At 40.9% G+C, this 230,686-nt stretch carries 190 protein-coding genes, 2 pseudogenes and 1 riboswitch; of the genes and pseudogenes, 68 read left to right on the forward strand and 124 right to left on the reverse strand.

Going from position 1 to position 230,686, the window contains the following annotated elements; translation table 11 throughout:
* A partial coding sequence (locus tag QNM18_RS17200; protein ID WP_284136834.1) for an integrase core domain-containing protein occupies positions 1-87 on the forward strand: 87 nt, incomplete at its 5' end.
* A 49-nt stretch (positions 88-136) separates the two neighbouring features.
* On the opposite strand, the gene QNM18_RS17205 is transcribed toward QNM18_RS17200, so the two are convergent.
* A complete protein-coding gene (locus QNM18_RS17205) occupies positions 137-2,077 on the reverse strand; it encodes a RecQ family ATP-dependent DNA helicase (RefSeq protein ID WP_284137923.1) in 1,941 nt (646 codons plus the stop codon).
* Between the two features lie 277 nt (positions 2,078-2,354).
* Between QNM18_RS17205 and QNM18_RS17210 the strand changes: the two genes are divergently transcribed.
* Both QNM18_RS17210 and QNM18_RS17215 read left to right on the forward strand, forming a co-directional pair.
* Entirely contained in the window at positions 2,355-2,780 is a 426-nt protein-coding gene (locus tag QNM18_RS17210) for a GNAT family N-acetyltransferase (RefSeq protein ID WP_284137924.1), read from the forward strand.
* Positions 2,781-2,892: 112 nt separating this feature from the next.
* Positions 2,893-3,522 (forward strand): hypothetical protein, encoded by a 630-nt coding sequence (locus tag QNM18_RS17215; protein WP_211008524.1) that lies wholly within the window; start codon positions 2,893-2,895, stop codon positions 3,520-3,522.
* Between the two features lie 59 nt (positions 3,523-3,581).
* On the opposite strand, the gene QNM18_RS17220 is transcribed toward QNM18_RS17215, so the two are convergent.
* From QNM18_RS17220 to QNM18_RS17255, 8 genes are all read right to left on the reverse strand, one after another.
* Entirely contained in the window at positions 3,582-5,240 is a 1,659-nt protein-coding gene (locus tag QNM18_RS17220; protein ID WP_284137925.1) for a hypothetical protein, read from the reverse strand.
* 159 nt (positions 5,241-5,399) lie between these two features.
* Positions 5,400-6,860: a hypothetical protein gene (locus tag QNM18_RS17225; protein ID WP_284137926.1), complete on the reverse strand. Its 1,461-nt coding sequence runs from the start codon at positions 6,858-6,860 to the stop codon at positions 5,400-5,402.
* 62 nt (positions 6,861-6,922) lie between these two features.
* Positions 6,923-7,702 carry a hypothetical protein gene (locus QNM18_RS17230; protein ID WP_211008521.1) on the reverse strand — a complete coding sequence of 260 codons (780 nt, stop codon included), beginning with the start codon at positions 7,700-7,702 and terminating at the stop codon, positions 6,923-6,925.
* 88 nt (positions 7,703-7,790) lie between these two features.
* Positions 7,791-8,315: a hypothetical protein gene (locus QNM18_RS17235; protein WP_211008520.1), complete on the reverse strand. Its 525-nt coding sequence runs from the start codon at positions 8,313-8,315 to the stop codon at positions 7,791-7,793.
* A gap of 89 nt (positions 8,316-8,404) precedes the next feature.
* On the reverse strand, positions 8,405-9,184 hold the full coding sequence (locus QNM18_RS17240; RefSeq protein WP_211008519.1) for a Hint domain-containing protein: 780 nt from the start codon (positions 9,182-9,184) through the stop codon (positions 8,405-8,407).
* 36 nt (positions 9,185-9,220) lie between these two features.
* On the reverse strand, positions 9,221-10,732 hold the full coding sequence (locus QNM18_RS17245) for a S8 family peptidase (protein WP_284137927.1): 1,512 nt from the start codon (positions 10,730-10,732) through the stop codon (positions 9,221-9,223).
* Positions 10,733-11,394: 662 nt separating this feature from the next.
* Complete coding sequence (locus tag QNM18_RS17250) at positions 11,395-11,598, reverse strand: hypothetical protein (protein WP_284137928.1); 204 nt, start codon at positions 11,596-11,598, stop codon at positions 11,395-11,397.
* 1,295 nt (positions 11,599-12,893) lie between these two features.
* Entirely contained in the window at positions 12,894-14,363 is a 1,470-nt protein-coding gene (locus QNM18_RS17255) for a PPC domain-containing protein (RefSeq protein WP_211008517.1), read from the reverse strand.
* 387 nt (positions 14,364-14,750) lie between these two features.
* On the opposite strand from QNM18_RS17255, the gene QNM18_RS17260 reads away from it, so the two are divergent.
* From QNM18_RS17260 to QNM18_RS17270, 3 genes are all read left to right on the forward strand, one after another.
* Positions 14,751-15,593 carry a GGDEF domain-containing protein gene (locus tag QNM18_RS17260; protein WP_211008516.1) on the forward strand — a complete coding sequence of 281 codons (843 nt, stop codon included), beginning with the start codon at positions 14,751-14,753 and terminating at the stop codon, positions 15,591-15,593.
* Positions 15,594-15,735: 142 nt separating this feature from the next.
* Positions 15,736-15,912: a hypothetical protein gene (locus QNM18_RS17265; protein WP_211008515.1), complete on the forward strand. Its 177-nt coding sequence runs from the start codon at positions 15,736-15,738 to the stop codon at positions 15,910-15,912.
* A 469-nt stretch (positions 15,913-16,381) separates the two neighbouring features.
* Entirely contained in the window at positions 16,382-16,570 is a 189-nt protein-coding gene (locus QNM18_RS17270) for a hypothetical protein (protein ID WP_211008514.1), read from the forward strand.
* 195 nt (positions 16,571-16,765) lie between these two features.
* On the opposite strand, the gene QNM18_RS17275 is transcribed toward QNM18_RS17270, so the two are convergent.
* From QNM18_RS17275 to QNM18_RS17285, 3 genes are all read right to left on the reverse strand, one after another.
* On the reverse strand, positions 16,766-17,359 hold the full coding sequence (locus tag QNM18_RS17275; protein WP_284137929.1) for a pentapeptide repeat-containing protein: 594 nt from the start codon (positions 17,357-17,359) through the stop codon (positions 16,766-16,768).
* A 401-nt stretch (positions 17,360-17,760) separates the two neighbouring features.
* Positions 17,761-18,828 (reverse strand): alkaline phosphatase D family protein, encoded by a 1,068-nt coding sequence (locus QNM18_RS17280; RefSeq protein WP_284137930.1) that lies wholly within the window; start codon positions 18,826-18,828, stop codon positions 17,761-17,763.
* A 332-nt stretch (positions 18,829-19,160) separates the two neighbouring features.
* Positions 19,161-21,515: a TonB-dependent receptor gene (locus tag QNM18_RS17285; protein ID WP_211008511.1), complete on the reverse strand. Its 2,355-nt coding sequence runs from the start codon at positions 21,513-21,515 to the stop codon at positions 19,161-19,163.
* Between the two features lie 207 nt (positions 21,516-21,722).
* On the opposite strand from QNM18_RS17285, the gene QNM18_RS17290 reads away from it, so the two are divergent.
* Both QNM18_RS17290 and QNM18_RS17295 read left to right on the forward strand, forming a co-directional pair.
* Positions 21,723-22,436: a UTRA domain-containing protein gene (locus tag QNM18_RS17290; protein WP_211008510.1), complete on the forward strand. Its 714-nt coding sequence runs from the start codon at positions 21,723-21,725 to the stop codon at positions 22,434-22,436.
* 111 nt (positions 22,437-22,547) lie between these two features.
* A complete protein-coding gene (locus tag QNM18_RS17295; RefSeq protein ID WP_284137931.1) occupies positions 22,548-23,867 on the forward strand; it encodes a DUF5690 family protein in 1,320 nt (439 codons plus the stop codon).
* A gap of 356 nt (positions 23,868-24,223) precedes the next feature.
* Here QNM18_RS17295 and QNM18_RS17300 read toward each other — a convergent pair whose 3' ends face one another.
* On the reverse strand, positions 24,224-25,081 hold the full coding sequence (locus QNM18_RS17300; RefSeq protein WP_211008508.1) for a hypothetical protein: 858 nt from the start codon (positions 25,079-25,081) through the stop codon (positions 24,224-24,226).
* Positions 25,082-25,629: 548 nt separating this feature from the next.
* Positions 25,630-27,309 (reverse strand): patatin-like phospholipase family protein, encoded by a 1,680-nt coding sequence (locus QNM18_RS17305; protein WP_284137932.1) that lies wholly within the window; start codon positions 27,307-27,309, stop codon positions 25,630-25,632.
* A gap of 958 nt (positions 27,310-28,267) precedes the next feature.
* On the opposite strand from QNM18_RS17305, the gene QNM18_RS17310 reads away from it, so the two are divergent.
* Positions 28,268-28,408, forward strand: a complete 141-nt coding sequence (locus QNM18_RS17310) for a hypothetical protein (RefSeq protein ID WP_023398012.1) — start codon at positions 28,268-28,270, stop codon at positions 28,406-28,408.
* Positions 28,409-28,540: 132 nt separating this feature from the next.
* Here the strand turns inward: QNM18_RS17310 and QNM18_RS17315 are convergent, their stop codons facing one another.
* Positions 28,541-28,924: a hypothetical protein gene (locus QNM18_RS17315; protein ID WP_211008506.1), complete on the reverse strand. Its 384-nt coding sequence runs from the start codon at positions 28,922-28,924 to the stop codon at positions 28,541-28,543.
* A 224-nt stretch (positions 28,925-29,148) separates the two neighbouring features.
* Here QNM18_RS17315 and QNM18_RS17320 point away from each other — a divergent pair, with 224 nt between their 5' ends.
* Positions 29,149-30,807: a tannase/feruloyl esterase family alpha/beta hydrolase gene (locus QNM18_RS17320; RefSeq protein ID WP_284137933.1), complete on the forward strand. Its 1,659-nt coding sequence runs from the start codon at positions 29,149-29,151 to the stop codon at positions 30,805-30,807.
* 59 nt (positions 30,808-30,866) lie between these two features.
* Here QNM18_RS17320 and QNM18_RS17325 read toward each other — a convergent pair whose 3' ends face one another.
* Positions 30,867-32,387: a hypothetical protein gene (locus tag QNM18_RS17325; protein ID WP_284137934.1), complete on the reverse strand. Its 1,521-nt coding sequence runs from the start codon at positions 32,385-32,387 to the stop codon at positions 30,867-30,869.
* Positions 32,388-32,722: 335 nt separating this feature from the next.
* The gene (locus QNM18_RS17330; protein WP_284137935.1) at positions 32,723-34,780 is read right to left on the reverse strand and encodes a S9 family peptidase; all 2,058 of its coding nucleotides are present in this window, start codon (positions 34,778-34,780) and stop codon (positions 32,723-32,725) included.
* Between the two features lie 143 nt (positions 34,781-34,923).
* Between QNM18_RS17330 and QNM18_RS17335 the strand changes: the two genes are divergently transcribed.
* Positions 34,924-35,439 carry a DUF2975 domain-containing protein gene (locus QNM18_RS17335; protein WP_284137936.1) on the forward strand — a complete coding sequence of 172 codons (516 nt, stop codon included), beginning with the start codon at positions 34,924-34,926 and terminating at the stop codon, positions 35,437-35,439.
* A 2-nt stretch (positions 35,440-35,441) separates the two neighbouring features.
* Positions 35,442-35,657, forward strand: coding sequence for a helix-turn-helix domain-containing protein (locus QNM18_RS17340; RefSeq protein ID WP_211008501.1), 216 nt, complete (start codon positions 35,442-35,444; stop codon positions 35,655-35,657).
* 196 nt (positions 35,658-35,853) lie between these two features.
* Here QNM18_RS17340 and QNM18_RS17345 read toward each other — a convergent pair whose 3' ends face one another.
* The 13 genes from QNM18_RS17345 to QNM18_RS17405 form a co-directional block, all read right to left on the reverse strand.
* Positions 35,854-36,855, reverse strand: a complete 1,002-nt coding sequence (locus tag QNM18_RS17345; protein ID WP_211008500.1) for a hypothetical protein — start codon at positions 36,853-36,855, stop codon at positions 35,854-35,856.
* A 145-nt stretch (positions 36,856-37,000) separates the two neighbouring features.
* A complete protein-coding gene (locus tag QNM18_RS17350; RefSeq protein WP_023398020.1) occupies positions 37,001-37,177 on the reverse strand; it encodes a hypothetical protein in 177 nt (58 codons plus the stop codon).
* Positions 37,178-37,409: 232 nt separating this feature from the next.
* A complete protein-coding gene (locus QNM18_RS17355) occupies positions 37,410-37,550 on the reverse strand; it encodes a hypothetical protein (RefSeq protein ID WP_284137937.1) in 141 nt (46 codons plus the stop codon).
* A gap of 130 nt (positions 37,551-37,680) precedes the next feature.
* The gene (locus QNM18_RS17360) at positions 37,681-37,923 is read right to left on the reverse strand and encodes a hypothetical protein (protein WP_284137938.1); all 243 of its coding nucleotides are present in this window, start codon (positions 37,921-37,923) and stop codon (positions 37,681-37,683) included.
* 237 nt (positions 37,924-38,160) lie between these two features.
* Complete coding sequence (locus QNM18_RS17365; protein WP_284137939.1) at positions 38,161-38,595, reverse strand: hypothetical protein; 435 nt, start codon at positions 38,593-38,595, stop codon at positions 38,161-38,163.
* A 24-nt stretch (positions 38,596-38,619) separates the two neighbouring features.
* Positions 38,620-39,003, reverse strand: a complete 384-nt coding sequence (locus QNM18_RS17370) for a hypothetical protein (protein WP_211008497.1) — start codon at positions 39,001-39,003, stop codon at positions 38,620-38,622.
* 71 nt (positions 39,004-39,074) lie between these two features.
* Positions 39,075-39,890 (reverse strand): alpha/beta hydrolase, encoded by an 816-nt coding sequence (locus QNM18_RS17375; RefSeq protein ID WP_284137940.1) that lies wholly within the window; start codon positions 39,888-39,890, stop codon positions 39,075-39,077.
* A gap of 695 nt (positions 39,891-40,585) precedes the next feature.
* Positions 40,586-41,071 (reverse strand): rod shape-determining protein, encoded by a 486-nt coding sequence (locus QNM18_RS17380; protein WP_211008495.1) that lies wholly within the window; start codon positions 41,069-41,071, stop codon positions 40,586-40,588.
* 584 nt (positions 41,072-41,655) lie between these two features.
* Positions 41,656-42,165 carry a demethoxyubiquinone hydroxylase family protein gene (locus tag QNM18_RS17385; RefSeq protein WP_284137941.1) on the reverse strand — a complete coding sequence of 170 codons (510 nt, stop codon included), beginning with the start codon at positions 42,163-42,165 and terminating at the stop codon, positions 41,656-41,658.
* A 210-nt stretch (positions 42,166-42,375) separates the two neighbouring features.
* Positions 42,376-42,834 carry a nuclear transport factor 2 family protein gene (locus tag QNM18_RS17390; RefSeq protein ID WP_284137942.1) on the reverse strand — a complete coding sequence of 153 codons (459 nt, stop codon included), beginning with the start codon at positions 42,832-42,834 and terminating at the stop codon, positions 42,376-42,378.
* Positions 42,835-43,334: 500 nt separating this feature from the next.
* Entirely contained in the window at positions 43,335-44,828 is a 1,494-nt protein-coding gene (locus tag QNM18_RS17395) for an RICIN domain-containing protein (RefSeq protein ID WP_211008492.1), read from the reverse strand.
* 485 nt (positions 44,829-45,313) lie between these two features.
* Complete coding sequence (locus QNM18_RS17400) at positions 45,314-45,628, reverse strand: hypothetical protein (RefSeq protein ID WP_284137943.1); 315 nt, start codon at positions 45,626-45,628, stop codon at positions 45,314-45,316.
* Positions 45,629-45,780: 152 nt separating this feature from the next.
* Positions 45,781-46,140: a hypothetical protein gene (locus QNM18_RS17405; protein ID WP_211008490.1), complete on the reverse strand. Its 360-nt coding sequence runs from the start codon at positions 46,138-46,140 to the stop codon at positions 45,781-45,783.
* A gap of 716 nt (positions 46,141-46,856) precedes the next feature.
* Between QNM18_RS17405 and QNM18_RS17410 the strand changes: the two genes are divergently transcribed.
* From QNM18_RS17410 to QNM18_RS17420, 3 genes are all read left to right on the forward strand, one after another.
* Positions 46,857-47,306, forward strand: a complete 450-nt coding sequence (locus QNM18_RS17410; RefSeq protein ID WP_211008489.1) for a hypothetical protein — start codon at positions 46,857-46,859, stop codon at positions 47,304-47,306.
* Positions 47,307-47,313: 7 nt separating this feature from the next.
* Positions 47,314-51,918, forward strand: a complete 4,605-nt coding sequence (locus tag QNM18_RS17415) for an RHS repeat domain-containing protein (protein ID WP_284137944.1) — start codon at positions 47,314-47,316, stop codon at positions 51,916-51,918.
* Between the two features lie 1,043 nt (positions 51,919-52,961).
* Positions 52,962-54,296 (forward strand): HEAT repeat domain-containing protein, encoded by a 1,335-nt coding sequence (locus QNM18_RS17420; RefSeq protein ID WP_284137945.1) that lies wholly within the window; start codon positions 52,962-52,964, stop codon positions 54,294-54,296.
* Positions 54,297-54,354: 58 nt separating this feature from the next.
* Here the strand turns inward: QNM18_RS17420 and QNM18_RS17425 are convergent.
* Positions 54,355-54,522, reverse strand: a pseudogene (locus QNM18_RS17425) (IS3 family transposase); the annotation flags it as partial.
* Between QNM18_RS17425 and QNM18_RS17430 the strand changes: the two are divergent.
* Complete coding sequence (locus QNM18_RS17430) at positions 54,523-54,756, forward strand: hypothetical protein (protein ID WP_284137946.1); 234 nt, start codon at positions 54,523-54,525, stop codon at positions 54,754-54,756.
* A gap of 62 nt (positions 54,757-54,818) precedes the next feature.
* On the opposite strand, the gene QNM18_RS17435 is transcribed toward QNM18_RS17430, so the two are convergent.
* The 8 genes from QNM18_RS17435 to QNM18_RS17470 form a co-directional block, all read right to left on the reverse strand.
* Positions 54,819-55,292, reverse strand: a complete 474-nt coding sequence (locus QNM18_RS17435) for a hypothetical protein (RefSeq protein WP_211008485.1) — start codon at positions 55,290-55,292, stop codon at positions 54,819-54,821.
* Between the two features lie 189 nt (positions 55,293-55,481).
* Complete coding sequence (locus tag QNM18_RS17440) at positions 55,482-56,543, reverse strand: serine hydrolase domain-containing protein (RefSeq protein ID WP_211008484.1); 1,062 nt, start codon at positions 56,541-56,543, stop codon at positions 55,482-55,484.
* Positions 56,544-57,693: 1,150 nt separating this feature from the next.
* Positions 57,694-59,190: an alpha/beta fold hydrolase gene (locus QNM18_RS17445; RefSeq protein WP_284137947.1), complete on the reverse strand. Its 1,497-nt coding sequence runs from the start codon at positions 59,188-59,190 to the stop codon at positions 57,694-57,696.
* A gap of 90 nt (positions 59,191-59,280) precedes the next feature.
* A complete protein-coding gene (locus QNM18_RS17450) occupies positions 59,281-60,195 on the reverse strand; it encodes a helix-turn-helix transcriptional regulator (RefSeq protein ID WP_284137948.1) in 915 nt (304 codons plus the stop codon).
* A gap of 60 nt (positions 60,196-60,255) precedes the next feature.
* Positions 60,256-60,642, reverse strand: a complete 387-nt coding sequence (locus tag QNM18_RS17455; RefSeq protein ID WP_284137949.1) for a hypothetical protein — start codon at positions 60,640-60,642, stop codon at positions 60,256-60,258.
* Positions 60,643-60,732: 90 nt separating this feature from the next.
* On the reverse strand, positions 60,733-61,320 hold the full coding sequence (locus QNM18_RS17460; RefSeq protein WP_284137950.1) for a hypothetical protein: 588 nt from the start codon (positions 61,318-61,320) through the stop codon (positions 60,733-60,735).
* Complete coding sequence (locus QNM18_RS17465) at positions 61,320-62,357, reverse strand: AraC family transcriptional regulator (protein ID WP_284137951.1); 1,038 nt, start codon at positions 62,355-62,357, stop codon at positions 61,320-61,322. Before QNM18_RS17465 ends, QNM18_RS17460 begins: the two co-directional genes overlap by 1 nt.
* A gap of 245 nt (positions 62,358-62,602) precedes the next feature.
* Complete coding sequence (locus QNM18_RS17470; protein ID WP_284137952.1) at positions 62,603-63,574, reverse strand: haloalkane dehalogenase; 972 nt, start codon at positions 63,572-63,574, stop codon at positions 62,603-62,605.
* Positions 63,575-64,192: 618 nt separating this feature from the next.
* Between QNM18_RS17470 and QNM18_RS17475 the strand changes: the two genes are divergently transcribed.
* Entirely contained in the window at positions 64,193-65,314 is a 1,122-nt protein-coding gene (locus QNM18_RS17475) for a heme-binding protein (RefSeq protein ID WP_284137953.1), read from the forward strand.
* Positions 65,315-65,822: 508 nt separating this feature from the next.
* On the opposite strand, the gene QNM18_RS17480 is transcribed toward QNM18_RS17475, so the two are convergent.
* Positions 65,823-65,975, reverse strand: a complete 153-nt coding sequence (locus tag QNM18_RS17480; protein WP_284137954.1) for a hypothetical protein — start codon at positions 65,973-65,975, stop codon at positions 65,823-65,825.
* Positions 65,976-66,344: 369 nt separating this feature from the next.
* Here QNM18_RS17480 and QNM18_RS17485 point away from each other — a divergent pair, with 369 nt between their 5' ends.
* On the forward strand, positions 66,345-68,777 hold the full coding sequence (locus tag QNM18_RS17485) for a TOMM precursor leader peptide-binding protein (protein ID WP_284137955.1): 2,433 nt from the start codon (positions 66,345-66,347) through the stop codon (positions 68,775-68,777).
* 14 nt (positions 68,778-68,791) lie between these two features.
* Positions 68,792-69,763 carry a Gfo/Idh/MocA family oxidoreductase gene (locus QNM18_RS17490; RefSeq protein WP_284137956.1) on the forward strand — a complete coding sequence of 324 codons (972 nt, stop codon included), beginning with the start codon at positions 68,792-68,794 and terminating at the stop codon, positions 69,761-69,763.
* A gap of 106 nt (positions 69,764-69,869) precedes the next feature.
* Here QNM18_RS17490 and QNM18_RS17495 read toward each other — a convergent pair whose 3' ends face one another.
* From QNM18_RS17495 to QNM18_RS17515, 5 genes are all read right to left on the reverse strand, one after another.
* Positions 69,870-70,427, reverse strand: a complete 558-nt coding sequence (locus QNM18_RS17495) for a VOC family protein (RefSeq protein ID WP_284137957.1) — start codon at positions 70,425-70,427, stop codon at positions 69,870-69,872.
* A 116-nt stretch (positions 70,428-70,543) separates the two neighbouring features.
* The gene (locus tag QNM18_RS17500) at positions 70,544-70,924 is read right to left on the reverse strand and encodes a hypothetical protein (protein WP_284137958.1); all 381 of its coding nucleotides are present in this window, start codon (positions 70,922-70,924) and stop codon (positions 70,544-70,546) included.
* 110 nt (positions 70,925-71,034) lie between these two features.
* Entirely contained in the window at positions 71,035-71,379 is a 345-nt protein-coding gene (locus QNM18_RS17505; RefSeq protein WP_284137959.1) for a response regulator, read from the reverse strand.
* A gap of 103 nt (positions 71,380-71,482) precedes the next feature.
* Positions 71,483-72,115, reverse strand: coding sequence for a cytochrome c oxidase assembly factor Coa1 family protein (locus QNM18_RS17510; protein WP_284137960.1), 633 nt, complete (start codon positions 72,113-72,115; stop codon positions 71,483-71,485).
* 303 nt (positions 72,116-72,418) lie between these two features.
* Positions 72,419-72,901 carry a DUF2059 domain-containing protein gene (locus QNM18_RS17515; RefSeq protein ID WP_284137961.1) on the reverse strand — a complete coding sequence of 161 codons (483 nt, stop codon included), beginning with the start codon at positions 72,899-72,901 and terminating at the stop codon, positions 72,419-72,421.
* A gap of 590 nt (positions 72,902-73,491) precedes the next feature.
* On the opposite strand from QNM18_RS17515, the gene QNM18_RS17520 reads away from it, so the two are divergent.
* Positions 73,492-75,795: a S9 family peptidase gene (locus QNM18_RS17520; RefSeq protein WP_284137962.1), complete on the forward strand. Its 2,304-nt coding sequence runs from the start codon at positions 73,492-73,494 to the stop codon at positions 75,793-75,795.
* A 417-nt stretch (positions 75,796-76,212) separates the two neighbouring features.
* Here the strand turns inward: QNM18_RS17520 and QNM18_RS17525 are convergent, their stop codons facing one another.
* Positions 76,213-77,169 carry a nucleoside hydrolase gene (locus QNM18_RS17525; RefSeq protein ID WP_211008466.1) on the reverse strand — a complete coding sequence of 319 codons (957 nt, stop codon included), beginning with the start codon at positions 77,167-77,169 and terminating at the stop codon, positions 76,213-76,215.
* Between the two features lie 528 nt (positions 77,170-77,697).
* A riboswitch (cyclic di-GMP riboswitch) is annotated at positions 77,698-77,780 on the forward strand.
* Positions 77,781-78,010: 230 nt separating this feature from the next.
* Here QNM18_RS17525 and QNM18_RS17530 point away from each other — a divergent pair.
* From QNM18_RS17530 to QNM18_RS17540, 3 genes are read left to right on the forward strand one after another with little or no spacing between them, the layout of a single operon-like run.
* Positions 78,011-79,807 carry a cellulose binding domain-containing protein gene (locus QNM18_RS17530; protein ID WP_284137963.1) on the forward strand — a complete coding sequence of 599 codons (1,797 nt, stop codon included), beginning with the start codon at positions 78,011-78,013 and terminating at the stop codon, positions 79,805-79,807.
* A gap of 12 nt (positions 79,808-79,819) precedes the next feature.
* A complete protein-coding gene (locus QNM18_RS17535; RefSeq protein WP_284137964.1) occupies positions 79,820-82,990 on the forward strand; it encodes a DUF1592 domain-containing protein in 3,171 nt (1,056 codons plus the stop codon).
* A 29-nt stretch (positions 82,991-83,019) separates the two neighbouring features.
* Positions 83,020-84,246, forward strand: a complete 1,227-nt coding sequence (locus QNM18_RS17540; protein WP_284137965.1) for a DUF1552 domain-containing protein — start codon at positions 83,020-83,022, stop codon at positions 84,244-84,246.
* A 262-nt stretch (positions 84,247-84,508) separates the two neighbouring features.
* Here the strand turns inward: QNM18_RS17540 and QNM18_RS17545 are convergent, their stop codons facing one another.
* The 17 genes from QNM18_RS17545 to QNM18_RS17625 all read right to left on the reverse strand — a co-directional run bounded on the left by QNM18_RS17545 (position 84,509) and on the right by QNM18_RS17625 (position 99,923).
* Positions 84,509-84,844: a hypothetical protein gene (locus QNM18_RS17545; protein ID WP_284137966.1), complete on the reverse strand. Its 336-nt coding sequence runs from the start codon at positions 84,842-84,844 to the stop codon at positions 84,509-84,511.
* Positions 84,845-84,927: 83 nt separating this feature from the next.
* The gene (locus QNM18_RS17550; RefSeq protein ID WP_284137967.1) at positions 84,928-85,260 is read right to left on the reverse strand and encodes a hypothetical protein; all 333 of its coding nucleotides are present in this window, start codon (positions 85,258-85,260) and stop codon (positions 84,928-84,930) included.
* Positions 85,261-85,635: 375 nt separating this feature from the next.
* On the reverse strand, positions 85,636-85,896 hold the full coding sequence (locus QNM18_RS17555) for a hypothetical protein (RefSeq protein ID WP_284137968.1): 261 nt from the start codon (positions 85,894-85,896) through the stop codon (positions 85,636-85,638).
* A gap of 182 nt (positions 85,897-86,078) precedes the next feature.
* Positions 86,079-86,525, reverse strand: coding sequence for an energy transducer TonB (locus QNM18_RS17560; protein ID WP_284137969.1), 447 nt, complete (start codon positions 86,523-86,525; stop codon positions 86,079-86,081).
* 1,034 nt (positions 86,526-87,559) lie between these two features.
* Positions 87,560-87,937: a DUF6713 family protein gene (locus tag QNM18_RS17565; protein WP_284137970.1), complete on the reverse strand. Its 378-nt coding sequence runs from the start codon at positions 87,935-87,937 to the stop codon at positions 87,560-87,562.
* Between the two features lie 288 nt (positions 87,938-88,225).
* Positions 88,226-88,549: a hypothetical protein gene (locus QNM18_RS17570; RefSeq protein WP_211008458.1), complete on the reverse strand. Its 324-nt coding sequence runs from the start codon at positions 88,547-88,549 to the stop codon at positions 88,226-88,228.
* A gap of 415 nt (positions 88,550-88,964) precedes the next feature.
* Positions 88,965-89,453 carry a GNAT family N-acetyltransferase gene (locus QNM18_RS17575; RefSeq protein ID WP_284137971.1) on the reverse strand — a complete coding sequence of 163 codons (489 nt, stop codon included), beginning with the start codon at positions 89,451-89,453 and terminating at the stop codon, positions 88,965-88,967.
* Positions 89,454-89,582: 129 nt separating this feature from the next.
* Complete coding sequence (locus QNM18_RS17580; protein WP_284137972.1) at positions 89,583-90,014, reverse strand: hydrogenase; 432 nt, start codon at positions 90,012-90,014, stop codon at positions 89,583-89,585.
* Positions 90,015-90,189: 175 nt separating this feature from the next.
* Entirely contained in the window at positions 90,190-90,783 is a 594-nt protein-coding gene (locus QNM18_RS17585) for a Crp/Fnr family transcriptional regulator (RefSeq protein ID WP_284137973.1), read from the reverse strand.
* 658 nt (positions 90,784-91,441) lie between these two features.
* Positions 91,442-92,479, reverse strand: coding sequence for an alpha/beta hydrolase family protein (locus QNM18_RS17590; protein ID WP_284137974.1), 1,038 nt, complete (start codon positions 92,477-92,479; stop codon positions 91,442-91,444).
* 410 nt (positions 92,480-92,889) lie between these two features.
* Positions 92,890-93,213: a hypothetical protein gene (locus tag QNM18_RS17595; protein WP_284137975.1), complete on the reverse strand. Its 324-nt coding sequence runs from the start codon at positions 93,211-93,213 to the stop codon at positions 92,890-92,892.
* Between the two features lie 736 nt (positions 93,214-93,949).
* Complete coding sequence (locus QNM18_RS17600) at positions 93,950-94,372, reverse strand: hypothetical protein (protein WP_284137976.1); 423 nt, start codon at positions 94,370-94,372, stop codon at positions 93,950-93,952.
* 109 nt (positions 94,373-94,481) lie between these two features.
* Positions 94,482-94,928, reverse strand: a complete 447-nt coding sequence (locus QNM18_RS17605) for a hypothetical protein (RefSeq protein ID WP_284137977.1) — start codon at positions 94,926-94,928, stop codon at positions 94,482-94,484.
* A gap of 382 nt (positions 94,929-95,310) precedes the next feature.
* A complete protein-coding gene (locus tag QNM18_RS17610; RefSeq protein WP_284137978.1) occupies positions 95,311-96,171 on the reverse strand; it encodes a hypothetical protein in 861 nt (286 codons plus the stop codon).
* A gap of 784 nt (positions 96,172-96,955) precedes the next feature.
* On the reverse strand, positions 96,956-97,411 hold the full coding sequence (locus tag QNM18_RS17615; protein ID WP_211008449.1) for an NUDIX hydrolase: 456 nt from the start codon (positions 97,409-97,411) through the stop codon (positions 96,956-96,958).
* A gap of 446 nt (positions 97,412-97,857) precedes the next feature.
* Positions 97,858-98,478 carry a hypothetical protein gene (locus QNM18_RS17620; protein WP_284137979.1) on the reverse strand — a complete coding sequence of 207 codons (621 nt, stop codon included), beginning with the start codon at positions 98,476-98,478 and terminating at the stop codon, positions 97,858-97,860.
* 806 nt (positions 98,479-99,284) lie between these two features.
* Positions 99,285-99,923 (reverse strand): Tgt2/MlaC family protein, encoded by a 639-nt coding sequence (locus tag QNM18_RS17625; RefSeq protein ID WP_284137980.1) that lies wholly within the window; start codon positions 99,921-99,923, stop codon positions 99,285-99,287.
* Positions 99,924-100,161: 238 nt separating this feature from the next.
* Between QNM18_RS17625 and QNM18_RS17630 the strand changes: the two genes are divergently transcribed.
* A complete protein-coding gene (locus QNM18_RS17630; protein WP_247687171.1) occupies positions 100,162-100,683 on the forward strand; it encodes an acyloxyacyl hydrolase in 522 nt (173 codons plus the stop codon).
* Positions 100,684-100,717: 34 nt separating this feature from the next.
* On the opposite strand, the gene QNM18_RS17635 is transcribed toward QNM18_RS17630, so the two are convergent.
* From QNM18_RS17635 to QNM18_RS17650, 4 genes are read right to left on the reverse strand one after another with little or no spacing between them, the layout of a single operon-like run.
* Positions 100,718-101,764: a zinc-binding dehydrogenase gene (locus QNM18_RS17635; RefSeq protein WP_284137981.1), complete on the reverse strand. Its 1,047-nt coding sequence runs from the start codon at positions 101,762-101,764 to the stop codon at positions 100,718-100,720.
* A complete protein-coding gene (locus tag QNM18_RS17640; RefSeq protein ID WP_284137982.1) occupies positions 101,764-103,182 on the reverse strand; it encodes a TolC family protein in 1,419 nt (472 codons plus the stop codon). Before QNM18_RS17640 ends, QNM18_RS17635 begins: the two co-directional genes overlap by 1 nt.
* Before the next feature lie 2 nt (positions 103,183-103,184).
* Entirely contained in the window at positions 103,185-106,313 is a 3,129-nt protein-coding gene (locus QNM18_RS17645; protein ID WP_284137983.1) for an efflux RND transporter permease subunit, read from the reverse strand.
* Positions 106,314-106,322: 9 nt separating this feature from the next.
* Complete coding sequence (locus QNM18_RS17650) at positions 106,323-107,495, reverse strand: efflux RND transporter periplasmic adaptor subunit (RefSeq protein ID WP_284137984.1); 1,173 nt, start codon at positions 107,493-107,495, stop codon at positions 106,323-106,325.
* 123 nt (positions 107,496-107,618) lie between these two features.
* On the opposite strand from QNM18_RS17650, the gene QNM18_RS17655 reads away from it, so the two are divergent.
* On the forward strand, positions 107,619-108,566 hold the full coding sequence (locus tag QNM18_RS17655; RefSeq protein WP_211008441.1) for a LysR family transcriptional regulator: 948 nt from the start codon (positions 107,619-107,621) through the stop codon (positions 108,564-108,566).
* 50 nt (positions 108,567-108,616) lie between these two features.
* Here QNM18_RS17655 and QNM18_RS17660 read toward each other — a convergent pair whose 3' ends face one another.
* Positions 108,617-109,150, reverse strand: a complete 534-nt coding sequence (locus QNM18_RS17660; protein WP_284137985.1) for a dihydrofolate reductase family protein — start codon at positions 109,148-109,150, stop codon at positions 108,617-108,619.
* Positions 109,151-109,229: 79 nt separating this feature from the next.
* On the opposite strand from QNM18_RS17660, the gene QNM18_RS17665 reads away from it, so the two are divergent.
* A complete protein-coding gene (locus QNM18_RS17665) occupies positions 109,230-109,787 on the forward strand; it encodes a TetR/AcrR family transcriptional regulator (protein WP_211008439.1) in 558 nt (185 codons plus the stop codon).
* Between the two features lie 46 nt (positions 109,788-109,833).
* Here the strand turns inward: QNM18_RS17665 and QNM18_RS17670 are convergent, their stop codons facing one another.
* Complete coding sequence (locus QNM18_RS17670; protein ID WP_284137986.1) at positions 109,834-111,882, reverse strand: winged helix-turn-helix domain-containing protein; 2,049 nt, start codon at positions 111,880-111,882, stop codon at positions 109,834-109,836.
* Positions 111,883-112,067: 185 nt separating this feature from the next.
* Here QNM18_RS17670 and QNM18_RS17675 point away from each other — a divergent pair, with 185 nt between their 5' ends.
* On the forward strand, positions 112,068-113,327 hold the full coding sequence (locus tag QNM18_RS17675) for an alpha/beta hydrolase-fold protein (RefSeq protein WP_284137987.1): 1,260 nt from the start codon (positions 112,068-112,070) through the stop codon (positions 113,325-113,327).
* A 90-nt stretch (positions 113,328-113,417) separates the two neighbouring features.
* Here QNM18_RS17675 and QNM18_RS17680 read toward each other — a convergent pair whose 3' ends face one another.
* A complete protein-coding gene (locus QNM18_RS17680) occupies positions 113,418-113,591 on the reverse strand; it encodes a hypothetical protein (protein ID WP_211008436.1) in 174 nt (57 codons plus the stop codon).
* Positions 113,592-113,831: 240 nt separating this feature from the next.
* Here QNM18_RS17680 and QNM18_RS17685 point away from each other — a divergent pair, with 240 nt between their 5' ends.
* Positions 113,832-113,999, forward strand: a complete 168-nt coding sequence (locus QNM18_RS17685; protein WP_284137988.1) for a hypothetical protein — start codon at positions 113,832-113,834, stop codon at positions 113,997-113,999.
* Between the two features lie 32 nt (positions 114,000-114,031).
* Here the strand turns inward: QNM18_RS17685 and QNM18_RS17690 are convergent, their stop codons facing one another.
* Positions 114,032-116,563 (reverse strand): InlB B-repeat-containing protein, encoded by a 2,532-nt coding sequence (locus QNM18_RS17690; RefSeq protein WP_284137989.1) that lies wholly within the window; start codon positions 116,561-116,563, stop codon positions 114,032-114,034.
* 548 nt (positions 116,564-117,111) lie between these two features.
* Between QNM18_RS17690 and QNM18_RS17695 the strand changes: the two genes are divergently transcribed.
* Entirely contained in the window at positions 117,112-119,232 is a 2,121-nt protein-coding gene (locus tag QNM18_RS17695) for a hypothetical protein (RefSeq protein ID WP_284137990.1), read from the forward strand.
* Positions 119,233-119,482: 250 nt separating this feature from the next.
* Here QNM18_RS17695 and QNM18_RS17700 read toward each other — a convergent pair whose 3' ends face one another.
* The 4 genes from QNM18_RS17700 to QNM18_RS17715 all read right to left on the reverse strand — a co-directional run bounded on the left by QNM18_RS17700 (position 119,483) and on the right by QNM18_RS17715 (position 129,934).
* Positions 119,483-122,254, reverse strand: a complete 2,772-nt coding sequence (locus QNM18_RS17700; RefSeq protein WP_284137991.1) for an Ig-like domain-containing protein — start codon at positions 122,252-122,254, stop codon at positions 119,483-119,485.
* Positions 122,255-122,420: 166 nt separating this feature from the next.
* Positions 122,421-125,063, reverse strand: coding sequence for a glycosyl hydrolase family 18 protein (locus tag QNM18_RS17705; protein ID WP_284137992.1), 2,643 nt, complete (start codon positions 125,061-125,063; stop codon positions 122,421-122,423).
* A 23-nt stretch (positions 125,064-125,086) separates the two neighbouring features.
* A complete protein-coding gene (locus QNM18_RS17710) occupies positions 125,087-126,697 on the reverse strand; it encodes a lytic polysaccharide monooxygenase (protein WP_284137993.1) in 1,611 nt (536 codons plus the stop codon).
* A gap of 66 nt (positions 126,698-126,763) precedes the next feature.
* The gene (locus tag QNM18_RS17715; RefSeq protein WP_284137994.1) at positions 126,764-129,934 is read right to left on the reverse strand and encodes a glycosyl hydrolase family 18 protein; all 3,171 of its coding nucleotides are present in this window, start codon (positions 129,932-129,934) and stop codon (positions 126,764-126,766) included.
* Between the two features lie 661 nt (positions 129,935-130,595).
* On the opposite strand from QNM18_RS17715, the gene QNM18_RS17720 reads away from it, so the two are divergent.
* On the forward strand, positions 130,596-131,063 hold the full coding sequence (locus tag QNM18_RS17720; RefSeq protein WP_211008429.1) for a DM13 domain-containing protein: 468 nt from the start codon (positions 130,596-130,598) through the stop codon (positions 131,061-131,063).
* A gap of 47 nt (positions 131,064-131,110) precedes the next feature.
* Here QNM18_RS17720 and QNM18_RS17725 read toward each other — a convergent pair whose 3' ends face one another.
* The 5 genes from QNM18_RS17725 to ahpC all read right to left on the reverse strand — a co-directional run bounded on the left by QNM18_RS17725 (position 131,111) and on the right by ahpC (position 137,298).
* Positions 131,111-131,890 (reverse strand): hypothetical protein, encoded by a 780-nt coding sequence (locus QNM18_RS17725; RefSeq protein ID WP_284137995.1) that lies wholly within the window; start codon positions 131,888-131,890, stop codon positions 131,111-131,113.
* 260 nt (positions 131,891-132,150) lie between these two features.
* On the reverse strand, positions 132,151-132,876 hold the full coding sequence (locus tag QNM18_RS17730; RefSeq protein WP_284137996.1) for a hypothetical protein: 726 nt from the start codon (positions 132,874-132,876) through the stop codon (positions 132,151-132,153).
* 22 nt (positions 132,877-132,898) lie between these two features.
* The gene (locus QNM18_RS17735) at positions 132,899-134,773 is read right to left on the reverse strand and encodes a motility associated factor glycosyltransferase family protein (protein WP_284137997.1); all 1,875 of its coding nucleotides are present in this window, start codon (positions 134,771-134,773) and stop codon (positions 132,899-132,901) included.
* Positions 134,774-135,052: 279 nt separating this feature from the next.
* The gene (gene ahpF, locus QNM18_RS17740) at positions 135,053-136,621 is read right to left on the reverse strand and encodes an alkyl hydroperoxide reductase subunit F (protein ID WP_284137998.1); all 1,569 of its coding nucleotides are present in this window, start codon (positions 136,619-136,621) and stop codon (positions 135,053-135,055) included.
* A 107-nt stretch (positions 136,622-136,728) separates the two neighbouring features.
* Complete coding sequence (ahpC, locus tag QNM18_RS17745) at positions 136,729-137,298, reverse strand: alkyl hydroperoxide reductase subunit C (protein WP_211008424.1); 570 nt, start codon at positions 137,296-137,298, stop codon at positions 136,729-136,731.
* 238 nt (positions 137,299-137,536) lie between these two features.
* Here ahpC and QNM18_RS17750 point away from each other — a divergent pair, with 238 nt between their 5' ends.
* The 5 genes from QNM18_RS17750 to QNM18_RS17770 all read left to right on the forward strand — a co-directional run bounded on the left by QNM18_RS17750 (position 137,537) and on the right by QNM18_RS17770 (position 142,346).
* The gene (locus tag QNM18_RS17750) at positions 137,537-137,959 is read left to right on the forward strand and encodes a DUF3429 domain-containing protein (protein ID WP_211008423.1); all 423 of its coding nucleotides are present in this window, start codon (positions 137,537-137,539) and stop codon (positions 137,957-137,959) included.
* A 291-nt stretch (positions 137,960-138,250) separates the two neighbouring features.
* Positions 138,251-139,093 carry a GGDEF domain-containing protein gene (locus QNM18_RS17755; protein WP_284137999.1) on the forward strand — a complete coding sequence of 281 codons (843 nt, stop codon included), beginning with the start codon at positions 138,251-138,253 and terminating at the stop codon, positions 139,091-139,093.
* A 239-nt stretch (positions 139,094-139,332) separates the two neighbouring features.
* Positions 139,333-140,418, forward strand: a complete 1,086-nt coding sequence (locus QNM18_RS17760; protein WP_284138000.1) for a methyl-accepting chemotaxis protein — start codon at positions 139,333-139,335, stop codon at positions 140,416-140,418.
* A 103-nt stretch (positions 140,419-140,521) separates the two neighbouring features.
* Positions 140,522-141,307, forward strand: a complete 786-nt coding sequence (locus tag QNM18_RS17765) for a class I SAM-dependent methyltransferase (protein WP_211008421.1) — start codon at positions 140,522-140,524, stop codon at positions 141,305-141,307.
* 187 nt (positions 141,308-141,494) lie between these two features.
* Entirely contained in the window at positions 141,495-142,346 is an 852-nt protein-coding gene (locus tag QNM18_RS17770) for an EamA family transporter (RefSeq protein ID WP_211008420.1), read from the forward strand.
* A 37-nt stretch (positions 142,347-142,383) separates the two neighbouring features.
* On the opposite strand, the gene QNM18_RS17775 is transcribed toward QNM18_RS17770, so the two are convergent.
* On the reverse strand, positions 142,384-144,870 hold the full coding sequence (locus QNM18_RS17775; RefSeq protein ID WP_284138001.1) for a S9 family peptidase: 2,487 nt from the start codon (positions 144,868-144,870) through the stop codon (positions 142,384-142,386).
* Positions 144,871-145,083: 213 nt separating this feature from the next.
* On the opposite strand from QNM18_RS17775, the gene QNM18_RS17780 reads away from it, so the two are divergent.
* From QNM18_RS17780 to QNM18_RS17800, 5 genes are all read left to right on the forward strand, one after another.
* A complete protein-coding gene (locus tag QNM18_RS17780) occupies positions 145,084-146,097 on the forward strand; it encodes a LacI family DNA-binding transcriptional regulator (RefSeq protein WP_211008418.1) in 1,014 nt (337 codons plus the stop codon).
* Positions 146,098-147,333, forward strand: coding sequence for a glycosyltransferase family 4 protein (locus QNM18_RS17785; RefSeq protein WP_211008417.1), 1,236 nt, complete (start codon positions 146,098-146,100; stop codon positions 147,331-147,333).
* 290 nt (positions 147,334-147,623) lie between these two features.
* Positions 147,624-148,850: a threonine/serine exporter family protein gene (locus QNM18_RS17790; protein WP_211008862.1), complete on the forward strand. Its 1,227-nt coding sequence runs from the start codon at positions 147,624-147,626 to the stop codon at positions 148,848-148,850.
* Between the two features lie 681 nt (positions 148,851-149,531).
* Entirely contained in the window at positions 149,532-152,099 is a 2,568-nt protein-coding gene (locus QNM18_RS17795) for a TonB-dependent receptor (protein WP_284138002.1), read from the forward strand.
* Positions 152,100-152,409: 310 nt separating this feature from the next.
* Positions 152,410-153,759, forward strand: a complete 1,350-nt coding sequence (locus QNM18_RS17800) for a TonB family protein (protein ID WP_211008415.1) — start codon at positions 152,410-152,412, stop codon at positions 153,757-153,759.
* Positions 153,760-153,955: 196 nt separating this feature from the next.
* Here the strand turns inward: QNM18_RS17800 and QNM18_RS17805 are convergent, their stop codons facing one another.
* Positions 153,956-154,540, reverse strand: a complete 585-nt coding sequence (locus QNM18_RS17805; protein ID WP_284138003.1) for a hypothetical protein — start codon at positions 154,538-154,540, stop codon at positions 153,956-153,958.
* A gap of 85 nt (positions 154,541-154,625) precedes the next feature.
* A complete protein-coding gene (locus tag QNM18_RS17810; protein WP_284138004.1) occupies positions 154,626-156,689 on the reverse strand; it encodes a winged helix-turn-helix domain-containing protein in 2,064 nt (687 codons plus the stop codon).
* A gap of 204 nt (positions 156,690-156,893) precedes the next feature.
* Here QNM18_RS17810 and QNM18_RS17815 point away from each other — a divergent pair, with 204 nt between their 5' ends.
* Together QNM18_RS17815 and QNM18_RS17820 are read left to right on the forward strand one after the other, a co-directional pair.
* Positions 156,894-159,539: a TonB-dependent receptor gene (locus QNM18_RS17815; RefSeq protein ID WP_247687170.1), complete on the forward strand. Its 2,646-nt coding sequence runs from the start codon at positions 156,894-156,896 to the stop codon at positions 159,537-159,539.
* Between the two features lie 465 nt (positions 159,540-160,004).
* On the forward strand, positions 160,005-162,068 hold the full coding sequence (locus QNM18_RS17820) for a S9 family peptidase (protein ID WP_284138005.1): 2,064 nt from the start codon (positions 160,005-160,007) through the stop codon (positions 162,066-162,068).
* 265 nt (positions 162,069-162,333) lie between these two features.
* Here QNM18_RS17820 and QNM18_RS17825 read toward each other — a convergent pair whose 3' ends face one another.
* On the reverse strand, positions 162,334-163,593 hold the full coding sequence (locus tag QNM18_RS17825; RefSeq protein ID WP_284138006.1) for an adenylate/guanylate cyclase domain-containing protein: 1,260 nt from the start codon (positions 163,591-163,593) through the stop codon (positions 162,334-162,336).
* A 195-nt stretch (positions 163,594-163,788) separates the two neighbouring features.
* Between QNM18_RS17825 and QNM18_RS17830 the strand changes: the two genes are divergently transcribed.
* Positions 163,789-165,657: a winged helix-turn-helix domain-containing protein gene (locus QNM18_RS17830; protein WP_284138007.1), complete on the forward strand. Its 1,869-nt coding sequence runs from the start codon at positions 163,789-163,791 to the stop codon at positions 165,655-165,657.
* A 358-nt stretch (positions 165,658-166,015) separates the two neighbouring features.
* On the opposite strand, the gene QNM18_RS17835 is transcribed toward QNM18_RS17830, so the two are convergent.
* Positions 166,016-166,450 carry a GFA family protein gene (locus QNM18_RS17835; protein ID WP_284138008.1) on the reverse strand — a complete coding sequence of 145 codons (435 nt, stop codon included), beginning with the start codon at positions 166,448-166,450 and terminating at the stop codon, positions 166,016-166,018.
* A 50-nt stretch (positions 166,451-166,500) separates the two neighbouring features.
* Entirely contained in the window at positions 166,501-166,989 is a 489-nt protein-coding gene (locus QNM18_RS17840; RefSeq protein WP_211008408.1) for an SRPBCC family protein, read from the reverse strand.
* 92 nt (positions 166,990-167,081) lie between these two features.
* On the opposite strand from QNM18_RS17840, the gene QNM18_RS17845 reads away from it, so the two are divergent.
* The 6 genes from QNM18_RS17845 to QNM18_RS17870 all read left to right on the forward strand — a co-directional run bounded on the left by QNM18_RS17845 (position 167,082) and on the right by QNM18_RS17870 (position 173,209).
* The gene (locus QNM18_RS17845) at positions 167,082-167,993 is read left to right on the forward strand and encodes a LysR family transcriptional regulator (protein ID WP_211008407.1); all 912 of its coding nucleotides are present in this window, start codon (positions 167,082-167,084) and stop codon (positions 167,991-167,993) included.
* Positions 167,994-168,785: 792 nt separating this feature from the next.
* The gene (locus QNM18_RS17850) at positions 168,786-169,886 is read left to right on the forward strand and encodes a hypothetical protein (RefSeq protein WP_284138009.1); all 1,101 of its coding nucleotides are present in this window, start codon (positions 168,786-168,788) and stop codon (positions 169,884-169,886) included.
* A gap of 52 nt (positions 169,887-169,938) precedes the next feature.
* Positions 169,939-171,063: an HBL/NHE enterotoxin family protein gene (locus QNM18_RS17855; protein WP_284138010.1), complete on the forward strand. Its 1,125-nt coding sequence runs from the start codon at positions 169,939-169,941 to the stop codon at positions 171,061-171,063.
* A 66-nt stretch (positions 171,064-171,129) separates the two neighbouring features.
* On the forward strand, positions 171,130-171,696 hold the full coding sequence (locus QNM18_RS17860) for a hypothetical protein (protein WP_284138011.1): 567 nt from the start codon (positions 171,130-171,132) through the stop codon (positions 171,694-171,696).
* 4 nt (positions 171,697-171,700) lie between these two features.
* Positions 171,701-172,669: an HBL/NHE enterotoxin family protein gene (locus tag QNM18_RS17865; protein ID WP_284138012.1), complete on the forward strand. Its 969-nt coding sequence runs from the start codon at positions 171,701-171,703 to the stop codon at positions 172,667-172,669.
* A gap of 360 nt (positions 172,670-173,029) precedes the next feature.
* Entirely contained in the window at positions 173,030-173,209 is a 180-nt protein-coding gene (locus QNM18_RS17870; RefSeq protein WP_284138013.1) for a hypothetical protein, read from the forward strand.
* Positions 173,210-173,599: 390 nt separating this feature from the next.
* Here QNM18_RS17870 and QNM18_RS17875 read toward each other — a convergent pair whose 3' ends face one another.
* The 5 genes from QNM18_RS17875 to QNM18_RS17895 all read right to left on the reverse strand — a co-directional run bounded on the left by QNM18_RS17875 (position 173,600) and on the right by QNM18_RS17895 (position 177,971).
* Entirely contained in the window at positions 173,600-173,998 is a 399-nt protein-coding gene (locus tag QNM18_RS17875) for a hypothetical protein (RefSeq protein WP_284138014.1), read from the reverse strand.
* Between the two features lie 474 nt (positions 173,999-174,472).
* Positions 174,473-174,844, reverse strand: a complete 372-nt coding sequence (locus QNM18_RS17880; RefSeq protein WP_284138015.1) for a hypothetical protein — start codon at positions 174,842-174,844, stop codon at positions 174,473-174,475.
* 176 nt (positions 174,845-175,020) lie between these two features.
* Positions 175,021-176,367: an amidohydrolase family protein gene (locus QNM18_RS17885; protein WP_284138016.1), complete on the reverse strand. Its 1,347-nt coding sequence runs from the start codon at positions 176,365-176,367 to the stop codon at positions 175,021-175,023.
* A 185-nt stretch (positions 176,368-176,552) separates the two neighbouring features.
* Complete coding sequence (locus QNM18_RS17890; RefSeq protein ID WP_284138017.1) at positions 176,553-177,290, reverse strand: hypothetical protein; 738 nt, start codon at positions 177,288-177,290, stop codon at positions 176,553-176,555.
* 75 nt (positions 177,291-177,365) lie between these two features.
* Complete coding sequence (locus QNM18_RS17895) at positions 177,366-177,971, reverse strand: SMI1/KNR4 family protein (protein ID WP_284138018.1); 606 nt, start codon at positions 177,969-177,971, stop codon at positions 177,366-177,368.
* A 14-nt stretch (positions 177,972-177,985) separates the two neighbouring features.
* Here QNM18_RS17895 and QNM18_RS27270 point away from each other — a divergent pair, with 14 nt between their 5' ends.
* The gene (locus QNM18_RS27270) at positions 177,986-178,123 is read left to right on the forward strand and encodes a hypothetical protein (RefSeq protein WP_349774894.1); all 138 of its coding nucleotides are present in this window, start codon (positions 177,986-177,988) and stop codon (positions 178,121-178,123) included.
* Between the two features lie 1,076 nt (positions 178,124-179,199).
* On the opposite strand, the gene QNM18_RS17900 is transcribed toward QNM18_RS27270, so the two are convergent.
* From QNM18_RS17900 to QNM18_RS17950, 11 genes are all read right to left on the reverse strand, one after another.
* The gene (locus tag QNM18_RS17900) at positions 179,200-179,427 is read right to left on the reverse strand and encodes a hypothetical protein (RefSeq protein ID WP_284138019.1); all 228 of its coding nucleotides are present in this window, start codon (positions 179,425-179,427) and stop codon (positions 179,200-179,202) included.
* A gap of 130 nt (positions 179,428-179,557) precedes the next feature.
* Positions 179,558-179,803: a hypothetical protein gene (locus tag QNM18_RS17905; protein WP_284138020.1), complete on the reverse strand. Its 246-nt coding sequence runs from the start codon at positions 179,801-179,803 to the stop codon at positions 179,558-179,560.
* Positions 179,804-179,931: 128 nt separating this feature from the next.
* Positions 179,932-180,222: a hypothetical protein gene (locus tag QNM18_RS17910; protein ID WP_284138021.1), complete on the reverse strand. Its 291-nt coding sequence runs from the start codon at positions 180,220-180,222 to the stop codon at positions 179,932-179,934.
* A 38-nt stretch (positions 180,223-180,260) separates the two neighbouring features.
* Positions 180,261-181,049, reverse strand: a complete 789-nt coding sequence (locus tag QNM18_RS17915; protein WP_284138022.1) for a hypothetical protein — start codon at positions 181,047-181,049, stop codon at positions 180,261-180,263.
* Positions 181,050-181,154: 105 nt separating this feature from the next.
* Complete coding sequence (locus tag QNM18_RS17920; RefSeq protein ID WP_284138023.1) at positions 181,155-181,433, reverse strand: hypothetical protein; 279 nt, start codon at positions 181,431-181,433, stop codon at positions 181,155-181,157.
* A 115-nt stretch (positions 181,434-181,548) separates the two neighbouring features.
* Positions 181,549-182,259, reverse strand: a complete 711-nt coding sequence (locus QNM18_RS17925) for a hypothetical protein (protein WP_284138024.1) — start codon at positions 182,257-182,259, stop codon at positions 181,549-181,551.
* Positions 182,259-182,534 carry a hypothetical protein gene (locus QNM18_RS17930; protein ID WP_284138025.1) on the reverse strand — a complete coding sequence of 92 codons (276 nt, stop codon included), beginning with the start codon at positions 182,532-182,534 and terminating at the stop codon, positions 182,259-182,261. The genes QNM18_RS17925 and QNM18_RS17930 overlap by 1 nt, the downstream gene beginning before the upstream one ends.
* A gap of 113 nt (positions 182,535-182,647) precedes the next feature.
* A complete protein-coding gene (locus tag QNM18_RS17935; protein ID WP_284138026.1) occupies positions 182,648-183,028 on the reverse strand; it encodes a hypothetical protein in 381 nt (126 codons plus the stop codon).
* A 309-nt stretch (positions 183,029-183,337) separates the two neighbouring features.
* Complete coding sequence (locus QNM18_RS17940) at positions 183,338-183,760, reverse strand: hypothetical protein (protein ID WP_284138027.1); 423 nt, start codon at positions 183,758-183,760, stop codon at positions 183,338-183,340.
* Between the two features lie 113 nt (positions 183,761-183,873).
* On the reverse strand, positions 183,874-184,401 hold the full coding sequence (locus QNM18_RS17945; RefSeq protein ID WP_284138028.1) for a hypothetical protein: 528 nt from the start codon (positions 184,399-184,401) through the stop codon (positions 183,874-183,876).
* A gap of 113 nt (positions 184,402-184,514) precedes the next feature.
* Complete coding sequence (locus QNM18_RS17950; RefSeq protein WP_284138029.1) at positions 184,515-185,000, reverse strand: hypothetical protein; 486 nt, start codon at positions 184,998-185,000, stop codon at positions 184,515-184,517.
* Positions 185,001-185,220: 220 nt separating this feature from the next.
* On the opposite strand from QNM18_RS17950, the pseudogene QNM18_RS17955 reads away from it, so the two are divergent.
* Positions 185,221-186,153, forward strand: a pseudogene (locus QNM18_RS17955) (integron integrase).
* A gap of 318 nt (positions 186,154-186,471) precedes the next feature.
* Here the strand turns inward: QNM18_RS17955 and QNM18_RS17960 are convergent.
* Positions 186,472-188,136 (reverse strand): SUMF1/EgtB/PvdO family nonheme iron enzyme, encoded by a 1,665-nt coding sequence (locus tag QNM18_RS17960; protein ID WP_284138030.1) that lies wholly within the window; start codon positions 188,134-188,136, stop codon positions 186,472-186,474.
* Between the two features lie 408 nt (positions 188,137-188,544).
* Here QNM18_RS17960 and QNM18_RS17965 point away from each other — a divergent pair, with 408 nt between their 5' ends.
* The 4 genes from QNM18_RS17965 to QNM18_RS17980 all read left to right on the forward strand — a co-directional run bounded on the left by QNM18_RS17965 (position 188,545) and on the right by QNM18_RS17980 (position 191,803).
* A complete protein-coding gene (locus QNM18_RS17965; protein ID WP_284138031.1) occupies positions 188,545-189,282 on the forward strand; it encodes an alpha/beta hydrolase in 738 nt (245 codons plus the stop codon).
* Positions 189,283-189,345: 63 nt separating this feature from the next.
* Positions 189,346-189,852 carry a YdcF family protein gene (locus QNM18_RS17970; RefSeq protein WP_284138032.1) on the forward strand — a complete coding sequence of 169 codons (507 nt, stop codon included), beginning with the start codon at positions 189,346-189,348 and terminating at the stop codon, positions 189,850-189,852.
* 274 nt (positions 189,853-190,126) lie between these two features.
* Positions 190,127-191,089 carry a hypothetical protein gene (locus QNM18_RS17975; protein WP_284138033.1) on the forward strand — a complete coding sequence of 321 codons (963 nt, stop codon included), beginning with the start codon at positions 190,127-190,129 and terminating at the stop codon, positions 191,087-191,089.
* A gap of 204 nt (positions 191,090-191,293) precedes the next feature.
* Positions 191,294-191,803, forward strand: a complete 510-nt coding sequence (locus QNM18_RS17980) for a hypothetical protein (protein ID WP_284138034.1) — start codon at positions 191,294-191,296, stop codon at positions 191,801-191,803.
* Between the two features lie 279 nt (positions 191,804-192,082).
* Here QNM18_RS17980 and QNM18_RS17985 read toward each other — a convergent pair whose 3' ends face one another.
* Together QNM18_RS17985 and QNM18_RS17990 are read right to left on the reverse strand one after the other, a co-directional pair.
* Positions 192,083-192,601 (reverse strand): MerR family transcriptional regulator, encoded by a 519-nt coding sequence (locus QNM18_RS17985; RefSeq protein ID WP_284138035.1) that lies wholly within the window; start codon positions 192,599-192,601, stop codon positions 192,083-192,085.
* Between the two features lie 127 nt (positions 192,602-192,728).
* Entirely contained in the window at positions 192,729-193,307 is a 579-nt protein-coding gene (locus tag QNM18_RS17990; protein ID WP_211008389.1) for a hypothetical protein, read from the reverse strand.
* A gap of 162 nt (positions 193,308-193,469) precedes the next feature.
* Here QNM18_RS17990 and QNM18_RS17995 point away from each other — a divergent pair, with 162 nt between their 5' ends.
* A complete protein-coding gene (locus QNM18_RS17995) occupies positions 193,470-194,384 on the forward strand; it encodes a DMT family transporter (protein WP_284138036.1) in 915 nt (304 codons plus the stop codon).
* A 130-nt stretch (positions 194,385-194,514) separates the two neighbouring features.
* On the opposite strand, the gene QNM18_RS18000 is transcribed toward QNM18_RS17995, so the two are convergent.
* Positions 194,515-195,054: a helix-turn-helix domain-containing protein gene (locus QNM18_RS18000; RefSeq protein ID WP_284138037.1), complete on the reverse strand. Its 540-nt coding sequence runs from the start codon at positions 195,052-195,054 to the stop codon at positions 194,515-194,517.
* A gap of 39 nt (positions 195,055-195,093) precedes the next feature.
* On the opposite strand from QNM18_RS18000, the gene QNM18_RS18005 reads away from it, so the two are divergent.
* The 3 genes from QNM18_RS18005 to QNM18_RS18015 all read left to right on the forward strand — a co-directional run bounded on the left by QNM18_RS18005 (position 195,094) and on the right by QNM18_RS18015 (position 200,005).
* Positions 195,094-196,260, forward strand: coding sequence for a benzoate/H(+) symporter BenE family transporter (locus QNM18_RS18005; protein ID WP_284138038.1), 1,167 nt, complete (start codon positions 195,094-195,096; stop codon positions 196,258-196,260).
* A 272-nt stretch (positions 196,261-196,532) separates the two neighbouring features.
* The gene (locus QNM18_RS18010; protein WP_284138039.1) at positions 196,533-198,641 is read left to right on the forward strand and encodes a DUF1800 domain-containing protein; all 2,109 of its coding nucleotides are present in this window, start codon (positions 196,533-196,535) and stop codon (positions 198,639-198,641) included.
* An 11-nt stretch (positions 198,642-198,652) separates the two neighbouring features.
* Entirely contained in the window at positions 198,653-200,005 is a 1,353-nt protein-coding gene (locus QNM18_RS18015) for a DUF1501 domain-containing protein (RefSeq protein ID WP_211008385.1), read from the forward strand.
* Between the two features lie 45 nt (positions 200,006-200,050).
* Here the strand turns inward: QNM18_RS18015 and QNM18_RS18020 are convergent, their stop codons facing one another.
* The 4 genes from QNM18_RS18020 to QNM18_RS18035 form a co-directional block, all read right to left on the reverse strand.
* On the reverse strand, positions 200,051-200,290 hold the full coding sequence (locus QNM18_RS18020; protein ID WP_284138040.1) for a hypothetical protein: 240 nt from the start codon (positions 200,288-200,290) through the stop codon (positions 200,051-200,053).
* Between the two features lie 80 nt (positions 200,291-200,370).
* Positions 200,371-200,898 (reverse strand): hypothetical protein, encoded by a 528-nt coding sequence (locus tag QNM18_RS18025; RefSeq protein WP_284138041.1) that lies wholly within the window; start codon positions 200,896-200,898, stop codon positions 200,371-200,373.
* A gap of 355 nt (positions 200,899-201,253) precedes the next feature.
* Entirely contained in the window at positions 201,254-201,880 is a 627-nt protein-coding gene (locus QNM18_RS18030) for a hypothetical protein (RefSeq protein WP_284138042.1), read from the reverse strand.
* A 205-nt stretch (positions 201,881-202,085) separates the two neighbouring features.
* Positions 202,086-202,991: a histone deacetylase family protein gene (locus QNM18_RS18035; protein ID WP_211008381.1), complete on the reverse strand. Its 906-nt coding sequence runs from the start codon at positions 202,989-202,991 to the stop codon at positions 202,086-202,088.
* A gap of 374 nt (positions 202,992-203,365) precedes the next feature.
* Here QNM18_RS18035 and QNM18_RS18040 point away from each other — a divergent pair, with 374 nt between their 5' ends.
* Positions 203,366-206,161: a beta propeller repeat protein gene (locus tag QNM18_RS18040; RefSeq protein ID WP_284138043.1), complete on the forward strand. Its 2,796-nt coding sequence runs from the start codon at positions 203,366-203,368 to the stop codon at positions 206,159-206,161.
* A gap of 341 nt (positions 206,162-206,502) precedes the next feature.
* Here QNM18_RS18040 and QNM18_RS18045 read toward each other — a convergent pair whose 3' ends face one another.
* Complete coding sequence (locus QNM18_RS18045) at positions 206,503-207,099, reverse strand: LysE family translocator (protein WP_284138044.1); 597 nt, start codon at positions 207,097-207,099, stop codon at positions 206,503-206,505.
* Positions 207,100-207,198: 99 nt separating this feature from the next.
* Between QNM18_RS18045 and QNM18_RS18050 the strand changes: the two genes are divergently transcribed.
* Complete coding sequence (locus tag QNM18_RS18050) at positions 207,199-208,080, forward strand: LysR family transcriptional regulator (protein ID WP_284138045.1); 882 nt, start codon at positions 207,199-207,201, stop codon at positions 208,078-208,080.
* On the opposite strand, the gene exaC is transcribed toward QNM18_RS18050, so the two are convergent.
* Entirely contained in the window at positions 208,077-209,597 is a 1,521-nt protein-coding gene (gene exaC / locus QNM18_RS18055; protein ID WP_284138046.1) for an acetaldehyde dehydrogenase ExaC, read from the reverse strand. The genes QNM18_RS18050 and exaC overlap by 4 nt on opposite strands.
* Before the next feature lie 153 nt (positions 209,598-209,750).
* Between exaC and QNM18_RS18060 the strand changes: the two genes are divergently transcribed.
* On the forward strand, positions 209,751-210,662 hold the full coding sequence (locus QNM18_RS18060; RefSeq protein ID WP_284138047.1) for a helix-turn-helix domain-containing protein: 912 nt from the start codon (positions 209,751-209,753) through the stop codon (positions 210,660-210,662).
* On the opposite strand, the gene QNM18_RS18065 is transcribed toward QNM18_RS18060, so the two are convergent.
* A complete protein-coding gene (locus tag QNM18_RS18065; protein WP_284138048.1) occupies positions 210,659-211,114 on the reverse strand; it encodes a flavodoxin family protein in 456 nt (151 codons plus the stop codon). The genes QNM18_RS18060 and QNM18_RS18065 overlap by 4 nt on opposite strands.
* A 94-nt stretch (positions 211,115-211,208) precedes the next feature.
* Between QNM18_RS18065 and soxR the strand changes: the two genes are divergently transcribed.
* The gene (gene soxR / locus QNM18_RS18070; protein ID WP_211008374.1) at positions 211,209-211,709 is read left to right on the forward strand and encodes a redox-sensitive transcriptional activator SoxR; all 501 of its coding nucleotides are present in this window, start codon (positions 211,209-211,211) and stop codon (positions 211,707-211,709) included.
* Positions 211,710-211,725: 16 nt separating this feature from the next.
* Entirely contained in the window at positions 211,726-213,507 is a 1,782-nt protein-coding gene (locus QNM18_RS18075) for a DUF885 domain-containing protein (protein ID WP_284138049.1), read from the forward strand.
* Between the two features lie 69 nt (positions 213,508-213,576).
* Here QNM18_RS18075 and QNM18_RS18080 read toward each other — a convergent pair whose 3' ends face one another.
* Both QNM18_RS18080 and QNM18_RS18085 read right to left on the reverse strand, forming a co-directional pair.
* Positions 213,577-214,014 (reverse strand): hypothetical protein, encoded by a 438-nt coding sequence (locus QNM18_RS18080; RefSeq protein ID WP_284138050.1) that lies wholly within the window; start codon positions 214,012-214,014, stop codon positions 213,577-213,579.
* 11 nt (positions 214,015-214,025) lie between these two features.
* Entirely contained in the window at positions 214,026-215,834 is a 1,809-nt protein-coding gene (locus QNM18_RS18085) for a S8 family serine peptidase (RefSeq protein WP_211008371.1), read from the reverse strand.
* 297 nt (positions 215,835-216,131) lie between these two features.
* On the opposite strand from QNM18_RS18085, the gene QNM18_RS18090 reads away from it, so the two are divergent.
* On the forward strand, positions 216,132-217,601 hold the full coding sequence (locus tag QNM18_RS18090; protein ID WP_284138051.1) for an alpha/beta hydrolase: 1,470 nt from the start codon (positions 216,132-216,134) through the stop codon (positions 217,599-217,601).
* 110 nt (positions 217,602-217,711) lie between these two features.
* Here the strand turns inward: QNM18_RS18090 and QNM18_RS18095 are convergent, their stop codons facing one another.
* On the reverse strand, positions 217,712-218,125 hold the full coding sequence (locus QNM18_RS18095; RefSeq protein WP_284138052.1) for an MAPEG family protein: 414 nt from the start codon (positions 218,123-218,125) through the stop codon (positions 217,712-217,714).
* A gap of 96 nt (positions 218,126-218,221) precedes the next feature.
* Between QNM18_RS18095 and QNM18_RS18100 the strand changes: the two genes are divergently transcribed.
* Together QNM18_RS18100 and QNM18_RS18105 are read left to right on the forward strand one after the other, a co-directional pair.
* Positions 218,222-219,193, forward strand: a complete 972-nt coding sequence (locus QNM18_RS18100; protein ID WP_284138053.1) for a GlxA family transcriptional regulator — start codon at positions 218,222-218,224, stop codon at positions 219,191-219,193.
* Between the two features lie 92 nt (positions 219,194-219,285).
* Positions 219,286-220,455 (forward strand): acetyltransferase domain-containing protein, encoded by a 1,170-nt coding sequence (locus QNM18_RS18105; protein ID WP_284138054.1) that lies wholly within the window; start codon positions 219,286-219,288, stop codon positions 220,453-220,455.
* On the opposite strand, the gene QNM18_RS18110 is transcribed toward QNM18_RS18105, so the two are convergent.
* The 8 genes from QNM18_RS18110 to QNM18_RS18145 all read right to left on the reverse strand — a co-directional run bounded on the left by QNM18_RS18110 (position 220,442) and on the right by QNM18_RS18145 (position 228,440).
* A complete protein-coding gene (locus QNM18_RS18110) occupies positions 220,442-220,906 on the reverse strand; it encodes a hypothetical protein (RefSeq protein ID WP_284138055.1) in 465 nt (154 codons plus the stop codon). The two genes, QNM18_RS18105 and QNM18_RS18110, sit on opposite strands and share 14 nt — an antisense overlap.
* Before the next feature lie 41 nt (positions 220,907-220,947).
* Entirely contained in the window at positions 220,948-221,748 is an 801-nt protein-coding gene (locus QNM18_RS18115; RefSeq protein ID WP_284138056.1) for a PhzF family phenazine biosynthesis protein, read from the reverse strand.
* Between the two features lie 454 nt (positions 221,749-222,202).
* Positions 222,203-222,412: a transcription antiterminator/RNA stability regulator CspE gene (gene cspE, locus QNM18_RS18120; RefSeq protein WP_023398163.1), complete on the reverse strand. Its 210-nt coding sequence runs from the start codon at positions 222,410-222,412 to the stop codon at positions 222,203-222,205.
* Between the two features lie 640 nt (positions 222,413-223,052).
* Positions 223,053-223,502: an N-acetyltransferase gene (locus QNM18_RS18125; RefSeq protein ID WP_284138057.1), complete on the reverse strand. Its 450-nt coding sequence runs from the start codon at positions 223,500-223,502 to the stop codon at positions 223,053-223,055.
* A gap of 64 nt (positions 223,503-223,566) precedes the next feature.
* Positions 223,567-224,229: a C39 family peptidase gene (locus tag QNM18_RS18130; protein WP_211008363.1), complete on the reverse strand. Its 663-nt coding sequence runs from the start codon at positions 224,227-224,229 to the stop codon at positions 223,567-223,569.
* Between the two features lie 312 nt (positions 224,230-224,541).
* On the reverse strand, positions 224,542-226,170 hold the full coding sequence (locus QNM18_RS18135; RefSeq protein ID WP_211008362.1) for a methyl-accepting chemotaxis protein: 1,629 nt from the start codon (positions 226,168-226,170) through the stop codon (positions 224,542-224,544).
* Positions 226,171-226,698: 528 nt separating this feature from the next.
* Positions 226,699-227,046, reverse strand: a complete 348-nt coding sequence (locus QNM18_RS18140; RefSeq protein WP_284138058.1) for a DUF5329 domain-containing protein — start codon at positions 227,044-227,046, stop codon at positions 226,699-226,701.
* Positions 227,047-227,231: 185 nt separating this feature from the next.
* Entirely contained in the window at positions 227,232-228,440 is a 1,209-nt protein-coding gene (locus tag QNM18_RS18145; protein ID WP_211008360.1) for a YncE family protein, read from the reverse strand.
* 532 nt (positions 228,441-228,972) lie between these two features.
* Here QNM18_RS18145 and QNM18_RS18150 point away from each other — a divergent pair.
* Positions 228,973-230,664, forward strand: a complete 1,692-nt coding sequence (locus tag QNM18_RS18150; protein WP_284138059.1) for a serine hydrolase domain-containing protein — start codon at positions 228,973-228,975, stop codon at positions 230,662-230,664.
* The last annotated feature ends 22 nt before the right edge of the window (positions 230,665-230,686 follow it).

Raw genomic sequence — 230,686 nt, forward strand, 5'->3', positions numbered from 1 at the left:
AAGCAGTCTGTTGAAACCTATAATCAGAAAAGGCCACACACAGCCTTAAAGTACAAAACGCCCGATGAAATTCATCGAGCGTTTTGACATAAAAAGTGTCAACCCATACTAGGATGGGTCATAGCACTGGCTAACTTTATTTCAGTCCAAGTTTCTCTAACTTGCTTTCAACGTCTTTATACCTCAATAAACTGCAACTACCAAAGCCCGACCTTTGCCTAAATTTGTTTGCTGTTGACATGGGTGTAGTCATACCCGTTAAGAAGCGCACTAAAATGGCTGGTGTTGCTTCCACCCCGACTTGTGTTAAATGGTTTTTAAGTCCATAGATGTCATCTTTTAGCTGTTGCTCATCAGGAAAAGTAGGTTCTTGGCTATAGTGCAGGTGTGCAGCAGTTCCTCTACAGACACTGCAATGGCCGCAGTTTTGTGGTACTTGTTCATCATCAAAATATCGCGCTAAATTATTAGATAAGCAGTTTTGCAATTCAAAAAAGCGCAGCATTGCGGCTATTCGCTTGACTTCACTTTGCTCTTTGTCGGCGAAATAAGTACTTAGCTTTGTAGCCAGATCTGGCGCGATTAATTTTTCTGTATCAACTTGATATACTTGCATCATGCGTTTCGACTCGAGCAGGATCATACCCTGCTCATGCAAATAATCGAGAGCCGCTACCACCCGACTTCGGTCTAGACCTTGGTTCACTAGTGCAGTCATATCTACCGTCCCCCACACTTTTTTAAAGTGAGTTTGGGAAAGTATCTGCTGAATAAAGCTTTGTCGATTGGCGTCAAACGAACTCAGCACTTTGCTTTCTGTGTGTAACCATTTAAAGCGAAAGTCGGCGTAAAATGCATATTTTGCTTCTAAGACGCCGAACAGCTCGAGCTGAACCAAGGCTGTTTTCAATGCCAGCAATCGAATATTGGTGGTTTTAGATACGCTCAGCTCTTGCATTTCCCACAGGCCTTGCTCTGTAGATGTACTAATTTCATTGATCAGTAATTCAATATTGCCAAGCTCTGGTGTGTCTGCGTAAACAAAGTTTTCAAGTGTTGAGACACCATCGAGATTTGCCAAAGTAATACATTGTGATGGCTCTCCATCTCGCCCTGCTCGACCGATTTCCTGACTGTAGTTTTCGATAGATTTTGGTAAATCATAGTGGATCACGAATCGAATATCCGACTTATCAATCCCCATACCAAAAGCAATAGTTGCAACAATTATACGCTTTTCATTGCGCATAAATTGCTGCTGAATTTGCTGCCTTAGTTCGTCTTTTAATCCGGCATGATAGGCCACGGCATCAAAGCCTGAAGCTTGTAATTGTTTTGCCAGTTGCTCTGCTGTTTGTTGCAGTGTGACATAGATAATTCCGCTATCTCGTCTGTTGGATAAAAAAGATAAAATAGTTGGTAGCTTGTCACTTTCAGTACTCCCGTGAATACTGAGGTCTAAATTTGAGCGATAAAAGCCAGTTTGCACAATATGCGCTTCGCTAATGGCAAACCTTTGTGCCATATCACGTTTAACCTTTTTTGTTGCGGTTGCTGTTAATAACAGCACTAACGGAATATTAAGCTCACTGCGAATTTGCGGCAACTTCAAATAGTCGGGTCTAAAATTATGCCCCCACTCAGAAATACAATGCGCTTCATCAACCACTAACATAGAAATCGGTATCTGCTTGATAAAACCTCTAAACCGCTCATTTTTAAAGCGCTCTACGGACACCATAAGGATCTTGATCTGACCTTCTCTTACACCTTGCATTACGTTTTGAGACTGTTCAAATGATTGTGTCGAGTCTAAGCTCGCAGCTGCTATACCTTTTTTATTCAAAAACTCGATTTGGTCTTGCATTAAAGCAAGAAGAGGAGACACCACTAGAGTCACGTGTGGCAAATGCAATGCAGTGAGCTGATAACAAAGCGACTTGCCAGATCCAGTAGGAAAAATAGCCAAGCTTGATTGCCCATTGATCAGCTGCTCAATTGTTTGTGCTTGTCCAGCTCTAAAAGAGGGGAACCCAAAGTGTGCTTGTAAGCTTTGTTGTATATCTGCTAGTTGCATTTATTTATCTCATTAAAAACGGCGGGTTTATTCACCTGCTCAGACATTCAAGGCCGATCAGGTAATTATTCGGTACCGCTGCATATCATACCAGCAATGACGGCAGCTTGTTTCACATATCATTAAATTCATAAAATCCATATGTTCTGCCGCTACACATCAAGAAGCAGCAGCAATTAGATATTTTCCAATTGAAATCATAACGCTTTTTCTAATATCCTCTCGCACTAAGCAACAGCAATAGAAGACGTCAGCTACAATGGACAAGGAGTATTTCATGGCACATGTACGCACGGCCAAAATGACAGACATACAACAAATTCACTACTTATCCAATTTTTTGGGTTACGAAAGTGCTTCAATGGAACAAGCCCAACTGCGGCTTGAGTATTTACTTGAATCAAGCAATGACGATGTATGGGTTTTTGACCAAAACGGTCGAGTCGGTGGTTGGATACATGCCTTCAAAGCCCATCGTGTCGCATCCAAAATGGTATATGAAATCGGTGGTTTGGTGGTCGACCCTCAAATAAGAAACCAGGGCATAGGTAAACATTTGGTCGAGCACGTCTATCAAGTGGCGATTGAACAAAACACCGAGCTCAGGGTCAGATGCAACTCAAAGCGCATTGAAACACATCATTTTTATCGAAAGTTGGGGTTTTGGGAGTCTAAAACGCAACATATATTCACTAAAAATTAGTTTGATTACAATGAAGCCAGAAATACACGGTAGGAGTGTGTAATGGGTTGAAAGATACATTTTAGTTCGGGCATACTAAACTGGCTTTGTTTATCATAGAAAGGAACAATGCATGTCTAAATTACAAAAATCGGCCCATTTGGGTACCCATAATCACCTTGTTCGTTTAGCAGTGCTATCATCAAGTATGCTACTTTTAGCCGCCTGTACTTCTACTTCGGTAACAACGCAGGAAGTAGCTCAGTCTGCCACTTCATGTGTTGGCAATATAGACAACCACCCCGGTCTTACTGCTGTCCCAGACGCTTCGATACCAAAAGGTGTTGTATTACCAGCGGAACAAGGTGGACTATGCAAAGGTCAAGTTTTTGTAACTACAAAAGAAATAACTATTTGGCGTGCTTGGAATAGCGAATACTCAGGCTCAAAACTCGGTAAATGGTGGACATTTGACAAGCCGAAAGGCTCCATTTCCAAATATCGTAGAGACAATGTAATTTGTCCGAGTTACTCACCACTCGACATGCTCGTTAGCTGTAAAATCAAAGTCGGTACCCAAGTGGTTATTGGTCCAGGACAAAGCGCAAAATGTAGTAGCTATTTCAGCTACCCTGCTTCAAAAACCAATCAAATATACTTAGCGGACGCTCAGAGCTCGACCGCAGAGTGTCAATCTTATGATGGTCGCTTCTCTTGGCGTTCAGAGCCCAAGCAAATCGTTAAAGCAGCCGAATCATTATGACATATGAGTATATAGGGTGAAGCGTGCCGTACACGCCTCATCCCATGCAAATATCGCTACTACCTATTTAAATAACCAATACGGTTTAGCTCATCCGCTTTATGTTTTAAAGGGTCTTGCACTCTGCACTGCCCTTGCCCATTTTCAATGAACTTTGTCAAACCCTCATGCCCTTCAAGCTCTGCGACATCTATACAGCTGTTGGCGATAAGGCGGGATTTTAATAGTTGAGGGTCAAAAGAAGTGCTATCCGTCTCAGACATTAATTTCGCCTGCTCATAAAGCGCATAAGACGTAGCAACCGGAGTTGTCCAAGAAGACCCAAAAGGTGACATCTCGGCTTGGTATCTCATCCCTAAAATATCAGGATCGAACTTTGGAGTACTGTTTGTTGCATGACTGCCAGTGCCATTTTCGGGTACATATCCAACATTGATATATAAGTCGATACTTTCATTGCCATTAAAACTGTCTTCATTATCAACGAATACTTGTTGCCAACCAGATAACCCACCTTCAGTTATACTCGTGTCTTTATCACCTGTGGAGTATTGAGAAACACGCACTCTATTAGAGTAGTTGATCAGGTCCAGCTCATCTTGGCTTTGCGTAGCAAACTCGTTTCCAGCATGAAATGCCAACGTATTTGGCGATTCAAATAACGCGTCATAAACAGGCTTTATTGCATTTAAAAATTGCACGCGCTGCTCTGTATCAAGCGCATCACTACATCCGTTGCCACTCAAAGCATTGCCAACACTATCCAGAGTAAAGCCGCCAGAGTAATTTATATATTCAACTTCATGGCTGTCGATAATATCTGCTTTGAGCGAGCTCGCAGCACTTTGCATATGCGCCAAAAACGCATTCAAGTCAGCGGAACACAGCTCATCTTTGTGCTGTGTAAAGGGGGTAAATGAAGACGTGTCAATTAGGACAAATTCAGCTTGTGGATTGTGCTGTGCTAAATAACCAAACACTTTAGTACCATGACTAAAAAACGCTCTATTGGTTACTCTGTCAAACCGGTCATCGGGGACCACTTCTCTATATTTGGCTGCCAAATCTGATAGCCAACTCGCTGGCAAAAATGCGTCTTGAGGCTTGGCGAACTTCTCATCGGTGAAGGTAAAACTGTTAATGTCTTGGAGCAGTTTTACACCCAATTTAGATAAGCTAATCTGTGGGTTGTCAGTAATAAATGTCTTAGTTTGAGGATCATATTTATAAGTAGCTTTAACTCGGGGGCGATAACGCAATGCCGAAAGAAAGTCCATTTCATAGTCTAAAACAAGTATTGTTTGTGTTTTTTTTGTACGGTCTTGATTAAATTGTCCATCGCTAAACTTCACCGTTTGGACTTCACACAATTCATGGTTTTGTGGCACTGTCGTACAGTCAATGCCCTGTTCATCTATCCAAGCAATAGAATCAGTCACAAATTGTTTTCCTTGTGTCTCTATCACGTCCATAAACACAGTGGGATCAGGTTCTGGTTCAGGCTCCGGTTCAGGCTCCGGTTCAGGCTCCGGTTCTGGTTCAGGTTCCGGTTCTGGCTCTGGCTCTGGAGTGGGTTCAGGATCAGGTTTAGGATCAGGCTGTACAGCCACAGGGGGAGGATCGATTGGTGCAGGCTCAGTGCTATCACTCCCTCCACCACAACCTGTGATAAGCAGCGACAGCGACCCCACTAACAAAGCGCCTGTTTTCTTAAACATATAACTCTCCTTAGAATAAAAATCTTTGCTTTGCTGTTCCTCGAAAGCAAAAATCACCTTTTATAAACACTTAATTAACAATTTAAGGTGTAACTATATCATGAATAATCAAACAGGCACTACGCGATTACAATTTAATACAAAATGATTTCTCTGTGATTATTTTAAATATCCCTGCTGGTTAAGTGTATCCAAACGATACTTTAACGGATCTTGCAAACGGCAATGTCCATTTCCTGCATATATAAAGTCAGACAATGCGAAGTTTATGAAATGTCCGCCATTATCATAACAATCTTGTGAAATTAAAGTTCGCTTCAAATATGCTGGATCAAAACCCCACTCCATTTGGCTCTGAATTGCGATTGCATAAGATGTAGCAATAGGAGCAGCCCACGAAGATGAAGGGAATTCCCAATCTGCGCCATATCTCATTCCGTAAACATCAGAAGCCATTTTAGGTGTACTATTTGTCTCCCAAAAAGCGCTTCTGCCATAGCCAAAATTGATATACATGTCTATATATTTGTGTCCGTCAAACTCAGACGTGTGATTAACAAATACATCCTGCCAACCAGTCTTTGCATCCTGTGAAATCTGAGTATCTACAGAGCCAGTTGTATAAGACATCACGCGAATGCGATTTTGATAATCAATTACATCAAGTGGGTTTTCACTACTTGTCGCCGAAGCAGCCCCTGCATGGATCCCAAGAACACCATAGGTACTAAACAATTTGTCATATACAGGTCTAATACTCTGAACGAATCTTTTCGCCTTGCTATTACTTAAACTGCCACTACATTTATTACTTGCCCAAGCGGTCTGTACATCTCTTCTTTCAAACCCACCTGAGTAGTTTATATACTCAATGTCATTTACTTCAATGATATCTCTCAATAATGAACCCGCAGCGCGTTCCATTTTCACATAGAACGCATCTATATTACGGCTGCAAATGTCATCTTTGTGCATGATAAAAGGAGAAAATGTACTGGTATCTATGATCACAAACTCTGCGTCAGGGTTGTGTTGTGCCAAATAGCCAAACACCTTAGTGCCATGGCTAAAGTGCGGAGCACCTGTTTCATGATCGTACTTGTCCTGACTTGCTGCTCCCACATACTTGGCAGCCAAGTCTCCTAGCCATGCGGCAGGTAAAAAACCAGGTTTGACAGCACCAGTATCTTGATCTGTATATGTAAAGCCATCGATGTCACTTAATACTTTTTGACCAAGTCGAGAGATCGAAACCGACGGGTTATCTGCCACAAATGTCTGAGTGTCCGGATCATATTTGTAGGCTGATTTTATACGGCTGCGGTAGCGCAATACAGTCTGAAGATCCATTCCATAATCCATTACCAGTATAGTTTGTTTGGAACTCGTTCTGGATGGGTCAAACTCACCGTCATCAAAGTACACCTTTACAGTGTCACACATTGGGTGCGAATTGGTATTTTGCTCACAACTTATTCCCTGCTCATCAATCCAAGCTATAGAGTCTGCAATATGTTGTTGCGCATGAACTTTTAATGGGTGAGGTTGTGGTGTTGTCGCATGCGCTGCAAATGCACTTAACAAACCCAGCGCGGGCAAAAACTTATATGTGTTACTCATTTCAAATTTCTCCTTTTGAAACATACGAGTAGGCTATTCGAATTAATTTAGCTTACAGAAAGTTAAGACTGCTTTTTAAACAGCTTTTGTACTATCTCAATTGTTTCATCTACACTTTTTTCGCGACTGATTATCGAACCAAATTGGTTCGCATATATTTTTCTAACGTCATTGTGAAAGTCATCGAAATAACCAAGTTCCATCATCACCATTTCAGGCGATGCAATCACTTGCTCGTCATCGTAAGTAGAGATGGACGCGTATACTAAATCCTCAAGATCAAGATCTCTGCGCTTTTCAATTTCTCCACCATTTGCCAGCTGCTCGCTCAAATTGCTCGCTAACTGGCCTGTCGCTTCGTAAAGAGGACCCGGTTCACCAGCTTTCGCTAGTTGATCTAGCAAACGAATTGAAAATACTCTGACTAAAGCTTGTTGTTCACCAAATGCAGCTTCGGCATGTTTAAAATCAATCAAACTTTTTTGCGCAATTTCGATCATTTCAGGGTTATGCAATAAATCTTGCATTTCTTCGTTAATAAACGATGCAGAATTAAATTTACCGACAGACAGTTGCATCCGTTGAAAAGCGGTTAGAAGCTGCTCTTCTGTTGTTGCAACCTTGGGGTCCGCTTTTGGTATTTTTGTGTCAATATCTGATGTAAGTTTTTTATCTAGTTCATCTAGCTTGTTAGTGTTTACTGTATTTTTATTATCGTGCTGTACTACATTTGCGACGCTGCTTGTATTAGTCTCACCATCTGCAAAATTGTCACTCCAGCCTAGCCAGAATAATGTAGCGGCAACAGCAGCGACTCCAGCAAAAATGACGCCCTTCTTCATAATATGTAACCTCCTAAACAGCAATTTTTATTCAAACCCTGAGCCATAAGTAAAATTGCGTTTATTGTATTGCGTGTTCGTTAATGCTTTATCTGCCAAAACGGCAAACACCAGCAAGTTGTTCTGTAAATAAATCAATTACTGGATAATAACCATTGTAGCGACCCCACAAACCCGCATTGTTTGAAATTTTTCCATTCAATATTGCCCAATCAATTCTTTCATAAAGTGGGTTAGGATCAGGACGATAGGCGCAGCGTCCACCCATATCGGAACGCTCAGCTAAAAGCTTATACTTCTCCAGTGTCGCAGCTGAGCTCGGCGTCACTTCATAACTACAGATTGAAAAAATTGATTTATCGTAATAATCAATAACCGGGTAATACTTAAATTGTTTCCCCCAATCAGCCGCATCAGCAGTTATTACGCCTTCGCTACGAGCCCAATCTATTCTTTGCCTAGCTGATGACTCAGAAGGCTTACTCACACACCTGTTGTATAACGCATTATCAAAATAGGCCTGATAACGATAGTTTGCAGTATCTATAGCAGCTTGAGCTGACATCGAAGATAGAAAAACTGCTGTTCCAAGCAATACAGGAATTGATTTCATGGCATTTATTCCAACTTAATATGATTGAAAATAGAAATGATTAATATAAAAAAGGAAGGCCTGAATGGCCCTCCCTATGCATCAATAAATTATTGACGAACGATAACTTGACCTAGCTCAGCTTGAAGCTGGTTTTGCCAAGTTAAATCACCAACTAGGATGTCGTTAGCGATGATGATGTGGTTAACAGCTTCAGCACCACTTGTCTCAAAGTTGTAAACATCTTGGTTAGTCGCTTCACGAGTGATAGCAGCAACTGATAGCTCAACGCCGTCTGCACGAAGCATAGTTTGACCAGCTTCTACATCTTTAGCAGCTACCATAGTACCGTCACCTAAAAGCATACCGTGATGTTGAGTTACTTTAAGCTCAGAACCATCTTCAAGAGTGAATACATATAGTTTTGATTCTTCAGAACCTTGAGTACGTGCTTTCATTTCAAATGTTTCAGTTGAAAGCGCGCTTAGAGAAGCATCTTTAGAAAGAGCTACTAAGCCATATGAATTGTCAACGTCTTTCGCTTCAACATCGACTACTTTACCGCCTTTAGTTACACGGATAAGCGTACTAGCTTCGAAACAACCACATTTACAAACAGCACCAACTGTTCTGTCATAAAAATCAACAACTGGGTAGAAACCATTCGCTTTACCCCACTCACCAGCGCGAGCAGTGATATAACCTTCACGAACAGCCCAATCGATACGCTGTACACACTCTGTAGCATTAACTGCTTTTTTCGCACAACGGCCATGAGCAGCATTATCTGTTGTTGCTTGGCTCTGATATGCAGCTATGTCCATTGCAGCTTCAGATTTAGCAGCGAAAAACGCAAGCGCAGCAGCAAAAAGAATTGTCAAAGTTCTCATAAAAAGGATTTCCTTGTAATTGATTTTAACTAAAGTTTATTTTTCAGCATCAGCTTTTAGAGTGACATTGTTAAATGCACTATAACCATAAGCTGATATGTACCAAGTGCCGCTTGCCGGGTTGGCAACAACACATGATTCGTTTGATGTACCAGGGTTTTCAGAAGCGCAATCGTTGTCGATTGGGTAAGGTGTTTGACCATGCTTGATATATAAATCAGCATCACCAGAACCACCTGACAAGCTTGCTACTAACTTCGTTGTACCTGCTGGCACATTGAATGCGAACGTTCTAAAGTCACCAGAGTTGCCACTGACCACTTCAACTAGACCATCACTAGGGCCACCATCAAGTTTTGCGTAAACTAGCTTGTTTGGTGAGCCTGCAACATTAGAAATTTTATTCGCAGATGCATTGTTGTTGATCGCTGCTGTAACTTGAGCAGGATTTAGATTAGGCGTTTTAGCTAGGTGTAAAGCTGCTACACCAGCAACGTGCGGAGATGCCATTGAAGTACCGCTGATTGTTCTTGTCGCTGTATTAGAGCCAATCCACGCCGATTTGATTGATGAACCTGGAGCGAAGACGTCGATACACTTACCATAGTTTGAGAAGCTTGATCTTGCATCATTGACATCTGTAGAAGCAACAGTAATTGCTGAAGGTGCACTAGCTGGTGATTTTGAGCACGCATCGCCTCTATCGTTACCCGCAGCAACAACAAACGTAACACCGCGATTAACTGCCGTTTCTACCGCATTATTAACTGCTGTAGATTTACCGCCGCCTAAACTCATGTTAGCAACAGATGGACCCCTAGCATTTGATGCAACCCAGTCGATACCAGCGATAACACCAGCATATGAACCTGAACCTCGGCAATCTAGAACACGAACGCCAACTAGGTCTACCGCCTTAGCTACACCATATTCAGTACCACCAATAGTACCAGCAACGTGCGTACCGTGACCATTACAGTCTTGTGCTGTCGCATCGTTGTCAATGAAATCGTAACCGTTTCTAGCGCGGCCACCAAAATCGTTGTGGCTGTTTTGAATACCGGTATCAAGTACGTAAGCAGTTACACCCTGACCATTGTTTGCACCAACATATTTTCTATCAAGTGGCAAATCTCTTTGGTCGATACGGTCCAGACCCCAAGTCGGGTTGTTTTGAAGTGCACTAACATCTGAAACCTTTGGATCGATTGTGAATGTCGCATTTTGCTCTACAAACTTCACATCAGGGTGTGAAAGTAGTTTTACTAGCTGATCAGAGTTTGCTTTGATGGCAACACCTGACAAATTATCATATTGATACTCAACTTCGACACCTAATTCAGCGCTTAGTTTTGACGTCAAAGAAGTAGTGAATGCAGCTCTTGCTGATACATCAGCATTAATAAAAGTTGAAGGGGTATTATACACAACAATATAGCTATCTTTCACAGCTTTAGTACCAGCTGAGTTGCTATAAAATTCTGCTGCTTGGGCTGTAGAACCAAGTGCAAGACTCAATAAAAGCGGTGTTACTTTCCTTCTAATCATGATTTTTCCTTATTATTTAAATGAAGTTAATTAGAAATCACATCAACTAAAAAACTAAGAAATAATAGAATGCACACTACTATCAAACTTCAGACATACATACGTTCAGCTCTTAGAGACGCTATAGTTACATACAAAAAAACAAAATAACAAAAAACAAGAACGCCCAAAAAAACATCAAACACAATCCTATTTTGCAAAACAATTATTTTTTATTAGCTTATTTATCAGCAACTTAATATACAAAAAAGGAAAAACCCAAGAACTAGGATAAAAACACCAATGTAAACAAATCGAATAACACACCATTCACAAAATGATAATATACAAATAATCACCACAATTACTTTATCTAAGTTCCATAACCTTGCAAAAAAGCTAATTAAATCCAAATAAAGGGGTACAATAGGCGGATAAAAATTCGTTAGTGAACTATGCTGAATAAAACTTTTTACTCTGAATATGAATTTATGCATAACAAATAATTATAAAAAAAATACCCACAATATAGGTTGTATAATTTGATTCAGCCTATGCGAGGTTTTTGGCTCTATTTAACAGTGATTTCCTACAAAAATTTGTACCTAATTTGCATAATCTGGGGTTTAAAAATTTAGAGCAAATTAGGTATAGTGCGAGCGACCGTTATCACCAAGACCCGTTTAAGGTACGATCAGTGCGTTTTTGATTACACTGGTGTTAATAATGTAATCTTGTGAGGGGCATAAAAATGAGGTAATAACGCCATGAATTGTACACAGCGCACCGCCCATCGCTGTCACTCTGGCCGCTGTAATTGAAATTAACACTTTGGGAGAGATGGCTAACACAATGATTCTAGATAGAACTTTGCGAGCTAGGCTCACTTTTCGCTGCCAAAAAAGAGAGATTAAGTCTAACTAAATCTAAAGAATAAAAATGACGCCACTTTTAATAGATAAAACATCATTATTTTGAATAGTATAACTATTAACCTATGAGTTTAAACATAAACCCCGCATTTTGTCATATGCTTAATAATCAGGAAATAAGCATAAATATTTCAGCTTAACTAACCAAACTCAGCCCCATCACATTATATATTCCCTGAACACACACCTACGAACCCAATACAGGTCCTTTATGAAATTAATAAGGTAATTACTAAATATGCGCTTAGAGCGTATTACAGGCCGAATTAAAGACCATTTATACAACCTTTCCAGGCAGAAATGATCAACAACTGGCATATGAAACAACCAGAAGCCCCACAGGCTCAAGTAAAGGTACTAAACAACTTTGCTTCTTCACTGGCAAATACTTTTGTCTAAATGGTGGCTTACTTTACTTCTGCGTTATTTCTTTCCTAACTTATAAAAACTAGGGCAAACCCACAGGACGCAAGGTCAATGCTTTAAAATTCATGATGCCTTCAATGATTTATTTGCTAACACCGTACTTTGAGCCGTTTGTGCTACAAACTTTAGGAAGCTATCTGTTGTCGTACTGGTCAATGCCACTCAGGCTTTTTTGCCAGTTAGCTCACCTGTTGGATTTTCCATTTCTTTCTCACTGAGTTGGACAAAAACAACTAGGCGACCTTTCACGTCAGTAGAAAATTTTCAATGCTTTTTGACTAATTCTGGTTGCTTAGCCTGAATCTATGACATCACTGGACAATCATACCTGCGACTTTAAAGAGTTGACCTTCTAGAGGCAGTTCGAGCATTGCCTCCATAAATTTATGCATAGATTTTTCGTCGTCCAAACCTATTTTAAGGAAATGCCGAATTGTATAAGACTTCATAACTAAGCTAACGCCCTGAGTTTGCTCGATGTTTGTGACTTACATCAGCTTCAACTCTGTTTCTGCGCCTTATGACGTAACTGTTTTTAATGTGGAAGTTTTTATCATTTCAATAGACATCACGTAGCACTTTTCAAGCATAAAGCAATGACTTGTTTATCCGAGACTTTTCGCTAATACCAGGGCAGCTTTTTCAACAACAGCTAAGTATTCGAACAAACTCATCGGTAGAACCCAACCATCGCAAGGATCTTCTTTAATCATAAATCAGGACGAAGTGCTACTCCGCCCCAATGAAAAGAGTACAAGTAGCCGTATTGAGTTTAGCTCAAGCGAGTCAACTGTTTACTCATACTCGTCGCAAAATACGACACCCTAATTGCCAGATAGAAGTTCTACTTTTACATCTATCCAAGCACGCTCGGTCCCATCTACACCCCCTTTAGCCGTAGGAGTAATTCTAAAGCCCCCCCAGTGATCGGTATAACTTTTGCCAATTACTAACTCAGAATCAGTTTGGTCATCCCCCCACCACCCCGGCGTTTTTGAGCCCGGCGTCATGTCTAGTAAATAAGAGGTGGTTTTCCAAAAACGAGCATCTTTTTCATTTTCGAAGTAACCCTGTAAGTTGATTAGAATACCGTCTTTTGTATTCGGGTAGTTTTGATTGGTTGTACGATACTCAAGCCAATACGTATAAAGTCCGTTTCCAGATTTCAACCTAAGTCCAATATAGCCAAGGTCATTTCTAGCATGGTCAAACGCATAAATACGATACGTACCCGAAGAATTTATAATAGGCACATCACTGTCCGTTAACCAACGAAAATAGTGCTTATATAGCAAGTTGTATGATTGCAAAGAGTGTGCCCCCATACCCATCATGCTATAGACATTTCCATAATTTAGGCTTTCCTTATCATAGTCATGATCGCCAATAACTCGCCCAGCACCCGCTTCAATCGCTTTTGCATGTCTAAGACCAAGTGCGTGACCAAGCTCGTGCGCGATAACGCCAGGAGTATGATGGTACAAACTAATCGAAGGCGGTGCTGCGCTCGAGTTGAAATTGCCGACTTGCGGCGCCACCATCATAACAACAGTTGCTTTACCTGGATTGTCTGGGTCAACTCCGCGATTTTTCACTTCAGCTTGCCATGCCGCACGCCATGCAAAAAAGTCATTGTCAAAGTCTCGCTTGGGACGGTTAATCGTGATCACAGGTTCAGATACATCATAATAAACCGAAAATTTTCCATACGATTGTTCTGTATAGTACTGGACCGTTTTTTCCAAGTCCGCCTGCATGGTGCCCCACTCCAACGGCGTATCACTAAATTGGAAACGAAAGACTTTTAAGTTCACATAGTCATACTCATAGCGATCATCTCTATCAGGAGGAGTAGTACTGTCTACAGTTCGACAAGAAGTTGCCCCCAAGTCAACGACCAATGAAGCACCTTCGCTAGCGCCATCAATGGCTATATAACTCCAGTAATTGCTTGGATTGCTAATAACAATACATTCGCCATTGCCCGCTTTCACGGAACTGGGGTCACTGCCATCTAACTTTGGCCAAGCGCCATTTTTAGCGTACAAGTTAAGGTCCCCACTTCCATAACCTGTTGTGATCGCATAGCTATCTACATTACTTGTGTTACCAATACTCAAATAAGTACGGGATTTGTTTGGTAAGCAAACTGTTTGACCATTTAGAACTGTTCTACCTAAAAATGGGTCTTGATTTTGGCATGCATTGTCTAGATTTGCGGCCAAAGCGGCACCTTGATTTGTGGCACAATACACCGCTAACACAGCGCCATACTTCCATAAATTTACCTTCATTGTTGTATCCTTTGCTTTAGTTACTGACACGGCTCTGTGCCAGCAATTAAAACATAGAACAAATTTTATACAATATATAATATATTTTATTCATTTTTTGAAAAGTAAATTAACACCCTTATCTCTACTTGTTTGGTTCTACTTTCATTACAATGTTGAGGATTCAAAATTGTGATTTACACTTAATACAAAGCGCTATGTAACTTTGCGAAAGGTATTCTTATTCTCAAACTAAAAGAACGCTTTGGCGCGCTCACCAAAGCACAACCCATATTAATTAACCGATACCCTACCTATGCTGCTTATTTATTTATAGTTACAGCAGCTGTTCTGATCTATTACCCAATACGCTATGCACTTGATCATAGGTATGGTTTAGCAATTGCAGTGGTCATTGTTATTGCTGCATTGCTATTCACAGCAGTGCGATTGTTTCAAGGCCGCTTGAGCGTTTTAAAGTGTTTACTACTGAGCACCGTACTTGGCAGTACGCTCATTTATTTTTCATTTCAGTCTCCGATTATTACAGTGATATGGCTCCCTGCATTTTTAGTTGGGGTATTTATGGTGTTTCCATTTAAAATTGCCTGCTTAACCAATATCACTTTTTGGCTGATCATTACCTATCTCAACTTTATCCATCTACATATTGAAATCGCGTTAAGATCTGCTATGTCGTCAGGCTTAATCATGTTGCTCACTGCCGTGATAGTGAAAACATATAACGAAGCCATTCATGCCGCAGAAAGCGTTGCAACAAAAGATCCGCTAACAGGCGCATTGAATAGACGTACTTTAATTGAAAACATTGAACTGGAGTCTGAACGTGTCACTCGCTACGGGCAAACCTGCTCTATCATCATGATAGATTTAGATAATTTTAAAACGTTGAATGATAAATTGGGGCATGGGGTCGGCGACGAAATGTTGGTTAATTTTGTAAAGCTTATAAGTCAGTACACTCGAAAAAATGACAAACTGTTTCGCTTAGGTGGCGATGAATTTATGCTCCTTATACCCGGTATGGATGCACAAACCGCACAAACTTTTATTGCTCGCATTCAAAACCTTGTTCCAGCTCAGCTTACCGTTGAGCATGTGGCACTGGGAATGAGCTTTGGTGTATGCGAAATAACAGCTGATACAGCGGTAGAGCAACTATTAGAACTTGCTGATCAAGCACTTTACCAAAATAAAGCCCAAAGAAAGAAAAAACAAAAAGATAGTTGAAACCTTCTGATTTACATACTTTTATTCTTAAACAAATTTAAAATATGAATAATAAAACCTGAAAACAAAAACTTTTTGTTTACTTTTTGTCATCAAGTAAATAGCATGAATTGGCAGTTTATCTCAAATAAGGAAATAAAAAATGAAAGTACAATTAAAAAAGAAAAATTTAAAAACACTAAATGAGAGTAACCAACTGGCGCACAATGCAACACCACAAGTTGCGGGTGGAGAATACTCAGTTTACCCACAATGCCGCCCATCAAACCCTGTTATTTGCTATACATATGGCGGCTGGCAAGGTTGTGTACCTAAGTAATAAAAGCACACTCTAGCGCTTTTTATACTTTGAAATAATACTGTCGGACTCATTGTCACTGTTCAATGGAACTGGCAGTATTTTTATTATTGTTTAACAATCAAGAGAATTTGACTCCAGAATATTCTGTGTATTGGTTTATAACCGGACTATGAAGGAGGTAAGGTCCTTTTAGGTATTGATATATAGAAATAAATTAAGCTCATGCAGTCCAAGTAACTAAGTACTTCCCTCCAAATTAAAGTTATCACATATTTGAACCTGCTATTCATAATTGTCGAACAAATAACAAAGCCAAACTTGCTTTCGGAGTAAAGGAAGGTTTTAAGTATTTATACATAAACATATTAACCTAGCTACTTCCTTTGTTAGGATGACCCCCGTATTAGAAATTAACATATTTACAAACCCCATATCTCCAAGTACCTTATTTAGAGAATAAGTCAATTAAGTTATTAAGGAGAATAAAATGAAACTTGCCATCTCTAAAAAAAAGATCAAACTTTTGAGCATAGATAAAAGTACACTGGAAAACTCAGTAACCGCCCAAGTTGCAGGTGGATATACCAATGGTTCTGGCTGCTCCGGCCTTCTTTTTTGCGGTACAAGCCGTTGCCCATCACAACACATTGAGTGTGAAACTATGATCTATTGTTAAACTTTCTTAATGGGTAACGCTAATTAACACGCTTGATAACTGTGGTGGTTTTAAATTTGCTGCCATTTTAACTGGCTGAGTTAATCAGCACAGGAGCAACTGCACAAATACACTGTAGCACGGCCCCCTATTTATGTTGCCCACATCACGCTTCACATGGCTGACCCCTTATGAAGCGCCTGTTCAAATTTCGTTTTACACCAGCTCTATCTCTAAACACCCCAACAGCCGAATAGCCTCGAAACGATCGAACTTCGCTTTTTTAAGATTATTGTTAAATATATCAATATCAAAATCGGTTGCATGTGAAAAGTCTGCTCCAGATAAGTTTGTGTCGTAAAATACGGACCCTTTCAGATCTGAGTGAGAAAACTGAGCATTACTAAAATCTCCATCCCTAAAATCAACATTCCGAGCTACACAGCTATCTAAGACAAAGTCCTGTAGTGACAAACCATAGAAGGAGCTATCATTGATCATGCAATCGTAAAATTTAATTGGCGAACTAAATACAAGCCTAGGCCACGCAACTTTAGTCCAATCAACACCAATTACTTTTGAATCACGAATTACAACATCAGAGAATTTACTGTACTCCAGCCTTAGCATGCTTAAATTGCATTTTGAAAATTCACAGTCAATAAAAGTACATCGGTTGAAAGCCGCCTCAGAAAAGTTACAACTTAAAAACTTACATCCCTCGAACGTCTTTGAAACTATCTTTTCTCCCGAAAAGTCCGCTTGTTCAAAGGTTGTATCCCAGTATTCATTCTCTTCACTAATACTCAAAGTCCTTCCTCCATATTCAATGATGTCTAATTTTAAATTAGCTCCGTATGATTTGATACAAAGTGTAGTAACCATCATACCCGTTGATATGACGAGATAAGTTATCACTTTTGGGTGGCTAACTATTTAAGGATGCAATGTCCATTTGTAAACATTATCTGCACTCTATTCACCAGTGTGAAAATAGGACCATTGCTACAATGGCTTTTTAATACACTTGGCTCTGTCATAACCTCAATAGGCCAATGCACAAAAATCATATTTATGCCGCTGACGCGAATATATTTCAATTCCCAGCGCACAACATACTCTCTGTGAGAAATGAAGCAAGTCAATAAGGTATCATCTCAATAATTTCATACAGATACCCCCTAACTCTTGCTATTTTTACGATGCCCTTTTCAAAGTCTCTCTTTGTATTGAAGTGACGACAACGGCATGCTTTGTGAATGAGTAACATAGCCCTTGATATCTTTTAATCCTAAATGGATAACAGGGTCGCTCTTTTGCCAGTCAATTTCAATGAACCCATAATTCACTTGCGACGTGCTCTCACCAACGCGGTGTTTATTTGGGCTGACATCTTTCCACTTTTGAGTTAACCCTGAGCTCGTTACCTCCCATAAAGGATAACCCAGTTTTGTTTGATATTTTGATAGTTCACCCCAGTGGGTGTCACCACTTATCATGATCACACCACCTATTTGATGCGTTTCTATAAAATCAAATAGCCTTTTTCGATCAGCTGGAAAATTTGCCCAACTCTCCCACCCTGTAAAATCTGGGATCAACTGCAAACTAGAGGAAATTATTTTCACCTTAGCCGGCTTTAAAAGCTCTTGCTCTAGCCATTGCCACTGCTGCTCTCCTAGCATAGATTTAGTATCGTCAACAGGCCTATAAGGTCCTTTATTGTTGAATAAGCTTCCAACCCAGTAACTCAATGTACCTACCGAGTTGAGCTGTGGTCGATTCCAACGTAGATCGGGCATGATAACTTGAACACTTTGCTCACCTTCTCCAAACAAGTATGAAGTATAAATTCCTGAATCACGTGTGCGCCTCTGGCTTTCTTTTGGCTCTTGCCAAAAATCCAGCATTATCTGTCGCGATTCCTCCTTAAGTGGGTACTCTTCTCCTGCATCATTTTCGCCGTAGTCATGGTCGTCCCACATGGCGATGACAGGAGTACGCTTTCGCAGCGCCTGAAACCCAGGTTTGCGCGCCAACTTTTGATACTTGGCTTTTAACTCATTCATGTTTTCGGTGTCGCCGTATATATTATCTCCCAAGAATATAAATAGGTCAGCTTGTTCTTGATTGATGGCGTCAAAAATTGGAATCGCTTTATCTTGATGGCTGCATGACCCAAAAAGAATTTTATCGAATGAGCTAGCCGCGTAGAGACAACTAGAAAAGCAACTTATTGCGAAGATAAAAAAGTGAAGAAAGCGTTTTATATTCATCATTATAAAATTTCTTGTGGTTTTATGCTTCATAACTTCATATCCCACAGCAAACACATTAGCTGTTTACCATAAAAATAAAGAAGTCAGCAGATATTGTCGTCATATGAACGAATAATCTATGGCATCGAGAAGAAGATGAGCTACACAGATTATCGTATAGCTCAGAAGTTTGTTGCGCAGCATAGTATTTAAGGCGAGTTATGTAACATGGTCCGTGCTTTCGCGGTGTACACAACAAAATCAAACCTATCGACTAATAAAAACATCCGTTTCAACTGCACAACATTGAGATTGGTGATTGGTAGTGTTTTACAACACCACACCCACTCTCTTTAAAAACGTGTTTGGAAGTTAATTGCAGCAGTTCGAGGCGCACCTATCCAACCTCCCCAGCCACCAGCCACACTGCCTATGTAGCTCTTATCAAACAAGTTGTTTACTGTAAGTCTGATAGAAGCCCCCTTTAAGGCTGAATCAAAATTTTCTAAGTCAACAGCAATATATAAGTCGCTTACCGCATAAGCGTCAATACGCTGAGTATTGTCTGCATCCATCCAGCGCTCACCGATCCATTTGGTTGAAAGCCCGGCTGAGTATATGTCTGACTGCCAATCTAAAGACAACACAGCCATATCTTCAACTGAACCAAACACCGTATTACCTGCTTTAATATCTACCGTACCATCTGTGTACTCTGAATCATTGCTGGTATAAGACAGGTATACCGATAGAGCTTGGTTGGGGTAATAAGTCAGTGACGCCTCAACTCCTGAGGACTCAATCCCCCCAGTGTTGATGTACTGGCCACTAGTACCGACAAGATAGTCATTACCTGAAGCAGATTCAGGCGCTACGAATGTTAATCGGTTTTCAAAATCAATGCTGTAAAGTGTGATACTCGCATCAAAGTCTTGGTTGTCATAACGAATACCCAAGTCCATGTTTTCAGCTGTTTCAGGTTCAATATTGCCTAATGCCGACGCATCCGCTTCTAACACCTGATCTTTTATCGCCGCAAAGTTTTCCGCATAACCAGCAAATACTTCTAAGCCTTCAACAGGCGTATACCAGACAGCACCAGCTGATAACAGCGTGTCGGAGTCTGAATTTACCGATTTATCAACGCTAGTGAATTTATCGTGGCTGTCTAAATCTACTAAGTACTTTTTAACGCCAGCGCGCACTGTCACACTTTCCATCTCTACTGAGTCTTCAAGGTACAACATCGTTGTGGTAACTGGATAAGTACGGTCATACTGGATCCAATACGGTGTGTGGTCAAAATCAAAACTGCTCTTTGAATCGATGATTTTGTGCCAGTCTCGGTACTCTGAACGCTCATAGTCTTCGTACCAAATTCCACCACGTACTATGTTGGTGTACTCTCCAATTTGCGTTTCCCACGTAAGGTCGGCATTTATGCCGAAACGCTCTTTTTCGTAATGGCTGTTGCGATATGATCCAACAGGGCGTGCGCTTGAATCGTAACAGTTAGGATCATACTCTGCATCTGCACCACCATAAGGGAAAGTAATAGAGCTCTCACATCCTTTGGCTGGCGTCAGGGATTTCCCATCAGCACCTACAAAATAAATTTTACCTAATGAACTGCCGCCTTGATATGTCGTACCAGACACCAATTCGCTGTGGCCATTGGCACCGTCGTGATTAACATCAACGATATAAGGTGGTACCCAGTCACCACGGCCTTCATTTTTGTGGAAATACGCATTGGCCGTTACCTCAACTTCACCGATCATTGTGTCAACCTCAACATAGCCAAATAGGTTTTCGCGCAGCGTAGACCAACCACGGCGATACACTTGATCAATATAAGGAATACCTGTCCACTCACCGGTTAGTCCATCGGACTCAGGGTTCTGTTTAAAGCTCTCTAACGACACTCGTTGATAGTTATCTTCATGCACGTCGTCGTACGAAAGGTAGGCTGTGATCTCTAAATTACTGTCCATGCCTTTGACAAATTTAGATGCAAAGTGATCGCGTTTATTCTCGGCAGTTCCCGTTATCCAGTCACTGTTGCTCGAGTTTGAATAGCTAAACCAGCCATAGGTATCATCCATAACCTCGCCTGTTTCAACACGCATATAGTATTTTTGCGCGTCAAAATTAGCCAGTGACAGGCTAGCTACAATGCCTTTTTCCGTTCCTGGGTTGATAGTTGTAAAGTTTAGGGTACCGCCCAGCGCTTCATTTGAGCGTGAACCGATATCAGCAGTACCTTGAGAAACTTCCACAGCCATTAAATTTTCAGTGTCGATATAGCGGTTTGCCTTAGCACCACCACCGTAATTCGAGTTACCATTTGAGATACCGTCAATGGTAATACCGACTTGTTGTTCATCTAGACTTAACTGAAAGCCTCGAATCGACACAGTTGTTGACCAATCATCAGAGCCAAATGTATCACCTTCGTTGATAAGTACACCAGGCAGATTATCGATCATCGCCATCGCACTGGTCATGGAAGACTGTTGTTTAAACATCTCTTCAGACGTTGCATTATTAGCGTAAGAAACACTCTTTCCAACGACCATGATCTCTTCGATCTGTTGATCTGCTTTAGCCTGATCATCTTCTGCCAACACAGGAGCCGACAATGCTGTTGCCACAGCCATTGCTAGCATAGATATTTTTGTAGAGCCTGTAGAGTATAAAGTTTTCATTATAATTCCCGAAAGTGATTGGTACATACCAAAAATACGAACGGGCGAAATCTTAGTGCGAGTGCATTACAATGGTTTTACAGATTTATGTAATATTTAAATAATTGGTATGTACCAAAATATCTAAATCTATAAACATGGCTTGTTGAGTGCTTTGTAATGTGATAACAATAAATTAATAAAATACAGATAAAAAACTGATAACTTATGAGCAACGTTTGTTTCGCCTATGTACATGTGCGTGAGGCCATTAGCCAACAGATCATTGAACAACACCTCACAGGTAGCTTACCTTCGGAGCGAGAGCTCTGTGCGACCTATGACGTTGCTCGTTCTACACTGCGCCAAGCCCTTGGGCAACTTGAACATATGGGGTTAATATATAGAAAAAACCGCAGTGGTTGGTTTGTGTGTCCACGCAAACTGAAATATGACCCAATGCAACATACTTCATTTTTGCAATACACTACTGCTCAAGGGTTCCAACCCAGTACTAAATTAGTTGAACAAAAAAAGCAAAAGCCCTGTAAAGAAATAGCCGCAGCACTTGAGTTAGATGCCCGCACGAGCTTGACAAGTATTCTGCGCGTACGCTCAGTCGACGGGAGGGCCGTAGTCGTTGAAAACCTCAATTTTAGCAACAAACACCTACCTGATATTGACAAGCACGACTTGTCATTGTCCATCAGCATTTTACTCAAGAATACCTATCATCAACACGATGTTTTATATGATGTGACAGTCGAGTCATGCTGTTTATTTAATCCGATCGCACAATTATTAGATACCTATGACGGAGCGCTTGGACTCAAAGTCACCCGGATCGTCAGAGACAAAGATGGCATAGCTTTTGAGTTTGATCGTGAATTTTGGCGTCACGATGCACTAATGATAGAAAACAAGGCCAAGCTACATTTTTAGAATTTGGAGTTTTGTAAAACAACTGACATAAAGTCAATTTACACTTTCCAAATTCGAAACAGCCCACCAATTGGTACATACCAAAAAGGGGCGTACCAATTAGAGTGTCTAATGTTCAGTCACTTGGGCAAGCAAATTCGTACCCATATTGATTCTAGTACAGTACTATTTTGTATCTATACAATCATTGCTGCGTGCAGTACTTATGCCTTTATGTATGGGTTCAGAAAACCCGTTGCTGTGGGCTTATTTCAAAGCGCAACCTGGCTAGGCTTATCACTAAAATCCTTATATCTGACAGCTCAAATCTTGGGCTATGCACTGTCCAAGTTTATTGGTATAAAAGTGATTTCTGAGCTACGAAATCAAGGCCGTGCCAAAACCATCATCTTCCTAGTTTTAGTAGCTTGGCTTGCACTGCTGGGGTTTGCTATTGCACCTGCGCCATGGAATGCATTATTTATGGTATTGAATGGCCTACCTTTGGGCATGGTTTGGGGGGTAATTTTTAGCTATTTGGAAGGTCGAAGAGTAACAGAAATATTGGCTGCGGGGCTGTGCGCTAGTTTAATTATTGCGTCCGGATTAGTAAAAAGCCTCGCCAGTATTCTTATTTTAGACTTCGGTATTACCGAATTTTGGATGCCATTTGTTACTGCAACCCTCTTTTTACCACTGCTATGCTTCACCGTATGGATGCTCGACCAAATCCCGCCTCCCAATCAAGATGATATTGCCGCGCGATGCGCCCGTGTGCCAATGACTAAAGCCGATCGTATAGCACTGCTAAAACTGCTGGGTTTTGGTCTTACGATGTTGATTATCGGCTATATTCTATTAACTATTTTACGAGATCTACGAGATAGTTTTGCCGCCGACGTGTTCAAAGCAACCGGTCACGAAGGTTCGCCAGCGCTATTTACTATGACTGAGCTTCCAATTGCGTTAGTTGTTCTGGTGATTATAGCGCTATCAAAGCTCGTTAGATGTAACCACACTGCTATGATCATCAACCACTTACTGATCTTTATTGGCTTTACAATTACGTTACTAAGCTCAGTTGCATACCAAGCTAGCAATTTGAGCACTGTCAGCTGGATGGTTTTAAATGGCATTGGTTTGTACTTAGCGTATGTACCATTCACAACCAACTTGTTTGAGAGACTTATCGCAACGTTTAATCGCCCTGCTAATGTCGGTTTTCTGACCTACTTAGCTGATTCATTTGGTTATTTAGGTACCGTTGCAGTGATGGTTTATCACAGTTTAAACAGCAATGCTTCCGACTGGAATACTATTTTGCGTGAACTGGGAGTTTTAACCGGGGCAATAGGCTCGCTATTGACACTTATTTCACTAGGTTACTTTATTTACAAAGAAAAAGCCCTTAAACACAGTGTGCAAATTACACAAGCTCAAACCTATAAATAAGCTGAGCTCACCAATAATTTATGTTTACCCTCACTTCGATTAAATGGCTCTAGGAAGCATTATATAGGGTTTTTGAACTATATTCTGATAACCTTACCAACCCAGAATGATATATATCGTGTTCTAATCAACCAATTTGATATTGTTTCAATCAAGCACTTTTCAAAAAATGATAGAAACTTTAAAACCACAAAAACGTAAAAAATAGTTTAATTCGGCCTTAAGACCCTAATTGTCACTGCTAAAAAACAAAAGGCTAAATTTAATCAAATAGTAAAGTTAAAGCGTTATTAAATACAAAACATGCCAATCACAATGCGGAATGCATACACAAACCGCATTATAGAAATGAGCCTTTAATTTACCTGGAAATATAGTGGAGGATTAAATGAATTAAGTGCGCGGTCCTCAATAATTTGCCCACTCTTAAGGTTTCTATTTGCTGTCGATAGCCACGACTGTACAACACCATTTATTTTTACAGCGACCGCAACGTCATTGCCTAAAGCGCCAACATCAGTACATAATTTAACTTGCAGTCTCTCATCTTCCCCCTGCCAAGCGCACTGCAGTAACACCTCTTCAACCCCGTCCACAATCCGCTTTTTAGGGTAAGGTCTAAAATAAATAGGATCTGTATCACACGCGGTTGAAGACGGCGCTTCAACCACCGCATTCCCGTCACCAAACAAGTCTAGCGCACTACTATTAAAGTACATTGCACACTGGTTGGAACCACTGGCTTGTATTTTCGTGGCTACCGGGTGGTTGACTAATTGGCCTTTAATATCTTTGCAATACAAACGATGAAAGTTACTTTCCCCTTTTTCCCATTTGCACTCTAAGAGTGTTTCCTCTATGCCATCAACAAGCTGTGTTTGGGGTGCCGGTTGAAAGGTAGCTGAATAACTATAACAAGCTGATTTTGATCCTGAGACCTGAATACTTCCCTTCAATTCCGTTCGATAACCGTCATACCAACTTATGGTACAAAGATTATGACTGGGTATATTCACTCGATTTGCGATTAGTATATCTGGTTTACTTGCATCCACTGGATTGCTGCAAAGTTGGCTTTCCCATGTGCCCAATTCATTTTGATTATCAAGCTGCCAGTAGCAAGATAACGGAGCACTCTGTGCAAATGCAGATCCAGCACTAGCGCCAATTATCCATGCTGATACTTTTAAAAAACGGCTTAAGTTAATTTTCATTCTAATTGTCCTTTTCGATGAAGTTTATTTTATGTGTAGAGTGTTAACTTGGATGCATACTAACAGCGAAAAACTTGAATAGATACAAGCGACAACAGTTATTTACAATCAATAACGTGACACTACAGACGACAAACTTCTTTTACTAAAAAAGAGCTTTAAATACCTATTATTCATAATTTATACAGGTTGGAGGTGGGGGGATGTAGCAAGAACCGTTACAACTGAAAATAATTAGAGAGTCTATCCAAAAAAGTCAGGGATGAACCTTCCTTCCAAACTTGTATATCAGCTATCTAGAAGTTTTTTCCATTAGACAAAATGTTTTGTGAAGCTTATCACTTTGCTCTGCGTTATTGCTTGAAAGCGCACAAGCTTTTCCAGTCGTCTATGGACAAGCCTACCCAATATATGGGGTAATCTCAAAATATCGCCAGAGACAACTCCGGGCCTCAAGCGTTTAGCGCGGATTTAAGTACTATAGAACTAGCTGGGGGCTAGCGAAAACCCAACCCCCTGTATTGACTCCATGCCAGCAAATGAAGCCACTAGCCAATGTTAACCCTATGCTCTTTGGCTTTTCGAGCGTCTATTAAAACTTTTAGGTTAAACAGTGCTTGCTCACCTGCACGTTTACCATTTTCATGCAGCCGTGCTTTTTGAGCCTCAGTTAAATCAAAATCTAATGTGCCACATTGTTTGTCTTCCACAGGCTCTGCTAGCAATTCATCTAACATACTTTGCAGTTCATTTATTGATTGATCTATCGCATCGATATGTTGGTTAAAAAGCTTCGCATCACTATCACCTTGTGGCAGTGCATTAAACTTATTGATAAGCTGATTTTTTACTGAATCAAGGATCGCTATCTCTTTATCCAACTCAGCCTTTTGTTCAGCAAGTTTAATACGTTTTTGCTGAACTAGTTCAGGATCATCAATCTGCATTGTTAAACTGATGTCATTCACAACCAGTTTGTTACGCAGATAGTGTTCCATAAACTTATCGTGTGCATCGGTTAAGGTATTTACATGAGCCAGTATGAAAGGCAATATCCGCTGACTTCTTGCAACCAAATGTGACTCTTCCCCAAGCTTAAAACCACAAATTGGAATATCATCATCGTCGTCAATGAAAGACGCAACTGGGAAATTAGATAACATACCGCCATCGACTAACTGGTGTAGTTCATTTGTTTGTGGGTTTTCTAGTAAAACCGTTTGAAAAACAAGCGGAATACTCATACTTGCTCTTATCGCTTCAGCCACTGAGAAGTCCATGTAAAAATGCTCTTTTTCTGGGTTATCCTGATAGCCATAATCCAACAAGTCTTCAGGAAAACGAACCAGACGATTCGCTGAGATGTCCGCAGCCATCACGTGCAACTCTAGCGGCAGCTCACCAAAAGTTACTGGATTATTTAAGTCTTTGTTTTCTTCTGTGCGTAACTTATTCTGTAAGAGTGTTTCCATCTCGTGAATAAATGCCTTACCTTCAAACAAGCCACCGTGATAATACAGGCTTAAAAAAGAAGACAATAAGTTATCTTCGTTCCCTTCATTTTCTAACTTCTCAAGAATAAATTCAGGTAGGTCTTTTTTCCTTAGTAACCCCAGAATTAGCTCACGCAGCGCAACTCGCACCTCCTTTTTTCCAGGCTCACCTTGGCTATCAAAATAGCCGGTTCCTTTAAAGAACAACAGCATATGGATATTTTCGGTCAATGCTTCTTCATCAATATCAAATTGGCTTTGAACCGTTTTGGCTATTTGATTGGCTATTATTTTGGTAAACCAATACGTTTTCATATTAACTTCAATCGGCAGGTCGATTGCTGACTGTTGGTGTTCGCTTAGCTCATTGAATATTGCGTGGTACTTTTTCTTGAATGCAAGCTCTTCTTCAGAGCACAGCATCAGAGGATCGACTTTTAGTAGTAGCTGAGTGCCTAGATCTACATTTAAACAATCTATCCAACGCGTCACCCCTTGTTGAACATCCTCTAACTTCGCAATGTCCATGAGCTTTATCATGTCCAGATTGCCAACCACGTCTTTAAGCTCATTTCCTCTATAACCAGCGGCAAGGAGTCCAGCCGTAATCGCGCCAGCCGATGTGCCAGCGACCCCAGCCCAATCATATTCAGAGTCGATTGCCTGAACTGCGCCAGAAAAGGCTGCGCCTTTTGCGCCGCCACCATTAAAAACACCATATACCTTATCTCTCATATCTCTATCTCCATATTTCAATGACGTACGCCAGAAAGCACAGATAGCCAATGACTACCCACATACACCTTCAAAAGCGCACTGTTGAGTGTGATTTGATCTCCACTAATGTATTTCCACATAATTTAGAAATTAGCACTCGGTAAAACGGCCCGCCATTACGGTGAATAACATCGTTTTGGCTATGAACTCTGCCACAATTGAATAGCCTAGACTGAATCGAAAAAGTCTCCAATAAAGCAAGTTTTCTCTTTAAGGTTAAACTCTGAAAGTGGGATATCTGGCCTAATCAACTTATTTTTACGTCGTCGTGGCAAAAGAGGTTTTAAGACAGTGCATCATTGTAGATTGGCTTTCCATAGCACTGAACAAGTATCAAAAATGAGCAAATCGAGCAATAGTTACTATTACCTATCGCGCTATTGGTTTTTTAACGGGTGAAGAGTGCACCCATGATGTCACATGAATTCACGAGTCCAAGGTAGGCGTGTATTTTCAATACAAGAATGAAGTTATCAGCTCACATAATGGGTAGACTATTTTCCAAGCTAAGCGTCGCAGCCTTGCGACCAATTCAGAGCCCCCTTTGAAGTATCGGTGTCACCGAGTTCAACGGTACCTTAATTAAAATTACATAAGAAAATACTTGTGTAAAATGAGCAACAAACACAAACTTTCAATATTTACTAAACATTCTATATGTTCTAATTATTATATTGACAAGCAGATCCTGAATGGAATATATTACCGCGGTGAGCGACTTTCTATGATCTGTATCAATCCTAAGTAAAGGAAAATAAGATCTACATGAAATTGTCAAAGTTCTCAGTTTTAGCATCCTTCGAGATGTGGAGCCGTAAGAGTTCCACATAATCAAGCATAACTGGATACTAAAAAGCAGCCCTGTGGCATCGCTCCTCATTGTAGAAATTAATACGTAATAGCATGGAGATGTGCGATGGAGCATTGGTCAGATTCTTTCCCTTATATTTTTATGGCAGTCAAAGTCATTGCACTTGGCATAGCTGGCTTTTTTGCCGTTAAGTGGCACTTTGACCAAGACAAAAAACTGAAAGAAAAAGAGTCAAAAGAAAGCTAAAACCAGAAGTCGGTGAGGAAGGCACTTTATCAAGCCCTTTAAAGCGTGGGCATGTTCAATTTGGATTAGGTGCCTCCCAATACTTTTCAAAAGATAGCAACAAAGTTCCCAGCTCAAACACTTAGAATTGTGTTATTGCTGTTGCCATATTTCTATTGTTTCGACCACATCCCCACTGGCAAAGGCGCTATCAAAATTTTTCAAAGTAAATTCAGGCAAAAAGTGCTGTAACTCGGACATGACCTGCCATACACCTTTTGCACGCCCGTCAATAACTAGCTTATTGCCTCGGCTATCCACCAACTCCCAAATAGCAACAAATCCAACAACTGCATGATAGTGATAACTTATTTTAGTTAACTCCGATATTTCTAGACTTTCAACGACAAATTGATACTTTTTGCAAAACCTGCCGTCTTTTAAAAACACCTTTTCTCGTCGATATATCCATACAAGCCATGTAATTAGAATGATGGCAGCAGCTATAAAAGCCCAATACACAATTAAATCAATCAATGATCCACCCATAAACTTTCTACATTATCAGACAGCAAGCAAAGCTTTCAGTGTGTTCTCACAACTGTCAATGTCACTATTAAATACAATCTACACAGCCTAAATCAATAAATTTACGAATAACGACGTGGCACTCTTGAGTTTCGATTGTGAATACAAGACAATTTGACAGTCAATTGATAATGATTATTAATTGCAAAACCATTAAGAGGAGATAAATGGGAATGTCGAAAATATCTAATTTAATCAGTCGTACTTGGCCTTTGCTAGGGTTAGCCTGCCTCAGTGGGTTTTCAATTAACGTATTTGCGGTTCAAACTGATGTTCAAATAAGCACTGAAGAACGCGCGTGTATGTCACTACGCTTTGATGATTTTGCCAAATTGGACCGCGGAGAAGCAGCAACCAATGTCATTGAGTCACGCTTTGTGAAAGGGTATGAAATGAGCCCGAGCGAATCCGAATGGGCATATAAGCACAGCCGGCTTATGGGCGCACCAATTCCTAAGCTTCATAAAACGCTGCCAGACCATTGCCTTGTGCGCGGTTACGTCACACCAACTATTCGCTTTGAGCTTCGCTTACCGGCGCGTGAATTATGGAACCAAAAATATTTACTTAACGCCTGTATGGGCTTTTGTGGCGATGTCAGCCCCTACCCTCCCATGGCTGGCATAGTTAGACATTACGCCACAATGAGCCATGACGGAGGCCACACTGCATACGGCTTTGATGGTAAATGGGCGAGAAATAATCAACAGCTCAAAATTGACTTTGCTTATCGAGCTAATCATGTTGTTGCAGTTGCTGCCAAGGCCATCATTGAAAAATACTACCACGCGCAACCGCAATATTCGTTTATAACCGGATGCTCAAAAGGTGGTCATGCAGGTGTTATGGCAGCCAAACGCTACCCGAATGACTTTGACGGAGTCATTGCCAGAGGCCCAACGATAAACTATACCGACGTCAATCTTATTAACTGTATGGACAATGCGCGTGCTATTTTGAACCACAGAGATAAACCCATTCTATCTCCCCAAGACATTCCTTTGATAGCCAATGCAGTTATGACAGCCTGTGACGGTAAAGATGGGCTAGAGGACGGTATTATCAGTGACCCTAGATTATGCGCTTTTGACCCCCAAACACTGACTTGTCCGCACGGACAAGTAAAAGGGTGTTTGTCCCAGCAACAAGTTGACGCTGTAAAAGCCTTGTATGCACCATCTAAAAATGCTCAGGGGGATATCATTTATGGTGGATTACCATACGGCTCTGAACCTGAATGGATGGGATGGGTTGCCCCGCAATTATCGCAGCTGATGCCTTTTCACTACTATGCTGCAACCGAATATTTAAAGTATATTGCCTATCCAAAAGCGCTTGATGTCGATTACAACTGGCGTGATTTTTCATATCAAGATGAAAAAGAGAATCTGTCCCAAATCAGTAAATTGATAGATGCCGACGATCCAGACTTACGAGCATTCAAAGACCGTGGCGGAAAAATGTTGGTTATACACGGTTGGTCGGACGCTGCTATTCCAGCCTATGCGACGATAGATTGGTACGAAGATGTTGATGAGTTTATGCAAAGCCACAATCAAAAAGTCCGGGATTTTGCCCGGTTGTTCCTATTGCCCGGCGTGCTCCACTGTGGTGTCGATGGCCCTGGTAACGCCACATTTGATGCTATCAGTGCATTAGAGTCTTGGATAATTGGCGGTGTCGCACCAGATAGCTTGCTGACGCAAAAAGAAGATTCACAGGGTAACGTGATCAAAGAGCAGCCTGCCTATCCCTTTCCATTGCAAGCAATATATGATGGGAAGGGAGATCCAAATAAAGCGACCAGTTACCTACCGGGGTTCTTAAAGTAATCTATTAAATAACAAATAACGACGCAGATGCGTCGTTATTTGTTATTACTTGCAAGAAACTATTTTTCAATATGTAGAGGCTGCATGTTGCTAAATATATGGCTCACCTTAAATGACTCTCTCGGCTTTCCTTGAACCTTCTTAACATTGTGACATCCAAAGCAATTAACAGGGCCATCACTCTTTTTTGGAGGGGGTGGAGCCTGATGAAACGTTTCCATTGTGGCATTAGATAATGACAATGAACCACGGAAAATATTGTCTTTCGGATCTGCTGGGGTTTCATCATTTTCAGGAATTTGACCAGTAGCGGTCCAAATACTGCCAACTTGAAAGTAATTCGCACGTACATCACCCACCCCTTTTAGCAAAGGCAAAATTGAATGGTTCAATGAGATTAAATCGGTATTGCTCCTTAAAACATTGTTGCTCGAACTAATGGGTGCACTACCCCAAGGATTCTGCCGGATAACATTATTCTCTTGAATCACATTGGCTGTTGCAACGATATCACCTTTTTTGCATCTTTGATTGACACCGCATTTGAGCTTATCAGAGCGTTCTTTAGCGACAACCTGAAACTCTTGAACTTCTGTACTGGCCCTTGTATTTATTTTCGCAAATGTCCAATCACCAGAAGCGTCGAACCCTTGCTTTACAAGCTTCCCTTTGTCATTTAAATAATAAAACTTCTGATCTGGCGCGTTATCTAAATGTTCAAATGTCGCCCAAACCATTTCAGGGTGGCCTGTCACAGTGCCGACAACATGCATACCTACAAGAGCCAATCTCTTAACCAGGGCATCTTTTTGTAAGGACCATTTGGTTGTGCTTTTTCTATCGTAACTAGGGACCTTTGCATCAATAACTAAATATCGACTCGCGTCGACAGTACTGGCATCCACCCACGATGTTTTAATCTCCATCGCTAAAGTGTGACCATCTTTAAACCTGCGGCCTGCAAAGTTTTCAACTCGCCTTAATCCTTGAATTGTATTTGGGAATTCATATGCAATTTCAGTCCCTTTAAACTTGCCTTGATCTTGACCTGTTCTGTAATAAGCAAACACGTCGTTGACATTAATCCCATAGTAAGTCAATGATGCCTGCTGGGAAAGCAGCACACCATCACCTCCAGCTTGACCTGTGCTGCCAATTGGATCGTCCTGCTTTAAAGAACGAACGGAATAGCTATTGTTATCTTTATTCAAGGTGTTACTGACAAGCTGAAAATCACTTCCGACTTGAACAACATCAAAAAATGATGGCCCATCAAACACATAAGAACTCCCTACAGGAGAGGAAAGCCACAAAAACATTTGTGCTCCCCATTTATAAAAATCACAACGCTTATTGTTGTAATAATCACCGAAAACAGGGTTTAAACTATTAGCAGGATCAACGAATCCACTCTTTGAGATATTACCTTTTGCAAACCATTGACTTAGATCTGTTTTCGAAACCACACAGGTTTGTTTGACATCTGCCGGAATTTTCGTTTCAGCATGGCTGACTACACTTGCCAATGTTAGCCCTGAATACAGCGCACAAAGCGCTGGTTTAAATAGTTTTTTCTTCATCTATTTACTCCTTGTATCACAAATGAGTACTCACATAACTTTGTAATACTATACCCATAGTTTATTGAGCCGCATTACATATCGGGTTTGCTCACCCCTCATTTGCTTAGCTCTGTTTTCCGACCCAAACTGAGCATAAACCTCATTTCAAAGTAAAAGTATTACAGGGTGTTACAGTGAGAAACAAGCAAAGGTGGGGAAATTTAGACGAATCATTTAAGACAAATTTCGATAAATAAAGCTAGATATCCAATTTTCGTAGCAAAACACGCTGAAGTCAGCAAAAAATACGCGCACTCTAATTTGAGTACGCGTCATTTTATATATTAATCTGTTTAAAGCTTGCTCACATCGACCGTAAGCGATGTTAAGTGCTGACTAATTTTAGGGTTCACCGAGACCGATTTATTACCACCTAAGTGCTTAGCGAAAAACGCCTCCATAGCAACGATAGATGCAAGCTTATTGTCTTGCTGTCTAAACCCATGTCCTTCATCTTTAGCTAAAATATACTCAACTGGACGATTAGTTTTATATAGCTTTTTTGCAATCGTATCCGATTGGTATTGAGGGATCCTCGGATCATTTGCACCTTGGATCAACATAATTGGTGTCCTTATTTGGTCAACAAAATTAATCGGAGAGCGCGACTCCATATCTAGTCGATCTGAATCGATAAGAGGATCACCAACACTGGCAAAAACAGTTCCCATGTAAGGCCTATAATGCTCTGGAAAAGACTCTACCATGGCTGTGATACTTGAAGGGCCAACATAAGATATAACAGCACTGTAAATATCAGGCGTAAACGTCGCTCCCGCCAATGCCGCATAACCACCGTAAGACGCGCCCATTATCCCCACTCGCTTTTTATCCGCAATGCCCTGAGATACCAAATAGTTAACACCATCTGTCAAATCTTGTTGCATGGCACCTGTACCCCAGTTTCGATTGCCCAACTCAATAAACTTCTTGCCAAAACCAGTCGAACTCCTAAAGTTTGGCTGCAATACCGCGTACCCACGATTTGCAAAGAAGTGCGCAATCGGCACAAAGTAATCGCTCGAATAACCCCATTCATCTCTTGCCCATGGCCCCCCGTGGGGCAATACAATAGTAGGCAGATTCTTTTTAGCATGTTGTGGCAGCGTCAAGTAGGCTTGAATTTCGAGGCCATCCGTTGCTTTGTAAGTAATAGACTTCCTTTCGCCCAACAAGTTTGGATCAAAAGTCGGTGCTTGATTCAGCAAATCAGTCAAAGTATCTGTGCTGGTGTTATATACAAACTTTTCGTCCGGTTTGTTGGCATAGGACACTGTTAAATACCACTGGTTTTTATCGTGCTCTATTTTTTCAACTAAAACATCAAATTCGCCATCTAAATGGCCTTTGATTTTATTCAATGTTTTAGACGATTTACCATCAATCGGATAATTGCGCAGTCGTCCACCATAATACGAAACAATCATAGGTTGACCCTTTTTATCAAAGACAACATGATGTAAATCTGATTGGTCTTGCGGATCTTTATGCGCTGTTTTTAATTTGTTTGTAGCAAGATCTAGCTCTAATAGCTCTTTTTTGTCTCTGCCTTGGACACTGCCAGAAATAAATGCACGGTTATTACTGTGGTCGTAACTAATAACACTGACGTTTTCGCCAACCTCCGATTGAAATACTTTTGACCACCCCTCATTAGCTCGTTTGTAGACAGTAACCGAATTGTCTGGGTTAAGCTTTGCAGCGACAGCCGCATAGCCATTATCGTCAAGCTCCGCGGTATAAAACGAAATATCATTTTTTTGCACCAATTGTACAGCTTGAGTTTTAATATCCACATGGAATACATCCATTTGACTACTAATGTGGTTTGCCAATACCGCGATTTTGCTCGGGTTGTTCTTTACTTGTGCAATGAATGTATAATCAACGTCGTCATTGTGCGTCAGTCGAGTAACTTCTGGTTTAGCTTGTAGGTTATTTGGCGTAAAGCGCAGCGTAAATATTTGGTCATTTTCATTTCCTTCAAAGTCTTTGTTAAACAGTATCTCATTGTCGTTATCTGACCACACGAATCCATCGACACCATCTTCAAATGAAGTCAGTGTCACTGCACTTGCAAGTCCTTCACCTTGGCGAACCAGATGAATATTTTTTCCTCCATTGTTCATTTGTAAGAAAGCTATCCACTGTCCATCATTTGACAAAGAGACGTGGCTGATCTGCTCAGAACTAAACAAACTTTCTAGCTCGACCATCTCTTGGGCCTGCTGTGTTTGAACAGCATTCGTTTGATCAAACACATTGGTAAATTGACATCCCGCAAGTAAAAAACTTGAGCTGATTGCTGCGCTGATTAGCGCGCTTTTAAATAGCGATTGATTCTTTTGCATAATTAGGTGCTCCTCGGTAACTTTGAAAATATCATTACATGAAATAAAATTATTGTAAAACGATAATTTTTTACTTTTTTTCAGAAATTAATTTATGTGTGATATGATTCACCTCAGATAACGAGGTAAACCGTGGAGCATTCATGTCCCAAACAATCGAAAAAATTCAGAGAAGAAGTGGCACTATTCGCTTAGCTGTTATTGCAATCACGCTTTTGGTTTTGGCATTTAACTTGTACCAAATTGTGGTAAATAATCAGATCAATTATTTCGATAGTGAACTGTTTATGGTGATGTGGAAGTCTGAGAACATCAGCCAACTCGTCTTGTTTTTACTGAGCTCACCGATATTAATTTTTATCGTTGCGTCCATTTATTGGGTATGCAAGTTACTTTCGCTATTTGAGCAAGGGCAGTTTTTTAATCACGAGTGCTTTCGCTGTTTTATTAATTTTATCTTGCTGAAAATTGCCTCAACCATTTACTACATTGCGCTGACTTTAGGGATCGGATTTTGGCATAGAGCAGTATTTGGTGACGCCGAAGTCGTATTGACGATTGATTTTGGAGAGCTAATTACGCTGGGTTTATTGGCAATCGTGGCCTACCTGCTCAAAGCAGCAAAAGAAATCGAAGATGAGAACAAGGAGTTTGTCTAACTATGGAGATCATCGTTAACCTTGACGTAGTGATGGCAATGCGTAAAGTTTCATCAAAAGAATTGGCCAAAGCTATTGGCATCACAGAAGCAAATTTATCTTTGTTAAAGCGGGGTAAGGTCAAAGGAGTGAGGTTTGAAACTCTTGCACAGATCTGCAATTACCTCGATTGTCAGCCCGGCGATATATTGGTTTTCAACAAGCAAGATGAAGTCTAATTAGCCCTCTACAACGCTGAGCTGCTGCGGCTTTGCACATGTTGTGAATGTTTTTTATTCGTGACTTATTGGAGCTGAATTCGAACGCCAAAGAGCACTTGTTAGTCTTTGCTAAACTGCTGTCCTTTGGCGAGAACGTACGCAGGCTAATACCGCCGCACCTTAATATCGCTCGATAGTTTCACATCTAGCCCTTTTACGGCGTCACCAATTCGTTTGTGGCCGAGTACCCCTCTCTTTTTACAAGATTGCGCGCCGAATCATATTTGTAAAGATACTTAGCAACCCCCCGATTATTCTGTGAAATTTTCATTTGGGTATCATAGTATGTAATCGATTCCCGTTGGTTATATCGATCATATTTGGCGACAGCATAAGCGGCGTATTTACTCACTAACTTATCTTTTTCATCATAGAGTGAAATTTTGTGCCAATTTCCAGAATCATCAATGTTTTCATAGACAATTTTGGCAAAAAAACCGCTTGGTCCCAACACTAAATTTTCCTTCGCATCTCGGAATTCTTCTTTTAAAAATGTGCCGTTTTCATCAAACCAAAAATAGGCTGTCGCATATCCATTTGGTCCCTCCATGATACGCCCATTTTTATCATAGCCCTTGCGATATGTGGCGTAGTCATTGTTATCAAAAGCAAACCTAGCTTCATAAAACCCGTTGTGCTCAGGCACCACGGTTCCCTCCATATTGAGCCTAACCTCACTGACTCGCCGGCCTTTGGAATCCCTTTTAAAACGGTATTGTGCTACCCCTAACGAGCTCTCAGTCAATTTACCTTGTTTGTTTAGATGCTGGCGCAAGCTTGGGTATTGCCTCCCCTCAAAAAGGTATTTTACCGTGTATATACCTTCACGGTTGACAACTTGCTCCCCAGCGACATTGAAAAATGACCGTGTTACTGCTAAATCACTGTAAGAAAAGCGTATACAATGTGCACCAAAATTTGATTTATCACTCGGTTTCGAAAAAGCATAAAAACAGACGCTCGACGGCTTACCATTTTCTACCGCCACCTTGTATACCTTGAAATTAGCTATCTCTTTTTCATCAATGGGGTAAACAGGGCGAATTTCTCGTTCAGTATGGTCACTATCCCATTTTAAAAAATAGCCAGGTGTGAGTGGTTTAGCTGATACCAAAGGCATAAAAAAGAAAAATAGCAGCGTTATCACAAACTTCATATAGTTCCCTTTAGTTTTTTATTATTCTGATTATCTGAATTTTAAAGCTAAAAACCCCATATTAGTGGTAAAAAGCTGTCCAGTTAGCTCCGTTCTGATTGCATAGCTAGGTATGTGGAGGTTTCTAAATTTTATCTAGTTTACTTCATGTTGCTCTTTTGAAGCGACTAAGCGCGATGGCAATACCAGCTCCAACGGCAATGCCGACGCCCACACTATCAAAAATCACATCGCCAAAAATAATGCCGACACCTGCCCCCATCGCAATTGCTAGTCCCATATTGCTCGGTTTAATCGCTTTGTTATTTTCATTTTCAGCCATTTAAATATCCTTACTGCAAGTAACACAACAATGTATAAAACTTTATAACGCTTTACTGAGTGGAAAACAAGCTACAAAACGAACGGTTTATAATGAAACAGTGTTTATGTCTACCATTGATGTAAGTAAGCAGATTGAGAGGGAGATTTGTGAGTAATACCTCTTTAATACACAGAAAAAGCCCAGCCAGTAACTCCTGTTGAAGCAGTGTAATAAGTAGCTCCACTTGTCTTCATTCGTCTGTGTTCGTCGTCTCTGCGTTACGACATAATTTATCTCTGTAGTTATTAAAATCTTGCTCGACATTTTGCACAGACGCTATGTGCTCTTTAAATTCGTCCCGAAGTGTCTGTTCAATAGCGGCGTTTTGCATAAGCAACTAGCGTACAAAAAGCACATTTAACCATTTGATTATTGTAGTTACTTTATAATTACTCAGCCATCGATATGTTATTGCACACTCCAATTGAGTGTAATGGGCAATTTGGTGCTCAGAGCGTGTGTTACTCACCTTGTCTTCTAGCGTCCAGTGCAGCTTTAAGCTGAAGAGTCATAAAGACCACAACGCCCGTGATTAAAATAGCAAGTCGATAACTTACAATGGAAAATGTATCATCGGGTACAATTTTCATATATACATCTTCCCCCTCCAATGCGGTTAAATTCACCGGAAGAAAATCTACCAAAAATAAACACACACCCAATACGATCAAAAATACGCTTACCATGCGCAGCGCTTTTACCATTTTTATCACTCCTGAAATATTAAATCGCGCTACACAGTCATCTTTTCTTACTTCAAATCACTTTTAGCGCCTTGGATAATAACAGCAATGTAGAAGCCGGACCTGCAAACGGAAATACCACCTAAATAGACTAAGCGAGAATTCTAATGTAGGTTTGAACCTCGGTAAATGGCGCTTTCGGTATACCTAAACTGACTTAGCCAAACCGTATTAAACAATTTGCTTGCATGATGATTGCTAACCTTGAGTACCTTGTATTGTACATTTGTAGACGTTACTGGTGCTCGCATGCTTGAGCATTTGCTGGTTAAAACGCAAAGCATAGTCAACAGCTTGCTCAACCATTTGAGGATGGTTTGTACATATGCTACTGTCAGCCCCAACCCAAAGTGTCTTCCACTTGGTATCTAGTATCAGGCACTTAGACAAGGCTATACGTGCAAATCCAGGGCGTTCAGGGACAAAACCAGTTGCTACTGCAATGAACATCACGCCATCACGTTCATAACTAGCAGTCGCATCACTTTTCGCAGACTCTACATTATAGTTTTTTTGGTGTTTTTCAAATGAGCAATCAAGTGCAAATGCGAAGTTTGAAAAAGTTAAAATGAATAACACGCCTCGAAACCCAACACTTAGATAGCACAAATAGCGGACAATCATTTTTAACATAGAAGACCTTAATATAAGCAAAGGCTACGGTAACTCAATAGTTTGAGAAAAGCATGAGCCATATGTTATCTGCACATACTTACGCGGTGAAAACGATGATGAAGCCGCTACGTAAACAAAAAGCTCTTCATCACTATGAAAAGCCTGCTCAAGCGCAAGAGGCGCTAACAGTTGCCAACCAACTTTATCGCCTACAAGTAACAAAGCACTACTTGCCACATATGCATCAAACTTTGCAGGAAAAGTAACCGTGTAACTAGTTTGACTTTTGCCATAATTACTGGCTTTTAAGCTTAATATCTGATGATCAACCTTAGACAGCTCCTGCTCTGCTGTAGGACAACTAATATCCAAACTGAAAGCTGACAGTGGCCAAAGCGACAATGCAAAAATTAAAAACCTAACCATAAATTCCTTCGCGGTCTTTCACACGCTCGACAAATATCAAAAAGTGCCAAACACAGTATTCGCATCTGTATTCAGCGGCTTGCTTTGTGGTGGCTAAGCAACAACAGGCCATTTACTTTGGAGATATACTCCTGAGGTAAATCAATCAGCCCAGCTACATGCTTACCTCGGATCTCCCATAGCTGCTTCTCGCTGTTTGCACTAGCATACAGTGTTTGTGCCATATGAAACGGTACAATCTTATCATTCGAGCTATGAACAATTAACATTGGTATCTCAATGTCAGAAATTAAATCCGCTGCAATATATGGTTCAGTAAAAATAGCCCGAATCAAAGGCCTCACAATCCAGGGGGATGAATAGGCAGCTTCATCACTAAATGAAGTAAAGGTGCCTTCTGTAATTAGCGCATCGACCAACTCTGAGTGTTGATGGGCAACATAAATTGCGACCTGTCCACCGTATGATTGACCCAAGACCAAAACAGGTCGGTTTGACACGTCGCTTCGGCCTACCAAGTAGGTCAATGCGTTGCTCGCATCTTGTGCAACGAGTGAGTGATCAGCTGTGCCCTGAGAGTCACCAAATCCACGATAATCCATCATAAAAACCTGATACCCGTCATCAACAAGTGGCTTTATTACTTTATACCAATTAACCACTTTTGAACCGCTTCCTTGAAACGCAAAAATTGTCGCCTTATGCTCTGTTTCAGGCTTAAATAGATAATGTTTGATTTTGGCGCCATCCGATGCAGTCAATGATATTGCTTCAAATCTTCCAATATTCTGCTCATCGGGCCTATTATCAATTGGAAAGAATATTCCACTAAATGAGCACCCAGATAGTAATAACGAAAATACTAAGACTGAAAAATTTTTAGTCATGAAATTATTGCTCCCTGCTCTTTTTGCGCTCAGCCAGTGCGCTTAAAGTTGTAATTTAAATTCCTGCTTAGTTGCTTTTTTATGCACGTTCCGTAAAAACGTAGCACTCGTATATGAACCTAATTTATCTTTGCAGCCTTTTTCTGTAAATGCGACTGCATCGAAAGCTTCTGGGGATTTATTTTTAGTGCTTTTTGCAACTCACACCCCACGCTACAAGATCAAGTAAATCACCGTTCACTTCTTTCAAAGTGCTTCTCTATGCACCGAACGCACCCTAGCTTTTAATTAGCATGGCTAAATTACGGGTTTAAAACCCTAGGGTACTGTGTAGCCTAAACGATATGCATGCTCTAAATTGGCACTTGGGCAAAATTGTATAATACACAACTCGCAGCACCTACCAAATTACCAATACAAGCCTGTGTGTCAAGTGACTTAGAGTTGCGGACCAAAGTAAGCGTCTGTTTATAATAAATACACAACTATGCGCAAATAGATATGCTGATGGGTAGAAAAATTCGTCCAGTGGTTTACCTGTTTCAAACAAATAGTGAACCAATAAATCAGCAGCAATCCATTACATCCAGCACCTAATTTGCGCTCAAAATATAATAATGGATACTGCTTTTCTCTTTCCCTACATTTTGCACTAGGGAATAGAGTTAACCTTTATCAAACACTTACAGGTTTTTCTATTTGATTTTATCAAAATCTAAATTGTGTAATGACAGCTCATTACCCGTATAGATAATCACTTCTCTAGCACCAGCTCCCACACAGAGTTCGCGAAAGGCACGCTCCTCTACGGAACTCAATCCACCTTCAGTTTTCTCCATAGGTTGAAATATAATCCTTGGTGCCGGAGAAATACGCTGGCTTGTGTGCATTTCTTTCACGACGTGCTGAAGTACCTTTTCTGCGATGTAAAAGTCTGCCAACAAGACCCGTGGGTGAGAAAATGGATTGGCGACTATATATTTCTTTTTATCCAAATTTTTGCAGGCACTGCCTATCGCTACAACTTGTTTCGCGCCATTGGGTTTAACTTCAACTGCCAGTAAAGGCTCTTGATCATACACTTCTTTAGATTGAATGTTGCTGACTTTAATTCTATTTTCCCAAACTTGAATATAAAGGTCGTTTGAGAGCTTTCCTCTAATAAATGTAAATATACTCATACTTCAATATAAATCTAATGATTAAAGCGGATGTATTAAATATCGCAAGCGTAATTCACTTAATCATGAACCATCAAAAATTTAAAGATCGGGTATCGATTTCGCCAATAGTTAATCAACTAAAGCGCAGTGGTTCACTTTTAAAATGTGGCTTGATGATAAGACATCTCAAATAATACACGCCAACCTTTTGCCAGCCTTTCTTTTTCTAGTCACCTAACTGACTCTACTTTAAGGGTAAAACACTAGGGCTATAATAAGGAATTACGAACTAACCACATTCGATAGCAGCCTAACTAAAATTGGACTCGCGAAAAAGGCGATGATAACGATGTGCATTATATTTGTGAAGGCATGAACTCATAAAAAGCCAACAAAAGAGCAATGTTTGAGATGTGCCGACAAACTTTGTGTTCAAAATCACATGCGGCTATCATTGATGCGCGAGCTCGCCACTTGCTTTGTGGGATTATACTCTTTGTTGCTTTTGGTGATAAAGACATCAGTCGCGCTGATTATATATAAAGTGTCACCTTGAAATTGGAGCTCAACAGCAAGTTCAGTTGAATTTGGTTGTCACCTTTTTATAACTTTGTACTGAGCCAGATGGCAAACTCCGTAGATTTCTTAACAACCCAAAATATAGGTCTATATATATTCGAGTTGGAGCCCTGAGAGCGACCAAAGTCCCGGTGTTCCTGTTCATCAACTTTGATACTTAAAACAGCCTCATGAACTTCTTGGTCATGCTTTTCTAAAAAATCTAGCTGCCACTCAAGATGGTGCAATACTGTAGATTCAATCGAGTCTGTACAAACCCAAATAGCATTTCTGCCAGCTAAAGCGGTTAGAAAGCCAAGAGTAGCGCCCCCAAATGCCCAAAAAGATAATGCGTAGCAATGTCTAATATTCCGACTACTTAGGATCCGATCAAAGGTGTCAAAGTGCTTTTTCTCGTGGCTTAGCATTTCTTCAAGTATTGGTACAATATCTTGGTACAAATGGCGTGCAATAAATAACTGAGAGCGATAGATATTTATAGCTGCAAACTCACCTGCGTGATCTACTCTCAGTATTCTATCTACTTCTTTCATTTTTAACCCGGCTTAATTACATAATTTAGGCAGAGGCAAAGCTCTGATGCACTTTCGCTTAATTAATACAGGAAACATATTGAATTGATACCAAACCCCAAGCATTAAGATAGCGGTGTTTGGTATCAAGCTATTTGTTCTACCGTGGAACAATGTAAATAGCACCAGTAAGCTCAATTTTGACGCCATGGTGTATTGCAAATCAGCTAATTATTGCGATTTCTTCTTAGCAACGAAAGTTTTATTAATGATACGCCATTCATTTTGGCGCTTATACATGACCAAATAATCAATGTAATGTGTTTTAGGTGTATGAAAATCAAGTTTTACCATAGCCATTTGGTCGTCAACAATGTCAACAGACAAAATATTAGCTTCCCACTTGTCTTTGGTCGCTTTTTTGAAGTAACCCGAAAACTCGTCTAACGGTACCGATTTGATGCTTTCTTTGCCTGATTCTTTACTCTTTGTAATCATTTTTACATGCCCAAACTCTTGGTCAAATGCTTTGGCAAGCAGCTTTTGATCTCCATTTGCAGCGCCATTGAAGTAATTATAAGCCGTTTCGACAACAGCCTGATATTCTTTGCCTGTTATTGGTTCTGCATAACTCGCTGTAGATGCAACAAATGTTAAAGCAGCAACAGCCACGGAAAGTAATTTTATCATTTTAATTTCCCTATCAATTTATAGGAGTTTGTAATTGGTAAGCTAACGGATAAAACACCGCTATACTACCGTATTCGTTGATTTTCATGCTATCAAACAGGTGCAAAAAAATGGCTTTTTCAATTTCAATATAACCAGAAACTCCCACAAAAAATGGGAGAATAAAGTATCTACTCGTGCTTGTTATATCTATCCGTGTTTGATTTTTCGCCTTCAATTAGACTTAATTATTCTTGCAGTAATGTCAAAGGAATCAGATAAAGCCCCGCTTTTCCCGGTCAAACGTTAGCTTATTGCTCTTCGGATTTATGCTACAACCAAAAGTGGAATATTGAGCTGTTAGCGGGTTATAAAGGGTTTATTGGTTGCCACTGTTGCAAGTCATCTTATGTAATTCGCTTATTCGCTTTCTAAAACGGAAAAAACAGGAGGGTACCTAGAGATGAAATTGCCCAGCTAAAAAGCTAGGCAATGCGGTAAGTTAGAATAAAGTCTTCACTTTATAGATAAGTTATTTCTGTAGTCCAGTGTTGATCTAAGTGATAGTCACATGGATAAAGCTGGATATTCACGTTTGACTTGCCGTCATAGCCTCTAATATCTAGACACATACCCTGCTGTTTATTAACCAGTCTACCGTCAGTCTTCATTTGCCATTGTTGATCAGGCAGGTTTTGGCAATCCCAAAATTGTACATTGGCCTTTTTGCCACCTGAATAGCCCGACGCATCTAAGCACAAGCTTGGCGCGCTTTTGCCTTCAACGATATAAGTTGGGCGAAGTTCAAACCAAAGCTCATTGCCAGAAGTATCATACTGTGGCACTTTACCTGTTTTGCCAATCTCTCGTTCACCTAAAGGTCTGCCATTACGCCAAAGTTCAAATACTTGATCTGGTCCGCCATCACAGAAAAATGACTGAACATTTTGGTCTTTCCAAGCTCTCGTTGTTGAACCTTCACCGTCAATACACACTTTTTTGTCGTCTGCTGACCCATATGGTTTAGCTTTATTCACAAATCTAACTCTGGTTGAAAGGTTTCGATTAGAATCAATGGCTTCATACACTAAGCTTTTTGTTGTTTTAGATGTCCAGCCATACTGGTAGTACACTTGAGAATAAATTTTACCGTGCTTTTCCATCAAGCCTTCATATTCGACGTGAAGGTAGCTTGGGTAGTTAGATTCTGTGCTTCCCGTATTGATTGGCTTTTTCGCTTCAAACTCATGTGTTTGGATATATTGGCCATCCATCGTAAATTCTAAAATGACGTTTTTGTAGTCATTGTCATAATTGTGCAGACCACCTAGCTGAACATACACTTTGCCATTTGCAATTTCGGCACCTTGTACATATTGATTACGACTATATATAGCCGGAACCTTAAACGCACTGATAGGTTGTATTGTGCTGCTATTTGAATTTAACGACTTAGTGTTGAACGGGTAAACAAATACATGTAAATAGTTTTTAGTATTTGACTGATAACTACCACTTTGTAAATTTGGAAATGATACTGTAATAGCGTGATTTCCATCCGTTGCACCTGCCCATGTGTGCCAACCTGAAAATGACTGCCCATTTGTATCAATCTTGATATTGCCAGAAGAGCGAGTTGGCTGAACTAAGTTAAATACTTTGTTCGCATTCATTTTCCCAGTAGCGCAAGGTGAGTGGGTACAATCATGAAATGCATGGATTCTATTTGAGAACGCAAAATAGTAACCATCTGCATAGTCCCAACCTTGCTTTATTGTTGAGGTTTTATTTAGAGAGTAATCATTGTCTCCGCTCATAGACCAAAGCGAAACTGTAGAAGTATTATCTACTTGTCTAAACACCACGGTTCTATTCAATCGCGAGTTCCACACAACATCCTGTGTTTGCTCGTCTTTTGAAGGAACATGCCATTTGTGCAATACATCCCATGTTGCCGAATGAGATAGCATAGGCACTGCAAGCAATGCCGGCAGTATCGGTATTAATTTTTTCATTTGTTAAATCCTTTATTATTATATATGCCGCATGTATTCAGAGTTTATTTGATTGCGGCACCTTATTTAACTTAATAACACCAAAAAACACAACAAATTTAACAAATAAATTAACTTTAAAGATCAAATTTCAACCAGGACACCTCCCTATTAAAATAAAACAATGAAAATTCATATCACATACCTCCTACTTTTGGCTGGACCTATACCGGGGGTATATTCAATTACAATTAATAAGATCAGGCTTGCTATGACGCTTAAAGTAGTAGCGATAGTGAATTCCAGCACAATGAATCCATAACATACCTTGCGCTAAGCAATTCGCTCTAATTTAAATCTAAAGATCATGGATTAAAAAACAGTTAAGGCGGGCGTGTTCGACTGAGTAATCGTGGTGGCTTCAATGCGACTGTATTAAATGCGCAACAATCTGAAAATCCGCAAATAACACTCAACGGGTTCTACCTAAACATACAGCTGTTTTATTAATCCTTTTTATTTAATAAGCTCTCTAACTGTTTTGAATTCTTATAACATATAAGCTCAAAACGCTCTTGGTTATCAAACTCAATAATGACAACTTCAAAGCCAAAGTATTTTCTGTACTTAGCTCTTTTAATTTCAGTTAAGCTCTTGATTGCGCTATAGCCAGTCAACTTATTACAAACTTTGATGTCAGTATCACTTACTTCGACAACTTCAGCTTCTCTTGCTCGTAAATAAGCTGGTGGAAAACCCCCTTTGTGTATCCAAAAAAATACGGATATAAAAGTTGTGATACCAACCAAAATAAAATACAAGCCCAGTAAGAAATCTAAAACACCTGTAATTAAAAACCTTTTGGATGGGCAACCTGATATTTAGCTCTATCGAACTTAAATTTCACTTTTACCTCACCCGCAGAGCCTTGCACCTTTTAAGCTGTGGATCACGTTCGCAATTGTTAGGCACTTCACTTACTCGCACTGCTATGTATTTTTTGCCAACGCTCATACTGCTTCTTAAGAACATCTTCAACCAAGGGAGTGGCTTTTGTTGATAACCCTAATGTCTCAAATTCATTGTATTCAATGAATGATATCGCGATTGCATTCTCTACTTCTGGACAAACATCTGTACGGCTTAGCACTGATTCTAGAAAACAAAAAACCTCGGTAGCACTTATAGTTTGGTTTCTTAATCCATCAGCTAAAATCGCCATGCAATTATGTACTTCGTCTTGCCACTCAGGAAGCTCTGGCTCGACTACAGACCAATTCGATATAGCATCTTTACAAAAAGCATTTGCCCCATACACTTGCTGTTGGCCCATTTCCCCTCCGCTATTTCTCCAAAAGTAGATTGGCTTAGACTCCCCCACTTTAACCAAATATCACACAAAAATTCGGCCTTCAGCGCAAAACCCTACTGCATTAGACAGATTGCCTCATTTATCTCATCATCAGCTCCAACTAAGTTAGCATATCGACAATACACGGCCAGACAAACTTAGTTTAAGCCAATATGTTTATACATATCAAATAGTTATATCACACCATCAATGGTTTATTGTATATATTAACAAAGTAATAGGTGATTTACTTTGTCCAATATATCGAAACATTGAAAGAGCGGCAGGCAATACTGGCTTAAAAAACCCACGAAATAATGTCATTAACGCACCAATCTAGTTTTGAGCAATAAATGGAAGAGCCTAAATATCAAGAACGTTCAATGACCTAAACGGGAACGTATCGTTCAAATCAGCTTACGGTTCTCAAACCGCATTTTAAAAACCAATGCACTGAAATTCAGGTTAATTTCAAGATAGTTAATGCAATCAACCATTTTTTCGTATTCCTTACATCTGCAAATAAGTCGCTTCCAGGGGAGAATTTGAGTATCAGGGCCATTCAAAAATCACAGTGATCTTTCTACTTCCAAGCAACTTGTTTACAAAAAACATCTTAATGATCCCCTAATTGTTAACAAGGAAGTTAATTACCCTTACTTTGTTGTATAATTGCATTTTCTGTATGGAGCTTGTAAATGAAAAAAAACATAATAACTTTACTGGTGTTACTTCTTAACTTTCCCTTAATGGTGAAAGCACAAACCACATGGATACCTATTTCAAATGGTGGCATATTTTTTGTAATTCCATTTATACCTTCAGTGCCTTTTCCTCCGGCTACGAATTTCAACACGAATATTGTTTCTGGTGTTACGTACGTGACTTGGGCAGATATCGAGCATGCAAGTAAATACCAAATTCAAGTTTTAAATAGTCAAGGCCAGTGGGTCGACCTATTTGTTGTGAATGAGAACAAGTTTCTTCTTAGTAAGTTAAGTGGTAATTATGAGTTCAGGGTCATCGCCTGCAACATAAATACCTGTAAAAACACAGGCCAAGCTTCCATTAGCTTCGCACCTAGAAAAAAAGTGACTTTCATTCACACAGATTTATTAGGCAGCCCAGTTGCAGAGACCCAAGAGTAGTAAAATTATGAAAATAATAAAAAAAGTTAGTTCGTTAGCCTTTTTTTTAGCTTCAAGTTCGGTGTTAGCGGATACGGGTCACTTACCAGGTAATGGTAGTGGCGAGGACAACAGCGATTTTTCTTCTGTATTTAAAAATTACTATAGCGATTTGCCTTCTGAAAGTATAAGTATTCAGGATTTAAAGCTAACTCACTCATTTAACATAAAAACGATCCCTGCTGCAAATGGAAGTACCCTTTCTGTCGGATATGAAGTGAAAGGTTTTAAAGGCGGTGCAGTAAACATCTTTAAAAAGTTTAATGGTCATAGACTCGGGGTATCATTGACGGGAACCGCAGTTACTGGAGGAGACAGGACGACAAGAACCTTTGGGTGTTTAGGTCGTTTATCCGGTCTTGAATTCAATCAACTCGGCTTAGGCTTACCACAACAGTCGAAACCCTTAGGGTTTAACAGCAGTAATATGCCTTCAGGCACACTTGCATTATTTCATGATCACACCGTATTAAAATGTGAGTCATCCAAGCCTGTGGTTGTTTTTAATGATGGAACAAAAATCAAATTTGGAACTCGGAAAACTGTACGTAGCAATCAATATTCATGGAGCCCCGTTTCTATAGAAGATAAATATGGTTTAAAAATTGATTTAACTCAGCAGAACATTAACTTTAACGGAGTTCAAGTAAGAGAAGTTAATAGTTCTCAAACTAAACAATTAATTGTTGATGATAATAATGAAACCTATATAACCACATTTAATTTTAATTCTAAGGGTGAAATAAGTACAGTTATTGACCCGGAGCAGCGGATTACCACTTTCACTCATACTGGTGCTTTTAGCGGTGCATTAACCTCTATCGCTAGTATTACTTTTCCTTCTGACTTGAAAGTTGAGTATACATATCAAGGCTATTGGGAAGGAAGTAGAAATAGCCTTACTGTAAGCTCTAAAAAGATTACTGGGCCAAATATTCAAGAAAGACGTTTTCAATATACATTAACTTCGCCAGAAGTAAATTATCCAGGCTTAGAAGGTCATATGTCGATCTCTTATGAGTATGACGTAGATGGCAACTCACACGCTTTGACTCAAGTCAACTATATTCATTCTCCTGCAGACTATGGCGCTCGCATCTACAAACAGGAGATATACAAAGGACCTTATTTAAGTGTAGGTTGGGTGCATAATAAACGATGGGAAGAAGGTGAATTGCTCGCCAAAAGAGAAACCCAATGGGAGCACTATTATCTTGGCAGTAGCGGATGTTATAAGCAACTTATAGGTCCGGACTTTACAGTTTCCCCAAGTTATTGCTTAAGCTCGCGCAAATCAAAAGAATATACAAGTTATAGGGTAAACGACGGTTACGATACGTTTTTCACTGACTATTTGGCATATGGTAGGTATAGCGGCTTAACAAAGCAAAAAGAAGTCTTTTCAAGCTCTGCAACTTTGCCTGCAAATCGAATTGATTCACAAGTTTTTTCTGGTGCTACCAAGTATACAAAAAATTCGTACTCTCACAATAAAACCCATTGGATAACAAACAACCTCAATAAAAAGGAGTATTCAAGCAGTGATAGTGGCTATGTTGCAGAGACTCAATTTACCCTTGATCCAAATACGCTAGACATTAAACATAAATATAGCTTTGGACAACTGAAAGAAAGTTATTCTTATCATGCAGCAGGCAGCTCAAAGGGGGCATTAAAAAGTAAAACGCTGAATCACTACCGCTTATCTGGTAGCGGAAAAATAACAACTACTTACAGTGCTGAATACAATGCGAACGTACCAAGGACAACTACTTCATACAAAGCCACTTCTGATAGTACTATCCAAGAGATTAAATTGGCAGATTCATTTGGTAATGTTTTAGAACATACCGATAAAAATGGTACTAAGTCTCAATACAAATATGACAAATTAGGGAGGCTGATTTCTGAGAAGACAGAAAATGATACGAGTTATGGGCGTACATGGCTAGGGACCCTTTATAGTTGGGATGATACAAATAATAAAAAGACAATAACACATTGTACATTAAACAACTCGATGTCTGGTTGTGCTGCAAACTCCGAGCTACAAATCGAAGAGACATATAATGCATATGGTCAAATTATTCTGAAAAAGTATCGAGATTTAAAATACCCAACAGCACTTAACAATACACGTTACAAAGTCTATAGCTATGATAAATTTGGGCGTCTGGCATTTGAATCAATAATGAGTGACAGCCAAACAGAAACGATTGGTACAAGGTATCATTACGACTTTTTAAATCGCCGTATCAGAACTGAACAATCTGGCTTAGGAACAGTTTACTATCGCTATTTGTCAGGCCATAGAATGGAAGAGACTGATGGCAAAGGTAATAAAACGACTAAAACTTTCCTAAGCTATCACGGGCCCAATTATAAGAATGTTATACAAGTTGCCTCACCTGAGTCGATTTTAACAACTTTACAAAGAGACGTTGGTGGCTTTATTAAATCGATTACTCAATCTAATGAAGCGCCAACAAACTCAGGTGGGGGAACCGGAGGTGGCAATGGAGGTGGTGACGATGGTGGAGTTGAGCCAGATCCACCAATTTGTGACATTATAGAGCCTCTGGGTTGTCATGATCCTCGTGTTATTAACCCAAGCAACGTTTATTCTGCAAGTTCAGCAAATAAAGTTTTAAAACAAACAGAAACTCGTATATATGACTCAAACAAACAACTATGCTTAATAAAGCGAGCAGATGTTGGCAACACTGTCATGAAGTACAATGCACTAGGCCAAATAGCATGGAAGAAAGAGGGCACTAGTTATAATGCATGTTTAACGTCTGCTCCCGCAGGAAGTGTACACTTCACCTATAATAATTTAGGTTTACTACATAAGACTAACTACTCAGGAACGGCCTTAGATCTAGAACAGGGGTATGACAATAATGGTAATTTAACCGCACTCATTAAGTCTAATGTTACTCAAATTTATACATATAATAATAAGAACTTGATAGAAACTGAGATTATAACTATCTCTGATCAGACTCCTATCTCACTGCAATATGATTATGATTCTGTGGAAAATATTAATGCTATTACTTATCCAGATGGATCAAAAGTTAAATATATGCCAAACGCATACGGCGAGGCACAGTCGGTCGCCGCTTATAATAGTAACAACATACTGCAGCAGAGCTTTATTAAAAATGTAAATTATTACCCCAATGGTATGGCTAAGAGCTATGAGTTCAGCAATGGCGTAAAACATAACCTAGAGCTATACACGGATAGTAACTTACCTAAAAGGGTAACTGATTTAAAGGCGGGTATTAATGCTTTAGATTTAACATATAGCTTCGATAATAATGGAAACGTTAAATCTATATTAAATGGCATTGATTCAGGCTATTCTATAACAAGCATGCAATATGATGGTGTTGATAGACTCACCAAAGTAACCGCTGGTAGTAAAATAGGCAATAGTGATATCGATTATGATGTACTGGGCAATATTACAAGCTATTCAAGTAAAAACAGAAATCTTGCATATACCTACAATGCAGATAACAATCGACTCACTTCTGTTTCAGGAGTAAGTGGTAAATATAGCAATATCGGCTATGACAGCAGAGGAAATATCACAAACAATGGAAAGTACTCATTAAGCTTTAATGATGCAAACCAAGTAACAACAGCGAATGGTAATAATTATTTATATGATGGTTTTAATCGCAGAGTCAAAAAAGTAGAAAGCGGTAAGACCGAATATAGCATATTTAATCAAAGCGGCCGACTTTTATTCAACCAAACAGGTGCACTCACTGGGAATGGTATTAACTATATTTATTTAGGCACCAAGTTGATTGCAAAGTACGGCAACGTACCAACTGTTTCCTTAGCCAACAGTAAACAACATTATCGACCTTTCGGTGAAAGTATTGAAGGGGCTAGAGATACTATTGGTTACACAGGCCATGAGTATGATGAAAACCTCGGTTTAAACTATATGCAGGCACGATACTATGATCCAGTCATAGGTCGTTTCTACTCGAATGATCCCATTGATACTCTAGGCCACTTTAGTACTAAAAATGGGATACATGGATTCAATCGTTATGCATATGCCAATAATAATCCTTATAAATATACAGACCCTGATGGTAAAAAAGCAAAAAGCGCTCTAAGTCCGAAATTACCAACTACATATATCAAAATTGGTAGAGCACCAATGGCGATAGAAGGGCCTTATAGAAGTGCTCCTAACTTTAAGGATAAATTTTTTAATAAAGTAGTAAAGGAGTCAACAGGGGGTTTCGTGAAATGGAAGCCTCAGAAAGATGCATTATTAATTTCAAAGCTTGCGATATTTAAATTATTATTTCATGCTAAAGTAATAGCACCAGGGACATGCGACTCATGTGAACAAACTGATGGTGATGATCTATCTTGGATAGTTATTGAAGAAGGTTTAAATAGAAAAAAAAGTAAAAAAGGTGAAAAATCTGACCAAGAAGACGTTACTGAATTTCCGTTTGATTATAGCAACAACAAACATTTAACTGGAGGTCAATTTGACATTAGGATTAATCCTCTTACAATTGAGAAGCAATAAAGCATGACTTGACATTAATCCACATTAAGCTAATTTAACGTCTTAGTTTGAAAGTTTTATTTACCCGTTTTTATTAAAGTTGCTAGAATTTTAATTAAACGGGTACCTTCACCTTTATACTAGCAATATAAATTCAACACAAGGAATGATTTGTTAAATCTTTATGAAGAAGAAGGTAATGTATAAAAAACATTTACAGTCATGAGGGGTCTATGTGATAAAATGATTTTTAAGAGTAAGTACAATTAACGATCGAATTGATGAAGTTAGATGTGCTTAAGATATTAAAAATAGCTTTTACAAACCAATTGGAAGTAATATTTAAAAAACAAATTTGAATTTTTGCAAATTACTTACCTGATAACAATTTAGTTAAAAATTCAATTTACAGCCATAGTCATAAAGTCGATAACTTTAGGGCTGATTTTAATCATAGCATAAAGATTAAATATTATATGATTTTAAAAATTATCCGCGTGGCCATATGGGTTCCACTTACATTGTTTTTTTATTCACTTATCTCTGACCTAAATCAGATTATATATTTTTTATTTTGGATTATATACTATTTCTTTGTTATAAATATAAATAGGTACATCTTCGATTCAAATGGAAGATTTGCTATTTTTTACTTGTCGCTAATCGTTTTCTTTCCAGTAATAATATTTTTTATTATGTAATTATTAATTAACGCAAGGTTGTAACCGTTCCACTTAAAATAGTAATATTCGTGATATGCAGATAAAGGGGTCAGGTATTGCATTTTGTGTATGAGTAAATTTGCCTAGAGTAAGATACACTTTGTGATACAAGCCAACCTAAAACGTTGGCTTTTTTATGTGCTGACTTTCTTCGGAATGACCTGCCAATTTAAATTGGATCTGATGCTTACTTTATTTGGACCTACTGCTGAGAGTGATTGGATTTTGCAATATGGGTTTTAGATAGTTCAACTGTATCGTATGCACTTCAGAAGTGCATACGCACGATAAATATGAGTGGAAGTAAAATGATAAGACAAGACCTTCCACTAAAGAATTCACATGAATGAACAAAGCTTTCTTAGACCATCTGAAATAAAGGAATTATCCAATAACTTTTTTGAGAACTTAGGGACAGTAATTGATCATTGCACAGTAAGGGATTTAGAAACAAGGCTAGTAGCTTTGGAGAAGCTGGCCGATGACTTTTCTCCATCTGAATTTGTTGCTAGATATTACCCTATTGAAGAGATATTTGATGTATATCGTCATGCTACTGAATCAAATATTTGTGACGAGGTAGTAGAGGCAATTGCCGCTGTAACAGAGATCGATTGTTCTTTTGCTAGAGATATTTGCGTGGACAACTTACAGCACCAAGATATTGATGTACGTGAAGAAGCAATCAGCTGCTTAGGTTATGTTGGTGTCGCAAGTGATTCAAAGCTTCTAACTGATTTAATGGAAAGTGAAAGCAATGATACTTTAAAGGCAGCTGCTTTTAATTCTTTGTTGAGGTTGGGGCATGATGAATTACTAACAATGGATAAAATTGATATATCGCAGTTAAGTATTGAAGCATGTATAAGTGTTTTAGAGAATTTATGTACCCTAACTGAGCGTTTTGATTTAGCGAAAACTTATCAATTTGTCTCTAAAAGTCTTATTAGTTTGAACAATGAAGCAATAAACAATGAACTTGCCGATTTGAAATATCGCATCGAGAAACAAGAGACTATAAACGAAATTGCGGAGATGTTTTCTGGCGATAATATAGATTGGGGAGTAATTATCCAACTTATGGAAAACCTTGATAGTGACATTCGATTTAGAGTGCTAACACGTATTGGCTCCGGATCAAAACCTAATAAGAAAGCCATGCCCAATAGGCCTCCTCAACAAGTGTTTGATAAAGTTGTAGCGCTAGCAGATGATGAGGATGAAGAAGTTAGAGCTGAAGCTATAAGTGTACTAGGCGATTGGGAGTATAATAAGTCAATTGACTTAATTTCCAAGTGCTTACACGATGACTCCGAACTGGTTAGGTTGGATGCTATTTACGCACTTGGAGAAATTCAAGGAGATGAAGTCATCACGCAACTTAGCCAATTAGACATTGAAAAGTGTTCTGAAATTGAAAAAACCAGATTATATCAAGCTCTTATCAGATGCGGTCGTAAAGAGTTTTTAGAAAAGTGGTTGAAATATCTAAAAAGCAAAGATGCCCTTGTAAGAGCGAATGTGGCGGGAGGTGTCTGGAGTGTTTGGAACCCCAACTCTCACACTATAATCGAGTCTGAATTAGAAATAGCTAAAAACAAGGAAACACATACTTTTGTGCTTGCCGAAATTGATGACGCACTGGATTGGATTAACTCTCAAAGACATTTAAACTAAACTGTATTATCTCAAACTTAATCTGGCAGTTACCTGTTTTTTATCGGTGACTGTCAGTTTAGATTTGAACTAAATTTGTCTCAGTCCAAACTTGTTTTCCATTAAGTTGTGCCTCTATCGGCGTCCTGCCACAACATATTTTCCCTTGGTGGGTTCGGTCATTATTGTAATAAACTATCCATTCGTCCAGATCCTTTTGCAATTCTTCTAGCGAACCGGATAGTTTATGGGGGTTACAGTTGCATCTCTAGGAGAATCACCAGATTCTGAAAAAGTTGCTTATATTCTCTTTTTCGATGAATTGGTAGATGTTGAGATCGTGTACTTTGATGAAAGTGTCAGCGATTATCTTTCAAGCTTTCTGGGTTTAGTTGGAGATGGCTGTGGGAAATATGTTTTTACTACAGATACCTTTGAGATTTCTTTTAATGCACAAAAGTTTTCTCTAGAGGAAAAGTAAATTAGTAGCCACTTTAAAAGTAAACGTCCGCTTATAGCAATAAGCGGACTGTCAGTTTTGTGTTATATCTTAACTTCTCTTACACAATGATTTGTTTGCCTGCCTTCTTCTACGGTAAATTCAAATGAATCTTCAGCTTGATTTATAATAACGCCAACTTCTTCACTTAAGAGGTGTTTTTTAAAATCTTCTACAGCTGCAGCACCAAATATTTCCTTACCTTTTACAACTTCTAAATCCACATTGTTTGGCACAACTTTTATGTTCACACCGTCAACAAAAAGCAGACCAGCTTCAACTGTTTTCAATTCTATTTTTGGGATTGCATTTATTCCTGTTGGCACCACTATATGGCCACGACGAGTAAATTTAGTTTCATCTTTATCGACGACAAGTAAGAATGATGAGTCTATCTTAGCTGGGAGCTCAGTTTCAGTTGTGGCGCTACAACTCCATGAACCAGATAACTGCCCTTTTGCAGAAACAAAATTAGAATATAGACTTATTACAATAGTTAAAATAATTACTTTAAACACAATACCCTCTGATAAAAAATTCTTTTTACTTACTCATGCTTATTACTGGCTGTTCAATTTATGCAATCATTACCGGCTTTAAACACTTAATGACCATTATTTTAAACCTTCTTCAAGGTTGACTAAATTAACGACGACCGAATTCAAGCAAACTCGATTTTGCAATTGTTAAACAGTGTGTACATTCAACTACCACTTAGCACTCTCCTTTAAAGCCTGTGTGATAGATTTTGCAATTTCCCAGCGTGGAGTATTACTTGAATTGGTAAGTAGGATCAACGCATTTTTGCTATCTGGGTAAGTAAGAACAAGTGATTTATAACCTCGTATACTGCCTGGGTGTCTAGCAATTTGGCCATCCGCACTTTTATATACTTGCCAACCCAACCCCATATATATTTCTCCCCATGAAGTTTTAACTTGAGGCTGCAACATCTCTTTGTATGTTTGCTTCTTCAAAATAAGTGGCTCATCGGTAAGCGTTAATTTAAGCCATTGACTTAAGTCGTGTACATTAGAAATTAGCCCTTCACTTGGATTAAACGATGGGTCATAAGGCCTCTGTTTTGACTTATCTATTAACTTACCTTTGTATGTGGGTTTCGTTTCAAAAATATATGAGTTTTTACCATTAAAGTAGCCACTTTTATCCATGTTAGCTGGCATTAAAATATTCTTCTGTACGTACTGCTCATAACTTTCTCCAGAAACAGCACTGATTAGCGCACCTAAGATATTATAATTGGCATCACTGTATTCGAAATTTTTACTTTCAACATCTATTTGTAATGATTGTTTAACTATACCTAAGTATGAACTTACTGTTCTCATCTTTTCAAAGTTTACTGGTTTGACTTTGTCATTTATACCTGATGAATGAGTAAGTAGCTGCTTAATTGTAATACCGCTTTGTGCAAAGCTTGGTAAATATCGACCGACTTGATCATTTAAATCTATTTTCTTTTTTTCTGCCAACTGCATGATAGCTTGAGCAGTAAATAGCTTAGAAACCGAAGCTATACGGTACAGTGACTTTGAGTCTGTTGGTTTTGTCTTCTCTTCATCAAGAAACCCGAAACCTTTAATATAGGTTACTTCACCAGATGTAATGATTGCGACAGACATGGATGGAATATCATTTTTGACACGAATAGTCTCAAGAGCCTCTGTCAACTCGTCATAAGTATTCACTTTATTAGCGAGTACATTAAAAGACATGAATAAAAACAGTATTAAGATTAATGGATACACTCATCCTCCTTATGGAACATTCTCCAATATACCCGGTGTAATATAGTCAGGTTATTACGATCGGTAATTAAGCCACAAACATGCTCTAGCCTTTTTATGATGGCACCCAAATCTTCAGAGGCATCCCAGCAATGGCCATGTGATCTTAGCTTTTGGATATTTAAATTAATATTGTCGCTATTCCATTATCCCGTCAAGTACGAACTATCGAGCCTATAGACACTCGTAACAGTGAGGTTACCGATATAACAACCATATCAAACTTGTTGGCTGTTGATACATGAAGCACTAATTGATTCTGAGTTGAGATACAACAATTCATAAGAAGGCAGGACACATTTGGTCAGGCTTCTGGATTGCAGCGCAGCCAAGCTCTTGCAGTCTTATATAAAAAAGGCGATTATTTTCAATGCACTACCATTTGTTCTCAATACCGGGTATAGGCGCGTTAAGCTGGCTAAAGTTCGTAAGACACTAGCAACGCTCCCTGATTTTATTTGTGCTTACTGTTTTTATGTTACTGCTTATTTCAACTTAAAAGGTAAACGAAATACAAAACTTAATTCCTGAGGTTACCTGTCAAAAGTTATATGCTCTGGCTTTTTGGTAATGCGTTTATATTGTGTTTTTTAAATCATTTCCTCTACAACTTTTAGCAATAGACCTTCTGGGCAAAATTCAATTATTTTAATATTGCTAGCTTTAAAATGGCCGATATCAGCCTGAAAAGAGAAAAACTAGTCCGCTCTGGCAAAGTATATGACTTATCAAAATTTTAGCATCGTTTGCTTATCCTCCGCCTCTTCACTACAAGGCCTACACGCTAGTGAGAGCGAACTAAAAAGTAGCAAACACACTAATATTATTCTTTTTTCTTAAACATAACATTTATTTCAAAACGCTCTTAGGTATCATTTCGTGTTGTGTTCAACTAACTCTAACTGCTCTGACTTCGAACCTAATACCCTAGCTCTTTTTAATACTTCCTTTTCGTTTATTTCTCATCTTAACTCCAACCTTTAAAGAACTCTGACCTTTGACTCAGTTGTCACACCGATGGCGGCTACCTAGAGCCACTAATTGGCTTTACATACAAACCAGCCCTAGCAATAGCCCCACCGCGCAGAAGCACTAACTCCCGATCACATACCTAAAGGCTTTTTGAAAACCAAAGCTGCGCTTGCTCTATGGACTCCATTACTTCACGCTCCTGATCATAGAAACTGAATTGATGATAAGGGCTTTCTAGCTCTGTCTCAATCCAGTGCAAGGATTTGTCGTCAGCTGCGATATTTTCAAAGAATTGCTTGGTATATTGTGGCAATACAGCACCATCGGAATGAATCATCAAGGTTGGCGTTTCCAAATTTTTTGCCACTGGCATTGGGTCTAGTGTTAGCCAGTCTTCCCAAGTCATCACCGCAAACTTGTCTGCGCTCCATTGGGGCACAGCACCACGTTTTGAGTTTAGATAGTAATCATAAGGACCATACATTGCCGCCGATTCATCAGTAGTAGATATGCTAGGGATATACTCTACCTCACCCGTTTCAACGTACTTCTTTTTTGCAACCTTAGCCGCGTTAATTTTTGCCTGTACACCTTCTTCACCACCATAAAATAGCTTCACAGCCTTTGCATCGTGTAGCCATGATGCCGCAGTGACCACTGACTTGATACGCTTATCTTCCGCGGCAGCCATTAAGGTATACATCGATCCTGCACAGATACCTAACGCACCAATTTTATTACCATCCACTTCTGGTAGGCTTTGTAGATAGGTAACTGCATTAACAATGTCTTCGACCTTTTGTGATGGATTTTCATAGAAACGTGTTTTACCGCCGCTTTCACCAAAGTTTCTGGGATCATAAGCAAGTGTAATAAACCCCTTTTCGGCAAGCTTTTTGCCATATAGTCCCGACATCTGTTCCTTAACCGTTGTCCAGCTACCGGATACGATCACTGCTGGGTACTTATTAGCTGGGTCATAGTGCTTGGGTAAATAAAGATTGCCAACCACCCTATCCCCTTCACTCTCAAACTGTATTTTTCTGATGGTATTTTCGCTGCTCTGTTGGGATGTACTTTGATTCATTTTAGTCACCTCATTTAAAAAGTTTAAATTGCCTTTCTGTCCATGCATATGCAGCGTCATTGAGACGATTTTCCAACGCCCATCAATTTTCTTAAGCTTGTGATGATAACGACCATAAGCATCCCAATAATCAATGCCTTCGGCTTGGTGACTGGCATAAACGTGAGAAAAGGAATCCGCACTATCACCTTCAATGGAGATAGCAAAATTACTCAACTGATGCAGTGTGTCGACCTTTGCCAGTAACTTTTTCCAGCCAAGCAATAAATCAGCAGCTTTGGTTTTACTCCCTTGTAGTCCTGTCAGGCTAGAATAATCAACGAAAACTTCATTGGCGAACTGAGTCAATGCGCTATCCCACTTTTTGCTATCAATCGCATTGACCATGGTCACAATACTGCTTTTAACCTGTTCGTTAGCTGTGCTTTGCTGAGAAGCAGTTTCAGCGGAATTCATCATATTTTCTTTAGTAATCGCCAGCTGGGATGCCAATAACGCACCGAGAGCGCACAGTACAGTAGGCAATACCACCTTTTGTTTATTTTTCATAAGTTTATCCTGCATTATCAGTTAAGATAGATATAGGATAGCGACAAAAAACGTTAGAAGATTGCAAATTACTGCTCTAGGTTTTGTACTTTATTGCTTAACCGTTTTGTTTCTAAATTGCCCTGGTGTCATACCAAACTGCTTTTTAAACGAACGGGTGAAATGCGATTGGTCATTAAACCCCAGATCAAGGCCAATTGATGCGATATCATTTTTTTGTGAGGAGGATAAACGTCGTTTTGCCTCTTCCAAACGCTTGTTCATCAGGTATTGGTATGGCGTAATACCCATAAACTTTTTGAATTCCCGAAGAAAGTAGAACTTGCTGCAATATAACAAGTCCGCCATCTCATCGACGGTAATGGGCTTATTGATATTATATGCTATGTAAATATCGACTTTGTCAATTTGCTGCTGGTCGAAATTCGACGCTGTAGCACGTGCATTTTGTAAATCAGTAAAGTTGGAATAGTTCTGGATATAATGGGTTGCCAGAAGGGAAACTAAGTTCTTCAAATACGCATAACCGTTTTTTCCGCCCGACTTAGCTTCGAGCAAAAATAACTCCATGATGCCCTTAATGGTTTCGTCATGCACATTGTAATTATTCAAAAATTGGAGTGCCTTATCGTTGATACTCAAAGTGCAGCTTTCAATAAATACATCTCTTTCTATCGCCAAAATGACAAAATAACAAGGCTCATCTATTGTGTGAGAAAAAGGACTTTCAGGCGGGTTAATCCAAATGTCACCCGGTGCTGTCTTAAGTGCCATCATGCCATCAACCGCTGTTTTTACATTCCAGTGCAAGTCATGCTCCAGACCTAGCGCAAAGTAAAAATAAGGGGTATAAACATTGTTGGGATAAAAGTGTGGCGAGCTGCCTTTCTCTAGTAAAACCCCTGGCCAGTGAAGTGATTTACTTGAAAACTCAATATCTAAAACTTGACCACAATTCGATGGAGTATCGCTATCATAATTGAAGAACTTAAGGGTGGATTTCATTTCTACATTTCCATAAGTATGATTTGTTAGCAAGGGGGCAAAATAGGTGGCTTTAGTAGCCTATGTGATGTGGCATCCTTCCAAGAGCATGCGTCTATTTTTCCATTCGAAATATGCAAGAACAATCACAAATATACCCTCCATACATATAAACGCTAGCCCAATAAGACTTGCCGTTTGGAAATAATGAAAAATGATTGCGACACATACCACCGCCCATATGATATTTGCCGTTACCAATAAAGAGATAGATGCAGAGTTTCTCCTATTAGAAAAAGCAAGCGTTAGAGCATATACCCCATAACAAACATTTGCAGTTGCCAAAAAAAGAACTGTAGAATCAGGTAAGCGATACAGGCTGGCAACCCAATCTTGTAAGAGAAACAACAGCATGCCCACCGTTAACCCTGCGCTGCCGTCTAAGTGCAAAACATTTAGCTTATTCATAATATTCATCTGTGACGTCTAACGTTAAGCGGTAACTTGCCTCGATGTAGGAGCGAAAGTTGAGCAGCGGCTAGCGGTATGTTAAGCACTTTACTTGAACCTTTTGCTGTTCAGTAACTGCTTGGCAATATTCCTAAGCTTTTTGTTACTGCCGTATTCGGAGAGCCAATTTATATGTTCAGACTTCAGATCACTTCGGCCAATAATGTATTTTTGGATGTGGCTATCTTCACATGCTTTTATTTCTTCAAAACAATCGCTGATGGAGCTTTTTTCAATTTTACGAGTAAGCCGTTCTCTTAAGTACCTTTTCTGAATCGGCCTTTCTGACACTTCCGGGTATTTGGTAATCCAATCGAGTTGAGCATCAGTAAGAATATTAGAGTCTATCAGCTGAATAATACGATTTTCGCTTAGATCGCATTTGTCAGGCCCATGGTCTGTTAATTCAAAAATACCGGCCACTTCATTATCAGTTAATGAATTTTTAGCGCTTAAAAAGTCGCAAAACCCGCTATTTCGATAGTGCTCTGCGTTTTTATCTTCAGAAGATTCAATTTCTTCATATTGAGATACAAGATTCTCTTCTGTGATAACCCCGAGAGATAACCAGGCTTGTGTGTATCCAAGTCTGTGAAGTGCTTTATATTTACTTGTGAAACTCAATTTATAGTTCACTACTTTTCAATCTCGCTAAATCTGGTTTTGTACTCACCGGGAGACATATCAAACGTTTTTTTAAACTCGCGATAAAAGGTGTTTTTGTTGTTAAATCCGGCGTCTAAATAAAGATCTGACACTTTTGTCTTCTTGCAAGCGAGTTTTAACATTTGTGCGGCTGCTTGAACCCGGTATTTATTAACGAACTCATAAAAGTTGGTACCTAAATGGTCATTAAGTAACTCGGATGTTTGATTATTAGTCAAATCCAACTCTTTAGCCAAGCCGTTTAACGACAGCTCATTATTCAAGTGAAGCTGTTCTTTTTCAAATAAATCGAACAGTCGTTTTTTTTGTTGATTTGCCAAATCTGGCCCAAGCTCCAGCACTCTGGTTGGCTTTGCCTGCTTTATTTTTACAGTGTCTATAAACCCTTTAGAGAGCATTAAAATATATATAAAAGTCAGTGTATTGCTAAGGTCCCAAAGTAATCGTAAGTAATCAGACCCCATTTTATGCAGTGTTACTTGAGCAAAATAGGCACTAGAAACTATCAGAAAAAACACCGCGATCGCTTTTTGACTGATCAAATGCTGAGTGCGTTTATTCACAGTTTCACCTTTATCGAACCAAATCGTTTTAACCAACAAAAATTGATAAAAGAGAACATGTAAGCAATACAGTAAGGCTAAAAGTATCGGGATCTCCTGTTGCTCAACCAATCTTCCCGTGTAAAAGATCACAAATGGGAACAGATGGAGCAACGATTTAGCAAAATCAAAATGCGCTTCTGGTTGATACGTTATGTAAAAATAAATTGCAGGACCGAGTAAAAGCAAAGATGAATGCACAAATGCAATAAATGGATATGGCATATAATTAAAAGCAAGACCTATGTATTCCAACATTGGTGTGGAAAGTAGCAACCAAAAAATAAATAATGCGATTTTTTGTTCTACTGCTAATCGTCCTTGGATCAATACCAGTGCAATAGTTATAAACACAACGTAAGCAGCTGAAACAATGTAAAGTATTTTGAGTGACTCTGCTATCACGTTAATCCCTTAATGAGTAAAATGAGGGCCTAAATTCAACACACTAACGTACATTAAAGGAAAGTAAAAGGTTGCAAAGGTGATGGTTTCTAATATTTACCGTACATAGTTTCAAAAAAGGAAAATGTTTTGAGTATGCGTTTGTTGTGATATCAAGTAACAAGGTAATAGTATTTGGCAGTAATTAGGAAATAGCCTCTGATTAACAAAGGCTAAGTGCACAATAAGTTGAACTACAGACGTCGTCAATCATTTAGTCGGCGTAGCCAATCCTCAAGAGCCCGACCTATCGCGTCTGGCTGATCTTCTGGAAGGTAATGCAGCCCTTGTCCAACATACGCGGTCTCTAGCTCATCAATATTTTCCACATACCACTTGAGTACTTGAGGCGAATTATCAACACTAGGTGAACCATAAATATATAAAATCGGCATATCAGTTTTGCCCATATAGCGTTTAATACCGCGCATTAAGCAGTCGGTTTGAGCGGGCTCACGAGCTATTGGCAGCTGATTTGGCCAAGCAAGTAACGGCTTTCTAGACTCAGGAACAAGATAAGGTGCACGATAAGCTTCCATCGCCTGCTCGCCCAGTGTGCGGTTGACAGAGGCAGGCAAGGCCTGTTCAATCCACATATTTTGCTCAATGATCAACATTGGCCCAACCACGGGGTCTCTCAGTGTTCTAAAAAAATCAGCTACAGAGCCTAGATCTTCATAGCTTTCAGCGGGAAACTGTGGAGGTAAGACGCCTTCCATAAAGGCAAGCCCGTCCACTTTATCTGGATTCTTTTTCGCATAGAGCCATGCTATTGCCGCCCCCCAGTCATGGCCAACCAAAATCACTTCATCAAGATTTAGTCTGTTTATAAAACGATTGAAGTACTGATATTGTTGCTTAAATGTGTATTCTATGTCTGGCTTGCCAGAATCTCCCATGCCGATCAAATCAACTGCAATGGCCCTATGAGTATCAGAAATATAAGGCATTACGTTACGCCAAGAATAAGATGATGTTGGGTTACCATGAACAAAAACCACAGCTTTGCCTTCACCTTGCTCTAAGTAAGCCATCTTACTACCTTTTACTGCGATCGAGTGCTGCTCAATATCATGTGTTTCTGCTATCACGGGCAGCGGCAGCTTAACATTACTTGTTGCCATAGACGGAGTTGACACTCCTAAAAGTGTTAACAGTAAGATGCGTGCATAAGTCATATTTTACTCCTTTAATTTTAAAATTGCTTATAGCGCTCACCCAATTTATATGACGTTAAAAGCGAACCTTTCTCTTTAGTGCAAAATGAAGGAAATAAATATATTAGTATATTTTTCTTAGAGTTAACTTTGTCACTTTGATTGGAATGACTATTTGATTAGATGCGCTCAATAAACCTGTATTCAATTTAACCCTTTTCAATTTGCAATAAAGGCGATGCGATATTGGTTGTGAGGAGAGCTTCAACAAAGTGATAACCAATAGCCTAAAACTAAGCTATTTCTAACTAAATTGAGGGGGAAAATCGTTCACATCATTACCTATGGGGCGGTCAAATAAACGCTGGCTGAGATTATTGAATATGGACGTCTGTTGTCAGCGCATTGAACGGCTAGAAAGGGATAGCGGTGCACACTGCTATCTCCAAAACTAATCGTTGCAATTCGAAGATAACATTCAGCCCACAAGGCAATCGCTCCTAGCACACTCCACCTAATGAAAAACACATATTTCTGTGTAATAGCATGTAATAACCTAAAAGAGACTTGCTGATACACTTAAAAACCAGCCGAAAAATCAATCAACCGTCAATTTATGTACAGCAAGGAAAGTAAATCATGAGTAAGCAAGATCCTATTGCGCAATTGCAAGTTGAAATCGCGCAACTTCAGTCTGCATTTGAAGACCTTAATAAACAATGCAATGCAGCAAGTGAGCACAATACTATTTTACGTTGCGCTACCTGTATTCCTCAACAGTTTGAGCACTGTACAGATAAAGCAACTAATCCGCAGCAGCCACAGTTTGTCCCAGATTTTAATGTGCCGCTGATTGCTGCTGGTGGCGGCGATCAAAGGTGTGACATTCTTGAAAAGCTCGGCCCCATAGCTGGGCTAATTGGTACTTGGGTCAGTACCCGTTATGGAGGGTTTAATGTCATGCCCATCCCACAAGATAACGCCCCCAATGGCTTTATCTTAAAAAACTTCCCCTATTACGAAGTCATGACATTTAGTGCTATTCAGGGAAAAGTTGCCAACCGAGCGGGCAATTATGAGCAAGATGCTTACAGTATTTTTTATTCACAGCGGGTATTTTTTGCCGATGGCCCTGAAAAAGATACGCTTGTGCATGCTGAAAACGGTAGCTGGCTACATCAAGTGATTGCACCTCAAGGGCAAGGTACACTGAATAAAGAGCCATGGGTCCCAGATACCCCCAACCCCCTACCAAAACAAGAGCAGGACCGAACTATAGTAAAGCAGGTTTCAATTCCGCATGGTAACTCTATTTTAGCGCTCGGTCATCACGACTGTTTTAGAGGTGCGCCAAGCATTCCTGTTGCCAATGCCTTGCCAGCTGCTGGCGGGAATAGCTTCAAAGCCCCATATGGGTCTGATATTCCAGAAAACCCTAATGTTAACCCCAATATTGTACTGCAAGTTGCCTTAGATAGCCTATATCAACAAGGCATAGGAACAATCGACACCACTGTGCTAGATGTAGATACCGAAACAGATGGCAGCATTGCCAATACACCATTTATGAAAGCACATTCAGATGTGCCTCGATTCAAAACTACTCTTTGGCTACAGCGATTATCAAATGGTCTAGAAATGCTGCAATACACCCAAGATATTACTTTGGATTTTAGTTTGGCAAATGGTAAGGACCAGGGTAAACGCAGCCGCTATAAGTTTCCACACATTACAGCCAATACCCTATTTAAAGTGCAATAAAGGCGTTATTGCAATGTGACGAATATGTCTGCTCAAGACATTATGATTGCCACCTGTGAAACACATTCGGCAAGCAACAAACCAAAGTCGTTTTTGGTACGCGGTACCAAATAAGTCAATTAAATGAAACTTTAAGGAAAGTAATATGAGTGAACAAGCAATAAAAGAACTCCAATTACAAGTGACGGAACTCACTTCTAAAGTCAAAGCGCTGGAAGCATGTTGTAACCCGCCAAGAATCGTAGACTGTGCCGTATGTTATTACTGCACACCGTGTGCCCCTTGTTACACCCCTACAATTCTGTGTGCCCCGTGCACAACTACGCTATGTGCTACTTGCGCACCGGTTGGAACTAGCTATCAACCTTTAGGCCCTCCGACACCATGTGTCGCTTGCGTTCAATGTGATGCCAACTACAAGTGCATAACATGTGAGCCTGTCGCTAACTGTGTCACTTGTTACCCTTGCATTGTTAATTTCTGTGCATTGTGTCAGCAGGGCCAAAACTTACAATGTCAGCAATGCACACACGTCACCAAATGTGATACTTGCTACCCTTGTATTGTTAACTTTTGTCAGCAGTGTGCACCTATTACCAAGTGCGAGAATTGCCGCCCATGCGCAGTCAACTTCTGTCAGCAATGTGGGCCTGTCACTCATTGTGACACCTGTTACCCGTGCACTGTGAATTTTTGCGCTTTATGTCAAACGGAGCAAAAGACACATTGCCAGCAGTGTGCACATATTACCAAATGTGATACCTGCACCCCTTGTGCTGTGAATTTCTGTGCACAGTGTTATCAGTGTGCACCTCAATGTGTGCAGTGTTCACACCAATGTTTGCAGTGCTCACACCAATGTCTGCAGTGTTCACACCAGTGTGTTCAGTGCTATCAATGTGCTCCGCAATGTTTGCAATGTTTTCAGTGTGTAACTTGCATACCGTGTAGTACTGGCGGTTAGCGCGCAGTTATTGACATTCTCTGGGCTCAACTCAGGGAATGTCCTTAAAAAATGGATGTTTAATTTATGAAAAAGCTAAGGTTAACCCCAGCTGCGAGCATGGTTCCCAACAGCAGCGGTGTGTTATTAAGTTCAGATTTGGGAGACTTTCAAGTTCACGGTCGAGATACATCAGACTTTGTTGAAAAAATATTACCTCTCTTAGAAGGTGAGCTCACTCAAGCTGAAATCTGCATGCGTTTGCCCGAATATAGCGATACGAGTATTCAAACCGTCCTGCAAATGCTTAGCCAATATGGTCTATTGGAAGAGGTCTCTGAACAACTAGAGTTTCAGCCTCCAGGGATAGTACAAACACGTTTTTTACGCCCGTGGCATCAGGCAAACCAAATGCCACATAGCCAAGATCAAGTTTACTCTCTCACCCCTTGCAGAGTTTTAGTTGTTGGCCTTGAGCCTTGGGCAGTTACTTTGTTAGAAGAGTTAGGCACAGCAGGCGTAGGCCAGGTTCATTTATTAGATAAAGAAAAAGTCTCCAGTGATGACTTAACATGTCACCGTTTTCTCTCAGCTGAAGATGTTGGCAAACCAAGATCACAGGTGTTTAAATCTATGTTACAACACCGCAATCCTTGGATGCAGATCAGCGACTCCGAACTCACTTCTGATCACCACAATTTAGGTAGCCCCTCAAATGACTGGGATTTAGCCATAATCACTCTGGGGAAAGATTCACACTTTTGGTCACATAAAGTGTCTGAATACCTGCATCAACATGCGATTAAAGCCATTTATGGCCACTTGGATGGCCTAGAAAGCTGGATAGGCCCTGCTATCAATATAAATGAAACCGCCTCCAGTTCATGTTGGAACTGTTTAAGACTCAGAAAACTAAGCACAGAGCACCACGGTGAGTTAGCGCACGAATTAGAAAAAAGTCATAAAAAAAATCGTGACGGACGTGCCCGCAGTATGTTGACCCCCATGTCTGCAATCACAGGTCAACAACTTGCTATGGAAGCATTAAAAATCCTTTGGGGCTTTACCGAAACTGAGCTGTCATCCCATGTTTTTGTTCAAAACCTAATCACATACCAATCAAAAAAGCATGCGATTATTCCTATTCCTTGGTGTGAAGTGTGCGGTTTTGATCACAGTCATGCGAAGACTCACGCACTATCTATGCATCACAATTCAAAACCAGCTGAAAACCCCCTCAATCAGCTGCAGGATGTTGAGCAATTTAAATCTCTATTTGAAGGTTGGGTAGATCCGAAAACTGGGATTGTACGCCAGCTCACCGGGCATGCACCGCACTTACCTGATTTTCCTATCACAGCGTCGGCTGGGGTATCCTCATTTACGGAAGGTGAGTTTGATCCTAGAGCTTCAGGTCAAGTGGGCTCAGGTAAAGGATTGGATCATATTTCTGCACATATCAGTGCGGTAGGTGAGGCACTGGAGCGCTACTCAGCGGCGCGATACCAATTGAGCGATTTTAAATATGCGTCAATTAGCCAGTTACAAGGTGATTATGTCAATCCAGACACATTAGTTTTATATTCGAATAAGCAATACAGCACGCCTAATTTCCCATTTCACAAATGGCACAAAAAGCAAAAGATACACTGGTGTCGAGGTAGCTGGTTAGCAACCGAGAAACCGGTTTGGGTTCCAGCATTGGTTAGCTACTTTAATTTTGCTTGCCCCTATAAAGAGCAATTCAGTCAGGTATCGTCAAATGGTTTAGCCGCTGGACAAGGCAATGATGATGCAGCGCTCAGAGCCTGTTATGAATTAATTGAACGCGATGCCATGATGCTTACTTGGTATGCCCAGTTACCCTGTGAACGGCTCAGCTACGAGGCACTTAACCAAGGTAAAATGCAGGTTATGATAGATGACTTAATCAAGCTAGGCGTAGAGCTTGAGTGCTACCTGCTTGATGTAGGACTACATGTACCAACTGTGGTATGCCTAGCAATAGGAGATGGCTATCGCACCCCCGCAGCATCAGTGGCACTGGCCACCCACGGCGATATTAAGGTTGCTATGCGTAAAGCGCTATTAGAGCAAGGTCATGTGATGCCCTACCTCTGCCAACTTATGCGTTCTGGACATAAGGCTCCTCATCATGTCAGTGACGTTACAAGCCTAGAAGATCACGCCGCCTATTATTTTAGCAAGGACAAACTCGACGCATTTGATTTTATGCGCCGCCCCCTAACTGAGGCGAAAACACTGGATGATTGGCCTTATGAAGTGATCACTCAAATAACCCAACTCAAACAGCGCCTAGATTCAGCAGGTGTAGAAGTTGCTATTGTGGATGTCACCTCTCCAGATATGGCGTTAAGTCCATTTAGAGTTGCACGGGCCATCGGAGTCCATATGCAACCTATTCACTTTGGTGAGCAATTTAAAAGAGTAGACAACCCAAGGTTACGCAAACTATTACATGGACGTCCGGTTAACAAAGAGCCACATCCTATTGCTTAAAAAAGGAAAACATTATGAAAGTACTCGTGTGCGGTACCCACTATGGTTCCACCTACATTCGCGCATTAACTCACTTTTCGCAACATAGCTTGTCATGTGTCGGCGTCTTATCAAAAGGCAGTGAGCACTCTCAACAAATTGCCAAGCAAATTGGGGTACCATACTATACGGATGTTGCCGCTATACCGGCTGACAATATTGATATTGCTTGTGTTGCAATATCTGGGGATGCAGGAAAAACAATTGTCTTGTCTTTGTTAAAAATGGGAGTGTCAGTATTATGTGAGCATCCCGTTGATCAAGCCTTTGTGAAAGAAGCGCTCGCACTTGCCAAGCAACACCAAGCATATTTTCATGTCAATGGGCACTTTGCCGATCTCTATGCGCCGCAAGCATTTTTACAGTCAGTACTTGCAGCATATCAACAGGGGGCTGGCTGTATGCACTATGCCATAGGTGCCAATTTAAGAACTTTATATTCGGCACTGGATCTTTTGGGTCGTGCACTAGGTGGATTTGAAGGATTGGAGATAATTAAATACAACGGCGAACCGATGGCATTTCAGCCTGTGATGCTTAAAAATAATAGCCTCTCCGTGTCTGTTTTATGTCAAAACTTTTCGTCCGCTGAAGATGACGGCAGCGCTACTTTTTTGAACCACCAGTTCTCTGCGCTATTTTCTCATGGCACTTTGACTCTCAGTGAAACTACTGGCCCTTTAAGTTGGTTTCCTTCAAGTCATAGCTTACCCGCTGAATCATGGAAAACCTACATGCCCATTGAGCTTGCACCTATGGATCAACAACAGTTAATGCACCACAGAGACCAATGCAACCTCGCAGCTATTGCAACACTCGCCGCCACTATCCAAGGGGAAGCACAGCCTGTTTACCAGCAACCACATTACTTGTTAGGGTTGAGTGGGTTATGGCAAACTGTATTGATGGAGTTACAACCATCAGTTAAAGAGAATTGTGCAGCGTAACGATGACTTTTTACACCTAGTGCATTTGATGGTGCTAGGTGTAAGGTTCCTCAGCTCAAAGATATCGGTAGCAATGAGCTCCCTTAAGTGCCTTGAAAGGACATGGCTAACCAAGCGCTCCTAAATTTTTTTTATGAACTATTTCCCAATCACTTTTTGACGAAAACCCTTGCATATTTTTAATCTCATTCTCCGTAAATTTGATTAGCTCTTCATTGGATAATTCTAAATTTACAGCAAACTTACATGGCTGATTAACATACCATGGTGTATCTGTGAAAATTTCAAATCTATTGTTTTCGGGATCATAAAAATAGATAGACCAAGTTGTACCATGAGATACCGCTTGTAAACGAATTCCAGAAACCGACTTTAACGATGAATTAAAAAGCTTCAATTCATCAATATTTTTCACTCTAAAAGAGATGTGATCAATTGGACTTTCAAGAGTCCTGCGTGATTGCATTGGACTTAAAACAATTTGATGGTGCTCTTGCGGGCTACGGCTTAAAAAAACCATACCGTTTTGACCTTCACCTCGGTCAGTGACAACAAAACCTAATTTACTCGTATAGAAGGTTTCCATCTTAGCTAGATCTTGGACATATAACTCAATATGACTCAACTGCATGTTAGGAAATACAACTTCATCCTTAGTTTCCATTTTCATCCTTATATTTTAGCGCTCTGTTAAAAAAATAATAAGCTGGATACAATGCGAATCGGAGTGAACCCAAACCAAATATTATGCAGCTGCCTATAATAATTTAGTTATACACTCTAACGTTTTAGCCACCACTGGCTTTTAATATCTTGATTAAAAAGCCTTCGATATAGCTTTCGCAGTGTAGGTACTGCATATTCTACTTTTTGCGTATGCTGACATTTTTTACACTTTATCGTGATATACATGGCTCTGAGAAGGGGGCTTTGTCTTGAATCGAAATACTCCCACGGGTCTTCACTAAATTCAATCGAATGAGCTGTATTACTGCATTTCGAGCAGCCTTCCTCGTCACTTAGAATTTTTTTAGCTAAAAATTCTCTCGCTTCAATTTCATATGCAGTTGCTGTCGCGCTTGTACCGCAGTGTGCGCAAAACTCTGTTCTTTCAGAGTTATCATGTTCGCAATATAAGCAAAGCCATCTATACTTGGGCATATTCACCTTGTACGTATAACGCCTCAAATAAGAGGCACAAAAAACTAGATTAAACCTAGCAATATAGAAGCACAGACCTACTGTCTAGCTCCCATTGCTAAATTCGTTTGTTATATTTCATTGATAATTCTATCTATGCAGTTAGGCAAGGACCGAAAGTCCATTTTACCGCAAATAATATTGGCTCCGGCTTGAATCAAGAGGCTATTTCCTCTTTCATGTGACGAGGCCGCGATGATAGGAACAGTTGCACTTAACTCTCTGATATACGAAACCACTTCAGTGCCTTTCCCATCATCTAAATCATAGTCACACAACACCAAGTGATAGGAATCATTAAACATAGCTTTGGCTGAATTGATATCAGGCGCTACTTCAACATCATGGTCAGATAAAAATTCTCTTTTTACCGCAGATACAAAAGCCTTGTGATTTTCGACATAAAGTATTTTCAACAGTAACCTTCTACATATAACAACGATGCGTTAAGCTGCTTGGCAGCTCTTTTCTTATCAAACATTCTAAGCTTCTCACCAAAACTGCCATAGCGACTTATTTTTAGTCACTCTTGCACGGAACCAAAATATCCACAGTTTGATCCGGTGCATATGTTAGCTTTATACAAGTCAGGCGCCACGAATTACCAGCCTTTTGAGACGCTTTAAACTCAATCACACCAGAACCTCTCCGCCCTTCTATGTCGTATAGCATATGTACAGTATTTGGAGGTAGCTCATGCTCAGGCACAGAATCTACTGTCTGGACTTCATGTTTAGTACCTTTTATAAAACTTATTTCGTATGGCAGACCTATGTTTTTCTGAAAGCTTTGGGCTTGTTCCGCCGTATTCAGTGCTAATTTGGTTGCTTCTGATTCTTTAAAAGAAGAGAACACATTAAGTTGCACAAGGCTTAGAAACACAAAGCTGACTCCGACTATCAATATGGATGCAACAGACCATCTTCTTTGTGACTTTTTAAATTCCTCGACGCTGTTCCAATGATTGTTTTGCCAAGCCCACTCATTACCTTTTAGCCCCAACACAAAAGGCATAACCAAGTTAACAAATGGTACGAAAACCCATAAAGCACGGTATGTTTTAAAGCGAATTCCCCAAATTACGTTCAAGAAAAACGCTCCCCAATTCCAGCCTTTAAGTTCCGCAGGTATTTCTTTTTTTTCAATCGTCAATTGGATCAACCTCTTTATGACATATAAGCTCGCCGTAAGCGGGTGAAAATAGTTGCCTATAGTCGCAGCCAACTATGCTTTTTTCATCTGCAACAGCGTGTTATGTAACGGCCTGGACCGAGATGCTATTGATGTAATCCCTTAAAGTATTACTGTAAAACCTCATTGTCAAAAACATGCAGCATTTTGCATCAGTTTTGATTAACTTCGCGAAATACATTTTCCCTAGTTATAAAAAGAAACAACAAGTGAACAGGCATATCAAGCTGGAATTTGGACAAGTTTACGGCTTTGTTGTGTGATTTATTCAATCAACTGGTCTAGCCTTTTACCAAACTCGTCCCAAAGCTTTTTGTTTTCATTTATATACTTTTCAACATTACGTTGATTCGATTGACCTGACAGTAGAAATAATTGATGTCTTTTTTCTAAAATACTCTTTCCGATTGGGCTTCTTAGAAAGTCCCTTAACCCCAATAACTCTTGTTCTGTGTATGTATTTTCATATGCGTTAATAATGTTAGCCTTATAAACATCCCAAGACAGGTACTTCTCTTTTAATTTTTCTTGTTTATTTTTAAACTCAGTTTCTAGATCTTGAAGCTGATAATGTCCATCTGCATCAAATGTTCCAAAATCGAAGCTTCTCATCATAAATGAATTTTGCTCAATGACTTTTTTATACTCAGCTTCCCCGCCCTCTAATTGAAGGATTTCCTCTACAATTTCATTTGCACTAATTGAAATTGAAAATAACATTGAAAAAGCAATAAATAATTTCTTCATAAGAACTCGCATATAACCACATTGAAAAGCTCAAAATAGTAGGAAAAACTTACAAAAACACGCACAAAACCTGATATTTTTGCCCACCTTAAATACTCTGTAGTAAAAAATTAAGCTGATTTATTAATTAATTTTAGCAACTTACTAGCTAAACTTTGTGTTATCAACACACTAACCTCCTGTAAACAACGAGAGGTGATTTCTAAATATCTCAATCAACATTGTTAGAGCCTGTAAGGCTAGATCTGAAAAAAAGACGCCATAGTACCAGAACTGACCGCTCCTATCTATTTTGGATGAATTCCTAGATTTTGTTTAAGGATAAATAGGGTAACGTCGTCGTAGACAAACCTAAATTTGAAGAGGTGCTATTTTACGCGCCCTACTCAATGTCATGCATACAAGCTCTCTTACCTTTCCAGACTTGCATAATTGAATATTGTATACAATTATGCATTGCGATATAGTTAGCTTGTACCACAAACGTCAATGTTCTTACTGCCAAAGGCTACGTTGAGTCTTTTAAATATAATAAATACTGAACATTTGGAGTGCAGATAAATTGATATAAAAAGTAAGGAGTATGGTCAATGTCACAAAGCAAAAGTGTAGCTTTAATGGCAGCTGTCAGCCTGTTAGCTGCATGTCAAAGCAACTTGAACTCTACTAATATAGAGCCGATAGAAAAGTTAAGTATACGAGACTCTGATTATCAAAGAGCGGAACAGTTTTTACCGCAAAATTTAATACCATTGGTAAAGAATACTAAGCTAGCCCCCAACTGGATTGGAGAGGGAAATGCTTTTTGGTTTAAACAGCAAGATCACCAAGGATACAAATATATCTATGTCGACCCGCTAAATAACCTACAAAAACCGTTATTTGATCATAAAAAACTAGCAAGTGCTTTGCTTCACTCCGGGGTTGAAAATGCAGAGAAAGACCCACTCTCATTGGAATCTTTGAACGTAGAACTGCCATTAATTAGCTTTACTATCCACGACAAAAAATTTCAGTGTGATATCAAACTATATATCTGCTCACCAAATAAAAATGCCAGCTTAGCGAAAGAGCCAGGAACATCCCCCGATGGCCAATGGAAACTGACCGTTGAACAATATAACCTAGTGTTGACGAGTCTAAAAACTGGATCAAAAACACAGCTGACGACTGATGGAACCGAAGGCTTTCCCTATGGGCTTATGCACCCAAACCCTGCAAATGACCTTCGCGATGATAAGCCATATCAACCTAAACAAGTTTATGCCAATTGGTCCGAAGATAGCCAATATGTAATGACCTATCAGCTTGACCGCCGTAACACAGGTAAATATGCACTCGTTCGGGCATCTCACCAACGAGGAAAACGGCCAGAAACCACTGAGTTCTATTACCCATCAGCGGCCGAAGAGCAGCTACCCTCCGCGCACTTGATGCTGATCAATGCTGAAGACAAAACGGTTACACGCTTAAAGGCTCCCCCTGTCATGCAAACCTACTATGGTGCAGCCTTATGGGGGTGGTGGCAAGAAGACGGTAAGTTTGTCTACCACAACCGATTTAGAGGAAACCGTCAGTACTTCATGCGTGAAGTTAACCCTAAAACAGCCAAAGTGCGTGTGCTGGTTGAAGAGCGCGATGATAAATACGTCGATCCTTGGGTACAGCAATATTGGGCACTACCAGAGCTAAACGCTTTTATTTGGAGCTCACAAAGAGATGGCTATCAACATTTATATCTGTACAACTCTGTTGATGGCAAGCTGAAAAATGCGATTACCAAAGGGAATATGACGGTTCGCGTAATACGTGGTGTAGATACCAAAAAGCAGCAAGTCTACTTTGAGGCGTCTGGCAGAGAAACAGATAGAGACCCTTACCTTCGTCATCTTTACAGGGTGGACCTAGATGGCCGCAACTTAACATTACTGACTCCTGAAGTTGCCGAGCATGACACTCGAATATCGCCTGACTTTAAGTACTTTATAGATACCTATTCGACCACCACACAAGCCCCTATTTCAATATTACGTAGCACCCAAAATGGTAAAGTTATTCGAACATTACAAAAAGCCGATACTAGCGCGCTATTCGCGTTGGGATGGCAACCACCTAAGCCATTTTCAGTCCTTGCAGGTGATGGTAAAACGCCTTTATATGGCTTGATGTATTTACCCTCGAACTTTGATCCCAATAAAAAGTACCCGGTAATTGATGACATATATACTGGACCACACAACTTTTTTACGCCTAAATCATTTGTAACCTATCGCAGCCAAGCGAATGCACTCGCTGAACTTGGGTTTGTAGTCATAAAAATGGATGGCCGAGGCACTAACAAGCGCGGCCGTGAGTTCCATGAATACTCTTTTAAAAATTTAAGTGGTGGCAGTGATGATCACGTTACTGCAATTAAACAGCTTGGCAAACGCTTTGACTTTCTGGATCTTAACAGAGTAGGCATTTTTGGCTTTAGTGCCGGTGGTTACGATACAGCGCATGCGATGTTTAAGTATCCAAACTTTTTCAAAGTGGGCGTATCAGCATCAGGTAATCATGACTTTAGAGTGGACAAGGCTGGTTGGAATGAAATGTGGATGGGCTACCCAGAAACACCGGAGTGGGAAGGACAATCAAACTTAAACTGGGCTAAACATTTACAAGGCAAATTACTTATTGCTCATGGCGAGTTGGACACCAATGTGCATCCAGCAGCAACTTTACAACTGGCTGACGCTCTAATGAAAGCCAACAAGGACTTTGACTTGATGATTTACCCTAATATGGGGCACGTACTTGATAAAAACCCATATTTTGTTAGGCAGCGTTGGGATTATTTTGTGCGTCATTTATTAGGAGCAGAGCCGCCCAAGTCCTATGTGATCAGTAAATAGCTTTTGCAGATTTTAATTAAACAAATCTCAAAGCGCGTTACAACTAAATTTAAAAAGCCCCGGAGTTTCACTGGGGCTATTATGTAAATTTAAAGGTGTATCCTATGTGAGGAAATTGACGCGTTTGTGCCTCCTAGATATTCGCGGAATTTATGCTGACCGCGTCGAAATAGCTATCGTTAATGGGAACAAAGGACATCCCAGTTTCCCGTCTGGCGGATTCACGATAAACATCACCCGCTAGGCTAACTCAGTAACAAGAAGACCGATACAAAGGCCTTCTTGTTATGACTCACACTGCTAAATAGTATCTACCTTGCGTTTAGCACGCTAAGTTAGAGCATTTTATGTTCTATCAAGTTTTGTAAACTCAATGAACCACCCAAAACCTACATTTCCTCAGCCTGACTAACTAGTTTAATTGCCACAAATGATATCGAAGTAACGCTGATTAAATGTTTGAGGCTCCACATTGATTGCTATGGTTTGTTTTGGTGCTGTAGCCCATTCATCAATTGGAAAAACTCTATTTGAACCTTTAAATAAAGTATGTCCTTTTGCTGGCCCTTCGGTTATGACTCGTATGTGCCCTTGCTTTGTTGTAAAAATTTCAGGTGAGACCAAATACATGATTGCTGAAGAGTCATGTACATAAAATCCATCTAAACCAAGGTCATCATTGTAAAACTTTGCATAAAAACGTGTAATGTCATAAATAAACTGACCGTACTTTTCGCTGTGCGTCCTTACTTTCTCTAAATACGCATTTGACATCTGGGTTTGCTGCGTAACATCTAACCCAACAATGGTGACAGGCCAATCTGCATTGATAACAATATCTGCGGCAAGCGGATCTCCGTACACATTTGCTTCGGCAAACGGTGTCAGATTACCCGTATGACCGTTATGTCCAAAAGCCCCACCCATAATGATGACTTCTTTTACTAACTTGCCGATTTCAGGAGCTTTTTCAATTGCCAGCGCTAAATTTGTAAGTCTACCTACCGCAACTAACGTAATTTCTCCCGGTTGCTTTTTTAGTGTTTCAACAATGTAATCATGTGCAATGAGTGGAGATAGAGGTGTATTGATTTGATCAGGTAATTCAATATTGCCTAAGCCATTATCACCATGAACAAGGGTTGCAGGCTCTGTTTTCACTTGATCGAGTGGTGTATTTACTCCCTTAGCGACCTCAGCATGCATACCAAATTTTTGTTTTAAATAAAGCGCATTACGCGTAGTGTTTTCTATACTTGCATTGCCAAAAGTGGTCGTAATACCGACCACTTCAATATCTTGACAAGCATGTGCTAGCAGTAGCGCCATCGCGTCGTCAATTCCAGGATCCGTATCAAATATTATTTTTTTCATTTAACTTCTCATACACTTGGAACGATATAAAAATCATATCACGACATATATCGACACTTCACTAGCATTCGTTCAATTTTAAGCAAAGGCATTAATCAACGTATGATTTTACGTTAACTTCACCCATGTAAATTCTGCTGCAATAAACCTCCCTGAAACCCATCTTTCGCGGTCTACATTGGCTAAATTTTGAAGATGTGTCAGGTAATATCTATAAAGAGATATGCACAAAGCTGATTATGGCTAATTAACAGCTTTACTCCTTTTTATGGAAGGTTCTAATTCACTTTTGCCACTACTGAATTCACCGACACTATTTGTATACCAGCAAAAATAGTGCCCTTATTTAAAATTCTGCCACCATATTGCCACTTAAAAGCAAGTCGTTAATTTATATAAATTTCTCAAGGAAAGTCTGAGCATTTTGTATGGCTTTGTAGAGCATTATGAGGTGAAATGTGCAAATACTGTGAAAGTTGCTGTTGGGGCTTTGCGGTTATTGTGCTTTTAAGCTAACTTGCTTTAACAGGCTTAAAATAGCAAACCTTTTGAAAGAAAGGGACGCAAAGCTTCCGGTCTAAGGTGAAAACTAAGATAGCGGGGTTGCTGAATGCCAACGCTTATATTGCTGACAATGTGCATACTTTTGGCTCGTATGCGCGTTGCGTAGCCGATCGGTATTCACGCCTATGACATATCATGTCATACCCCCAGCCCATGGTTTTTCACTATACCTGATTATTGCGCTAGCTATTGACGCCTGTGAGATCTGGTCGTTCGCTTATTCAGCGATGAGCAGCAAGGAATAACATGTCAAATGGCAATGTTTCGGGGAATTTTCATGAGACAACATAGATACAATAGCAAGCATCGCCGAATTTTAAAAATCGGTCTCTGCTTAATGGTTTTGGGACATCCCACACACGGCTTGGCTGCGCAATGCGAGTTCAAGGTTAAAAATGAGTGGCAAAGTGGCTATACCGCCGAAATTACCGTATATAACAATACTGACTCCGCCATCAATGGCTGGGAAGTAGGGTTGGAATTTAATCACGGTGAGTCAATCAATAATGCTTGGCGAGCTCAACTGAGTGGTAACAGTCCATATCAATTCAAAAACCTGAGCTGGAATAATACTATCAATCCAAGTTCGTCCAAGTCGTTTGGCTTTAACGTCAAAAAAAGTGATGGACAGGACGCTACTACACCAAGGTTATTTGGTATTTGTGAGGGAAGCTCACAAAATGATGACGTTAAGGTTGTAGTGTCAGCGTCTGAAAATCAAGGCACAGCCCCCGCAACAATCAACTTTACCAGCGAAGCGACAAATTTACCGTCAGATAATGTGAGTTATCGCTGGGATTTTGGTGATGGGCACGACTCAAATGACATTAACCCGCAGCATATCTTTGAGCAAGCAGGATCTTATTCAGTTTCCTTAACCATCAATGATGGTACAAATGACTACCCTGCTGCCCCAATACAGGTCACGATTAGTGACGCTCAGCCAGAATCGGCGCAATGTACTTTTGAAGTTGAACAAGAGTGGATCTCAGGCTTTCGTGGCAAAGTCACTATCACCAATACTGAAGCGGTTGCCATTTCAAACTGGAAAGTACTCATGGCTTTTTCAGATAACACCAAGTTGACAGGGGTTTGGCATGGTCGCCACAGTGGAAATAACCCTTATGAAATCATTAATGAAAACTACAATGGCACAATAAACTCTGGTCAGAGTTTAAATTTTGGCTTCAATGCCCAAAAAGCACAGGAAAATGACACTCCAGCAATTCCTTCTCTTGGCGGTTTATGCTCATTAGACGGTGATATTAATCACGCACCATTAGCAGTTGCTTCAGCCTCTACCACATCAGGTGAATACCCATTATCGGTGGCCTTTGATAGCAGTGAATCCTCAGACTTAGACGGTGACACCCTTACTTATAGCTGGGACTTTGGCAATGGACATACTTCAAGCGAGCCAAACCCTACTTATATTTTTGAAGAAGAAGGTGTATTTTCTGTCACGCTGATGGTCAACGACGGGGTAATAAGCACGGTGAGTGACCCTATTAGTATTCAAGTATCAAAGCCTGAGGCTCCACCTGTAAGCGGGCCATTTGTATTAAGCCCTCAAAGCTCCCAGCTTTATTTTGTCTCGACTAAAAAACAGCACCTCGTTGAGTCACACACGTTTCACAATATCAGCGGCAGTATTACACCTGAGGGGATAGCAAGGTTATCTATTGATTTGACCAGTGTTGATACCAATAACGATACCCGTGATGGCAGAATGAAAGAATTTTTATTCGATACCGAGTCGTTCCCAACCGCCGAAGCCCTGCTCTCCATTGACTATGCAGCGTTAGTTGCACTCCCCATTGGTAGCACTGAAAAGCAATCCATCTCAGCCACACTCAACCTCACTGGCGTTGTAAAAGAAGTAAACGCCGAAGTTGTAATTCGACGTCTTGCGAATAATAAAATTTTGGTGCAAAGCCTAACACCAATCGTATTAGACGCAACAAACTTTGGCTTGGAGCCAGGCATTGAAACGCTTAAAACACTGGCGAGTTTGTCTGTGATCAGTTATGCAGTGCCCGTGAGCTTTAATCTCATTTTTGAAGCACAGCAATAGGAGGGAAAGAAGATGAAACGCAATAATTTAACACACTTTTTTACCCTGACTGATGCTTGGCTTAGCACGCCTAAAATTGCTAAGTTCGCTGCTTGTGTCAGCCTACTCACCAGTGCCTCTTTTGTTCACGCAGCACAATGCTCTTTCACTATTCCAGACAATTGGAACAATGGCTTTAAAACTGAGATCGTCATTGAAAATCAGTCAGATCAAAACCTTAATGATTGGTCTCTCGAGCTCACGTGGAATCAAGGTGTGTCGCTGCAAAATAGCTGGAATGGTAATTTCGACTGCAATAACACAGGTTGTACCATTACGTCGCAAGGCCATACGATACATGCCAATCAGTCATTTGGCTTGGGTTTTGTCGCCAATAAAAATGGTTTAACCGATATGGTGACCCTGACTTTAAGTGGCGATATTTGCACAAACTCAGAACCTCCAACACCACCCGATGATGTGACAGAAACGGGTTTATGGCAACTCGATGGCACAGCCTCTTTACTGAGCTATGTATCAATAAAAAAAGATCACGTTGCAGAGCTCAATCAATTCGTTACGCAATATGATGACTCTCCAGCGCTGTCTGGCAGTATCGACGCCGATGGTAAAGTAAAGCTGGCCGTTGATCTAAGTACCATTTCGACTGGTGTGGATATCAGAAACAGTCGAATTTTAGACTTACTCTTTGAGACAGATTTACTGCCCGTCGCTTACTTCAGTGCTGAAATAGACAATGCATTGTTAAGTAATTTAGAAATTGGCCAGCCAGTTATTCAAAATGTGACTGGTGAAATGAGCTTACATGGGGTTAATCAACAGATAAGTCTTGATGTGTTGGTTGTCAAACTTGCTACTGGCAAGGTCAATATCAGCACGCTTTCACCCATGATTATCGACAGTAAAAGTTTTGAAATGGATTACGGTATAGAAGCTTTACGTGTTGTCGCTAACCTCTCCAGTATTGGTGAATCTGTACCTGTCTACTTCAATCTCACTTATTTGTCTGCCGAGCAAGATAGCTTTCAACCTGTTGCAATAGCAGAAAAGCCAGCGGCTCCCACAGAGCTCAATGCAAGTGTGCTATCAATCGATGGCAAAGCGCAATTGAATTGGCGCGACAACAGCAATAACGAGACCGATTATCTGGTTCGTTTCAAAAGTCTTGATGGCCGCTGGCAAACCGCTGCCGAGCTGGCATCTAACTCAAACTTTTTCGAATCCGGTTTACCTGAGTCTGGCGAGTTTGATTACAAAGTCATTGCTCTCAACAACTCAGTACCTTCAGAGCCAAGTAATATCGAGCGTGTGGTTGTCACCCAAACTGATCCCGTTGCCCGAGGCATGCAACTATATCAATCAGGGTGTGCAGGTTGTCACGGCTCAGAAGCTGGTGGCTTGGGCTCATTCCCAGCCCTTGATACTGAGCGAGATATACAAACCATGATTGATACCATTGTCACCACTATGCCTTATGGCACACCTAGTGCGTGTGATGAGCAATGTGCAGCAGATATCGCTGCGTATCTACAAACACTTTGGCCAGCACCTTTGACTTGTGATGTAGGCGTTGCACCTGTGGCATATGGGGCAAGACAGCTGAAGATACTAACGCAAACTGAGTACCAAAATACGGTCGAGGACTTGCTAGGTGTAGACTTTACTGTGTCTGATGGTTTATCCCCAGATTCTCAAGTCGGCTTTTTCATCAACAATACCCATGCCAGTGTGCAACCATCCAACTACAGTAATTACTTATTAGTGGCTGAAGAGCTATCAGAATGGGTGGCTGAGAATAATTTCTCACCCGCATTAAGCTGTTCAGCGATTAATGAAGACTGTGCCAACAGTCTGGTTGACGAGCTTGCGCCTCAAATCTTCCGCCGTCCATTAACGCAAGATGAGTCACAAAATTACAAAATGATAGCCACTGGATTTTTCCACAGCGGAGATGTTGAAGCTGGCATGAAGCTCGCTTTGGAAGGACTACTCTCCTCACCACAATTCATCTATCGACACGAACTAGGTGAGCCAAACCCCGATAACTCAGAGCTAGATGCGGATGCTTTCGAGCTTACTTCATGGGAAATGGCGACCTTCTTATCTTATACATTCACTGGTTCAACGCCAGATCAACAACTTTGGCAGGCAGCTGAGCGTGATGAGTTACGTGATGAAGCCAATATTATTGCCCACGCTAACCGTCTTGCTGATAGCTCCAAATCTGTACTTGGGGACTTTGTTGGTAGCTGGTTAGGCACAGGTAATTTAGAAGTCGCAACCAAAGATCAAAACTTCTACCCGGGTTTTGCTGCACTGGTGCCGGCAATGAAGGCCGAGATGAGTGAAACCTTTTCATACATCATGACCCAGCCTGATGAAAGTTTCAGCTCCCTTTATACCGCTAACTACACGTTTGTAAATCAGTTATTGGCAGAGCACTACAATATAGCGGGTGTCACTGGTGACGAGTTGCAAAAGGTAGATACCACAGAGCGTGGTGGCATATTAGCCAATGGTGCATTTATGTCCCGCTGGGCTGAAGTTGCCGAATCACACCCGATATTACGCTCAGTGCGCGTACGCCGCCGTATGCTGTGTCAGGATCAACCCGATCCACCAGCGGGGACTTTTGAAGCCCGAGAGCAAAGACTGGCTGAACTGTCCGATATGCTGCAAGACCCTGCAACCACGAACAAACTGAAGTATCACAGCTTAACAGAAGGCCAACCTTGCTCAGCTTGTCACGAAAAGTATATCAACCCGATGGGATTCGGAATGGAAGACTTTGACGCGGTGGGCAAAGTGAGAAGTGCTGATAATAATGGTAATACGATAGATGCGTCTGGCACCCTCTTCGCGCCTGAGAAATACGCAGAAGTCAGTGAGTCAATCCCATTTAATGGCACAAAGCAATTAGGTGCTGTGATCGCTGATCTATCTTCCGCTCAAAGCTGCCTACCACAGCAAATGTTCCGCTACGTTATGGGAGTTGGTCACGATTCAGTCGACCCAACTAGCGAAGAAGATAGGCGCCTATCTGAAACAGAACAAATAGGCTACATGTGCGAAATAGATACACTCAAAGACGCCATGATGCAAAACAGCCCAAGAGCCATGTTAGAGAAATTTGGCTCATTAAAGTCTGTGCGTTATCGCAAGGCTTGGTCAAGAAATGAATAGTGTAGGCCACAATACAGAAGGTTAATAAAATGAAAGATGAACATTTAAATAACATGATGATGTCGCGCCGTAGACTATTAAAAGTGTTTATGGCATCAGGGATTTCTACCGCCCTGCTCCGCACTTCTCCATTGGTATCAGGTTTGCTATATGCAAGAGATGCAGATGCACAAAGTGCTGGACTACCAAATAAGACGGTTTCGATTTATATACCTGGTGGATCGATATCATCACTTTGGAACCCTACGGGAAGCGGCGACAGCATGCAACTGGGCGTGATGTCTGCCGGCTATGAGCCGGTCAAAACCGAATGTAACTTTATGGTCAATATGTCACACTCCAACGCAGGTCATGGCCGAATGCCAATCCTGCTTGCTCAAAATTGGGGGAGTGATAGTTATGATGTCACAATGGGCAATGCGTTAGGTCCAAACCTACCATTTCGCTATCTTAACTTGGGTGTACACAGCAATGGCCAAGGACAGTTAACTAAAGACAACCGTAATCATTTGCCATTCCAAGAGAACCCTTTCACCGTCTTTAAAATGGTGTTCGGCAGTTCACAAGGCAGCAATAGTAAAACGCCTATTATGAATGCGCACATGTCGGCTGCCAATGCGATTAAAAACAGGCTCGCAGGTTATGAAGTTCAAAGGATGAATGACCATCTCGATGCAATTTCCGATACCCAGCGCCGCTTAGATGACCTATATGGCGGTGTGTCTTGTGGTATTGCCCCAGATAATACTGAATTCCCTTTGACCTTTGATACATTCAGTCAACAAGCACGCTTACAGGCAGATATTGCCGTGGCAGCTTTGCAATGCAATTTGACCAGTTCTATATCTCTGGCGTTTGGTAACCACCAAGCGGAATTCCGTATCCCTGAGTTGAACTTCCAAGGCCACTATCACAATGCAATACATGGCGGGAGCAACGGCCAACCTAACTACCCCTATTACACCGAAATGCGCAGCCATCTAGGCAGCTTAAGTGCGTACTTGATCCAAAAGCTAAAAGCGGCAGGCATACTGGATAGTACCGTAGTGCTAGAAACATCGGATATGGGACACGCAGATAAACACTCTGCAAACCCATGTTCATACCTCATTGCCGGTGGCGGTGCTCGCATAAACCGAGGTGTAGTCAGTAATATGGGCTCAGGTTACAACCAGCATGATGTGCTGCATACGGCAGCTAAAGCCTGTGGCGTTGACCTTGGGTTTGGTAAGGAGATCCCTGGGATTATTGTTTAGGAGATGAACTCCGTAAAGCCCCTTTCCTTTATAAAGGGGCTTTTAATTTTGCTTTAGTGAAATCACTTTCAAAGCAACCACATGCAGCTGTTCTTCCTGACCTCCACACAACATTCGTTTGGAAAAGCAGGAAATTAAAGCAGCAATATAATCATCAAGTCGAAGTGAAAAATAATACGCTAATAGAAGGCAATAAATGTGTTAGCTCAATAGTGAAACGTGATAATAGTCAACTCGTTTTTCTTGCCTGAACAGGGCTGTGCTAAACACAACTTATACGAAAGAAAATCAAAAACATCGCATGATCAATGTCAGCCTTTGGGTCCATCATTTCAATACCATCAGATACTTCACACTTCGGGTGTTGAGACTTAGCAAAGTTCTTAATAACCTCCATGCGCCTATTTTCTGGATAGAAAGGATTTACGGTATTTAACTCAAACATGCACAAATGTCGGTTGATACTTTTATTAGGCCATGCTGGCTCTTCAAAACAAGCGCTACCAACATTTTTAATGCCTGTGTTTTGCTTTTCTTGGGCACCCGACACTATCGAAAACAGAGCTAGTGATAGAATAAAAATTTCACTATAGGTCAACCATTTTTTTCACTTGAATGTAAATATAAATGGCCTTTTCGCGTGTCCACAACGCACTCTAAAGGAAGCTACTAGGAGCTTTATTATTCAATTTGACTAATATGGCCAGCAATTTTATAAATGGCAATACAGCCCACCAAATAAGGGATGGTCAATATAAAAAGAAATATACTCTCCGCTAATACAACCCTTTCAGTTGAAGGTTCCAAAAAGAAGTCGATAATTACCCGCTCCGCAACTGAAAGCCCAACGGAAACTAATAAGGAGTAAGGCAATACATTTCCCCATGGTAATTGCTTAACCTTGCTAAACTTGTATGCTGCTACGAAGGCAATTACAATACTTGCTACACCTATTACACCCGCAGCTCCGTGAAAAACAGAGTAAATGATAAAAAAAGCGTTACTTTCTTCCAAGAAAAAACTCCTGTAGCCAATCAATTTTCTAGCCGTATATGCTGGGGAAAATAATCTGAATAAATACCAAAAGAACAGAATAAATTACAAGTCCTAATAATCACATGGGCTCAATCGTTTGTACACATTCATTTAATGTATCCAATATACATTATAGCTTCGCCAAACTGAAACAATGGGTTTTAACGCTTTCAAACGGCCAACCCAGACGTATAAATAGGTGAAAATAAAACCGCTGACGGTTACCTTCTATGCGGCACCTTGATTATCTAAACATTGGTATTCCCGCCGTGATATCAACGACTCTGACCCCTTTGATACTGAGCAAAACGAAAAAGCCTGCGAGTTTTCATCCCAATTTAATTGCTTGTTAGTTTACAACTTTGGGCCAATCTTACTAGTACCTGAAGGCCACTCAACGACAGCACCATTACATTTATTTGCCAAAGATTGAATTGCTTCTTCCAGAATTTTTAACCCTAATTCATCGGCACCAATCGGCTCTAAAGAAAGAACATAACCATGCTTTAAACCTGGGATCAACTTTAACGCTTGAGCCGTAGGTTTTTCAATATCATCAAGCTTTTCGAGTACAATCTGCCAGTCCACTTTAGGGCTTGAATATACGTACGACATGAAATCATCCCACGTTTCAATATTCCAGTCATCTGGGTGCGGAAGGTCTGCGGGTAAAGTTGCGAGGCAAGTAACTCAAACGGCTACATCCATACTCATATATTTCTCCTTGTAAACCGACGCTTGCCGTAAACGGCACAAAAAGCACGAACTTTTTGTCCACGTTTACGACTTTGTAAGTGCTAAATTTCACTGATTGGACAGTTTTTAAGATATTCAATATCAGTTGGGTTTCTGCTTGTAGTAAAGTCCAAACGAACGGAGGTTAAAACAGGTGCACTATCCTTATTTTTTTCAGTAGCTTTCCATTTCCACTTGAATAGGGCCGCCGCTGCATGATCATCAAATACGCCTTTAGGATATGAAGAGCGGACTTTATAACCTTTGACTTTTCCGTTTTGGCCAATGCCAACAATCAAATCAACACAGCCAGATATATTATTTCTAGCTGCTGAAATCGGATACCTTGGTTCAACTCTTTTAAGAATAGTCCAGTATTCTTCAACAAGTTTAACTTGCTCTTTTGATGACAGGTCTAGATAATTCGCTTGAACTTCTTCAATGTCAGGTGCTGATGTACACGCAGTCAAAAAAAGTGTCAGTGGTATCAATATATTGGTTTTATTCATAGCTCTTTCCTTAGCTCTAGTGCCCGCTACTAATGTGAACCAAATGCAGGCGGGCGATTTACTCCGCAAATGGTATGACCGCTTTTGTGAACCTTAATTTAGCGGCTTGTTAGCTGCTTCTATTAGCAACTTTCTTCTATTTAACCTTACTTAATTCAGCTTATTTGCAATTTTATTAGAGTTTTACGAAAAAATATACACAGTCAAATTAACGACACTTCGAGAAGTTTTACCGCAAAAACTGAATAGGCGTATTGTTATTGACTGTAATACCATTTCGAAAGGAAACCTTAATATATCTTGATCCATAAAATTAATCACCCTCAGAGATTTGTTGGATATGCCTCTTGGGTATTTCGCTTGGATATTCTTCTAGTTTGAGTATTAAAAACTAACCCCCTTTTATCATCCGCTATTATTTTTTAATACAACAATCTACTAGTGATAATGAAAAATAGAATAGACCACGACGTGAAACATTAGCCATATTCCAAAGCTCCCAAAGATATGCCTCCAATATAAGCTTTCCAAAAAGCTGAAGTCTTTATTGTTAATAATTCAACCAATTCACATACACTAATAGGAAACTAACGCTTTACTACTGGGCGAAAATATACTTTGCTACAATGAGCTGAAAAGAAACATAGGCCAGCTGTTTTGTTTTCTTGTTTAGTAGTAACCTGTCAAACAAGATTTGAATACAGTGTCTCGTCTGTTGATTGGTGCCATATTGGATCATTCGCCCTGAACAACCCCACAGCGAGTTTGTCATAAAGCAATATAACTTCTTCATTGGAAAGAAACTCACCATTATGTTCAATAGAGTCGCCAGAAAAATACAATCAGGAAAGAACTATGTAATCGACAGTCATTCTTGGCAAAGAAGTTAGACGGCGAAAGTACTACGTGATGATGGAAGTTAGTCACCCCCTGCTATACGTGCGCTTAATAAATCTGATTAGAAGACCCTTTATGATAGGTTCCCCAAGCGCATCAACAAAAGTCAAATACCTTTGCTCTGCCTGAGTGACTTGTTATGTACTAGGTTTGTTTTTACTAAGAAAAATGTAAACTATTCCACATAATGAACCACCGAAAATTAGTAGGTCAGAAACCCAAGAGTTAAATTCATAATTATCATGCCCCATAAATGCAACATGCAGAATGCCATGCACTACGAGAAACGTAGACAGCCAAAACTTAGTTTTAAATCTCACGTTGTCATCCGGGCTTGCAATCAAAGCCACTAAAATCGCAAACAACGGTATATGAGTTAGGACAAAAGTCAGTTCGGCTATATCAGGGGGTAACCAACTAACAATTGGTAAAACCAGCCATTCATTGTTTCTCATGGCATCTAATTCATGTGTAAAAAGAAAGCCAACCCCCAAGTAGAAAGCTCCGTCTCTCATTCGTCCTCCATGGTACATAACAACATCTTAGCGTGAATTCACGGATATCTCTCTTAACTACAATTGAGATATACACCATATCAAGCAAACTTTGTTTATTACTTTTAGCAACTTAATAACAACCACACCCCGTATTTTCAACGCCAAAACAGCCTGCAAAAATCGAGAATTGACGATTATTTGTATTACATCACAGAAACGACATAATTATTGATATTCCCGCGCTGAAATCAACGACTCTGACCCTATTGATAGTGGCTTGTCAGCTTTTCTTTATTTACTCAAAATCTACTTTTTTAGTCCTGACGTTACATAAGCAGCAAGAGCGCCTACAGCAGTTGAAGATAGAGCCAAAACACCTTCCGAAATGTTTGGCTCTTTGCTAAAAATTAAGGCTATAGCAGAAGCGACTGGTGATATTATTGCTACAAGCGCCAACGCCCAAATTACCCAGCGAAAATTCCACCTGTTTTCTGATGCAGGCCTCAACTTGCGTATCTCATCCAATAGGACTTTCTTATGTTCCAGATCTAATTTGGGATCTTCTAATACTTTTAGATAGAGCTTTGATATTTCAGTATCAAGCACTGTATTTTCGCTATCTGTAGCCATTTTCATCCTCTTTGAAAGCTAAAACCTGAATAAACGACGTAAAATAGCAAGCAAAATTAACAACGAAGGTATATTAGCCAGCTATTTTAAGTTCAATGTTTAAATGACTCGTTAAGTCTACAAATTTAATTTGGTAAGTGTCCAGAAGACAGCCCAGTCGCACCGCAAAGACAAAACAACGGGCTAATTATGTTTAAACCATCTATCTTCCAAATGCGTATTTCCGCGTAAATTTATCCACTCTAGTCAAACAAATGAAATTAGACACTCTACAAGGTCTAGTATATTCCTAAACATTCATTTTTATAGTAACCACAATAAAATTTATAGTTTCAATGAATCCGATTGGTACGCTTAACGCAACGTTTAACCTCTGATAATGGAGGTACTCGTGGCAATCGGCTGCAACCTCATGTTATACAGCTAAAACTTTTTCCATTAAAAGCGCTTTTTCGCCATAGCTTGAACATACACTGACACCTTTAACTTCTTGGAACCCTATTGTCGACCAAAAGCTTTCCGAGCCCTGTACCGCAACTAGCACTACTTTATTCATTCCTTTATTTTTTGCTATTTCAAATAGTTTTAAGGCTGCTGCACGACCAACTCCTCTCCCCTTTGATTGAGGGCTTATAGCCATATCATGAAGATATAAATACTCACAGTGTGTGATGTTTGGTAATGGTTCAAACAGCTTTGGAGGGTAAACTCCATTCCATGGGTGGGATAATAAGTACCCGACTACCCCTCCGCTTTTTGACACGCATACAAAGCAAGTGTCAGGAGCAACCGCATTTTTACTTTTGAGTACATCTAATTCTTCAGCGCCAACCTCTTGATAAGAGTCATCCTGAATTTCTAAAATCCTATTCCAATGTATTTCTTCTATTTTTTTAAATATCATACGATTCCTCGAACGTATAACGCCGCCATCAGCCGATGATTTTCAGAGTGTTCTAGGGGTAGGACTGACGCAATCAAGTGCCAAACCCAAAGAGGTCGGTTGGATGACGTCGTTATGCAACTATTACGACTACCAAAGTATTGGAAATAATCCAAAAACCAACAAGCTGCAGGCAATAAGTGATAGCAGAGACCCTGTACGTACCATAATCTTAACCGTAAGTTCGGTTATTACGGTAGCTGAAAACCCAGCGCCAGCGATTGGCAGTGCTTTACTCGCACCAGCCACAGACGCAATAGTTATCCCTAGCCAAATAAGTATGAAACCCAATGCGCAGCCATAAGCCACAAAAATGTCTAAAGATTGAGGCAACTCAACCAGAGACCAGATAACACCAAAAATAACCAGCGCCATTGCGCATTGGACAGCAGTTAAGTGACCAGAAAGAGCCATCCGGGAATTTTTCACGGACGGTATCAGGGCTCCTTGTATTAAACCGACAAGAAAAAAGACGGTTCCAATAAAGATGAGTTGTGCACCTATTTGTGTCAGTTCCATCATGACGCTCCATACTTACACATGACACTAGCCTCATTGTCGCAACTTGCATTCCAGACGTGTCGAATGTATGGCTGGGAACTTTGCCTCTGTTGGTATTTAAATTTTTGAAAGGTATTCACTGTTCATCTCCTCCATAGAAAAAACACATGGTAAACAGCGAAATACTAAAGTTCATTCACCTAGATTCATTTTTTAATTTACTCAATGTTTGGGGGGCGATACCAAGATAAGAAGCGATGTGATATGACTTAACTTGATTAAATATAAATGGGTATTCATCAAGCAAACGATCATATCTTTGGGCAGCAGTCTCTGACATAAGAGACAGAACACGTTTATATGTTGCCGAGTAGTAGGTGTTATGCATCCATATTCTTGCTAAACGCCCCCATTTTTTATCGTGTGATATAAACTTATCAAGCGCTTCCAAAGGCGCAACATAAAAAACCGAATCTTCAAGAGTCTCAAAATTGAGCATTGATCCTGTTTTTTCATAAAAACTGACACTATCGTCCATAAAGTGGTTTAAACCATGTTTGCTTTTACCACGAAAATAGAGCTGCCAAGTATGTTCTTTGCCATTCATGTCATTTAAATATGATCTCGCTAATCCGCTTTTAATAAACCATATCTCACTAAATACTTCACCAGCGTGATGTACCCGAGTTCCTTTTTTGACATGTTTTATGTCAAATATTGCACACGCATCGGCCCACTCATCATCATTGATAGGGATATAATGCTCAATCATTTTTTTAAAGTATTTCATAAAGCTATAGTTTTTAAAAAACGTCCACTGGTTTATTATATTCGTTGTCAACTATGTTTATACAGTTCGATAAAGAGCGAAACGCCATTTGCTACAAATCAGTTCCCCCTGTCATGAAGTGAGATTACGATGATCTAATTAATTGCACAATACCTAGTTATAAGTATCGTAAAATATAGCTTTGCCGAATTCGCTGCAAAACACTTCCAAGAACAACCCTCTAAATTCAACAACCTAATAAGAGTTAAAGATATCTTATTCCTGGTATAGGGCTGTGATTTCTTGGGCTTGCTCGTAGCATGATAGAGATGAAATAGTCGTATAGGAAATCACCTCAACACTTAAAGTCGAAGGTAACTTTTTCAGCAAATCTGAAAAAGTAGCCAGTGCCATCAAATCCGGGAAGTAATGCGATTTTCACCTTAACTTGAACGCCTTAATAATTGACAAGTCTTTGTAAATCGATTTTTGAGTTCGAAGAAACGTAGCACAACGCCTCCTGTTAAATTTACTATTAATCAATTTGTTAGGGCTTATTTATACTTCTTTTGTGGAAAACAACATGAGGCACAAGAGAATTGCCAAAGTCCTTGGGCGAGTATGTTTAGCACCTAACCTAGACAATTCACAAGTGTTATTTCAGTTTTAGCGGCAACAGTTATTTTTCACTGGTTTCTCGCTTTAAATCAATCCATTCGACCATGGTTTCTATTGCACTAGGAGAAAAATGCTTCTTTTTTATAGAAAATAGAGCATCTAGTGGTAAATCAGGTCTCAGCAAGCCATGTGTGGCATTACGGATCGTCACCTGCTCTAGACTGGCATACTGTTGACTTGAGCTTGCAAAAGCATGCGCAAATTCAACTTGGCTATGTTCAATGTCGACATGCACGTCACTGTCGCCATATATGGCTAGCATGGGAAGATTAAGTTTACTAAAGCCTTCAAAGACATCTGCATCAATGTTTTTTCTAACAAAGTTAAATCGCGCTTCATCTTTTATCGGCTCTGGCATGTAAGGGTCCTGATGCAGTGGGGCTGCGAGGTAATGGTCATACCCTGCTTTTATTAGCTGATACTCTTTGGCGGTTAGCTGATTAATACGCTCGATTGCAGCTAGGTCGTCAGCGCTAATTGTTCCTTCATCCACCAAGCGGATCCACATACTATATTGGCTCTGAGACAACCAATTAGCCGCACCGCCAACAAGCACCATAAAATCGAGTTGCGTTTCATTGTGCAAGTTTGCAAATACCCAACTTGCTTGGCTAAAACCAAGTAAACCAATCTGGCTTTGTTGGTAACCCGCTACACGAAGATATTGAATCGCATCTTGTACTTCAGTAGCTCTATCTTTCATAGATTGCGATAACCAATTGCCTTGTGATTCGCCAACCCCCGGTTTGTTCCAAGAAAAAGTAGCAATATTTTTAGCGGCTAATGATTCGATTATCGGGAGATAAAAGCTCTTAGCTATGCTGTCCATAGCACCATCACCGTGAACGAAAATGACAATTGGATCAAATGCCGTATGATGTTTTGGTTTATAAAGACGACCAACGAGTTGATGGTTGAGTGAATCGAAGGAATGCGTTGTATATTGGAGATCATGTTGCGACTGATTGTTGTTACAAGCAGATAATAAAGAGACGAAAATAAATACGACTAATAATACCCAAAAATTATACTTTTTCATGATGAGCTGTTTCCTTAGCAAATAAAGTCAGTGAAACTATAAATGCTTTTAATGTGAGAAACTGTGAGCAGTCGTAACGCTTTATCTAGCTGGGTCGTCACATTTGCCGCAGCTCCCTTTGCTGAAAAACCTTAGCGATGCTTGTGGTGATGCAATCTAAAAAGTTAAAAAACTCACTCAAGTGAAAGAAGTGATCAGCATTGACGGTTGAGTCGTAACGAAGGACGCAAACATGACAGTCTTGGCGATCTGACACCTGCTGTATATCGAGCAAAACTGGACAACTCTAATTTAAATATTTGTCATTGAAGAGGAGGTAAAAATGGAAAGTAAAGTGTTTACTACAATAATGCGATGCCAAACCCTATGAACTTGGTTTTAAAGGCCTTATTAGTCTTTATCCTCAATTACTAGCTGTATCGCTTGTTGTGTGCCTTCATACCATGACTGACGCTCATGAACTGATTGAATTGCTGCCACGATGTCGTTACAGAAATTAGGTAACAACTTTTCAGTTGCCAAGAAGTTTTTCCACACGATGGTACTTGGAAATTCAATGCCAAACCCTCCAAATAAGCAATCATCGAAACTTTGGAAACACTGACCAAAGTCCCCTTATGCCCCATTAACCATCTCGCCAAACAGGCAGAAGAAATTAAGCGGCTCATTAATGAGTTCACCGTCGATTTCAATGACTCTATTCGCCATACTCTCAATGATAAAAGATTCATCATGAAAGAACCTATCGCATGTGCTCTACAGCCACAGTTCTTTGCCGCTAGTGGAAAGCTCACGCCCGCATCCTAACTCATTTAATGGACTTTTTTCATCTTATTCCTAACAATCGATACTTGGTAAGAAAGGCAATCAGTATTGGCCGATACTTTTGCTATTGTGTGTAAAAATCGAGACAGCTGCTTTGTGCCTTATAATTTGATTTTATTACACATATGCGTACATTAGCTTTTCGAATTCTTTCGGAATTTTAAAGATTCGAAATAGGTCAGAATCAACATATTCAAGCTTTTTCTTACGCCGATGAACTAAACTTAACGAGGTTAGATGATTGTTTATCGGAGGTAAGTCTTTTTGCTCAAAGTGACAATCATCAAGTGGACAGCAAATACTAAACATTGCCATAATTCTCTCCGTCTTTATAAAGCGCTATCAATCTACTAAAGGAGCAGTATGCAGGAGTTGAGCGAAGCAAAAAGCTCTCTCATTTTAACAAGCTCCCCCTCAGTTCTCCACCACCCTCCTTGTAAAGTCACTATATCGTGTATCTCAGAAAGAATAAATAACCAATCGGATATGGGCGCTCTATATGCTCGCCCACAATGCTCGCATAACAGCGCCTAGATTCGTTATTCCTATCGCCAAAATGCCATTAACGCCAATAATGCTTTAACCATTTTTAAAGTAGTATCATACCAACAATACTTTACACGCCGGTCAAAAATGCCTAAGTAATTAGGACACAAAATAAATCACTGCGACATTTAGTAATAGCCCTATAAATGAAGAGCCAAAGCCATAAGCGAAAAGTCGGAAAGTCGAGGAAGCAGTCTCATCTTGTGTAATAAAACCAATCACAAATGCGCCAACTAAAATTCCAGGGCAAGAGAAGATATAAAATAACCAAATCATCGGCTCCGAATTTTTTGCCAAGAAATAAAATACACATAAATAAATGAGCATTATTAGTGAGGCCCCAGCAATAAGCTCAGTTTTCATTTTAGCCGATGCCAATACAACTAAAACTATCGCTTGCGGCCCCCAAAAAAAGGCAAAATTTCCAAAGAAATATTTATCGAATGGCGACAATAAAATGGAAATTACCACACCTAGAACAATCACACCGCAGGCTAATTGATTATTTTTATACTGGACCAAAAGATCACACCTCAATAAATATATTACGGTTTATATAGGGCGTATCGAACATTGCTAAAATTAGCAAATAAGAAGCTGTAACCAACTGTTTTACGTCCCTTGGTTACAACTACTTTTCATCTTCGTCATAGATAATTGATGCAAGAGCAGGACGGATAATCGCAAGAATTAGAACAATAATTACGAGTCCCCCAATAACCAACTTAACTAGTTTAAAGAACCATGCGCTTTGCCATATTTTAACAGCTTCTTCTTCTAATTTTTTTTGCTTGATAAATGCATCATAAGCTTTATTCAGATCAGTATGTTTAGTGATTTCCGGATATTCAATGACATAACCAATTTTAGCCAGTGAGACTCGAGCTAGCTCTGACTGTTCTTGATTGACATAAAGCATATGGTTTTTAACATCGGTATAATAGTAAATGCGTTCCTGATCTAAGACATCTGCAATTTTAACCGAATCAACCAAACGCATATCTTGAATTAGTGGTCTATAAACTAGGTTATCTTCATTTGCCCACTTAACAATAAAAATTGCAAGCAACACTGACATACTCAATACGAATAGTAATTTGTGTTCTTTCGTAAGTAGTTTACTAATTTTATTTCTCCCCATGATGCCGAGATTACGAGTAATTATGGCGTTTTATGCAAACCGTATAAAATAACAGAACAAATGAGTACAACCTTTATCAGCTTTCCATTAGTACATTGTTTTTCTGCTCAAGCCAAAAAAACATTGTTAAAACAGTTATTAACTAGCAAAGTAAAAGTTACATGGAGGCATCATTACCATGCTATTCACTGCTTAACCTCGTTTCATAAGCATCCTAAAATTCATAAATAAAATGCATAAATAAAATGCACTACAGTAGTACGACCCCATGTTTATGCATTGGTTATGTGCCGCGAGCGACCCCATAGCCTAAAAGTATTTACGCTTTTAACTTATTAAGTTTCTTCAGTGCCTTTTTGGCATGTTTTTTTATTTTTTTATTTACTTCACTAGCGAGAACACTCTCTAGAGTTGGGATATATTTTTTATCTGATGAATCGCCAAGGTTAATTGCACACCATGCTACACCATCTATATAGTATCTATTTTTTGTATTAACTGTTAACGATTCCAGTAAAACCATCTCCATTGAGTCGGTCACAGTTTTTTTCAGGTACAGTTCATGCTTGCTGGCTGATTTTGCCCCAGCTTGTATAGCTATAGGATCTTTTGATTGAAGTGCGCGCACAATGCCTTCTGGCGTGGTTATATCTCCGGCCACAGTTGAAAGGAAAATCTTTTTGGGGATTGCATTCATTGCTGAAGTTATATTCTTTTTGTTTGACCAAACTGAAAAAATGCTTCCTCCTCTAGCGCCATTTTGATTTACGACTCCTTCATGAATTAAATTATTGTCCTTATCATATACCTTAATACCAACAATAAGTGATGACCTTCCTGCGCCAGCCAATCCACCAAAATACCGAGCGGCCCCACTCCCTCCAGAAGTGTGCATAATTTCTCCTTTTATGTATATGTCCGCATCAAATTCAGATGTTGTGTCAACTAAAGCAATGCTCTTAAATGCTTTTATCTTATTAAAGTACTCAAATGTAAGCTTTGGAAGTTCGTTCTCTATATCCATTTCATCTATTATATTTTGCGGTGCAGCACCTTCTGCATATGGAAATGGTTCAATGATTACGGCACGAGTCTCTTTGCTTGGTAAAGCAAACGATGCTTCCGCGAAAAACATCACGCTTACTAAAACGAATGTCAATTTGAAAATGCTTCTAACCAAGTGGCTACTCCTCTATTTGAAATATTATATTAAGCACATTAGGTACGATTCGGAGAAATCCCCAGATACGTATATTTTAAACCGATATGATGGACACACAAAGCATTGTTTTATCTAATTTATTTACCCCAAAACCAATTGGATAACAATAAACTTTCACTTACCGCACTAGGCCGGAATACTAAGAGGTCATTTGTTTTCAAAAACAATATTAAACGTATGGTTCAATTGTGCGCCGCTCAGCCCTAAATCGACCGACTTAGTACTTAACGCTTCCATTCACGCCTCTTCTGTTGTGCTAACTCTATCTTACGCGTTGATTGAACCGATGTTCGTGAGCAAATTAGATTGGTGAACTTAGGTGCCTCCATTAACATTCAAGGCTGGTCAAATGATCGTTTTTGAACGCACCCAATATTACTTGGCTAAGACGTAATCAATTGTTCCTCGATGAACTTGCCAACAGATCGCCTGATACGTGTATTACCCTCATCAATTCTGAAATTGGATAGTGGAGTACCTAGATTCGACAAAATGATAAAAAAGTCTGGTTCTGGCTCAAACAAGTGAATTGTAAAGTCACTTATCAATCTAAAAACAGCGAGGACTGTTCAGCTTAACATAGGCTTTATCCACCGTTCACTCATCCGTGGCGCTACGTTGGTGAAATAATACATTCCGAAAAGGTCCAATCAACGGCCTCCTGCATTTATATAATGCCAAGCATTAAAATGAAGTGAAGCGTATAACCAGCCTTCTGAACTCTACATTATTAAACAGTTTGTTATACATTTGATTTGCTGTTTAATATTTTATCAAATAACGCCGGTAAACAGTCAGGCTTGAATGAATCCATACCCGCCTGGTCCATTTCTTTCCGCGACCACCATTTCCATTTTTGGATTGTAGACTTTTCTTCTTCAGTCCACTGGGCTGCAAACACCTTACAGTTAGACGCACACCCTACCAAATAGTACTTTTCTTGCCATTTTGCTGGGGTAGATCGCGCAACGGCAAAAATATCTTCACGCTCCATAAGTAGCTCGCCGATTTCATTGGTTAAGCCGGTCTCTTCATACAGCTCTCTTTTGGCTGCGTCTAAATAGGATTCACCTTCTTTCAATTCTCCACCAGCTGTGGCCCAAAATGGTTCGCTTTTATGTTCGTCCTTGTATTGAAACAACAGCAATTCATCTTGACCATTCACTATCATTAACCTTGAGCATTGTCTTGTTTTCAAATTTTTACTCCAATGTTTCCAAGTTCATAATTGTACACTAGCGTGAATTTCCGGAGTTTTCATTTATTCAAAACCAACATCTGCTACCAATAAAAATAAATTTATTTAATAATTTTAGTACCTTAACAGCTGTATTTTGAATATTTAACGCCCCAATACCCGCTAACAGCGTAATTTACGTTGGTTCGAAACCGAGCTGCATCTCCTTTTGGCTATTCTCGGTGCATGCTTAATCCCTCACACAGCTGTCGGCTTATCACCTGTCAATGGATAGAGCCATATACTGTGAATTTCTACAAATATTGTGTTGACTCGAAATTATCGCATGCTCCATAGCAAGCTGAATGTGAAGTCATAACCTCTGAGTATGTAAAGAATAAATGCTTGTACGCCAGGTTAAATCAAAAAGCCGACAATATGGAGAGCAGGCACAAGAACGATAAGAGTCAGCGTTGCCTCTTACATTCTGATTGTTTAGCGCGTCTAGCTGCATTTGCTCTTTTATTTAGTTCACAGACTATAGGGTTGACAGAAAAAAGCTTGGAATTCGTATCTGGCATAAACAGGCATTCTGATTCGGATGCTCCTTCAGCACGTACTTCAAGTCGTATCAAGTGCCTAAACCACATTTCATGCCTCACTTTGACTATCTCTTTTAGTTCTACCCGTCGCTGTTTATTATTGTTTATGAACAATAAAGCATCTCCATCATCATACACAGTATCAGGCACGTCCAAACGACAAAATTTAAATAAGGTAAACCCATAAACTATTGTGAAAATTGGCGCAAATATGAGGCTCATTGACCCATTAAATAAGAATCCTGATGTAAAAACAGCTGGAATTAAGACAAAAAACACAAACATAATCATGCTGTATATCGCATTGTTATGATAGGTACTAAATGAGATTTTTTTCATGTGTGCATATGGATTCGACTCTTCTATTTCAGCAATCAACCTATCGATTTCCTTTGCCCTTTCAGGGTACTTATCGCGATCAATTGCCTGAGCAGACAGATACAAATCATTAAGAGAATAGGTAGAAAAGTCTATTTTTCGAGCCATATGTATTACTCCCCACAAGCGGCTGAATATGCGCGACAGCGGCCAAAAACCTTACTAGTCGACATATTTTAGCGTGCCTAAAACCATGCCAATTTTACTTTTTTATTTCAATATTGGCAATTAAATTCATCTCGTAACCAGCCCGTACCTGTGGACGCTTTAAGATGCAAGTACCACTTAAATTTAAAGCTCTTGCTAGGCTATTTATATGACTGTTCGACTAAATTGAGATGCTAACTGTGCAGGAAAGGAAAAATAATCAGCATTGCATTTAACTTTATGACTATTTGATGCGTTTTAACATTTTTCCTTTTTTTAATTCACCAAGCAAAGAGCTAAAACTCGCACTTGGTAGATTCAATCATACTGTTTCAATTACGCCTTCAGCTCGAACTTGAAGCGATATTAACTGGCCCGTCATACACATTTTCACATGAAAGAACATGAACTTCCCTTACTTTATCTCAAATTTAGTAACAGGAGGAAAAATGAGTGGAAGGCTGAGATGCAAAGCACCACCTAATGGCAATAAGTGGTACTCCGTAGATTGATTTTGAAACCAGCAAAGAGGGTTATATATCAAGGTGACAAATAATTGAGTATATTTTTAGCTAGGTCAAAGTAAAAGACTCTGCATTCGCATAGAAATGGTTCCCGCACGACTTTTCTTCGCTCATTCCCTTTAGGGCTATTTGATATGACAATGCTTAAGTCAAACGATTGCAACGGCGTTTTCATAATATTTAACACGTACACTGAGTACCAAATTGGGGTAGGTTTTTTAGTATCCTTCCAGAGCCAACCAACTAAATTTCATTTCTTTGTGACTGTCTAAGCTCATGATTTAGTTGTTCAAAGCCAATTTTGCTGATTTTTAATACTAAACTTTGACGTTTTACACTTAACTGCGATACCTGTCGAGAAACCACATCATAAACTCGCCATTGACCTTGTGGGTCTTGCTTAAATTTGAAAATCAATTGCGAACGTTCGCTATTGGCTTTCTCTATTTCAACTGCTGCTTCGGCAAACTTGCGACCCTGATTGGTTTGCAAGGTCTTTAACGCAACATCAGCCCCTTTATAGTCAATAAGCACCTGCGCATACATGTTTACTAACTGAGATTCTATCAATTTGGTGAACTCTGCAGTTTGCTGCCTATCTAGTCCCCTAACATGTTTGCCAAGTAGCTTTAAGGACGAAAACTCTAAGTCGAGATGAGGAACGAGCTGTGCGTTAACCAGTTGTTTCGCCCTTTGATCTCGCTCTACGTCAGGAAGTGCAGCCAATTGTTGTGTCGCATCCATAAACTGTAAGCTCAAATCACGGGCCAAAGTATCAAGCTGCGCGTACGACGCCACACTTTGTTGGCTATGCGCAGATATGCTCAAACTCATTGCCAGTCCAACTATGAAAGTAAGTGCTTTTAACCAGTCGTTAGTCATGATGTTCTCTTTCGTCGTTAAGGTGCGATTAAGATAATTGTACACCCCCTTTACTGATAAATATGTCAACAAAAATTCAAATGATTGATGCCATAATGGCACAAATTGAAAATATCAAATAAAATCAAACGACTATCAAAATGATGCCAATAGCGCACCAATTAGATGCTTTTTTACTTCTATTTAGACACAAAAAGAACGCGCAAAATACATCAAAATGGTTATCGAGAAGTACTCTATGAAACACATACCTAGCCTTCTTTTTTCTTTAGCCTTGTCGACTTCGGCAATGGCCGGTACATCCCACGGTTATGGCATACATTACATTCATGGTGAGGGTGATGTTCGAGGTGTTAAGCTTGCATATCAATATCATACCAATGACTGGCTACCAGAGAGCTGGCACCTCGTTAATATGTATTTTGAATCAAGCGTGAACTTTTGGCGGTTTGGCGACAGCGGTAAGTATGATCAAAATTTTGTATTGGCCGTCTCCCCTGTTATCCAATACCCCATAGCTACCGTTTACAATAAGCCTTTATCTATTGAATTTGGCATTGGCGTAGCGTTATTAGAAGATACACAATTTGCAGGCAAAAACGTCAGCACTCACTATCAATTTGAAGACAGACTTGGCTTTGTCTATGACTTAGGAGATGCCAATATCGCGATGCGGTACATTCATTATTCTAACGCGGGGTTTAAAAGCCCCAACCCTGGGCTGGACTTTTTATCTTTATCGTATTCAGCAAAATTCTAAACGAAAAAGCCACAACCTAGATTGTGGCTTTTTATTATACGTGTTCTATTTTTATCACTGGTCGCTTTTGACACGAGGAGGTGAGCAAACACGACAAAGTATCTTTGACGGCTTGAGCACTAAACTCTATGAGCTCTATGTCAGGCACTTTAAGCTGCCCTGACTTCACATCCGCTAGTAGCTTTTGACCCATAAAGCATAAGTGCTGTTGCGCACATAAGTTGTTTGCCAGCCAAGCTCCGCCGATTGACACCACCCCAATATTTGGCGCTTTTTCAAACAGCAGCTCTTCTGGAATATGACCAAAACCATTTAAACAGGCAATACGACCACAAAAACGCAAATGTCTCAGGTCTTCGATAAAAGAATCTCCACCTGATGTATTTAGAATACAATCGAATCCTTCAGGACCTATTTCACGTTTAATCTGATCACAAACGCTCTCTGACTCACAGTCAAAGGCAAAATCTGCACCGAGCTTACGCAGCCTTTTGTGATGTTCCTTTTGTGCAAACGCAAACACTTGTGCGCCTTTTTGCTTTGCATACTGAATTGCAAAATGCGCCACCGCCCCTTGTGCGCTATTAATTGCCAATGAGTCGCCTTCTGTAAGCTTTAACTTTTCGATCGCAAGTAGCGCAGCCATACCAGCATTAGGTAGGATAACTGCTACCTCAGGGCTGATACCCGTTGGCAATTCAGACACCGCGTGGTTTGGCACTACGGCAAATTCCTTTAGCATCCCTTTTTGGGCCAAATTGGCATTAAATAAAACCCGCGCCCCCGCTTTAGGAAATACCCCTTTGCCTGCTTGGACCACAGTGCCAACGGCATCAAGGCCCAAAATATGCGGATAGTCCCATTGGCTAAACCCATCTCTTGCCATTCTCGCATCTAAGTGATTGAGTGCCACATATTCAATGGCTACCAGTAGCTCATTGCTACTTGGTTCTGGCATCGCCTGCTCACTCATGACTAAATCAAAGTCGAGCCCATGTGAGCGAAGCTCCAAGGCCTTCATCTTAGTTTGTTCGGTAGACATAGTTGCTTGTTTCTCCAAAAGTGGCGCGTTTGCGAGCATTAAATGCTCGCAACTAAAGCCTTAGACCATTGTCCGTTTAATTCACCATATACACTTACCGACGAACTAAGTAGCATATTTCTCATGGCCATTTGCGATTGTTGCGCTATTAAAACATCTTGTCGCGCATCCAACAACTCAAGATAACCCAATTGTCCCTCTTTATAGCCTGCAGTCGCTTGTAAATACGCATTTTCTGCCGCTACAACTTGCTCATGTGCATAATTTAGCTGCACTTTTGCTTGAGATAAAGCCCGGAGTGAATACTCAGCTTGCGCAAGTACATTGGTAAGCTTTTGGCGATAGTCATAATAGCTGGCCTGTGTGATCGCCTCTTGTCTATCTAGCTGAGCCAGCAGTTGTGGGTAGCTAAACAGCGACCAACTCAGGGTAGGTGATGCCTGCCAATTTGACTGGGTATCACTAAAGTTTATAGCCGTTGGGTTCAATACTCCCGCAAACGCCGAAAAACTAATATCTGGGTATAAAGCACGCTCAGCACTTTGCGACAAATAGTTTTGTTGCTTTAACGTTGCGATAGCACTTTGCACATCACCACGTTGTAATAACGCATCTGAGGCAGAGCTCAAACTCACAGTAATCGCGAGCTGTTCGTAGCGCGATTTACTAAGTGCATGTAGGCCTAAGTTGTCTGTCGATTTATTGGTTAACACAGCCAACGTTTGCTCAACCTCCGCAAGCTCAGTCGCTATTTGTGGCAGCCGCTGTTTATGCTCAAAATATTGTGACTTGGTACGATTAAGCTCAAGCTCGGTCGCCACGCCCTCTTTAACACGGATCTCAATGATCGCAATGGATTCTTCCAACGCTTTCAGCTGTGCCTCTGTTAACTGCTGAGTCTGCTGCAGTGCTTGCCATTGTAAATAACTTTGAATACTGGTTGTCACTAACTCGCCCGCTAAGGCTTGGTATTGCCCTTGCTGTGATTCAGCTGCCGCTGACGCCGCGTTGGCAAGCTTCGCAATGCGCCCAGATAAATCAACATCCCATGTCAGCGTTCCACCACCGTTTAGTGACTCAGTAACACTACTTTGCGTACCATTTGGAAGTAAAGTCGTGCCTCTTTGCGCAGCAATATTCACATTGCCTTGCGGTAAACGTGCACGCTGCGCTTCACTTAACCCCGCCATTGCAGCGCGCAAGCGCGCTGCAGAAGCCTTTAGGTTTTGATTGGCTGACATCACATCAGCCACCAATTGGTTTAAATTATTGTCATCTAATTGCTTCCACCAGTTGGCTTCATCAGACATAGTCACTGCTGCCAGTGACTGCGTGTTTTCAACTTTGGTGTTAAACGTCTGCTGACTTGCCGCTACATCTTGCTCATACGATGTGCTAGTACACCCAACCACAGAAGCCACAGCAAGACTTATAATAGACAGTTTAATTGCTCGCATGTTTATTGCTCCTTAGGCGTTACTAGACGATAAAACACTGGGGTAAATAGCAAGCCAAACACCGTGACACCTATCATGCCGAAGAATACCGCGTTACCCATGGCTTGACGCATCTCTGCACCCGCTCCTGATGCCAATACTAGCGGTACAACACCTGCGGTAAAGGCGATAGATGTCATCAAAATTGGACGTAATCTTAAACGACATGCTTCAATAATTGCCTCTAAGTGTGTCGCGCCCTGAACATGTTTGTCTCTGGCAAACTCCACCATCAATATGGCGTTTTTCGATGCCAGCGCAACTAATACAATCAATGCAATTTGCGTGAAGATGTTGTTGTCACCGCCTAGCATATATACACCAGCTAGCGCTGAGAATATTGTCATAGGTACGATTAAGATGATCGCCAGTGGCAAGCGTAAACTCTCGTATTGCGCTGCTAGTACCATAAATACCAGTACTACAACCAAGGGGAATACGTACACCATAGTATTACCAGCCAAGATCTGCTGATACGTCACTTCTGTCCATTCAAAAGCCATGCCTTCAGGCAGTGTTTTTTCAAGCACTTTTTCAATCGCTTGCTGCGCCTGATCCGAGCTGTAACCCGGCGCTGGACTACCGTTAAGCTCAGCGGTCACGTACCCATTGTAGTGCATCACACGATCTGGACCCGTCGTCGCTTCTACAGTCACTACAGAACCTAGCGGTACCATGTTGCCAGCAGCGTTACGTACTTTAAGATTATTTATTTGCTCCTTCTTGGCTCTAAACTCAGCGTCAGCTTGTGCTTTCACTTGGTAAGTACGGCCAAATAAGTTGAAATCGTTTACGTATACAGAACCGAGGTATACTTGCAATGCATCAAATACTTCCTGCAATGGAATACCTTGAATAAGCGCCTGCTCACGGTCGATATTAATGTCCATTTGCGGTACCTGTACTCTAAAGCTTGAGTAAAGTCCGGTTAGTGCTGGGTCTTGCTGAGCAGCACCAATGGTCGCTTGCAGCGCAGCAAAGAGCGCTTCAAACCCTTGGTTAGCTCGGTCCTGAATTTGTAGTTTAAAACCACCCGTTGTGCCTAAACCTAAAATTGGCGGCGGCGGAAATACTGCCACAAAGGCTTCATCAATGGCTGCAAAACGCATATTAAGCTGCATCGCAATTGCCTGTGCTGACAAACTCGGGTCGTTTCTATCGGCAAAATCATCTAAAGGCGTAAACACAATGCCGCTGTTAGTGCTATTGGTAAAGCCATTTACAGATAGACCCGGGAAAGCAACCGTATGGGCAACACCCGGCACTTCAAGTGCAATTTCTTGCATCTGCTTAATTACTTCTTCTGTACGCTCTAAGCTCGCAGCATCAGGTAATTGCGCAACGGCAACGAGGTACTGCTTGTCTTGTTGTGGAATAAACCCACCTGGCACCGACTGGAACAAACCAATAGTAGAGCCAACCAATGCGAGATATACCACGCCCACAACCACACTCATACGGATCAGCTTTTTAACGACGGCTTCGTAGCCTTTTGCACCTTTATCAAATAAACGGTTGAACGGCTTGAATAACCACGCTCCAAATAGCTTGTCCAAAATACGGGTTAGTCGGTCTTTTGGCGCATCATGCGACTTTAACAAAATAGCTGACAGCGCTGGCGACAACGTCAGTGAGTTAAATGCTGAAATTAGCGTGGAAATAGTAATAGTTAATGCAAACTGCTTATAGAACTGACCAGACAAGCCTGTGATAAATGCTGTTGGGATAAATACCGCACACAATACAAATGCGATGGCAATAATTGGGCCTGTAACTTCGGTCATGGCAATTTTAGTTGCCTCATACGGACTGTGACCGTCGGCAATATTACGTTCGACGTTTTCAACCACAACAATGGCGTCATCAACAACAATACCGATTGCCAATACCAGACCGAATAAAGATAAGGTATTAATAGAGACACCTAACATTTGCATCACAGCAAACGTACCAATCAATGATACTGGTACGGCGATCAGAGGGATGATAGACGCACGCCAAGTTTGTAAAAACACCACCACCACGACTACAACTAGTAGGATAGCTTCCATTAATGTCATGATTACGGCATCAATTGAGCCACGCACAAACACAGTTGGATCATAGGCAATTTCGTATGTCATACCCGCTGGGAACGTTTTCTCAAGACGCGACATGGTTTCGCGCACATCGTCCGACAATTCAATTGCATTGGTACCCGGACGTTGGAAAATCGGCATCGCCAATGCTGGCTGATTATCTAACATGGCACGCAGTGCATAGTTTTCTTGACCAAGTTCAACTCGAGCGATGTCTTTTAAGCGAGTTAGTGCGCCATTCTCGCCCACTTTAATTACAACACTTTCAAATTCTTCAATGCTGCCTAGACGACCTTTTACATTTAATAAGATCTGGAATTGGTTTTCTTCAGGCGTCGGTTGTGCACCCAATGAGCCTGCAGCAACCTGCTGGTTTTGAGTACGCAGTGCAGTGACCACATCTGAGGCCGTTAGGTTACGTGCTGCAAGGGCATCTGGGTTCAACCACACGCGCATCGAATATTTAGCGCCACCAAATAGCTGTAAGTCACCGACACCCGGTAAGCGTTTTAATTCATCTTTGATATACAAATCAGCATAGTTAGCCATATATGCGGTGTCTTGCTCACCATTTGGCGAAACCAAATGTACAACCAATGCTAGGTTAGGCGACGACTTTTGAGCGGTTACACCTAAACGCTGCACTTCTTGTGGCAATCGCGGCAACGCATTGTTTACACGGTTTTGTACCTGTACTTGCGCTTGGTCAAGATCGGTACCCAGTGCAAAGGTTACAGTCAGCGTTAAGCGACCGTCACTGGTAGCTTGCGAGCCGTGATACAACATATTTTCAAGGCCATTTAGCTCCTGCTCAAGGGGCGTAGCCACCGTCTCTGCAATAACCTTAGGGTTTGCGCCAGGGTATGTTGCGTTGACAACCACGGTTGGAGGTACAACTTCTGGGTATTCACTGACCGGCAACTGGAACAGAGAAATAGCCCCTGTGATGATAAAAATCATCGACAGCATGGCCGCAAAAATAGGCCGGTTTATAAAAAAGTGTGAAAATTTCATAATGCTCTCTTAGTTTGCCGCACTGAGTAAAACAGGTGTTGATTCAGACTGCTTTAAGACAAACTGAGTATTTTCAAATGCTAAGCTGACTGAATTTGGTGTAATTGGCATACCCGGCCCCACTCGCGCTGGACCATTTACCGCAATGCGATCGCCCGCTTCTAAGCCCGATTTAATTGCGCGGAATGCGCCATAGCGTTCACCCAGCTCAACCAAGCGATATTGCAATACATTGTTTTCATCAATGGTTAATACAAATCGGTTTTTTAAATCTGTACCAATTGCGCGTTCTGGGACGATAGCCATTTGCTGTGTATTTTGTGCACCGATTGATACACGCGCAAATGAACCTGGCTTAAGGTTGTGTTGTTGTGCATCAAATACTGCACGCACGCGCAATGTTCCGGTATTTGGGTTAATTTCGTTGTCGATAAAATCAAGCTTACCTGACACCTGCGTTGCTTGACCTAGGCGCTGCAATTGCACAGAAATTTCATCTTTAACAGACACATCAGCAAATTGGCGGCTCCAAGTACGCTCATCAACATCAAAGTAGGCGTAAATTTCATCATCAGAAACAATGGTTGTCAGTTCTGTCTCACCCGCTTTAACGTAATTACCCTTGGTCGCTACCGCGCGAGAAATAGTGCCACTGATAGGCGCAGAAACTTGACTAAACTCCAAATCTAACTGCGCATTTTGCAGACGTGCCTCTATGGCATTTTTGTTGGCTATTGCGCTACGAAGTGTCGCACTGCGCTGCTCTGCTTCTTCTGTAGAAATGGCATTTTGTGCCACCAAACGATTTGCACGCTCTGCTTCACCGCGAGCTTGTTCTAAACTTGCTTCAGCGCTTACAAGCTGTGCCTGTAAAGTGTCAATTTGTGCTTGGAAAGGTCTCGGGTCAAGACTAAATAATAATTGCCCTTTGTTGACACGTTCACCTTCGGTAAATGCCATGCGTTCAATTTGACCGGATACACGTGGTTTAAGCAAAACACGCTCTGGGGCTTCGAGGCGTGTTGTAAATGTATGCCAAGACTGAACGTGCTCAAGCTGCACGCTTGCAACGTCAATAGTTAGTGGTGGCGGCTGTTGTCCTTGCTGTGCATTAGACTGGCCACAACCACTTAAAACGAGGGCAAGGGCCACTGCACTGAGTGATAAACCTAACTTTTTCATTTGTTGCTCCGCTGGAAATTAATATGTGGACATCGTACGCCTGTTATTAATGACTAAAAATAGTGGTTTTTTAAAAACATTAATGCCAGAATGGCACCAATAGACTTTTTAGTGATGCCAATAATGGATACAACCAGTCGTTTAATCATGCTTTTAGAAGTTGTTGAGCAAGGTTCTTTTTCAAAAGCTGCTGAACTCAGAAACATTGACCGCTCTGTTATATCTAAACAAATCAGTAAATTGGAAGAAGAGCTTGGTGTTCGATTATTAAATCGTACAACCCGTTCGTTTTCCTTAACGGCCGCCGGGGCAGAAATGGTAAAAAAGGCAGCGGAGCTTAGGTTACTGCTGCAAGATACAGTGCAAATGGCTGAAAACTACCACCAAGAAGCCAGAGGGTTATTGCGAATAACTTCATCGAGTTATTTAGGTAAATACTACCTAATGCCCGTCATCAATGACTTTCAAAAGCGTTTTCCGCAAGTCACAATAGAGCTGCGACTAGATGACAGAGTGATTGACATGGTCTCCGAAGGGTTCGATTTAGCTTTTCGTGTTGGTGAACCAAGAGACTCCTCCTTAATTGCCAGAAAAATAGCTCGCAATCGTATGCTCATTCTGGCTACGCCGCAGTTTATCGAAACCTATGGTGAGCCAAAAAAGATGGCAGATTTAGCCGAGCTGCCCGCTGCGGCTTATACGAGTAATCACATTCGTTTTGAGTCGATTAGTTACATTGATGAAAAGGGAAAGCAACAAGAGCAACCCATCAACCCGGTATTCAAATCAAATGATGGTGAGGCGCTGTTAGAAAAAGTGCTATCTCACAATGCCTTTTGTACGGCACCTGCATTTTTCTTTGCCGATCACGTTGACCACGAACAGCTGGTCCCTATGCTAACTGACGTCAATTTGCCTGATTACAGTGCCATGTATGCGGTGTATCCTCACCGAGATCTCCCTGTAAGAACACGCCTATTTTTAGACGCAGCAAGACATTATATTGGTGACCCAATCCCACGCTGGGAGCATAATATCCCTAGAATAAATGAAATATACCAACCCAAGTAAAACCCATAAAGGTTGAGGACATACCACCTCCCCCCTTGCATCAAATCGGCCTAGCGCTTTCGTGCAAAAGCGTTTTGGCAGATGCCATTTTCAAACCGTTCAGAAGATGTGCATGCAAAGTTAAGTGCCTGTGATTGCTCGCCAAACAAGCGTATGCCACTGCCCAATACAATAGGGATTGTGGTGATGATCATTTCATCAATCATATCTGCTTTTAAAAAGTGCTGTATTGTCACGCCACCATCAATATAAAGATTCTCAAACCCCTCATCGTTTAGCTGTTTTACAAGCTGCGACAGCTCCCCATTGACTAACCTTATTTTATCTTCATAGCCATTAGGTATGTCCCGCAACGTATTGCTCAGCACAAATACGGGTTTGGTATACGGCCAGTCACAGTCAAAACTGCAAACGAGTTCAAAGGTGTTTCGTCCCATCACCAACGCATCTATCGAAGCGATATGTTTGTCATATCCCAAATCAAGCCCATCAGTACCTGGTATTGAATGAAGCCAATCAATTCCATTGTTCTTGTCTGCGATAAAACCGTCCAAGCTCGTTGCGATGAATACGTTATTAGCCATGAATTCCTCTTAGTTGATTTAAGTAATAAACTCAGTTATTCTACACCGTAGAATTTAACAGTCAAATACTGAATTAGATATGAGCAATGATGCGAAAAAGCGCGGCCGCCCACAAAAATCACAAAGTGCACTAAGCAAAGCTACTATTGTTAATGCAGCTAAAAATATGATGGCAACAACAGGCAGTATTCCCAGTATCCGTAAGTTATCGGCACAACTTGGGGTCGATGCGATGGCGATTTACCATTACTTTAAAAACAAAGATGCCATGCTAGAGGCCATTACCACCTCACTAATTGAAGATATTTATACACCACAAAACACTGGAGATTGGCAACAGGAACTCAGCGCTCTGTGCAAAAGCTATCTTGCGACGCTAAGTCAATATGACGGACTATTACACACTTTACTGAGCATGAAATCTGACAGTCCAGCAGAAGTCTTTATTGGCCGGTTTGAGCAAATTATCAACGTATTAAAACTAGAACGCAGCCAGTCTGAAGTTTTTTTGCATCTGTTAGTAGACTACCTCCACGGGTTCTCACTCGCTATGAGCTGCGACAAAGGTAACACACTGAAAATTGATGATATTGACAAGCCGCTTGGGTTTTTAATAGCAGGTATTAAGCAGGGCTGATCTTTGGCAGAGTACCCCACGCTTACATAGCTTGCTGCGCTATAAATTATTCAATCATCACTATCTCTTTTTGTTGTGATATTAGCTTTTCAAACAGCAATTGTGAGTCACCAACATCAGCAATAGATAATATATTCGCATCAAGCTTTTTAAGCTGCTGGTAGCGCGCGTGTTCAATATCGTAACGCCAAAGCCAATTAGCGCTTGAAAGTCCATATAAAAAGCCGTCGCGTTCAATAAACTGAGCTTTATGAGCATGTTGGTTTAGTACCGATAAGGCCACTACTTGCCCCTGCTCTACACGCCAAAAATGGCCTTTCAGATCCTGATAAATCAACGATTGGGGCTTTAGCAACACTGCATCTCGAACCGCTGTTTTAAGTAAAACCTCGAACTTTCCTTCAAAGGATATTGTAGCGAGATGTGTTTCTCCGTGCTCCTGATACGCAAAGAAACTATGAGTGAAGAGTTTAGAACGATACAAACCTTCGATGTTTTTATCAGACACTAAAACCCTGCGCTGGCTACTTAAATCGTACTGATAAAGCGCTTGGTTAGTCGCGATAATTATACCTTTACTGGTTTGTAACCACTGAAGCGCGAGTACCCGCTCAGGACCTTTAAATTGCGTAATGCGTTTTGGTTGTGTACCACCAGATAACCATACTTGATCACTGCCATTGCGCGCTGAAATAAACGCCAAGTATTTTTCATCTGGGCTAAACTGACCGCCATGCTCTCGCCTAGTAGAACGACTTTGAGAGGTAAACACATTTGAGACCTGCTCATGCTCAAAAGATGCAGAGACTAAATCTGAATCGTAGGTACCATAAGTTCCCACGATAGCATTGGTGCGTGGATGGACGTTAATACTATAAATATCTTGATGCAGGGGTAAGATGATAGGTTTTACACTGCCATCAAAACTCAGTTCAAACAAAGCTTTGCCACTACCATAAAGCAACCTTTGCGAATCAGGGTCAAAATTGGGATAAATGCGAGTACGGCTATCAAATGACGAGGGAAAATCTATGATATTTTGCGCAACGAGCTCACCAGAAGGTTTTAGCAAACTCAATACTTGCCCACCTTCTTTATCAAGCCCTATCACAGCCAACAATTGATGAGTGGCTGAATACCTTAAAACATATAAATGTAAATTTTTATCTTCAAAGAGGGTGTCAACTTGGTGGTTGCTTGTATTATGTATCGCAACACGTAAGAGGTTGTTTTGCATATCAAGTGTGGCAAATGAATCTGAAGTTAACCACTGCGGATGATACATCCTGGTCGACTTACATGCTTTTAGTGCATGTGGCGTTTGTGGTTTTTTCAAGGCTTCAGCAAAGTCGATTGCCACCAAATCCCAGCAGTTTTCGACCGTGTCATCGTATTCAATGGACACCTTCTCACATGCTCGGTTTTGCAAAAAGCCCAGCTTTTTTCCATCTGGTGAAAACGTGAACCCCGAAAATTTAGCGCCGCTAAGTGTGAGCTTAATTGATTGCTCATTTGCAAGATCTTTTGCCCACAGCTCACTCTTGCAACTTTCCAAGTGACGGTAAAATACTAAGTATTTACCATCAGGTGAAAAGAGCCCCGCGCCTTCTTGTACATCACTGGCAGTCAAAGAAGTAAGCTGGGTAAACTCTGCTGCCTCCTCTTGCTGCTTTGCAAAATAAAACACGCCTATAAGACTGATCATAATGCATGCGAACACCAGTAAAAGCTCAGGCTTTGTGGCTTTCTTTGCATGTCTGTGTGCCACATCTGTGGATTGGGTTTGCCTATCGCACCATAAAACTGGCACTTCAAGGCTATACCCTTGCTTAGAGTGCGTTTTGATTATGGACTGAGACTTGCCGTCATCGCCAAGTGCTTTTCTCAGCTCTGCTATAGCACGCTGCAATGAGTTTGATGATACGACGACATGTTTCCATACTTCATCAACCATTTCATCATGACTCACTACTTGACCTTGCCGTTTAGCCAAACAGGACAAAACAGCGATGACCTTGGGTGGCAAAATGAGATGATGATCTTGATAGGTGATCTGGTTCCTAGAGGTATCGATTGACCGCTCGTTTATTATCATTATTTGCTGCACGTTTATCGGTCCAATTTATATTTATCTTTTACTCGCTACATCCATAGTAAACCATAAATAAGCAATAACTTCATGAAGATATCAACAAAACTTCAGGTAGATTTCATGTCTTATATACTCGATTTGGCAAACTAGCACACTCTTTTATCACAATAACAATCAAGGAGCGTAACATGCAATTTTTGTGTTACATTTTGCTAATTTTAGGGGTAGTTACAGCACAGGCAACCGAGCAGCCGCTCAGTAAAAAACCGCTCGTTAAAGGTAAAACACTGTCGATTGCATCTCAATATATTGAGCAAACTCCCAGTTTTGACCTGTACTTACCATCGGATTACCACATCACCACGTCGCAGCGCACCTATCCACTGATAGTGACACTCGACGGTTGGCTACTATCCGAGACGACCCATGGCGTGGTAAATCATCTCGGCAATACCGCGTCAATGCCAAAAGCCATTGTCGTGTCTATACACTCTCACGATCGCTTTGCATGGGGACCTGAGCTCTATATAAGTCAAAGTGGCTGGCAAGGTGACAAAACCGAGCGGATAGCCGGTTTTGCCAAAGGGCATTCGCAAAGTATGATTAACTACCTGCAAAAAGAGCTTTTGCCATTTTTAAAAAGCCAATATCGCGTCAACGACTTCCGTATCTTTGTGGGCGCATCCCCAACTGCGGCATTTGGTTTACATACTTTGATCGCGGCCCCTGATTTATTTAATGCCCATTTTTTGTTTGCCGCAACCGATGTGATAGGCCAAGGCTATACACCAGATACGTCAATGATTGATGCAATCGTCAAAAGCCTTGCCAAAAACCCGCACCGCAAGGGTTATTTATATGTCGCATCAGCCAAAAGAGAAGCTGAAGAAAACCCAGTTCGCTATACACTCAGTAAAAAACTACAAGAGGCGCTGGCACCCTATTCAAAAACATTTAAAGTAAGGGTCGAGCATATCGATAACTTTGGCCACTACCCAATGATAATACCGGGTTTACTCAGTGCCATTGACCTTGTTTTTCCACGTAAAGATTGGGATATCGGGAAAAAGTTTATTGAGCTTGAGCAACAAGGTGACAACACCTTAAAACGTATTTTGGAGTACTATGAATTGCTTAGTAGACAAGTTGGCTTTACGGTTTACCCTAATTTGAACTTAACCAGTAATGCAGCCTGTATTCGCTCTTCAGCACAAAGGTTACAAGGCCAAGGACGCTACAAAGACGCCGACGAATTATTTAATTACTGGATAGCTCAGTCTCCAAACTCAGCCTCCGCAGTCGCAGGGCTTGGGGTAAGTAAAGCGCGTCAAGAAAATACCGAAGAAGCCGTCTCGTTATATCGCGATGCCCTAAAGATAACAAAGCCAGACAACCTAAGGATGAGAACGTGGTTGGAAAGCCAAATTAAAACACTGTCAAAACAATAAATACACTCGTGCGTACAGATCTGCACAAAAACGCCTATTAGGACCTGTTAAAACAGGTCCTGTTTTACTATTACACAACGCTTCAAGTTATTAACACTTATAACCATTAACAGAAACTGGGCACGAGTAGTTTGGATCTGAGATTGGACCGCAGCCCATTGCTGAAATACCACCAGCGATTTGACGAGTTTTGTTCTCGTTCAGTGAGCTTGCACTCGCTGATAAGTTTTTAACGTTCTTTTTATTAAATTGAAGTTTCATCATTATTTCCTTTACTGTGTTGAACCATTATTAGCAACAGTCAGTCTGTCTCTATTTTGAGCAAATAGGCACTAGACAAAAGTCTAATATTCATACAATTTCAATAAACTGTCATATTACTTGCCATCACCCAGTCATAGCCACCCATCGCTGCACAACAAGAGATAGGAGTATTATTACCTTGACGGGATCTCGCACGCAATTGCGTATGTCGCTGGCCATGAAATTAAAGCAAACAACCGTATGTATATTGTTCTGTTTTATGGTTTTGCACACGTGAACACCTTGCCATTTCACTTGATTGGCGCGTTTGGCATTATCATTTTATCGATGCTGGTGCTAACTGGACAGTGGTTGCTAAAGCAGTTTCGTAAAGGTTCAATAGAGATGATGTGGGAAAAGGCGCTGTAAGATCAGCGCCTGTTAACTACTAAAAATATTGTTTAGTTAGAGGCAATTTCACACTTTTCCCCTGTACATTCAACGTCAGGGTCAATGAGCAGTTCTTCTAATAAAGGATTATTGCTAACATCAATATCAGTTAACGCGTTTTCTCTTATGTCGAGATTTTGCAATAGTGGTTGATTAGATATATCCAGCTGTCTTAAATTATTATCTATCAGTCTTAAATGATGCAGCTTCTCATTCATACTTAAATCAATACTACTGATAGCGTTACCACTAAGTCCTAAAACTTTCAAATTGACATTGTTCTGCAAATTCAAGTTAGCAATATCATTATAACTTAAATAAACATACTCCAACTTGGCATTATTAGTTAAATCAACATCAACTATATCATTACCCCATGCATTTAAAGTCTCAAGTTCCGAAAGGTTCGAAACATCAATCTTATCAAAATCACAGAGATATAAATCTAATGAAACTATTTCATTATTGTTAGTTAAGTCTATCTCTGTCAGGGGGTTTCCATCAACAGAGAGACGTTCTAACATTTTATTATTTGACAGGTCGATTTTGTCTATGTAATTACTTGCGGCGTAAAAATATTTAAGCATTTCATTATTGGAAACATCAACCTCACGTAGTACATTGTCAGAAACATTAAGTGAAATTAATTTTTTATTATTTGAAAAATCCATTTTATTAATCGAAAGGCCTGAAACATCCAAAATTTCCAACTCATCAAGATTAGATACGTCAACATCGGATATATTAGTATAGTTTAATGACAATATGTTTAGGTTTTCTAATGGCTGTAAATCCACATTTGTTAAGGGGTTGCCAGCTAAGTCCAACATCTCTAGATTTGAAAAATCTGATAAATCAATAGATTGAATATCATTATAAGCAAGCTCCAATCTCTTTAGCCCTTCAGCATCAGGAAGGATAATACTCTTTAATCGGTTTCTTCTGAGAACCAAAGTGACTAGTTTGTTTAAATTAGTAAGATCAATATATTCAATACCATTACTAGAAAGATACAACTTTTCCAACGTTGAAAGGTGAGATACCTGCCCTTTAAAGCCAGTATGATTAAGAATCAGAGTTTTGATACTTTTTAACGAACTCAAATCACTTGTATCTATAGAGCTGCTTGATAAATCAAGAGATTCTAAATCATGTAATTTTGAAAAGTCTAAGGCTTTAAATTTAGCTCCGCCTAAAGAAAGCGCTTTCAATCCTTCAGGAAAATACAAACTTTTCAATTCATTATAATCCAATCGAAGAATTTTCAACTTTTCCCCACCGTTAAAGTTAAACTCCTTTATCAGGTTAAATGATGCATATACCTCCTCTATATCTTTATTTTTATTTAAATTGAGCTCTTCAATGTAATTAAACATTACATTGAGTTCTTTTAGGTTAACATTATTACTAAAATCAACTTTTTTAATATCATTGGATGCTAAATTTAAAACTTTTATATTTAAGAGACCACCAATAGCTACAACTGACTCAACTTTGTTATTATCTAAATTAAGAACTTCGATATTAAATAAACTCTCTATTCCAGAAATTGATTTAATTCCTTTATCTTCGCAGATAAGCTCTGTGACCTCATCAGTGTATATTTTATCAGTTGTCTCTAATATACATTTCTTCAGCTGCTGATCAATATCCAACTCGGAAATTAACTGCCCCCGGGTAAATTCCACTTCTACATCACAAACTGCTGTTATATTGTTTAAATGGTAGGCACCCGACTCTAAATCCCATTCTCCTGAACACCCTGAAATGCTTTTAACTCTGTGACCTTCCTCGGGTAAGATGTTCAAGCTAAGTGATTGCCCATGACTACCCATAAACACGCCTTGCGCTTCATCTTGCTCAATCCCGCCAGAGCTAACTTTACCTTCACCGGCTATATTTACCGTGATTTCATATTGCTTTAGTTTAAAGCTTGCGGATATGCCACATGTTTCAGTTAGTGAAGACACAATGTACTCTTGACCTTTAAGGACACCATTACACCCTTCAACCACATCAATTTCATAACCTTCATCAGGTGTTAGACTAAAGACGTGCTCTTCACCATGTTTAACCTTGGCGTTTTCAGGGGTGACCTGACCACCCAAACCGGCTTGCGCTGTCACTTCATACTCTTTCAAAGCATACATAACCTGAATTTCACATGAAGCGGTGATACTTGAAGCCGTATAGGTGAACTCCGTCAGTTCCCCCGGGCAACCACTCACTGAAGTAATATGATAACCTTCATTTGGCCGAATACTGAAGGTCGCAGAACTCCCTTCTTTTACTGTGGCTTGCTCAGGGGTAATCACACCAAATTCTGAAACTGTTGTTATCGTAATATCTTCAACAACAGCCACAGGAACACTGTTTTGGTTGGTACGATTACTCGCATCGTTGCCCCCTTTACTTCCATCTCCCCCACCTCCGCCGCAACCGGAAATAAGCACAGCGGCTAGCAGTGAAAGCCCTTTAGTTTTTATTTGAGAGATTGAATTTGATAGTACAGCTTGACTACCATCCATTTGCCTAAAATACATCTTACTAATCCTTATAGTAACAATAGGTACGAATTTGCAGCAATAATACATTGAAACAAATTAAACTCAACAAATTAACAAGTTGAGATCAAAAAACAATCAAAAAATAAGTTAATTAACATAACGTTTAAGGATTACCGCCTTCTTTATATGCATATATTAATAATCATGCTGAATATGTAATCAGTTAATTAATCAATTTTCTTTCTTACTTACTGTTTATCTTAACCCTTGATACTTGCATTAATGGCTATAGCTTCGTTACTGCAATTTGCCGCAGTGCAACTTCAAATAGAGGCGCAATATCTGTGATTGTCTGTGTATATCTAGAATATAAAAAGGTGATCATGCAACAGGTGCAATCACCAGCTCATGTAAATAACTTCCCACTGAATCTGCTCAAAGAACCAGCCTTCTGGTTATTTTATGTTTATCAAGACTTTGCTCATACGATCCTGTATAATCCCAAAAACCTGAACAACAACACCGATAACCTTTTGATTTTAAAGGTTTTAACTACTTCTGTATATTTGGAGCTGTGAAAGACAATGATGAGTTTTACAAAAGCATATCCACTTGCTGTGTTTATTTCTTTATTTGTGAGTGGCTGCGGAGGAGGCGGTGGTGATACACAATCCAATTCCTCACAAAACAATCAGCAAGTAGTTAAAGTTTCAACTAGTGTGCAAGGAAATGGAGCTATTACGCCAGCGGCGATTGAATTACAGCAAGGTGGCTCTGCGCGTTTTAGCATCGCCCCCGGTGAAGGTCATCGAGTTGAATCTATCAATGGGTGTTCAGGGCAACTGGAAGGGACTGAATTTAAGGTGTCGAATTTAAAGGCGGCTTGTCAAATCGACGTTAATTTTGCTGTCAATGAGTATGAGTTGACCTCAATAAGTAATGAGGGCGCCAACATTATTCCCGCAATGACCTTAACAGAGCATGGTGAGCAGAAAGTTTTTGAGATCACAATAAACCCAAATTATGTTTTAAAAGGTGTAGAGGGGTGTCCAGGGAGTTTAGAGGGATTTAAGTTTACGACTGACCCAATTTCATCGGCATGTTCCATCACGCCAATAGCGGAAAAGATACGACACAATATTTCAGTCAATGTAACCGGTGATGGAGAATTGACGCCAGGTGGAGAAATAAAAGCAGCTCAAGGAGAGCCATTAACATTGGAAGTTAAAGCAGCATCGGGTTCTCGACTAAAATATATAGAGGGTTGCTCTGGACATTGGGATCAGGCGAAAAATACATACACAATCTCTCCTGTCACACAAAGTTGTGCGATTGAAGCACAGTTTGTTGTTAGTCATAAAGTCAGTGAGTTACTCATTTCACAAACCTTGAAAAACTGCATACCTGAAAAATATACCTATGCTGATGAAGTAATTGAACTTCAATGTGATCATAAAGAACTAAGTAGTCTTGCTGGTCAAATAGAGCATTTTTATAACCTAGAACATCTTTCAGTGATGGGTAATAACCTAATTGAGCTGGATGTCAGTAAAAATAAAAAGTTAAGCAAGCTATATATAAATAACAACCATATATCATCACTTCAGTTGAGTAATAATACTGAATTAGTAAATCTGGACATTAGTTACAACCCAATCAGTGAAATTGATTTAAAGGAACTTGTTAATTTAGAGAGTTTTCATGCAATTAGTTGTAATCTAACTTCATTGGATTTTAGTAATAACCCAGAAATGGATTATATTCAGGTTGACTCAAACCAAATTTCTTCAATAAACACCTCTAGCCTGAAGAAATTGGAGTCTTTGTCAGTATATGACAATAGAATTGAGAATATTAATATTGCGGATAACACTTTGCTTTATCAATTAGATCTGAGAAGAAATCTCATTTCTACTTTAGACCTTAGTGCTCACAAAGACTTATTTCTTTTATACTTAAGTGACAATTTAATTAGTGAGATAATACTACCAACAGATGCAAAATTAGGCCGTATGCACTTGAGTTCGAATCAGCTAAGTACAATAGATTTATCTCCTGTGAGCTCTGCGCAAGAGGTCATTCTTAATGATAATTCAATTACTCGATTATTGGTCCCAGAGGGTTTTGGGCTAAATGCGTTATCTGTTGACGCTAACCCAATTAGTGAACTTGTACTGCCTAACCCAATTGAAATATCAACTTTAAGTATTTCTAATACTCACCTTAGCACTTTTGATTTAAGTGAAATGGTTAATTTGCAATATTTGGGAGCTTCGTATTTAGGGCTTACTGAATTCAATGCAACGCATTTTAAGGAGCTGGTAGGACTAAATTTGCAATACAATGAAATATCCCATATTGATTTAAGTAACAACTCTAAGCTGGTGAACCTAAATATTTCACAGAACAGACTAGAAAAACTAGATTTAAGTATTCATGACTCGTTAAATTATCTACAAGTTAATGAGAACAAGTTAGCTGAGATTGACCTTTCCAACAATATCGAGTTAGAAACTTTAAATATCTATAATAACAATTTAAATACGATTGACATTTCAAAGCTATTGAAGATTAATACACTACAAATATTCAATAATGAACTGTCACACATTGATGTAAGTAATAATAACTTACTTGAGACCTTAATTATTGATAGTAACGTGACTTGCACTGGCCAGAAGTGTCAAATTGCAACCTCATTTTGAGCCCTTACAATAGAGATCATAGCGCTGTAATTACAGCGCTTATCCCTCCCCACTTTGACAGTTAACTACTTGAAAGTACTTATCCATCGCGCAAACATAATTAAAAAGTTAAACACCAGATCAACCACTAAATAACCAAGCGATAAACACGTAGACTTAAAGTAAAGAGCAGTCTAATTGGTCAGCCGCCTTTCATTGAATAACAAAAAAGAGCCAGCAAGCTGGCTCTTTGGTTTATTTCAAGAGGAAATTATTTACACTCACCTAAATGTTTCCAAACCGCCCAACGGCTAGAGTATTGCGCTGGGTTTTGATTACGTGTCCACCACTTAGCTTGGTATAACTGCCCATCTAAACTGGCTTGCTTACCAGAGGTATATACGCTGCTTGCCTGCCACGCTGGTACATCACAACTTGGTTTACTGGTATTCACTTTAAAGCGATTGGTTGTTGACTGTGTGCTCAAACCCTGTGCATCTGACGCCACAGCAAATACACTATAACTACCAGCTAACGTTGCTTTAAAGTTTGCACTGTATGGTGCCACGCTTGATACCGCGACTTGTTTGCCATTGATAAAATAAGCAACCTGTTTCAAGTCATTATCTTTATCACTTGCCACTACTGACAGCGCTATGTGCTCTCCCACATTATACGTGCTGCCGTTTGCAGGGGTTGTTAACCTAACACTCGGCGCCTCTGGGGTTGGCTCTGGCTGTGTTTGTGTCACTGTAACGGTGCGGCTAACTTCAGCAGATTGTGCATTATCGTTGTCATATGCAACTGCACTCAGTTTATATACACCTACTTCCAATGGTTGGTAATTAAAGGCATAAGGCGCACGCGTAAGTTCAGTTAACGATTGACCATTAACACGTACTGCAACCTTGGTGATTTCGCCATCTGTATCGTTTGCCGCAAACCGCACCAAAACAGACTCGCCTAACTCAATAGACACATTGCTAGCAGGCGCAGAAATGCTCAAGCTTGGTGCTTTATTTGGCTGTTCGGCCGCTCCACCACACTCTAGCCCTTTTTTCCAAACGCCCCAAGAGCCTGAGTTGCTCGCAGGGCTTTGATCTCGGTTCCACCATTTAGCCTCGTATTCAAAGCCTTCGAAAGCGACTTTATTACCTTGGGTATACACTTTGCCACCTTGCCACGGTGCAGTTTGGCATTGGCTCGGGTCAATCAAGTTAAATGACACCGGCGCGGCATCCGCAGACAAACCTTCGTTGTCCGTTACACGGGCAGTTACCGTATACAGCCCTGTTTTATCACTACTAAAGTCACTCTCATATGGCGCTTCTAGATCAGTATTGTGCAGCGTGCCGTTAACGAAGAACTCTACTTTTTCTACCGCTCCATACTCATCATCAGCATTGGCTTTAAGCATAATGTTACTGCCGATTTTATATCGGCCATTACTATCTGGGCTGGTGATTGAAATGGTGGGTGCTTTGTTTTCTGTACAAGCGAATACACCAACGGCTTTAAATGCGTCACCAACCGCTTTGGTATCGTATCCCAAGTCCGCAGCAGCACCTGTGACACCGCACGCCAGAGATTCAAAGTTGCCATTGTAAACCCAGAAGTTTTTGTTTGCGTGTAGCATTACTTCATAGGCTTTTTTTACACCCCAACCTTCGCTGTTTGCAAGCAGGTAAAAAGCGCGGTTAAAGACCCCAGAGCTGTGGTGAACACCCATGCCGAGTTCAAATTTGCTGGCATGGCCGATAGACTTGCCATCCCGCTCTGGGTTTTCCATGTATCGTAGCGCCGTTCTATTTTTAAAGATACTGGCGCCGATCAGCCAGTCGACTTCACACGTCCCATCTGGTTTTTGGTTCATAAAACACTCAAGTGCTTCAGAAGTCATATCTGAGAATGATTCATTCACGCCACCAGACATATTGCTATAGACCAGTTTTGAGTTTTGGTGCGTCACACCATGACCGATTTCATGGGCAACCACACCCAAAGACGTAAATGGATATACTCCATAGTTGTCCAAATCGCCATCACCAAACGTAACTTCTTTACCATTCCAAAATGCATTTAAATAGTCTTTCCGATAGTGAATACGCATCACAAGATCGCCTGATAATGCGCGGCTATCAAACCAATCGTTAAACATATCTATAGTTGCTTGACCATAGAAAATCGCGTCATTTAGCGGTGAGTACGCGCCATTTACATGCTTATGGGTGTTCTCATAACAGGGGAATTGATACGTCTCGGTATTGGTCGTACCGTGCTCCATATCGATCACACGAATATCTGTATCGGACATTTCACACGTGCCATTACCTAAATCTGTGGCGTGAAACTTGGGCATGTCTTCACCGTAGTAATGCTTGCCGATTTTTTCGTTGCCGCCCGGGCCCATGCCTATTTTAGAGTGATTAAGGGTTTCAATTCGTGATAATACTTCACCGGTGTGAGCATCGATTGCAAATTCAGGTCGGCTCGGCGCATGTTCTGTCTCTGCAAACACTGTGACGAGATAAGCGAGTTTTGCTGTCCTTTCATGAGGGTAAATCACCAGCTCTACCTGTTCATCTGACGTCGCAAGTAACTCAGCGATTTGCTCTTTTGCAAACTCAATGGCTTGTTTGTCAGTAATACTCGCTTTGACGGTCGGCAATGACAAATTTGGAACGACTGAGCCGCTGATAGAAGTGATCTCCCCTTCAGGTTGAAACCACACACTTAAGAAGTTTTGTTCATCATGATGGGTGACTATTTCCCCCCCATAAACACGCACCCCCTTATAATACTGACTGCGTCGCATATGACGTCCATCTTGCGTTTTATGATGGGTTACAAACTCAAGCTCACTTTGCTGATCTGTAGAGCTTGCTCTGAAGAAGCTTTGATGCTGTGACAACTGAGACTTGATGCTCGCTTTTAATTGTTCATTATTGTGCAGGCTCACTGGCTCACTGGCAAATGCAGCAGCGGTTGAAAATACACCAACACTTGCCGCGACCAGTAGCGCGACTTTTTTAGCTTTAAACATGGATTTATACTCTGTACTTGTTGTTATAGTAAGAAGGTGCATCCATGCACCTGAATGAACTCGGTTAGAACTAACTCGGTTAGAATTAACTCGGTTAGAATTAACTCGGTTAGAATTAACTCGGTTAGAATTAACTCGGTTAGAATTAACTCAGTTGATTAACCCGTTACAGCTTGCGCCATACTGAGTTGCTGCTAGGAACTTGGCCGCGTGTCCACCAGCGAGCTTGATAGGTTTCACCGTTGTGAACCACTTTATCTCCACCGGTATACACTAAGTCACTGCGCCAATCGCGCACTTTGCCATCGTCTGGAATGATCTCCGCCCATACACCGCCATTACTTGGCACGGCACCTCGGGTCCACCAACGCGCTTTGTATTGAACACCTTTGTACCAAACTGTATTGCCACCTGTGTAGACCTTGTTGGCATCCCAAGTTGTTTTGCCGTCGCCCGGCGTTGGCTCAGGATCAGTTTCGACATTTTTAACGGTCACATTGAACTGACGCGTGACACTGTGCTCGCCATCAGACACAACCACTGTGCCTGTAATTGTTTCAGTTTTTGATACTTCGCCAGCTTTTAAAGTCACTTCATTGCCTGTTCCCACAATAGTGTGGCCCGGTAACTGCCATGCAAAGCTCAATGCTTTTCCTTCCGGATCGGTTGCCGATACGCTTACTGATTTACTGGTATTTTCATCCAATGTAATCGCTGAAATCGTGCCAACGACTGGCGCCTTGTTTTCTACAACGGGTGCTTTGACAATCACTTTAACCGTACGGTTAACAGTGTTTGCACCATCACTTACAGCTAGGTTTACTGTAAATACAGAGTCATTTGTCACGCTAGGTGCTGTGACGATAACGCTGTCATTCTCACTTTGCAGGTTAAGTGCTGCGTCACCTTGCCAAGAAAAAGTAAGTACTTTTCCTTCTGGATCTGTCGCCTGTGCAGTCAATACGTGAATATCACCTGCATTTAACGTAATCTGGCTGGTTAATGACACAACTGGCGCTTTATCAACAGGTGTTGGATTAGTCACCTTGCCAGCAAGCCCTTCGTGCATTGCATTTAAGATGTCGCCATTGTCTGCATCAATTTCCCACGCGAATAGACCTGCTAAGTTATGCTCACGTACATAGCGACCTTTTGCGCGCACAGAGCGAGGGCTGTCATAGGTAACCAAGGTACCCTTTTGGCGATTCCAAACATATGCAGCTTCAGCTTGTTCATCGTACCCTACTTCAAAACCGTTAATACCTTGCTCATCATGACCAATCATGTGCGCTTTGAGTCCCTTGTAATCGATAACGCCTGCTTCCCAAACACCTTGAGACGTTGAACCACGTAATTTACCATTGGCGGGTGCCGTCATTGGGTTATCTGCAATTTGCGCATTTTGCGGGTAAACACCTTCCCAACCTCGGCCATACATAGCTGTACCGACTACTAGTTTTTCGCTTGGTACCCCTTGCGCCAAGAGCAGTTTAATGGCGTTATCTAGCGTATACGCTGGGCCCTTTCTCGCTTCACCTTTATCATCAACGCCCGTACCGTTGCACTCATCCGCGGACATGTGTGAACCACAATAAATCGCCGTTTGGTGCCCAGTCACGTTGTTCCAACCACCTGCAAAGTCGTAAGTCATGGCAAAAATGTAATCCATGTATTGCGCTGCTTGCTGGTAATCCACGTCTTCAATTTTGTCGTAGCCTGTACCAATCGCAGAAGTCAGTTCAAACTCACGTCCCATCTCAACTTCAAGTTCATCAAGCATCTCTCGAAGCTCTTTCATGAGGATGATATAAACTTCACCATCTTTGTCTGAACCTAAGTCTGGATTCGCACCATCACCGCCAGGGAATTCCCAGTCAATGTCGATACCGTCGTAGAATTTCCATGTTTTGAGGAATTCACGCATCGAGTTCACAAAGGTGTCGCGGTTTGCTTTCACATCAAAATCAAAGAATGGATCAGACAATGTCCAACCGCCCACAGAAGGTAAAATTTTCAGGTCTGGGTTGCGCTGCTTCAATGCCATTAGCTGTGCATATGTACCACGAATTGGATCTTTAGAACTGATCCCCGGTAGTGCTTTTTGCACCGCAGCCCAAGGGTCATGGATCACCACCTCGTAGTCTTTTGAGCTACCACAGGCTAACTTAAGCGCTCTCAAGCTATTGCCATTTTCGATTTCCGCCAGCGAGTCATTTGGACCACATACTGGAATAAATCCATAAAGTAAGTGGGTCAAGTTATCCGCAGGAATTTGCGTGACATCAAACTTACGCCCATAAATACCCCATTCAACAAAATAAGCCCCGACAACCGTGTTTGGATCGGTATCGAACTTTTTATTGTTTGGATTCACATTCAGTTTAAGTGGCTCTAAGTGACCACCGTCTGTATCGGCAATCACAATGGGCTTTGACGCAGACATTGAACAACCAGATGCATCACAAAGCGCGATTCTCAGTTCATGACGTCCCGACTTGTGATAAGGGAAATGGATAGTCCCGCCCGTCGTGCCCTCAGCTAATGTGCCTTCGTTGACAACTTTGTTGTCAAAATACACTTTGTAGCTATTCCCACCTTTGCCAGACCACGCGTTCCATTCAATTTGAATATCGACCACATCCTTAGCTTGTATAAGTTGCTTGTATGATCCGCGGCCGTAGATATTTACATCAACAAATGAGTAGTTTTGTGGCTTCCAGTTAATGCTTGGTGTTGAAGGCGCAGCAACAGCTGTAGCACTCGCAAGGGCAGCGCCAACGGCTGCTGCTGTGGTTAAGAATTTAAACATTTCGAATTACCTCTTTGATGTATTTATAGTTTTTTCCAAACAGAATGTTGGTCTGGTTGTTGGTTACGAGTCCACCAACGGGCTTGATATCGCTCACCGTTAAAGGTCACAATTTCGCCGCCGCGATAGGCTTTGGATGATTGCCATGATGCATTGTCTGAGTCCGTATCATCGCCGCTTGGTACTAGTTCCCACGCATGGCTTGAAGTTGGTAGCTGGCCGCGAACCCACCACTTGGCACGATATGTTTTGCCTTGATAAACCACGGTGTCGCCAGCTGTGTAGATTTTGCTTGGCTGCCAAGTATCGTCTGTCGGTTTGTCTGGCGTCCCCGGATCGGTATCGATGTTTTTAACATTCACAACCAGTGGTACTGTTTTGCTTAAACTGCCATCTGACACGGTCACTTTGCCGTCAAAGCGTGTGTCAGCGTCCACTTGTGGTGCAGTGATCGTGATGGTTGAACCAGAGCCTGTGAAGCTCAATGCACTTGGTAACTGCCAATCAAAGTCGAGTGTTGGCTGCTCGTCATCGAATGCATGGACATGCAAATGCTTGCTCTGCCCCTCATCTATCGTGATTGGCGCAGGTGTATGTACCGTAGGCGCTGTATTTTTCGGCTTTGAGATCACCGATAGGTTGTAGCTATATGATTTATCAGATAAAAACACCTGATTACTGGAGGCTGCGTTTGGATTAAATACAATGTTGCCCGTATTATCTTTCACACCAATGCGAATAATATCGGCAAACTGCGTCGTCAGGTTAGACGCAAACTGTGCTTGCCACTGATTTGCATTGGCCTCTGTGACGTCGAAGCGCTCTTGAATGAGTTCATTTCCATCGCCGTTAAACACTCGAGCCCATATTGTATCGCCAGCAGTTGCCTCTTGGCCCTGTTTTACAAAGTACGCTACTGGATACCATGTGTCTGGCGTTGGTGTTGGATCTGTACTGCGTACTATGGTCACGTCACTACAATTGTAAAACCCTTCACCTACTACATCGTCGCGCTGCCAGCGGCTATACAGAATCGCGTCACCTGCAAACTTTTCTGGGATTGCCACTTCCATTTCGTAATAACGCTTACCATCTGGCGCCATGAAAAACGCAATGTTTCCGTGCTCTTGAACTAGCTCTAAGTCACTCCAAGCAAGCGCCTTTTGCTTAAATTCAGTGCCCGGCTTAGTTAAGTAGAACTGCCAAAAGCTGGGGTTATGGGGCGTCGTTGCGCGATAACGGATTTTCACTTTGCCCTGAGCATTTGGCGTGATCTCTGTTGTCTGCCACTCAGTAGATGGAATATTCATTCCCGCTTTTTGGCTATCACCCGCACCACACAAGGTGCCATCAGGAATGTTAGCCTCTACCGCCGTTTGGATACGAAAGTCTGCTGTATTGGTTGCGAACTCATGCTTTTGAATAAACTGCACATGCTCAGATTTTAAATATGCGGCGCGACATGCGGCATTCGGGATTTTTGAGCCATCTTTTGGCCACCAAAATCCACCTTGCTTGTGACAGATTGCCTGCCTAGCTTTGGGAAAGTCCATATAGCCGTGTGCATTCACTTTACCGATAACGCCCACACCTAAGGCTACGCCCAGCGCGCATAAGGTTACTTGTTGTCTCATAGTTTTCTCATTTATTGATTGTAAGAGTGATCCGCAGATCACTCTGATTGGGAATAAAAGTGTTCGTTACAGACTGCACACCTTTTGCCAAGCACCGCCGTTACTTGGTGTACCATTTGTCCACCACTTAGCTTTATAAACAGCGCCGTTGTGGATCATCATGTCACCGCCGACAGCATGGCTCGGATCGCCAGCCCAGTTAGTGCGTGGCCAATTTGGATACGTGTTGATGTTTTCAATTTTCACACCTTCACACTGCTGACCATTTGGCGGGTTTTTGTCGCCATCACCTGGATTTGGTATGTGTTTTTTAGCGACTGGTAATTCAGGGTATTCAGAGGCAAATGCGTACTGTTTGCCGTCTTTTTCGATAGTAAAGTTCACAGGACCTGTGATAGGCATGTAGTACATCACTTGTGCATTGATGGTTTCGCCCGGCGCAAAGGATTCAAGCTGACCGCCCCACTCATTTTTGAAGGTAATTGAAAAACGATGGAATTCATTTTCAAAACCACCAATGTTATTCCCCGCAGAGTTAGAGGCATCATGCTCTACGCGCATGCCAAGCTTTTTACGTGCATTCCAATTTGATTTGAAGATTGCTGAAGTTGACGTTGGAACGTTGAACGTAATCGTTGCGCCAGTTAGATCAATTTCTGAGTTGTTGGTAAAAGCAAATGTTGGACGAATTGGGTAGTTTTGGTCACCCACAGGGAAGTCTTTCGCTTCAAACGCGATATCAACCGCTTCGCTTGGCGTAGTAAATGTGCCATCGCCAACATGATTGTCATAGGCCACACCACTTTGGTTAAAGGTGTTATATGCTAGCGCTGTCATTGTCGAGCCCATGAAGTACTCGCCTTTATCAGCGTGATAATCAAAGTCACCAGCAAGCTCCCAGAACATGACACCGCCCAGACCTTTATCAACAACGTAGTCTAATTTGGTTTTCATTGACTCGGTGTCTTCCATTGAAAGGAATACTTTTTTCTCGGCGTTATACAACCAAGGCGCTACGGCTACGTCATCGTAATGACGCACATAGTCACCGCGCAGTACATCATCGGCATCTGTATCAGGCGTTAAGCCATATACTTCTAGGTAGCTTGGATTGATACCGTGTTCAAGGTTTTTAGCATGCCAAAGTGGGTTCGATCCTGCGGCAACTTCTTGACCATTTTCAACGTCATGCCATAGGTTGTCGATACCAATTGCGCCGTTACCACACTTGTTCTTTTCGCCAATTCCAGTGCCTTTCGGGCAGTTGCTTTGATTTGGCAGTGGTGCGCGACCCCAAAGGCCATTGTCACCACCACGCACATCTTTGAATCCACGGGTATAGTACGGAATACCAATATTGATGCGGCCAGCAGGCAGCGCACCACGGAAATAGTTCACCGCCCAATCTGTGTTCAAATAACCAATGCCACCGAACTCTTTAGTGCCGTAGACATTCCAAACCTTAAGCTCTGTGTCTTTCCCCGTATCGTAAAGCGGCGCATTGTGACCAACATGATCATTCCACGCACCGTGCAAGTCGTACGACATGATATTTACGAAGTCTAAATACTGTGCTGTTTGAAATGTTTCCATTCCACGTAGTAAGTAACCTGATGACGGAGAAGCAATCGTTAACATATAGTGTTTGTCATCTTGCTCACCCGCTTTATCAAGGGCTTCACGTAACTCTTTCATCAGTACTTGATAAGACTTGTTTAGCCCCGCACGTCTGGCATTGCTGACCGGGAAATCTTCAGGATGACCTGAGTCTTTCATCGAAGATGGGTATTCATAGTCCACGTCTAAGCCATCAAAGCCATAAGTTCTCAAAAATTCAACTGAGCTTTTCACAAACTGAGCAATACCAGCATGGTTGACACTGCCATCAGCATTTGTGGTCATCGTATAGAAACCACCGTTATTGATGCGCTTGCCCGTTTCGTCAAAATAACCGCCCGTTTCAGCCCATCCACCAACAGAAATCATGGTTTTTACATGTGGGTATTGCTTTTTATATTTATTCAATAAGTTGAAATGACCTTTGTACGGCAGGCTAGGGTCCATCTCTGCACCTGCAACGCCTGGCCAAGTCATATTGGTTGCTGCGTTACCTTGTGCATTTGGATTGCCTATGCTGATCTCATTTTTGTCATTAACGTGAGCAAACGCATAGTTGATATGAGTAATTTTGTCCCAAGGGATATCCTTAACCAAATAGCTAGGTTGATCATTTTTACCATGACGCCAGCTTGTAAAGTAGCCGATCACTCGTCTTGGATGATCTGCGCCCATTTTTTCTCGGCCTTCACTATCATAGATATCACAGTAAGACGGCGTTATACCGGGAGTTTGGTATAAGCCAGCTGGACGACAGTCGTCATGTGAACTCTGACCATCATCTTTCGCTTTCACCGTGAATGTGCGGCTCACTTTCTCTGATTCTAAGCCGTGTTCATCTTTGGCGACTAAGACGAATGTCTGCGGACCTTTTGCAGTGGCAGTCCATGTATATTCGAACTCATTTTGCGATGTGCTCACTACTTCGATGCCATTCACCGAGAGTGATTGAGTCAAAGTATCTGACTCTTTATCATTTGCAATCAAAGTAAATACAATCTGACTACCCACTTCTAACTCACTTGGCAACTGCGCTGCTAAACGAGCAATCGGAGCGGTATTTTGATCTTTGGGAGGTAGTGCCTCAACGCTAACTTTTCGACTCACCGATTTTGCGGTTGCGCCATCATCATCCAATGCCACACCGTGAAACTCATGGTTGCCCTGTTTTGCTTGCCACGCAAAACGATATGGCGCTTGGCTTAGTACTTTCACCAACACATCGTTATGATAAATCGCAACATGCTTTACTTCACCATCGCTATCACTGGCTGAAAAATCGATGATCACTTCTTCGTTCTCAACTACTGTAATATCCGCAATTGGTTTAAGTAGCTTGATAGAAGGCGCTAAGTTTATTGGCTCTGAGCCACTGCACTCTCCAAGCTTTGTCCACTCTTGCCACTGACCAGACTTTAATTTTGGTGAAGAACGGTTCCACCAATTGGCACGATATGCAACGTTATCTTGTTGCACCTGATTGCCGCCAACATAAATTTTACCCGCTTCCCAAGTCGCAAGGCTGTCACAGTTCACTTCAGCAAAAGCCGATGCACTGATCAAACCCATTGTAATAGCGCTGAGCTTGAGCACCTGATTCGAGGATTTAGACACGCTCATTTGATTATTCCTAATTTGTATATTTTTTGTTTATAAAATTACATTCAGTAACATAATTACCTAATGCGATACTGAGCAGCGGCGATTGTACCGATCCAAAACACCATAACAAGGGATTAGCCAAAATTAAAAAAAACAAACCAAATAACTAGAAAAAACACTGTTTTTAGTAAAAACGCAGGATACATAACATATTGAAATTGATTAACTTGTTGAGAAAAAAACAACAAATATACGCGATATAAAGTTTACAAAATTTACATTAAATTCGTTTACCTTTATTTACATTACAAAGTGGACAAACCAGAACGCAATACCTTTTTCTAAACATAAAAAATAAAAACAGTACTTTTTCATCTTTAATTCACGATAAAAGAGAGATCCAATGCAGGGCGGTGAAGAAATAACTAAAATTACACTTTTGTTAAAACAAAGAATAATTTAGTAATTTCATGAGTTTATTGATAGTTTATGAATAAAGGCAAAAACTTCAATCAATAAATAAAATTGTCAATCAGTCATTTTAACTAGAAAGTAGTTTGATAAGAGAAATAAATGCTCATTAACACAACAGTTAACACAAATAAAACATTTGTAGATTTGACTCTTAGAACCATCACGCTAAGGTTAAATTACTTTTATTTGATAGAGCATTTTTGACATGCGATTTTTGTTTAAAATTTTGTTTACCATGTTGGTTTTTTGTGCGGGCTTTGCACTAGGTGTGTACTCTCTTCCAATTATGATGGCCCCCCCTTCCCCTACACAAACGGCCTTATCCGAAGTTGCTAACCATGCAAAATTCACAGCTGTATTTAGTAAAGACCTAAAGGGCTCTGACTTTTTGCACTTTGGTGAAGGAGATGTCTTTATTGGTGAACATACAATAGGCTTTGAAGGCAGGTTAGCGCCAGGTCCTGACTACCGTCTTTATTTATCGCCAACGTTTGTTGAAAATGAGGCTGAGTTTGAACAGCATAAAAATACAATGCAATTTGTATCTGCTGTCACGTCATTTAATGGCTTTATTGTCGATGTACCGAAGGGTGTAGACGTAAGTAAATTTAAAACGGTTGTTGTATGGTGTGAGACATTCGGGGAATTTATAACCGCAGGAACTTATCAGTAATACACTTTCTAAGTCTAATGAAAAGGGCCTAAGTGGCCCTCACTATTTTAATAGCGCCCTAGGTGATCCTCACATCCTTCTGCGATATAAGCATCCAGTCCCTTATAGTAAGCTCTAATATAATTAGTGTATTCATTACCTCTCTTGGTGTAGCCATAAAACTCATAAGAAGAAGTGTCGATTCTATCTAACAAGATTTTCTCTTTTTTATTCTCATAGTAATGCTGCAGAGTTATACGCAATCGACCAAAGTCATTTTGCCCCAAATAACTCGTTTTATAGGTCCCCTTACCCATAAAGTTAATGTGTTTATACATGCTGTCATATTTAGAGTTAGATACTACAACCAAACGTTTACCAGCCTTAACACAAACTTTGTAGTAATCTTCATAATCACCACCACTGCCAATCTCATTACCTTCGATATACAGAACACCACGGTGCATTCGATTACCATCCAACGGGTCTCGCTCATTGGTTGGGAAAGGAACGAAGTCATCTGGTCTCGCAGCATTGGTATCGCCAGCATCAAATGAATCGCCTGCACCGAATGAGTCACCTGCGCCGAATGAGTCACCTGCGCCGAATGAGTCACCTGCGCCGAATGAATCGCCTGCACCGAATGAATCGCCTGCACCGAATGAATCGCCTGCGCCGAATGAGTCACCTGCTGCAAACTGGCTGTTTAACTCAGATCCTTCATAGCCCGAGCTCAGATGAGCTGGTTGCTCCTCAGCGTTAAAGTAATCGATGGTTTGTGAAACGGCCTTACCTGAATGAACGGCCACAAGCACAATAGGTAAAACTGATTTTATGTTAAATTTCATTTAAATCCCTTAATTGTTGTTACGGTTAGATGGTTTATTGGAATACTAAGTCCTTATTGTGTGTCACTGAGTTCCCAAGGGGCTTTAAAATCGATGCAACTCAATCTGGGAGAAACCAGTTGACACCAAAATCATGCAACAATTTACTTTGTTATCTAATTAGCAAGAAATAATCAAAACACTCGCTCTAAAGTAAAGAGTAAAAGTACTCCAAAAGTTTAACTTTTTGAGTACTTAATAGCATCTAGATTACATTAAGCTTAAAATCTGGAGCCTGTCGTATATTCACAACCTTCAGCGATATACATGTCAGAGCCTTTATAATAAGCGCGTAATGTGCCAGCATGATTACCATTGATTAAGGTATAGCCATTAAACTCATATTTGCCGCCGCTGTACTTATACAGAACCATGGACTCCTTGACATGGCCAAAATCAAAAGTTAAATCAAGCTCTAAATAACCATAATCAGAGCCGTAAAGACTCATCGGCTGATAGGCCCCTTGGAGGATATAGCGGTTTTGGAGAGCCATTAGATCAAATTGAGAATGTGCACCTGATATAACGCGGTCATTTGATTTAACACACACTTTCATATAGTCGTAATAATTACCATCATTGTTGTTATCAACCTCTAGGTAGAGAACACCATGATGGATATAACCGTGAGTATCAGGGTTTAATTCGCCCGTTGGGAAAGCTTCAAAGTCTACGGGGCGACTACCGAATGAATCGCCTGCACCAAATGAATCGCCTGCGCCGAATGAATCGCCTGCGCCGAATGAGTCGCCTGCGCCGAATGAATCACCTGCACCGAATGAATCGCCTGCCGAAAATTGACTATCAAATTGATTGCTTTCAAAACCTGCACTCGCCTCAATAGGCTTTTGGTCGGCAGTATAAAAATCAATAGTTTGTGAAACTGCATTACCAGAGTGAACTGCAACAAGTGCAATTGGAAGGACTGTTTTTAAGTCGAATTTCATTTAATTCCCTTAATTTACGTTGCTATTGGAGTGTTAATTCATATATTAATTTGTCTAGCATGGCGCTCAGCTCGATGCGAACTTTAACATCGTAATCAGCCCATACATTCAATGGCAGATGGTTTATGTGGCTTGCGATTGTCGCAACAATGTACTTTATTGAACCGGACAGCAGCAGCTGATACACAAACGACTGGCGTTCTTTACGCAATTCATAGATAAATCGATTCAATTGTCCCTTTACTTCGGTAATTGAATCAGCGCCAACAACCTGCGCTTTTAATGTTTTCAGTTTGTCACACGCATCATTAAAGTACTCGCCAACGTTCAGCTGAGATCCAGAATGAGTACTAGCGTACGCGACAACCGTAGGCATTAATTTATATTTAGATTTTTTATCAAATTTCAAATCTTCAAAGTGTGCGATCTGTGTCCCCTGAATATGCGCCCCATCACTCGTATTGGTTACTCTGACAGAGGAGTTGTGTCCAAGCAGCCTCTCTTGAGCCGCCCGAGCCTCATTAAAAATCCGTGAAGTAAATACAAATGGCCGAAAATTGCCTTTCACCTTCATTTCATTGTCAAAATTAACGTTAGAAAGCAAATTAGTCGGCTCATAGTAGCTCGACAGCTGACTATGATGCTTTTGGTGATCGACATATCCATAATCACAGCCGAGTAATATAATGTTTTTAAAACCCATTCTAATAAATGACGCAACGGCCATGTTTGTTACCGTTGGGTTACAATGATAAAGCGCTTTGCACCCATCTCCAGAAAGATTGGCAAGCTCAGCTCCGAGATCGTTGCCTTTTGCAAAGACAATTCTATTATCAAATTGAGTGAGCAATTTGGGGTAAACGGTACTAAGTGCAATAAGCACCACATCTTTGTTATTTGGATCTTTCAGTTCAGCCTCTTTGATCTCAAAATTAACTGAAGTTCTCTCCATTTCGATATGAAAATCAGGTTTGATCCCAGCTTTCATTAAAGGTGCTAGTGATGTTCCACAAGAGACAATAAATACATGATCTGACTGTTTTTTTAATTCATCTATACTTTTGTCTAATGACGGCCCATTACCAACAATCACGACTGGAAAACTTTCAAACTCAGAAAAAACATTTTCGTGGCAGGAAACTGTCGAGTTTAAACGATTCTCGCTTGTGTGTTTCAAACCAAGTAACTCGTCTTCCAAGAAGCCCCACATGCTTGCAAAGCTGTTGCGCCACTGCTTAAACTCGCCAAATATTTGGTCCGTCAATGGCGTACTGTAATGGCGATACAGGCTGATATCGGATAGTAAATGAACGCCATTTTGGTCTATTAGGCCTTTCATTTCGCTAAGAAACTGGTCGAAACTCTCTATATTGAAAAAATTGATTGAACCCGATCTACTTTCACACTCTGCATGTAAAGCTGCAAAGTTAATATGTTGACAAGCCATCGCGTAATGCGCGGCATTTGATTCTACTACTATCACATCTGTATATCGTATTTTTGAAAGAAGCTTTGGAATGTGATAACCCGCACCGAGCCCTAAAACAATCAATGTGCCACGCTGCGGTTTTGAGTTACTTTTTCTTCCCAAATCATCCGCAATACTATTTAAACTATTAATACAAAGTTGATGTGTATATTCGTAAGTATTGGTTGAAAAGCTAAGGCTTAAATGGGCTGGGTGACTGAGGAATAACTCAACTTGTTTGTAACATTTACTTTCAGCGTGCTCACCATAAAAGCTACTTTGGAATTCAGATATCTGGGAAGGTTTTTTAGAACATATACGATTATAGAAAGGATTTGGAAAATACCTTTTAAGGTACTCCAAGTTTTGCTCAAATAGTTCCATATAGTTTATAAATTCCAAATAGTTATAGCCTAATAATTTTTCCACCAATCAGCTTTTTCGTCAATAAAAAATAGAGGAAGGCTATCAAACATACCAGTTAGTAATTTAGAATTAATAACTTAATTTTAATTTTTAAAATTCATTAACTTACACTTAGTGATTAACTACACAAATCGAGGAAATTAAAGACTAAAATTATTAATAAAATAATAATTTTTATTTTGTTAATAAGAAAAAGCCACGCAAGTGCGTGGCTGGAGAAACATTGCATGGGTATATTGCAATGAAAAAAGTCTAGCTGAGCAATCAGCTATAAAGGGAAATCTATGCTGCGGCAGCAGGGTCCAATTCTCGAATTAGATATTCAAACGCGCCTAAACTGGCAGTCGCACCACTTCCCATAGCAATGACTATCTGTTTGAAAGGGGTTGTGGTCACATCACCTGCAGCGAAAACACCTCGCATACTAGTAGACCCCTTATTATCGATTTCTATTTCACCAAACTGATTGATTTCAATATCACTATCTTGCAACCATTCTGAATTTGGCACTAATCCAATTTGCACAAAAACGCCTGCAATAGCGATAGAATGCGCTTCGCCTGAGTCCCGATCTAAGTATTGTAAACCGGTCACTTTATTCGTATCGCCGAGTATTTCCGTCGTTTGCACATGAGTGCGTATCTCAATGTTTGGAATGCTCTTAGCTTTATTGATCAATACCTGATCTGCCTTTAATTCATTGGCAAACTCAAGCACCGTGACATGTTCAACAATATTTGCAAGGTCTATAGCGGCTTCGATACCAGAATTTCCCCCACCAATAACAGCGACGGGTTTACCTTTAAATAACGGTCCATCACAATGAGGACAGTATGCAACACCTCGGCCTTTGTACTCCTGCTCTCCTGGTACATTAACATTGCGCCAACGCGCACCTGTTGATATCACTACAGACTTCGCTTTTAATTTAGCCCCACTCTCAAGCTCAATATCCAAATAATCATTTCTCTTGATGCGCGCTACTTTGTTGCTAGTCATAACATCCACATCGTACTGTTTAACATGTTGCTCTAATTGGGCGACTAATTTGGGGCCCTCTGTTTCTTTAACAGAGATAAAGTTTTCAATGCTCATTGTGTCAGCAACTTGCCCACCAAACCGCTGCGCAACTACGCCTGTATTTAGCCCTTTCCTTGCGGCATATACCGCGGCTGATGCTCCTGCTGGGCCGCCACCAATCACCAAAACATCAAAAGGTGCTTTGCTACTCAGCTTTTCGGCTTCTTTTTGCGCTGAATTTTGATCTAGTTTTTTCAGAATATCTGACAGGCCAATTGCACCTTGGCTAAATAGCTGGCCATTTAGGTAGACGCTCGGAACGGCCATAATATTGCGCTCTTCAACTTCTTGCTGAAATAGCGCACCATCAATCATCGTTGTTGTAATTTTGGGATTGTTCACTGCCAAAGTGTTGAGTGCTTGCACTACTTGTGGGCAAGTCTGGCAGCTCAAAGATATGTACACTTCAAAATTCAGGTTTTTATCAATAGATTTGATCCCCTCAACTTTATCACGCTCTAATTTACTTGCATATCCGCCACTATGTAGTAGTGCAAGGATCAAGCTGGTAAACTCATGACCCATTGGCACACCAGCAAAACTGAGTTGTGTTTTTGATTCAACCGAGCTGACCACCATAGAAGGTCTTCTCGCGTTAATATCATAGTTCTCAACCACTGAGAGGTGTTCACTCAAAGCTGCAAGATCATGTGCGAGTGAGTTCAATTCATTGGACTTATCACTGCTGTCCAGCGCGACTCTCAGCTCCACAGGCGAGTTAATATTCTTAAAGTGCTCTTTTAGTTGGCTTTTAATTTGCGCATCTAACATATTTATAATTCCTCATTGAAACGCTACGCACATGGTTGCTTGATTTAAGGGATGCAAATTCAAGTGATACCTACCAGCAAGTGCTGGCAGATATGGTGTGAGTCAAATTAGATTTTGCCCACAAGGTCTAAAGAAGGTGCTAGTGTCTCTTCACCTGGCTGCCAAGATGCAGGGCAAACTTCGCCGTCATGTGTTGCGATATATTGAGCAGCTTGAACTTTACGCAATAGCTCTTTTGCGCTGCGGCCTATCCCTAAATCATGTGTTTCAACAACTTTGATTTCACCTTCCGGGTTGATAACAAATGTGCCGCGAAGTGCCAGACCTTCCTCTTCAATCATCACACCAAAATTGCGAGTAATTTTACCTGTCGGGTCGCCAATCATCGGGAAGTCGATTTTTTTGATGGTGTCAGAAGCATCATGCCATGCTTTGTGAGTGAAGTGAGTGTCTGTTGATACAGAGTATACTTCAACGCCCATTTCTTGAAGCTGTGCATAGTGGTCTGCCAAATCGCCCAGCTCTGTCGGGCACACAAAAGTAAAGTCCGCAGGGTAGAAGAAAACAATGCTCCACTTACCAAGTAAATCTTGCTCTGAAACTTCAACAAAATCCCCCTTGTGGTATGCAGTTGCGCTGAAAGGTAAAAGCTTTGTATTAATCAATGAAGTGCTCATGGCTATCCTCTATATTAAGTTTGTATTTTGTCTTCGCGAGTATCCTCGCCTTGCTTGATTACAAAGATATAGACTTAGCACTTTTAAATAAAATTGATTAAAACTATCATTGTTATCGATAAATTTGATTAAATAAACTCAATCCCATTGTAAACCTTCGGTATAATCTACTCGTAACAATAGTGATGGTCTTAACGGATCCACAAATATGACTAAACCAAACTAATTAAGAGTTTTTATGCACCCATACTTTAACCATATTCAATTAGGCTACTTGGGCTTTGTGCCTTTTCTCCTTTGTATTGCAGCAACACTAATGTTGGGAAGCTCGGAAACCTTGGTCGGTGTTTTCAGTTTTTACAGTATGGGCATTCTGGCGTTTATGGCTGGAACATTGTGGCGCGCTGGCGAACAACCAAAGGCCCACGCAATTTTGGCAGTGATTGTCGTCCTCCCATTTCCTTTACTTCATTTGGTTTCTTTGACCGCTCAGCTTAGCTATCTTGCCGCTAGCTATTGGCTGGTACTTTGGTTTGAAAAAAGTATGCCTAAGTGGCAAGAAACACATAAAGACTACAAACAAATGCGCTTTGTTATTACCTCTGTTGTTTTTGTATCGCACCTCTTTATGATTTCACAAGCAATTGAATTGACGCGATAGAATAAACATTTAACCTGACAGGCACGGCGGCACCACAATTATTCCATTAATGCAATGTAAAAAAGCTACACGTTTCGAGTGTAATCAATTAACATTATCGAACAGTGTTCAGGTGCCAGCCTAACAATCCTCTTATGAAATCTGGTATCTGTAGAAATACTGCAAGGTTCTTATTGAGCATTTGACAACTATTTAATTCAAAGATTTGAATCAGTGCGGTAAATTAGTTCGCGACTAAGCAGATAAATATAAAACTGCTATAAGTTAAAGAGTAGCGTTAGGAGTGCATACATGATTCAAAAGCTGCTTTATGGGGTTATAGGGCTATTTGTGCTCTCCTTTTATCTTTGGATGAGAGAGCAACCAGGTGATCTGCTGGACTCACTGGAGGAGTTGTTTTGGTTTACTATCGCCTCAACGATGATCGTTTATTCAGCACCGCATCTAAAAAATAACATCTTGATATGGGCTTGGTCTATATACTGTTTGGGTTTGCTGCTGGATCTGCTCGACGATTTTATCGCTGTGGACATATTTCCAGTCATTGCACTAGACACGTCACTTAAACAGATTGGCTTTTTACTCATATGCTATGCACTGTACACCATGATTGTCAGACAAAGAGACACCATATCTCAGCTCAACAATGAAATTTTGCAAAGACGGCGGCTGGAAGAAAAGCTTAAATTTGATGCAACCCATGATGAACTCACTCAAATAGGAAATCGCCGAGCCTGCTTCACTCAATTCAAGACACTTTGTGCGCAACACACTACATTATTTTATTTTGACTTAGATGATTTTAAGCGTGCCAATGATAATTTTGGACACAGCTGTGGCGATTTAATCTTGAAAAAAGTTGCACACTCTTTGAGCGCACAGTTTGGTGAAGATCGCTGCTTTAGGATCGGTGGTGATGAGTTTGTCGCATTTGGTAGTTTTGATACTGACAATGATGAACAACTTCGAAAAAAGCTTTTGGAAGAAGTCTTTGAATACGGTGTCGGTATTAGTATTGGTTTCACCGCCACTGACACAGAAATTGCCCCAGATAAACTACTGCACCTTGCCGATGCAGCCATGTATAGTAACAAACGCCTTAAGTCTGTTCGCTCTAAACCTCGGGTCAGTTAATATCTTGCGCTGCAATTCAATATTGCACAGAAAGCGGAGCCTATGTAAAACCCTTTGATTTATAGTTCAAAAAATAGAGTACTATTAAATTATTTATGGTTAAATGGCATCACTAAGTTGTTAAAACTGACGAATTGCAAAAAATTCATAGCAAACCGTTGGCTGTTGGTGTGTCACATCAAATCACTAAGACACATATTTAATACACTATGCACTCATATTACAAAGGAGATTGACTCGTGCTATCCAACTTATTCTCCAGTTCAGAAATAAAAGCAGAACTTTCGCAATTGAAACGCGAGTTGGCGCAACAAGTACAAGAAAATGAGCGCCTTACAACTGAAAACAACCAACTACAGTCGCAGTTGATAGAAGCACAACAGCAGCTAAATGATAATACCGACAATCAGCTTTTACAGTGCGCTCTATCCGGTATGAGCCAAGTTGAAGGGATCAGAGAGACGGTACTTCACAGCTTTCAAAATATAGAGCAAGACAGTGCAGCCATTGCAGAAGTAAATCAGTCGTTCGAAACCTCAGAAAAGTCCCTTGCAAACATCCTGACAGGCATGAGCCAACTTTCTGAAAATATGTCTAGTATGACAGATAATATTTCGGGCCTATCTCATATGGCAGACAATATTCACACTTTTGTAGCAACGATCTCCAAAATTTCGGATCAAACCAATTTGTTAGCACTTAATGCCGCAATTGAGGCTGCACGAGCGGGTGAAGCTGGCAGAGGCTTCAGTGTTGTAGCAGATGAAGTCAGAGCTTTGGCAAATAACACCAGCGCATCTGCTAACGAAGTGTCTGAGTTAGTAACTAAGATCATTGATACTACCCAGCTAACAGTGAAAGATGTGTCTGTAATCCAAGAATCGAATAAAACTTTATCTCACAGTATTGAGCACTTAAATGATGAATATGGAGACATTGTTCATACTTGCGGTTCAATGAAGCAAACTATCACCAACGCCACCCAGCAGACTTTTATTCAAACAGTGAAACTTGATCACGTCGTTTGGAAAAGTGAAGTCTATGCCGTGATCATGGGAACCAGTAATAAAACAGTCGCCAATTTTGCCGATCATACATCGTGCCGACTTGGTAAATGGTTCTTAGGAGATGGCTCTAAGCAATATTCAGACAACTCTGCTTATAAACGTCTAGAGCACCCGCACAAAGAAGTACATAGATCCGGTGTAGAGGCGATTAAAAAGTTCCAAGAAGGTGACAAACAGGGGGCAGTGCAACAGCTCAATAAAATGGAGCAAGCCAGCGTGGATGTTATGCATTTGTTGGATGACCTTAGAAGCGCTTGATACAGCTGAATGATATTTCACTGGATATATTTATCCTTCCGGTGACGACTTTTGCAGTTAAATTTTGGTATAATCCGCCACTTTTAATCAGTCAGTGTTTATCATGCAATTAGACCCTAAGTGGCGAATATTAACTGTAGGAGATGGCGATTTAAGCTTCTCCTACTCCATCAAAACATACCTTCAGCCTCAGCAAATTATCGCCAGTATCTACGACAGCGAATCTACTTTGCGAGAAAAGTATACCAGCCATGCTTTAGATAAATTGAAAGCGTCCAATACTCCTGTGCTGACTGAGTTTGATGTCACTGACAAAACATCTTGGTCTCGTTTGAATGGGCAGACATTCGACGCTGTGATTTTTCAGTTCCCTCTTATTCCAGCTTTTGCGTCACACCACGAGTTTAAAGAGAACTCACTGAGCATAAATACGTTAAATAGGCGCCTGTTGAGGTACTTTTTGGTTTATTCACAGTCAATAGCTTTAGATAAACAAGGACCAATGCTTAGTATCATAACTTCAAAAGATGTGAAGCCATATTGCGAATGGAACCTCGAACAGACGTTACATCAATCACTTGATCTAAACTACCTCGGACAAACTGAATTTGATATAACGCGATTTCCCGAGTATAAAATACGTAATGTCGATAGAGACAAACATGTCAAAGACACAAGGGGGATCAGTTACTTCTGGTCACCTAAACATGCCCCCGTACAACCACTCACCAAACCCAGCTATTTATCGGAATCTCACTGTGCCATGTGCCGCGTTGGCCCATTTCTAACAGAACAAGATAAACAAGCGCACCTAAATTCAAAAAAACATAAACAGATGTCTAAACATGAACAGGCTTGGCAATCTTACTTGAACCAAGCGGTCGAATGACCCTCCAAAAATGCAACAATTTGAAAAGTAACACATCCATTTTTATAGGCTCATAGTTACAAATAAAACAATTCTGAAACAAGAAAAACTGCAAAACAAACAATAATGGAATAATGTATACAAAATGATTGTGTATCCTTACAGAAAACCTTAGACTTGCGCCCTCTTTGAATTAGCGGGCTTCGTTATGCAAATTCTAGACAGACGATTTTTATACGCAATTGCATGTCTTCTTTTAGCTATGGTGACTATTCAGTCTGGTGCATCAATTGCAAAGCAATTGTTTCCATATGTTGGCCCCGAAGGAACGACAGCCTACCGATTAGGATTTTCAGCCTTGATATTGTGCCTAATTTTTAGACCTTGGAGAAAACTCCCCGCCAACTGGCGACCAGTTATTCTTTACGGTCTCTCGTTAGGGATCATGAATTTGACTTTTTACTATGCCATTGAACGTATTCCACTGGGCATTGGTGTCGCATTGGAGTTTACCGGACCACTGGCAGTTGCATTATTTTCTTCCAAACGCAAGCGTGATTACCTATGGGTGCTGCTCGCCATTGCAGGGATCATAATGCTGCTTCCAAATATGAGTGAAGTGGATGGATTGGACCCTGTTGGCGTGATACTGGCACTAGTAGCGGGTGCTTTTTGGGCTGGATACATTATATTTGGTAAAAAAACCGGTGGACAAAGCTCAGGGGGAATGGCGGTCACTTTGGGTATGAGTGTCGCAGCTTTGGCGATAGTCCCCTATGGCGTCATTTCACAAGGCAGTGCATTACTTGACTGGTCCCTTATCCCACTGGGTATTGCTATTGGACTCTTATCGAGCGCACTACCATACAGCTTGGAAATGGTAGCGCTGCGTAATATGCCTGCACAGGGGTTCAGTATTATGATGAGTCTAGAGCCTGCGGTTGCAGCACTTGCTGGCTTGCTGATTCTTGGCGAGCTACTTACATTTTCACAGTGGATCGCCATCATTCTAGTGATCACTGCGTCGCTAGGCAGCTCTATAGCCACGAAAGAATCCTAAAAAACCAGCTAAGGACCAGCTTCATAAGCTGGTCTTTCTAACCCCAAGGTGAAGGTAAATCAGATTCTTCTACCTCTGCTTCCAGCTCAAAGTGTAAATGTTCAGGTGCTGAGCTTGAGGGCTCGATCTCAGGTAGAGTGGCAAAATGAAGTTTCAGCCACTGCTGTTGCTCATATAACATGTGCAGTAAATCTTTTTCATCCTGATATACATGACCACTATTTGGTAACAACACCAGCTTGGCGGTCTTGCCTAAATCGTTCAGAGCACTAAACATTCTTTCCGATTGGACCGGGTAGCTGCCCTCTTCTCTATCTTGATAGCCATGGATCAACAATACCGAACTACGAATATTTTGCGCGGAGAATAAAGGAGAGTTAGCCAAATACTTGCTCGGTTCAACCCACAAACTTTGCTCACCATCGCCAAAAACAAACGGGGAAAGCGTCAGATTATAATTACCACTTCGCGCGATCCCGGTGACAAAATAGTCTGTTTGAGTTAACAGTTTAAGTACACTCGTAGCAGCAAAACCATGGCCGCCGATGGCTATTTTTTCTTTGTCCGCAATACCTTGAGAGACCAAAGTATCTACTATTGCCTTTGCACTAGCCCTCAGCTGTTGGTCAAACTGCTCTCCTTGATTTTGAGCACTTAGCATCGGCATATTTTTAATATTAAGTACAGCATACCCCTCATGAACAAATGGCACACCACTGACCGCGTCTAAATGAGGAAATAGGTAAGGCGACGAGATGACTTGCTCGTTATTTTGCTCATTTGTTTCATTAAGCCATACCACAACAGGTACTCGTCCCAAGCTAGGGTCAAAGCTTTTAGGTAAATAAAAGTCGCCTTTAATCACATTACCAGCACCTGCACTGAAACGCATTTCCTCTTTGCGGATCCCTTGCATACTTGGATACGGGTGCGGGTACTTTGTAAGCTGCTCGACAATATCAAATGTCAAATTACGAGAGAAGTAGTTTGTCGGGTTGTCTTTGGACTCTTTACGCGTGACAAATTGCATACCATCATCTGACAGTACAGCCACCACTTGCTCAAAATATGGGGGTTTTGACTCCCAAATAGGTGTCATTAGATTGCCTCGAGCATCGAACCGCGCAAGATAAGGTATGTCTGTTTCGCCTTGTTTTTGAGTGCCAGTGATAAATATGTAGCGGCCTCCAGCTACCTTGATAACTGAAGCGCCAATATCATTTTTGGTCATTACCAGTTCACGGCTTTCTCCTTTAGAGAGGCCCTCAAATAGGTTCAACTTAACTTGAGCGCGGTCCGGAGTTAATGGCGAAAATGCATAGTAGTCTTTTTCATTATTTCCGGCATCAATTACCATTAATCCAAGCTGATTGTCACCCCATATAATCTCCGACAACCGGCCCTCAATGTCGGCATAGTGACGAGGATTACGTCTAAACGGCGCTGAAATACTGTACAGACTTTCTCTATCGCTATCTAAATCTGACTGGGCCCATATTAAAGTGGCGCCTTTATCAGCACGCCATTGAAATACTCTTTTTACGGTTGAATCTGTAAAAGGTCGAGCAAGACGCTCCTGTTCAGAAACAGTAATCTGCGGTCGATAAACTTCGTATAACGGTGCACCTCTCATTCCCCAGATTTGCCATACACTATAGTGTTGTTTGTCAAAGTCCTCTTCAGTCATCTGCGACAAGTTTTGTATGTCCATCATAGCAACTAACAAATTGGTCGAGTCTGGTGATGCTTTAAAGCTACTAAAGTAAGCTGGCTGTCCAATTGGAACTTCTCTTCCTTTGAGCGGTACTTTATATAGTTGCCCTAAAGCTAACTGTGTAAATTGAGCTTGTTGCGGCGCGTCAAACGCATCAGTCGGATCTATTTGTGCAGTTGAATCAACAACCAATGGACCATTCTCACTTGATTGCACTGCACTGCGGTTAACTATGTGGCTTCTATGGTTAACTCTAATATTGGCAATGAGGCCCGAACTATCAGCCAACCACTCAAAAGGTTTTGCCGTAGTAAAGCCATTGAGTGGGAAATTTGACAAGCTTTTAACCTGACGTTGTTTAATATCATATACCCATAAGTATCCACCTGCTTGAGTCTCCAAAATAAACGCAAGGTAGCGTCCATTTGCACTCCAAGTAGGCTGAATAATATGGCCTTCGGGAATATTGTTAGCCTTGATTAGGGCACCGGTATCAATATGCTTAAATGAAACACCAGCATAACGCTCGGCTTCTGGCCGCAGGCCGGTTTCTGGATTGATTTGAACACCAAGTATGCTTTGTAAGAGACTCTGCTGGGCGATAGGTTTACTAGTACTGTCGGCGTCTAGAGGCGCCAGTAGTGCCATCCAGTTGCCTTTGGCGTTTACAAGAGCTTTTGGGACACTGTGTTCTTGTATAAGCTCCGCAATTTCTGCCGAAGGCCGTTTATAGCTGGAGGGATTAGCATAAACTCCATTGCTCAACACACATGCACATACAAATAGTATTAAAGCCCTGATAATTATCACTTCTATAGTCCTAGTCTATTAGCCACAACGGGACATGATATCCTTATTTTTCACCAAGTGCAGTAATTTAGAGACATATTGCGTTTAAAAAGCTGTTTTTTAGACTATTGTTTTATACAGAACAGCATCAATTGAATTGTAAGTTGCAGAGTCGAAGTTGATAGGTTTAAACTATGCAACCGTCATCAGCACAACGTATGCGATCAGGCACTTATGAACAACGACAAAAAACCAGAAAAAATAACAATTTTTGATGTTGCCAAAGAAGCGCAAGTTTCCAAATCTACAGTTTCCCTTGTATTAACTCACTCCGACAAAGTAAGTGACAAAAGTAAAGAAAAAGTTCTCAAAGCCATTGAAAAACTGGGTTATGTCTATAATAGAGATGCAGCTGCACTACGCAGTAAAAAATCCAACCTTGTAGCGGTAGTTATTAATGATTTAACCAACCCTTATTCTGCACAACTAGCTGTGGGCTTGGAAAAGCACATTTACGCGCTAGGTATGGTGCCGATGCTAGTAAATACTGGGGAGGATTTTACCCGTCAACAACAAGTTGTTAATACCCTCAAAGAATACAATGTTTCTGCGTTTGTCATGGTTCCAGCGCCAGGCACAACCAAAGAGTGGGTGAACCAACTGGTCTCATCCGGGTTTCCTGTCATCAACATCATGCGAGAAATCCAATTTGCCGAAGCCCCCTGCATTTTGCCTGACAACCAAAAAGGCACACACTTGGCGACCGAGCATTTGCTGCAAAAAGGGTTGTCATCAATTGCTTTTTTAGGCGGTACTGATGAAATATCTGATTACCATGAACGATTGAGTGGGTTTCGCTCTGCGATATCTGCGCACGTAGATCAAATTCAATCTCATGAAATAATGGCACCAACAAACCGCCAAGGCGGCAGAGATGCATTCCATCAGCTATTCAGTATCGCACCAGATATTCAAGCGATTGTATGTTTCAGTGATGTAATTGCTTACGGCGCTATGGAAGCAATGCGTGAACACAATCTAGTGCCAGGCAAAGATATCAAAGTAATTGGGTTTGATGATCTCGCTGACTCACGCTTAATGCGCCCTGCACTGTCATCGGTTCGTATTGACGCAAACGACATTGGTAAGCGGACTTGTCAGGCGCTTAGTGAAATACTTAACAAATCTCAACCACCAGTGAGAACACTGGTAGATATATCTTTACAAATACGAGAATCATCTTCTTAAATGACCAAAGTTTTAGTTATCGGCTATGTATGGCCAGAGCCTAATTCATCGGCAGCTGGCGTGCACATGCTGTCTTTATTGCAGTTTTTTAAAGCACATGGCTGGCAAGTAGAATTTGCAAGCCCGGCGCAACAAACAGACCATATGGTCGACTTATCAAGTTATGGTATTACAAGCAAACCAATAGCACTCAACTGTAGCTCTTTTGATCACTATATCGAAGCGATGTCGCCTGATATTGTCATGTTTGATCGCTTTATGATGGAAGAACAGTTTGGCTGGCGGGTAGATAAATTTGCTCCCAATGCACTAAAGATTTTAGATACAGAAGACCTACAATGCTTAAGAGGTGCTCGCCACAGCGCAGTCAAAGCTGGCATCGATTTTCATCGCGATCAACTGTTAGATAGCGAACTTGCCAAACGAGAAATAGCGGCAATATTACGATGTGATTTATCTTTGATCATTTCTGATTACGAGCTGGAGTTACTGACAAGTACATTTAATGTCAGTCCTGAGCTGTTATTGCATTTACCTTTTTTAGTTGACTTAACGCAAACTCCGTCACAGCTTCCAAGCTTTCATGAACGAAAGCACTTTATGACCATAGGTAATTTTCGTCACGCGCCAAACTGGGACTCAGTACTTTATTTACAAAAGTTGTGGCCAGCAATCAAAAAGCGACTTCCGGATGCTGAGCTGCACATTTATGGCTCATACCCGCCCAAAAAAGCCACGGCTCTTCACAACCCAAAAACAGGCTTCCTTATAAAAGGCTGGGCTGACGATGCAATTGATGTGATGAAAAATAGCCGTGTTTGTTTATCACCGCTTAGATTCGGAGCGGGCATCAAAGGAAAGTTTTTAGAAGCGATGTTGACCCAGACACCATGTGTGACAACTCCTATAGGGGCTGAAGGTATGCACGGCTCTTTGCCGTGGCATGGTGCAATTGCGGAAAATGAAGAAGAGTTTATCGATGAAGCGGTCGCGCTCTATAGCAATGAGTCTTACTTTAAACAGGCACAATTAAACGGCCTGAATATTTTGTCTGCTAGGTATGATAAAAATGCTTTGTGTAGCCGGCTCGAAAACAAAATATCTGCTATTCAGAGTAATTTGAGTCAGCATCGTACGCAAAACTTTTATGGACAGATGCTTAAACACCATACACTTCGTAGTACCCAATATATGTCCCAATGGATTGAAGAAAAAAATGCAAACAAAATGCGTTGAAAATCCGACAAAACTGGTTAGAATGCGCGGCGTAACTTATTATTAGTTTTGTAGAAATAAACAACGAGTCGAAGTCTCTGTTTTTACCCTGAACTAATTACACCGCGAACCATGTTGTAGCATGCTTTTTTGCCTTTTTTCGAACGAATCAGTCAGCCAAAAGCGCTTCAAATTTGCAACATAATTTTGCGATACCATAAGGTACTTTGTTTTTGTTATTTGGGATTTAAGTGGTCGCACTTAAATATCTGGGCTCGCCCTTAACCACGCAACTATTAGGTATTGCACAGTTGAATTCAGCTACGTTTACCCAAAAGCGCAAGTTTATCGTTAAACTTGGCAAAATGCTTCATCAGTATGGAACTCCTGCCTTTCGATTAGAAGCACATTTAATGGAAGTGGCCACACACCTTGGTTTAAAATCATCTTTTGTTATGTCACCGACATCAGTCACTTTTGTTATATGGACCGATGGGCATGAGGAAGAGTACACCCACGTAGCGCGTGTTGAACCCGGCGATCATGATTTGGGGTCTTTGGCCAACACAGATGACGTCGTGAACAAGATGCTTGCTGGTGAGCTAAGTGTAACCCAAGCTGATGAAAGCTTAGATCAAATCCAAAATGCGGAATCCCCCTATTCACGCTGGCAGATGGCTGTGGCCTTTGCGATTTCTGGTGGCGCATTTGCCATGCTTATGGGAACAAGCTGGAGTGATGTCATTTGGTCAGGCATTATTTCAATCTTGGTTTATCTCTTTATTCTTTGGTCTGAACACTCTAAACGCGTTACCCACATGCTAGAACCCATGGTCGCTATCGCGGCAGCTTTTGTGGCTTGTGCGGTTTCAGCTTACTTTGACCCTCAGTTGAACATCCGTTTGGTTGTACTTTCGGCCATCATAGTATTTATTCCAGGTCTGGCACTCGCTCTGGGTTTCGCTGAACTCTCTGCGAGGCATTTAGTTTCGGGCACTGCGCGCGTAATGGATGCCTTTATGCTGTTATTTAAGTTATATTTTGGCGCATTTTTAGGCATTAGCATCGGATTCTATGTCTTTGGTCAAGTCGACTTTGTGCAGCCTGAAGCGTTGCCTAAATGGACTGCATGGCTCGCAGTATTTTTACTTTGTATGAGCTTAGTTGTCATCTTTAAAACTAAGTTAAAACACATTCCTTGGTGTATTACATCCGGCTTTATTGCCTATGCAGTCTCAGTTAGCGCAGCCATTTATTTTGATTATGCGCTTGGAACATTTGCGGGGGCTTTTGCAGTTGGTATTTTCAGTAACATATTCAACCGAGTTGAAAATGCACCAGCATCAATTGTGACGATGAAAGGGCTAATTGTGCTCGTTCCAGGCTCTAAAACATATATTGGGCTTAATTCACTGATTGAAGGACAGAGCTTTGTAATGGCAGATCATATCGGACAACAAACCTTCTTAATATTTATGTCTCTTGTAGCAGGCCTGATATTCGCTAACGTAACCCTTCCGCCTAAAAAGAGCTTGTAAATAATAACGTAATTAATTGAGCCATACGGTTGTATGGCTCTCCTGAATGGCAAACCGCCACCAGCCTAGGTAATCTGAATATTTATGTCTCTCGTTACAACCTGATATTGGCCAACGTTACCCTTCCACCTAAAAAAGCGAGTAAATAACAACATGATTGAGTGAGCCATACGGTTGCATGGCCCCCCTTGAAGGCAAACTATCACCACCAGCTTAGATACTCTACTGGCCTCTGTGGCGCCGATTTCAGGCTATCTCTAAAACGACTTTACACTGGCTCCTCGTTCTACACCAACTTCACATTATGGCGAACCTTGCACCATTTAAATTATCTATTTCAAAGTTACCACAGCCAAGACGCAGTATCTGGGTATACGCCGTTGGTTTTTTGTACTTTAACCACTGTATTTATCAAATACTAAATATCATTAGTTATGAATGTAAATATAATTTCATTACCACATAGATAAGTAAATTTATTTATAAAGCTCAAAATTCAACCAGCTGTTTTTTATAACAATAAAAATCAATAGTTTAAAGTTTAAAAATTGATAAGAAGCAACATTTCACAACTATTAATTTTCATTCAAGATTTAACAACTGCTCTTGTTGTTAAATCTTAATTGCACAAGATTACATTCGAGTGATTACGTTCAAATTTCATCCAAGGGGATTGGTATCATGTTTAACAATAAGAATAAGTTGTCGCTGGCAATAAGCTCAGCATTGATGGGGTCAACTTTATATATTTCACCGTTTGCATTTGCTGAAAATGACAGCGCTGTTTCAAACCAAAAAGAAGTGGAAGTGATTCAAGTACGTGGCATCCGTGGTAGCGTTGTTAAGTCACTTAATACAAAACGTTATGCAGATGCAATCGTTGACGCTGTTACAGCTGAAGACATAGGTAAATTTCCAGACCAAAATGTTGCCGAGTCATTGCAACGAATCACAGGTGTGTCTTTAACCCGTAACTTCGGTGAGGGTGAACGCGTCAGTATTCGCGGCACCAGCGAAAGCCAAAACCGTACATTGCTCAACGGTCAAGCTGTCGGTTCAGCTGACTGGTGGACAAACTCAGCAGCCAGCCGTGGTTTCAACTATACCATGCTACCTTCCGAAATTGTTGCAGGCCTTGAAGTCTATAAATCACCCGAAGCTGATATAGACGAAGGTTCAATCGGCGGAACCATCGTTGTTAAAACAAGAAAACCACTGGATTTAGACGCGAACAAAGTTGCTGGCTCATTACTCGCACAATATAGTGAAGTATCAGGTGAAACTGATCCTCAAGCATCAATCATGTACAACTTTAAAAATGATGATGAAACTTTTGGCGCACTTGTTTCTGTAATTCGACAAGAAAGAAACCTGCGTCGAGATGGCATTGAGGCATGGAGTTGGGCTGATAGAACCATTACGATGGCAGACGGAACTGTTCACGAAGATGTGTATAGTCCCGGTGGTGGTGGTTCAGCAATGTTTTCGCAAGAGCGAGTCAGAACTGGCGTCACATTGGCACTGCAGTATCGTCCAAGCGACGCGACCGATATTTCATTCAACTTGTTAGATTCTACGCTTGATGCCGACAACGAGAACCAAAACTTCCTTTGGTTACCTGAACGTGGCGGCTCTCAGTATACTGATATCACTATAATTGATCATGACAAAGTCGGTAGAATGGTTGTTGGTGGTACTATGGGGCTCTCTCCTGATGGCACCAATATTCTAAATGAAACAAAGGTCAGAAACTCTCAACTAAAAACAAAAGCCTATGACTTAAAAGTCGAGCATGAAGGCGAACTTTGGCACTCTACATACCAGCTTGGTTACACTGAAGGTACAGGTGGTTCGCAGGCGGATCGCTCGGTCGGCTGGGTAGGAAATTATGTGCATTCATATGACACATCACAAGTTGAAGACGTTAAAACATCTTACGGCGCAGATCCAAAAGATGGTTCTAAATGGAACCTTGGCTTTTTGCGATACGACAGTAACGACGCAAAAGACGATGAAAGCTACTTCCAAGCTGACTTTAAACGCCCCATCGATGTTGCCGTTTTCAGCGAAATCAAAATGGGCGTAAAATATCGTGACCACAGTCGCTTTAATACCAAGCACACTACTCAAAACCGCACTGATTTGAATTGGAGTCTAGCAGATTACTCTCTTAGTATGCCGAGTGATTACCTTTCTGGGTTAGGCTCATCAGGTACTTTGCGTGCATACGCTATTACAAACTCGGACAAGGTACGCCAAGATGGTGATGCATTAAACTGGCCGTATGAAGTGTTAAAGGCCAGTACATTCGACATCAAAGAAAAGATTTTGGCAGGTTATGTTAAAACAACGATAGATGCCGATGGTATGCGTGGTAACTTAGGTGTAAGACTTGTACACACCAAACAAGAGTCATCAGCATTTGCAGGTGCATCTGGTGCAGAGCTGTGGACAACCCAAGATAAAGATTATTTTGACGTTTTACCTAGCATCAACTTAGCGATCGATTTAAATGATGACCTATTAATGCGATTCAGCGCGGCAAGAGTGATGTCTCGACCTGACTACGCAAGTATGACCGCTTCAACTTCATACAACGTAGAAACGCAAACGGGTACCGGTGGTAATCCAGATATCGACCCATTCCGTGCAACCCAGTTTGATACAGGTATTGAATGGTATTTCAATGAGGCAGGTATCTTCTCAGCTGTATTCTTTTACAAAGATATTCAATCGTTCCTTGATAGTACGCCCGCTTTTGAGACTCATGAGAACACTTTGATCCGAATTAGTCGTCCGTCAAATGGTCGCGCGGGTCGGATCCAAGGTCTTGAATTCGGTTACCAACAAGAATTACTAGAAGGCTTTGGTGTTTCAGCCAATTACACTTACGTGGACGGTGAAGCGAAAGACAAAGATGGCAATGACGTTACTATCCCTGGTAACTCTGAGCACACCATAAATTTAAGCGCATACTACGAAAACGAAAGCCTAAGCGGTCGAATCTCTTACAATCATCGCTCTGGTTATGACTCTGGTAACGACTGGCCTGGCTATATTGATGCCTATGGACAAGTAGACGCAAATATTACCTACAACATCAATGAAAACCTAGCAGTTGTACTGGAGGCAATAAACCTCACAGATGAGCATACATTTAGCTACCAAGAAGAAGGCGTTGAGCAAGCCCTTACAGGTGTCTACGCCGATGGCAGACGATTTGTTGCTGGTGTTCGCTTTAACTTCTAACCCTTAGAAAAGTCTCCCTGTGAAAAAGCTATTACAGCTTTTAAACACCGGGAGGCTATTTATAAGTTCGCTGCTAACACAGCGGCATTAGGCGATGGAAGGCCACTCCCTGCCCAGGAGATTTTGAGCTGAAGTCTACGCTTGTAGACCTTCAGCTTTTCTTTTTAAACACCTTATACTTTGAGAATATGGTAATTGTTTTTAAAAGCTGTAGAATCGGTCATTTAGGTACATAAATTAGCATAGTGAATAAGTAAAATTACACCTAACGCAAGTTGGGTAGTTAGCAAAGGGTGCCATTTTAGTCAGCATGAACCATTTTAGGCCTATTAAACTCTTGGTATTGATTTTGGTCTTGTTGTCGCCAACAAGCCAAGCTGATTTATATACTGCCACGCAGTATTACCAACAGCAAAAATACGTCAAAGCCTATAACGAGTTTTATCAACTGGCCCAGCTGGGTAATGGCGATGCCATTTATAATTTGGCCGTAATGTCATTACATGGCCAAGGAACTGAAAAAAACCTATCATCTGCCCATGCGTGGTTTTCACTCGCAGCTGAGTACGGGATCTCTGAATCTCTTAAAACAGCCCAGTTAATTTCTTCTCAATATGCTAATCAACAAGTTTTAGCACAAGTACTAAACGACAAAAAGGAACGCTTTGGCTATCAGTATGTGAGCCAAAATTATTACCCCAATTTAGACCACACGATTGCACCCAATAATGCATTGTCGCGAGTTTATGAAAAGCTCCCTGAATATCCAGAGCAGGCGGCAAGACAAGGCCTTGAAGGTTGGGTTTGGTTAGAGTTCGATATAGATACATCTGGTGTGGTCAAAAACCTCGTTGTAATTGATGACTACCCTAAGAATATCTTTTCTTCGGCCTTAATTAATGCGGTAAGCGTCTGGCGCTATAAGTCCGGTCAGGCAAAAAGAAATCATTCTTTGATCTATCATTTCACCACCTTTAAAGGAAAAGAGTATAAGCGAACACTCGCATTTCAACAGCAAGATTATCAGGTTGAAATAAAGCGTCATATTGATGCAGCTGAACAAGGTAATGCACAAGTTCAATACTATATCGCAAACTGGTTAAGCTCTGACAAATACAACGCAAGTCAGCTACTTAAGTATCATTGGCGAGATGACAGCGCCTATTTGACTATGTTACTTGCTGCGGCCAAAAACGATCTACCGATAGCCCAATACAAGCTTGCAATAGAGTTGTTGACCAGCACGGATAAAAGTCAATTTAGTGTGGCATTAAATTGGCTAAAAAGAAGCGCGAACAAATTCGCTCCTGCACAATACAAACTCGCAACGCTATATAGTGACAAGAACAGCCAAATTTACGCTCCGAGTGAGGCCTCTAAGTGGTTCATCAAATCCGTTGAGGGAGACAAACGCGCCGCTAAAGCCCTTAGCCTGCATTTATTTAATCACGCGATGGGTGATAAAGACATTGTATTTTGGCTGAATAAAGGGCTCGAACTAGATAAAGATGACCCCGAGTTGCTTTTATTAAAAGCCAAACTCACTAAGCCCAAAGACAGAAATGAAGCGCTAAAATTAGCGAAAAACGCCCAGCGACAAGCCCAAAAACGACAATGGAACACCACTTTAATTGAAGAGTTTCTCAACACAGTAAAGTAAATTGAAAATTAGAAAGTCCCCTTCTTTAAAGCTCAGGTCATGACGATTAAGTGATACCCCCAGCAGATATGGCTCACAGCAGTGCTGACGTTATTTGTTATCTAAATTCACCCGTGATTTCGCCAACGCAGATCAACTACTCAACTTTCACTTCAGGGCTCTACAATATGTAAGCCCACTTTTAAAGTATCATTTTTTAGCGAGACTGAGCGGCTGTGACAATGCTCCTTTCTATGCAGCCAGCGCAAATCTCTCCGTATTGCATATGCGCCTTAAACACACGACTCTGTTGATCGAGGTAGTTATATGAATTCGAAAGTAGAGATGCATCAATCGAAAAATGCTCAGCCAATGTTGCGGTGATCACTGGACTCTCGCCCGCTTTTGGAGCTTTTTGCTCAAAGTGAACTCTTCCAATATAGGTGAGCTTTTGGTGTGAACTCACAAAACTTTGATGTGCTTCACCTTTTTTATAAATCGAAAGAAATGGTGAACTCACTTGCCACCCGACGATTCTGTACACTCCCTCAGGGAGGCTTATTGCAAACACACCATCTTCATTGACATTAGAGTTCAAGGAAATAAAGGTCGACTCTTCAGTATCCATATTTTGAAAATGAAGTTGATAATCCGCATACACGCCACTGTAGGACATAGTGCCCCATACAACACCATTGCTCGGTTTTACATTTTCTACATAAACATCATCAATATTTTGAGAGGCACAACCACTAATAAAAATGGTCGTCAATATAGTGCAAATGCGCTTCAATCCCTTCATAAACATACCGCCTTTAGTTGAAACCACAGCTACACACTGCACTTTTATCTACCTAATTGCAACAAATAAAACATTAAAGCAAACTTTACTCTAAGATAAACTCGTGCAGGACAATATCCATTTCAAGGTTTTCGACACGGTTTAGAATGATCTGCGTACCACTTGCCGTCGTACTTAGGCCTAAGTCAGCATTTACGTCATACAGGTGCAATCCTATATCTGCGATAAACTCATTCTTTTGCAATTGGCTGTTAAAATTGAACAATGACAGCTGGTGACCTTGCCGAATAACATAATAAATTCCATTTTCATGAACTGCGGGGCGATATAGCTGCAACGAATGAGAGAGCTGCTGTAGCGGAATTTCCCCTTCCAACGCTTCAAATAAATACGCCTTAACATCCTCAATATATGATTGAAAGCTAATATTCTTCTTTACAAGCGGTACATACTGCTGAGCATTTTCAGGCAATAGTGCATTGCTGGCGTTGGCGATATCATGACGCCATTGCTGTGGGTGGTTTGATTCTGATGTTTCGAAAAAGAGTGTTTTACTGTCATCTGACCAATAAATATTTTTTAAAGACTGGTTTTCCTTTACTACCGAGTGAGGGGTTTTAGAAAAGGTACTGATTATAAATAGTGTATTAGACTGGCTTAGAACAGCCAAGTACTCGCCATTAGGCGAAAAAACCAGCAATTTCGGTGTATCTTTTATTGGTAACTTAGTCAAAAGGCTGGGACTAGATTTAAAACGGTGCTTTGACCATATTTCTACATTTTCAATATGAGGATCGGCATGTGAGGCCGTTGAAACATAAGCTAATTGCATGCCATCAGCAGAAATACTAGCATGGGTATCTATTCGTGAATTAGAAGAAATCGGCTCAAAGCTATCACCTTGTAAGTTGTATGAGTATAAATTCACTTCCGCAATGCCTTCGGTATGTGCAATAAGCCCCTTACCCCGATCCAGTGATACTTCTGATACCTCGCCAAATGGTCTGTACAATGAAGTAACTTCACTACTCGCGGAATGAAGCTTTAACTCCTTGCCCACACTCAAAATATCACTGTCACTCAGACCAAAATACGGCTTCCCTGGTATGTCTATTTTCGCCGTCGTCGTTACCTCACCATCACCATTCAATATACCTTGGTACCATTGTTGCGCTTGCTGATAAATAACCCGATTGCCTCGCATATGATAGTCTTCAGCGCGTGTCACCACTGCTCGCTCAGACAAACTGATCTGCCTATCTTCCGTCTCTTCTATTTGGTATTTGACTAACTCTTTATTCCCCTCATTCATTTCTCTAACAAAAAGCTGCCCAGTGGAGTTCCAAGTCACGTTACCAGGTATTTGTGCACTGTCACAATCCAAGACAAATACATCCTTATTTAAGCGCCAAAGTTCGATTGTATTGTGTACTGAAATAGCTCTAATTTCGCAGCTAAATGGACTGTAACGATAATATATTAGCCAGTTTCCATCCATCGACCAACTTGGTGCTTGTTCGCTATACCCAGAGGATTTGATAGTGTGTGAGGTGTTGATCTGAAGGTCGTAGACCACTAAATCGTACTGACTTTCTCCTGTTACAATCTGACTATAGGCGAGGAAACGGCCATTAGGTGAAAAGTTCAAATAAACCTCTGCACCGGGAGATGATGTTAAACGCGAAACGTATTTCACCTGCGTAACAGGTTTAGATGCACTGAAATCGAATAAGACCAGAAACGCGCTCATCACCCCAATGAATAGCCCAGCAGTGAGCCAGTTTAAAGGCACATTTTTTTGTGGCGTTTTCGCATGCTGAATTATTGTTGGGGCATTTGCAACATCTGCAATGCACTGATAGCCAACTCTTGGCACAGTTTTAATGAATTTAGGTTCTTTAGACGTATCGTTTAGGGTCTTGCGAATTTGCGCAACGAGCTGGCTGACAGAGTTATCGCTAACAATTAAATTTGGCCAAAGCTGGTTAATAATGTCATCCCTGCTAACGGGGTTCGGAGCTCTCTCAATCAATAACTTTATTAGTGCCAATTGCTTATGCTCTAAGGGCAGCCAATGCCCTTCGACTTTGACACTCATTTTTTGAGTATCAATCAAAACATCATTTAACAAAAAGCGTTCAAACCGCATTTATTGATCCAATCTAAAACAGGCCTTAACCATACAGCTCAACACATCGCGGACTATTCCATTATGATCACACTATGTTATGATGGGGGACAAATTTATTTTACCTAAAAGCAACTTTACAGTACTTTCTGTTGCACTTAAATAGAAATATAAAAGCAAAGTTTCCCGTACGTTAAATAAAAATAGGAGTTGGAAACAATGATTATGAAACGCATTATTTACCTGTTTCACCTCCTAATGCTTTTTATCTGTTCTGTTTGTTTCGGCCAGCAAACACAAAATCATCCAAACAAGCCCAACCAGGACCCAACGAAAAAGTCGAGCACAAATGACGACCTAATACACATTGAAATCAGGGCCTTTCATGACAGCGTTGTCAAGTCTCTCAATGTGAAACGCTTTAGTCAACAAACATCAGACAGTATAAGCACGCAAGAAATCGGCAAATTTCCTGATAAAAATGTTGCAGAGGCGCTTCAACGGATCACTGGAATTTCACTATCGCGCGTTCAAGGCGAAGGCGAACGAGTTGGCGTTAGAGGCACCACACCAGAGCAAAACCGTACCTACCTTAATGGTCAATACTTAGCATCTGCCGATTGGTGGATTTCTTCTTTACCAAGTAGAGGGTTCAACTTTACCTTGCTACCAGCGGACATCGTATCGAGCTTAGAAGTGTATAAAACACCAAAAGCCAACCAAGATGAGGGCTCACTGGGTGGCGCAATTAACATCAAAACACTCGACCCATTTTATTCTGATCCAGGGACACTCTCACTTACCTCTCAGCTACAATACAACGACTTGTCTCAGCAATATGACCCTCAGCTATCAGCGGTTTATAGCTGGATAAATCCATCACAAAATTTCGCGTTGCTGTTTTCTGTTAACCACCAACAACGTAGTTTGCGCAGAGACGGCCTAGAATCCTGGGGCTGGCATGAGCGCGACTATAAAGTCAATGACGAGGGACAGTTAACTCCAACAAAAACGCAAACAGGCGACCTTCAAAAAATATGGTCACCAGGGGGAGGTGGCTCTGCTGTATTTCAACAAGATAGAGCGCTTACTAGCTTTACCTCCAGCGCAACCTACCATATCGATGAACACTGGACCTTAAGAACCCACCTGCTTCATTCGCAACTCAGTGCTGATAATTCAAACCAGAATTTCCTTTGGCAACCGGGCAAGGCTTTAGATGCCGGTAGCCAGCTTAGTGACTATCAGATAATCGACCAGACTCTCGCCTACGGCAGTTTAACACCAGCCACAGCACAGCCGTTCAATACCAGTATGGAAGCCATTTGGAGAGAGGCACAGATCCAAACACAAAGCATTCACTTTGACCTTTCCTACGTTGGTCCTTGGTGGCATGCACAATACCAAGCCGGATATACGCATGGTGATGGCGGCACAAGCGAAGACAATACCGCACAGTTTGCAACTAATACCCAATATAGTTTTGACACCAGACAAGTAAAAAATATTAAAACTAGTTACGACACTTCACCACTCAATCCCAACCAATGGTTTATCAGCGAAGCGCGCAATGACAGTCAAGACGGCAATGACGTCGGTTATTTTTTGCAAAAAGATTTCTCTCGCGATCTCTCTTATCAACATCTCCGAACTTTTCGCTTTGGAGGAAAATATAAACGCCATAAACGTGATTTTATCCGCATGCGCTCGCAGCGTGGTGGTTTGGATGGATTGGCTGGACACTTGAATACGACACTTGCAGATTACCCTGCACAATTTGTGAGTGGCTATTTAGATGGCATTGGCGATCAACACACTTTAAAAGAGTATAGCTTTGCCGATATCAAAACATTAGCAGACGACTTTTCAACACTTAGTTTTGTACAATCAGAAGAAAAGACCAGCCGCTTTTCAATTGAGGAAGAAACGCTCGCGGGCTACGCGATGCTTGAACTTGCAGGTGATACCTACCAAGCTAATCTAGGCGTCCGAGTTGTTTCAACTTGGCAAAAATCCAGCGCTTATGAACGCATCGCTACCTTGCCAAGTGATCAAGCCAATTATACTTGGCAGACTAAATCAAAAAATTACACTGATATTTTACCAAGCCTCAATATCCAATTTGATTTGACCGAGCAACTCATTTCTCGATTCGCGGTCGCAAGAGTTATGTCACGTGCTCAGTTCCATCATTTGATGCCTTCAACCAACTACAATGTGACGCAGGCCCAAGGGCAAGGCGGAAATCCAGACCTTGATCCATACAGAGCTACCCAGTTTGATTTTGGATTTGAGTGGTATTTTGCAGATTCGGCACTCGCGTCTATCGCCCTCTTCAGTAAAGATGTTGAATCGTTCATTGAGTTCAATCGCCAACTCGAATCCCATGAAGGCATTTTAATGTCGATAGACAGGCCTATCAATGGTGCGGGTGGCGTGATCCGAGGCCTTGAACTCAGCTATCAACAGGCCATTGCATACGGGTTTGGTATCATTGCCAACTACACCTTTGTTGATGGAGACCGTACATCACAACTGTCAGGTCAATCGGACTGGATCCCGGGTACTTCAAGACACAGTGCAAACTTAACGGCCTATTACGAAAATAGCTTTATCAGTATGAGACTTGCGTATAACTACCGTACCAAGTTCGCAACTGGTATTGGTGAAACGAAGATGGATGACTATGGTCAACTCGATGGTAATGTGACACTGTCAATAAGTGATGATTTAGATCTTATCTTTGAGTTCCTGAATATCAATAATGAGCTTATTTATACTTACGACAGAAATGAATATGCACCAACAGCCATTTATCAAAACGGTCGCCGCTTTTACCTTGGTGCAAGATACCGTTTCAATACTCACTAGTTTTATCAAAAACTAAACTAGATCCCACCGCATATTCCACGCGTCATGCTCTGCACTCGGGGTTAATATTAACCCTAGTGCAAGCGGCTCTTTTATCAAAACAGATAAAATGTAGCCTCTTTCTTTGCGGGCTAATTCAACCTGATTTTTACGTTACTTACTGCGACTAAAAACCTAAAGCATTGAAAGTAAATACAACTCTACAAAGTCAGACGCAATAAATAATTCGGGCACTTCAGTGAGATCACTAAGCTGTATTTGAAATAGCAATGTTCTTGCAGCAAAAATGTTCATTTTTAGTCATTCATCAATTATGCTTATTTATGCAATTAAGCTGTTGGTCGCATACCTTGGACGATTAGTCGCAAACAGTGGTTTTCTGTAAGACCGAACGTAAAATGGCGTAAATTTTTTTATAGCTCGACGTTTCACGTCTTTCTCACACTCTTTTTCAAGGCTAGTATAATGAAATTGATAAAATCGACTATTGCTCTTGCTGTTGGCCTCGTCAGCACAAGTACTTTGGCAGTAGCTCAGTCAGATACAATCACCCTAGAAGATATTCCAAAAATTAAAAAAGTCATTAGCTCAGCGGTCAGTCCTGACGGTGAATCAGTAGCATTCACTCGCTCAGTGCCGCGTGAACTATACGTCGACAAAAATGGAAAAAATTATGCTGAGCTTCACCTTGTAGATGACAATGGCGTCGAGCGTCCGTTTATTACTGGCAAAGTGAATATCAGCAGCATCTCATGGTCAGCTGATGGCCAATTTATTTATTTCTTAACTAAGAAGAAAACAGATAAGTTTAAAACTTTGTACCGCATTGCTTTCAATGGCGGTGAAGCACAAAAGGTATTTGCTTTAAAAGACACATCAATCTCAAAGTATCAACTTAGCCCAGATGGGAAACAAGTTGCAGTCCTTGCCATGCCTGCGAAAGATAGCGCTGAAAAAGAGCTGAAAAAACTTGGTTTTATGGCCGAAGTATATGAGCTGGGTTTAAAGAACAAACAACTTCACATCATTAACTTAGAACCTAGCCAAAAGCCTATCATGCCTGATGTTGTCGCAGTAGAAGGGTATGTGAGCGATGTTAATTGGTCGGATGATGCGAGCAAACTACTTGTGAAAACGCAACCTACAGCGCTTATAGATGACCAATATATGAAGTCTCAGTGGCATGTTATGGATGCTACAACAAGACAAATTACAACATCGTTTAAGACTGAAGGTAAGTTAGGTGAAGCTGAGTTTTCACACGATGGTAAGTATATCGCTATTTTAGGCGCTGAAGACAAACACGATCCTGCAAAAGGCCGCTTATTTTTAGCAAATGCAGAAACAGGCAAAGTTGAAGAGTGGATCCCAAACTTTATGGGTCATATTGGTGACTTTGAGTGGTCTAATCGCAAAAATACACTTAACTTTGTAGGCCATGTAGGCGCAGAGAGCTTTGTTGGCCAAATTAAAGTTGGCACGGCAAAATATAAAAAATTAGTCAAAGAAGGCCGTTTTATCGCTGGTCGTCTGTCTGTTTCTGACTCAGACAAAACAATTGCACTAACAGCCCACACTGCAAAACACCCAAGCGAAGTGTTTATGTTACGCAAGAAACGCCCTACTCGTTTGTCTAATTCAAACACATGGTTAGATAGCAAGCGTTTTGCAAAACAAGAAGCACTGACTTTTAAAGCCCGAGATGGTGTTGAGATTGGCGGTGTCCTTATCTACCCACTAGGTTATCAAGAAGGCCAGCGTTACCCTCTTATAATGTCAGTGCACGGCGGCCCAGAATCTCACGATAAAAATGGCTGGTTAACGAGCTATTCAGATCCTGGCCAAATGGGTGCAGCACGTGGCTACGCTGTATTTTATCCAAATTACCGTGGCTCAACAGGCAAAGGTGTTGACTATTCGAAGTTAGGCCAAGGTGACTACGCAGGTAAAGAGTTTGACGACCTAGTAGATATGAAAAAATATCTTGTCGATACTGGCTTAGTTGATACAAAACGCGTAGGCATCACTGGCGGCTCTTATGGTGGTTATGCGTCAGCTTGGGGCGCAACAAAGCTAACAGAACATTTCGCAGCAAGTGTTATGTTTGTCGGTGTGACTAACCAGTTATCGAAATTTGGCACAACTGATATTTCAAACGAAATGTTTTTGGTACACGCGCGTTCTTACCCTTGGCAAAAGTGGCAATGGTATCTTGAGCGAAGCCCTATCTACTGGGCCGGTCAGTCAAAAACACCACTATTAATTATGCACGGTAAAGATGATCCTCGTGTACACCCTGCACAATCAATGGAATTGTACAGATACATGAAAGTACAAGGTAAAGATGTTCGTCTGATTTATTACCCAGGAGAAGGTCACGGCAATCGCAAAGTGGCAGCACAATACGATTACAGTATTCGTCTAATGCGTTGGATGGATAACTATCTTATCCACGGAAACAAAGCCATGCCTGACTATAAGATAGATCATGCAGCTAAGCTTAAAGCGACTAAAGAAGCGAATAAATAAGTAATTCCATGTCAAAAGAGTAAAGCGATGTGAAGTCGCTTTGCTCTTTTCTTTTTGCCACTCAAAAATATGCTTACCAAAAATTCATTACTCCTATGAATTCTCAATGACCCCTTCCATGCGCTTCAAAGCACGAGAAAGTTTAATACCTTCCCTAAAAGAACAATAATTTTGGCAAGCTTATTTTTGAGCTGTTCCCATAATAAATCAAACAAGCTCAAAATAAAACCAAAATATTTTCAATGTATAAACGAAAAATATACATTTAAATTGACGGATCAAAAAATACTTCTATCGGCTCAATACGCCCTTTCAAGGTCACTTCGGCGGCTTTTTGCAAATCATTGTGCTCTGACTGCATAACACTCACCTTACTGATAAGTAAAGGCTTTTCTAAATCTTTGGTTTTACTCTCAATCCTAGCCGCAACATTAACAGTGTCTCCGATGACCGTGTAGTCCATACAACTGACGCTGCCAACATTACCTGCAATTGCTTCGCCACTGTGTACACCAATGCCAATTTCTAAACTCGGCAACCCCTCATCAATAAACTCTTTATTTAGTGCCTCTAAAGCCTGCAACATCTCTTTTGCCGCATCTATCGCATTTCTGGCACTGTTTCCTTCATCTTGAGGCGTGCCAAAAATGGCCATTATTGCGTCGCCAATAAATTTATCAACCATGCCATCATATTTAAAAATGATAACGCTCATGGCTGAAAAATATCGATTTAACAACCCTGTTATGACTTCGGGTTCATGAGACTCACACAAGCTTGTAAAACGTCTTATATCAGCCATGAGTACAGTGACATTTCGCCGTTCACCACCGGGCTCGATATCCACTTTGCCCGTTTCAACTGCACTGACTAGCTTTTTTGGCAAATACCTAAGTAACCTTTCTCTGTGACGCAGGCGGGTATAGGTGTTTGTGATGTAACTTGAAATCGACCACGCCAGTAAACCTGAAAATAAAATGATGATCTGTTCGTGCATCTCAATCGCCCGGGCAGTCCCACTGTGTTCTAAAATGACGGTTCCTGTTGCCAAACAACATAACGTTGAATAGTAAATAATGAGCTTACCCTGTCTAAACGCACTCATCACATTGAACAAAATCAACGCACTAATGAGCATTAATTCAAACTCGGTATTGTGCATATCATGTAAAAAGTGCCCAATCTCAGACAAAAACTCCATTTCCAATGTGATTGCCAAGATAATGAGATAGTCAAATAAGATGGATACATACTTTAACCAAGGCTTATATCCCTCACTTTTGGCAAAGCGTGCCACGCACAAACACCAAATCGCAGTCAACGCCATGGTGCCAACATCTACTATAATAAGCGTCCAGTCTACCCCTCTATTTAACAAGCCTATAAACAGCTCTAACAGGAATAGTGACATCAGTCCCACAAATCGAATTTGGTTGATATGGAATTCCATTTCCATCTCTCTTTGCTGATAACAGTCCGTAAGTAACACATCAAAAGACTCGTCTATATCCTTTAACCATTTCATAAATATCATGCCACCATTTAGTCACTTTTATTTGCCGCTACAAAAACCACACGCGCTACACCCAACTCCTTTAGTGTAGCTTGGTCGCTTTCAAATACATCAGGTGATAAAAAACAAAGAGGAATCCACAGCATTCACAAATGACAGCCTCTGCGCTACTATTGCAGCCACTACAATGGAGTGATTACCCAAACCATGCTGTATTTTTTAGACTTTAAATTCGATATTCAACAAGGTTTACTCTTTCAAAATCAGAGTAATGTGCCTTTAACCCCAACTCAAAGTAAGCTTTTAGCGCTTTTAATCGAATCAAAAGATAAAGTTCTTAGCAAAGAGGACATACTCGATCACGTTTGGCACGAACGCGTGGTATCTGAACAAGTGGTGTTTCAAAATATCAGCCAGCTACGGGCGATAATTTCAGACGAAGCGATAAAAACTTTTCCCAAACGCGGCTATCAATGGCAGCTTGAACTAAGAACACCATCAGCTAGCAATACTCCATCTGACGAACACCCAATAAAAAATACAGGTAGAGCAAGCCTTCCTTTGATCATTGCGCTAATTTCATTTACAGCCTTCAGTCTATCGGCTTTGTTTTGGTATTGGCCGAGCAGCAGCATTACAGCGAGTCATGATGTCTCTCAAAAAGCTCAATCAGTTTTGTTAGTGCCTATTTCCCCGCGGTTTGAGGGGCATCTCACCTCTGAAACACAGGCCCTAAACCATACCTTGTCTACCAATTACCTCGCCCCGAGTAATACTAGCTCCGCACAAGCGATATTCAATTCACCCTACATAGAATACAAAAAACTAGTCCCCTCTTCAGATAAGCTAATTGTGAGTGGTTTTGTATATCAACAACGCATTGAAGAAGAACAAGTATTTTTACTGGAATATCGTCTTCAAGGCCACTTAAGGCATTGGCAAGGGTATCTGTACGGTTCCACAGTCAATGACCTTAAAGCCCAGTTAAAAAGAAAAATAGATAGCCTTGTTCAGTCAGACTATTTCTATTTGCAAATAGATTCCTTTACAACCTCAGAGCTAGCAATGCTCAATAACCAAGACCCCAATGATTTAGACGTTTTAAAACATTTGATAGAACGTTTGCTATCTGAATATAACCACAATGTGGCCAGCGCTCGAATTGAGCAAATGATAAGCCTGAGTGAGCAACAAAACCATCCGATATATATGGCCTATGCCCAATGGTTAAAAGCGCGTTTATTCATCGCATTAAACCAGTTTCAACTGGCACAACAGCACTTAGAGCAAGCCAACAACTTGATGGACCAAGCCGACTTTAATGCACTCAACAGCGAAATCAGTAAGTCACTTGCAGATGTTGCCGCACACCACAAAGACTTCCCTACAATTCAAAAGCATTTATATAAATCTGCCAGCCAAGCTCGCTTAGCTAACCGACCAGTCCAAGAAATAAGGGCTTATACACTGCTATCGATTAATGCATATAAACTAAAGCGTGATAAAGAGAAGTACGACTATTTGTTTCAAGCCAAAACACTGCTTGCCGATCATCAACTCGACGGCTCTCACTATATGCTTATTTTTTATCATTTTGCGCTGTTTGCACAAACCATTGAAGAAAAGCAACGCTTCTATTTAAAAGTGCTAGAACAACCAGTTACACCAGAAAACTACTGGGTATTTTTCTCTGTCAGCGAACAGCTCGCTAACTTATATTTAGGTCAAGATCAGTCTGAGCAAGCTTTGGCTTTAGCGAGTAATATTACTGAGCCAGCCAGAAAACACTTTTTACTTGCCAAAATTTATCATCGACTAGCGCAGCCCGAGTTAGCAAAGCAGCACGCGCGCATCAGCTTTAATACCGCCCGAATGCAACATATTGACTGGGTAGGACTGGATATGGCGCTAAAACTATTGGAGTTGGGCGCAGAGTTGCAAGACGAAACAGATGCTATGATTTATCGTCACTATATACAAAACACTGCTCGCCCTAGATGGCAGCTCATTAAACGAGAACAGCTTTCGAAATTAGGGGTTATCAACCCCTATGAGCAGAACAAGAAAAAAATCTAACTTGATTAACTAAACTTTAGTAACTCATGTTGGAGTTCTCTGATTAGCAGCACGGATTTGTACTTCATCTGACTTGCGATTGTGAGCAAAAAGCGAGCAATAAAATGCTGCTATCGCAGCTGTTAATAAGTTCAAATCAATTGAACTCCCCATATTCAGAAGATGGGAAAATCGCATATTCTGAATATAGGGCAAATTTAGTCATGGAAAAAAGCCGAAAGTAGATAGAGCTCAGAGAGTTAGGTTATAACAATCAAAGAGTTAAAGTGTAAAATTGACGCACAATCTAGGAAGAGCCTTACTTGGCTTGTTTCACTTTTAGACCTATCTTTTTATTAACTTAGCTCAAAGAAGCAAGCTACTGTTGTTTGAGCACGACTTTTTTGTTCGGGTTCTCGGCAAAGACGTTAACACCTTCTGGAAATTGAAACCAAGGTAATGCTTTACTTCCCCATGCGTGTAAAGGAGGCGTGATCCAATTCGGGTCATCAAAGCTACCGCCAGCAACCGCAATGCCGTTAGGCATAGCTTGAGCCGTCCACATTATTGTTGTCCCGCAGTTTGTACAAAAGCGGTGAGTAACACTTCTTTCGCTATCTGCTATTCGCGTATATTCTTTGTATTCACCTTGTATTTTAAGGTTTTCTTTTGGAAAAAAGCAGCCCATCCCAAAGGCAGAACCTGTACGTTTTTTGCAGGCAGTACAGTGGCAAACAGCTAAACCCATAGGGTCACCAGTGACTTCATAGTTAAATTCACCACAAGCGCACGATCCAGTTTTTACAGTAGTCATATATATCTCTTTTTTAGTTATCTACGTTAGATTAATGATGAAGTCATGGCTTATGCAGGTTGCACAACGCCAACCGATTCACAATGGGCTTTAAATGCCTTGTTCAAGTCTTTAAAGCTCTTAGTTAAACCAAGCTTGAGTAACGGATAAAGTAAGTAACCATGTGCTTTAAGTGTTGGCGTTGCTTGGAAAGAAAGTAGCGTGCGATCGGTTGATACAGCGGTTAGGGTAAAGGTTACATCGTTACTGCGTACCGGAAATATTTTAGGCGCGTTTTTCACTTCCACTTTCATTGAGAGCGTGCCGTTGGCGCTGTCATAATTTGTAATTGTTTCCTCTGCTTTTAGGCCATTAGGTTTATCGCTCAATTCACATACTCGACCTGCACAACTTGCACCTTCCAATTGGGTATGTGCTTTCAGTGCGTAAGATTTTTTAACGGCAGGAAACCATAGTTGAATGCTTGTAAAATCCTCTGCAAGTAGCTTCCATACAGAGTCTTTATCTAAGTTAATTTCGATAGCGGTAGCTATATTCATGTTTTAGTCCCAAGTTCAAAGTTTCAATTTATTGACATGAAATGATTTTAAACGGACACTCAGCATTCCGATATAGCAGAAAAGAGACCCTTGTGGTGCATATAAGTTCCATAGACTGGCAGGATGTTCAGTTTTTTGTTCATGTTGCAAGAGCAGGCAGTGCAAGAGCAACGGCTGAGGCACTGGGTGTTAGTCACACCACAGTTAAACGTCGAATTGATAATTTGGAAAAACAGCTAGGTACGCGTTTATTTGAGCGAAAGGTGACAGGCTTTAAGTTGACCAATGAAGGGAAAACAATGATGAGCCATGCTACTCAAGCTGAAGATGCCATTTTAAGTGCTGAGCGCCAGCTACAAGGAAAAGACCACGAATTAAGTGGTGAGATCCACTTAACTTTGCCAGATGTGTTAGCTCATGAGCTGCTGATGCCACATTTGCATCAGTTTACTGAGCAATATCCAGCGATAGATATTGAAGTACTTATTTCTAGCCAAGTACTTAACATCTCTTCGAGAGAATCAGATATTGCGGTGCGGATATTAGGGTTTGGTAAACAACCACCGGAACCTTTAATTGGACGGAAATTAGCGACGATTAGTAGCTGCTTTTATGTCAGTGACAATTACCTTGAAAATAGAGACTTAGAAGCAAAAGACACGGATGCCTGCTTTTTAGGGTGGGGTGAAACTGACACTAACCCAGAATGGATAAAAATGTCTCCATATCCCAATATAAAAAGGCGTTATAACTTTAATACCGCGGCGTTACAAGCCCAAGCACTAAAAGCCGGGTTAGGGATCGCTATGTTACCTTGTTTCTTTGCGGATAAGCTTGAGGGAGTGATGCGCTTACCCGATTGTGAACCTATGTTAAATCATGAGGTCTGGTTACTGTCTCACCCTGATCATAGGGATGTCACACGGTTACGGCGCTTTAGAGAGTTTTTAGTCGATTTATTTGAGAGCAAAAAAGAAGCATTGCTAGGGCAGCAACAAAATTAGACAAGCCAGCAGACCCAATACTTTCATATGTAGTAGCTCATATATGACCTAATAGCATGGTTGAATAGGCTTAGACTTCATCTGACTGGCAGCTAAGAGCGAGAAGCAAACGCCCAGCAAACTCGTTTTTGGACAGAAGTGAGTTACAACGAATATATTACTTTAATACTCAGTAATTACTAATTAGGGCTTAGTACTAGCAATTAGTTAATCTTTAGTTCTGGTGGTTTTTAATCTTAAACGGTTCAAGATGGTTTCCTTGTCTGTTTAAATACTCTCCTACGGAAGTGCCCGGATAAGTTAGATAGCTGAGATCTGCAAGTCTATTTTTTGATAATTTGCTGCTGATATAACCCCAAGAAATCTCTTATACAAAATCAATTCTTTGAATGAATTATTTGAGAGGGTGCTCTTGTACTTGCTGAAAATGTTCGGATCTAAGCTAAATTAGTTTGGAACGATTGCTACTTTTAATGGACTCTACAGCCGGCCTAACCATTAAAACGTCAATATTCAGGAGCAACTAAATAAAGTGTTGGATTATTGGTAATTGACTGTAATTGACTGTAATTGCCGCATGAAGAATTCCTGCTAGACTTTTTTCGTATCTGGAGCCGCTCGAATTCGCTTCTTTACTTTAGAAACCTGATATTTGTGCGAGAAAGGAATTAATTATGGGGCTTTAGCCCAAGTTTTGTCGGGAGGCACTGAGTATCTTAAAGTTCGTGCTCCTAAGAGTCATGAATATATGCCTGACTATTCACAATTCAATACTCGCAAGGATGAAACATCATGCTGTGTTTAAATAATACCTTAACCAAGCAAGCGCTAACTGATAATCTTAATACGGTTCATACCATAAGTATGGGTGAGTTAGCAGTTAAGTCACTGTATTTACCATACGCAGGCGAAGTTGAGCCTTCATGGTATCCGGCTGTTTCTTCAGCACTGACCACCATGCAGTCGCAAGCATCCTCATGGGAAACGCAAACCGGACCCGCCATATTTTCAATGGTACCGCAAAGCGTACTGGACTTAGGCAATTTTTGTATTAACACCTGCTCTGAGATGCAATCGATCGTTAACCAAGCTAAGCAGTCTGGCGCAACATCATTAAGCAGTACTCAGGTTGCTGATTTAAGTGCAATCTGCAATGAGATCAGCCAAATGTGTAGCCAAGCGAGCACTAAGTTAGCGGGCTATGATACGCACTTATGCCAAGTGATCAGTGACTTTACCGCTGCGCGCACTGAACTGGTAAAGGCGGTGAATGAGGCTGAACAAGTGCTTGAGTATGATGAAACTCAGTTGCAACAAATTGAGGCGCAGATCAGTGCGTTGCAAGTAAAAATTGCGCGCTTGTCGTCCGATCTAAACCATGAAGAAGTCGGCACTGCGACCGCTGTGTTTGGCATTGTTGTATCGGCTGTAACCATTGCGGCAACGGGCGGATTAGGGTCAATCATTTCAATTTCAGTGGGGTTAGTGCAAGTGGCATTCAACACCATCAAAGAGGTGATCAACAGCAAAGAAGTACAACAAGACATTGATGCCATTAATACCCTGATGGTTGAAGCGAACGATGAGACTTTTCAGATGATGGCTATGCGCTCTTTGATCCAATCTATCGATACGGTTTTGTATCAGAATATGAATTATCAAGATGCGTTCCCAACCCTTGAAGCTTTGCTCTCAACCTTGTCTGCTGAAGCACAAAATATTTCAGTTGCATTGGCGCAGCCAAGCAACGAGTGGAGCAAGATCCCAAATCTGCTTACCCTTGAGGCAGCTCAAGCGAATTGGCAAGAGTTGATCACCTTCGCTACACAAGCGCAAGAGTCACTGCTGACTAGAAGCCAAGAAAAAATCTCGTTGAGTACATCGGCAATTTAATACGCCATTGTAGTCAAAAAATATAGTAATAAATTGAAATTAAGGAAAAGTCATGACTGATACAGCTAACACACTGGCACCTGATACAGATCAAACGCAACAAAACTTAGCGGATAACCTCAATGCTAATGCTATCGTAACTGCATACGCGCATGCCATGATCAATGTACAACTTAGCCCTATTCCTGGCTTAGATTCACAACCTGATTGGTTTGATACAATGCAAACTAATCTAACCACAGCTAAAGAGCATGCGGATTTCTGGATTGAAGATTTAGGGCCGCGTTTATTTGCTACTATTCCGCAATCAATCATCAACTACAACAACACGTTTATAAATGCGACCAATGATATTTTGGGCATTATTAAAGATGCTGCTGGTAACCCAACTGACGCACAGAAAAACTCAATCATAGAGTTACTACAGGCGACGCTGACACGTTTGGAACAGCAAAAAAGCACTATCAAAACAGCGCAATCTGATTTGGTGACTTTCTCAGAAGACATCCAAACGGATCACAATAACCTGCTTGAGGGAAACAATGGCGCGATTGCGGCATTACATGAAGATCAAGATAAAGTGATTGAAATTCAAGGTAAAATTGTTGAGCTTAATCAAAGATTAGCGAAGGATAAGACTCTGGCTACGGTATCAGAAATTGGTATTGGTGTCAGTATTTTCTTAGCGGTAGCGGGTTTTGCACTGGCGATCGCAACAGGGGGGGCGGCAGCGCCTTTAGTTGTCGGTGGTGTTGGTGTGGTTGCCACGGGGGCTGCGATAGCTGGTACCGTTATTTGGAATGATGACATCACACAAGATTTGAAAGACATCAATGACGCGCAAAATGAATTGGATGCGGAGCAAGCTCAGGTTTCTGCGCTGAAAACGATTATTTGCACTGTAGAGGGATTAGTGATGCTTAATGAGTCTGCGCAGACAGCGTTGTCGCAAATTCTAGATATGTACGAAACGCTCAGCCAGAAGATGACAGCGGTGATCTCTGACTTAGAACAAGCACAAGCAGATGAAGTAGGTGGTATCTTGCAAAAACTGGATGTTGAGTCTGCACAAACAGCTTGGGGTCAACTTGAGCAGTTTGCTGAAGCAGTTGAGCAAACGTCGATGATTAATCAAGGAACAATGGACGCGCCGCAAGAAGAGACAACAGCGGCTTAATTGACTGATTAGCCCTAAGCTCTGCTGTGGCAGGGGTTAGGGCGCGTTTATGGCGAGCAATGAGATATGATGAGTACAGAAATGCATGTATTCGACCTAGCTTGGACAAATCAGCTCAATCACACTTTAAGCCGCTGCAACGCAACTGCACACAATACACATTGGGCAGAAGCGCGCCGCCGTTTTCGGGTCGATTTGACTCAAGCTATTATCCATTTAGTGAATCAATTTGATGCGTATATGCCCACATTTATTGATTGGCTCGCGCGTGATCAATTGGATGAGCAGCACATTGAAAGCGTGTTAGTGATGTTTGCGCGTTTACAGCAAAAAGTTGAGTCTCTTGTCGGACACAATCAGATAATCACACGCCATTTAGAATCTTTACTTGATGATACTCCAGAGCAAGCTCAGGAATACGCTCATTTAGTCACGGGTTTGCGTGCGTTGCAGAATATGGAAATGTACTGGCGGCACTGGATAAAGATATTTGAAGAACAAATGTATCACTTGCCTCAAGTGGGTAACCGATTTGAATTAAGTGGTTTTGTAAAACAATTAAAAATTGCTTTGGATCAGCTGGTGCAATTGCGTGAACAATGCGAGCAATTCCAAGGCAATCAAATAAGGTAAAAAGATGCCAGATTATAGTCAACTATCCTTAATGCCTGATAATAAGGCAAGTCAACAGGCCATTAATAATACCATGAGCGCCGCAAGCCAAGTGAGCTTGTATGCGTCTCGCGCTTTGGCTATTGAGCTCAATCCAAGTTTTATACCCAGTGCGCTTTATCAAGAGTTGAGTCAGGTTTTGAATCAAGTACAAAGCCACGCTAAAACTTGGCTCAATGATTTAGGCCCGAAAGTTGTTCAAACCTTCCCTAATCAGATCATTGAGATAACACCGGCATTTAACCAAGCTGCGGATACGATGATTGCAACGATGGAACAAATTCGTCAGCAGCAAGGTGAACCAACCCAGCAACAAAGAGATGCGCTAAGCAATCAACTTAACGGGCTATTGGGCGTAGTCGAGCAGCAAGTCAGTGAGCTTGATAGTATTCAACAGCAACTGGTGGCATTTAATGAATCGTTGGAACAAGACCAAAAAAGCCTGAATAACTCCAATGCTGATATTCAGCGTTATCTCAATGATAGCCAAACCAATGAAAAGTCACTTAAAGCGCAAATTGATAGCATCAACAGTCAGATCAGCTCAAAGCAGAAATCATTGAGCTATATGTGGCTAGGGGGCCCCGTTGCGATTGCTTTGATTGAAAAGGAAATCAGTGATTTAAAGAGTAAACAAAAAAAGTTAATGGCACAGTACAGTGATGTACATCAGCAATGCATTCAAATCACTCAGCTGCAAGATGTTTTCTCTGGCTTACAAATGGAAAATGTTAACGTGCAAGAAGTGTTCAGCTTAGTGCTAGACCAAGGGGAAGTGGTGAAGGAAAAGTTCACAGCGGTCACTGATGCGCTAAATCAGGCTGCGAATGAAGATGTGTTGATTATCTTAGAGCAGCTAGATTTAGAAGTCGCAAAATCCGCTTGGAATGAACTGGATGAGTTTGTGAAAAATCTTTCATCTCAAGCACATTAAAGCAGACTTACAATATTAACAGGTAGTGTACCAAATTCTGTGTCATTTCACTATTATGATTAAAACAGGAGTGACACATGACTCAAAACCTCGATATCGACAAAGCCGTTAAGGTACTAAAGGCTGGCAAAGAACTGACTGGCAAAGATGGTAGTTGATTAAGCAGATTACAGAAGTGGCCTTACACGCTGAGCTCGAACAGCACCTCGCTGAAACTGAACAACCCAATCGTAGAAATGGCACTACCGGATAGCCTTCATATTTAAACAAAAACGATTTCTACTCCTTTCTATACATCAAATGAACAGCATGAAACAATGTAGCCAACTGTATAATTAATCTATTGCAATAGGGGAATTTATGAACTTTCACGGATTCGAATTTGAAGTGATTTCTGCTGATAAACTGGATACATACCCGAATTTTAACAAAGCAAAGCATTACTGCAAAATCCAATCACTTTCAGCAGCAAGTCCAAACAAAGTCAGCATCAGATCCAATTTAAATTGGCAGGTCATTCCGAAGAAAATCAGCATATAAAAAAGCCAACGTTTTAGGTTGGCTAGTATCACAAAGTGTATCTATGAGTAGTGAATCTTAGAGCTATAAACTAATCAACAATGTCGCTAAAACAACCTTGTTAAATTAGTATTACCTGATAGCGGCTTAGCCCCTGTATACGTCTTTTTATTTAATTTATCTATCCTTAAGGTAAAGTATCACAGCTCCAACTATTGCAAGGGGCGAAATATACAATAAGCCTTCAATAAATGTTTGAAAAGTCATATTACTTAATTCACCACGAAGTAAAACTTTAAGCAAACCAAAAAAAACTATGATGAAATAGCAAATAAATACATACTTCGGAAATACCTTTAAAAAGGTCCAAAACTTATCCATTACTGTGTACCTTACAAGGTGCGTTAACAATTAACATTCATTTTTAACCAAATTACAAGAATCTTTCATGGTTTGTTCAGCCAACGTCCCTGATATATCACCAATAACATCAGCAGCCTTTTCGCCAATACCAAGATTTTCAGCAACGTTTTTGCCTGCTTCTTTAAATACTTTTCCAAATACTCTTGTTGTTGGGGAAATAGCTTCCAATCCAGATTCTACAGCGTTATTAACTAATTGACCCGATGAAGTGTTACTCAATGAGTCTTTTACTGCACTACCTCCAGCTTCTAACACCCCTGCTGAACCAATAGTCATAGTCGCAGCTAAGCCTTTCTCTGTTGTTGTAGCAACGACTTTACCACCAATGCTGATCGTACTTTTAGCAATAGAAGTAACTCCACCAGTTAAAGCGCCAACAGCTCCCATGACTAAAGCTTTCGTGTAATTAACATCTTTCCCGGTACTTTTTTGACTGTATATTTCAGCGCTGAAACCTAATACAAACCCTAAAATACCAAACTCGCCATCAGGATCTAAATATTTATATGGATTGTTGTTTGCGTAAGCATAGCGGTTGAAACCATGCGCAATGCTGTTGCCGCGTTACATGTGGCCTAATGCATCAACAGGAGCATTCGAATAAAAACGACCTATAACTGGATCATAATATCGTGCCTGCAGATAAACTTTCTAATAAACGCTATTCTTTTGAGGCATTCACCTAAACACATTTTGGGGCAGAAACGAGTTACGCCTCAAGATCCGCTTGTGGCACAAAGCGGCTATTCACTATCAGATTTTATTCAATTCTAAAAATCAAACCTGCAAATAAATATGACATAAATGCAGTGTCCATATATGTCATCGTATAATTAGTTCTGAAACAGCTTGTTAGAAATACTACTCGAAGATTACCACCAATAAAACTAAAACAGAAAAAACACCAATAGAAACAAGCTTTTTAGATCTATAGCGTTTCACTTTTTCTGTTTCAATTGGCTCTAACGGCACGCAGTAAAGAGAGTAAATTGGAAATATTGTGGTGAAAGCAAACCAGATAGCAAAATATAAAATAGTCTGAGTAAATAGTGATAACGCACCAAAAACAATGAGACCAAAAGAAACTATTTGCCGATAAGAATCATTTACTCCATTAGCATCAATAGAGTGTTTACCGCAGTTTGAACATGTCGCAGGGCTACCTTCAAAAGATAGAAACTTTGAAAAATGGCTAACGCTTTTATGATTACAGTGTGGGCAAATAAAAGTCATACTCCCCTCTTATGTCTAACGCCTCAATATACGGAAAACTTTTCTGAGCTGGTTTTTCCCCTCGTAGCGGATAAGCAAAAAGCGGCACAGTAAAATTTGTCCGCTATAATTGCTTTGTTCAATGGCACATTTCTATGCACACGAGCATATTAACTTACCAGTGGTTCCTGTAAAAACTACGACTTGTCATCGTTAAAACTATTTTGTACCACGATGTTTCCATTTTTGATCACATGAGAAATACTCTGTGTATTCATAATATCCTTGCTCGGAGAAGCATTTAAGATAACAAAATTGGCCTTATCACCTTCATTGAAACCACTTTTGATACCCAGAAAGTTGGCCGAGTAAGTTGTTGCAGAAGCAATCGCTTGGTGAGGCGACATACCCGCATCAACCAGAAGCTTCATCTCCCTATGAACAGAATAACCTTGAATAGTGTTCCAATTTCCTGAGTCAGTACCTACTAGAACCCTAACACCGGCATTAATCATTGCGTTAACAGAAGAAAAAGTGACAGCATTTCGCTCTCTAAATTTCGCTTGCTTGTCCTTATATTTAGCAATTAGATCAGCGTGGCGATAGGCAGATATTAAAGCATCTGGAACAAGTTCCTTGGTTAAAGGAGCATCCAATACCGTTGGATCAAATAAAAAATTAACGAAATCTGTATGAATGGTTAATGTGGGTATCATCACAACTCCTGCTTTCGCCATAAGGGCTGGTATGTCCTTTGGAATTTCACCTCGTGGTACATGGGTGACAGCTGAAGCACCGACTTCTATCGCATCTCTAATATCTTGCCAGGTTTTAATGTGAACAATAGATTTGATACCAAACTGCTTAGATGTTTTAACTAATTGCGCAAATACTTCTTTTGAAATCGAAGGTTGATCATCAGAAGGTTGATACACAATTTTTATCACATCAGGCTCCTGTGCCGCTAACTCGGTCATCTCTCTTACTGCGTCAGCAACAGATGTCACCGTTCTTGTAGCAATACCATATTCGGAACAATGGCCTTTGGGTGCTGTAAAACAAGTCAGGCTAGCATATATATCTGCCCCCAGAAATTCTCCATTTCGTTGCTTAGTTCTAACATCAATAAGACTTTGTTCATCACCGAATAAGTCAACAAAGCCGGTGACTCCAGCTTTCAATACTCTTTCTGAAACAGCCTGTGTGCCCGGTGCATCGTTCTTAGAATAAGGTATAAAGTTTCCAAACGAATGGGTGTGCATGTCAATAAGGCCCGGGATCCCCCATTTTCCCTGCAGATCGATTTTTTTCCCAGGAAAGTCGTCAGGTAAAGTCTCTGTTTTGGTGAAAACAGTCCCATCTCTAACAACAATAACCTTGTTTTCAAAACCATTCTTTGGATCAAAAAAGTGTCCATTTACATAAGCGGTATCTTGTACAGAGTAAACATTTTGGTTGGTTTCAATCTGGCCTGATGAGCAGCCAAACAACAATACTGAAAAAACTATAATCGTTAAATACTTTAGGTTAATGGGTAAAAACATGTCTAAAACTCCATGATCATGTAAACACAATTTTTTTATTTATTTTTGTCTGATACCAAGGCTATAAATTACGCGCCGTGACGTTTAACGCCCAAACAACGGGCTTAAAAAGTTTGGCTAAAACAGCGAGGTTTGAGCGGAGCCAAGCTGTTTAAGTCCTTCGTTTATTTGTTTGTTATACACAATTATGGTGCTTTTGAGACGAACTCTTTAACTTTATTGTTAATGTTGTCCTTGAGTTGTTTCTCGTAGCTAGACAGTTCGGATATAGTTAAATTTTCATAGTCACTTGGTTGCGGTATGACTTTTTGCCCGATCAACCCGAGGTATTGCCAACCGACATAATGAGCCTTTGGTTCGATGCTATACATGTTGATACCAATGGCTGAATTAAACGTCATTCCTTCGCCTGTTCGACTCTTAAATCCATGATCCCCCTGCTTACCCATTGACTCTCTAATGCTCTCAAAGTTTTGGTTGTAAAAAACTTTGAAAGACCTGACTACAATTATTGCATCCAGATCTTTCACACTTAGACTATTTACAATTGAATTTAATTCAGGGCCGTTTACATCAGTGAAGTCACCTTTTTTAGTAAAAAGATTCTGGTTATGAAAAAACTGTTTTGACGATGGGTCTTGGCTCAAATTAACTAACTCGTAGCTTTTTTGTTTATTAAATTCTTTGGAAAGAGCATCGAAGATATGTTGATTAAGCTCCCATTTAACATCTAAATCTTTTGTGAAGTTATTGAAAACAGTGATACCTATGTGACTATGAGTTGGTTTTTCAGATATTAGTGAAACAAAACCGATTTTTACGTTATCATCATATTTGTAATCTACAGGGAGCACCTTAGCGGGTTTAACCGCACAAGATGAAAGTATAATAGAAAAGATTAGAATGGCTATTGCTCGAATCATTCGCCGAATTTCCTTATTTTTTATAACGCCCGGCCCTGCCGAGCACAAGGCAACTGAAGTGTTTGAAGTAGGTTGTTATGCCTTGATTCCAAGGGCATCTCTAAGCTTAATGGCATTGGCGCAACTACCACTTACATTCATATTTTCATTATCTATAAATGGCATATGTTGCCAATCTTCGACGCCAATACAGCCTATAAGGCTACTTTCAAAAACGAAATCTTTAAAGTTTTTAGCTAACTCAACTCCATGCCCATCGCCATCATCATGACTTAAATAAACGACAGATTCTGCTTCAGGAGATGATATATCAATTGCTAAGTAATCACCGTTTCCTACCTCATGAAACACAAGCTTATTGTGCCAAACGGCATCATATGAGTCTTCTTTGTTTGGAAAACATTCTTCGATCCAGCCATTCTTAGAGTCATTAAACTCATATATCCAATCTAGTGACCAATGCCTGTCGCCCAAGAAAATCTCCGATAGATCACCTTCGATTTCAAAGCTTTCTGGAAAAAACCAGCGATACTCAACTTTTCTTGAAAAGTTAAGTAAGACCTCTTTCAGAGACTTAGGTAGGTGAAAACCTAACTTTTCTTCTAGACCAGAAACCTCTTTTTCAGTTGCAGGCCCCTCTACGATGAAAGCTTGTACATCTGTTGGTACGTCGGTATTCATTACGCACCGTAGATTTGTACCCAAAACAGCTCGCATCTTGTATCCATTTTCATAATAAGCGTCACCCCACACCCACGGGGGACAACAAAGTAGAATACTATCTAGAGCAATTAGAATTAGAACAAAAGTTGCACCACGAACGCAAGCCATGACACTAAATTTATTATTATTTTTATAAATAACATAATGAAAATAATCATCGCTAAAATTAGATTTACCCCGCAGTGAAAAACAAGGAAACTGTCTGTAGTTATGACACCAGAAGAAGTTAAGCTGCTTTTGACTCATTTAAATAAGCGCTTTCACCTTATTTAAAGCCTTATGCACGGAAGTATTCTAAGAGTAATGGTAGTAGTAAAATTAAAAGTTTAAGATATTTAAGTTTATTATAAGCGCATTAAATCATGGAGTGCAAAAGGTAATAAACACCGTATTGTAACGCTAACCTTCGAACCAACACCTATGCTAACAAATCAAATTTTGTACGTTGATGAATATCTATAAATTGATTTAAGCAATCAGAAACAGGCTGATATATGGATGCCATATACTTTAAAAAGTTGCCCTTTAGACTCGAATTTACTTGTGTGGCAGTATTTATTTCCCTCTCATATATTAAGCACAGATATTCAAAGCCTCGAAATAAAGCGGCATCAATTTCATCACTCCTGTATAAGAAAATAAGTAAAAAAGACGTTCAAAAATAGGGATTAACAAAAGTAATAACACCGCATACATTGCATCATTCACTTGCAACACATCTATTGCAAAGTGGCGCCAATATTTCCACCATTCAAGCAAAATTGGGCCATTCCGATGTCAAAGTTTTTACTAAAATCGGAGTCGTTACAGTAGCGCTTATTACATGTGTAAGAAAGATGATTGTGATCTTAAATTCGATGTTACGAGATGGTGTTATATGGGAAGTGCCAAAAGCTTAAAATTAGTTATTAACGCCATAGTCTCTTGTTATGTTTCTGTGGCTACGAACTAAGATCATTAAGAAATCCCTCATGGTCTCCAACTAGCTTAGCTGCATTAGATTTTAGTATACACTGTTTAAGTTGGAAGATGTTTGGCTTAAACGCTACTTGCTGACCTGGAACGAATAACACGCAGTTTATAGCTACTGCTGCATCGCAGAGTGCCGAAGCAATGCCATTAATGTTCTCTCGCAAATCCAGTCTGAATCCAACTGAGGATACCTTTCCATCTTCGACCCACACGGCTATGTCGTGTTTTTTAGCACTTCCCCAACTGGTAAGATCTTCAGACCAGAGCCTGACTTCGGCAATATCTTCGAGAATACCGAGTCCAAATCTTCTGATGGCTGATTGTCGGCCCATGAACAAGTTGTATCAAACCCGTCTTCTTCGTAAAGAAGAGCCGTTTTGAAGTTATGCTCTTCAGCCCAACTAGCGGGCACCAATTCTATTGAAACCTGCCAGATAGCCACTTGATTGTCCTAAAAAACATAATGCCTTACTAATGGGCGCATAAATGCTTGGCTAAAATTAGCGACGGAGGAGCGCAAGCCAAGCGTTTTGCGTCCTTTGAGTAATTTGTTAGCTATTTTTAACTCGCTATCAGTAATAACCCACTTCCAAGTCATCGAGCTCAATATTTAGGTAAGTCTCTATGTATGGCGTTGGTCGAAACTCATGTTTAAAACAAAGTTTACGAGCATGAAAATCGTACTTAAATTTTGAAGTTATAGAATTATCTATATCAAAGTCTTCTGATGCAGTCCATGCCTTAGCGCCTTCAAAAGCTAGCGACTCAAGCTGATGTTCAACTACTAACTTATCTAAACTACTTAACAGTTCTTCCATTACTCAATCACCTTACGGTATAGCTAATGCCGCAAATAAACGGCAAAAATTAGTTGGCTAAAATTTGTGAGGCACGAACAAAGCCAACTGGTTTTTGTCCGCCCTTTTTGATTTGCCATGCTATATGCCTACGGCCCCCAATAATCGAACTTAAAAACCACGCCATTGGGGATAACAAAACTAATGGATGATCCACAATGAATAATAAGCTCACCAGGCTCTATTTCTGCTACTTCACTTCGTGGCAACTCCCAAGTTTTACCATCTAATAGTAACGGCCCACAATTTCCACCATTATTATCAATTACACCAAAGTAAGTTTTACCGTCTTGCGATGGTTCAACTTCACCTCTAAGGTATCCATCACCCTTGCATGCAATAAGAGTAAAGATTAATGAAACTATAAATAAATACTTCATGATTTCCTTGACATATAATGCCTCCAGCAGAAGCGCAGCTATGCTACGTTCTGTTGGCTGGCCTTGTTAGCCATCGTTTGCTCAATCATTTTGTTGCGTTTTACCCAAAATGCTATTGCGCCGATAGGTATTGTAAAAGTAAATATTAACGGAGCGAATTCGCTTGCGGCACTAGCACCAACACCTAGAAATTTTATTGTTGCGATTTTTGTTGCTATTTCTCCAGTAGTCCAATTCATTGCTACCGCACCGACACCAACAAACGATAACAAGTACCAGCGCCACTTTTTCTCTATAGGGGCTCGATAAACAAAAACGCAAGTCACGATCATGAATATTGGAGTGACGATTGTTAGAACTAATATCAAAACCTTAGGCATACTTAATTCTGCGTTACCAAATGAATTTAATACCTTTTGTGATTCTTTAGTGCGGTAAACATTAACTCCAGTTACCAAAATTTTTCCATCTTGCTTAGTCATGGAAACGCTTGCTATTGACCAATCTACTTTGAATTTAGATTCAAACGAAAAATTCGCCGACCAAACGTCATTGAATGTGCGAACATTGGAACCCATTAATTCGGTGTTTAAAGGCTCACCTTCAGGGAAAAAACCGGATAAATTATCCAGCTCTTCAACTGTTACCTTGGTAAGAAGTTCTGGATGCATTTGAGCTTTTATATATTCGTAATTCTTTAATCGAAGTTGATCTAAATATTCCTTGGCAAAAGATGACTCTTCTTTTGGTACTATCGATTCTTTCATATCTTCGTACGAACACCCCATCACAAATAATGCAACAATGATGGTTAATATATACTTCATGTGTTTGGTCTCTCCATTAGGTGGCTAACGCCTCGCTTAACCAGCGCAAAATAGCGACGACGGAGCACAAGCCAGCTGTTTTGTGTCCATGCTTTTACGGCCTTGTTAGTTGCCGTTAATCAAATTTTTTACTGTTATTCCTTTGGTGAACTTATTGAATAACATATAAATAGGGTATCCAATTGTAATATGTAAACCAAAAAGGAGTGAACAACCCAATGGTAATAGTAATACTAAAACTACGGGTCGTGTTTCACCGGGAAATAAACCAAGTAACATAGCTACACCCAAAAGAGTCATCCACACTACTCCTGTGCAAAAGCCAAATAAAAAAGCTAGTTTTACTACAGAAGTAAAACTGAGCTTAAGTTTATAAGATTGCATGAAAACTTCCTTGGCAACTAACGCGCAATAAGCGGCTAAAAAGGCTTGGCTAAAATTAGTAAGGAACGAACTAAGCCAAGCTTTTTTAGTCCGTACTTGATTGCTTTGTTATACATTAATATACGCAAGCCATACTCTCGCCGTCTTCTTGTTTATGCATATCCGTTAGTATTAACTCGGGAATCGGATGAGGCCAGCTCTCAGACACTGAAATATTCGCACGTACAGGACAACTACTTGTTTGATGCGGTTGGCCTGAAAAATCGATCATATTTAAATGATACTTGATATGAAAAGGGAAAGGATTTTTTACTGATAGCATCATACCAACACTAGAATCCATTTGAGTAAACGAAAATTTGATAGTTTTTTTGGGATTTACAATTTTAGGTACTAGTTTGAAATTGCCGATGCGCTCTCCATCGAGTATTTCTGCTTCAATGAATAATTCGTCACCAGAGAGAATTGATATTTTATTTCCTTGAGCCGCAGGCCAATAAAGAGGCAATACTTGGTCAACAGCTCCATTATCAGTATTAAATTTCACATGTTTATTTTGACGGCAAGGATTTGTTTTACAGAACTCCTCTAGAGTTATTTCCTGTTGTAAATCTATTGAATTATCTGTAACGGGCTCTTCGGTTGTTGATTTACAACCAACCATGAAAAATGCTGAAGCAAGTAATATTATTGAGTATTTCACGAAACTTCCTTTAACGTATAACGCCGCAAATAAACGGAAAAATTTGTTGGCTAAAATTTGTGAGGCACGAACAAAGCCAACTGATTTTTGTCCGTACTTTTTAATTTGCTTTGTTAGGTGCACTATTGCATACAGATAACTTCGTCTGATTGATAAGAGCCATTAGCTTGCTTAAAGTGCATTTCGAATTCATATCCGCAGACATTGTTACCAACAAACCGCTTACAGTAAAACAGGTCTCCATCTTGATTTTTATACCAAGAATCGATATCAGTTTTATATTTCGAGCTTAAAACTTTGGGAATGCTGCTTGTTTTGTCCCAGTGATTTAAGTCGAAAGTACATCCATTTATCGGTTTAGCCGAACAACCTGATAAAAGCATCAATATTATAATCACACGCCACATTCTAAAGTGCACCTAACGTCCGCATATGCGGAACGAAACGCTTGGCTATAATTGGTGAGGTACGAACCAAGCCAAGCTTTTTGGTTCCGCTCATAATGCGCTTGTTATGATTTTACTACGCCAACCTTTACGGCAAACTCTCTCATTTTTTCTGCGTCACCATATAGATCTTCAAAATCAAACTCTACAAGGCCTGTAAACTCTTCAGATGTTTGTGCAATTAAAGACGCTAGTAGGTCTCTCATTTCTATCATCCAAGCATGATTCGTCATTGTTGCAGAATAGTCATACTTTCCTTTTTCAAAGCCAATACAAGAAGGAAGAAAGTTTTCATACGCATCGAGTGAATAGCGAATAAATACAGAATACGTGCCGAGTTCTTCTTTTACCTTTTGATAACTATCATTGTCGGAATATTTGGCAATATCAGCTAGCTTAATAAGGTCATGTCCAGCTCGTTTTATCGCCCTATACACTTCTTCCATATTTGAACTATTATGCGAAAGGAATATATGTGACTTTAAAATACATTCAAACCCCATTAGGAGATCTACGAAACATTTAAACCTTTTAGTTTTAGAGTATTCTTCATACAGAATGTCAAATCTTTCCAAAAAGTCTGAGGCATCAGTATAAAAGTGACTTGCTAAATCATTTCTTAGTCCTGATTTACGAATCTTCACCAAATCCCCCAATAATCATAACGCCTTAATAAACGGCGGAAAATAGCAGGCTAAACTAAGCGAAGAATGAGCGCAAGCCTGCTGTTTTGCGTCCTTTGGTTTAGGCACTTGTTAGGCATTTACATGACTATTTATTCGAATTGGCCCCATATGAAGACCAAAAACAATTGTAAGTTTTCTCTTAGGGTTATGAAAGAAAATCATAAAACCTGTGTCATTGGGTTCTTCGAATTCCTCAACCGTACCGTAGTAATTAATAAACCAATCAAGTTTTTGAGCCTTCTTCTTGTCATTGTTATTAAACTGATCACTAAGATAATTTACAAATGAGATCTTATCAGCAGAAAAACCAACGTTAATACGGGTTTCATGATTCTCTGCAACATACTCAAAATCGACACCTTCCCCTTGTGACTTTTCAACTCTTTCTACTGAGGAGAATTTAGAGAGAATATCTTTTACCTCTTCAGGAGAAGCGTCCAATTCGATAATTGGGAAGTTTGGTTCAAATTTTTTCTTTTTGAATAGTGACAACACAGATACCTAACGCCTTACTAATGGGCGCATAATGCTTGGCTAAAATTAGCGACGAAGGAGCGCAAGCCAAGTGTTTTGCGTCCAATTGCCATGATGGCCTTGTTAGGCATTTATTGCTCCAAAACCCGAAGAAATCGAAACGATAAATACCCACCAACGCATTCAAAGCCGGTTGACACAAACTGCACCGTCCATGAAGGCATCGCCTTTGTATTAAACCCAAGCTCATGCAGCTTTGAATTTATTTCGATATCTTTAATCGGACCTAAGCTTTTTATTTTGTCTGCGATCATTTGGCTATCCCTGTGCTCTGGTACGCCAATCCGGGCGTTGTATATGCAATCAATTTTTTTGGGTTCGTGGTCGATGAACTTTTGATACAAGTCTGGGTTGTTATCAATAAAGGTATCAAGTTCCAGTTTTTCTGCTGGCACGAGTAAATGCACAAATGCTGGATCGCAGCATTCTTCTTTAAATGATCGTTTGAAGGAGTCTGAAACGAACCTTTTTGAAAAGATAGTTGTTTTTTCAACTTCCTTGCCAGTCACGGGATCTTTGCTTCTATAATCCAGAATTCGGTAAATCTGCCAAATACCAGTGCTATAGCTTCTTACCCAATCTCCAATCTTAGGTATCACGATCTCTCCCGGTGCCTAACGTTCGATTAACGGGTTAAAAATTGTGGACTAAAATTGAGCGAAGCGAATAGCACACTATTTTTAATTCCTGTTTAATTACTTGTTATGTAGTTTTACTCACATTTAGTGCCATTATCAACAAGTTGATATGCAACAAATTTATTAGCACTAACACCAAGTTCTTTCTGAGCAAATTTGCTGGCACTCTCACCAAGTTGTTTTTGTAATATGGGCTTTTGCTCAAAGCGACCATTTAAAACATCATGCCAAAAACACCTCACATGTTTTTTGGGATAATTTTCTGAAATATCTTTTAACTTGTTATAAATATCTTCATCATCTTTGAGCAGGTCAGCAAACGTAAAAGTAACATTAATTTCATAAGAACTCATTTTATTACTATTAAGCATATCAAGGATAAGATTCTTATACCCTGCCTTATTTTCAATAAACATTTGAACAGCACCATCATCCCAACCTGACCCCAAAGAGTTCATTTTATATAAAAGATAGATTTGGGCATTTTTGCTGGTAATAACAACTAAATAAGCTAATAAAATTATAATTAGTAGATTTCTCAGATATTTGACTATAGTCACTGAAGTCCTTTGTTACATAACAATTTAATATTGACCCAATGGGTCATTTTTCTCATTGCACCTGTTTTATCACAATAACTAACTTGTTGCTACAGGTATATTTTTCAATCATTATAGACATTATGGAAAGGATAAAACGACCCAATGAGTCGTTTTCTTGACTATGGGAGAAACACAGCAACACTGTATATAAATACAGGTATCTTTTATAGCTAACTTAATGAGAACTCGTTCACCATTTTTAAACCACATCGTCGATGTTTATGTTGACTAAGCAATATTCACTCAGAACCGTTGATACATATCTTAAGTGGATTTCTTCCTATATTCACTTTCATGGTAAGCGCCACCCAGCTTCAATGGGCAAATAACGAGGTTGTCTAATATCTCGACTACCTTGTACTTAAACGTAATGTGTCGCCAAATACACAAGCAACAGCGTTAAATACCTTATCTTTTCTGTATAAACAAATCATTAAACAGGATTTGTGTCCTAATCTAACGTTTGTCAGAAGCAAGCACCAATCTAAGTTGGCAATTGTTATGCCCCCTGAGTAAGTTAAACATCTCATGTCGTTTTTAAGTAAACGATACTATTTAATTTCAGGTTTAATGTATGGTAGCGGCTTACGTGTAATGGAAACTGTTCAACTACGTGTTAAGGATATTGACTTTGACTACAAGTGCATTCGGATCTGGAATAGTAAAGGGAATAAACATCGGGTGGTTACACTCGCCACAGAACCAATACCTTTGCTAAGAAATCAAATTGATCAGGCTGATGAATACTTAAACTTAGATTCCCTGAATGAACACTATGCTGGTGTTTGGATGCCAAACGCACAGGCAAATAAATATCCTAGCGCCAATAAGTCAATTGCTTGGCAGTATCTATTAGCCTCATATAAGTTAAGTGCTGATCCTCAAACTGGCGAGGTTCGCCGACATCATTTTCATCAAACAGGAGTACGTAAAACGGTTAAAGAGGGTGCCAAAAAAGCACAAATAACAAAACCTATAACGCCCCACACTTTTAGACATTCTTTTGCTACACACTATATTACAAAGTGGTGCAGATATCAGAACTGTGCAAGCTCAACTTGGTCATTCCGATATGAAGACAACGCAAATATCTACTCATGTATTACAGTAAAGCGCAAACGGTGTTGTTAGCCCTTTGAGCAAAATTTTCTAGCGTGTTTTGGGGCACAAACGAGTTATGCCTCAAGGTACGCTTCTAGCACAAAGCGGCTATTCACTGTCAAATTTGATTCAACTCTAAATTTGAACCTGACCGTTTGGGGTGACACTTATACAAACAAAAGAACTGTAAGGCTATGATTTAAATTAGCAAAATGAAGATAACAACAGCGCTAATGATAACAACCAACTTCATTTATCACTAAGGTTGGCCCTTAAATGAGCGACACAAAGTTGTTTTGTGTCGCTCATATCGCGTTGTCAATGCCGATTACATTTTTTGAATATCAAACCAGTTAACTGCGAATAAAGGTGCTTCCCCTTGCACTGTTAATGTGTGACGTCCTTTACTCAGGTTTACCTCAACACCTTGTATTGTTTTCCAACCGCGCTCTCCAGACAAAGCAGGGGTTGTAATCACATTGCCATTCACTTTAATCCAATAACGTTGGTCAGCACCTGAGTGGAATAAACGAATATCCATTTTGTATTTTCCAGCTTCTTTTGCAGCAAGGATGTAACTCGCTTTGCTCTTGCCGATAGAGCTAATGACCTTGTCAGACTCAGGTTCAAAACCAGAGTTGATCACATCCACACCGGGCGCAAAGTTAAATGCCTCGCCTTGAATACGTGATGGGATCACATGAGCTGTTTTTGAACCACTGTCAGCACTGGCACTTGGCAAACTTTTAGCATCACCATTGAGTGCAATGACATGGTATCTGGCGTTGTGTTGTAACGGATTTTTATCGATAAAGTGGGCTGTTTTGTGGTTTTTTGCCAGTAGCGTACTAACGTTTTTCAAAGGGTCTTGTCTGTATACTTGATAGCCAGTAACTTTGCCTTTATCTGCTGATTGCCAAGTCACTTTGTTATTACCATTGTCTTGACTCACGACCTTTAAATTTTTAGGTTTAGTGGGGTATTTAGGGTTTTCACGGACATGTTTAGTTTTTACTTTTTTCTGAACTGCACTCAATTTTTTGACAAACCATGGTGTCCCTTCGCTGGCTGGAATATCTTTACCATTTGTGTCTCTTACCAGCCTAAACCCCTCAAGTGCCGCAATGAAGTCTTCATTTATAGACATGCGCTGACTCGAGGTATGCGCAGCCCAATGCCAACTTCCACCACGTCCTACATACACCTCACACCCTTTTTCCTTTACTGCACTGCCATCCGTAGGCGCACCTTGATAAGAGCCTTTATAACAATCCGCAACTCGCTCAACCACATTGCCTATCATGTCATATACACCAAAGTGGTTGGGCTCATACAAGCCAACGGTTGAAATGAGCACCTCATTGTCATTGCAATCATTTACGGTATAACCGTCACTATATGATGCATTGTACAATTTCTCGGTCAGCGAATACGCATGTAAATCTGCTACATTGGAATATCGACACGCGTTTTGGCTTTTGCCCTCATCACCAAAGTAGTATTTTGACGTTGTGCCAGCACGCGCGGCGTATTCCCACTCAGCTTCGGTGGGCAATCGATAATGTTTACCTGATACTTTTGACAACCATTTAGCATAATTCACAGCATCCTTGCGTGAAACACACACCACAGGATGAAATTCACTTAACACGTATATATTGTCACCCCAAGTACCATCACGCTCCCCGCTACCGAACCAACGACGACCAATTCGGTGGGCGCAACCTTGCGTATATTCATATCCGGTTGCTTCGATGAATTTTCTATACTCCGCAACTGTGACTTCATATTTTGCCATTTGAAAAGCAGGTACAGATACTTTACGAGTCGGTTTTTCATCCTCCCGCCCCTGCTCACTTCCCATTACAAATGTGCCTTTTGGAATGCTTGCCATTGGCGGTTCAATATACTTAGTTTGACCGCTTTGAACAGGAAACATTGTGGCAACAGACAGCACAGAAAATGCGCTGATAAATACAGGGTGTAATCTCATAATAGCTCCTAATTAATTTGCCACTTGAATATGTGCTAAGCAGGGATAATAGGTCTTAAAGCTTATCTATTAATTGATAAAATAGACTTTTGATAGGGCTATACCGTTGATTTTTATGGATATATAAAATAAAGCAATTTTTAATTATTGAAACATGATTCCAGATAGCAGAGTGGTCACAGTCGCTCTTCTACAAACAAATAACAATTTTGTAGGTTTGACCACTTTATTTAGACAACAATATTCAACTTTCCGATGCCAAGGTGAGTGCAGTCCTATTGATGAAGTTGGCCAAATGCTTCATACGGTTTTACAAGGCATGTGTCTAACCATCCTGTTTGTTCACCGCAAGATAGTTGGTAGTTGGGAAAATTGATGTCATTTTAAACAAAAAGCAAAGGAACAGTGATGAAAACAACAATACAGCTTGCAGCCTTATTTGTGGCATTCAACAGCCTTGCCAACTCTCATATCGATATACCAGCTAACGATGGCTTTATGCTTAAAGCAAGCTATTTTAGCGCCGAAAAGTCAAATAACACCGCTGTACTCATGTTGCACCAGTGTAATTTCAATCGCTCTATGTACAACCAGATTGGAAAACGGCTTTCAGAGCAAGGTAGCCACGCATTGAGTATCGACTTTAGAGGTTATGGCGATAGTAAAAGCTCAGCATTTGACGTCAGCAAAATCGCTAACATGAAAAAACAAGAAAGAGCCACGGCGTGGAAAAACATGACACAGCACTGGCCTCAAGATGTAGAAATAGCTTACGAGTTTCTTAGAAATAAAGTCGGAGAAAATGGAAAAATAGGCGTCATAGGAGCAAGTTGCGGTGGTTCCCAAGCCATTACACTGGCACAGAACAACCCAGTGTCTGCAATCGGCTTTTTCTCTTCGGCACAAAGCTATAGTAATATTCAAAAATATGTCGATGATTTATCAGATAAACCAACTATGATCATCGCATCGGAAGAAGATGGTACGACTTATACCAGTGCACAAACTTTATTCACTGAGTCCAAAAACGCCAATAGTCGATTTTTAGTTTATAAAGGAAAAGGGCATGGTTATCCACTGTTAGATCAGGATAAAAACCTAGCAAACACACTGAGTCATTGGTTTACACAGCAGCTAGCGCCTTAAATCGAAGTAATCGGTTATCCAACGCGCATACGTAATAGCGTTTTACAACAAAAGAGGTATTTGATGAGCAGCGTGATTATTGTACTAGGGCATAAAAATGACCAATATGGACAATTATCCCCACTTTCAATTGCGCGTTGTCAACTCGCGCTCGATGTATTGGACTCTGATCACACTAGCAAAGTCATATGTACGGGAGGCTTTGGCAAAAACTTCAATCAAACCAAAGTCCCACATGCAACATACAATCGCCAGTATTTAATACGCCAAGGAGTAGCGCAAAATCAATTTCTAAATGACGCACAAAGCCGTTTTACGATTGAAGATGCAACCTTAACTTATCCACTGTTATCAATGCACAAGGCCTCAAAAGTCAAAGTAATTAGCTCTGATTTTCATATACCCCGTGTCAAACTTATTTTCGATTTCGTAATGCCTTCAATAAATAAAGAGTATTTGCCTGCGAACAGCCCTATAAGCCACAAAGAGCTACTTCTCCTACAACAACATGAAGAATTTGCTCGACAGCGAGACAGCCAAACTTTGAAAACCAGCCCCTGTTTTAATTAGAGCTTTAATTCCAACTATGACATAAATATTAAAAAAATTATATTTCGATAAACCCAGTTTTCACGCAAGCATCAAACTAAACCTTGTTAGTAATTAGATACTAACTACAAAACACCTAATTTGTATGAATTTAATATTTAACATTAAAAAATTAAATTATTTGCGCCAAGTCAAAAACACACAAATAAAACTTTAAATAAACATACTTTTAACATAGTCTTTATCGCCAATTTATCTGTGCAAATTTTAGACATTTCAACAATGGAGGGAAATTATGTCTAATAAATTACGTCTAGCAGTACTTACCACATCACTTTTCAGTGCATCTGTCTTGGCAAATATCACAGTTGGCAATGTCGGTTTTGACAGCAATACGGTGATCCCTAACCCCGGTTCGGCAAACTTTAATATTAACTACTATTTATTTGGTTCTCAGATATTTAATCCCGGCGGCCAAGTCGAGTTTTTCTTAACGAAAGACGGTGGATCAACGGGCTATTACGTTGGCAGAGAAGCCCCTAACTTAAACTGTGCTAGCAATGGCTGCAGGCCCATAAACACACAAAATACCTTTAAAGTCAGTCCTTTTAACATAGACCCAACCACCAAAGCATACCTGAGTAGCTTGTGCGTACCGACCGACTTTCAGGTTGTCGCAAGGTTTAATAACTCCGTGTCAGTGAGCCACAATACGGCGTCATTTGGCACTGTTGGTAAACCAGATTGGTTATTCCATTCAGGATCCATGACTCCTGCAAACATTTCTACTGGCTATGCTGGGAATCTAAAAGTCACATTTGTGGTCAAGAATGACGGATGCCCGAACTCGCCAGTATTGCCAAAAGTAGGCGTTTTCTTAGCGGATGCAAATAATAACGCGCTGGCTTACTTTGGTGCCATTCAAGTGCTCAATGATGTTGGTTCACAACATGAAGTGTTATTGCCAATGCGAAATCTCAATTTAGCTAAGGGTTCGTACCGCATAGTGTTAATGGCTGACGTTGAGCGAAAAGTAAATGAAACCAATGAGAATAATAACTTTGGTGCATTTACGTTGAATGTTACTGATCCAGCGGTACAATCAGCCGAAGGTTCAATCTACTATTACCAACGCAACGCGAATTTGGATAACTCTCCTGAACAATCTGGCTATGAGCTAGAAGAACTTAGCTATAGTGTAACAGAGGAACAATCACTTAAAGTTGTGAAAGAGCAAACGCTCAAACAGCAAAAGTAACTAAGGCTTTGCCATACTCAAATAATCTGAGTATGGCTTTTGTCTCCACAGCGCTTCAATTTGCGGCCCCCTCTTCCTGATGACTTAAGCCAATACAGCCAATTTACCCCAATCAAAAAAAATTACGTACTTGTGTTATTTATTGAAAAAATCCACGTTTTTTAAATTAGCACACACAAAAATGGCATCAAAAAGGAAGGAAAAATGAAAAAAGTATTTGCTTTATGCATGAGCCTTTCGGCTCTTTCGCTCACAGCCCAAGCTGCTCCTACTCAGTGGCAAGGCTTTTTTAAGGGTCAATGTGAATTAGTCGCTCCAGGAAAAGGATCTTTGTACGAATTTCCTATGTCACTTGAAGTTGGTAGCCCGGTAGATAATCGCGCAGACTGGATAGTAACCTACGGTGAAGGTGCCAATGCACGCCCACGCAATTACACGTTGGTTACGCTAGATGAAGCCAAGGGGCATTTTGCTGTTGATGAAAACAATGGCATCGTTATCGATCAATACCTATTTGAAAATAAGTTTGTCAGTTTATTTGAAATAGGTTCAACCAAACTGAATGCAGAGTACGAATTACACAGTGATGGCTCATTGGACGTTGAAATCATCAGCTATACCTTTGACACCATTCGTGAAGCACAAGTGGGTCCATATCTAGTTGCTAACTATGGTGGCAAACGAATTCAGAAATGCAAACTGTTTAAATGGTAAAAACCCACTTGTGAAGTAGTTTCCCTCATCAATTCTGCCCGCCTACTCGGGCAGAATTGATAAAACCAAGTACTTGCCCGTCACTTGGTTTTAAAGTGTGAGCTGCTTGGTAAGAAAATAATAATTATAATAAATATTCTCTTACCAAGCAGTGTCCACACAAGGCGTATAACCGCCTAACTCATGCATTTTATTGCCAGTGAATCATTTAATAACGCAAAGTTACTCACCCTGCTTGCTCGCGATTCTCTATTGCCTTATTACCTTCTCGTAGCCTCGCTATTGTGACCATTTTCGTATACTACTTACTTCTTCAGGACTGCAGCCCAATGACTCTAAAAAATCTTGATGAACCTCTGGTAAATCACGTTCAAACTCCCTGTGCCAGCGGTGCATATCATCCTCATCCATCCCTGACGACCTCAGTATATTTACCCACTGCTCTTTGTTCATAATTTTTGCAGTTCTGACTAAAGAGTCTTTACCCAGCAGCTCAACAACGAGCTGTTGCTGCTTTCTCAACTCACTAATTTCACTGTTTAAGCTGTGCAACCGCTGCTCAAGGATCGTGGTCGAATTGGTATCATCTGAATTCAAAATGTCAGCGATAGACTCTAGGGACAAGCCCGCTTCTCTATAGGTGGCAATTTTTTCCATTCTCTTAAGATCGTTTTTCGAGTAGAGCCGATAATTCGCCTCCGATCTTGCCGATGGCTTCAACAGCCCTATCTTGTCGTAGTACAACAAAGTGCTTCGCGACAAGTTATACATTTTTCCCAATTGATTTACCGTATACATAAGTCCCCATGCAGTCTCGAATTCAAGTAAAAGTTCTCATCTCGCTTATACCATGCCGATTGAATAAGCAGTGTTTTGGTACAAGGCAGCGACTTTACGAGCCCCATGCCTTGTCACTACCACTCGCTTAATAATGGCTATGAATTTTGTCTATATTGGCCTCAATCCAGTCTTTCCATTGAGCAATCATTTTTGGGTAATGTTCTTTACTGTACAACGTGAGTAACTTTTTATTACCTGCATCAGATAGACCTGTTAAATTATACGTCACTGAAACTAAAGAGCCATTGTCACCACTTTTGGACACAACCACACCAACGGTCCCCATACTGATCCCTGGTGTAACCAGCGTGTACAGCGCCACATTATTAGATGTATCATATTCCGAAACATGCCAATAGGTCGTATTGTTTGCATGTTTGGTTAACCAAATTGTGCCTTTTTCGAAGCCATCTCCACTGAGTATGTTAGGCCTCCAATCCGGAGCCCAGAGAATTTCTCCGGGAGCAGTAAATAAAGGCAGCGCTTTACTCGGTGGCATGTTTAACTGGAAAGAACTGCTCCTGTCGACTGTGACCGCATCTCTTTGTACAAACTCAAATTCTTGATTCGAAATATGTTTTTCACTGTGGCCCTTAGCCAATACACTATTAGCCAGCAAAATACTTGTTAAACACATTGCGGTTGAAAACAGATGTTTTTTCACGTTTGGTTCCTCTTTAATTGTTTGAATAATGACGCCAGTTGCAAGCTAGGGTATGAAGCTATAGTCAGGTCAAATGCCTTCAAACACATTTTTCTATACATCAGATTTGACCTGACTAAAGGTTTATAGCCAAGACTAGTGACGTTTAAAGAGGAGGTGATTATGTCGAATGCGTATAAACCAGCAGCGAATAAAAATATCGAACAGTTGAAACTATTTACGAAAACAATGCCCAACTATCTTAAGGGCGTGATGCTTGCATTAATATCTTGTGGACTATTTGTATATGTGAGTACGATTGTACGTACTTTGAGCACATCAATTGGTGAATTTGAAATTTTACTTTTTAGGCAGTTCGTTTTTATCGTGTTGCTCCTTCCCACTATTTTTCGCAATATTGATACCCTGCGAAAACCCCAGTATCTCTCACTACACATAATAAGAATAATAGGTGCATTTTTCGCACTCTACCTGAGCTTTATCACGCTCAGAGAATTGCCGTTAGCAACTGCAATCGCGATTAGCTTCACAAGTGTGTTATTTGTCGCATTGCTTTCAACTATATTCTTATCTGAGAAGCTCACTGTAAATCGCTGGGCGACTGTCATTATCGGTTTTATCGGTGTGATGTTGATCGTCCAGCCCAATTTTAATGGTTCGAAAAGTATCTATTTTGTACTTGGGTTGTGCGGAGCATTAGGTGCAGCAACCACTTCAATCTGTATTAAAAAGATTGTCAAAGTCGAATCCAGCACAAACTTACTGGTATACCAAGCCGTATTTATTGCCATTATCACATTGGTTCCTACGGTTAATAATTGGGTAACCCCCACTTTTGAGCAGGCTGTTTTACTGCTCATCGTTGGCGCGATTTCTTCTCTCGCACAATGGATTGGAGTGACAGCTTTTAAATATGGTGATGCCAATGTCATTGCCAATGTCCAATACAGTAATATTTTATACTCACTGCTGTTTGGCTACTTTTTATTTCAAGAAACACCAAACTTTGTAGCTTTAGCTGGATGTGTGGTATTAATAATTAGCGTTTGCTTTGGCTTGCTAAGAAAAACTAACTAACGCAACTCCGTCATTTCTATACTCTAGTGAGCTTGAAAGTGCAACATGTTAGAAAAGGCACCAAGCTCACTAATCGTAAGTCAGTCAGCTATGAAATTTCGCAGAGTCTACGAATATATAACTGAGGCCGTCATTTTGGATAACTTACGATGTTATGAAATACGGCGGTTTCTGATATCGCTTCGTAGCCATGAGATTGATCGCTATAAAAGCGTATACGCTCACCCGCGTCTAACACATGCCACTGCTGATCAAAATAGACTTTCATCTTGCCGCGAATTACATGAACATGCTCAACAATCCCGATGTCATGAGGGCTAGACATTTGCTGGTGATGATCGAGCAAAGTAATTTCAAACACCTCTATACTGGTATCTTGTTGAAACGGAAATATCGTGTTTACCTTCATTCTCTCGTCTTCGGGAAATACTCGCTCCCCTGATTGTAAAGCCGGCTCATTGGCAAAAAATGCCGAAAAAGAGGTATTTAGCCCACTTGCGATCTTCCATAGCGTCGCAATTGTTGGACTGGATTCTTCACGCTCTATTTGCCCCAACATGGCTTTAGAGACACCAGTTAATTTTGCGGTTGCATCCAAGCTCAACTTTTTTCTTTTTCTTTCAGCTTTCAAATGGTTAGCGATCTCGGACTTAAATATCGACTCTTTCATTAACAAAACCCCCATTGTGCGCTACTCCATGGAGCGAGAATGTACCAAAAATCTTCTACGCTAAACCATATCGTTGCTGGCTTCACAGCCGTATTAATCGGTTATACCAGTTCAATTGTGATCATTTTACAGGCAGCATCTGCTTCCGGCGCATCACCTAGCCAAATCGAAAGTTGGTTATTGGCGTTAGGGATCGCTATGGGAGCTACCTCGATCGGCTACTCATGGTACTACAAAACCCCTATTCTCACTGCTTGGTCAACACCCGGTGCTGCCATTTTAGTTAGTTCAGCGCCTAATTATGAGTTGCCGAACCTCATTGGCGCTTTTATGTTCACTGGTTTATGCATTTTTTTAACCGGGCTTATCTCGCCGTTGTCTAAAGCGCTGCAACGGATCCCTGCCCCACTAGCAACGGCGATGTTAGGCGCTATTTTATTACCCTTCTGCGTTCGCGCTTTTGCGCCTATAACGACAACGCCTGTGCTGTTTTTACTCATGTTATCAGCCTACATTGCCAGCCAACGATTACTCCCCAAATACACTATGTTGATCTTACTCGTCATTGGAATAGTGAGTGTATTTCATTCTGATAACAACGTACTTTCTACAACTACATTCTCCTTTGCTCACCCCAGTTGGGTCACACCAAATATCGACCTCTCAATTATTTTGAACATATCAATCCCCTTATACCTAGTTACCATGCTCTCTCAAAACCTACCCGGCATCGCGATGATGAAAACATATGGCTATCAATCACCTGTTAAACCCATTTTATTTGGTACTGGCGCTGTAAATATGCTTTTTGCGCCCATTGGCGGATTTAGCTTAAATCTAGCAGCTATCTCTGCTGCTATTTGTATGAACGAGGAAGTAGATAAAGACAAAAATGTACGATACAAAGCAGTGCTGTGGGCTGGTTTTTTTTATCTATGCGCTGGCGTGCTAGCTACTTCTGTTGTATCAATCTTTTTATCATTCCCCACAGAAATTACGCATATGCTTGCCGGATTTGCCTTACTTGGCACCTTACTTATGTGTTTACAAACAGCCTTTCAATCTAAGCTGTATCGGGAGCCGGCATTACTCACCTTTTTAGTCACCTTGTCTGGCGTCAGCTTTTTAAGCTTGAATTCAACACTACTGGGGCTCTTTGTTGGTTGGGTATATTCACTCACTTTGAAGACAAACAGCTCTGAATAAGTTCAATACAATGTGAACCCCTCAAGGGCGCCCTTTCTACCCCAATTGGACAAAGGTTAACTGGTAATGGTAACAGCAGCACCATGATGGTGAGCTGGTCCGACTCGACGATTAACTTGGTCGAGCTACTTTTGGGTTTTCTTTTTGAATCATTGATATAAATGCAAATGCAATCCTTTTTCATTAATTAAAAAACTTTAAATTAATAAAAAAACATTGTAAAAATATCCCTCCATGCTATAAAAGGATGAGACTTTTGCGAGGAACTTGATATGAAGATGCGCTTCCTTTCTTTTGCAGCCATCCTGCTTTTATCCGCCTGTGGTGGAGGCGGTGAAACCAACTCTAATAATGATGCAGCTCCTGATAGCTCTAGCTCCTCAAATACCAATACGACCTCTCCAAACAACGATCGTACTGACAGCAATAGTGATTCGAATACGCAAAATAACATCACTCCGGGTTCTCAAACTGAAACTCCGAATAATACGGTTGAGCAAGGTGATGAGGGCGGTAATGAATCCTCGCCAGAAGAGGACAACGAAGAAAGTGAAGGCGCTGCCGATAACATTGGTACTGCACCAATTGTTGATCTTAAGCCCCCCGGTGCAGTGCTTCGTAAAGGCAATGAAATCATCATTAATAGCGTTGTGACAAGCCCAACAGAGTATTTAACCTACGCTTGGACGCAAGTAGCTGGGCCCGAAGCCACATTGATAGGTACTGACTCACAAAACTTGACCGTTATTTTGCCAACCACGCATTCAGTCAAAAAAGACCTTTTTACTTTTTCATTGACCGTTACCAATAACGCAGGTTTGAGCACATATGTGGAAACCGACATTGAATCCGCCAATGCAATGAATGAGTTTCAAGCTTCAGCCTTGCTACAGCAGGCGACCCTTGGTGCCACCCTGACAGAAATACAAGCTGCGACGGGATTAAGCGAAGAAGAATGGCTTGACCAACAAATACTCCTTGAGCCCACCTACCACACGCCTTTCTTGGAAAACTACCCTGACCGCGAAAATCCAAGTCATATAAATCGCATTGATGCCTGGTGGAAGGCAAGTTTAAGTGCGCCTGATCAGCTTAGGCAGCGGGTAGCATTTGCGCTGAGTGAGATTTTCGTTGTCTCAGATGCCAATACATCACTCAAAGGCGAACCTGAGGGTATGGTTGCCTATTATGACACGCTCTTAAAACATGCTTTTGGCAATTTTCGAACTCTGCTTGAGTCGATAACCTTATCGCCTGTCATGGGCGTGTACCTCAGCCATCTCGGTAATGAAAAAGCGGATGCAGAACGCAATATAAGACCTGATGAGAATTACGCGCGAGAGGTTATGCAACTATTCACAATCGGACTAAACGAGCTGAATTTGGATGGAACAGCGAAGCTAAATGATAACAACACCATACCAACATACTCACAGCAAGAGATTGCAGGATTTGCAAAGGTGTTTACGGGCTGGACATTTGCATATTCAGCACGCTGGGATAGACCTAGTCGAAATTATACTTTACCAATGCACGCTTTTTCTGATTACCACTCAATGGAAGAAAAAGCATTGCTCAATGGCGACATCATACCGGCAGGCACCGGGCCTGAAGAGTCGATGCAGCAAGCATTAGACAACTTGTTCTCACACCAAAACGTCGCGCCATTTATCTGCAAGCAATTGATACAAAGGTTGGTAAAGTCAAACCCAACCCCTGCTTATGTCGAGCGCGTCGCATCGGTGTTCAATGACAACGGACAAGGGGTTAGAGGCGATCTCGCCGCTGTGGTTAAGGCCATTTTACTCGATGACGAAGCGCGCAAATATTCTTCTGTGCTTGTACATAGCGGAAAAATAAAAGAGCCGATACTCACAAAAGTGCACTTATGGCGCGTCCTCAATGCCCGCTCTGAATTAAATCAATATTACACATGGAATTTATCAACGACCTACGGCCAGGGCCCGCTACTTTCGCCTTCCGTATTTAATTTCTTCAGGCCAGATCATGTACCCAATGAGTTACAAGCGCTTGGCTTGGTCGCACCAGAGCTACAGATAGCCACTGACTCCAACATGATTGCGACGACCAATGGCCACTATAGCGACCTTGTATGGCGAATGGCAGAACGAAAAAACACATTAAATCCCAAAACCATTTATATGTATGGACAATCGGACATCACCATGTTGTCAAACAACGGTCTTCAAGCATTATTGGACTACTACAACCTTGTTTATTTTGCAGGCAGCATGTCGGACAGTACGCGCACTGCTCTGGTTGATTTGGATAGCTACTTTGCCCGTAAAGACGCTGTTCATCGAGTAGCTCAGCTACTCTACATGGTATCACTGTCACCTGACTTCAATTATCAAAACTAGGAGTTGCCGCTATGCCATATAGTAATGAGCAATCGAGAAGAGCTTTTTTGTCACTGTGTTTAAAAGGCGGAGCCTCCATTGCAGCACTCACCAGTTTACAATTGCAAGCACTCGCCAGTTCTGCCTCCTCAAGTACTATCAATGACTATAAGGCTTTAGTATGCATATTCTTGCATGGCGGTAGTGACTCACTAAATATGCTCGTTCCCACCTCGGGTTCTGAACGTGCCGATTATGAACAAAGTCGACAAAATTTAGTGGTCACCGAGCCGATCACATTAAACACCACCACGCACTTTTCGGGTGGGGTTGGTCTACACCCGAGTATGAGCGCATTAGAACCAATATTTAATGCGGGTCAATTGGGGTTTGTTGGCGGAGTAGGCACGCTTATCACCCCGACCTCACTCGCTGATTACAAAAACAAAGCAGTGCCCTTACCCGGCCATTTATTCTCACACAATGACCAACAAGCCACTTGGATGCATGGTCAAGAAAAGGTTTCTTTGAATACAGGTTGGGGCGCTCGAATTCTAGAGCGCTTAAACCAGCATGCGAGCTTTACCAGCAATATTTCTCTTGCAGGTGCCAACCCATGGCAAGTTGGTGCCAATACAACTCCCTATGCATTAAACAAAAATGGCATTACAAAAATTAATGCTTTAAGGGGCTATCAGCCCCAAGTGGACCACGTTAAAAGCATTGTCGACAGATTGCTCAGTACTACTACTAACCCAATCCAAGATGCGTATGCAAGCAGGCTCTCTAGTTCAATTTCCAATGTCCAAAACATGAATGCACTCCTTGAACAAGCGCCAACTCTGAACACACAATTTAGCGATAACCCCTTATCAGAGCAGCTTGCAGCGGTAGCTAAATCGCTGAGTATCAGCAACCAAACGGGCAATAAGCGACAAATATTTTTTGTTTCTCTAGGCGGATTTGATACCCACGATGACCAATTAATTCGTCAACCTGCCCTTTTTGCAACTTTGGCAACCGCATTGTCCGAGTTTCATAGCGCGTTGGCAGAGTTGTCACTGCAAGAGAGCGTAACAACGTTCACCATGTCAGATTTCGGTCGTACGCTTACATCCAATGGCGACGGTACAGATCATGGCTGGGCTGGCAACCAACTGTTAATGGGAGCGGCAGTTAATGGTAAGGAGCTGCACGGTACAATGCTGTCTCAGCAATTAGAAAGCGCAATTGATGTAGGCGGAGGACGGTTAATCCCACAATTCTCTAATGAGCAGTATTTTGCTCCGATCGCCAAATGGTTCGGACTCAGTGATATCGAAGTTTCTGACATATTTCCGAATTTAGCTAACTTTGATGCCGCGGCGCTGCAATTGTTTAAATAATGGTTGGTGCTATCCACTATTCAAATACTAACGTTGAATTTTGCTTCATCTGACTTTTGGTTTAACGTCTACTTCAGCATTAGCAAATGAAGAAACTTTCAATGTTGATGACGTGACATTTCTTGAGCTTCGCCAGCCGTTACCTCTAAAGCCAGAAAACGGTATTGAAGCATTTACGTCAGCAGGCGTAAAATTAACAGGTACCAATGTGTCATCAACAACATCTTTGCAGTACTTATTTTTAGTACGCAGTACAAGCACAACCAACTTTGTTTGGACAAACACGTTCTGTTGCAGTTACTTTCCAGCAAACTTTGGTTGTTGGGCAGTTTGTTTGGACGTTAAACTGCATATTATAGAAGTCACTATGCATAGTAGTTAACGTAACTAGGCGTTGCTGCAATCAGCTTCTCATAGTTTTCTGGGTGAGCAAGCCCTTTGCTTCCCCAATTAGTTCCCATCTTGAATAACTCTGATTGTTGATCCCGCAATTCGACAATCTCCATTAAAATTTTTTGGGAAGACTTCCCAGCTTGCTCGCCCGCTTTAATAATAGCGAGTTCCTGTATGTGGTATTGCTGTGCCTCAACTTCAAAATGATCAATTGCTCTACCGATACGACCATGCATTTCTTCTGAATTAGCCGCTTTTTCAATATCACTCATTCTAAACATTGCAATTGGTGGCCCATATTGCTTGATTGCATCAATAGACCCTGCCAGCTTTTCCTCACTGGCTGAGTTTATATATTTAACGTATTGCTCTCGATTATCAATCTCTGGTGCAGGTTGACTGCTATGCATTTGTGGTTGTGATGCGTGTTTTGCAGCAACCCCAGCCCCGTTGCTCATTCTGTTGACATAGCTCGTTACTGAATAGCTGTTTGCATTCATAAAAATTCCCTCTTGCGTCCCTATAGACCTAGCTGATATCTCATTCTATTTGCTGTGTTTGGCAATCTTTTGCCACTTGTCTATATCGTACTGCTGATAACCAGTGTAAAAGCGGCACCATGCTTAAGATTCAATCAATTTTCGAACCAAGTATGACGAATTGAATTTTTATCCATCATAGATTTGTAACGACTACACAATAGTATGGAATGCTGGTATTACGGCTCTTATTAAGTAGTCTTTATGGGATTCTAAACCCCAACTCAGTTAACAAGCTCGACACCAAAAGGTTACGGTTCAATCTAGAAGCGTAATCAAGGCATTACATTGTGGCTCTACACTGTTATCGGTTTGCTCAACTTCCGGTATAAAACAGCACATGGACTCTGCCGCTGGCAAGTGGGTAGCTTCGCTCACGACCGCCAGCCCCATACCAGCAATACCCATTCAGCAATTTACCCGCCCTGAGTACACCATGACCATCGACTACGCCACATACATAAGTATTGAAACCACTTTCATACGAGCCTTTTACTAAATATTTATCCCCCTTCTCAGTCTCACCGTAAAGATCGATGCGATCTGTTGTCACTTCCCAATGGTAGTTTTGAGACGCAATCGTCAGAACCTGATAGCGTTTATTTGCAAACTCTCGACCATACCATGACGTATAACATATACCGTTTACTAAGCGCCCTAAGACATGTCCTAAACCTCGACAAACGTAGACAACTTCGGTATTGAGCGTATTATCATGATCAAATTTAACGGTAAATTGCGGCATTTTTTTGGTGCTATCAGAGTCGCTCCAATTGCACTCTTGCGCTTTTTTATCGAGACCGCTCTCGTGGCGACCACTGTCCTGGCGACCACTGTCATGGCGACCATTTTCACTGCATTGTACAAAATCATGACTTTGAACTTGCACAGAAACGAGTACAGTCGCGATTAACAATCCCATCATCAATATATGCTTGGCCATAGTCTATTCCTTTATTATCGCGGTAAATATGCTGTCCTAACCTCGGACTCACTTTGATACTGGAAAAAACATAGCCAATAGGCCACAAAAACATCGTAAATACTATGTAAAACAAATTTTCACATAGTAAAAGCCAGATTTAATAAATTGATTTTATTAGTAAAAGTAATACGTTATAAGATGCAGTTTTATTTCACTTATTGAGTTAAATTTTAGCTGCTTGCTCAATGACAATGGCATGTCGCATTGCCAAACGCTCGTGATCTTTGTCGTAGCCTCCACCTATCACAGTTGCAACAGGCACACCTTTTCGCTGGCATGTGGTCAAAACTATGTAGTCTCGTTGTTCAAGCCCTTGCCAACTAATATCGAGCTTGCCTAATGTGTCTTCTTGCCACACATCCACACCCGCATCATAGAGCACCAAGTCGGGATTTAACTGTTCAATTAAGTCAGTAATTGTTGCTTCGACAATAGACAAGTATTCGCGATCGCTGACGTTCGGATTTAGCCCTATATCCAAGTCACTTTGTTGCTTTCTAAAAGGAAAGTTCTTGTCACAGTGAATTGAACACGTAAACACATATGGATTGTGTGCCAACATCGCCGCCGTGCCATCCCCTTGATGTACATCACAGTCAAAAATTAACACGTTGTGCACTTGCTGCTCGTCTATCAGGCGCTGTGCAGTGTAAGCGAGATCATTTACCATGCAATAACCTGAACCAAAATCGTAATGGGCATGATGTGTGCCACCAGCCAAATGACACGCAATACCATTTTTTAATGCCAGCGTTGCAGTTAAATAAGTACCAAGTGGGGCAGTAAAAGTTCGCGCCATGAGCTCTTTTGACCATGGGATCCCTATCCTTCTCATGGCTTTTGGGCACAATTGGTTATGATACAGATCACGCACATATTGCTCGCAGTGAACGAGCTCTAAATCGGAGTAATTCCCTACAGGGCCCTGTTGTAGGTTGCTCTGAATGACCCCTTGTTGCTCTAAGTACTGTTTTAATCTTGCAAACTTACTGACAACAAAGCGGTGTTTAGGATCAAAGCTAAACGAATAGTTTGGATGGTAAACTAACGGTAAATTGGGATTATACATAAGCAACAACAATATCTGACATGGCTATATTGTTGCATACAACCGCCAAGCTCAGCAGCAACTATTGGCGCAAAAAAACTTAAAGCCAACCTCGCTACGCTGACATTGTTAGCCATTTTTCCTTATGTACCAATTAAAATAATTCTCTAGCGCCTAACTGTAACCTATATGTAGCAGAGTAAAAAATAATGGTGATGAAAAACAAAAATATAAGTAATTACTTCAGCACCCTATATTTAGCGCTTGCTTTAAAAGGAAGTAATTTCTAAATACCGACAAAAAATAATGACAAAAAGTGGCTATCTTCCTGATATGTTAGTAATTGGCAGCGAACAATTGACCCCTGCCATTTATTAAAAATTAAAGGAATAAACATGAAAACAAAAAAAATAATACTCGCTAGTATTATTGGTAGCGCACTCGCAGCCATTGTACTGGCGACTTACCACAACACTCATCAACCTTCACTCAACAACATAACACCCAAGATAAAAGTAAATCCAAAGAATATCCGCGAACCAGATCGCACAATGCAAAGTTTAATTCGCCTAAACCCCAATCAAGAGGTCGATATACAAGCCAAATATGAAGCTGTTTTCACACAAATACAGGCATATAAAGATACGTCAGGGTCAGAATTTACATGGGAGAGCCTTGGGCCAAACCGCGTTGGAGGGCGAACACGAACTTTGGTATTTCACCCACAAGACCCAGATATTATGTTCGCAGCGGGTATTTCAGGCGGTATATTTAAATCTATCGATGCTGGCTCAAATTGGCTTCCCATCGCCAACGATTTACCGAGCATGGCAATTAGCACATTGGTTTTTGACCCCAAAAATAGTCAACACCTTTATGCAGGAAGCGGCGAAGGAGTCTATGTTGGACGCGGCTTTACCAACAGTGTTGGTTTCGCTGGCGACGGTATAATGACTTCAAAAGATGGCGGCCAAACCTGGCAGCAACTTGAAAGCACAAACAACAATGCCGACTTTCAGTATGTGAACAAGCTGCGTTTTGGCAATAAAGGCAAACTGTATGCGGTTACAAATACAGGGGTATGGATATCTGACGACAAAGGAGTTAATTGGCAATTATCCCTTGATCAACAACATGTCGTTGGTGGCTGTTTAGAATTGGCAATAAGCCCGCTTAGTGATGAACAAGACAGAATTCTAGCAAGCTGCGGTAACTTTGCCGATGGCGGTGCGGTATACCTAAGTACTGATTCTGGCACAACTTGGCGCTCTGTCATCGAGCATCAAAATCAGGGCCGTACAACCCTTGCTTTCGCGCCGTCAGACCCAAAAATCGTCTATGCTATGTCTGCCTTTAACGCACATGGAAGAGTCCCTCACGCTTTACAAGGGATCTACAAATCAACAGACGGCGGCGAAAACTGGATACTCATAACTGGTGATGAACACCCACAATTACTCGGCCGCTATGTACTCTCTAACGCTCTGACAATTAACTGCCAAAACCCAGAGAATAGCTTTATATATGGGCAAGGTTGGTTTGACAATACGCTCGCCATAGATCCCGTAAACCCAGATATCATTTGGACTGGTGGGGTGGAGTTGATGCGCTCGATCGATAGCGGTCAGACATGGCAACAAATGTCATTTTACTATCATGGCGCGGATGCTCCTCATGTTGATCATCATGGCCTTTACTTTCATCCAAATTATGATGGCATCAATGAAACACGACTATTTAACGTCAACGACGGGGGCATAGCGATGACTTCTAACCCGTTAGCGAATGGATTAGATGCCTGCGAGGCTGCTGAACCCGAAATAGAATGGCAACACATCAATGAGGGCTACAACGTCACGCAGTTTTACCACGGTGATGTTTCACAAGATGGCAGCCGCATTTTAGGGGGCGCACAAGACAATGGCAGTTTACTGTTTAGCCCTGATATGGGCTGGCAAAAAGTTGGTGGAGGCGATGGTGGCTACGCATTTTTTATTGATAACGAGCGCATGACCGCATCGACTCAAAATGGCAATGTTTATTTAGTCAGTGAGAATGGACCTGACTTTAAGTTTTTGCCAGAAAATGAGAGTTCACTCTTCATAACTCCCTATGTTATTGACCCCAATAACCGTTCCCGCATCTGGTTGGGTGGGCAAAGCCTGTGGCGTTTAGATGACATTGACGAAGGAGAGTTTACCCGCGCATCCATCCCATTTACAACTCAGTATCGCCGCGGAATAACCGCATTGGCCGTGCAGCCAGGTAACAGCAATCGCGTTATTTTTGCTCAAACAGATGGTAAATTAAAACGTCTAAATAACGCACTGAGCGCTGATAATACGACAGAGCCTGAAGATATTAGTTTTGCTGATTTCGCTTACGTGCGAGAGATCCATTACAGTATTCATGATGATAAGCACATGTATGCCGTGGCATCTACCTTTGGCGAAAACCATATATGGAAAAGTGAGGATCTCGGCACCACATGGGCGCACATAGACGGAGAAGATAACGAGCGCTTTCCTGATCTCCCTGCACACAGCTTAGCCGAGTTAAAAGAAGATCCTGAAAGACTGTTTGTCGGAACAGACTTCGGTGTTTACCACACAGAAGATGGTGGCGAGTCATGGCAACCGTTTATACATGGCCTACCTAATGTTGCAGTGTATCGACTAGTGTTAAGACGCATCGAACACATCAACTATTTGTACGCATTCACTTATGGTCGTGGTGTCTATCGCATTGCCTTAGATACAGCCAATATAGCACCTGATTGGCGTGGCGAAGAGCCCGAGTACAGGATTAAAGTCAACCAAACCATCTCTATAGATTTAACCCAATATATTCACGACAACAATGGGGACCCTATTACCTTTTCTGCCGATCAATTGCCTTCAGGTTTTACTTTGACCAATGATGGTGTTTTATCTGGCACACTCACTAATGAGGGCGCTCAAGTGCTTTCCTTTGTCGCCAGCGATGGAGCACGGGCTACACAGCTTAGTTTTACAATTGAAGTAAACGACAAACCTGACAATAAACAGGATGACAAGGCTGCGCCCCAACCTGAGCCTGAGCCTCAGACTACGCCAAATCAATCTTCTAACCTCAGTAGTTCAGGTTCTTTCTATCATGTAATTTGCCTTGTCTTATTTAGTATTTGTGCTTTTAGAAAGTACAAGTCATAGCCTTGGCAGGGGCCTCGGAGCTGTAAACTTGAGGCCTCAATTTGATCTCGACCTGTATAACAGGTCATCTTTGCGACTTTACTGTGAAAAGCTTTTGTTGGGTTGAGCTTACGAACATCAGCTGCTAGTCGCTCTTTGCAATCTCGGTTAATCATGACGCACTGGAGCAGTATAAAAATCATTGAGCATGCAGTTGAGGTATTAAACACGCCAACCTCAATTCACCAATTCACCAATTCACCAATTCACCAATTCACCAATTCACCAACTCACCAATTCACCAATTCACCAATTCACCAATTCACCAATTCACCAATTCACCAATTCACCAATTCACCAATTCACCAATTCACCAATTCAAGCAATACCAAAACGCACATACCAGCCAATACCACCGCGGCAATTTTATTGAGCCAACGTAAACTTTGTTCCTTCACTAAGTGCTTAGACACCTGTTTGCCAAACACCGCCCAAAGCGTTAAACAGATAAAACACACCAAAGCGTATACCATCACAAACACAAATAACTTAGCAGTTTGATTAGGTTCAATAAATAAACTGTTGCCAGCTATTGCACCAAGCCATGCCTTGGGGTTCAACCACATTAATGCAAACCCAGCGCTAAGTCCTGCTTGCGATCCTTTAGCCGCGCCTATGTGCCCATCAGTCCGAAAAAGCCCATACGCGATATACAGCATAAAAGCACAGCCTATGAGTGTACAAATGGTGACTAACCAAGTATGTTGTTGCACCACCCAGCCAAGCCCGAGGCCGGTTGTAACTAATAGAACACTAAACCCCATTGTCGCGCCAAAAATAAAAGGCAATGTGGCATTAACGCCGCGATTCAGTCCTCCTGAAAAAATGATTAAATTAACCGGTCCAGGCGTGATCGACATAGAAAACGCATACAAACCCATAGCCATGATCATCAACATAATACACTCCGTTTTTATGTAAAATTTGAGTGTACATACCTGTTATTAGTTTTATTAGATGGTATAAATAGAAATCACTGTTCTAAAAACTTACTCAATATGATTGATGATTTAAAAAGCATCGCTATCTTCTCTACTGTTGTTGAACAAGGATCATTTAGGGGCGCAGCGCGGGCACTTAACTTGTCTCCATCGGTCGTCAGTTATCACATCACCATGCTTGAAAAAAAGCTGGATACGCCTTTACTGTATCGCTCAACTCGTAAACTCTCTTTAACTGAGCAGGGAGAGCAGTTATTGGAGGTAAGTACCACTATGATACATAGTGTTGAGCAGGGGTTGTCTGCCATCAGTGCACAAACAAACGTGCTCTGTGGACGTTTAACAGTAAGTCTGCCAACCGCACTAGTGCGGTCTCAATACACCCGTGCCCTAGCTGATTTTTGTCAGCAACATCGTGCACTCGAAATACATATTAACTACAGTGATATTTACGAAAACTTGATCGAGAAAGGCATTGATATTGCTATACGGGTGGGGAGTTTGCCTAGCAGCGAACTTAAAAGTAAACGCCTTGGACACATCAACCGAAAACTGACTTGCGCCCCAAAGTTTATAAAACCAGATATGCAAATCAATGAGCCAAAAGATCTTGAACGGCTGCCTTGGATAAAATTAGCGAGCCTACCGAATAAACGAACACTCACTCATCATCAATTAGGCCAACAAGATATTCTTTTTAAATTCCAAGTCAGTGTAAATACTGTCGAGGGTATGACACAACTGTGTAAAGATGGGTTGGGAATTGCAACTCCCCCAGATTACCTAGTCGAGTCGGCATTGGCGCAAGGAGGTTTAAGTGAATTACTGCCCGATTGGCATGTATCCCCGATACCGGTATATGCCATCTGGCCAAACAATGTCGCGAAAAAGAGCGCGACCATGGCTCTGGTCGCGCATCTTGCAAAGGCTATAACTTAAAAGAACCCAAGTGGGCTTTCGCTATAGCTGACTAGTAGGTTTTTAGTTTGTTGATAATGATCCAATGCCTTTTTATGTGTTTCTCGCCCTATACCAGAGCGCTTATAACCACCAAAAGCGGCATGGGCAGGGTACATGTGGTAACAGTTTGTCCATACGCGACCAGCTTCTATTTTTCGGCCAAATTGATACGCGCGATTCATGTTGCGTGTCCAAACCCCAGCACCCAAACCAAATTCACTGCTATTTGCCATGGCCAATACTTCAGCTTCATCTTTGAACGTACACAAAGAGATCACCGGACCAAATATCTCCTCTTGGAACACACGCATTTGGTTGTGCCCTTTCAGTAAGGTTGGCTGAATATAATAACCTTGTTCATATTCTGAATTCAGCTGCTCAACTTCTCCACCAAGCAGGACTTCCGCGCCTTCTTTTTTACCAATATCAATGTAACTTAAAATCTTATCAAATTGCGCCTGTGAAGCCTGAGCCCCTACCATGGTCTCGGTATCCAAAGGGTTTCCGCGTTTGATTTGCTTTGTTCGCTCAATTACTTTGGCTATAAATTCATCATAGATATCTTCTTGAACGAATAACCGAGATGGGCAGGTGCACACTTCACCTTGGTTAAAGTAGGCAAGTACTGCACCTTCAACACACTTGCTCAAAAACTCATCGTCTTTTTCCATGACGTCACTAAAGTAGATATTTGGTGATTTTCCACCAAGCTCAACCGTAGACGGAATAATGTTATCTGCTGCACATTTCAAAATGTGCGAGCCCACTGGTGTTGAGCCAGTAAAAGCTATTTTTGCGATACGATCACTGGTTGCCAGAGCCTCACCAGCTTCTTTACCAAATCCGTTGACTATATTGACCACACCTGCCGGAATTAAGTCTTCTATTAGTTCCATCAATAATAAAATAGAAACCGGTGTTTGCTCCGCAGGCTTAAGTACGACACAGTTGCCAGCAGCAAGTGCTGGAGCAAGCTTCCATGCAGCCATCAGCAGAGGGAAATTCCACGGAATGATCTGTCCAACGACACCCAAAGGCTCATGAAAATGATATGCGACTGTGTGTTCATCTATTTCGCCAATACTCCCTTCTTGCGCCCGAATACACCCAGCAAAATAGCGAAAGTGGTCGGCGGCTAAAGGCACGTCGGCAGCAAGCGTTTCACGAATCGCTTTACCGTTGTCCCATGTTTCTGCCACGGCTAAATATTCTAAATTTTCCTCAATCCTGTCTGCTATTTTCAGCAAAATATTGCTGCGGTTTGTCACTGATGTTGTGCCCCACGCTTCCTTGGCACTGTGCGCAGCGTCAAGTGCCAGCGCAATATCCTTGGCGCCAGATCTGGCAACTTGGCAAAAAGCTTGGCCATTTACAGGACTAATATTGTCGAAATACACCCCTTCAACTGGTTTACTCCATTTGCCACCAATATAGTTGTCATACACTGACTTAAAATTCACTATTGCATCTGATGTATTTGGGTTTGCATAAATCATAAATGCCTCTTCAACTTGAAATTGTCGTTTTATTTCACGCGCACTGTTGGCGGTAAACTTATTGTTATTCGGTTGACATTAATCAAAAGGCGGATTAAAAACTTAACTCTGCGTATAAAATGTTTGCATTAGAGTCCAAACAGGGAATAAAGAATGCTTGAGCAACTGAATAAAAAAAGGCAAAAAATCACGTCACTAGTAGAGAATCGCGTGCACTTTGCGAGCAATGACGTTGAACTTAGCATTTATGATACGTATGAGAACGCACAACATATTCGCCTTTACTCCAGCAACGTACTTTTTTGTGGCATGCTGACCGGTAAAAAGGTCATGCACGTCAACAGTTGTGATTATCATCAAGCATTTTTACCCAATGAAAGCTTTGTGCTGGCACCTGAGCAAGCAGTATATATTGATTTTCCCACAGCCTGCTTTGACCGACCAACAACCTGCTTAGCAATAGACATCAGCAAGGATAAAATAGCGACTGTTGCAGAGCAGTTGAATCGGCATAACGATAGCCCCGAACCGCAATACAATTACCACCCAGAACTAGTGCACAATGAACACAATGCACAAACACAGCAATTGCTGAACCGCTTAACTCATCTATTTTGTGAAAACGCCCCACAACGAGACTTTTACATTGATTTGGCATTGAATGAACTGGTCGCTCGCCTATTGCAGCAACAGAGCCGAGACCTTCTATTTCAGCAAGTTGCACTGTGCAACTTTAAAACAGGTATTCATGCAGCCATCGACTACATGAAAAACAACTTATCCGAACAACTCGACATCGATAAACTGTGCAAAATCGCCTGCATGAGCCGTAGTAAGTTTTTTGATCAATTCAAGAAACGCATTGGTACCACGCCCCAAAACTGGCTCCATGGCCAAAAGATGATGTCCGCGCGCACTTTATTAGAACGAGGTGAAAGCGTGACAACTGTCGCCTTCACCCTAGGGTTTAACCACCCCAGTCAATTGAGCCGGAGCTTTAAAAAAGCGTTCAATAAAACGCCCAAGCAATATCAAACGCTATTTTTACAGCAACAGTCTAACTAGTCTTCATAGGGGAACTGCTGATGATGTATTCCTCGCAACTGCATACCCAAATACTCGAAGGTTTTTCTCAGCATATCCGTAAACGCGAGCGGTGCTGTTTCGTGAATTGATGTGGACAATATCGAAAACTGTTTACTTCTCAACTCACGTAACTCAGGCTTAAGTACTTCGTCATCCATAAACTCAGTGATCCTATCAATAAACGCCTTCATTCTTGGTGTAACTGCATACCAATATACAGGCGAGGCAAATACCACATGTTCAAATTGGAGAACATGTCTAAATAAGGCTCTAAAGTCATCATCTTTGTTTTTGTGCTCATAGCTATAATCGTTGATAACATAATCATCCAAAAACAACGTTTGCGCGTTGTATTCTTTAGCCATTTCCTCCACAGCTACGCCCGTATTGCCCATTTTATTTGCGCTCGAATAAACAATAATTGTGTTCAATGTTGTTCTCCTTTAATTGAATTGCTGCTAGGCTAAAACCTCAACCTAAGTTTAGGTAAAGCACTAATTTGAATTTTTAAAGAAAGGGGCAAACATGTCGGACTCTACACTCAGAGATGAGCCGCGACTCAGTGTTGGACAGGTGGCTAAGCGTGCTGACGTCGCAGTATCTACATTGCACTTTTATGAAACAAAAGGGTTAATCCGAAGCTGGCGCAACACGGGTAACCAACGCAGGTACAAAAAAGATGTATTGCGCCGAATTGCCGTTATTAAAGCTGGGCAAAAAATGGGCATATCGCTTTCTGAAATTCAGGAAACCTTAGGCCAATTGCCACAGAGCAGGACACCAACCAAAGAAGACTGGGCGAATATGTCACGCTTTTGGCAGGCACAGCTAGATGAAAAGATCGCATATATGATGCGCGTCAGAGAAATGGTTGACGGATGCATAGGTTGTGGCTGTTTATCCATGAAATCATGCCCTATGTACAACCCTGATGACATTGTGGCAAAAGAAAGCAACGGCGCCGTTTGGCTTGAACAGCCAGAGCAAGCAAGAGCCGCAAAAAATTGTTATGATAAGGAAAATTAAAAATAGGAACAAGCGAATGAAAAAAACAGCGCTCACAATGGCTGTTGCAGCTGCCTTAGCTCTAGCTGGCTGTACAACTACAAATACCTCATCTCCATCGACCGCTCCAGTTGTCGCTGAAGCTTCTCAAAATCAAGAGTTTATTGCGTTCTCAGAGCAGTTTATTGAAGATATGTGGCGTCAATATCCAGAATATTCTCTGCATGTGGGCTACGGCAAATATGATGATGTGATGACCATACCTAATAACGAGTCGCGCGCAAGCAATTTAGCCTTCTCAAAAACGAAACTAAGTCAATTACGTAGCTTTGATTTAAACAGCTTGAGTAACAATCAAAAAACAGATTATTACTTGATTGAAAACGGCCTTGAAAAACAGATCTGGGAAATTGAAAAATTTAAATCTTGGCAGTGGAACCCGTCCAACTACAATATTTCATATGGCTTTAACACCATCTTAAGCAGTCGCTTTAAATCAGACGAAGTAAAATACAAAACAGTATTAGAGCGTTTAAAGTATGTGCCTGAATTTTACAAAACTGCACAAGATAACATAGATACACCAACCCTTGAGTATACTCAATTAGCTATTGCACAAAACCAAGGGGCATTTGCGGTATTAACAGACGACCTACTTGATAAAGTAGATGCTTCTGATGTACTTACAGCAGATGAAAAAGCACTATTCAAGACTCGCTTTGCCAATGCAAAAACCGCCATTAGCGGCTACATTAGCTTTCTCACTAAATTAGAAAAAGACCTAACAGCCAATGGCAATGCGCGTAGCTTCCGAATTGGTGAAGAGTTATATGAAGAAAAATTTGCTTTTGATATTCAGTCAGGTTACACCGCAAAGACCATGTATGAAAAAGCACTCGCAGATAAAGCTCGTGTCACCAAAGAGATGGTAAAGCTAACTGACCAATTATGGCCAAAATACTTCCCTAACACAGCGCGTCCAGCAGGTGATACACAAGCCATCGCCAAACTCATTAAGCACTTGTCTGTAAATCATGTGCCAAAAGAGAAGTTTGTTGATGAGATCAAGCGTCAGATCCCATTACTTGAAAAGTTTGTTATAGAAAATGATCTAATTTCCCTAGATCCTGAAAAACCCCTAGTTGTGCGTGAAGCCCCAGAGTTTATGCGCGGATTTGCCATGGCTTCAATTTCGGCGCCGGGCCCATACGGTGCAAAAGAAAATACTTACTACAATGTTGAACCGCTGGAACTGAGAACAGAAGAGCAAGCGAGCTCTATTTTACGCGAGTACAACCATTGGATTTTACAAATTCTAAATATCCATGAAGCTGTACCTGGTCATTACACACAGCTTGTTTACGCAAACAAATCACCGTCAATTATTAAAACTATCTTACGAAATGGCGCCATGATAGAAGGCTGGGCCGTTTACACTGAACGTATGATGCTAGAAGAAGGCTATGGCAATCATGAGCCTGAAATGTGGCTGATGTACTACAAGTGGAATTTGCGTGTTATCTGTAACACAATTTTAGATTATGCAATTCAAGTCAAAGGGATCAGCCGTGATGAGGGCCTAGATTTATTGATGAATGGCGCATTCCAAGAACGCGCTGAAGCTGAAGGCAAATGGCGCAGAGCGACACTAAGCCAAGTACAGCTAACGAGCTATTACAGTGGTTATCGTGAAATTTATGATTTACGTGAGAAGCAAAAAGAAAAGCTTGGTAAAGACTTTAATTTAAAAGCTTTCCACGAAGAGTTTTTAAGCTACGGTAGCGCACCAGTTAAGTACATTAACCAACTTATGCAATAATAAAAGCCCCTGATGGGGCTTTGGATTCAGCATCAAAATAAGGCCACCAAAGTGGCTTTATTTAATTTCTTATTCTGCTTCTAATCCTTCAACTTGGAATCCTAATTGTACGTCAACAACGCCAGTTAAATTTTCAACCTTGCTTTTAAACGTCAGCAGTGCAGCATTGGGTGCAGCTTGGAAAATTGCGCGATTACCTCGAACGTAGATCAGATTCAGTTGGTTGGCAGAGGCAAACTCTTTCGCATTGATCAAAGACTCGAGCTCAACAATCAACTCTCCTGTCAGTGTGACGCTTTCATCTGTCGAAATATCAATCAATGCAGCGCCAGCAACCATGTCTTGGTCACTGTTTGCTGCAGCTAGGACATAATCTTTGCCATTTACGTTAACGCTAATACCTGACGAGCTACTCACAGCTGTCGCTTCGTATGCAGGTTGGGCGCTTGCTTGTACCGCAAATAAACTACCGACAACAGCGAGTAAAGGGATTAATTTAAATTTCATGATACTTCTCCTTATTTACGTCCAAAAAAGCGAATATCCCAAGACTTTAGTACGCCATTTTCAGTATTATTGCGATGAACCATATTGATATTTGGCTCACCTGAGGCACGTGGATCAAAGATGTAAGCTTCATCTTCAGATGCAGTATCAATCACTCGTAATGTCCACTCGCCTTTGGCTTGTTCACCATAGAAGTGATGCGTTAACATCTGAGTATTTTGCATACCTTCATTGCCTAATATCGTGCCGGTTCTAGGTGTCATGATCACACTTCGTGTTCCAGACGGAGAAATCAACTCAATCGCTAAATCTCGTGTACTGGTATGGTCGATATTTACGCGAACCTGCACTGCATCCACCGTTAGGTCTTGCGCGTAATGATAGTTGCTTTGTACACCGCTTAAACGGCCATCTGGAATTTCAACTCCCGCCGTCACAAGCTCTCTGTCAGTTTTTACGAATTCACCTAAGTTTTTATCGTAAAAACGCGCGAGGTTAACCGCAGCATCTACATCAACCGCACCAAATCCATAGAAGTTGTGGAACTGATAACCCGCAGCATTCGTTTGCCATGCATCGATAGCTTGATAGCTCACTTGCTCGCCGCTTGCGTCTTTAAATGAAAGCGCCACACCAGGGTGATCTGCATCAATACGTCGAGATGTCGCTGCCAAGATGTGTCTCACATCTAACCAAGAAAGCGCTGGATTTGCCGACATTATAACAGCGATTGCGCCAGCAACATTCGGTGCAGCTGCCGAAGTACCATTTGATCTTGCACTGTAATCACAGTTTGGATCCAGTGGGTGACCGCCATGTAAATCATTACGCAACCAAAGCGGGTTATAGCCAGCGTCACAGCCTGACACATCAGTCGTGATGATCGCAGGTGAACTTGTGCCATACTGACCGCCAGGCGCAGATACAAATACACTTGAACCAACTGTAGAGTATGAAGAGCGCTCGCCATCAGCGTTATACGCTGAAACCACTAGGTTCCAGAAGCTTGAATCCATACGCTCAAGGTTTACATTTTGCAGCGGCAATCCATGGTTATAATTGTCGAAACGAAGGTAGCCACGTCCAAATTTGCTATCTGTGAAGCTTTGCCTTTCATAGCCGTTACCCGCCGATTTTACAAAAATTGCACCGCGACCACCGTGTGTTGTGCGCGTGATCTCTTCTTGTGCATCTTCGTAGGTCTTGAGCCATGGTGACTCTTGGTAGTCGAAGCTTCTCGGTGAAGAGAGCGTTCTACCATAGCTTTGATTAAAAACACGAGGAAAGTCAAAAGACTGTTTAGCGAAGCCATCTGAGTACATACCATGAGACTGCAGCCAGTTAGCCATTGTTTGGTTACCAGATACCAAATAGTTGAAACCAACTAAACCAGCTCTTGGTGCAACACCACGTCCACCAATACCGTTGAAGGCACTTGCAGCGATGATCCCAGAAACGGCTGTGCCATGCCTGTCAGTTGGGCTGCCCGGTGCCAAGTCCGGACTATTGTTTGTAAAGTTCCAAGAACCTGGACGTGCGTTGTCTCTCAAGTCTGGGTGCATTATTTCCACCCCGCCATCAATGACTGCCGCCGTTACTCCTGCGCCCATAATGCCCATAGCATGCGTAAGCGATACATTCATATCTTCACCAGGTTTTCCGCCGCGATCTGAGAACGCGGCCTGGCCGGTATTTTTCAAGTGCCATTGCTGGTCAACAAGAGGATCACCGGGCATCAAAGGATACTCGATATTGGCATGTGCAGTTGCGCTTAAAGAAGCGGCTACAACGAATGCTAGTTTTGTTATTTTTATATTCATAAATCGCTACTTACTGTTTGTTTTAACAATTGTACCCAAAAACTTTGCTCTCAGTATAAACACAAAAAAGGAATAAAAATAACACTTAAGACACAAAAAATTCACCAAAATTTGTTTTTGAATAAAAAATACAATTCTAAAACTCCTTTTATTATTCATATAATTACAACTTTATGATCTGGCTAACTCAAGCAAAACTAGTTACACCTTGTTACATTCTCGTGAAACATCCAAAAACATCTAAATATATGAAATAAATACACGTCTTTACTTTTAGTATGTCAACAAGGAACCTTTATGAAACACGTATCAAACTTACTTGGCTGTCTCGCCTTGTCCGCCTCAGCTATTGCAAGTGCATCAATATTTCCAGATCCACAAGCACTGCTCACACACTATTTAGAAGGCAAGCCTACACACGGAAACTCACCACTTGAAGCATCAATGGGCTATTTTCAGCACCACGATGCTGCATTGCGGGATATGCTAAATAGCGGATCTCCTGAAATTGCAGGCATTTTACAAGGCGCAAGCTACTGCTTTGCAGCTGTGGCCAGCAAACCTGCTACAAGCTTATTACCGAAGCTGTATAGCCAAGACGGTCAGTGTAAAGTACAGTCCGCAGATAGTGCACACAGAAGCTGGTATTACACAGATGCGCAGTGTACAACCGCAATTGAGTACAAAAATGAGTCCGATACCGAGTTTTGTCTGAGAGAATTTGATTTTCGCGCTGAGCGCTACGGCAACAGCGAAGATCTCAATTATGTTCATGATGCATGGATGCCTGGCTATAGTGCCACATTGCCAATTACAACAAAACCGCAAAGCTTTGCCGAGACGCCATTAGTGCAGCGAACAACTTATAAAACAACCTACAATGAGCGCGGAAGTTGCCACTTGGAAATGCGGGTGTACAAAAACGCCAACAATCACAACGCAACTCCAGTTATGATGATCCACGGTGGCGGATGGCTAGAGAGACTCGGTACAGCTCGCACAGCTGAAGCACAAATAGCCCATTTTACAGACGCTGGATTTGTTGTATATATGCCATTTTATCGTTTGGTTGAAAACATAGAAGCTGGACCTGCATGCAACCGAGTAAATATTGAAGACAGCAAGCAAGATATTCGCGACGCATTTTTGTGGGTACAAGCGAACAATGCTCACTATACAACCAGCGAAAAGTCACTGCGAATTACAGGTCAATCAGCTGGCGGGCACATGGCTGTGTGGTTATCTCAGCAATTCCCTACCAAAGTAGACAAAATAGCGCCAATGTTCCCAGTGCCAGATTTTGCACATCAACTTAAAGAGGTCCAAGACGGTAGTTATGTTCATGGCTATATTGAATGGATGATAGCAACCTTATCTGGTAAAGAACGCTGGCAAGATTTGACTGGCAATGAACCTGTGATCGTCAACAACAGTTTGTTAGAAGCCATTGAGCAAGCACCGCACCTTGCACCCGATATGTTTATTAGTCACGGAATGGCGGATACAATCGTTTCTCCAACTCAGTCTCTACGACTGTGTAACGCATTAGCTGGCAATATTTCATCAGGCCCAGCACAGGCAAATGAGCTCGCTTTCACGAAACAATATGCTCAAATACAGTGCCGTGAGGGCAGCGAATTGCATTTATTAGAAAAAGCGGAACACCACTTTGATGGATGTGGCTTAGGTTTGTGTGACGTCGGCGGTCAAGATGGGCTTATAGCAACACAGGCATTGATGGACAACATGATTGAATGGTTGAAATAACCTAGCCCTATAAATTTCAATCTCACTGCGCCACAGCAGTTAATTTGTGGCAAACAATGATACCAACCAAAGCAAGGCAATTGCCTTGCTTTTTTATATATCAACTCACTTCAACTTATACTCATTAGAGCAAACCATGCTATCCACCCGCCAAATAAACTTAAGCTAGACAATGCAAATGCCACAGTGCGCTTTCGGATATTGGTTGAGTTAATATGCTCATAGCAATGCCAATATCGAGACACAACAAAAATAAGCGCCAATATGTACCAACCAATGCCAGCGATAGACTCGATATGCAGCAGTGCTAAAAGACAAATAAATAAAATCGGTTGCTGGTATTGGTTGTCATAGCTATTACCATACAATCGAGTTCTGTTGTTCATTTCATCCTTTAGCACATAATTAACGGCTTTTAGTGAAAGCTCGCCTCTTTTTACTGCCGTTATTCTTAAACTTGCTGTCGCTAGCCAAAGCCATAGAAATAACAGTACCAATGCAAAAATGGGGTAATGGATCCACATAACTATTTCCTTTAAAAGATCAGAGTAGTGCCACTTTACAGAAGGCTTCCCGCTCCCTAAAGTGTCACTAATGACAACTTTAAAGGTGAAAACGACATGAAGGTAGCGATCCTATGCCAGCAAGGAGTGATGGCCAGTGCACTTACTGGTATTATCGATGTATTAAATGTGGCTAACCGAATTATGAGAACAACCTTCTACCAATGGCAAATTGTGTCACTAGGTGATGATCGTATCGTCAGCAGCCAAGGTTTGTCGTTTAATGTGGACTGCACGCTAAGCGAGCTTGATCACTTTGATGTTTTAATTATTATCGGTAGCCAATACCAAGGAGATAAACGCCTTTGGCAGGAATGCCGTACATTAAGCGCCTATGCATCATTATTGAGTAAAAAACTAAAAGGTATTTCTCCGCCAACCTTGGTCGCTGGGTGTTGTGGTGTTGCCTATGCAGCGGCGCTTGGCTTGTTGGATAAACAGCGTATTACTGCCAGCTGGTGGCTAGAGGCATTTTTTAATCGCTATTTTCCAGAACTTAACTTAGATACATCACCCATCTATCTGTGCGACCAAAAACTCTATACCGCGGGTGCCGCCCATAGTTATATGTATGTAATGTTAGCGCTCATTAAACGACAAATAGGAGATGATATTGCCCAGCAAGTTATGAGTTGGTTGGCAATACCTGAGCCGCAATTGCGCCAAACTGCATTTATGATAAGCAGCGCGCTCGATTCACATAAAGACACTGCTGTTCAAGCAGCACAAATCCACATCAAGGCGCAATTAAAGACCAACTTTACGCTTAAAGCGTTGGCCGAAATAGCCTGTGTATCAGACCGCACGCTGATCCGGCGTTTTAAATCTGCAATCGGCATGACGCCATTTGACTATATCCGCTTGTTACGTCTTGAAAAAACCAAAGAGCAACTAATTTACTCCAATAAACACTTCGCCGATATCGCTACCTCCGTTGGCTACCAAGATCCACAAGCACTATCTAAACAGTTTAAGCGTCATTTTGGTAAATCTGTCTCCGCTTTTCGTGAGCAATTAGACCAAGTGTAAGAAAAGAGACACTCTTTCTCTCCAATAAGCCGCACACATTGTGAAATTGAACTAAAGTTAGTTAACATTAAATTCACAATAAGACAGTGTACGTGGCAAAGATAGATAGACTGTACTCTCTAGATATTCTCAGAGGCTTAATTATTGTCCTTATGGCGCTTGACCACACCCGGCGCTATTGGGCTGAAACCCCATTTTCCCCCACCGATTTAGACCAAACAACGCTGGCATGGTTTTTAACTCGTTGGGTAACACACTTTTGTGCCCCCTTATTTATATTTTTAACGGGGATCAGCGCATATTTATACGGCCAACAGGTTCAGTCTAAAAAGGTTTTACGAAATTACCTGCTCAGTCGCGGGAGTTGGCTGATTTTACTAGAACTTACGGTGGTAAATTTTAGCTGGCAGTTTGGTTATGACGTGGTTTTTTTGCAGGTGATTTGGGTAATTGGTTGCTCTATGATTGTCTTGGCTGGGATGATTTATTTACCCTATAATTTGCTCTGTTTATTATCGTTTTTTGTAATCATCACACATAACGCTCTGAATGATCACGCCATTCTGAATTGGGTTGGGCAAGATTTGACTTGGCTATGGCATTTACTGCACAGCCCCACCACATTTAACCTCTCAGACCGGCTTCAAATATTCGCGCTGTACCCTTTAATTCCATGGTTTGCGGTCATGTCGTTAGGCTATTGCTGCGGCAATTTGTTTAAACTCAATGCGAGCCTGAGATACAAAGTGTTTGCCACACTCGGTGGCATCACTATTGTTGTATTTGCACTTTTGAAGCTAGGTAATATTTATGGTGAGCCTAACTTATTTGTGCCCGACCCTTCATTGGTCACCTCTATCATGTCCCTACTCAACAACAGTAAATACCCACCCTCTTTAGTATATTTGCTGATGACAATTGGCCCAGGCCTACTAATTTTGGCTTCACTTGAGTACGCACAAACACGCAACCGCTCTCTTAACTGGCTCAATGGTTTGAAAATACTAGGTGGCGTGCCACTGTTTTACTATTTACTCCATATTCCAGTTATTAACCTCAGCGCACAAATATATAGTCAGTTAACCTATGGTCAAACCATAGACTTTTTTAGCACACCACCTGATTGGCCCACTAGCTATGAACCTAGTCTATGGGTTGCCTACATAGCATGGGTCGTCATTACATTGGCATTGTATATACCTTGTAAATACTATTTGGCGTTAAAACGAACCCACCACAGCCCTTTGCTTAAATACTTGTAGTGTTTGCGGGTGTCATTTTAATATTTGGCACCCATTTTAAAGCCAAACAGGTCATAAGGCCGCACATAAACCAAATTGCACTGGCTATAACAGAAAATACTGTAACCATATCAATAAACACTATGCTCAACACCAAGCCAGCAAGACCTCGAATCACACACAATATTCCAATCACCACTAAGGCCAAATAAGTGAGCGGTAAACGCCGTATTAAGCCCGCCCCGGCTAGCGCATACGCACCACATATTGCAAAAAGCAAAGAGATACCAACGGTCGCTACAGGCGCTAGCCACGTGCCATTTTTAGCAGATTCCACAAGCACATTTGGAGCAAGCTGCACACGGTAACACGCCTCCCCCAACCAAATACAAGACATATGTGCAATCACAGTCACAGCGGCCATCAAGGCCACAAAAATCAATCCAAGTACCGCTAATCTTTGTTTATGCATCAAGGTAATTTCCTCACAACGTGACGTCATAATTAAGAGTGTTACACAGTTATGTGGCCTTGCAGATATAGCACCGCTTCACCGATAACTGTGACGCGCTGGGCTAAAAAGTCGACTTCACACACAAGATGTCCCCCTCGCGCTGAAGCTTGAAAGGCATGTAATACGTGTTTGTCGAGTTTTTTTGCCCAAAAAGGAGCAAGGCCGGTATGAATAGACCCAGTAACAGGATCTTCCTCTCCTCCATTGGCAGGCCAAAAATAGCGCGACACAAAGTCATCATCGACTCCAGGTGCACTCACTACAACATCTAATGGGGCTAGCATCTTAAGCAGCTGAGCATCATATTTTACTTGTTTTACGTCTGTCTCAGTATCGTAAATCGCAAAATACGCTTGGCGATTTTGTAGTATCTCTTGAGGCTCGATAGATAATCCCTTTAATAGTGCGCTTGGCACTTCAGATAGCGGCTCAGGCATTTGCATCGGAAAGTTCATTTCCAATTTCCCATTACTGAGCTGTGTTACTGTTAAGCTGCCAACTGTTTGCGTTGTAAACTCGACAGAACTGCTCAAGCCTAAATGATTAAATAATACAAACGCTGTCGCGAGCGTAGCATGACCACAAAAGGCAATTTCGGTTAACGGAGAAAACCAGCGGATCTGATAACTGTTTGAGCCGCCGCGCACAATAAATGCGGTTTCAGATAGGTTGTTTTCAGCTGCAATATTTTGCATTAACTCTTCGCTTATCCAAGCTTCTAATGGCACAACAGCAGCCGAATTGCCTTTAAATTGGGTACTGGTAAATGCATCAACCACATAAATTGGTAGCTTAGCCACTTTCTTGATTCCTTTGTTTTTAACAGGTTATCACTGTACCCGATAACACAAAGTAAAAATACATAAATCGAGATAAGAAATGAGTCGTTACAAAGGTGAAGCACAGCGCACTTCGCAGCTGCACTTGAATAAACACCTAGGTACGGGCTTGGAAAAGGACAACATCATAGGCCATGGCTGAATTTTTTCTTATAAAACAAAGAGCCACTATTTGTATCGCAGCTTTGAGCTCTGTTGTGAATTAACAAATAAATGCAATTGAGCGATAAACAGACATATCAAGAAATCGTAGCAATATCTTACACGTCAGTTATAAAAACTATATTTTCAGGAGAATGTAAAACGATTTGGGTATTATAGAGAGGTTTAAGCCGATGTTGGCTGGCAAAGTAGGAGAAAGATTTGCAGATTAAACAACAAGGTGCAGCGATTCGCCGCACCTCGACATAACTGATTAAAGTACAGTTACGTTTTCAGCCTGAGGACCTTTAGCGCCCTGAGTTACTGTAAAGCTAACTTTTTGACCTTCAGTCAAAGTACGGAAACCTTCAGACTGGATAGCTCTGAAGTGAACAAATACGTCGTCGTTACCATTTTCTTGTGCGATAAAGCCAAAACCTTTTGACTCGTTAAACCATTTTACAGTGCCTGTTACTTGAGACATAAATTACCTATTTATATTAAAATTAAAAAAAATGTGTACAGTATCGGAAGTAAAGTGAGTGGCTAAAATTAGGTTTTATGACAAAAACAGAAACTAACGCAAACAACAAATAAATCAAATATCTTCATACGCGGCGTATAATACACTGAAAATCTTTATTGTCGAGCATTTTTACCAAAATAGTTTAAATTTCATCCAGAACTTTTGTTGTAGTTTAGACTATCCGTATTTTTTGGCCGCAAAGTGTCCGCGATTCAACATAACTACAATTCTTTTTGCATATCAAACCACTAGAACTCAAAGCCAGTTTTTACTTGCGTGTATATGCTGCTGTCGACGTCGCCTTGCTCGAAATGGCCCGTATTTATCTCGTTCCTTTTTCGAACATACACTAAAAAAACCATTCGGCTGACAAGCTCGAAGCTCGGCGCTGCGAGTTATCATTGCGCTGAAATTTGATACCACAGGAGTAAAAAGCAAACTCTATGGCACTATCAACCCAAAAGGAAAGTCAAAAATAACAACCATCAAGCTGGCTATACAAACAACAACCAATACAACTGCGCTATGTAACAACCAAGTGGCCTTTAGACACCAAGCTCTTTGGCTGCTTTTATTTCAAGTATCTCTGTTTACACAGCTATTGCTCCGCGTCAATGACCTGCTCACACTGCCAACACATAATATATTGATTCTGACCTGTCACTGGGTCTTCTTCTTCACCAATAATTTCAAAACCTTGTCGCTGATAAAACGCCACGCTGGCAATATTGCGTTTATAAACTGACAGTTCCAAATTATTACAACGTGATTTTGCATCTGCGATCAGCCGTTTACCCACGCCTCGTCCCTGTTTTTCTGGCAGTACAAAAATCGCAGCTAAGGTATTTTCAACCAGCGCATAAAAGCCGATAATTTCATGGTTGTCCAGATACACATAATTATCTGAACTGGGTAAATAGACATGCCTCATGGTATCTTGATGGTCGCGCCAAAAACTTTCAGGTACAAAGTGATGAGCTTGCTGAGAAGCAGCAAGCCAAACCAGCAAAACTGACTCAATATCTGATGAACGACCTTTTCTGATCATGATATTCCTCACTAACCCATTCAAAGTTTACCGTCAGTCCCCCCAAGGCACCGCCCAACTATATTTATAGCTGAATTTGAATTTTTTTACGCTCAGTATTAAAAGCAACGGCGTAATAACGCAATCTTGGGTGCTCTACATTCCATAAGTTTAAAAACTCTTCATAAGTTTGTACAACACGCCGCGCCCGCTTTGCATCATTTAAGTAAACTAAACGCTTAGCCTCATCGTAGCCAACCACCACACGATAATGGCTTTGCGATTTAGGTAACTCCCAATATTGAAAGACAATTACCGGGATCCCACTGGCAATGTACGTCTTAACATGATTAAACAACTGAGCGCGCCTCTCATCCATGCTGTCGGCCCCATCCATTTTTTTGCTTAGCGTAATGCTCCGCGTCTTGCCATATTGCTCTAAAAACCCCTGTAAATAAGTGACTTTGGTGCCTGGATAATCGGCCCAATCTCTTGGATAGTTGTTCAAAATACCTGAGCGAACAAATACCGGCGCATCTTCATAATGATGTAAAATAGACTCCGCTATATCATATTGAGTATAGTGTTTAACGCCCCAATACTTAAAAATCATTTCTATGGTCGCAGGGCCACACAACTTCTTACCTTGCTCAACGATGGGGACATTCAACACAATTTTTTGCGAGTTTTTTGCTTCATTAACGAAAGAATAGGATACAAAAATTAAAAATATGACCCACTTAACCACTGTCTTTCCTTGATTTTAATCAACACCACTAATTTAAAAAACTAAACAATAAAAGATATAAAATAATTATAATTTACAAATTGTACAGAATAATTAATACAATTACAGAGCACGCAAATATGACAACTAAAAACTTACACAAAAAACTTTAATATTTTTCAACTTGAACAGAGTTCAGAAAAAATAAAAAAGCGAACCATATAAGTTCGCTTCATAAATATTAGTTTACTGAGTCGATTTTAATATACAACATTTAGTTTTTTCAACTAAAGTGCTACTTCAACGATTCCAGTTTTAAATAAAGGGTATAATTTACAGCTTAAACTGCTCGACACTTGATTTTAGGCCATGTGCAAGTTCACTGATTTCATGACAGGCTTGTGACGTTTGATTTGCACCTTCTGTCATTTCAATAGCCGCTACGTTAATGTTCTCGATATTGCGATTTAGTTCTTCTGAAACCACTGATTGTTCATTGCAGGCAGCCGCGATTTGCGTGCTCATCGCCGCTATGCTGTCAATTTCTTGCTCGATTTTCGTGATAGTGTTGCTCACGGTTTCAGTTTGTTGAACACACACGTCGATGCCCTTTTGACACGTTCTGGTAGCTTCACCCGTCTCTTTTGATTTTAATTGCAAATCGCTCACAATTTCGACAATCTGAGTTGTTGAATCTTGCGTTCTTTGCGCTAATGAACGTACTTCATCAGCAACAACGGCAAAGCCTCGTCCCTGTGTACCAGCGCGCGCAGCTTCGATAGCTGCATTTAATGCCAGTAAATTCGTCTGTTCAGCAATTTCTCGGATAACATCAACGACGACATTGATATTTTGCGAGTTTTTTTCGAGGTTTTCTGCAAGGTCACCCGCTCGGGTTACGGTGTCTGCGACACTAGAGATTTGTACAATATTACTTTTAAGCGCAGCGCTCCCTTCACGTGATTTCATGTTGGCTTGATTGGCCGACTCGGCCCCCATTTCCGTGCTTTTGGCAACTTCAGATACTGCAGCTTGCATTTCTGTCATTGCAGACGCGACTGATTGCAACTCATTTTGTTGGTTTTGCATACCCGTGGCATTTTGCGCAGAGATCATATTGACCTCTTCCACTGCGGTTGTTAATTGGATAGCGCTGTCATTAATTTTAACCACAAGACTATTTAGCTGCTCACGCATTCTCTCTAAAGAGAGTAGCAATGACCCTAGCTCATTTTCGCTTAGATCGTGAGTATCAATTCTTGAACTCAAATCACCATTGGCGATATTACCAGCCAAATTCTTCGCCTTTTCCAATGGCTTTCTGATTGCACCACTGAGCACAAAACAAATCAAAGCGATCATCACCGCTGATATCAAAGCACAAATTACAATCACAGTTATCACGGTGCCAACGGCACGGATCGCTGATGTTTCTGCTTGACCAACATTGTCGCTGTTTATTTTGCCAAGTTTAGTGAGCTCTTCCATAGCATCTGAAAAAAAAGTATAACTATTGAGCACAATGTCGTTTGCCTTAGTCACATCTCCACTGCGTACTAATCGATTAAAACTCGACGTCGCTGACGCATACTTTCGCCACGCGCGTTCAAACGCATCAAACTGGAAACGCTCTTGATCCGAGACGTTTAATTTACTATAGGCCGATATTTTACTATTAATACCTGACTTTAACTTATCCAAAGTGACTAACCATTCGTCCAACTCTGGATGGTTTGGGTTTGTGGCAACACCAAATTCATCTTTCCTAATGGTGGTCAGCTCTATTTGCAGATCTTTAACGATTTCAACTGACGGTATACTCGTTTGTACTATGAACCCAAGGTCCTCACTGATCCCCTTTAGTCCGTTGTAAGTCACCAAGCTTACACCCAAGAAGACCAAAAATACCGACGTAAAGCTTAAGCCGATCTGTTTAGAAATTGACAAGTCTTTTAATGCCATATTGTGTTTATTACATCCCTAAGTTAACAATGACTGAAATACGCTACAACCGGTAAAAATCACTCACATGATCCTTAAACCGGTTCTATTTATTTCGATTAAATGTGTTTTTTAGTCACAAAGACTAGTGGTAACTGCGTTTGGCAAGGCTCGCAACTTTGATGAGCCACGTATCACGTCGCTAGCTGCTTGAAAGTACCTTATATATTTAAAAGCCTCTAAAATACAAAGCTCTAAATTGAAGATGTATTATAATGGAAACAATTTACACTTGGAATAATTTAATCATTAACAGTTGGTTTTTTATGTTATTAAATTATTATAGATAACAGTAATCTGATCATAAAAAGGTCAAAGTTATTAAATTAAAATAAAGAATTTTCTATTCCAAAAAACCTCCATTTCCACTTTTCAAAATAAAACGATGAGAACACCCTTATCAATATCACTTTTAAAATGCATATTCATTTTTAGGGTATCGCAAGAAAAATATAAACTCCTGAGTTAAGAGCTTTCATTTATAAAGAGCTATTCCTCTCTATACTTCGCAAGCTCCGCTAGCAACCATTCACTGCTTTTTGTTATTGGTTTATTTGGGCAGTGTATTTGGTAGTGCTTGCCTGAGAGGCTACTTTTTGTTGCTGCCAACCGTATAAAGTCCTCCGCTGAGTTGATATCATCTTGATAATAATTGTATTTTTTGTATATATGAGCTTTTGCATCCTGAGCACTATGCATTGTGCCGTTGCGCTCATACTGACAATTGGCAGCTTCAATAAATGCAAGCAAGTGTTGTACTTCAGTACTTGTCGTGCCAAACGCTTTCAGTGAGCCAAATGTAAAAACAATAAAAATAACTGATAAAGTGAGCTGCATGACAATCCTCAAATTAGTAAAAGCCAGGTACAGTCAGACGGGGACTGCGCATAGATTAAAATTAAGACATGCCTTAAAGGGAAAAGGTTGCATGTTAGGCTGTAAATCTTTTGCTTAAAAACCCTAACCAAAAAAGTAACGCAGCGAAAGCGCTGCGTTACCCTGATGAGACTTCAAAGAGTGTGTTACTGAACAGACACAATGCCTGTTTTTGAATTGTATATGATTTTACCCGGTGCCCCAGAAGCATAACCATAGTGGCAGCTACCTTTGCTTGCTTTTATCACCTTATACTCACCAGTCTCGGTAGAAAAGTACCACTTGGTACTGCCATCTGCTTTTTTTCTGCCTTTGCCATTACGGTTAAGTGTGTATTGATGCTCTAAAAAGTTGTTCCACATCCGTGCGCAGCGGTTGGCATTGGGATTTTTAGTAAAACGATTGTGTTTGTTTAACTTATCTTTCGACTCTACAGGAAACCCTAGATCATTAAAGTTAAAAGTCCCGTCTTTAAAGCCCGTTAAATTCGCTACTTTGTTGCTGTTTCCGTTCGCTAGCCAAAATAGATTGGCCTTGTCGATTTCTTTTTGGAGCGCGTTTGCTATCACAGGTAAAGTATCACCACAGCCTTGAACATAGGTTAAATCTGCAATGTGTGCTGGACCATCCATAACATAGGTGGCTTGGGCAGTTTGTCCGTCCAGTGTATATATCTTTGCGTTTTCACCACTGTTTCTAGCAGAGACAAAGATGGTGCCATTTTCGTCAACCGCTAAGCCCGACGCCCAATGAAGGTTGTGCTCACCGATTTCATTTAATGTCATGGTTGCTTCGTCAAGTACGTAAAGTGCCTTTGCATTTAGTACATATACGAAGTTGCCATCTGCTGAATACGCTATATCACCATGATCAAAATCATCATACGTTGCACTGCCAGACTTCATTTTTCCCAAAACTGTTTTTTCTCCAGTTGTTAAGTCAAATTGGTACATATAAGTCTGGCTGGTCGCTAATAAATAGTCTCCCGATGGAGAAACCGCCGAGCGCTTGATCGGAAAGCTTGTTGTGTCCGCGATCTCACGTTGCTGCATTGACTGCATATCAAATTCATACAGCTTAGACGCGTTTGTGTCGCTATCGATCCGCTGCATGGTATATAGCTTCTCACCCAGTCCTGCAATATTGCTCGATGCAAATGTAGCACCTGGCACTTCTCTACTAACCTGAGCATCGGTATCTATGTGATATATGGCACTGTGGTCATCACCCGAAAACCTGTCAATCGCAAACAGTCCGTCTAAACAGGTGTTTTCATCCGCAAACACAGTAAAGCTTGTCGCCAGAGATAAAAGCGCCACCCCAAACTTGCTAAAATATTTGTCTGTTTTTTTCATCAACACACCATCAGTCGTTTCTACTACCTTACTGATACGCAAAAATCGAACCATTAAAATATTTGATTCCACAAACTACTGAAACTAGTAATGTTAAATTTGTCTTATATGTGTTCGTTGCCATCTAGTCATGAATTAGCCACAACAAGCATTTATGTGTCAATTTCACGTCCTTAGTTCGTGAATTCGATATATGGCGACTTTCTGATTTTAAGTTGTTGAATTGGTTGAATAGAAAAGTTCCAATAAATAGTTGACCGTAATATTGGAACAATGAAATCAGTATTTCTAAAATGCGAAAATTCAGTAATTGATTTTCTATTTTGCAATTTGCAATTCGCAAAATAGAAATTTTTCTCAAAATGCAAAATGACCTAGCCTTTAGCTTCTAAACTATTGGCTTGCCCAATTGTGCTTACTTTAATTGGCACCCTGAGTTAATTTTAAACGTCCCTAAATCGTCTACAAATAGAGTTGCTTAGCTACTCATCCTAAGCTACCTAACTCAACCCAAGATAAATTAAGGACAACCATGAAAAAAATAGCATTGCTCTCAACCTTTCTCGCAGGATTTACCGTCAGTCACTCTGCTCTAGCACTGACTCAGCCTGAATTGAACCAGATAACCCAGCAAATTGAAAATAGGCTATCAGAAGAAAAAATCACTGGAATTTCAATTGCTGTAGTTAAAGATAACACGCCAATTTTGTTGGAAGGGTTTGGGTTCGCCAATACCCAGACACAACAACCTGTGACGTCAGATACCCAGTTTAGGATCGCTTCAATCACTAAAACCTTTGTTACTCTCGCGGTTTTAAAACTCGTTAATGAAGGCAAGTTATCTCTTGATGACAGTGTGTACAAACACCTCTCGGATTTCAGGCCTAAGGTATTGCCAAACAACAATGGTAAAATAACTGTACGTGACTTGCTTACCCATCAAAGTGGGATCCCTTCAGGGTGGTATCGAGGTGATGAGCCCACGACCACGCCAGATCAAGACCTAAACTCACTGGCTGCGTTGCTTAGCGATGAATACTTGGTTTGGGATCGAGGCACAATCTCAGCGTACAACAACAATGCTTTTGCCCTCGCAGGTTTGTTGGTCTCAAGAGTTAGCGGGCAAAGTTGGCAAGCCTATTTACAATCAGAGTTTTTTGACCCACTCGGTATGGAGTCTACTCTGAGCCACCTGCCAAACGGACCACTACCTACAAAAATGGCAGAAAGTTACAGCGGCACACAAATTGAGCCCAAATATGCAGCATTAACAACCCCAGCTGGCGGCATGATCTCCACTGGTAATGATATGGCGCGCTATATGCAGGCAATATTAGATAGCTGGAATTACAACAGCCATGCGATTTTACCGGCGTCTTTGATTAAAACTGTTCGCAATGTCCAAAATAATCATGTGAAGCTCGATGGCGACCACCAAATGGGTCTGGGCTTCTTCATTGAATCATTTAACGGCCATATCGCTATCAAACACGATGGTAGCTACCAGGGCTATGAAAGTTCAATGTACATAGTACCTGAATTAAACTTTGGCGTGTTTGTAACAACTAACAACAGAGTTGGCGCTGACGCGGTTGAAGACATCGCCAAAGCAGTAACGAGCATGGTGGCTCAACAGGCACCAGGCCCGTTTGAGCACACATCAACGCCGCAATTAGATGAGTCCCGTAAAACGCTGGAAGCTGGTGCTTATGTGGGCACAAGCAGTGTATTTATCGAGCAAAATCCAAGTGGCGAGTTTAGTGTTTTCTCTGAAGGGTTCGGCTATAAGCCGCTCAAAAAAGTAGCAGCGCAAACTTATCAAGTTCAGGGAATAGACTACGATATAAAAATAAAGCCGACCGAGGCCATTGAAGGAGTTCGCTTTCTTTATGATGGAAAGGATTACGCACACGTATTTAGCAAGCTCGTTACTACGCAGTTGACCCCAGAGCTTGAGCAGTTACTTGGGTATTATCAAATCCAGTCCGACAACCCGATACTCGGAGATCTTATCTTAGAGTACGCGCCAGAGTTGCAAGCCTTAGTGCTTGTCTCGGTTAAACATGGCTTTACTCGAACAGTAAAGGTAGTGGGTGACAACTTACTTCAAGTACAAGGATATGGAAGAGGCATTGGTACAGTGTTTGACTTTAGCCAGCCTGGAAAGTTAAACGGGCTTGGCTATCAGTTTAAAAAAGTACCAGCACCAATTACAGGCGAATAAACCAAGCTACCCCATCTAGAAA

It is taken from the genome of Pseudoalteromonas obscura, from assembly GCF_030135505.1.
In the GTDB taxonomy this organism is placed as follows: Bacteria; Pseudomonadota; Gammaproteobacteria; order Enterobacterales; family Alteromonadaceae; genus Pseudoalteromonas; species Pseudoalteromonas obscura.

Bases quoted from the DNA above. Each gene is read 5' to 3' on its own strand.
- QNM18_RS17205 (WP_284137923.1), bottom strand. From the start codon at position 2,077: ATGCAACTAGCAGATATACAACAAAGCTTACAAGCACACTTTGGGTTC.
- QNM18_RS17210 (WP_284137924.1), top strand. From the start codon at position 2,355: ATGGCACATGTACGCACGGCCAAAATGACAGACATACAACAAATTCAC.
- QNM18_RS17215 (WP_211008524.1), top strand. From the start codon at position 2,893: ATGTCTAAATTACAAAAATCGGCCCATTTGGGTACCCATAATCACCTT.
- QNM18_RS17220 (WP_284137925.1), bottom strand. From the start codon at position 5,240: ATGTTTAAGAAAACAGGCGCTTTGTTAGTGGGGTCGCTGTCGCTGCTT.
- QNM18_RS17225 (WP_284137926.1), bottom strand. From the start codon at position 6,860: ATGAGTAACACATATAAGTTTTTGCCCGCGCTGGGTTTGTTAAGTGCA.
- QNM18_RS17230 (WP_211008521.1), bottom strand. From the start codon at position 7,702: ATGAAGAAGGGCGTCATTTTTGCTGGAGTCGCTGCTGTTGCCGCTACA.
- QNM18_RS17235 (WP_211008520.1), bottom strand. From the start codon at position 8,315: ATGAAATCAATTCCTGTATTGCTTGGAACAGCAGTTTTTCTATCTTCG.
- QNM18_RS17240 (WP_211008519.1), bottom strand. From the start codon at position 9,184: ATGAGAACTTTGACAATTCTTTTTGCTGCTGCGCTTGCGTTTTTCGCT.
- QNM18_RS17245 (WP_284137927.1), bottom strand. From the start codon at position 10,732: ATGATTAGAAGGAAAGTAACACCGCTTTTATTGAGTCTTGCACTTGGT.
- QNM18_RS17255 (WP_211008517.1), bottom strand. From the start codon at position 14,363: ATGAAGGTAAATTTATGGAAGTATGGCGCTGTGTTAGCGGTGTATTGT.
- QNM18_RS17265 (WP_211008515.1), top strand. From the start codon at position 15,736: ATGAAAGTACAATTAAAAAAGAAAAATTTAAAAACACTAAATGAGAGT.
- QNM18_RS17270 (WP_211008514.1), top strand. From the start codon at position 16,382: ATGAAACTTGCCATCTCTAAAAAAAAGATCAAACTTTTGAGCATAGAT.
- QNM18_RS17280 (WP_284137930.1), bottom strand. From the start codon at position 18,828: ATGATGAATATAAAACGCTTTCTTCACTTTTTTATCTTCGCAATAAGT.
- QNM18_RS17285 (WP_211008511.1), bottom strand. From the start codon at position 21,515: ATGAAAACTTTATACTCTACAGGCTCTACAAAAATATCTATGCTAGCA.
- QNM18_RS17290 (WP_211008510.1), top strand. From the start codon at position 21,723: ATGAGCAACGTTTGTTTCGCCTATGTACATGTGCGTGAGGCCATTAGC.
- QNM18_RS17295 (WP_284137931.1), top strand. From the start codon at position 22,548: ATGTTCAGTCACTTGGGCAAGCAAATTCGTACCCATATTGATTCTAGT.
- QNM18_RS17300 (WP_211008508.1), bottom strand. From the start codon at position 25,081: ATGAAAATTAACTTAAGCCGTTTTTTAAAAGTATCAGCATGGATAATT.
- QNM18_RS17305 (WP_284137932.1), bottom strand. From the start codon at position 27,309: ATGAGAGATAAGGTATATGGTGTTTTTAATGGTGGCGGCGCAAAAGGC.
- QNM18_RS17310 (WP_023398012.1), top strand. From the start codon at position 28,268: ATGGAGCATTGGTCAGATTCTTTCCCTTATATTTTTATGGCAGTCAAA.
- QNM18_RS17320 (WP_284137933.1), top strand. From the start codon at position 29,149: ATGTCGAAAATATCTAATTTAATCAGTCGTACTTGGCCTTTGCTAGGG.
- QNM18_RS17325 (WP_284137934.1), bottom strand. From the start codon at position 32,387: ATGAAGAAAAAACTATTTAAACCAGCGCTTTGTGCGCTGTATTCAGGG.
- QNM18_RS17330 (WP_284137935.1), bottom strand. From the start codon at position 34,780: ATGCAAAAGAATCAATCGCTATTTAAAAGCGCGCTAATCAGCGCAGCA.
- QNM18_RS17335 (WP_284137936.1), top strand. From the start codon at position 34,924: ATGTCCCAAACAATCGAAAAAATTCAGAGAAGAAGTGGCACTATTCGC.
- QNM18_RS17340 (WP_211008501.1), top strand. From the start codon at position 35,442: ATGGAGATCATCGTTAACCTTGACGTAGTGATGGCAATGCGTAAAGTT.
- QNM18_RS17345 (WP_211008500.1), bottom strand. From the start codon at position 36,855: ATGAAGTTTGTGATAACGCTGCTATTTTTCTTTTTTATGCCTTTGGTA.
- QNM18_RS17350 (WP_023398020.1), bottom strand. From the start codon at position 37,177: ATGGCTGAAAATGAAAATAACAAAGCGATTAAACCGAGCAATATGGGA.
- QNM18_RS17355 (WP_284137937.1), bottom strand. From the start codon at position 37,550: ATGCAAAACGCCGCTATTGAACAGACACTTCGGGACGAATTTAAAGAG.
- QNM18_RS17360 (WP_284137938.1), bottom strand. From the start codon at position 37,923: ATGGTAAAAGCGCTGCGCATGGTAAGCGTATTTTTGATCGTATTGGGT.
- QNM18_RS17365 (WP_284137939.1), bottom strand. From the start codon at position 38,595: ATGTTAAAAATGATTGTCCGCTATTTGTGCTATCTAAGTGTTGGGTTT.
- QNM18_RS17370 (WP_211008497.1), bottom strand. From the start codon at position 39,003: ATGGTTAGGTTTTTAATTTTTGCATTGTCGCTTTGGCCACTGTCAGCT.
- QNM18_RS17375 (WP_284137940.1), bottom strand. From the start codon at position 39,890: ATGACTAAAAATTTTTCAGTCTTAGTATTTTCGTTATTACTATCTGGG.
- QNM18_RS17380 (WP_211008495.1), bottom strand. From the start codon at position 41,071: ATGAGTATATTTACATTTATTAGAGGAAAGCTCTCAAACGACCTTTAT.
- QNM18_RS17385 (WP_284137941.1), bottom strand. From the start codon at position 42,165: ATGAAAGAAGTAGATAGAATACTGAGAGTAGATCACGCAGGTGAGTTT.
- QNM18_RS17390 (WP_284137942.1), bottom strand. From the start codon at position 42,834: ATGATAAAATTACTTTCCGTGGCTGTTGCTGCTTTAACATTTGTTGCA.
- QNM18_RS17395 (WP_211008492.1), bottom strand. From the start codon at position 44,828: ATGAAAAAATTAATACCGATACTGCCGGCATTGCTTGCAGTGCCTATG.
- QNM18_RS17405 (WP_211008490.1), bottom strand. From the start codon at position 46,140: ATGGGCCAACAGCAAGTGTATGGGGCAAATGCTTTTTGTAAAGATGCT.
- QNM18_RS17410 (WP_211008489.1), top strand. From the start codon at position 46,857: ATGAAAAAAAACATAATAACTTTACTGGTGTTACTTCTTAACTTTCCC.
- QNM18_RS17415 (WP_284137944.1), top strand. From the start codon at position 47,314: ATGAAAATAATAAAAAAAGTTAGTTCGTTAGCCTTTTTTTTAGCTTCA.
- QNM18_RS17420 (WP_284137945.1), top strand. From the start codon at position 52,962: ATGAATGAACAAAGCTTTCTTAGACCATCTGAAATAAAGGAATTATCC.
- QNM18_RS17430 (WP_284137946.1), top strand. From the start codon at position 54,523: ATGGGGGTTACAGTTGCATCTCTAGGAGAATCACCAGATTCTGAAAAA.
- QNM18_RS17445 (WP_284137947.1), bottom strand. From the start codon at position 59,190: ATGAAAAATAAACAAAAGGTGGTATTGCCTACTGTACTGTGCGCTCTC.
- QNM18_RS17450 (WP_284137948.1), bottom strand. From the start codon at position 60,195: ATGAAATCCACCCTTAAGTTCTTCAATTATGATAGCGATACTCCATCG.
- QNM18_RS17455 (WP_284137949.1), bottom strand. From the start codon at position 60,642: ATGAATAAGCTAAATGTTTTGCACTTAGACGGCAGCGCAGGGTTAACG.
- QNM18_RS17470 (WP_284137952.1), bottom strand. From the start codon at position 63,574: ATGACTTATGCACGCATCTTACTGTTAACACTTTTAGGAGTGTCAACT.
- QNM18_RS17475 (WP_284137953.1), top strand. From the start codon at position 64,193: ATGAGTAAGCAAGATCCTATTGCGCAATTGCAAGTTGAAATCGCGCAA.
- QNM18_RS17480 (WP_284137954.1), bottom strand. From the start codon at position 65,975: ATGAGTGACAGGCCCACATTGCTGACAGAAGTTGACTGCGCATGGGCG.
- QNM18_RS17485 (WP_284137955.1), top strand. From the start codon at position 66,345: ATGAAAAAGCTAAGGTTAACCCCAGCTGCGAGCATGGTTCCCAACAGC.
- QNM18_RS17490 (WP_284137956.1), top strand. From the start codon at position 68,792: ATGAAAGTACTCGTGTGCGGTACCCACTATGGTTCCACCTACATTCGC.
- QNM18_RS17495 (WP_284137957.1), bottom strand. From the start codon at position 70,427: ATGGAAACTAAGGATGAAGTTGTATTTCCTAACATGCAGTTGAGTCAT.
- QNM18_RS17500 (WP_284137958.1), bottom strand. From the start codon at position 70,924: ATGCCCAAGTATAGATGGCTTTGCTTATATTGCGAACATGATAACTCT.
- QNM18_RS17515 (WP_284137961.1), bottom strand. From the start codon at position 72,901: ATGAAGAAATTATTTATTGCTTTTTCAATGTTATTTTCAATTTCAATT.
- QNM18_RS17520 (WP_284137962.1), top strand. From the start codon at position 73,492: ATGTCACAAAGCAAAAGTGTAGCTTTAATGGCAGCTGTCAGCCTGTTA.
- QNM18_RS17525 (WP_211008466.1), bottom strand. From the start codon at position 77,169: ATGAAAAAAATAATATTTGATACGGATCCTGGAATTGACGACGCGATG.
- QNM18_RS17530 (WP_284137963.1), top strand. From the start codon at position 78,011: ATGAGACAACATAGATACAATAGCAAGCATCGCCGAATTTTAAAAATC.
- QNM18_RS17535 (WP_284137964.1), top strand. From the start codon at position 79,820: ATGAAACGCAATAATTTAACACACTTTTTTACCCTGACTGATGCTTGG.
- QNM18_RS17540 (WP_284137965.1), top strand. From the start codon at position 83,020: ATGAAAGATGAACATTTAAATAACATGATGATGTCGCGCCGTAGACTA.
- QNM18_RS17555 (WP_284137968.1), bottom strand. From the start codon at position 85,896: ATGTCGTACGTATATTCAAGCCCTAAAGTGGACTGGCAGATTGTACTC.
- QNM18_RS17560 (WP_284137969.1), bottom strand. From the start codon at position 86,525: ATGAATAAAACCAATATATTGATACCACTGACACTTTTTTTGACTGCG.
- QNM18_RS17565 (WP_284137970.1), bottom strand. From the start codon at position 87,937: ATGAGAGACGGAGCTTTCTACTTGGGGGTTGGCTTTCTTTTTACACAT.
- QNM18_RS17570 (WP_211008458.1), bottom strand. From the start codon at position 88,549: ATGGCTACAGATAGCGAAAATACAGTGCTTGATACTGAAATATCAAAG.
- QNM18_RS17575 (WP_284137971.1), bottom strand. From the start codon at position 89,453: ATGATATTTAAAAAAATAGAAGAAATACATTGGAATAGGATTTTAGAA.
- QNM18_RS17580 (WP_284137972.1), bottom strand. From the start codon at position 90,014: ATGATGGAACTGACACAAATAGGTGCACAACTCATCTTTATTGGAACC.
- QNM18_RS17585 (WP_284137973.1), bottom strand. From the start codon at position 90,783: ATGAAATACTTTAAAAAAATGATTGAGCATTATATCCCTATCAATGAT.
- QNM18_RS17590 (WP_284137974.1), bottom strand. From the start codon at position 92,479: ATGAAAAAGTATAATTTTTGGGTATTATTAGTCGTATTTATTTTCGTC.
- QNM18_RS17595 (WP_284137975.1), bottom strand. From the start codon at position 93,213: ATGATGAATCTTTTATCATTGAGAGTATGGCGAATAGAGTCATTGAAA.
- QNM18_RS17605 (WP_284137977.1), bottom strand. From the start codon at position 94,928: ATGTCAGTGTTGCTTGCAATTTTTATTGTTAAGTGGGCAAATGAAGAT.
- QNM18_RS17620 (WP_284137979.1), bottom strand. From the start codon at position 98,478: ATGGCTCGAAAAATAGACTTTTCTACCTATTCTCTTAATGATTTGTAT.
- QNM18_RS17625 (WP_284137980.1), bottom strand. From the start codon at position 99,923: ATGACTAACGACTGGTTAAAAGCACTTACTTTCATAGTTGGACTGGCA.
- QNM18_RS17630 (WP_247687171.1), top strand. From the start codon at position 100,162: ATGAAACACATACCTAGCCTTCTTTTTTCTTTAGCCTTGTCGACTTCG.
- QNM18_RS17635 (WP_284137981.1), bottom strand. From the start codon at position 101,764: ATGCTCGCAAACGCGCCACTTTTGGAGAAACAAGCAACTATGTCTACC.
- QNM18_RS17640 (WP_284137982.1), bottom strand. From the start codon at position 103,182: ATGCGAGCAATTAAACTGTCTATTATAAGTCTTGCTGTGGCTTCTGTG.
- QNM18_RS17645 (WP_284137983.1), bottom strand. From the start codon at position 106,313: ATGAAATTTTCACACTTTTTTATAAACCGGCCTATTTTTGCGGCCATG.
- QNM18_RS17650 (WP_284137984.1), bottom strand. From the start codon at position 107,495: ATGAAAAAGTTAGGTTTATCACTCAGTGCAGTGGCCCTTGCCCTCGTT.
- QNM18_RS17655 (WP_211008441.1), top strand. From the start codon at position 107,619: ATGGATACAACCAGTCGTTTAATCATGCTTTTAGAAGTTGTTGAGCAA.
- QNM18_RS17660 (WP_284137985.1), bottom strand. From the start codon at position 109,150: ATGGCTAATAACGTATTCATCGCAACGAGCTTGGACGGTTTTATCGCA.
- QNM18_RS17665 (WP_211008439.1), top strand. From the start codon at position 109,230: ATGAGCAATGATGCGAAAAAGCGCGGCCGCCCACAAAAATCACAAAGT.
- QNM18_RS17670 (WP_284137986.1), bottom strand. From the start codon at position 111,882: ATGATAATAAACGAGCGGTCAATCGATACCTCTAGGAACCAGATCACC.
- QNM18_RS17675 (WP_284137987.1), top strand. From the start codon at position 112,068: ATGCAATTTTTGTGTTACATTTTGCTAATTTTAGGGGTAGTTACAGCA.
- QNM18_RS17680 (WP_211008436.1), bottom strand. From the start codon at position 113,591: ATGATGAAACTTCAATTTAATAAAAAGAACGTTAAAAACTTATCAGCG.
- QNM18_RS17685 (WP_284137988.1), top strand. From the start codon at position 113,832: ATGTATATTGTTCTGTTTTATGGTTTTGCACACGTGAACACCTTGCCA.
- QNM18_RS17690 (WP_284137989.1), bottom strand. From the start codon at position 116,563: ATGTATTTTAGGCAAATGGATGGTAGTCAAGCTGTACTATCAAATTCA.
- QNM18_RS17695 (WP_284137990.1), top strand. From the start codon at position 117,112: ATGATGAGTTTTACAAAAGCATATCCACTTGCTGTGTTTATTTCTTTA.
- QNM18_RS17700 (WP_284137991.1), bottom strand. From the start codon at position 122,254: ATGTTTAAAGCTAAAAAAGTCGCGCTACTGGTCGCGGCAAGTGTTGGT.
- QNM18_RS17705 (WP_284137992.1), bottom strand. From the start codon at position 125,063: ATGTTTAAATTCTTAACCACAGCAGCAGCCGTTGGCGCTGCCCTTGCG.
- QNM18_RS17710 (WP_284137993.1), bottom strand. From the start codon at position 126,697: ATGAGACAACAAGTAACCTTATGCGCGCTGGGCGTAGCCTTAGGTGTG.
- QNM18_RS17715 (WP_284137994.1), bottom strand. From the start codon at position 129,934: ATGAGCGTGTCTAAATCCTCGAATCAGGTGCTCAAGCTCAGCGCTATT.
- QNM18_RS17720 (WP_211008429.1), top strand. From the start codon at position 130,596: ATGCGATTTTTGTTTAAAATTTTGTTTACCATGTTGGTTTTTTGTGCG.
- QNM18_RS17725 (WP_284137995.1), bottom strand. From the start codon at position 131,890: ATGAAATTTAACATAAAATCAGTTTTACCTATTGTGCTTGTGGCCGTT.
- QNM18_RS17730 (WP_284137996.1), bottom strand. From the start codon at position 132,876: ATGAAATTCGACTTAAAAACAGTCCTTCCAATTGCACTTGTTGCAGTT.
- ahpF (WP_284137998.1), bottom strand. From the start codon at position 136,621: ATGTTAGATGCGCAAATTAAAAGCCAACTAAAAGAGCACTTTAAGAAT.
- ahpC (WP_211008424.1), bottom strand. From the start codon at position 137,298: ATGAGCACTTCATTGATTAATACAAAGCTTTTACCTTTCAGCGCAACT.
- QNM18_RS17750 (WP_211008423.1), top strand. From the start codon at position 137,537: ATGCACCCATACTTTAACCATATTCAATTAGGCTACTTGGGCTTTGTG.
- QNM18_RS17755 (WP_284137999.1), top strand. From the start codon at position 138,251: ATGATTCAAAAGCTGCTTTATGGGGTTATAGGGCTATTTGTGCTCTCC.
- QNM18_RS17765 (WP_211008421.1), top strand. From the start codon at position 140,522: ATGCAATTAGACCCTAAGTGGCGAATATTAACTGTAGGAGATGGCGAT.
- QNM18_RS17770 (WP_211008420.1), top strand. From the start codon at position 141,495: ATGCAAATTCTAGACAGACGATTTTTATACGCAATTGCATGTCTTCTT.
- QNM18_RS17780 (WP_211008418.1), top strand. From the start codon at position 145,084: ATGAACAACGACAAAAAACCAGAAAAAATAACAATTTTTGATGTTGCC.
- QNM18_RS17785 (WP_211008417.1), top strand. From the start codon at position 146,098: ATGACCAAAGTTTTAGTTATCGGCTATGTATGGCCAGAGCCTAATTCA.
- QNM18_RS17795 (WP_284138002.1), top strand. From the start codon at position 149,532: ATGTTTAACAATAAGAATAAGTTGTCGCTGGCAATAAGCTCAGCATTG.
- QNM18_RS17800 (WP_211008415.1), top strand. From the start codon at position 152,410: ATGAACCATTTTAGGCCTATTAAACTCTTGGTATTGATTTTGGTCTTG.
- QNM18_RS17805 (WP_284138003.1), bottom strand. From the start codon at position 154,540: ATGAAGGGATTGAAGCGCATTTGCACTATATTGACGACCATTTTTATT.
- QNM18_RS17810 (WP_284138004.1), bottom strand. From the start codon at position 156,689: ATGCGGTTTGAACGCTTTTTGTTAAATGATGTTTTGATTGATACTCAA.
- QNM18_RS17815 (WP_247687170.1), top strand. From the start codon at position 156,894: ATGAAACGCATTATTTACCTGTTTCACCTCCTAATGCTTTTTATCTGT.
- QNM18_RS17820 (WP_284138005.1), top strand. From the start codon at position 160,005: ATGAAATTGATAAAATCGACTATTGCTCTTGCTGTTGGCCTCGTCAGC.
- QNM18_RS17825 (WP_284138006.1), bottom strand. From the start codon at position 163,593: ATGAAATGGTTAAAGGATATAGACGAGTCTTTTGATGTGTTACTTACG.
- QNM18_RS17830 (WP_284138007.1), top strand. From the start codon at position 163,789: ATGCTGTATTTTTTAGACTTTAAATTCGATATTCAACAAGGTTTACTC.
- QNM18_RS17835 (WP_284138008.1), bottom strand. From the start codon at position 166,450: ATGACTACTGTAAAAACTGGATCGTGCGCTTGTGGTGAATTTAACTAT.
- QNM18_RS17840 (WP_211008408.1), bottom strand. From the start codon at position 166,989: ATGAATATAGCTACCGCTATCGAAATTAACTTAGATAAAGACTCTGTA.
- QNM18_RS17850 (WP_284138009.1), top strand. From the start codon at position 168,786: ATGCTGTGTTTAAATAATACCTTAACCAAGCAAGCGCTAACTGATAAT.
- QNM18_RS17855 (WP_284138010.1), top strand. From the start codon at position 169,939: ATGACTGATACAGCTAACACACTGGCACCTGATACAGATCAAACGCAA.
- QNM18_RS17860 (WP_284138011.1), top strand. From the start codon at position 171,130: ATGATGAGTACAGAAATGCATGTATTCGACCTAGCTTGGACAAATCAG.
- QNM18_RS17865 (WP_284138012.1), top strand. From the start codon at position 171,701: ATGCCAGATTATAGTCAACTATCCTTAATGCCTGATAATAAGGCAAGT.
- QNM18_RS17870 (WP_284138013.1), top strand. From the start codon at position 173,030: ATGAACTTTCACGGATTCGAATTTGAAGTGATTTCTGCTGATAAACTG.
- QNM18_RS17875 (WP_284138014.1), bottom strand. From the start codon at position 173,998: ATGGGAGCTGTTGGCGCTTTAACTGGTGGAGTTACTTCTATTGCTAAA.
- QNM18_RS17880 (WP_284138015.1), bottom strand. From the start codon at position 174,844: ATGACTTTTATTTGCCCACACTGTAATCATAAAAGCGTTAGCCATTTT.
- QNM18_RS17885 (WP_284138016.1), bottom strand. From the start codon at position 176,367: ATGTTTTTACCCATTAACCTAAAGTATTTAACGATTATAGTTTTTTCA.
- QNM18_RS17890 (WP_284138017.1), bottom strand. From the start codon at position 177,290: ATGATTCGAGCAATAGCCATTCTAATCTTTTCTATTATACTTTCATCT.
- QNM18_RS17895 (WP_284138018.1), bottom strand. From the start codon at position 177,971: ATGAATACCGACGTACCAACAGATGTACAAGCTTTCATCGTAGAGGGG.
- QNM18_RS17905 (WP_284138020.1), bottom strand. From the start codon at position 179,803: ATGGAAGAACTGTTAAGTAGTTTAGATAAGTTAGTAGTTGAACATCAG.
- QNM18_RS17910 (WP_284138021.1), bottom strand. From the start codon at position 180,222: ATGAAGTATTTATTTATAGTTTCATTAATCTTTACTCTTATTGCATGC.
- QNM18_RS17915 (WP_284138022.1), bottom strand. From the start codon at position 181,049: ATGAAGTATATATTAACCATCATTGTTGCATTATTTGTGATGGGGTGT.
- QNM18_RS17920 (WP_284138023.1), bottom strand. From the start codon at position 181,433: ATGCAATCTTATAAACTTAAGCTCAGTTTTACTTCTGTAGTAAAACTA.
- QNM18_RS17935 (WP_284138026.1), bottom strand. From the start codon at position 183,028: ATGGAAGAAGTGTATAGGGCGATAAAACGAGCTGGACATGACCTTATT.
- QNM18_RS17960 (WP_284138030.1), bottom strand. From the start codon at position 188,136: ATGAGATTACACCCTGTATTTATCAGCGCATTTTCTGTGCTGTCTGTT.
- QNM18_RS17965 (WP_284138031.1), top strand. From the start codon at position 188,545: ATGAAAACAACAATACAGCTTGCAGCCTTATTTGTGGCATTCAACAGC.
- QNM18_RS17970 (WP_284138032.1), top strand. From the start codon at position 189,346: ATGAGCAGCGTGATTATTGTACTAGGGCATAAAAATGACCAATATGGA.
- QNM18_RS17975 (WP_284138033.1), top strand. From the start codon at position 190,127: ATGTCTAATAAATTACGTCTAGCAGTACTTACCACATCACTTTTCAGT.
- QNM18_RS17980 (WP_284138034.1), top strand. From the start codon at position 191,294: ATGAAAAAAGTATTTGCTTTATGCATGAGCCTTTCGGCTCTTTCGCTC.
- QNM18_RS17985 (WP_284138035.1), bottom strand. From the start codon at position 192,601: ATGTATACGGTAAATCAATTGGGAAAAATGTATAACTTGTCGCGAAGC.
- QNM18_RS17995 (WP_284138036.1), top strand. From the start codon at position 193,470: ATGTCGAATGCGTATAAACCAGCAGCGAATAAAAATATCGAACAGTTG.
- QNM18_RS18000 (WP_284138037.1), bottom strand. From the start codon at position 195,054: ATGAAAGAGTCGATATTTAAGTCCGAGATCGCTAACCATTTGAAAGCT.
- QNM18_RS18005 (WP_284138038.1), top strand. From the start codon at position 195,094: ATGTACCAAAAATCTTCTACGCTAAACCATATCGTTGCTGGCTTCACA.
- QNM18_RS18010 (WP_284138039.1), top strand. From the start codon at position 196,533: ATGAAGATGCGCTTCCTTTCTTTTGCAGCCATCCTGCTTTTATCCGCC.
- QNM18_RS18015 (WP_211008385.1), top strand. From the start codon at position 198,653: ATGCCATATAGTAATGAGCAATCGAGAAGAGCTTTTTTGTCACTGTGT.
- QNM18_RS18025 (WP_284138041.1), bottom strand. From the start codon at position 200,898: ATGAATGCAAACAGCTATTCAGTAACGAGCTATGTCAACAGAATGAGC.
- QNM18_RS18030 (WP_284138042.1), bottom strand. From the start codon at position 201,880: ATGGCCAAGCATATATTGATGATGGGATTGTTAATCGCGACTGTACTC.
- QNM18_RS18035 (WP_211008381.1), bottom strand. From the start codon at position 202,991: ATGTATAATCCCAATTTACCGTTAGTTTACCATCCAAACTATTCGTTT.
- QNM18_RS18040 (WP_284138043.1), top strand. From the start codon at position 203,366: ATGAAAACAAAAAAAATAATACTCGCTAGTATTATTGGTAGCGCACTC.
- QNM18_RS18045 (WP_284138044.1), bottom strand. From the start codon at position 207,099: ATGTTGATGATCATGGCTATGGGTTTGTATGCGTTTTCTATGTCGATC.
- QNM18_RS18050 (WP_284138045.1), top strand. From the start codon at position 207,199: ATGATTGATGATTTAAAAAGCATCGCTATCTTCTCTACTGTTGTTGAA.
- exaC (WP_284138046.1), bottom strand. From the start codon at position 209,597: ATGATTTATGCAAACCCAAATACATCAGATGCAATAGTGAATTTTAAG.
- QNM18_RS18060 (WP_284138047.1), top strand. From the start codon at position 209,751: ATGCTTGAGCAACTGAATAAAAAAAGGCAAAAAATCACGTCACTAGTA.
- soxR (WP_211008374.1), top strand. From the start codon at position 211,209: ATGTCGGACTCTACACTCAGAGATGAGCCGCGACTCAGTGTTGGACAG.
- QNM18_RS18075 (WP_284138049.1), top strand. From the start codon at position 211,726: ATGAAAAAAACAGCGCTCACAATGGCTGTTGCAGCTGCCTTAGCTCTA.
- QNM18_RS18080 (WP_284138050.1), bottom strand. From the start codon at position 214,014: ATGAAATTTAAATTAATCCCTTTACTCGCTGTTGTCGGTAGTTTATTT.
- QNM18_RS18085 (WP_211008371.1), bottom strand. From the start codon at position 215,834: ATGAATATAAAAATAACAAAACTAGCATTCGTTGTAGCCGCTTCTTTA.
- QNM18_RS18090 (WP_284138051.1), top strand. From the start codon at position 216,132: ATGAAACACGTATCAAACTTACTTGGCTGTCTCGCCTTGTCCGCCTCA.
- QNM18_RS18095 (WP_284138052.1), bottom strand. From the start codon at position 218,125: ATGTGGATCCATTACCCCATTTTTGCATTGGTACTGTTATTTCTATGG.
- QNM18_RS18100 (WP_284138053.1), top strand. From the start codon at position 218,222: ATGAAGGTAGCGATCCTATGCCAGCAAGGAGTGATGGCCAGTGCACTT.
- QNM18_RS18110 (WP_284138055.1), bottom strand. From the start codon at position 220,906: ATGCATAAACAAAGATTAGCGGTACTTGGATTGATTTTTGTGGCCTTG.
- cspE (WP_023398163.1), bottom strand. From the start codon at position 222,412: ATGTCTCAAGTAACAGGCACTGTAAAATGGTTTAACGAGTCAAAAGGT.
- QNM18_RS18125 (WP_284138057.1), bottom strand. From the start codon at position 223,502: ATGATCAGAAAAGGTCGTTCATCAGATATTGAGTCAGTTTTGCTGGTT.
- QNM18_RS18135 (WP_211008362.1), bottom strand. From the start codon at position 226,170: ATGGCATTAAAAGACTTGTCAATTTCTAAACAGATCGGCTTAAGCTTT.
- QNM18_RS18140 (WP_284138058.1), bottom strand. From the start codon at position 227,046: ATGCAGCTCACTTTATCAGTTATTTTTATTGTTTTTACATTTGGCTCA.
- QNM18_RS18145 (WP_211008360.1), bottom strand. From the start codon at position 228,440: ATGAAAAAAACAGACAAATATTTTAGCAAGTTTGGGGTGGCGCTTTTA.
- QNM18_RS18150 (WP_284138059.1), top strand. From the start codon at position 228,973: ATGAAAAAAATAGCATTGCTCTCAACCTTTCTCGCAGGATTTACCGTC.